The sequence below is a fragment of the Streptomyces sp. NPDC042201 genome (genome assembly GCF_055582185.1).
The window spans coordinates 173,015-401,405 of the sequence record NZ_JBVJDS010000003.1 but is presented as its reverse complement, the minus strand read 5'-3'; the positions used below and the strand labels follow the sequence as shown (position 1 = coordinate 401,405).

Below are 228,391 nucleotides of genomic sequence, written 5' to 3'. Positions count from 1 at the left end.
GCCGAGGTTCAAAGCGGTGACGGTCCACTGAGGGCCGCCCTGGCTCGCTACTACGGGGCGCTAGTTCAGCAAATAGGTCATCCCGGAGCAGGAACGGCGCTCATGAACTTGTTCAGCCATGCTGTCGCAGCGGACAAGTCCGCAGCTGCACACATCGTGCTCACCCACCGTGACTAAAGGCTGTCCCGTAACTGCGGGCCATCCCTTCAACGACAGGTCCCTGCGCGCTCCCGTGGCTAGCCGAAGATGAGCTCAGCGTCCTTGTCGACGCAGAACCGCAGGACGGTGACCAACTGAGTGACGTCTTCGATGCGCCGTCGGAGGACGGGGTCGCTGTCGTCGTCAGGCTGACGTTGGTCGAGAATTGCTACCAGCCGGGGCAACGTGGCCGCGCATTGAGCGGGCGTGAGGTCGGGGCCGTCGTCGTCTGGATGGTTGAGTAGTGGCGCCAGCGTGGTGGAGACGCTGCACCACGGGCGATCTCCGCCGAAGCCGTCCATCTCAGCGAGTGTGAACCCCTCGGCCTGGGCGAGCCACTTCCTGAACATGCTGAAGCCGGTGTAAGACCAGGAAATGTCCGGGCTCACCATGTCGTCGTCGCCCGGGAAGAGCATCAGTCCCATCTTGTCCCCCTTGCTTGCTCAATGCCCAGGATCAGTTGTGGGAGAGGCGTCGGCAACTGAAATGATCTGCGGATGGCTGGTGTGATCACGGCGCCGGAGCCGTCCTGGATAGCCCCGTTCACTGGGCTGAGTCCGCGCGCCCTGAGCAAGTTGGTGACCCAGCTGCGTAGGGAGGGTGCCGACGCTCCGGGTCGCGGACGGCCGTGGAGGCTACCGCTGGCGGACCGTGTACTGCTGGTCGCCGCTTACCGGCGGACCAACCTGACGTCGCGGCAACTGGCGCCATTGTTCGGTGTGTCGAAGTCCGCGGCCAGTCGCGTCATTGACCGCCTCGGCTCGAAGCTCGCGCTCAAGCCGCGCAAGCGGTTCCCGAAGGACGCGGTGCTGATCGTGGACGGCGCCCTGTTACCCACCCGCGACCGCAGCATTGCCGAGCAGTCCAAGAACTATCGGTACTCCACCTCCCACCAGGTCGTCATCGACGCCGACACCCGCGTGGTCGTGGTAGTCGGCCGGCCCGTGCCCGGCAACCGCCATGACTCCCGCGGCTGGAAGGAGTACGACGCCAAGAACGCCGTCGGCCATACCATGACCATTGCCGACGGCGGCTATCAGGGCACCGGACTCGTCATCCCGCACCGCCGCACCAAGGGCAAGGAACTCCCAGCTTGAAAGGAGGAACACAACCGCTCCCACAAGCGGGGTCGGGCCCGCGTCGAGTACACCTTCGCCCGTATGAAGTGCTGGAAGATCCTCCGCGACTGCCGTTTGAAAGGCGACGGCGTCCACCACGCCATGCTCGGCATTGTCCGCCTGTACAACCTTGCCCTCAACGGATAACCGAGCCGACCGCGCCCCGACCTCCGCGTCCACATCGCCTCCAAGATCACTTACGGGACAACTTTCACTCCAGGGACTTTTCAGGGGCGCCTCCTACCTGACGATCGCGGTGATCGGGGCCGGCACGTTCGGAGTGTTCCTCTTCCTGACCTACTACCTGCAATAGACCCTGGGCTACAGCCCCATCCGCACCGGGCTGGCGTTCCTCCCCATGGGCGCCGTCATGATGGTCACCTCGATCGCCACCACGACCATGCTGATGCCGCGCGTCGGCCCCCGGCCCGTGGTCCCGCTCGGCCTCGCACTGTCTGCGGCGAGCCTGATCTGGATGACCGCCCTCGGGCTCCACAGCACCTACGCCGCCAACGTCCTGCCTCCCCTACTGCTGGCCGGACTCGGCACCGGTCTGGCCATCGCCCCCGCCATCAGCCTGCCCACCTACAGAGTCAACGAGCGCGATGCCGGAGTGGCATCCGCGGCGGTCAACGTCATGCAGCAAATCGGCGGCTCGGTCGGGACCGCTCTGTTCAACACCATGGCGACCACCGCCGTCACCACCTACCTGACCGATCACCCACGGCACAGGCCGCAGGTCCTCGCCGAAGCCGGCGTCCACGGCTACGCCACCGCCTACTGGTGGGCAGCCGCCGTGTTCGCACTCGGCGCCGTCGCCACGCTCATCCTGTACCCCAGCGGCCAGGTCAAGGGCACATCACTGAGTACAACCGCGTAGAGCGCCGCCGTCTCCGCCCAGCCACAGGCGGCTTGTGTTCAAATCGCCCGCGCTCGCCCCGACCGCACAGAGCGGAGCAAGCAGGCGATCGGCACATTGGACACGGCGGAACGCCTGCCCCTCCGCACGCCGAGCCTCCTGCCGAGGTCCGCGCCCGGTCGTGGGGAGTGCCGCACGCACACCCAGGGGGGTAGCACCACCCAGGATCGACCCGTAAGCCACATGGCCTGCCGCGATCCTTGCTCCTAACGTGATCAACACACCGCAGCAGCGGTTCCAAAAACCCGAAATGCCCCACTCCTCAAGGAGCGCGCTACCCATGATGCCCAGCACCAGGACCATCTACCGCATCGCCGCCGCGACACTGGTGGCCGCACTGACCGGCGTAGGACTTACGACGCAAGCCGCCGGCAGCACCCAGCAGGCACGGGAAGGCGCCTCGAACCGAACCACGATCGCCTCGAAGCCGAGTCACAACAGGCTGCAGGACAACGTGAACACCGTCCTGCGGACCGGGTCGGTCGGAGTCCTGGCCCAGTCGACGGGCCCGCACGGAACCCGCTACGCCACCGCCGGTAAAGCCAACAAAACCGCCGGACGCGCCGTGAACCCCAACGACGGTTTCCGGATCGGCAGCGCCACCAAGACCTACGTCGCCACCGTGATACTGCAACTCGTCGGCGAGGGCCGCCTGTCACTGGACGACACCGTCGACCACTGGCTGCCCGAAGTGGTCTCCGGAAACGGCAACGACGGCACCAAGATCACCGTACGACAGCTGCTGCAGCACACCAGCGGACTGTTCGACTACGTCAACGACTTCCCCGAGGTCAGCAGTGTGGACGGATACCAGGCCGACCGCTACACCACCTGGACACCGGAGCAACTCGTCGCGATAGCGATGCGCCACGAGCCGGACTTCGCATCAGGCGCTACCTGGGGGTACTCCAACACCAACTACATCCTCGCGGGCATGATCATCGAGAAGGCCACCGGACACAGCTGGCAGCAAGAGGTAACCCGACGCATCCTCCGGCCCCTCCACCTGCGCCGCACCCTCGCCCCGACCACCGACCCCCACATCCCTGGCGACCACCTGCACGGCTACTCCAACTTCTACGAAACCGGCCCCACCATCGATGTCACCGACCTCAATCCCTCCGCCGCCGACGCTGCCGGCGGCATGATCAGCACAACCGCCGATCTGGCCAGGTTCTACTCCGCGCTCCTGGGCGGCAAGCTCCTGCGCCCGGCGCAGCTGGCCGAGATGAAGACGACCGTACGGGCCCCGGCCCTGGACGTCCTGGGGCCTGGCGCGAGCTACGGACTGGGCCTGACGAGGATCTCGCTGTCCTGCGGCGGCGCCTACTACGGTCACGGAGGCGACCTCCCCGGCTACACGACCCGCGACGGCATCAGCGCCGACGGCCGACGCATCGTCGTACTGGAGACAACCGGCGACGGCGCGGCCGACCTCTCCACCGAGCAAGCACAACGCACCCTGATGGACCAGGAACTCTGCGCCGCCGACCAGAAATAGCACGATGCGCACACAACGTGAGCACGCTCAGTACCTCACCGCACGGGGCGCCCACTACATCGTGATCGTCAAGAGCACCGATCTTGGAACGTGTGAGCCGAACGGGGTTCCTGGTCGGGTGGTCTTCCGGCGGTACGCGCATGAGGACAGGGCGGGCGGCAGTTCGGCCGCTGCTGCCGGTGCCTGCCTGAGGGCCGTGAGGCCGAGCCCACGGCGGGGATCGTCGACGCGCGGTCTGTGCGGGCCGCCGCCTGCCGACGGCAGGGCATCCGCCGCAGCATGGGACGCGTCGGATCGAGCTACGACTGTCAATGCTCTGGCCGAGTCGTTCGTCCAGGGCCTCAAGCAGGAGTTGCTCCCCGGACGGCGCTGGACTTCCAAGGCGCAGACGAGGCTGCCAGCCATTTTCCCGGTCAGGTCTCCTCGCCGTAGGCGAGTTCGCTAGCCAGGAGTGCCGCGCCCACGACTCCCGCGCGGGAGCCGAGTTCGGACATGACGATCGGCAGATTCCCGGTGGCGAGCGGGAGTGAGCGTTTGTATACGACGCTGCGGATCTCGGCGAGCAGGGGATAGCCGAGTCCCGACAGTCCGCCGCCGATCACGATCATCGACGGGTTCATGAAACTGACGAGTGTGGCGAGAACCTGTCCGACCCGGTGGCCGCCGGCTCTGACGAGGTTGACGCTCGCGTTGTCGCCGCCGACGGCGCACTCGGCGACATCCAGGGCGGACAGTGTTCCACGGGCTTCGAGCCGTTCGGCGAGGGCGGGTGACTGGCCGGACTGTGCGGCTTCCGTGGCGTCCCTGGCCAGTGCCACCCCGCCGAAGTACGCCTCCAGGCAGCCGGTGTTCCCGCAGGAACAGATCGGTCCGTCGGCCTCGGCCTCGACCTGGACATGTCCGATGTCGCCGGCGCATCCCTCCGCGCCGCGGTAGATCCGGCCGTGGTGCTGCATGCCGGAGCCGATACCGGTGCCGATCTTCACGAAGAGCAGATGATCGACGGTCCTCGCGACCCCGCTGTGCTGCTCCCCGAGGGACATCACATTGACGTCGTTGTCGACCACCACGGGGCAGCCGTGCTCGCGGGCGAGGGTGTCGCGTACCGGGTAGCGGTTCCAGCCCACCATGATCGGCGGCGAGACGGGCACGCCCTCGCGGAAGCTGACCGGCCCCGGGAGGCCGATGCCGATGGCGTCGAGCCGCTCGCAGTGGCCCTCGGCGGCCATCGCGTGCAGGAGCTCGCTGACGCGGCCCAGTACGGCGACCGGCCCCGAGCGGATGTCGGCGGCCTCCGAGCAGGAGGCCACGGGCACGAGCCCGCCGTCGGTGATCTCGATGTCTATGGAGCTGGCGCCCAGGTCGACGGCGGCGAACCGGACCCCGGGGTCGAGCTCCACGAGGGTGGAGCGCCGGCCGCCGCGCGAGGCGGCCGGACCCGCCTCCCGGACCCGTCCGGCGGCGATCATCCGGTCGAGTTCGGCGAGCAGCCGCGGGCGCGGCACCTCGAGCCGGTCCGAGAGCTGGGCGCGGGACAGTGGGCCGTTGTCCCGCAGCAGGCTCAGTACGTGGTACTGGATGTTCACAGACTCACTTCCTCTGGGCACCTTCGGCCGTCACCGCGGGGAGCCGGAGCGGGGCACGGCACCGCCCCGTGGGCCCTTGCCCGCGCGGCCACCGGTGACTTCCGGCAACTTTTCCACAGAACACCAAAAGTTGCGCGCTGGACGACGCAACTTGGCTTCATATGAGCGCCGGGATCCGGGAACAGAACTGCCCCGCCGGTGAGAGCGGGGCAGTTCCGTTCGTCCGGGGTCAGCCGGCCCGGCCTCCCTTCAGCGCCCGCGCGTCCCGGGCCAGGGCGGCGCCCGCCGCCCCGTCCGGTACCAGCGCGATGTCGCCCGCGGAGCCGGCGAACGACTCCAGGACGGCCGCGGCCTGGCTGGTGCGGCCCGCCGAGGCGTGCGCCCGTGCCTGGTCGAGCCGGACGGTCAGCCGCTGCTCGCCCTGCGCCGTGATCAGGCCGTCGGCCCGCAGCCGTGTGATCAGTGTGCCGAGGTCCTCGAAGGACGTACGCGTGGTGAAGCGCACGGTCTTCGTGGTGGTGTTGCCGGCCGCGTCCCGGGCCGTGACCGTGAGGTCATGGCCTCCCAGCGGCAGCCGCCACAGCTCCAGCGCACGCCCCGAGGTGATCGCCGTCCCGTCCAGCGCGATGGTCGCGGTGGCCCGGCCGGAGACCGTGTCGGCGGCCGTGACGACCGGCGTCGGACGCTGGGAGTCCCCGTACGCGCCGTCGGCGTCCAGGCCGGTGACCGTCACCGTGGGTCCGGTGCGGTCGATCCGTACGGTGAGCGTGCCCACCTCGGAGACATTGCCGCCGTTGTCGGTCGCCCGGTAGCGGACGGTGGTGGCGCCCTCCGCCGACAGGGTGACGGCGGAGTTCGCCGACAGCCAGGTCGTGCCGCCGTCGACCGAGTACTGACGGCTGGCGACCGTCCCGTTGTCGGTGGCCGCGACGGCCAGCGACACGGTGCTGGTGTACCAGCCGTCGTCCCCGTTCGGCCGGGGCGGGTTGAGGGTGGCGGTCACCTTGGGCGCGGTCTTGTCCGCCACGCCCGCGCCCTGGAACGTCAGGGAGTCCAGTTCGACGCCGCCCGAGGTGGTGACGTACACCCGGCCGGTCCCCGAAGGAGGCGACGGCAGACCGGTGGTGACGGTCTGCCAGCCCTCCCCCGCCGGTACGGGCACGGTGGCGAACGGCTCCGCGTCGGTGGAGTTCCAGCGCAGGGCCAGGGTGCCGGCGCCGGTGGCGCGGGTCCGCACTCCGGTGATCCCGGCGAACGACACCGGGTCGTAGGCGATCCAGTCGCCCGCGTCGAAGGAGGTCAGCTTGCGCTGTCCGGACGCGGTGGTGTCGTCCGCGATCGTGACTCCCTCCGCGACGTCGTAGTGCTCGGCCTGCATCAGGGCCGGGTTGAGCACCACTTGGGCGTCACCGGTCGCCGGCGGGACGCCGTTCGCGCCCTTGTCGGTGTAGGTGATGCCGAGGACTCCGAAGACGTTCTCGGTGTCTCCGTGTCCCGCGTCGGTCGGGGTCAGGACGGCGCCCGAGCAGCCGGTGCCGCTGTTGACCGGGTGGCCGTGCTGGTTGTGCCCGAGGCCGAAGGTCCAGGCGACCTTGGCGCAGTCGATCGTGGAGCCGTCCTCAGGGTCCTCGACGGCGATCCCGTACGGGACGGCGTCGCCCCACTGGAAGAACCCGCCGTCGGGCGGCGAGGTGATCCGTATGGTCGGCGCCGTGTTGCCCACGGTGATCTGACGGCTCGCCAGCCCCGACTTGCCCTGGGGATCGGAGACCTTCAGCCGGGCCTGGAACTGGCCGTTCTCCGGATAGGTACGGGTGGCCGTGGGGCCGGTGGCGTCGAAGGTGCCGTCACCGTCGAGGTCCCACTGATAGGTGAGGGCGCCGTCCTCCGGGTCGCTGGAGCCGGTGGCGCTGAAGGAGACCGTGAGCGGGGCCTGGCCCGAGGTCGGGTCGGCCTTGACCACGGCGGTGGGCGCCTTGTTGCCCTCGGCGTAGTCGATCCGGTAGAGCCCCGCGTCGGGGTTCTGACGGAAGAAGCCGTCGCCGTAGTCGAGGACGTAGAGCGCGCCGTCGGGGCCGAACTCCAGGTCCATCGGGTTGTCCCAGGGCGGTATGCCGTTCTGGGACCGCTGGCTGTTGGGGAGGACGTTCTCCAGTTTGCTGACGGGGCCGTTGGGTCCTTCGAGGGTGAGGGCGGCGACGTAGTCCTGGGAGAACTCCGCCATGAACGCCTTGCCGTCCCAGTACTCGGGGAACTTGCCCGGGGACGGGTTGTCCGCGTCGTAGTGGTAGACCGGGCCGCCCATCGGGGCCTGGCCGCCCGGGCCGCCGGGACCGCGGAACGCGGTCAGTTCGGGCCACGGCTGGTCGGTGTCCCGGTCCCCGTACCAGAGCGTGGCCGCGGTGGCGGCGGGCAGCGCGGACAGGCCGGTGTTCCAGCGGGAGTCGTTGACCGGCGCGGCGCAGTCGAAGGCGGGGCCCGGGGTGAGGGTGGCGAAGTCGAAGTCCCGGTAGGGCTTGCTGTTGTCACCCGTGCAGAACGGCCAGCCGCTGTTCATGGCCTTGGTGGTGGTCTGCCATTCGACGTACCCCATCGGCCCGCGGTTCGGGTCGGCGGTTCCGGCGTCAGGGCCGTAGTCGCCCCACATCACGGCGCCGGTCGCCCGGTCCACCGCCAGCCGGAAGGGGTTGCGCAGGCCCATCACGAAGATCTCGGGACGGGTCTTGGCCGTGCCCGGGGCGAAGAGGTTTCCGTCCGGGACGGTGTAACTGCCGTCCTCCTGGACGTCGATCCGCAGGATCTTGCCCCGCAGGTCGTTGGTGCTGCCGGAGCCGCGGCGCTCGTCGAGGCCGGGGTTGTAGCCGGCCGCGTCGTTGATCGGTGTGTAGCCGCTGACGTTCGGGCCGGACGCCGGGGTGTTGCCCCCGGTGGCGAGGTAGAGCCTGCCCTCCGCGTCGAAGTCCACGTCCCCGGCGACATGGCAGCACTGGCCGCGGTTGACGTCGACCCGGATGATCTCCTGAGCGGTGGAGAGGTCGAGCTTGTCGCCGGTCCACTTGAAACGGGTGAGGGTGTCGTAGCCCTCCCACTGCTTCCAGTACGAGTCGTCCTGCCCGGCGGGAAGCTGGAGCGGGGCGGAGCCGGCCGGGGTGTTGAGCGGCGGCGAGTAGTAGAGGTAGACCCACTTGTTGGTGGCGAAGTCCGGGTCCAGTGTGACCGTCTGCAACCCCATTTCGGAGTTCTGGTACACATCGACGTGGTTGACGACCTTGGTGACGCCGGTGCCCGGGTCGGTGAGCCGTACGTCGCCGTTGCGGGCGGTGTGCAGCACCCGGCTGTCGGGCAGCACGGCGAGGTCGATCGGCTCGCCGGTGTCCTTCGTCAGGGTGACCTTCTCGTAGTTCGCCCAGTCCAGGGCGTGTTCGTGGTCTTCGTGCGCCTGGGCGGCAGGCGCGACGGCCACGCCTCCCAGCGCGGGCAGTGCCGCGAGCAGGACACCTGCGATCAGGCGTCTCAGGGTGCGGTTCACGGTGATGCGTCTCCTCGGTCGCTGGCGGGTCAGGAGCGGGCGCGGAGGCGGCGGGGCGTGCCCCGGTGTCCGGCACCGGCGGCCGGTGCCGGACATCGGGGGGAAACTGCCCGCGGGGCCTCCGAGGGGCGGGGCCTGGTGGGGCTCACTCAGCCTGGTGGGGCTCGCTCAGCCGAGGAGTCCCTTGAGCGCCACGAAGCTGCGCTCCGCCGCGCCGAGCGAACCGGGCGGGTTGGGCAGGGTGTTGGGAGCGGTGTCCTGCTCCCAGATGCCGATGTGCGCGGCGCGGGGACCGATGTCGCGGATGAACTTTTCGTACGGCAGGTCCCCGGCACCGAACTCGACGATGTCGAAGCCGTTGGCGTTCGACGCGTTGGCGTCGCCGTCCTTCATGTGGAACAGCGGGTAGCGGTAGGGCTGGTTGCGCACATAGGCGGCCGGGTCGAATCCGGGCCAGCGGTACTGGCCTACGTACGCCCAGTAGATGTCCAGCTCCAGGTAGACATGGCGGGGATCGGTGTTCTTGAGGAAGACGTCGTACAGCCGGACCGAGGGCTGGTCGGTGGCGAAGGCGAACTCGCCCGCGTGGTTGTGCTGGTAGAGCTTGAGGCCGCGCGCGGTCGCCGCGGCGCCCCAGGTGTTGAACTCCTCGGCGGCGGCCAGATAGCCCGCGACGGTGTTGCTGTTCGACGGCGCGTTGGCGGTTCCCAGATGGGGCATGCCGAGGATCTCCGCGGCGTCCAGCTCGGCCTGGAGGTTGGTGCGCAGGTTGCCGATGCCGACATGGCTGCCGACCGCGCGCAGCCCGTGGTCGTCGAGCAGTCGCCGGATCTCCTGGACGGTGATCTGCCGGCCGAGGATGGAGGTGGACTGGGTGTATCCGGCGAACTCGATCTCGCGGTAGCCGATCCGGGCCAGTTCGGCGAGGACGACGGCGAAGCCGAGCGAACTGACCTTGTCGCGGATGCTGTAGAGCTGGATGCCGATGCGGTCCTTGGGAATGGACAGACCGCTCGGCGCGGCGGCGGCGGAGGTCGCCGCGGCTCCGGTGACGGAGGCGGCGGCGAGCGCCACGGTGGTGCCCACGGTGGCGCGCAGGAAATCCCTGCGGTCGAAGGATTTGCGGAGATGGCTCACGGTCACTCCTGGGGAATGAGGCGAAGAGGGGGAAGGCCGGGGCGCACGGCTGGGACTGCCCGGGCGGCGCGCGCCGCGATGGTGCCGTCGGGGGACGGTGGAGGAGGGGATGGAGGCAGAGGTGACGAACGGCGGAGGGGGGAACCGGCCGCCGTCGCGGGCCGGTTCGGTCCGGCGTCAGAGGCGGGACGTGCCCGCCTCGTGGGCGTCGGCCCGTGCCTCGGCGGCGCGCTGCGCGGCCTTCCCCGCGAGGTCGTTCCCGCGGTCCTGCGGCGCTGCCTTCTTGGCCGAGCGGGCGGCCGACGCACCGGCGGCGGCGGTCTCTCCGGTGACCGTGCCACGGATGCGCGCCAGGTCACCCACCACGAGTACGGGGGTGTTCCCGGTGGCGGTAAGCCCGCCGCGGACGATCGCGTTGTCCAGGACGGCGTTCGCGGTGTTGTCGGTCACCGAGACGTCGCCGCCGAAGTAGGTGGCGCCTGCGCAGGATCCGAGCAGGCCCTCGCCGCCGAGCTGAAGCGTGTCGGAGTTGCCCCGGTACTCCGCGGCGCCGTACACCTCACTGGCGCAGAGGACCCCGCCGAGGGTGTTCCCGCTCACGGTGAGCGCCCCCTTGACGGTGCTGTCGTACACATCGGTGTACTGGTTCCCGACGCCGGTCAGCGAGCCGCTGAGGGTGCTTCCCGAGACGTACAGCTCACCGGACTCGGCGCTGACGCTCCCGCTGAGCGCCGAGTCGACCGCGTAGACAAACCCCTGGGTGGCGGTGACGCCGCCCTTCACGCTGCTGTTCTCCAGATGCGCGCCGAAGGCGGCCCGGGTGGTCAGCGCGCCCTTCACCGTGGTGTCGGTGAGGTCCAGATAGGCGTTCCCCTCGACATTGACCGCGCCGTTGAAGGTGGCGCCCGCGGCCACGAGGTCGGCTCCGGCCTCGACCGTCACCGTCCCCTTGACCTTCGTGCCCGTCAGGGTGCACGACTTCCCGGCCGGTACGACCAGGTCGTTGTTGACGGTCACGGCCCCGCCGTCACCGACACAGGTGGTGTAGAGAGCCGCCTGGGCGGAGCCGGAGAAAGCCATCAGGCCCCCGGAGGCCAGCAGTGAGGCTGTGGCGATGAACGTACGGATCTTCATGTCGCTTCCCTTCCGCTGCGGTCACGGCCGTGTCGGTGACCCGGCCGGAGTCCCCGTGCTTCGACGGGGGTGCTGCACAGTGCGTGAGCTGCGACCGCCACGACGGACGATCGCGCAGCGCCTCGGGACGGGCGGTGGCCCGGCCGTGGGGGGAGAGACGTGGAAAGACTCGTGAGATGAACGGCGTTCGAGCGAGCGCCGAGCGGATGCGGTGTTACCGCGACGAAACATTCATCCGGTGGGCCGAGACATTAGAGCGCGGCGTGGGGGCTGTCCAGAGGTTCGGTACGAACCGATGAAACTTTCCTATGATTCATCAAAAGACCTGGGACGCCGAGCGCTTGTCGCGTTTTCCAGACATATCCTTACGTGTCGCTAATGACATACTTGAGAGGCCGGTATTTACTGGCGCCGCCGGGGCGGCCTCGTCTCTGGCGGCCAGGTCCAGGCAGAGCGAGATGAGCGACGATGAGACGACCGGGCTCCGCGCGGAACGACCCGCCCGTCCGGTCGAACGACCACGTCGACGAGGCGCCCACCGCGACGGCCACCATCGACTCGCGGGGCATCGTGACCGCGTGGAGCGAAGGGGCCCGCGAGCTGCTCGGCCACCGGCCCGCGGAGATCGTGGGACGGCCCGCCGCCGAGCTGCTCGCCGACGGGACGAGCCCGGAGCCCCCTCGCGACCTGGACAATCTGAGCAGGTGGCACGGGAAGGCGACGCTGCTGCGCCGCGACGGCGTCCGTCTGGACGTACCTCTGCTGGCCCATCGGCGCACCACGGACGACGGAACCACCGAGTGGTTTCTCGTCTCTCCCCCGGCCCCGGCGCAGGACCCCGAGGCCGAGAAGCTGATCGAGCGGTCCTTCGTCCAGTCCCCGTGTGCGATGGCGGTCTACGACACGCGTCTGCGGCTGCTCCGCATGAACGACGACATGGAACGCGTACTGGGCCTCCCGGAGGCCGAGATGCGCGGGCTGCGGGTACCGGAGATGGTGCCGGGGCCCGAGGGCGACAACGCCGAGCGCCACATGCGGCTGGTGCTGGAGACCGGCGAACCGCAGCAGCTCGAATTCTCCATGCGCCTGGCCGGCCATCAGCACGAGCTCGCCTGGTCGCTCTCGCTCGCCCCGCTGCGGGACCGGGGCGGCAGGACACGAGGCGTGATCCTGGCGGCGCACGACATGACCACGCAGCAGACGGCCCAGCGGCGGCTGCTCCTGCTCAACGAGGCCAGCGTCCGTATCGGCACCACCCTGGACATAGTCCGCACGGCGCAGGAGCTGGCGGATGTGGCGGTCCCTGATCTCGCCGACCTCGTCAGCGTGGATCTGCTCCCCACCGTCGGCAACGACAAGGAGCCGGCCACCGGGGCGCCGGGCGCCCGCGTCATGCTGCGACGCGTCGCCTGCCGGTCGATCTTCGAGGGGTGCCCCGAAGCCGTGGTAGAGATCGGCGAGATGGGCGCCTACCCGGATCACTCGCCCACGGCCGAGTGTCTGGTCACCGGGCAGGGACTGATCAGCAATGTGGCGGACCCCGCCGCCGTCCAGTGGGCGCAGGGGGATCCCGAACGGGCCGCCAAGCTCCGTGAGTTCGGCATCCACTCGACCATGGCCGTCCCGTTGCGCGCCCGTGGCACCACCCTCGGCGTGGCCGCCTTCACCCGCCACCGGCGCCCGGAGTCCTTCGAACGGGACGACCTGCTCCTCGCCGAGGAGATCACGGCCAGGGCGGCCGTCTGCATCGACAACGCCCGCCGCTACACCCGCGAACGCGAGACCGCGCTGACCCTGCAGCGCAGCCTGCTGCCCCGGGCGCTCCCTGAGCACACGGCGGTCGAGGTCGCCGTCCGCTACCTCCCCGCCGACTCCGGGGTGGGGGTGGGAGGCGACTGGTTCGATGTGATCCCGCTGTCCAGCGCACGGGTCGCCCTGGTCGTGGGCGATGTGGTCGGACACGGCGTCCAGGCGTCGGCCACGATGGGACGCCTGCGTACGGCGGTGCGCACCCTGGCCGATGTCGACCTTCCCCCCGATGAGCTGCTCACCCACCTCGACGACCTCGTCAACCATCTGTCGGCGGAAGCGGGCAGCGGGCAGAGCGCGGGCACGGTGGCGGAGATTACCGGCGATGTCGGCGCCACCTGCTTGTACGCGGTCTACGACCCGGTCTCCCGCCGCTGTTCGCTGGCCCGTGCCGGGCACCCGCAGCCCGCGATGGTCAGCCCCGACGGGACCGTGGAATTCCTCGACCTGCCCGCAGGACCGCCACTCGGCCTGGGCAACCTGCCCTTCGAGACCGCCGAGGTGGAACTGCCGGAGGGCAGCCTGCTCGCCCTCTACACCAACGGACTCATCCAGTCGCGCGAGCGGGACCTCGACCAGACGCTGGACGCGCTGCGCACGGCCCTGTCTCATCCGTCCGCTCCCCTTGAGGACACCTGCGACACGGTGCTCAAGACACTGCTCCCCAGCCACCCCGCCGACGACGTCGCCCTGCTCCTCGCCCGCACCCGGGCGCTCGACGCGAGCCAGGTGGCCACCTGGCAGCTGGACTGCGATCCCACCGTCGTGGGCGAGGCACGCAAGATCGCCTCCGCCCAGCTGACCGCCTGGGGGCTGGAAGACGCCATCTTCACCACGGAACTGGTGGTCAGCGAGCTGGTCACGAACGCCATCCGGCACGCCGAGGCACCTGTTCAGCTGCGCCTGATCCACGACCGCAGCCTCATCTGCGAAGTCTCCGACGGCAGTAACACCGCCCCGCATCTGCGCCGGGCGCGCGTCTTCGACGAAGGCGGCCGCGGCCTGCTCCTGGTGGCTCAGCTCACCCAGAGCTGGGGCACCCGCCAGGGCACGGGCGGCAAGACCATCTGGGCCGAGCAGACCCTCCCGGTGACGGGCGGCTGACCGGGCGCGGTCCGCGCGCCGCGGTGGCGGCCGGCGTCCTCGTCACACCCGGTGAGAACGTCTGAACTCCCCTTGGGCGCACCCGTGATGGAGTCCGCCGGGCGTCCGCGTGCTTTCGCCCGGTTCCTCACGGCCTGGCTCATGACACCCCACGTCCCCTATCTTTGTGGCCACTGTCACGGTTTGGATTTGACCCGTGCAGTTCAAGCCACATATGTTCTGCCTCCTGGCTTGATCCATGAGGGCAGGTCATCTTTCGCGGGCCTTGGGGGACGCAGTGAACTGGTACGTCAATGTTCTGAAGAACTACGCGGGATTCAGCGGGCGGGCGCGTCGCCAGGAATACTGGATGTTCTTCCTCATCAATTCCGCCATCGCCATCGTCGTGGGGATCATCGACGCTGTGGTCGGGCTGAGCAGCATCCTCATCCTGCTCTACCTCCTCGCCGTGCTCATTCCCAGCCTCGCCGTATTCGTGCGCCGGCTGCACGACACCGGCAAGACCGGTTGGTGGATCCTGATAGGCGCGATCCCCCTCGTCGGAGCGATCATCCTGATCGTCTTCCTCGCCAGCGAGGGTGACCAGAACCCGAACGCGTACGGCCAGAACCCCAAGCAGGTTCAGGCGTACCCGCAGCCGTAACCCCGCTGTACCACGCATGCCCGTCAGCACTCGGCTGACGGGCATGTGTCGTCTCGTACCGGCCGCCGCTCCTGCGGCGCGCTCCGGTCAGGCGTCCCTGGCGTCCCTGGTGTCTCTGCTGTCGCCGGCGCCGTCGGCGTCCACCCAGACGGCCGTGTCCGGCGGCAGCAGCACCCCGGCCGGTTCGGCCCCGACCAATTCGGCCCCGACCAATTCGCCGCTGGCCAGCAGCGGTTCCACCCCGGCGGGCAGCGGCAGCGGCTCGTCGGAGAGGTTGACCCGGCACTCCAGCCCCGCGCCCTTGCGGAAGGCCAGCTCGCCCGGGGCCGACGGCAGCCAGGCGAAGCTCTCGTCGCCGAGGTAGCGGCGGCGCAGGGTCAGCGCCGTACGGTACAGCTCCAGGAAGGAGTCCGGCCGGCCGGTCTGCGCCTCGACCGACCACTCGCCCCAGCCGTCGGGCTGCGGCAGCCAGCTGCCGCCGGGACCGAAGCCGTACGAAGATCCGGTCCTGGTCCACGGCAGCGGCACCCGACAGCCGTCCCGGCCCTTCACCCCGTGTCCGGTGCGCTCCCACATCGGGTCGCGCAGCGCGTCCGCGGGCAGGTCGGCCACCTCCGGCAGGCCCAGTTCCTCGCCCTGGTAGAGGTACGTCGTGCCGGGCAGCGCCAGGGTCAGCAGCGCGGCGGCGCGGGCACGGCGGCGGCCCCGCTCTTCGTCGACGGCGGGTTCGCGGCCGTCGGTCAGCAGCCAGGCCCGGAGGTCGGTGCCCTCGGGCAGCCCGTAGCGGGAGCGGTGGCGTACGACGTCGTGGTTGGACAGCACCCAGGTCGGCAGCGCGCCGGTGGGTGCCGCGCCGGCGAGGGAGGCGTCGATGACACTCCGGAAGGAGCCGGCGTCCCAGGGACAGCGCAGATGGAAGAAGTTGAAGGCTTGGTGGAGCTCGTCGGGCCGGGTGTAGAGCGGGAGCCTGCCGGCGCTGACCCCCGCCTCCGCGACCATGATCCGGGGCGGTGCGTAGGAGTCGGTGATCTTCCGCCAGGAGCGGTAGATCTCATGCACCTCGTCGCGGTCCCAGAAGGGGTGGTTCTCGCCGCTGGGCGGGGAGTTGAGAGGCGCGGTGTCGCCGCCCCGGGTGTCGCGCAGCGGCGGGGTGAGGTCCTTGCGCAGTCCGTGGGCGACATCGATACGGAAGCCGTCGACCCCCAGGTCCAGCCAGAACCGCAGGGTGCGCTCGAAATCGGCGACGACCTCGGGGTTCTCCCAGTTCAGGTCGGGCTGCTCGGCGGCGAATATATGCATGTACCACTGGCCGTCGGGGACACGCGTCCACGCGGCGCCGCCGAACTTGGACTGCCAGTCGGCGGGCGGCTCACCGCCGTCGGGACCACTGCCGTCCCGGAAGACGAACCGGTCGCGCGCGGCCGAGCCGGGGGCGGCCGCCAGGGCCTCGACGAACCACGGGTGCTGGTCGGAGCAGTGGTTGGGCACGATGTCGACGATGGTGCGCAGGCCGAGCGCCCTGGCCCGGCCGAGGAGCGCGCGGAAGTCGTCCAGGGTGCCGTGGCGCGGGTCGACGTCCCGATAGTCGGCGACGTCGTAGCCGCCGTCGGCCAGCGGGGAGCGGTAGAACGGCGTGAGCCAGACGGCGTCCGCGCCGAGTTCCGCGACATGGCCGAGCCGGTCGGCGATCCCCCGGAGATCGCCCATGCCGTCACCGTCGGCGTCCGCGAAGCTGGGGACGTAGACCTGGTAGACGACGGACTCCCGCCACCAGTCGCGATGGCCGCCGTGGCCGCTTCCGTTGCCGTCCGGGAACGCGTGCTGAGTCACAGATACCTCACGTGCTGGGATGAAAGGATGCGGTGCGATCATCCCTTGACCGCGTACGGGCGCGGGCGCCCGGCTCCGAGCCTGTCATTCGACCGGCTCTCAGCGGGGAGCGTCCTGCGCCCGGCCGAGCCGGGGGGCGTACGGCACCTTCGCCCCGGCCGAGCGCAGGGAGCGCAGCGCCAGCAGCAGCACGCCGATGTCGTCGAGGAACACCGGATCCGGCATCAGGTCCGTGGGGAGTACGAGATAGACCATGGCCCCCCAGAACACCCAGCGGTTCCGGACGGGCACGCCCGCCGCGCGCAGGGTGCGCCGGGCCCGCACCAGCCGGACGGCCAGGGTGATCGCGACCCCGAGGGTGAGTGCCACGAGGAGGGCGGCCACGGCGACAAGGATCTGGACTTCGCTGCTCATGACGGCTCCGTGGTCAGCGGCCCAGTTCGCGTCGCAGCTCGGCCTTGTTCATGGACGAGCGCCCGTGGATGTTGCGCCGTTGCGCCTCAGCGTACAGCTGGTCGTACGTAGGGCCCTCGGAGCCGCTGTGCGAGCGCTGTCCGCCGCGCTTGGCGGACGACATGTCCTCGGTCGAGACCTTGCTCGCGGTACGGGACTCGCCGGCGCGGGCCCGTTCCTTGTTCACCGTCCGTGCGGCGATCTCCTCGGCGCGCTCGGTGCTTTCCCCGCGCTGACGCGCGCTGTCCTTGATGTGCTCGTACTGACGCTCGCGCTTGGGGCTGGAGCCTCGGGGCATTCTGATCACTCCTCTCGACGGGCCGCTGACGTTCTTGACTCACCCTCCTACCCCCGTTCGGGCCCGGCAACTTGATGCCGCCGCCCGAAGCGGCCGGCCGGGGCGTTCCCTCTGGTCCGACCAGTCGGTATGTTCCTGACAGCCGAATCTCAGCGGGCGACCGGCCCGCCCGGAGCGACGGAGGGGGTCACATGCCGGAGGGATCCGTACGGATAGAGGGGCACTGCGACGAACGGTTCGCCGCGGTGCGTGCCGCGTTCGAGCGGAACTTCCACGAGCGCGACGAACTGGGCGCCGCCGTCACCGTGCTGGCCGACGGGGAGACCGTGGTCGACCTGTGGGGCGGCTGGGCCGACGGCGCGCGGGAACGGCCCTGGGAGCGGGACACCCTGGTCAATGTGTGGTCGACGACCAAGGGGCCGACGTCCCTGTGCGCGCATCTGCTGATCGACCGCGGAGTGCTCGACCCGGACGCGCCGGTCGCCACGTACTGGCCGGAGTTCGCCGCGGCCGGCAAGGAGTCCGTGCTCGTACGGCATCTGCTCTCGCACCGCGCGGGACTGGCGGGGCTGCGCGAGCCGCACACCATCGAGCAGCTCTACGACTGGGAGTTGACCACCTCCCGGCTGGCGGCGACGGAGCCGTGGTGGGAGCCGGGCACCCGGTCCGGCTATCACGCGCTGACGTACGGCTTCCTGGTGGGCGAAGTGGTCCGGCGTCTCACGGGCCTGCTGCCGGGGGCCTTCCTGCGGCAGGAGGTGACCGGGCCGCTGGGGATCGACTTCACCATCGGGCTGCCGGCGCGGGAGGCGGGCCGCGCCGCCGAGCTGGTGCATCCGCAGGCCGCGCTCACCGGTGAACACGCCACCGTCTTCGGGCAGCTGGGTCCGGTCGCCCTGGCGGCCCTGGGCAACCCCGCGGCCGGCGCCGCCCACGCCAACACCGCGGCGTGGCGCGCCGCCGAGATCCCGGCCGCGAACGGTCATGGCACGGCCCGCGCGGTCGCCGCGCTGTACGGGATCTTCGCCGGACAGGGGCGCTCCGGTGACCGCCGCGTGCTCTCCCCGGAGGCCGCCGAGCGGGTCCGCGAGGGGCAGGGCAGCTGCCGGGACCTGGTGCTGGGCGCGGGCTTCGCCCACGAGACGGAGGTCGGCCTCGGGCTGTGGCTGAGCGGGCCGAACGGCTCGTACGGCCCCAACCCGAGGGCGTTCGGGCACGACGGCTTCGGCGGCTCCTGTGGACTCGCCGACCCGGAGGCGGGTGTGAGCCTGGGATACGTCATGAATCGGATGGGCCCTCACATCGCGGACGATCCACGGAAAATGACGCTGATCGACGCGGTGTACAGCGCCCTGTAGACACGCGAGCTCCCCGGTGTGCGTCGGCCGGGCCGTCGGCCGCGCCACGGTCGCACCACCGGCAGCACACGTCACAGGGCTCCGCAAGACCGTCCTGTCGGTCGAATCCGTGAACCGCTTGCCGCCGCCACCCCCACGGACCGATCAGATTCAGCCATGATCAACACGAGGGCAATTCGGTGGTACTTCGCACAAACAGACGGCGGGCGCCCAGAGATACGGGGTGTCCGGCCGTCGCGGACCGGACCCCCGGATTCACTGCGTCATACACCCAGTACCCACGGTGAACCATGTGTGTTTGTGACGGCCCGCCGGGTGGCCGGATGACTTCGCCGCCCAATCACCGTGCTCCGCAAGGGTGTCGGCGTTCGTCGGCCGGTCACTTTGCCGTCGGCGTGGGCTTTGCAGCAATTCACTGACCGGCCACTGGCGGCTCCATCGGGCGCCGGTAACACGCCGACCTGCGGAAGGACTTCGCACGGCGACGGCGGATCTGCGCCGCCGGTCCAGAAGTCGGCCTTGTCGCGGAACCAAACGGAGTCAACGATTCAGACGTGCGGTTGACAGGTCCACGGCCAAAACCGAATGGCGGTGGACGATCGCACGGCAGCGGCACGCTTACCCAACGGGCCGCGAGTTCCCCCCTATGGAGGATGTTGTGACCTTCAAGCGCCTTTCCCCCCTCAGCGCGGTGCCCAGTCGAGCTCGGCTTCTCGCCGTCGCCTCCGGCCTGGTGACCGCCGTCGCGCTTGCGGCCCCGTCTGCCATCGCGGCCCCCGCGCCGGCCCCCGTGGCCTCCGCGGCCCAGCTCGCCGACGCCAGCTCCGCCGTCCGCGGTGCGGACGTCGCCGGTACCGCCTGGTACACCGACAAGGCCTCCGGCAAGGTCGTCGTCACCGTCGACAGCACCGTCTCCGCTGCTGAGATCAACAAGATCAAGAACTCCGTGGCCGACACCGCCGCGGGCATCAGGATCCAGCACACCACCGGCAAGTTCAGCAAGCTCATCGCGGGCGGCGAGGCCATCACCACCGGCGGCAGCCGCTGTTCCCTCGGCTTCAACGTCAGGGTCGGCTCCACGAACTACGCGCTGACCGCTGGACACTGCACCAACATCGGCAGCAGCTGGAACATCGGCACCACGGCCGGTACGAGCTTCCCGACCAACGACTACGGCATCATCCGCCACTCCAACCAGGGCGCGGCCGACGGCCGGGTCTACCTGTACAACGGCACGTACCGTGAGATCACTGGTGCCGCCAACGCTTCCGTCGGCCTGGGCGTGACGCGCAGTGGCTCCACCACGGGCGTCCACTCCGGTACGGTCACCGGCCTCAACGCGACCGTCAACTACGGTGGCGGCCAGGTCGTCTACGGCATGATCCAGACCAACGTCTGCGCCGAGCCCGGCGACAGCGGTGGCGCGCTCTTCTCCGGCAACACCGCGATCGGTCTGACCTCGGGCGGCAGCGGCAACTGCTCCTCCGGTGGCACCACGTTCTTCCAGCCGGTCACTGAGCCCCTCAGCGTCTACGGCGCCACCATCATCTAAGCTCCAACACGCTTCATCTGCTTGATCCTCTCTTGGACGACCGGCGGGCCGCGCACACGCGCGGCCCGCCGTGTCCGTTCCACCGTGTCCGTTCCGCCGGGCAGAGTGCCGGACAGGGCCTAACCCGTGGCCGCCGCCGGGAGGGTGACCTCGAAGCGGCAGCCGCCCGTCACATTGCGGACCTCGGCACGGCCCGCGTGCGCCTCCACGATGCCTCGCACGATGGCCAGCCCGAGACCCGCGCCGGCCGGCGGCGTCCGCGCCTGGGTGCCGCGCCAGCCGGTGTCGAAGACCCGCGGCAGATCCTCGGCCGGGATGCCGCCGCAGCCGTCGGTGACGGACAGGACGACACAGTCCGCACGCCGTTCCGCCGCCACCGCGACCGTGCCGTCCGCCGGGGTCCGGTGGATGGCGTTGACCAGCAGATTGGCCAGGACCCTGGTCATCTCCTTGCCGTCCACCTCGACGGGGACGGCCTCGACACGGTCCCCGACCAGCCGGACGCCGTGCTCCCGCGCGAGCGGATCGACGCCCGCGAGCGCCTCGCCGACCAGGTCGTACACGGACATCCGGGTCGGGGCGAGGGCGAGCGCCCCGGCATGGATACGGGAGAGCTCGAAGAGGTCGCCGACCATCGAGTTGAGCCGCTCGACCTCGGCCCTGATCTGGCGGAAGTAGCGGTCCGGGTCCTGGACCACCCCGTCCTCCAGCGCCTCGGACATGGCACGCAGCCCGGCGAGCGGGGTGCGCAGATCGTGCGAGATCCAGGCGACCAGCTCACGGCGGGAGGTCTCCAGGGCGCGCTCGCGCTCCCGGGAGAGGGCCAGCTTCGCGCTGGTGGCCGCCAGTTCCCGGCCCAGCGCGGCGAGTTCGGCGGTGGAGGCACCGTCGGGCGCGGCGAAACTGCCGCCGTCGCCGAAGGAGCGGGCCGCCAGGGCCAGATCGTGGCTGCGGGCGACGACCCAGCGGCCCAGCAGCAACGCCGTGGCGAGAGAGACGACTGCGGCCATCGCCACGACCGTCGTGACGACGGTCAGGTCATGAGGGGACAGGAACATCGCCCGGGCCACGACGAGCGTCCCCGCCAGCATCGCGGTGACCGCGACGGCGGCGACGACGGTCAGCGAGACGGCGACGGAGCGGTTGCGCAGCAGCCGTAGCGTCAAGGCTCCGGCGAGACCGGCGGCGGCCGCTCCGAGAAAGGCATACAGGGCGATGAGCAGCATGTCGCGCACGGCGCTCAGCTCTCGTCGGCCGGTAGGCGGGCCGGTAGGCGGGCCGGTACGTCGAAGCGGTAGCCGACGCCCCAGACCGTCCGGATCAGCCGGGGACTGGCCGGATCGTCCTCGATCTTGGCGCGCAGCCGCCGTACATGCACCGTGACCGTCGACAGATCGCCGAACTCCCACCCCCACACGTCGTGCATCAGCTGCTCCCGGTCGATCGCCCGCCCGGGATGGCGCATGAGATGCGCGAGCAGATCGAACTCCCTGAGCGTGAGGGAGAGCGTCCGGCCGTCCTTGGTGACGCGGCGGGCCGCCGGGTCGAGGGTGATACCGGCGGAGCGCAGCTGGGGTCCGGCCGGCCGCCCCTGGCCGGTCCGCCCCCGGCGCAGGACGGACTCGACGCGCAGCACCAGTTCGCGCGGGCTGAAGGGCTTGGTGACGTAGTCGTCCGCCCCTATCTCCAGACCCAGGATCCGGTCGTCCTCGTCACCGCGCGCGGTCAGCATGATCACCGGCACCGGGCCGCTGTCCCGCAGTCTCCGGCACACCTCCAGGCCGTCCATACCGGGCAGCATCAGATCGAGCACCACCAGGGCGGGCGGGGAGCCGGCGGCGAGCCGCAAAGCCTCGGGCCCGTCGGCCGCGCGGTCCACGGCGAAGCCGGCCCGTTCCAGATAGCCGGTGACGACCTCGGCGACGGTCGGATCGTCGTCGACGACCAGGATGGTGTGCACAGCGCCAGTCTCCTCGGGCGGGCGACCGGTGTGCCGCCCTGGGCTCTTACGAAACCATGACGTCCGATTCGTTCAAGACCCGCACGGGCCGGCGCTCCTACGGTGGACACATGACTCCACGACTCGACGCGATCGGCCTGGTCGTCTCCGACATGGCCGCCTCTCTCGCCTTCTACCGCCGGCTGGGCCTGGACCTGCCCGCCGACGCGGACTCCGCGCCCCATGCGGAGGCGTCCCTGCCCAGCGGCCTGCGCATCCTGTGGGACACCGAGGAGACCGTCCGCTCCTACGACCCCGGCTGGACCCGGCCCTCGGGAGGCGAGCGGATCGGGCTCGCCTTCCTCTGCGACAGCCCCGCCGAGGTGGACGCCACGTACGAGGCGCTGGCCGGGGCCGGGTACCGGGGGCATCTCAAGCCCTGGGACGCGGTCTGGGGGCAGCGTTACGCGGTGGTCCTCGACCCGGACGGCTGTGCGGTCTCGCTGTTCGCCAACGCCGTGTAGGCGCCGAGCGTGAGCCCGGCCAGATCACGTGTCTCCCGGGCGAGATGCGCCTGGTCGGCGCAGCCCGCGGCGAGCGCCGCCTCGGCGTACGGCGTCCCGGCCCGTACGAGCGTCAGGGCGCGCTGGAGCCGCAGCACCCGGGCGAGGGTCTTGGGCCCGTAGCCGAAGGCGTCCAGGGAGCGGCGGTACAGCTGCCGGGCGCCGAGGCCGACGGCGTCCGCCGTCGCGGCGACCGTACGGCCCGCGTTCAGCCCGTCGACGACGGCCCGCGGCAGCGGGTCGGGCGGACCGGCCGCGGCGGACCGCCGCAGCGCCACGGCTTCCAGCGCGGCCACGGGGTCGGCGGCGGCCGCGAGCCGGCCGGTGAGTGCGCGCACCTCGGCCGGGGACCAGAGATCGGCCAGCTCCACCCGCCGGTCGCGCAGCTCGTGCGCCGGAACGCCGAGGAGCGCGGGCGCGGACCCGGGCGCGAAGCGCACTCCGGCGCAGTGCAGCCCGGTGATGCCCTCGGGGGCGTACGCATGGGTGTCAGGTCCCGCGACCAGCAGCCTGCCGCCGGTCCACAGCAGGTCCATACAGCCGTCGGGCAGCACGGGATAGGGAGTGGATCCTTCGTCGGCCGTCACGGTCCGCGTCCAGACCACCGCGCCGTCGAGCCGCGATGCCCGTTCCTCGTACATGGGGACGAGGCTAGACCCTCCCCGGCCGTGCGGCTCCCGGCTACGTTCCCGGGTCCTTGTCGTCGCCCCGGTCCTGGCCGTCGCCCTGGGCCTTGCTGTCCCGGGCCTTGCTGTCCTGGGCCTTCTTGCTCTCGCCCTTGTCGCGGCCCGGGCGCAGCCGGCGCCTCACCCGGGACCTCACATCGTCGGGCGGCAGGAACGTGGACCATCGCTCCGGGAATTCCGAGGGCATGTCGGGATCGGTCACGTCGTCGTCCTGTGCGTCCGCCGAGGCGACCGCGCGGGCCATCAGCTCCGCCGCCTGGGCGGAGCGCAGACGTTCCTGGGCGGCCCGGGCCGCGGCCGTGGCGACCGACGGCCAGACCCGGTCGATCGCGGCGTTGACGGCCGCGCCCACCAGCACCGCGAACGCGGAGATGCCGATCCAGAGCAGTACGGCGATGGGCGCGGCGAGGGAACCGTAGATGGTGGGGCCCTCGACCGTGCTGGTGAGATAGATCCGGAGCAGGAAGCTGCCCAGCACCCACATGCCGAGGGCGACCAGCGCGCCGGGTACGTCCTCGATCCACCGGGACCGCGCCGGTACGGACACGTGGTAGAGCGTGGTGAGGAAGGCGATCGAGAGCAGGATCACCACCGGCCAGTAGAGGACGGAGACGACCTCCGTGCCCCAGGGGATCAACTCCACGACGCGGTCGGGCCCGACGACCGCCAGCGGCAGCACCACCGCGCCGATCAGCAGCGCCACGATGTAGAGCAGGAAGGCGAGCAGCCGCGTCGCCACGATGCCGCGGCGGCCGTCGAGCCCGTACATCACGGTGATGGTGTCGACAAAGACATTCACCGCCCGGGAGCCCGACCAGAGCGCGATGGCGAAGCCGAGGGAGATGACATCCGGCCGCCCGCCGTGGGTGATGTCCGCCAGCAGGGGTTTGGCGATCTCGTCGACACCGCGGGGCGAGAGCACCGTGCCGGCCGCCGCGAGGATGTTCTTCTCGATGGACGCGACCGTGGTGGTGCTCGTCCAGTCGTCCACGTACCCGAGCAGACCGATCAGGCCGAGCAGCAGGGGCGGCAGCGAGAGCAGCGTGAAGAACGCCGCCTCGGCGGCGAGGCCGAGGATGCGGTACTCGATGCACGAGTTGACGGTGTCCTTCAGCAGCAACCAGGCCATCTTCCGCTTGGAGACGTCGCGGTAGAGGACTCGGGCCCGGTGGAGTCGACCCGCTGGCCGCTCGGGTGTTTCATTTGCTGCCTGCACCTCCTTACCGTAGCGGCATGGCAGCCACCACCCACACAGTGACCAACCAGGTCCCGCCCCTGGTGGGGTACGACGTCTTCAGCGCCGACCGGGTCCTCACGGAGGGCGTCGAGCGGCACAGCGCGCCCGGCCTTCTCGACGAGACCCGCACGGAGCTGTCGGCGCTCGGCCGCACCGCCGGATCCGCCGAAGCCCAGGAGTGGGGTGCGCAGGCCAACGAGAACCCACCGGCGCTGCGCACCCACGACCGGTACGGGAACCGGATCGACGAAGTCGACTTCCATCCCGCCTGGCATCAGCTGCTCGGGACGGCGGTCTCCGCAGGACTGACCGACGCCTGGGGCAGGCCAGGCGGACATCTGCGCCGCGCGGCCGGCTTTCTGGTGTGGACGCAGGCGGAGGCCGGAAACGGCTGTCCGCTGTCCATGACGCATGCCGCGGTGCCCGCGCTGCGCACCGATCCGGCGCTCGCCGCCGAGTGGGAGCCGAGGCTGACCTCCCACCGGTACGAGCCGGGGCTGCGGCCCGCCGCCGAGAAGGCCGGCGCGCTCTTCGGGATGGGCATGACGGAGAAGCAGGGCGGCAGCGATGTACGCGCCAATACGACGAGCGCGCGGCCGTTGGACGCCGCGGGCGAGTATCTGCTCACCGGGCACAAGTGGTTCTGTTCCGCGCCGATGTGCGACGGCTTTCTGGTGCTGGCGCAGGCGCCCGGCGGACTCACCTGTTTCCTCGTGCCGCGGGTCCTGGCGGACGGGACGCGCAATGTGTTCCGTCTCCAGCGTCTCAAGGAGAAGCTGGGCAACCGCTCCAACGCGTCGAGCGAGGTGGAGTTCGACTCCACCTGGGCCCGCCGGGTCGGTGAGGAGGGCCGTGGGGTGCGCACCATCATCGAGATGGTGGCGGCGACCCGGCTCGACTGTGTGGTGGGCTCGGCCGCGCTGATGCGGCAGTCCGTGGCGCAGGCGGTCCACCACGCCACGTATCGCAGCGCGTTCGGCGGCGAGCTGATCGACAAGCCGCTGATGCGGAACGTGCTGGCGGATCTGGCGCTGGAGTCGGAGGCGGCGACGACGCTCGCGCTGCGGCTGGCGTCGGCGTACGACACCGTCCAGGGCGGCGGCGACGGCGCGGAGCGGGAGCGGGCCTTTCTGCGGCTCGCGGTCCCGGCCGCCAAGTACTGGGTGACCAAGCGGTGTACGCCGGTCGCCGCCGAGGCCCTGGAATGCCTGGGCGGCAACGGCTACGTGGAGGAGTCCGGCATGCCGCGGCTGCTGCGCGAGTCGCCGCTCAACTCGATCTGGGAGGGCTCGGGGAATGTGCAGGCGCTGGATGTGCTGCGGGCGCTCCAGCGGGAGCCGGATGCGCTGAACGGCTTCCTCCAGGAGGTGGGCAGGGCGCGTGGCGCCGATCACCGGCTGGACGGCGCGATCAAGGATCTGCTGACCGAGCTGGCCGATCTGGACGGGATCGAGGCGCGGGCCCGCCGGCTGGTGGAGCGGATGGCGCTGGTGCTCCAGGGCTCACTGCTGGTGCGGTGGGCGCCGCCAGAGGTGTCGGACGCGTTCTGCGCGTCACGGCTCGGCGGGGACTGGGGCGCGGCCTTCGGCACGCTGCCGCACACGCTCGATCTGGCGTCGGTCGTGGACCGGGCGCGGCCCGTCGGCTGACGGCCCGTCGGCTGACAGCCCGTCGGCCGGCCGGACACGCTCGGCTGACGGAACACGCACGGGAGCCAGGGGTGGTGCTGCGCCGACACGGCACCACCCCTGACTTATTGTCACTTTCATACGCCTGCCCGTGGTTTGCCAGAGTTGCAAGCAGTTGCAGTGGATATCCGAAGGATCCAGATGAAGGACATACCACTGAAGGACGTACCGCCGCAGGACAGAGGGCTTGACCTGACGAGGCTCATGGCCATGGACGGCGCGCAGGCCACCCGGCTGCTGCACCAAGTACGGGACGCCGCCCTCGCCGGCGAGCGGCCGCCGGTGGCTCCCCGGCCGGTGATCGGGGCGTCCTGGCAGCGGATGTTCCGGATGGGGCTGGATCCCGACCGGTCCACCGGCGGGGAGCTGCTGGACCGGGACGAGCTGGAGCACCGCCGGCGGGCCCCCGCGCTGGGTGAGGCGATGCGCACGCTCACCGGGTCGCTCGGCGCTGTCGCCGACGCCTCCCGGCAGATCATCGTGGTCACCGACGACGAGGGGCGCGTGCTGTGGCGGGAAGGCTGCCTCACCGTGCTGCGCCAGGCGAACGGGATCCGTCTCGAAGAAGGCGCGGCCTGGGCCGAGCACGCCACGGGGACCAATGCCGTCGGGACGGCCCTGGCCGTGCGCCGGCCGGTGCGGGTCCACTCGGCCGAGCACTTCGCGCGTTCCCTGCACGCCTGGACCTGTGCGGCGGCTCCGGTGCACGATCCACGGGACGGGCGGCTGCTGGGCGTGGTGGATGTGAGCGGCCCGGCCACCGGCTTCCATCCGACGACCCTGGCGCTGGTCAGCTCGGTCGCCCGGCTCGCCGAGAGCGAGATGCGCGAGCGGCACGGGCGGGCCGTGGAGCGGCTCCGCTCGGTGGCGGCGCCGCTCCTGTGCCGGCTCGGCGGGCGTGCGCTGGCGGTCGACACGAACGGCTGGACGGCGGGGGTCACGGGCATGCCGCCGGTGGACCGGCTGCCGCTGCCGAAGTCGTTCGGGGCCGGCCGGGTCTGGCAGCCCTCACTGGGCATGTGCACGGTCGAGCCGCTGCCCGGCGGCTGGCTGATACAGGTGGACGAGGAGCGGCCGCCGACGGAGACGCCGAGCCGGGTGGTGCTGGATCTGAGCCGGCCCCGGCGCTGGTCGGTCGCCGTGTCCGGGTCCGCGGGCAGCTGGACGCAGGAGCTGACCCCGCGCCATGCCGAGCTGCTGTACGTCCTGGCCGTGCACCGGGACGGCCGGAGCGCGGCGCAGCTGGCCGCCGACGTCTTCGGCGACCCCGGCCGCGCCGGGACCGTACGGGCCGAGATGTCGCGGGTGCGGCGCCATCTGTCGGGCGTGCTGGCGCACCGTCCCTACCGCTTCGGCGACGAGATCGACGTCCGGGTGGTCCGGCCGGACGAGCGGGCGGATCTGCTGCCGCACTCGACGGCCCCCGCGGTGCTGAGCGCGCGCCGCCCGCCGGGCTCGTAGAGCGCCGGCCGGGGGCACGTTCGGCTCCGGGCCCCGACGCGTGGTTTTCTGGCGCATATGAGCATCACTGTGACCACCTGGTCCCTGGAACAGACCTCGCCCGCCGATCTGCGGCCTGCCGCGGAGCCCTCCGGCGAGGTGCGGATCGTACGGGCCGAGGTGCCCTCGCCGGAGTTCAGCCGGTTCCTGTACACGGCCGTCGGCGGGGACGTCCGGTGGACCGACCGGCTCTCCCTGACGTACGCGCAGTGGCAGGACGCCCTGGCGCGGCCCGGCGTGGAGACCTGGGTCGCGTACGAGAAGGGCACCCCGGCCGGCTATATCGAGCTGGCGGCGCAGGACGCCGGCACGGTCGAGATCGCGTACTTCGGGCTGATCCCGGCCTTCCGCGGCCGGCGGATAGGCGGCCACCTGCTGTCGTACGGGGTGGCGCGGGCCTGGGAGCTGGCCGAGCGGTGGCCGGGGCTGGCGCCGACCAAGCGGGTCTGGCTGCACACCTGCTCCAAGGACGGCCCGCACGCGATGGACAACTATCTGCGCCGCGGCTTCACGCTGTTCGACACGAAGGTCGAGGAGGAGCCCGAGACAGCGGCTCCCGGCCCCTGGCCGGGCGCCTGAACGGAAACCGGCCACCCCGTCGCGGACCGTGACGGGCGACACATCGTCCCACAGAACGGGACAGTCCGGTCCACATCGTGGATAGTGGTGGACTGCCCCGAGACCCCCGTGACACGCTTCCGTCATGTCTCGAGCTGGAATTGCCTTGGTGAGTCGGCGGCACGTCGACCTCGGCCGCGTGTCCAGCGCCATCTGTCGCGCGAGCTGAGAGCCCGAGCACCGCCCGCGATCCCTTTTAGCCGCCCCTGCTGCGCACCGCCGCGCACTTCCGCGCCTCCGCGCGCGAGTGTGCGGCTCAAAGCCGCCCTCCTGCAGCCTCGAAGGACGTACCCGCCATGGCCGCCACCCCGGAAAAGCCGTCCGCACCCACACCCCGCCGCAAGGTGAGCCGTCACCGCGGCGAGGGTCAGTGGGCCGTGGGTCACTTCACTCCGCTCAACGGCAATGAGCAGTTCAAGAAGGACGACGACGGTCTCAACGTGCGGACACGCATCGAGACCATCTACTCCAAGGCCGGTTTCGACTCGATCGACCCCAACGATCTGCGCGGCCGGATGCGCTGGTGGGGTCTGTACACCCAGCGCAAGCCCGGGATCGACGGCGGCAAGACCGCGATCCTGGAGCCGGAGGAGCTGGACGACGAGTACTTCATGCTGCGGGTACGGATCGACGGCGGCCGGCTGACCACCGAGCAGCTGCGGGTCATCGGGGAGATCTCGCAGGAGTTCGCGCGCGGCACCGCCGACCTCACCGACCGGCAGAACGTGCAGTTCCACTGGATCCGGATCGAGGACGTACCGGAGATCTGGAACCGCCTCGAAGCGGTGGGACTCTCCACGACCGAGGCCTGCGGTGACACCCCCCGGGTGATCCTCGGCTCCCCGGTCGCCGGAATCGCCGAGGACGAGATCATCGACGGCACCCCCGCGATCGAGGAGATCCACCGCCGGATCATCGGCAACCCCGACTTCTCCAATCTGCCGCGCAAGTTCAAGTCGGCGGTCTCCGGATCGCCGCTGCTGGACGTGGCACACGAGATCAACGACATCGCGTTCGTCGGCGTGGTCCACCCGGAGCACGGCCCCGGTTTCGACCTGTGGGTGGGCGGCGGGCTCTCCACCAACCCCAAGATCGGCCAGCGGCTCGGCGCCTGGGTACCGCTGGACGAGGTCGCCGACGTCTACACCGGGGTCATCTCGATCTTCCGCGACTACGGCTACCGCCGGCTGCGCACCCGCGCCCGGCTGAAGTTCCTCGTCGCCGACTGGGGTACGGAGAAGTTCCGCCGGATCCTGGAGGAGGAGTACCTCAAGCGCCCGCTGGTCGACGGCCCCGCTCCAGCGCAGCCCGTGCACACGTGGCGCGACCACGTCGGGGTGCACCGCCAGCGGGACGGCCGCTTCTACGTGGGGTTCGCACCGCGCGTCGGCCGGGTGGACGGCGCCACGCTGACGAGGATCGCCGAGCTGGCCGCGGCGCACGGCTCCGGCCGGCTGCGTACCACCGTCGAGCAGAAGATGATCGTCCTCGATGTGACCGAGGACCGGATCGACTCCCTGGTGGCCGGCCTCGAAGCGCTGGACCTGCGGGTCAGTCCCTCGCCGTTCCGCCGCGGCACCATGGCCTGCACCGGCATCGAGTTCTGCAAGCTGGCGATCGTGGAGACCAAGAAGCGCGGCGCCACGCTGATCGACGAACTGGAGCGCCGGATCCCGGAGTTCGACGAGCCGATCACCATCAACATCAACGGCTGCCCCAACGCCTGCGCCCGTATCCAGACGGCGGACATCGGTCTCAAGGGCCAGTTGATGCTCGACAAGGACGGCAACCAGGTCGAGGGCTTCCAGGTGCACCTGGGCGGCGCGCTGGGCCTGGAGGCCGGCTTCGGCCGCAAGGTCCGCGGTCTGAAGGTCACCTCCGACGAACTGCCCGACTATGTCGAGCGGGTGCTCGGCCGCTTCCAGAAGGAGCGCGAGGAGGGCGAGCGCTTCGCCACCTGGGCGGCGCGGGCCGACGCGGAGGCGCTGTCGTGAACGTGCCCACCAGCCGACGACGGAGGAGGACGCATGAGTGAGCGCGCCGCTCCCTTCTACTGCCCCTACTGCGGCGACGAGGATCTGCGTCCCAACGAGCAGGGTCATGGCGCCTGGGAATGCGCGGCATGCAACCGCGCCTTCCAGCTGAAGTTCCTCGGGCTGCTCTCCCGTGGACTTCAGCGGAGCGACGGAGGCGAAGAGATATGACGACACAGGCGGAGACGGACGATCCGAAGGGCCTCGCCGAGCGGGCGGGCCGCGACCTCGAAGACGCCTCGGCCCTGGAGATCCTCAGCTGGGCCGTGGACACCTTCGGCGAACGCTTCTGTGTCACGTCCTCGATGGAGGACGCGGTAGTCGCGCATCTCGCCTCCCGGGTCAGGCCCGGCGTCGATGTGGTCTTCCTCGACACCGGCTATCACTTCCCCGAGACGATCGGCACCCGGGACGCCGTGGCCGCCGTCATGGACGTCAACGTCATCACCCTCACCCCGCGCAGGACCGTCGCGGAACAGGACGCCGAGCACGGCCCGAAGCTGCATGACCGCGATCCCGACCTCTGCTGCGCCCTGCGCAAGGTCAAGCCCCTCGAAGAGGGCCTGACCGGCTACGACGCCTGGGCCACCGGACTGCGCCGCGACGAGTCCCCGACCCGGGCCGGCACCCCGGTCGTCGGCTGGGACGAGAAGCGCCGCAAGATCAAGGTCTCCCCGATCGCCCGCTGGACCCAGGACGACGTCGACGCGTACGTCACCGAGCACGGCGTCCTCACCAACCCGCTGCTGACGGACGGTTACGCCTCCGTGGGCTGCGCCCCCTGCACCCGCAGGGTCCTGGCGGGCGAGGACGCGCGCGCCGGCCGCTGGGCGGGCCGGTCCAAGACCGAATGCGGGCTGCACGGATGACGGCCGGTCAGGAGCTTCAGGAGGAGCGGTTGAGCGTGACGGAGCAGGGCGCGACGATCTGGCTCACCGGTCTGCCGAGCGCGGGCAAGACCACGGTCGCCTACGAACTGGCGGGCCGGCTCCGCGCCGGGGGCCACCGCGTCGAGGTGCTCGACGGCGACGAGATCAGGGAGTTCCTCTCGGCGGGCCTCGGCTTCAGCCGCGAGGACCGGCACACCAATGTGCAGCGCATCGGCTTCGTCGCCCAGTTGCTGGCGGCGAACGGCGTCAAGGCGCTGGTGCCGGTGATCGCGCCGTACGCGGACAGCCGTGAGGCGGTGCGCAAGCGTCATCAGACCGCGGGCACCGGCTATCTGGAGGTGCATGTGGCCACGCCGGTCGAGGTGTGCTCCGTGCGCGATGTGAAGGGGCTGTACGCCAAGCAGGCGGCCGGCGAGATCTCCGGGCTCACCGGGGTCGACGACCCCTACGAAGCCCCGGAATCGCCGGACCTGCGGATCGAGTCGCACACCCAGTCCGTGCAGGAGTCCGCCGCCGCGCTCCACGCGCTGCTCACCGAGAGGGGTCTCGCGTGACCACCGTCGCGACCGTCAGCGAGGGCACGGACGCCCCGTACGCCCTGAGCCACCTGGACGCCCTGGAGTCCGAGGCGGTGCATATCTTCCGCGAGGTGGCGGGCGAGTTCGAGCGGCCGGTGATCCTCTTCTCCGGCGGCAAGGACTCGATCGTCATGCTGCATCTGGCGCTGAAGGCGTTCGCGCCCGCGCCGGTGCCGTTCTCGCTGCTGCACGTGGACACCGGGCACAACTTCCCCGAGGTGCTGGAGTACCGCGACCGTACGGTGGACCGGCACGGACTGCGGCTGCATGTCGCGTCCGTGCAGGAGTACATCGACGCGGGAAAGCTGCGCGAGCGCCCCGACGGCACCCGTAATCCGCTGCAGACCGTGCCGCTCACCGAGAAGATCCAGGCCGAGCGGTTCGACGCGGTCTTCGGCGGCGGCCGGCGCGACGAGGAGAAGGCCCGCGCCAAGGAGCGGGTGTTCTCGCTGCGTGACGAGTTCTCGCAGTGGGATCCGCGCCGTCAGCGGCCCGAGCTGTGGCAGCTCTACAACGGCCGGCACGCCCCCGGCGAGCATGTCCGGGTCTTCCCGCTCTCCAACTGGACCGAGCTGGACGTCTGGCAGTACATCGCGCGGGAGGAGATCGAGCTTCCGCAGATCTACTTCGCCCACGAGCGCGAGGTCTTCCGGCGCGGCGGGATGTGGCTGACCGCCGGTGACTGGGGCGGCGCCAAGGACGGCGAGAGCGTCGAGAAGCGCCTCGTGCGCTACCGCACGGTCGGCGACATGTCCTGCACGGGCGCCGTCGACTCCGACGCCACCACGCTCGACGCGGTGATCGCCGAGATCGCCGCCTCCCGGCTCACCGAGCGCGGCGCGACCCGCGCCGACGACAAGATGTCCGAGGCAGCGATGGAAGACCGCAAGCGCGAAGGGTACTTCTAGCCATGACGAGCACCACCGAGCGGTTCACCGAGCGGCTGTCGGCCACCACACTGCTGCGCTTCGCCACCGCGGGCTCCGTCGACGACGGCAAGTCCACCCTGGTGGGCCGGCTGCTGCACGACTCCAAGTCGGTGCTGACCGACCAGCTGGAGGCCGTCGCGCACGCCTCCCGCAGCCGCGGCCAGGAGGCGCCCGACCTGGCGCTGCTCACCGACGGCCTGCGGGCCGAGCGCGAGCAGGGCATCACGATCGACGTCGCCTACCGGTACTTCGCCACGCCCCGGCGGCGGTTCATCCTCGCGGACACCCCCGGGCATGTGCAGTACACCCGGAACATGGTGACCGGCGCGTCCACCGCCGAGCTGGCCGTGGTCCTCGTGGACGCCCGTAACGGCGTGGTCGAGCAGACCCGCCGGCATGCCGCGGTGGCCGCCCTGCTGCGTGTCCCGCATGTGGTCCTCGCCGTCAACAAGATGGACCTCGTCGCCTACGCGGAGCCCGTATTCGCCGCCATCGCCGAGGAGTTCACGGCGTACGCGGCCTCCCTCGGCGTCCCCGAGATCACCGCGATCCCGATCTCGGCGCTGGCCGGCGACAATGTCGTGGAGCCGTCCGCGCACATGGACTGGTACGGCGGCCCGACCGTGCTGGAGCATCTGGAGACCGTGCCGGTCAGCCACGACCTGGCGCACTGCCCGGCCCGTTTCCCGGTGCAGTACGTGATCCGCCCGCAGACCGCCGAGCATCCCGACTACCGCGGCTACGCCGGGCAGATCGCCTCAGGGGTGCTGCGCGTCGGAGACCCGGTGACCGTCCTGCCGTCCGGCCGTACGAGCACCATCGAGGGGATCGACGCGCTCGGCGAGAGCGTGGACATCGCCTGGGCCCCGCAGTCCGTGACCGTCCGGCTCACCGACGACATCGACGTCTCGCGCGGCGATCTGATCGCCCCCAGCACGGACGTCCCCGCCACGACCCAAGATGTCGAGGCGACCGTCTGCCATGTCGCCGACCAGCCGCTCACCGTGGGCCAGCGGGTGCTGCTCAAGCACACCACCCGTACGGTCAAGGCGATCGTGAAGGACATCCCGTCCCGGCTGACCCTGGACGACCTGTCCCAGCACCCGGCCCCCGGGCAGCTCGTCGCCAACGACATCGGCCGGGTCACGGTGCGTACCGCGGAGCCGCTCGCGCTCGACCCGTACGCGGACTCCCGCCGTACGGGCTCCTTCCTGCTGATCGACCCCGCGGACGGCACGACGCTGAGCGCCGGCATGGCGGGCGAGGCCTTCGCCGCCGAGGCCCCCGTGACGCCGGCGGCCGACAACGAAGAGGGCTGGGACTTCTGATGGCCATAGACATCTACGCGACCTTCGCGAAGGAGGGCGGCCGCGTCGGCAGCGGCGCACTCGGCGCGGGAACGGGCGGGGTGGCGCGATGTGCGCGATGACGTACGCGCACCGCTCGCGCGCCCGCACCCCCCACCCGCCGTACCCGCACCGCCGAAGACCTGCCGACTTCCCGGCCGCGCCCCCGTACTCCCGAAGGGCGTAGGGACCGGGCAAACGAGGGGAAAACCTCCCGTGCCTGCCATTCGCACCACTTCGCGCCGCCGCCTCACCGCGGCGGTCTCGCTTCCACTGCTCGCCGTCGTGCTGAGCTCCTGCGGTTACGGCTCCGCCTCCGACAAGGAGGAGGACAAGGCCGCCCCCGCCGCCACGGGCAAGGCCCTCTCGGCCTCCACCGTGAAGATCGGCTACTTCCCGAACCTCACCCACGCCACCGCGCTGGTGGGCATCCAGGAGGGCCTGTTCCAGAAGGAGCTGGGCGGCACGAAGGTGGCACCCTCGACCTTCAACGCGGGCCCCTCCGAGATCGAGGCCCTGAACGCGGGCAGTATCGACATCGGCTTCATCGGCCCCTCCCCCGCCATCAACGGCTACACCCAGACCAAGGGCACCAGCCTGCGCATCATCGGCGGCTCCGCCTCGGGCGGGGTGAAGCTCGTCGTCAACCCGAAGAAGATCAAGACCCTGGACGATGTCAAGGGCAAGAAGATCGCCACCCCGCAGCTGGGCAACACGCAGGACGTGGCGTTCCTCAACTGGGTCTCCGAGAAGGGCTGGAAGGTCGACGCGCAGTCCGGCAAGGGCGATGTCTCCGTCGTCCGTACGGACAACAAGATCACCCCGGACGCCTACAAGTCCGGCTCCATCGACGGCGCCTGGGTGCCGGAGCCGACCGCGTCCAAGCTGGTCGCCGAGGGCGCCAAGGAGCTGCTCAACGAGTCCGACCTGTGGCCGGACAAGAAGTTCGTGATCACGAACATCATCGTGTCGCAGAAGTTCCTCGAGGAGCACCCGGACGTGGTCGCGGCCGTACTGCGCGGCTCGGTGAAGACCAACGAGTGGATCAACGCCAACCAGGACCAGGCGAAGGCGTCCGCCAACGAGGCGCTGAAGACGCTCTCCGGCAAGGCGCTGCCGCCCGAGGTCCTCGACCCGGCGTGGGCGTCCATCCAGATCACCAATGACCCGCTGGCCGCCACGCTCCAGGTGGAGGCCGACCACGCGGTCAAGGCCGGTCTGCTGGAGAAGCCCGATCTGGCCGGCATCTACGACCTGAAGCCCCTCAACGAGGTGCTCAAGGCCGCCGGTCAGCCCGAGGTCGCCGACGCCGGTCTCGGCGTCAAGTAACCACCGCATCCGCCCCGTCCCAGGAGGTGACGACCATGGCATCGACACTCGCCAAGGCCGCCGAGAGCACCCCGGCGGTGGACCACGCCGCCCGTATCGCGCACGTCTCGAAGTCCTTCGCGACGCCCGCCGGGCAGCAGCTCGTGCTGGACGACATCACACTCGATGTCGCCCCGGGCGAGTTCGTCACCCTCCTGGGCGCCTCGGGCTGCGGCAAGTCGACGCTGCTCAATCTGGTCGCGGGGCTCGACCGCCCGTCCGCCGGGTCCATCGAGACACCCGGCGGACGGCCGTCCCTGATGTTCCAGGAGCACGCGCTGTTCCCGTGGCTGACCGCGGGCAAGAACATCGAACTGGCGCTGCGGCTGCGCGGGGTGCCCAAGCAGGAGCGGCGCGGTGAGGCCGAGCGGCTGCTCGGGCTCGTACGGCTGGACGGCGCGTTCGGCAAGCGGGTGCACGAGCTGTCGGGCGGGATGCGCCAGCGGGTCGCGCTGGCCCGCGCGCTCGCCCAGGACAGCCGGCTGCTGCTGATGGACGAGCCGTTCGCGGCGCTCGACGCCATCACCCGGGATGTGCTGCACGACGAGCTGACCCGGATCTGGCGCGAGACGAACCTGTCGGTGCTGTTCGTCACGCACAACGTGCGGGAGGCGGTACGGCTCGCCGAGCGCGTCGTCCTGCTGTCGTCGCGGCCCGGCCGAGTGGCGCGTGAGTGGCGCGTGGACATCCCGCAGCCGCGCCGTATCGAGGACAGCGCCGTCGCGGAACTGTCCGTCGAGATCACCGAAGAACTGCGTGGGGAGATCCGCCGCCATGGCCAGCACTGAGACGACGACGCCGGAGGACACGGCGCCGAAGGACGTGGCATCGAACGACGCGGCATCGAAGGACGTGGCAGGACGGCACGACCTGGCCGGTCTCGAGGCCGGTCTCGACGCGCTGGACACCGTACAGACCGGGCGTACGCCGCTGCGGCAGACCCTGCTCCAGAAGGTCCTGCCGCCCGTCCTCGCCGTGCTGTTGGTGCTGGTGGTGTGGCAGATCCTCGTCTGGGCGAAGGTCACCGACGACTACCGGCTGCCGTCGCCGTCCGCGGTGTGGGGCGAGTTGTCCGACGCCTGGGCGCAGGGCACCCTGCTCGGCTACATCTGGACCAGCGTCTCGCGCGGTCTGCTGGGCTTCCTGCTGGCGCTGGTGATCGGCACCCCGCTGGGGCTGCTGGTCGCCCGGGTGAAATTCGTCCGGGCCGCGATCGGCCCGATCCTGTCGGGGCTCCAGTCGCTGCCGTCGGTGGCCTGGGTGCCGCCGGCCGTGATCTGGCTGGGGCTGAACGACTCCATGATGTACGCCGTCATCCTGCTCGGCGCGGTCCCCTCGATCGCCAACGGTCTTGTCTCCGGTGTCGACCAGGTGCCGCCGCTGTTCCTGCGGGCCGGGCGCACCCTGGGCGCCACCGGGCTGCGGGGCACCTGGCACATCGTCATGCCGGCTGCGCTGCCCGGCTATCTGGCGGGGCTGAAGCAGGGCTGGGCGTTCTCGTGGCGCTCGCTGATGGCCGCGGAGATCATCGCGTCCTCGCCGGATCTCGGCGTGGGGCTCGGCCAGCTGCTGGAGAACGGCCGTACGGCCAGCAGTATGCCGATGGTGTTCCTCGCCATCTTCCTGATCCTGATCGTCGGTATCGCCATCGACCTGCTGATCTTCAGCCCGCTGGAGCGATGGGTCCTGCGCAACCGCGGTCTTCTCGTGAAGAGCTGATGCACCGTGCACCATTCCCCTGTTCTGCTCGTCATCGCCCACGGCAGCCGTGATCCCCGGCACGCGGCGACCGTGCACGCCCTCACCGGGCGCGTGCGGTCGCTGCGGCCGGGGCTGCGCGTGGAGACCGGCTTCCTGGACTTCAACGCCCCGTCCGTGCCGCGGTTGCTGGACCGGCTGGCGCGGGAGGGCGTACGGGACGTGGTCGCCCAGCCGCTGCTGCTGACACGCGCCTTCCACGCCAAGGCCGACATCCCGGCGGTCCTGCACGAGGCGTCCTCCCGCCATCCGCTGCTGCGGATCCGGCAGGCCGAGGTGCTGGGCCCGTCGCCGCTGCTCAGCGACGCGCTGGAGCGGCGGCTGTACGAGGCCGGGCTCACGCCGGCCGACAAGGCCTCGACCGGGGTCGTGCTGGCCTCGGCGGGCACCTCCGACCCGGAGGCGATCGCAGTGATCGCTGAAATCGCGCGGGAGTGGCGGTGCGCCGGCTGGTGCGCCGTGCGACCTGCGTTCGCCTCCGCATCCCTTCCGCGCACCGAGGACGCGGTGCGCGAGCTGCGGGCGGAGGGCGTACGGCGGATCGCCGTCGCGCCGTACGTCATCGCCCCCGGCTTCCTCCCCGACCGCATCGCGGCCGGGGCCAGGGAGGCCGGCGCCGATGTGCTGGCCGGGGTGCTGGGCGCGGCGCCGGAGCTGGCGCGGCTCCTGCTGCGGCGCTACGACCGCGCGTCGGCCGCGGAACACCGCACGGCACTGGCCCGGCTCGCCTGAGCGGGCTCGGGTACGGTCCCGGGATGGGCCAGAACACTTTTCCGCTGGGCGGGGACCTTCGGATACGACGTCTCGGATTCGGTACCGCGCAGCTGACCGGGCCCGGCTACTGGGGGCCGCGTGGCGAGCGCGCGGAGGCCGTCGCCGTGCTCCGGCGGGCCGTCGAGCGCGGAGTGACGCTCATCGACACGGCGGACAACTACGGTCCGTGGCTGGCGGAGGAGCTGGTCGCCGAGGCCCTGCACCCGTATCCGGCGGGCCTGGTCGTGGCGACCAAGGGGGGCGTGGTGCGGACGAGCGACAGCGCCTGGCACATCGCGGGCCGCCCCGAGCAGCTGCGGGCGATGTGCGAGGCGAGTCTGCGCCGGCTGCGTACGGACACGATCGACCTGTACCAGCTGCACCGGCTGGATCCCGGGGTGCCGATGGACGAGCAGCTGGGCGCCCTGGACGAGCTGCGGCGGGAGGGCAAGATCCGCCATATCGGTCTGGACACCGTCACCGCCGGCCAACTGGAGCGGGCGCTCTCCCTGACCGGGATCGCCTCGGTGCAGAACCGCTTCAATCTCCTGGACCGCGCGTCGGCGGCGGTGCTGGACCTGTGCGAGGCACACGGTCTCGCGTTCCTGCCGTGGTTCCCGCTGGCCAACGGCGCGCTGGCCGGTGACGCCGCGACCGCGCTCGGCTCCGTCGCCGCCCGCCATGGAGCGACCGGCGGGCAGATCGCCCTGGCCTGGCTGCTGCACCGCTCGCCGGTGCTGTGCCCCACCCCCGGCACCGGCTCGCCCGCCCATCTGGACCAGAATCTGGCCGCCGCGGGGATCCGGCTGTCCGCCGAGGAGATGAGCGGCCTGGAGGCGCTCGCCACGGTGTGACGCGCCGCGGTGCGCGGAGACGGTGTCCGGGGGTCAGCCCGGTTCCTCCCCGGGACTGAACGGTGTGCCCTGGTGGAAGTAGAGCAGCCAGCCGTCGTCGGTCAGCCGCCACAGTGAACTGCGGTGGGCGCGGAGGCCGTTGAGGTCGGTGTCGAAGGTCAGATGCACGACGTCGGACGCGAGCTGGACGCCTCTCATCTCGGAGGTCGTGATGGGCCGGGGCGCGGGAGCGTCCTCCGCCGTGAGCGCGCTGATGATCGAATCGCGGTCCCATTTCCGGCCGGAGGAGCCGAACTCCCTGAACTCGGGGTGGAACAGCTCCGCGAGGAGGGCCGTGGAGGAGCGGACCGCCGGGTCGAGGAGGCGCAGTTCGGCCTCGATGGCGGCGGAGACCGCGGAGACCGGGTGCGTACGGTCAGCCACGGGTCAGCTCCACCAGCTTGCGGACGGTGTTCCAGTTGCGGCTGGTGGCGGTGACGCCCTTGAACAGGGCGGGTTTCGCCAGTGCTTCGGCGAGCTTGGAACGGCCGAGGCCGTTGGGTGCGTACAGATACAGCGCGCGGTCGCCCAGCCGGAACTCCTCGGGGAGATAGGCGTCCTGGTCGAGCGAGGCGAGACGCCCGGGGTCCACGTGCTCGGAGAAGAACGTGGCATGGAGCTGCTTGCCCTCCAGCGTGGCCGCGGGGAATGGACAGGCTTCGGCCACCTCCCGCAGATACGCGGCGCCGCGTACCAGGCAGTCGACGGTGAACCCGAAGCGCTGGTCGATGGCGCGCTCCAGCGCGGCGGCGAGGGCGCTCTCGTCGTCCGACCCACTGGTGAACACGGCGTTGCCGCTCTGCAGATAGGTACGGACGTCACCGTGGCCCAGCTCGGAGAGCAGCTCACGGAGGTCTGCCATCGGGATCCGTTTGTGGCCGCTCACATTGATTCCGCGCAACAGGGCCGCGTACGTCGTGGTCATGGACCCACGATAGGACGGAGGGCCTGCTCGGTGCGGGGTACGGGAGGACACGCGCGAGGCGGCCGCCGCGCCCCGTGGGGGAGAGCGCGACGGCCGCCGGTTTCGCCTGACTGTCCGCTGCTGATTACTCGACGATCTTCAGCAGCTTGTTCGGGGTGCCCGCGGTCGCGTTGGAGATCACGTCCGAGGTGGCGCCGCCGACCAGGGCCGCGGCGACCTCGTCCGGCGTGGCGGCCGGGTGACCGGCGAGGTAGACGGCGGCCGCGCCGATGACATGGGGCGTCGCCATCGAGGTGCCCGAGATGATGTTGGTGCCGGTGTCGCTGTCGTTCCAGGCGGAGGTGATGTTGGAGCCCGGCGCGTAGATGTCCACGATCGAGCCGTAGTTGGAGAAGCTCGACTCCTGGTCGTCCACGGTGGACGAGGCGACCGTGATGGCCTCCCCGACGCGGGCCGGGGAGCTGAGGCTCGCGTCGCTGCTGTCGTTGCCGGCCGCGACCCCGAAGGTGACGCCGGTGGCGATGGCGCTGCGGACGGCCTCGTCGAGGGCGGGGTCGGCGCCGCCGCCGAGGCTCATGTTGGCGACGGACGGGCCCACATGGTTCGCGGCGACCCAGTCGATACCGGCGACGACCTGCTCGGTGGTGCCCGAGCCGCTGTCGTCCAGCACCCGGACGGAGACGATCTTCGCCTTCTTGGCGACACCGTGCGCGGCGCCGGCGATGGTGCCGGCGACATGCGTGCCGTGGCCGTAACCGTCGTCGGCCGAGTTGTCGCCGTCTATGGCGTCGTAGCCGTAGCTGGCGCGGCCCTCGAAGTCCTGGTGGGTGATGCGGACCCCGGTGTCGATGACGTACGCCGTCACACCCTCGCCGGCGCTGTCCGGGTAGGTGTAGGCGCCGTCACCGGCGGTCGCGGTCTGGTCGACCCGGTCGAGGCCCCAGGACGGCGGGTTGGCCTGGGTGGCGTCGACGGTGAACGTCTTGTTCTGGACGACCTTGGCGACGGCCGGGTCAGCCGCCAGGCGCTTGGCCTCCGTCGCGGTGAGGCCGCTGGCCGAGAAGCCGTTGATGGCCGTGCTGTAGTTGCGCTTCAGCTGGCCTCCGTACTCCTTGGCCAGGTCCTGCTTGTCGGTCTTCTTGAAGGCCTTCTGGTCCAGCATCACGATGTAGCTGCCGGCGACCGCGCCCTTGGCGTCGGCTCCGTACACCACACCCTGCGCCGGTGCCGCGCCCGCTGTGGGGGAGGTGAACGCGGTGATTCCGGCCGCGGCGGCCACGGCGGTGATGGCGGCAGTGAGCTTGATCCGGCTCACACGCTTGCGAGTTGCCATGAAGAGGGATCTCCTGGTCGTCATCTGTGGGGGGATGGCCCGCCGGCCGGAGGATCTCCGGCGGACTGGCTCAAAACCCTCGCTGATTGACGCGCACATATCAAGTGCTTCATACATCCATCACAAACTCACCAGGCTTCTGCCATAAGGATCCGGGCGGCGCGGAACAAGTCGGACGCCGCCCCTGGTTCAGCCACGCGCTCGGGCCACGCCTCCCGGCAGCTCCGTCTCAATCAGGTCGGCCGCTCGCCGCGTACCGCCCTCCGTCGCCATCTCGCGCCCGATCTCCCCCAGCCTGCGGGCCACTTCGGGGTCCGAGGCCACGGCGAGGACCGCCTCGCGCAGCACCTCGGCGGTCGCCTGCTCCGTGTCGAGCCGGCGGGCGACGCCCAGGGAGACCAGCATGTCGGCGTTGCCGAACTGGTCCACGGCCTGCGGGACCGCGACCATCGGGGTGGCCGTCGCGAGTCCCTCCTGACTGCCGCCGGCCCCCGCGTGGGTGATGAAGGCGTCGGCCTGCTGGAGGATCGCGAGCTGCGGTACCCAGCCGCGCACCTCGATGTTGGCCGGAATCCCGCCCAGCTCCGACGCCTCGACGTTCGCGCCGATCTGGAGCACGACATGCCAGCCGGGCAGGTCGCCGAACGCCTTGACGCACTCCCGGTAGAAGCCGGGCTGCTTGGTGAACGCGGAACCGAGCGAGACCAGCAGCACCTTTTCCGCCGCGGCGGGCCGCTGCCACCCGCCCTGGTCCGCGCGGTCGCCCTGGCAGGCGCCGACGAAGGTGTACACCGACTCGTCCACCCGGTCGGCGTTCGGCTGCAGCGCCTTGGGGATCAGGACGAGGCAGCGGTCGGGCCGGCCCGAGAAGTGGTCGACGTCCATGGTCATGCCGTTCTCGGCGATCCAGCCGGCGAAGGTGTCGTAGTAGGCCCTGCCCCGCGGGGTCCGCTTCAGGGGCTCGAACATCGGCTTGCCGATCTCCTCCTCGTACCCCTCCCAGGCCACGAGGCTGGGCGAGAGCTGGACGATCGGAACACCCCAGCGGTGGGCGAGGACGCGGGCCGGATAGGACGTGATGTCATACAGGACGAGGTCGGGCTCATCGCCCTCGTAGGCCGCCGCCAGCTGCGGGAGCGCCTGGCGGGCATCCGTCAGGAACGGCTCCACGTTGTCGATCAGCTCCGTGCCCCAGTCGTCGGGATCGTCGTCGGGGGTCGGCAGGGTAGAGGTATAGACCACCGGCTCGGCGCCGGTCGCGGCGACCTTCTCCGCGAACAGGCCGGGGATCGCGTACGTGACGCGATGCCCCCGGGCCACCAGCTCACGGATGACATCGAGGCTCGGATTCACATGCCCGTGGGCGGCGATGGAGAACATGGCGATATGGGCACGCTTCGATGCGGTCATGGTCGCACCGTAAACAAGACGAGACGTCTCGTGCAATTGAATATCGGCCGGTGCGCCTCAGCGCTGATAGCGGGCCAGTACCAGATTTCCGTCCGTGACCAGGCGTTTCTCCAGCTCGGCACGGTCGATCGCACCGCTGTAGTACTCCTGAAGCGCCGGGGTCGCCACCTTGTCCTTCCACTCGGGATAGCCGCGCACCGACTGGGCGGGGGCCGGCCGCAGTTCCCGCGCGAGCGCGGCGCCTGTCGCCCAGCCGTATGCCGCGGTGTGCAGGGACGGGTCCTTGAGCGCTTCCGTACCCGTGGGCAGCATCCAGTCGCCCTTGGCCAGCCGCACCATGTTGGGCGGCTGGAGGAGGAAGTCGATGAACCGCGCGGCCTCCTGCTTGTACGGACTGTCCTCGGCGATGGAGAGGGTCTGCGGGCTCACCCCCTGGGCCAGGCCCTCCGTGTCACCGGCGGGCGCCGGCAGCACGGTCCATTCGAAGTCCTCCGGCGCCTGCTGGATGATCTGCTGACGGTACGAGAAGCCCAGCGGGACCATCGCGTACTTGCCGCCGAAAAAGCCCGGCAGCGCATCGGATCCGCCCATGCCGAGGGTGGCGCCCGACGCGCTCCTGTCGCTGTTGACCTGATCGCGGATGGTGCCGGGGACCACCGCGTCGGCGTCGCTGAACCGGATCGTCACCTTGCCGTCGGCGCCGCGGTGGAAGAGCTGCCCGCCGGCGGACAGCCCCAGATTGAGCGTGGCGGAGACCGGCTCCTTGAGCGGCCAGGCGACGCCGTACTTCCCCTCGCCCATCCGCGCGGTCAGTTCCTCGCTGACCTGCCGGAACTCCGTCCAGCTCCAGGGGTTTTCGACGGTCGGGACACGGACCCCGGAGGCGTCGAGGATCTTCTTGTTGGCGATCAGGACCCGCGGCTCCTGAAGGAACGGCACACCGTAGACGCCGTCGCCGAAGGTGGCGGTCCCCCAGCTGCGCTCCGGGATGTCCCGCTTCAGCCGGTCCGGCAGCAGTCCGCTCAGCTCGGCGAGATAGCCGCCGTACGCGAAGTCGGCGAGGTCGTCGGAGGCGTCATGGATGATGTCGGGCGCCTCACCGCCCTCGAAGGAGGTGAGCAGCTGGTCGTGGACGCTGTCCCAGCTGCCCTGGACGTACTCGACCCGGATGTCGGGATGGGCCTCGTTCCACTCCTTCACCAGTTGCTTGTTGGCCTGGACGGAGTCGTCCTGCCAGGCCAGTGACTGGAAGCGCAGCGTAATCCGGCCGTCGTGGGAATCGCCGCCGCCGGAGCAGCCGCTGAGCAGCAGGACAACCGCGGCCACCACGAGCATGAGCTTGCGCATCAGCTCTTCACCGCCCCGGCCAGCATTCCGCCCGTGATGCGGCGCTGGATGAGCGCGAAGATGACGAGTGAGGGGAGCGTCGCGAGGAACGCGGCGGCGGCGAGCGGCCCGAGATCGGCGACACCCTCCGCGCCCAGGAAATGAGTGAGGACGACCGGCAAGGTCTGTTTCTCCGGAGTCTTGAGCAGGACGAGCGCGAAGAAGAACTCGTTCCACGCGGTGATGAAGGCGAAGAGCGCCGTGGCGACGATGCCGGGCGCCAGCAGCGGGGCGGTGACCGAGACGAGCGTACGGAGCCGGCCGGCGCCGTCCACGGCGGCGGCCTCCTCCAGCTCGGCCGGTACGGCCCTGACATAGCCGACCAGCATCCAGAGCGCGAAGGGCAGCGCCCATACGACATAGACCAGGATCAGCCCGGTCAGCGAGTTGATGAGGTGGAGGTTCTTGAGGACCAGGAAGAGCGGGATGATCACCAGCACGAAGGGGAACGCCTGGCTGACCACGACCCAGCTCGTCGCAGCGGCCGAGAGCTTGCTCCGCCGGCGGGCCATCACGTAGGCCATCGGGGTCGCGATGACGACGGCGATCAGGGCGGCCGCGAGGGCGGCGGTCAGGCTGTTGCCCGCGGCCCGCAGCAGCGGCTGTTCTTCGAAGGCCTGCCGGAAGTTGTCGAGGGTCGGGTGGTCCGGGATCCAGGTGGGGTGGAGGCTGCCCAGTTCCCTGGCCGGCTTGAAGGCCGTGGAGATCAGCCAGAGGAAGGGGAGGGCGAGAAAGACGAGATAGCACAGGAGCGCGAGGTACTGTCCGGCGCGCGCGGACCGCCTGGTGCGCAGGCTCACTTCTCCTCCCCCTCCCTGAGCCGGCCGACGAGATGGAGCGCGAGCAGCACCGAGATCACCGCGACCATGACACAGCCCATGGCGGCGGCGTAGCCGAACTGGCCGTAGCCGAACGCCTCCTCGTACGCGAAGAGCATCGGCAGCCGGGTGCGGCCGCCGGGTCCGCCGTTGGTCAGTACATACACCAGGGCGAAGGAATTGAAATTCCAGATGAAGTTGAGCGCGGTGATGGCCAGCGCGACCGGCCGGATCGCGGGCCAGGTGACGGTACGGAAGCGGCGCCAGGCGCCCGCGCCGTCCAGCGCGGCCGCCTCGTGCAGTTCGTGCGGGGTGTTCTGCAGGCCGGCCAGCAGCGCGACCGTGGTCTGCGGCATCCCGGCCCAGATTCCGACCACGATCACCGCGGGCAGCGCGGTGGCCAGTCCGGTCAGCCAGTCCCGTCCTTCGCCCAGCCCCAGATCGCGGATGGTCTCGTTGAGGATGCCGGCGTCGGCGTTGTAGACGAGCCGCCACATGATGCCGACGACCACCTCGGGCATGGCCCAGGGGATGATCGCGAGGGCGCGGGCCAGCCAGCGGAAGCGGAGGTTCTGGCTGAGCAGCAGGGCGAGACCGAGCGCGAGCACGAACTGCGGCGCCGTCACGCCGACCGCCCACAGCAGACCGATCCTGAACGAGTCCCAGAAGAGCGTGTCGTGGACCAGGTCCTGGAAGTTCAGCGTCCCGACCCACTCGGTGGGCGCGGTGCGGCCGGACTGGGCGTCGGTGAAGGCGAGCACGATGCCGTAGAGCAGCGGTCCGACGCTCAGCACCAGGATCGGGATCAGCGCGGGCAGTACGAGGAACCAGGCGCCGTGATCCACGGGCCTGCCGCGCCGCCCTGGTCCGCGCCGCCCTTTTCCGGCTCGTCCTTTTCCGGTCCGCTCGTCTCGGTCCGGCTCTTCGCCGGGCCGGTCTCTTCCGGACCGCGCCGTCGCGGTCACCGATATCACGGAGGGGACTCCTTCGGGCGGCTTGTGGGGGGTCCGGCCGCCCCGGCGGCCCTCGTTATCGTGCTGACGTGCCCTCGGTTCGTCAAGCGCACCCGCGTGGATGCGAGACTTTGGCGGATTCGTACAACGACCGGGAGTAAGTGAGCAATCGATGGACGAGGCGCGGGCGCGGGAGATTCTGGCCGCGACGGGACTGCCGCGGGACGCGGAGCTGCTGGCGCTGGGTGAGAACGCGGTGTTCGGGACGGGCGGGCTGGTCGTCAAGGTCGGCCGGGACGCCACGGAGCACAGCGAACTGCTGGACCGCGCGCGGCGCGAGGTCTCTCTCGCATCCTGGCTCGCGGAGTGCGGCATTCCGGCCGTACGGGCGGCGGAGCAAGGGGCCCGGTCGGTGGACGGCCATCCGGTGACCCTCTGGCACCGGCTGCCCGAAGCCGTACGGCCGGCCGGGCCCGCGGATCTGGCGTCCCTGCTGCGGCTGGTCCACGCACTGCCAGCGCCCTCCTTCGTACTCCCCCGGCGCGAACTGCTCGGCGGCGTCGAGCGCTGGCTGCGGATCGCGGGCGACGCGATCGACCCGGACGACGCCGACTATCTGCGCGGGCGCCGGGACGGCTTCGCCGAGGCCGCGGCGGCGCTCACACCGCACCTGCCGCCGGGCCCGATCCACGGCGACGCGCTGCCCCGCAATGTCCATGTCGGCCCGGACGGTCCCGTCCTGGTCGACCTGGAGACCTTCTCCATGGACCTGCGCGAACACGACCTGGTGGTCATGGCCCTGTCCCGGGACCGGTACGGCCTGCCCGCCGAGGCGTACTCCGCCTTCACCTCGGCCTACGGCTGGGACGTCCGGGAGTGGCCCGGCTGTCCGGTCCTGCGCGGTGCCCGCGAGACGGCCAGCTGCGCCTGGGTGGCCCAGCACGCCCCGGCCAACCCCAAGGCCCGCGCCGAATTCCGTCGCCGGGTCGCCTCCCTGCGCGACGACGACCCCGAGGTCCGCTGGTACCCGTTCTGACGGCGTGTCCCGCTGCCGGCGTGTCCTGAGGGCGTCGCCGCTCAGCGCGTCGACGCCACCGGCTCACGCAGCGGCCACACCGGGTCGACCACCGCGTCCGCGTTGCCCTTCTTCCGCAGGAACTGCTGGAAGTCCGTCGCCCAGTCCGCGTACCACCGGATCTGACGCTCGTGCAGCTGGGCCGGGGTCAGTGCGGCGACCGATCCATGGCGGTTCGCTATCGCGGTGGCCACCCGGACCGCCCCCAGCGCGTCGGCCCCCGCGTCGTGGGCGGTGCCGAGCACCACCCCGTACTCCTCGCAGACCGCCTCCAGCGTCCGCTTGCCGCGGCGGTAGCGGTCGACGGCGCGGTCGATCGTGTACGGGTCGATCACCGGCCCGATCGGACCGAGCGACGGCAGGCCGTGCCGGCGCAGCTCCGCGGAGAGCAGCGTCAGATCGAACGGCGCGTTGTACGCCACGACGGGCACGCCGCGCGCCCAGTACTCCGACAGGACGTGGGCGATCTCGGCGGCCACGTCGGGCGCCGGGCGCCCCTCCGCCGCCGCCCGCTCGCTGCTGATGCCGTGGACGGCGGACGCCTGGGCGGGGATACGGATGCCCGGGTCGGCGAGCCAGCTTCGCTGCCGTATCACCTCGCCGCCCTGGACCTCGACGACCGCCGCCGTCACGATCCGCGCTTCCAGCGGCTCCGTGCCGGTCGTCTCCAGGTCGAAACCGACCAGCGGCTCTCCGTACCAAGTCATCGTGGCCCTCCCTCATGCTGCGGTGGTGCTTTCCCCGTTGGACAGTCACCCTGCCACGCACCACTGACAGTGCGGCCCGGGGCCGGACGGAGCCCCTTCAGGAGACCGGCCGGGAGTCCGTCCAGACCGACTCGAACTCCTCGCGGTAGGTCTGGAAGAGGCCGTGCTCCGTCTCCTGGCCCGAGCGCACCACCTCACGCCCGCCGCCCCGCAGCACCAGCACCGGCGCCTCCATGCCACGCGCCCGGCGCAGATAGGACTGGACGACGGCGAGACCGTCGGGGCCGTCACCGTCGACGAGATACGCGGTGAAGCGCGGCGTCTCGTCGAAGACATGGATCTCGAACGCGCCCGGGTCACGCAGTCTGGAGCGGACCCGCCGCATATGGAGGATGTTCATCTCCACCGAACGGCTCAGTTCGCCCTTCTTGAGCGCCAGCTCACGTTCACGCCGCTTGACCGCGCTGCTCGCCGGGTTGAGGAAGACCAGGCGTATCCGGCAGCCCGATTCGGCGAGCCGGATCAGCCGCCGCCCGGAGAAGTTCTGCACCAGCAGGTTCAGACCGATGCCGATGGCGTCGACACGCCGGGCGCCGCCGAAGAGATCCTCCGCCGGGATCTGCCGTTGCAGCCTGACCCGGTCGGGGTGGACCGAGACCACGTCCGCGTACCGGTCGCCGACCAGGTCCTCGACGGCGTCGACCCGGAGCCGCGCCGCGGACGGCACGCCGCTGCCGCCGCCCAGGATCTCCAGCAGCCGGGCCGAGGCCCGCTCCGCCTGGGCGAGGACCGTCTCGGAGAGCGCGCGGTTGCGGGACACGACGTTCCGCGCGACCTCCAGCTCGTCCAGCGCCAGTTCCACATCGCGGCGGTCGTCGAAATAGGGCTCGAAGCACGGCCAGTGCTGGACCATCAGCTCGCGCAGCTGCGGGAGGGTGAGAAAGCTCAGGACATTGTCGTCGGCCGGGTCGAGGAGATAGCCCTTGCGGCGCGAGACCTCCCGGACGGCGACGGCGCGCTGCACCCACTCCTGCCCGGCGGGTCCCGCCGCGGCGACCACCCACTCCTCGCCGTGCACGGGTTCGTAGATGGGTCGCAGGACCGCGGCGACCACGGCGCGCAGCCGCTGTTCCACCAGATTCAGCCAGATGTAGGCCCGCCCGGCCCGTTGCGCGCGCGTGCGGACTTCAGTCCAGGCGTCCGCGCCCCAGTCCAGTTCCGCCCCGATCTCCATCGGTCGCGCGAGGGAGACCGCTCCGGGCGGGATGTCGCCGGAGTTCCCCTCGTGACCTGCGTCACCGGGGGGTAGCTCCAACCCTCCCGAGCTCACCCGCGCACCGCCTTCCCTCCCCCTTCAACGATCAAGGAAGGGTACTCCGCCGACCGGACGCGGTGCAGCCCGATGCACAGGCTCCTTGCGCAACTCCCCTATTCGGAAGGCCGGTTCTCTGCGGCGAGTTCGGCCGTAGTGAGCTGATTCATAGTGATTACGCCCGGTCGGTGACGGGGCGCCACGCCACGCGCGGGGCCGGCCGGCCGGGGCCGGCGCCGGGGCGACAGCGCGGAACGCGAAGTTGACCCGCCGGCGCCGGCCCCGGCAAGAAGAGGCAAGAACCCACCGGGTTCCTAGGTGGAGGCGGCACTTTCGGGGAAGATCTGGCTCAAGAGCCCCGCAGCACCCGGATCAGAAATGGAAGAGTCATATCTATGCAGGTCTGGCCGGGACAGGCGTATCCCCTCGGCGCCACGTACGACGGCGCCGGTACCAACTTCGCGGTCTACTCAGAGGCCGCCAACCGGATCGAGTTGTGCCTGCTGCACGACGACGGTTCAGAAACGGCGGTGGAACTGCGCGAGACCGACGCCTTCGTACGGCACGCCTATCTGCCGGGCATCATGCCCGGTCAGCGCTACGGCTTCCGGGTCCACGGCCCGTACGAGCCGGAGCGGGGGCAGCGCTGCAACTCCGCCAAGCTGCTCCTCGATCCGTACGCGCGTGCGGTCAGCGGCAGTATCGACTGGGGCGAGTCGGTGTACGGCTACCACTTCGGCAAGCCGGACTCGCGCAACGACATGGACTCAGCCCCCCACACGATGTCCGCGGTGGTCGTCAATCCGTACTTCGACTGGGGCGACGACCGGCTGCCGCGTACGGACTATCACCGTACGGTGCTCTACGAGGCCCATGTGAAGGGCCTGACCATGCTCCATCCGGAGCTGCCCGAGGAGCTGCGCGGCACCTACGCGGGACTCGCCCATCCGGCGGTGATCGAACACCTGACGGAACTGGGCGTCACCGCGCTGGAACTGATGCCGGTGCACCAGTTCGTCAACGACCACCGGCTGGTGGACGCGGGCCTCAGTAATTACTGGGGTTACAACACCATCGGTTTCTTCGCGCCGCACAACACCTACGCGTCGTGGGGCGACCGGGGCGAACAGGTCCTGGAGTTCAAGCAGGCAGTACGGGCGCTGCACCGGGCCGGGATCGAGGTGATCCTCGATGTCGTCTACAACCACACGGCGGAGGGCAACCATCTCGGCCCGACGCTCTCCTTCCGGGGCCTCGACAACGCGCAGTACTACCGGCTCGGCGAGAATCCGCGCTACTACACGGATACGACCGGCACCGGGAACTCGCTGCTGATGCGCAGCCCGCACGTACTCCAGCTGATCATGGACTCGCTGCGGTACTGGGTGACCGAGATGCATGTCGACGGCTTCCGCTTCGACCTCGCGGCGACGCTGGCCCGCCAGTTCCACGAGGTGGACCGGCTGTCGTCCTTCTTCGATCTGGTGCAGCAGGATCCGGTGGTCAGCCAGGTGAAGCTGATCGCCGAGCCCTGGGACGTGGGCGAGGGCGGCTACCAGGTGGGGAACTTCCCGCCGCTGTGGACCGAGTGGAACGGGAAATACCGCGACACCGTACGGGACCTCTGGCGGGGCGAGCCCAGGACGCTGGCGGAGTTCGCCTCCCGGCTGACCGGATCGTCCGACCTGTACCAGGACGACGGGCGCCGGCCGCTGGCCTCCATCAACTTCACCACCTGCCACGACGGCTTCACCCTGCACGATCTGGTCGCGTACAACGACAAGCACAATGAGGCCAACTGCGAGGGCAACCGGGACGGCGAGAGCCACAACCGGTCCTGGAACTGCGGGGCGGAGGGCGAGACCGACGATCCGGAGATCGTGGAACTGCGGAATCGTCAGATGCGGAACTTCATCGCGACGCTGATGCTCTCCCAGGGTGTGCCGATGCTCAGCCACGGCGACGAGTTCGGCCGCACGCAGGGCGGCAACAACAACGCGTACTGCCAGGACAACGAGGTCTCCTGGGTCCGCTGGCCCGAGCCGGGCGCGGAGACCGACACCACCATGCTGGACTTCACCCAGGCCATGGTCTGGCTGCGCCGCGACCATCCGGTGCTCAGGCGCCGGCGCTTCTTCCACGGACGTCCGGTGGAAGGGACGCACGACGACCTCTCGGACATCTCGTGGTTCACCCCCGAGGGTGAGGAGATGACACAGCGGGACTGGCAGGCCGCACACGCCCAGGCCATGACGGTCTTCCTGAACGGCCACGCCATCTCCGAGCCGGGGCCGCGCGGTGAGCGGATCTCGGACGACTCGTTCCTGCTGATGTTCAACGCGAGCGCCGACGAGCTGGATTTCGTGGTCCCCGTGAACCACGGCCGCCAGTGGCAGATCATGGTGGACACGGCCCGCCCGGAAGGAGTGGCTCCGGGCCAGGGAGAGAAGGTCGACGGGGGCGAACGCATCACGATGATCGGCCGCAGTATGACGGTACTGATGCGTCCGGCGTAGCCCCCACGCTGATCGGCGGCTGCCTACCGGCGGCGCGGTGCGCAATATCCGATTGCCGCGCCGCCCCGCCGGATGGTGCGGTGGCCGGATGGATCACGACGCGGTACTGACACTGTTCGACCGGCGGATGCGCCAGGACTCACCTCCCGACGGCCCCGGGGCCCGGGTCGAACGGGTCGGGGATGTCGTACGGCAGACCGGCGCCGAGCACGACTGGAACGGCGTCCTGTGGTCGGGCCTGGACGAGGACACCGCGGACGCGGCGATCAGGGCTCAGATCGAGCATTTCACCTCACTCGGGCGTAAGTTCGAATGGAAGCTCTACGCCCATGACCGGCCCGGCGACCTCGCGGGGCGGCTGCGGGCGGCCGGGTTCACCCCTGAACCCACGGAGACGCTCATGGTCGCGGAGACCGGGGATCTGTCGACGGAGATCGAGCTGCCCGAGGGCGTACGGCTGCGCCCCGTGACCGACGCCGCCGGTATGGATCTCCTGGCGGACGTCCACGAGCAGGCGTTCGGCAGGGCCGACGCCTCGTTCAGACAGCGGCTGCGGGACCGGCTCGCCGAGGCCCCTGACACCCTCACCGCGGTCGTGGCCATGGCCGGCGAGGTGCCGGTGTCCGCCGCGCGGATGGAGCTGCCGCCGGGCCGGCAGTTCGCCGGCCTGTGGGGCGGCGGCACCGTGGAGGCGTGGCGCGGCAAGGGCATCTACCGGGCCCTGATCGCCTACCGGGCCGGGATCGCCGCCGCCCGCGGCTACCGCTATCTGCAGGTCGACGCCCAGGATCGGAGCCGGCCGATCCTTCAGCGCCTGGGGTTCGCCGCTCTGAGCACGACCACGCCGTATGTGTACCGGCCGTGACGGCGGCGCCGTCGGGTGCGCGTACGCAGGAGCCGATGACACACATGGCGCCAAGCGGGGTACGTACGAGCGTATGACGCCCACCGCGACCTACCGGCTCCAGCTCCAGCCGGACTTCCCCTTCTCGGCCGCCGAGAGGGCGGTGCCGTATCTCGCCGCGCTCGGGGTCTCGCATCTGCATCTGTCGCCGGTGCTGGAGGCCGTACCGGGCTCGCGACACGGCTATGACGTGGTCGACCACGCGTCCGTACGGGCCGAGCTGGGGGGTGAGGAGGGCCTGCGGCGACTGGCCCGTAAGGCCCGCGAGCACGGTCTCGGGCTCGTCCTGGACATCGTGCCCAACCACATGGCCGCCGCGCCCCGGCACAACAAAGCCCTCTGGGAGGTGCTGCGCGAGGGGCGGGACTCGCCGTACGCCCGCTGGTTCGACATCGACTGGGACGCCGGCGACGGCAAGCTGCTGCTGCCCGTACTGCCGGGGCCCCTCGGGGACGAGCTGGGTGCGCTGCGCGCCGAGGACGGTCTGCTGCACCACGGCGACCAGCGGTTCCCCCTCGCGGCAGGCACCGAAGGGCTTGGGCTGCCCGAGCTGCTCGACGCCCAGCACTACCGGCTCGCCTGGTGGCGGCTGGCCCGTACCGAACTCAACTACCGCCGCTTCTTCACCATCTCCGAGCTGATCGGGGTGCGGGTGGAGGACCCGGAGGTCTTCGCCGCCACCCACGCCAAGATCCTTGAGCTGGTACGGGACGGAGTCGTCGAGGGACTGCGCATCGACCACCCGGACGGGCTCGCCGACCCGGAGGAGTATCTGCGCCGGCTGAACGAGGCCACGGGCGGAGGCTGCTGGACGGTCGTGGAGAAGATCCTCAACGATGACGAACCGCTGCCCGCCGGCTGGCCGGTCGCGGGCACCACCGGCTATGACGCGCTGCGCCATATCGACGGGCTGTTCACGGACCCGGCGGGCGCCGGGGCGCTGGAGGAGCGGTACCGCGACGTCGCGGGGCCCGCCGGCGACCGCGGTGGCTACTGGGAGGGGACGGTGCGCCGGGCCGCGTACAAGGTGGTCATCCATGAACTGGCCGCCGAGACCGCCTTCCTGAGCCGCACGGCAGAGCGCGTCTGCGCCGCCGATCCCGCCCTGCGCGATCACGCGCCCTGGGCGCTGCGTACGGCGATCCGTGAGCTGCTGGTACGGGTTCCCGTCTACCGCCCGTACACGACGGCGGGCGGGCCGAGCCCCGAGGCGGCGGAGGCGGCGGTCTCCGAGGAGGCGGTCCGGCAGGCGAAGGCCGCCTTCGTGGTGGAGCGGGAGGCGGCGGCCGTCGATGTGGTGCGCGAGCTGGCGCTCGGCAGGCTCGGTACGGGCCCCGACCACACCGCGTTCTGCGCGCGCTTCGCGCAGACCGCCTCCGCGCTGCGGGCCAAGTCGGTGGAGGACACCGCCTTCTACCGCTATGTGCCGCTGATCTCCGCGAACGAGGTGGGCGGTGATCCCGGGCGGCCCGCGGTGAGCCCGGAGCGGTTCCACGCGTACTGCGCCCGGCTGGCGCGCGACTGGCCGGCCACCGGCACCGTACTGACCACGCACGACACCAAGCGCAGCGCGGACGTGCGGGCCGGCATCGCCGTGCTGTCCGAGTGCCCGGAGCGCTGGGACGAGCTGCTGGAGCGGGTGGCGGGGGCGCCGGCGCCGGACCCGCAGGTGGCGTGGCAGGCCTGGCAGACGGCTGTGGGGTTCACGCCCGCGGGCGAGGGGGGCGAGGGGGCGCTTCCCGAGGGCGCGCGGATGCTGCCCGCGCTGCTGAAGTCCGTACGGGAAGCGGGGCTGCACACCAGCTGGACGGAGCCCGATCCGCTGTACGAGCGGGCGCTGACCGACTTCGTCGAGGCGGGCCCCGCCGGACCCGCGCGCCGGACGGTCGCGGGCTTCAACCGCGCCCTCGCCCCGTTCGTACGGGCCAGTGCGCTGGGCGCGGCGCTGGTGCAGCTGACCATGCCGGGGGTGCCCGACCTCTATCAGGGCACGGAGCGTGCGTACTTCGCGCTGGTGGACCCGGACAACCGGCGGCCGTTCAGGACGGGGCCGCCCGACGAGAAGACGGTGGTCACGACGGCGGCGCTGCGGCTGCGCCGGGACCGGCCCGAGGTGTTCGGCGAGTCGGGGACGTACGCCCCGCTGCACGCGACGGGACCGGCCGCCGAGCACTGTCTGTCCTTCTGCCGCTCGGGCGAGGTGGTCACGGCCGTCACCCGGCTGCCGCTGCGGCTGGCGAAGGCGGGCGGCTGGCGCGGGACGGAACTGGTGCTGCCGGCGGGCCGGTGGGCGGATCTGCTCGCCTCGCCCGGGCGGGAGTTCGAGGGCGGCGCGCCGCTGGATCTGGCGGTGCTGTTCGCGGAGCGTCCCGTGGCGCTGCTCAGCCGCCGGGACTGACGAGCCGCGTCCACGTTGGCATCCACGCTGGCATCCACGCGGATAGTCGCGCGGCCGTCGCCGGCGTCCGCGTCACTGGGAAGCGAGCCGGAAACTCATCTGACCGAAGCTCACCATGTCCCCGTCGCGCACCACGACCGTCGTGGTCACCCGCCGCCCGTTGACGGTCGTGCCATTGGTCGAGCCGAGGTCGCGCAGCACCCACAGCCCGCCCTGCGTGCTCAGTTCGGCATGCAGCCGCGAGACCGTGTCATGGCTGAGCCGCAGCCCGTTCAGCGGGTCGCGGCCGATGCGCAGGGGGTAAGGACCGGCCTGCGGCAGCAGCAGTTTCGGCAGCCGTTCCACCTGCCACGCCCTGCGCAGCCGCTGCGAGAACGCGGACACCCGGCCCACCGTGCCGAACACCCGTCGCGACCAGCGGCCTTCGGTCTCCAGATCCGCGGTGAGTATCTTCAGCTCGTCGGCCCTGCGGGCGGCCAGCGCCAGATCCATCCGGCGCAGAAAGGTGTCGTGCGACAGCCTGCCCTGTGCCGCGCCCTCCCTGAGCACCGCAAGGACACGGTCGCGCTCGGCGTCGGAGAGCCGCGCGGGATACGTGTGGAACTCGAAGGAGGATGTCACAGATCTGATTGTCCGCCGGACGGCCCTGGAGTGTCCAGACTGTCCGGGGTTCCCGCCGCTCCCGGCGCCCCACTGACCTGCACCGGAAGGGACGGCTCCGGCTGCCGCGGCCCCTGCGGCCACGGTGACGGCGGGAAACCTCCACCCGATTCGTCGCATCTGCGGGCCCCGGGCCCACTCTCTTGTCACCATGTGGGGGACAGTGCCGATGACAAGGGGGAATCGCCCGTGCAGTTCGAGGTGTGGGCACCGCAGGCGCGGGACCGGGTCGTGCTCCATCTGGAGGACGGCGCCCGGCCCATGGAGCGTGATCCGGAGCGGGCGGGCTGGTGGACCGCCGGGGCGCCCGCCGCCGACGGGACGCGGTACGGCTTCGCCCTCGACGGCGGCCTCGTCCTGCCCGACCCTCGCTCGCGCCGCCAGCCGGACGGACCGGACGGCACGAGCGCCGTCGTGGACCAGGCGGCGTACGACTGGCATGCCCCGTGGCAGGGCCGTGATCTGCCCGGCGCCGTCCTGTACGAGCTGCACATCGGCACCTTCACCCCCGAGGGCACCTTCGACGCGGCCGCCGCGCGGCTCGCCCCACTGGCCGAACTGGGGATCACCCATGTCGAGCTGATGCCGGTCTGCCCGTTCCCCGGGACACACGGATGGGGGTACGAGGGGGTGTCGCTGTGGGCGGTCCACGAACCGTACGGCGGCCCGGAGGCGCTCAAGCGTTTTGTCGACACGGCGCACGGCCTGGGCCTCGGTGTCGTACTCGACGTGGTCCACAACCATCTCGGGCCCGCCGGCAACTATCTGCCGCAGTTCGGGCCCTACTTCACCGAGACCCACCACACCCCGTGGGGCGCGGCCGTCAATCTCGACGCTCCGGGCTCGGACGAGGTCCGCGCCTTTCTTCTCGGCAGCGCCCTGGCGTGGCTGCGGGACTTCCGGCTCGACGGGCTGCGGCTCGACGCCGTACACGCACTCGCCGACCACCGCGCGCTGACCTTCCTCGAAGAGCTGTCGACCGCCGTCGACGCCCTCGCCGCCGACCTGGGCCGGCCGCTCTTCCTGATCGCCGAGTCCGACCTCGGCGATCCCCGCACCACCACGCCCCGCGCCGAGGGCGGCCTCGGACTGCACGCCCAGTGGAACGACGACTTCCATCACGCCCTGCACACCGCCCTGACCGGCGAATCCCAGGGCTACTACGCCGACTTCGCCCGCGAGCCGCTCGCCGCGCTCGCGAAGACCCTCACCCGGGTCTTCTTCCACGACGGTACGTATTCGAGCTTCCGCGGCAGGGCGCACGGCCGGCCGGTCGACCGTACGAGAACGCCGGCGCACCGCTTCCTCGGCTACGCCCAGACCCATGACCAGATCGGCAACCGCGCGCTCGGCGACCGGCTCTCCGCCACCCTCTCCCCCGGGCTGCTGGCCTGCGCCGCCGCGCTCGTACTGACGGGGCCGCACACCCCGATGCTCTTCATGGGCGAGGAGTGGGGGGCGTCCACCCCCTGGCAGTTCTTCACCGACCACCCCGACCCGATCCTCGCCGAGGCCGTACGTACCGGCCGGCGGCGGGAGTTCGCGGCGCACGGCTGGGCGGAGGAGGACATCCCCGATCCGCAGGATCCCGGGACACGGGACCGCTCCTGCCTCGACCGGTCCGAGACCGGCAAGGAGCCGCACGCGCGGCTGCTGGCCTGGCACCGCGAGCTGATCGCCCTGCGGCACGGCCAGCCGGACCTCTCCGACCCGGATCTGGCGGCGATGCGGGTGGCGTACGACGAAGAGGCGCGCTGGCTGGCGTACCGCAGGGGCGATCTGCGGATCGCGGTGAACCTCTCCGGGGAGCCCGCGGAGATCCCCCTGGGCGGCGGCGGCCGGGTGCTCGCCGCCTGGGAGCCGGTCCGGCCGCCGGGCGCCGACGGGGTGCTCCGGCTGCCGCCGGAGTCCTGTGTCCTCCTCGCCGGCGGCTGAATCTCCGCGGGAACGGAGTCCGTTCGTCGGTCGACACGTCAGGCGACACGCCGGTCGACACGTCAGGCGACACGCCGGTCGACTCCTCAGTCGACGATCGCCATCTCGTGGGAGGTGTTGTTGAAGCGGCGGCCGGCGGTCTCCGTGACCGTGACGATGTCCTCGATCCGGACTCCGAAGCGGCCGGGGAGATAGATCCCGGGCTCGACGGAGAAGCACATGCCGGGCACCATCGGCCGCTCCTCGCCCTCGATCATGTAGGGCGGCTCGTGGGTGGTGACGCCGATGCCGTGTCCGGTGCGGTGGATGAAGTACTCGCCGTACCCGGCCGCCGCGATGACCGCGCGGGCCGCCCGGTCGACGTCCTGGCAGCCGGCTCCGGGGCGTACCGCTTCGAACCCGGCCTGCTGTGCCTCGCGCACGACATCGTGGACACGCCGCTCCTCGGCGGTGGGCTCGCCGACGTGGACGGTACGGGTGGTGTCGGAGCCGTAGCCGTGCTTGAGGCCGCCGAAGTCGAGGACGACCATGTCGCCCCGCTCGATGACGCGTTCATCGGCCTCGTGGTGCGGATCCGCGCCGTTGGGGCCCGAGCCGACGACGGTGAAGTCCACCTGGGAGTGGCCGTGCCGGAGGAGGAGCGCGGCCAGGTCGGCGGCCACATCGGACTCCCTGCGGCCGGCGAAGGGGACGTTCAGGATGTCTCCGTACGCGGCGTCGGCGGCCGCGCCCGCCGCCTCGACCCTGGCCAGCTCCCGGGCGTCCTTGACCGCCCGCAGCATCGGCAGGGCCTCGGTCAGCGCCACGTACGAGGTGCCGGGCAGTGTCTGTTGCAAGGCCAGCAGATGCATCGCCCAGGCGTTGTCGCTGACGCCGAACCGCCCGGCGGGATCCAGCAGCGGGGCGGTCACGCCGTACGGATCCTTGCCGTCGGTCCAGTCGCGCAGGGTGAGCGCGGGCGCGCCCACGGCCCGCGCTGCGTCCGACGCCTCCAGGGTGGGCACCACCAGCACCGGGTCCTGGCCCGCGGCGACGACGAGCAGGGTGAGCCGCTCGGTCTCCGCGGTGGGCCGGTAACCGGTGAGATACGCCAGGTCGGGTCCTGGCGCGATCAGCACGCCCGCCAGTCCCGCGTCGGCGGCCGACTCGGCCGCGCGGGCCATCCGGGCGCGGTAGTCGTCCGCGGTGAACGGCGCGGGGGTGGTGGACGCGGGGGTGGTGGGCATGGGTCTCCTTGCTGGGTGGGTTCGGTCCTCTGGGTTTTCCGGGCTGGCTCGGTTTTCCGGGTGGGCTCGGCCTTCTGGGTGGGTTCGGTCCTCTGGGTGGGCTCGGCCTTCTGGGTGGCTCAGTCCGGCAGGTCCTGCTCGACCAGCCGTTCCAGCAGCTCCTGGAAGTCGTCGCCGACGACGATCCGCAGCCCCTCGCCGTCCTCGTCCTCGTCGCTGAGCTGGGTGAGTGTGCCGCCCCGCCACCAGTAGACGTACGGGCTGATGGCCCCCGGGGTGTCCTCGAAACCGGAGGCGGCGAAGGCGGCCATGGCGTTCAGCGACGGGATCATGGTCATGTCGCGGATGACATGGAAGGCGAGCTGATGCCGGAAGGGGATGGCGACCAGCGCTCCGTCCGCGGAGATCCGCTGCCCGGTGACCTGCTGGACGACCGCCTCCAGCGCGAGGACCCGGCTGGCCGTGTAGAACGAGTCGCCGAGGAGCACCTCGAAGCGCATCCCGTCGGAGTCCTTGACCGTCTCGCTCACCTCGACCGGCAGCTCCCGGAGATTGCCCAGGGCCTGGTCACGCAGGTGCCTGAGCTCACCCAGCGGCTCCAGCGCCTCGTCCGTGAGCATCATGACGCTCTCGGGAAGGTCGAGGGCGAGCACTTCGTACAGCCCCGGGGCGACGGACCGCGCATAGCCGAAGCTCTGCGGGTCGAGACCCTCCCGGCTGATCACGCGCGGGTAGAGCTGGGCGCGGATCTGCTCGGGCGGCAGGGTGTCCAGGGCGGAGGGGGCGTCCATGGTCCGCAGCACCATCCCGGCGTGCTGCCGGGCCAGTTCGCCCCAGACGCGGGGCCCGCGGTCGTCGTTGTGGCAGACGGCGGCGAGATTGCCCAGGCCGAACTGGCGGCCGCCGCTGTCGGTCACCACGTCCGCGTAGACCGTGACCTCCAGGCCGTGTTCCGCGAAGGCCTCGCGGACCTGGCCGCGGAAGAGCGCGCCCTCGTCGACCGAGAAGAAGGAGAAAGCGGGGTCACGAGGCGTATCGCGTCCGTCACGCTTCGGCCCTCGTCGGAACAAACCCACGCCATCGCCTCCACTCGTGTCCGTGCCGTGTCCGTGCCTGTCTGTACCTGTCTGTACCTGTCCGTGTCCACGCCGGTGTCCGGGTGCGTGCTATTCGTCTCGATTGCCGTCCCAGTGATGATCGTCGCCCTGCCGACCGCCGAAACCCCGATACCAGGACCTTCCGGCCGCACAGATCCTAGGTCGTGTCGGACAGGGCCTGGATCCTGACCACGACGTCGGCGCGGTCCCGGCACTCCGCCACCAGCCGGGCATTGACCTCGTCCGACTCCCTGGCCCAGCGCTCGGCGCGGGGCCGGTCCTTGCCGAAGCGGACATGCCGGTCGATGAGCCGGGACACGCGCACCTCGGGGTCGAGCTCCAGAAACCAGGTCTCGTCGAGATGCGTACGGACCGGCGCCCAGGGGCCGTCGTCGTACAGCAGATAGTTGCCCTCCGTGATGACGAGAGGGATGTCGGCCCCGACGGGGATGCTGCCCGCCACCGGCTCCTCCAGGGAGCGGTCGAACGCGGGCGCGTAGACGACCGTGCCGGGGGCGGGGGCGCGCAGCCGGGCGAGCAGCGCGGCGTAGCCGGTGGCGTCGAAGGTGTCGGGGGCGCCCTTGCGGTCCGCGCGGCCGAGCCGGTTCAGCTCGGCCTGGGCAAGATGGAAGCCGTCCATGGGGACGAGTACGGCGAGCCCGCCGAGGTTTTCGACGAGCCGGACGGCGAGGGTGGACTTGCCCGCGCCGGGCGCTCCGGCGATGCCGAGGATGCGGCGGCGTCCCGACACGGCCAGCCGACGGGCCCGGCCGGTGAGGTGAGCGATCTGCTGCGCGTCCATGGGGGCATTGTTCCACCCTTGCCCCTGCGGTAGTCATACGTATAACGTAAAGACATGTCGCTTATCGCCCTGGTCACCCTTGTCGTCGACGACTACGACAAGGCCATCGCCTTCTACACGGACGCCCTCGGTTTCCAGCTGATCGAGGACACCGACCGGGGCGACGGCTCCCGCTGGGTCGTGGTCCGCCCCCGTGGTGCCGGCGGCTCCGGCGGCTCCGGCGACTCCGGCGACTCCGGCGACGGATCCACCGGCCTGCTGCTGGCGCGCGCCAAGGACGACGCGCAGCGCGCGAGCGTCGGCGCGCAGACGGGCGGCCGGGTCGGCTTCTTCCTCCACACCGAGGACTTCGCCCGCGACCACACCCGGATGGTGGCCGCCGGGGTCCGTTTCCTGGAGGAGCCCCGCCATGAGCCGTACGGCTCGGTCGCGGTCTTCGAGGACCTCTACGGCAATCGCTGGGACCTGCTCCAGCCCGCGTAGGGAATCGGCTCGTGCAGGGCGTCGGCCCGTGCAGGCGGGCGCCACGGGGCCCCGGAATTCCGGAAAGCACAGCCGGTGTGGCGGACGATCTGCTGGGATGGACGCGCACAGCTGACCGGTGGTGACGGGGGCGCGGGGCGGGGCCGGAGTCCGGGCGTCTTCCCGGGCCGCGGCGCCGGCGCGCGATCGTGGTCCGGCGGAGTGGTGGAGAGCCGCGTCGCGCCGGTACGGTCGGGCGCGAGATCCGGTCGGCCGCCCGCCGCTCCCGGTACGCTCCGCGCGGCTTCCTCCTCGGCGGCCGGGCGGCCTCCGTGCGCCTCGAAGAGCCCTTCCCCGCAAATCTGGTGGTTCGCTGACATGACGACCGTCATCCGCCCCTACTGCCTCGGCCGCGCCCCGGCGGCGCGGCGGCCCCACAGATGCCTGATGACGGCCACCGGGACGACGGGGGCCGGCGCATGAGCCTGGCACAGCTGCACTACACCTCCGCGCCGCCCGGACCCGACGGGTCGGGCTTCCGGTTCACGGCGGTCACGCCCGGCGTCCCCGAGTCGCTGCTCAGGGAGGCCGAGCAGCTCATCGGGTACGAGCCACCGCGCGACGCGCCTTCGCGTCCCACGGACGCCGAACTCACCGCGTTTCCGCAGGCGTTCAGTCACAGCGTGCTCTCGGACGGCAGCCGGCTCCTGGCCAGGACGGTCTACACGGGAGCGGACCACAGCGGGGGCTGGGGCAATTTCCACGCCCATGCGGTCCATCTGCCCGCCCATCCGCCCGCCCATCTGCCCGCAGGGGCCCGGGAGTCCGCGGGAGCGTCTCCCATCGGCGCCTGGAACGCTCCGCAGTGGGCCACCGCCACCCCGGCCGGCGGGGTGCCCGCGCCGATGGAGGAGCTCCCGGTGTCGCGGAGCTTCGAGAGGCGCGGGCTGGTCGAGTTCGCCGCCTCGCGCGCACCGTGGCTCGCGGGATTCTTCGCCGGTCTGCGCGCGCTGAGTGAGGACGAATCAGCCCTGCGGATCGTTCTTGTCGAGCGTGACAGCGCCGATGTGGCGCGGTGGATCGCGCTGGCCAGCAACGTCCTGCCGCGCGAGAGCGTCCACCGGCTGACCTTCACCACGTACACGCGACGTCCGCAGCTCGCCCGGCAGCAGATCATCGGGGTCCTGCCGGACGACGCGCAGGGGCTGGCCGGGGACGAGCGCCGTTACCGCGTCCTCGACCGCACCGGCCGTGAGCCGGCGGAACCCGTCGCGGACGCCTGGGCCGAGATCGCCGCGCGAGTCTGGCTGGGCAGGGCTCCCGAGGTGTTCGCCGAGGCGGCCACGCTGCCGGGCGGCCCATTCGCCCCCGGTCCCCTCGCCGTCGCCGCGCTGTGCACGGGGATATCGCCTGGTACGAACGGCCGTACGGAAGCGGCCGACTGGGCACGCGCGCACGCGCACGCGCTGGACGGCCGGCGACTGCAGCAGCTGGTCGACGCCCTGTGCGCGCCCGTCGAGGACCGTACGCCTGCCGAAACGGCGGCCCTCACCCGCCTGTTCGAGGCGCTCGACGGCAGGGCTCCGGCCGCCACGACCGCGCCGCTCGGGGCTCTGGTGCTGACCGAGGCCGTCCGCACGCCGCGGGCCGGGCTCGGACTGCCCGATCTGCGGCTTTCAACGCTCCCCGAGGAGCTCAAGCGGCGCCTCGCCGACGAGCTGGCCCCCGATCTGCGCGCGGGCATCGCGGCCGACCTGACGGACGGTGGCCCTGCCACCTCACGCCCGGTGGAACTGCTGCGCGTCGCCGAACTGCTCGGCGTGGACTGTACGGATCAGCTGCCCGGCCTCGCGCGCCGGCTGTCCCACGCGCTGATCGCGGAGCCGGAGGCGGCCTACACCCCCGCCGTACACACGGCGCTGGAGGAGTACTTCGACCTGCGCACCGCCGTGCTCAGCAGGCTCGACGGCCTCGCCGCGGGCGACCCTCCGGCCGGCGCCCGGCTGCTCAGCCGGACTTCCCTTCCCTTCCGGGGAGTTCAGGCGCTGCCGCATCTGAAGATGTGCGCCGAGGCTCCCGTACCGACGCCGGAAGGCGGTGACCGCGTCGGCGCACTGCACTCCGTACTGCGCGCGGCGGCCGTCTCGCCGTTCGCCGATCCGCTCGTGCTGCGCACCGCCGTCCGACTGGTGTGGGGCGACAGCACACCGACCGCGGGCGAGGCCCGGCTGATGCTCGCGGAAAGCGGGTCCGACGCCCACCGCGGGGCGGGCACCTGGCACGTCCTGGTGCGGGCCGCGCTCGACGGGCCCGGCGACAGCCCCGACGCCCCGGATCTCGCCCACGATCTGCTGCGCTGCTTTCCCGAGGAGCTGGAACCGCGCGTACGGAAAGCCCTGTTGCTCCTCGAATTCGCCGGGGAGCTCGCGGCGGGGCGGGCGGGATCGGGCTGGACGGACCGGGCGTTGTCGCTGCGGGCCGACGCGGAACCGGTGGAACCCGGCGTGCTGGAGCAGGTGTTCGGCGCCCTGTCCCGCGAGCTGCTCTCCGAGCAGCGGCCGGAAGGGGAGCTGTACGCCCTGGTGCACTGCGGCGACCCGGATCTCACCGCGGCGTACGGCAGGGCCGCCCGCGAGGACCGCGTACGCGACCGGCTGCGTACCGTCCCCGCCTATGCGGCCGACTGTTTCACCGCCTGGACCTCGCTCCCCGGGGCGAACCGCGCCTGGGACGAGAGCCGTACGGCCCTGCTCGACAAGGTGCTGCGTCCCGCCGTGCGTGCACTGCCCGCCGAGGACATCGCCGCGGTCGAGCAGTGCCTGGAGCGCACGGGCCGCAAGGCCGAGGAGTTCCGCACCTGGAACCGCCCGGGCGCCTTCGGCCGCCTCAGCCTGCGCTTCGGCCGCCGGTCATGACCACAGGGCAGGCCCGCTGACCCACCACGGTGGTTCAGCGGGCCAAGCCGGGCCACCGGGAGCGCGGTCGGCGGCAGCGAGCCGGCGCCGTCGCCCTCTCCGTCCTGCCCCGCCGAACCACCGTGAAGGAAGTCCGCACACCATGACGCAGCCCGCCCCCGTCGTCGTCAGCAACGTCGCAGGTTCCTTTGCCTGGGGCGTCCTCCACGACCGCCACCCGGCCCTGATCGAGCGCGTCCGCCGGGCCACGCCTTACCCGTCCGTGCAGCAGCGCGCCCTGGACGCCCTCCTGGAGGAAACCGCCGAGGACGGCGTGATCCTCCCCCTGCCCGACAGTGAGCCCGGCGCGGACCAGTGGCAGGACTGGGGCAAGGGGTACTTCGGCGGGCGCTGGGTGGACGCCCCGTTCCTCTGGGCGGAGAGCTACTTCTACCGCAAGCTCCTGGCCGCTCTCGGCTACTTCACTCCGGGCCCGTGGCAGGGCATCGACCCCTTCGCCCCGTTCAAGAACGCCGAGCTCGCGGGCCCCACCGTGGACGCCGAGCTGATCGCCCTCGATCAGCTTCCCCAGCTCCGGCCCGAGGAACGGAACCGCACGCTCCTGCACGCCTCCCTCTGGGGCAACCGCGCGGATCTGGGCTTCGCCCTCTCGGCGGGCGACACCGGTCTCGGCGACCGTGTCACCGGGCTGGTGGCCGACGACTCCGCCGCGCTGTGGGCGGCCCTGTCCGCCACCCGGCCGGGCAAGGTCTGCCTGGTGGCCGACAACGCCGGCCCCGAACTCCTCCCCGACCTGGTCCTCGCCGACCACCTGCTGCACACCGACCGCGCCGCGTCCGTCGCCCTCCACCTGAAGCCGTATCCGTACTACGTCTCCGACGCCACCACCACCGACACCCTGGCCTGCCTCCACCGCCTGGCCACGGCCCCCGGCTACGCCTCCGACATCGGCGAGCGCCTGCGCCGCGCCCTCACCACCGGCTGCCTCACCCTGCACGCTCACCCGTTCTCCTGCGCCCCGCTCCCCTACGCGGACATGCCCGCCGATCTCCACGACGACTTCGCCACCGCCACCCTGACGATCATGAAGGGCGACCTGAACTACCGCCGCCTCGTCGGAGACCAGCACTGGCCGGCCACCACGCCGTTCGCCGACGCCACGTCGTACTTCCCCGGACCGGTCACGACTCTGCGCACGCTGAAGTCGGACGTCATCACAGGGCTCGCCCCACAGACTGTGCGGGCGCTGGAAGCAGCCGGACCGGGCTGGCGCACCAACGGCACCCACGCCCTGGTCCAAGTCAGCTCGTAACCCGCTAGGACCAAGCGTGCCGAAGACGCGTCCGTCCCATCCGCCGGAGGCACCGGCCAAGGAGTTCGAGCCGTCCGCGCAGACCACCCTCCTCCGCGCCCGAGCCGAGCCACCAGCCCCATTCCCGGGTTCCCGGATCAGATGGAGTCGCCGGTTGCGTCCATGTACTCCTTGCGGAGAATGTCGATGATGGGGTGGTCCCCGGGCATCTCCATGTCATCGATGCGTGTGATGGCACGCACTCCGATGGCGGCATTGGTCGCGAACGCCGCCTTCATGGAGGCGAGGTCTCCGAGTGCGACGGGGGCGACACGGTGCTCGTGGGCTTCGTGGAGGAGCCGCATCGTCACACCCACGAGGCAGTCCGCCTCCGGCCAGACCACCTGCTCGCCGTCGAAGAAGCCGACATTCCAGGTGCCGCCCTCTGAGATGAGCTCGTTCCCATCCATGAAGAGCGCGTCGTCGAATCCGTTGAGCTGGGCCACGCGCCGATGGCGGAGCAGGCCGAAGAGCCCCACGCTCTTTACCTCGGGAGCGTCTCGTACGTACAAGGCCGACTGCACCCGCAGGGGCGGCAGGGGCAAGCTGACGGCCGGCCTGTGCGTGACGAGGATTTGAGGGTCAGTGGCGCGTTCCGGATGCCCCAGGTCCATGGCCGGGTCGAACACAGTGATGCGAATCGTGATCGACCCGCGGGCCGGCGCCACTCGCCGGATGAGCTCGCGGACACGCTCGACGTCGAGGTCCACTCCGAACAGAACTCGGCAGTCCCGGCCGAGCCTGTCGAGATGAAGCGCCAGGCCGCGAACGCGGCCTTCGTCCACTCGGAGACTCGTGAAGTGGCCGTAATTGGTCAGAGCGAGCGCCTGAAGCTGATCCAGGCTGACGGGACGTCCGTTGAGTTCTGCCATGGACCCAGCATGGCAGCCGCGCCCGCCACACCCGCGCTACGAGCTCTCTCACAGGCTCAAGCCTCGGCGAAACGTCGGGGCCACGACAGTGAGACGACATTCCAACTGCATCACTGTGCGCGCCAGGCTGGTGCCCCAAGGTTGGGGACTCGCTCCAGACGACTGAGTGCGACCGTGGCAGCGGGCCCGTCCGTGCGCGCTCGACCCGTCCGGTTGTGTACACATGCGACACTCGGTACCCTTGGGCGCATGACGCAGCCACTACCCAGAGAGTCCATCCGCGACGTGCGCGCGCACCTCGCCGAGGTCGTGGAGCGCGCCGACCGCGACGATGTGCCCACCGTGATCACACGCCGAGGCAAGGAAGTCGCCGCAGTGGTCTCCATCGAGACGCTCCGGAAGTACCAGGAATGGGAAGAACGCGAGATCAATCAGATCATCGACGAGCGCATGGCGAACCCCTCGGCCGGCATTCCCATCGAGGACATCATGAGGGAGACGCTGGCGCGCAGTGAGTGAGTACCGCACCGTCTTCCGACCAGAGGCCCAGGCGGAGCTGCGAAAGATTCCCCGCGACATGGCGCTCCGCATCCTGGCGAAGTTGACCGAGCTGGAAAGCGATCCGCTCGGCTTCAGCACCACCGCACTCGTCTCCCAGCCCGACCGACGTCGCCTACGAGTGGGTGACTACCGCGTCGTGTACACGATCGACAACGGAGAGCTGGTGGTGTGGGTCGTGCACGTCGGACACCGCTCCACGATCTACGACACCTGATCTCACGTCAGGATGTCCAGCATCCATCCAGCACGGGCACGACGAAAGGGCCGACTCCTTGAGGAGTCGGCCCAAACCGGGACTCTATGATGCTGGGGCTCTGTTCAGTTCTCGTCCGGGGTCAGTTGGAGCGAGATGCTGTTGATGCAGTACCGCTGGTCCGTGGGGGTCGGGTAGCCCTCGCCCTCGAAGACGTGGCCCAGGTGTGAGCCGCAGCGGGAGCAGCGGACCTCGACGCGGGCCATGCCGAGGGAGCGGTCCTCGATCAGTTCGACGGCGTCCGTGTCCTTCGGGTCGTAGAAGGACGGCCAGCCGCAGTGCGACTCGAACTTCGTGTCGGAGCGGAACAGCTCCGCGCCGCACGCGCGGCAGGAGTAGACGCCGGTCGTCTTCGTGTCGGTGTATTCGCCGGTGAAGGCGGGCTCGGTGCCGGCCTTGCGGAGCACCGCGTACTCCGCGGAGGACAGCTCCGCGCGCCACTGCTCGTCCGGCTTCTCGATGTCGTACGACATGCGCTCTCCCTCAGTCGGTCAGGCGGGCCAGGACATCCGGACCGAGGTCCGTGACATCGCCCGCGCCCATAGTGAGAACGAGATCACCCGGCCTGGCCATTCCCGCGATGACATCGGGGACGGTGGTCTTGTCGTGGACGGCCGTGACCTGGGCGCCCGCCGCCTCGGCCGCGTCGATGATCAGGGCGCTGGTGACGCCGGGGACGGGGTCCTCGCGGGCCGGGTAGATGTCGAGGACCACCGAGGCGTCGGCGAGGGTGAGGGCCTGGCCCATTTCCGTCGCCAGCTCCTGGGTGCGGGAGAACAGGTGCGGCTGGAAGACGACCAGGAGCCGGGAGCCGGGGGCCGCCGCGGCGCGCATCGCCTCCAGGTCGGCGGTCATCTCGGTGGGGTGGTGGGCGTACGAGTCGATGACCTGGACGCCGGCCGCCTCGCCCTTGAGCTGGAGGCGGCGCTTGACGCCGGTGTACTTGCCGAGGGCCGAGGCCAGATTGTGCACCGGAATGCCCAGCGCGACCCCGGCGGCCAGCGCGGCGACCGCGTTGTGGGCGTAGTGCCGGCCGGGCACCGAGACCGTGAAGGTCAGGAAGCGGCCGTCGAACAGGACGGTGACCTCGCTGGTCAGACCGCGTGCGGTGACCTTGTGGACACGTACGTCCGCGGTCGCGGCCTCCCCGTAGGTGACCACCTTGAGCGTGGACAGGTCACGGACCCGCGCGGCCAGCTCGACGGCACCCGGCTGGTCGGCGGCGATCACCAGCGTGCCGCCGGGGACGACCTTGCCGACGAAGGTCTCGAAGGACTCGTAGATCTCGTCCATCGAGGCGTAATTGGCGTGGTGATCCAGCTCCACGTTGAGGACGATCGCGACCTCGGGGTCGTACTTCTGGAAGCTGCGGTCGCTCTCGTCCGCCTCGGCGACGAAGATCTCGCCCTCGCCGTGCCGGGCGTTGGTGCCGGGTCCTGCGAGGTCGCCGCCGATCGCGTACGAGGGGTCGAGACCCAGCTCGGTGAGGGCGACGGCCAGCATGGACGTCGTGGTCGTCTTGCCGTGGGTGCCCGCGACGGCGATCGACCGCAGGCCCCCCATCAGCGAGGCCAGCGCGTCCGAGCGGTGCACCACGGGTACGGACAGCTCCGCGGCCCGCACCAGCTCGGGGTTGTCGGCCCGGATGGCGCTGGAGACGACCACGCACGACGCGTCGTCCGCGAGGTGCGCGGCGGCGTGGCCGAGGTGCACAGTCACGCCCAGCGCCCGCAGCGCCTGCGCGGTCTCCGACTCCTTCGCGTCACTGCCCGCGACCTTGGCGCCACGCTGGGCGAGGATCTTCGCGATACCCGACATTCCGGCGCCGCCGATGCCGATGAAGTGCGGCCGTTCCATGGCGGTGGGGACAGCGGGTGCCGGTGCCATACGTGTCTCTCCCGAGGTCGAGCGGAGTGCGGTGCGGTGCGGTGCGGTGCGACCGGAGTGTGGTGCGAGTGATCCGCGTCGTCCCAGCCTATTCGCTGTGCGCGAAGAGTTTGAGCACCGGTACGCCGACCTTGTGCCGGGCCCGGGACGCCCAGTCCCGGTGGAAGAACTCCTCGACGTAGTGGGGCTCGGTCATCACGATCACCTCGTCGGCGCCCGATTCGTCCACGACCGCCGTGAGCCGGTCCAGCGGATGGTCCTCGATGACCTCGCCCGTGGCCTCGGACCCGTGGGCGCGCAGCGCCTGCAGGGAGTGTTCGAGCGCCAGGGCCGCGGGCCGTCGCGCCTCTTTGCCCTCCGGCTCGTCGCCCTCCCGGGTGGCATCCTTCAGTTCGCCGAGCGCGACGTCGTCGAGGGCGCGCAGCAGCACATCCGCCTGGTCACCGCGGGGCTGCATGAGCACGATGAAGGAGACCGCCTCCTCGCCGTGCAGGGTCGTCACGAACTCCACGTCCTCGGACGTCAGGGGCTTCTCGATCATCAATACGCTTGTGAACACGGCAGACGCCCTTCGTCCTATGGGCCGGCCGGCCCCCTGCTGAAACCATCCTTCCCCGTGCCCGCACGGGGTCCGCGCAAGTAAGTCTGCCCAGCGGAGGCTGACCGGAACGGCACATTCCGCCGATTGTCAGATGCGGCGGTACCGGGTGAAAAGGAACCCGCCCTCTTCCAGCAGTGACGCCAGGGCCAACCGTTCCGGTACGGCGAGAGCCGGCCCGCCCGCGATGCGCTGCGCGTACCCGGCTGTGAGCGTCGGAGACACGGTCAGACACAGCTCGTCCAGTACGCCCGCCGCCACGAACTGCCCCAGCAGCCGTGGGCCGCCCTCGGTCAGCAGCCGGGTGAGACCTCGCCCGGCCAGGGCGCGTACGGCCCTGGCGGGCTCCACCCCGGGCCCGTCGCCCGCGATCAGCACCTCCGCGCCCGCCTTCTCCGCGGCCCGGATCCGCTCCGGGGGCGCCGCGGCGCCGGTCAGTACGAGCGTCGGGACGAGCGGTTCGGTGAACAGCGGCAGCGAGAAGTCCAGGTTGAGGCTGGCGCTGACCACGGCGATCACGGGCGCGGGGCCCTGGCCGGCAGCGGCGCGCCGCGCGGCGAAGGCGTCCCGGGCGCGGGCCGGCCGGTACCCCTCCAGACGGACCGTCTCCGCGCCCACCACCACCGCGTCGGCGATGGCTCGCAGGGTGCCGAAGATCCGCATGTCCGCGTCGGAGGAGAGCGCCTGCGACCGGCCCTCGTGGTGGGCCGCCCCGTCCAGCGTGGAGACCATATTGGCGCGCAGCCAGAGTCCGTCGCCCACGGGTCGCGCCTCGGGTCGCGCCTCGGGTCGCGCCTCGTCCGCGGCCCCCGCCGCCGGGTACGCGTCCGGGTACGCGTACGCCTCCGCCAGTTCGTCGAGCGTCCACTCACGGTCCGCGGCGGAGACTGTCTGATCGGTCACAGGGAACAGGCGTCGCATGCCGAGCAGTCTGGCACGGCGCATAGAGTGGAATGCTGTGTCGTCCTCCACCTCCGCCGCCGCGTCCGGCCAGCACTCGATAGCCGAAGCGGCCCCGCTCTCCCTCTGCGCCCGTGAGCCGCGCGTCCCCGCCGACCGGCTGGTCGCGGAGATGGTGCCGCCGCCGCGCTTCGACTCCGTACGGTTCGACACGTACGCCCCCGACCCGAACCAGCCCAGCCAGACCGAGGCGGTCACGGTGCTGAGCGCCTTCGCGGCGGGACTGGGCGGGGCACATGCCTCGGGGGGCGGCAAACGGCGCTGGTTCGCCAGAAAGCCCGAGGCGCCCACCGGCCCGCGGGGGATCTATCTGGACGGCGGCTATGGCGTCGGCAAGACACATCTGCTGGCTTCCCTCTGGCACGCCACCCCCGCCGCGCCCGAACAGAAGGCGTTCGGCACGTTCGTCGAGCTGACGAATCTGGTCGGCGCGCTGGGCTTCCAGCAGACCGTGCAGACCCTCGGCGGCCACCGGCTGCTCTGCATCGACGAATTCGAGCTGGACGATCCGGGCGACACCGTGCTCGTGTCCACTCTGCTCGGCAAGCTGGTCGACTCCGGCGTGGCGCTGGCGGCGACCTCCAACACCCTGCCGGGCAAGCTCGGCGAGGGCCGGTTCGCCTCCGTCGACTTCCTTCGCGAGATCCAGGGCCTGGCGGCGCGGTTCCGGCCGCTGCGGATCGACGGCGAGGACTACCGCCACCGCGGACTGCCGGAGGCGCCTCCCCCGTACTCGGACGCGCAGGTGACCAAGGCCGCGTATGCCACCGAGGGCGCCAGCCTGGACGACTTCCCCGGGCTGCTCGACCATCTCGCCCGGGTCCATCCGAGCCGGTACGGAGCGCTCACGGACGGGCTGCGGGCCGTCTGCCTCACGGATGTCCGGGCCGTGCCCGACCAGTCGACGGCGCTGCGGCTCGTCGTCCTCGCGGACCGGCTGTACGACCGGGAGATCCCCGTCCTGGCCTCCGGCCTCCCCTTCGACCGGCTGTTCGGCGAAGAGATGCTGAACGGCGGCTACCGGAAGAAATACTTCCGGGCGATCTCCCGGCTGACCGCCCTGGCACGGGACGCGAAAGGCCTGGTCGCCCAGTAGGTTCGGTGCCGTACCACCTCGCGTCACCACATCTGTTGTCATCACACCAGTGATACCCAGAACCAAGCAGAAGGGTTCCACCATGGCCACCACGCGCCAGGCGCACACGGTCTGGGAGGGCAACCTCCTCCAGGGCACGGGCACCGTCACCTTCGACTCGTCCGGCATCGCCGACCAGGCGGTCTCCTGGGCCTCCCGTGCGGAGAAGGCGAACGGCAAGACGAGCCCGGAGGAGCTGATCGCGGCCGCCCACTCCAGCTGCTTCTCGATGGCGCTCTCGAACGGTCTCGCCCAGGGCGGCACCCCGCCGGCCAAGCTGACCACGCAGGCCGACGTCACCTTCCAGCCCGGCACCGGCATCACCGGAATCCACCTCACCGTGCAGGGCGATGTCCCGGGTCTGGACGAGGCGGGCTTCGTCAAGGCGGCCGAGGACGCCAAGGTGAACTGCCCGGTCAGCCAGGCACTCACGGGGACGACCATCACGCTCAGCGCCTCGCTCGCCTGACGTACGGCTGACCTGCCGGGCGTCCGGTTCGTGACGATCCAACGGATCCGAGCTGACGGATCATCCGGCACAGGTGCCCCACGGGACACCCGAGGCTGACGGTGGCCCGCATGGTTCACGTGTCCCAGCGCACGTGGTACACACATGCGGGTCACGTCTCCTGTCCGCCAACAGGGAGTTGCCTCATGACCGCCACACGACGACAGATCCTGGCCCGCACCGGAGCGAGCGCCGCGGGTATCGCCTTCAGCGGGGCCGTATCCGAGCTCTTCACCGGCACGGCCGCCGCACAAGGCCTCGGGCACAGCGGCTACGGCCCGCTCGTGCCCGACCCCGACGGCCTGCTCGATCTCCCCAAGGGGTTCCGCTACAAGGTCCTCTCCCGGGAGGGCGACCAGCTCCGCTCCGGCGAGGGCGAGGTCCCCAGCAACCACGACGGCATGGCCGCCTTCGCGGGCCACCGCGGCCGCGTCCATCTCGTACGCAATCACGAGAACCGCGTCGACGGCAGGATCGCCGTACCGGCCGTACCCGGCCTCACCTACGACCCGATGGGCAAGGGCGGCTGTACGTCGCTCGAACTGGACGGGCGCAACAACGTCCTCGGCGAGCGCGTCGCCATCGCCGGCACCGCGGTCAACTGCGCGGGCGGGCCCACCCCCTGGGGTACGTGGCTCACCTGCGAGGAGACGGAGGACCGGGCCGGCACCAACGGCTACACCAAGGACCACGGCTTCATCTTCGAGGTCGACGGAGCCGATCCGCGCCGTACCGGAGCCATACCGCTGACGGCCATGGGCCGCTTCGCGCACGAGGCCATCGCGGTCGATCCGGACAGCGGCATCGTGTACGAGACGGAGGACGCGTTCGAGAAGCCGTTCGGGCTCTTTTACCGCTTCCTGCCGCACAAGCCGCGCGGCGGGACCGGTTCGCTGCGCGCGGGCGGCGCCCTGGAGGCCATGCGGGTGCCCGGGGTGCCGGACCTCTCGGCCGTCCAGGAGCCCGGCAAGAGCTTCGACCGGGTGGAATGGGTGCCGGTACCCGACCCGCTGGCGCGGGAGACCCCGATCCGGCTGCAGGACTTCGGCCCCAAGGGCATCACCCACGCGCAGAAGCTGGAGGGGTGCTACTGGGGCGGCGGTTCCGTCTACTTCGTGTCCAGCTTCGCGCACAGCGCGGAGGGCTCGGCGGCGGACCACTTCGGGCAGGTGTGGAAGTACGAGCCGCGCCGGCGCCGGCTCACGCTGGTGGTCGTCTTCGGCCCGGACACGGACATCCAGCTGCCCGGCGAGTCCCCCGACAACATCTGTCTCGCGCCGAGCGGCGGCCTGATGGTGTGTGAGGACGGCGGGGGCGCGCAGCATGTGCTCGGGGTGACGCGGCAGGGCGAGGTCTACGCGATGGCGCGCGGCGCGCAGAACATCGGCAGCGCCGAGGAACCCGAGTGGGGCGAGTTCGCGGGGGTCACCTTCGCACCGGACGGCGGCACGATGTACCTGAACTGCTACACGCCGGGGACGACCTTCGCGGTGACCGGCCCCTGGTCCTAGTACCTGTCGGCCGGTCCTCGTACCTGTCAGCGGTCGCAGGCCGTGCCGATCCGAAGCACCCTCGGAAGTACTGACGGTCGGAAGGGGTGCGCAGTGGCCAAGAAGGACACGAAGCGGGACGCGGACAAGAAGCGGAAGAAGTCGCCACCCGCCCTCCGTGAGCTGCTGCGCATCCCTCCGGGCGAGGGCGCCGAACTCGCCTCGTACGACCCCCGGGCCACCCCGGGCGGCCCCCGGGACAAGGCGGCGGGCCAGGAAGCCATGACCCCGATGGCGGAACGTCTCGCCGGCCTTCAGGACCGGCTGTACGCGGCCAGTACGGCGGGCGACCACCGCCGGCTGCTGCTCGTCCTGCAGGGCATGGACACCAGCGGCAAGGGCGGCACGGTCAAGCATGTGATCGGGCTGTTCAACCCGTCGGGCTGCCGGATCAGAGCGTTCAAGACCCCGACCCCGGAGGAGCGGAGCCACCCCTTCCTCTGGCGCGTCAAGCGGGCGCTCCCGCAGCGGGGCGAGATCGGCATCTTCGACCGTTCGCACTACGAGGACGTCCTGATCACCCGGGTCCGCGAGCTGGTTCCGCGACGCGACGTCGGCCGCCGCTACGGCCAGATCAACCGCTTCGAACAGTCCCTCGCCGACGACGGCGTGACGATCGTGAAGGTCTTCCTCCACATCAGCTACGAGGAACAGCGCGACCGCCTCCTGGCCCGCCTCGGCAACCCGGACAAGCACTGGAAGTTCTCCCCGTCCGACATCGACGACCGTGCCCTGTGGCCCGCCTACCAGGAGGCATACGAGCTCGCCCTGCACCGCTGCTCGACGGAGGCGGCGCCCTGGTACCTCGTCCCGGCCGACCGGAAGTGGTACCGCAACTGGGCGATCAGCACCCTGCTGCTGGAACATCTGGAGGAACTCGATCCGGCCTACCCGAAGGCCGACTTCGACGTCGAGAAGAGCCGTGAGCGGCTGCTGTCCGAAGGGCGGCCGTGAAGCCCGGGGAACGCGGCGGGCACAGTGGCGGGCGAAGTGGCGGGCGCAGCGACTTCGGCGGGGGCGAGTGCCGTACGCACATTTCGGACAAATAGTCATATATTTTTCTGTGAGTGACCACATGTGTACGCACACTCGCGACCCTCGTCGTCCTGGGTGCCGCCCTCGCCGGATGCGGTGACGGCGCGGACAGGCCCGCGAACTCCGCGCCCCACTCCGCCTCCCGTTCCGCCGGAGCGCACTCGCCCGCCGGGGTAAAGGGGCCGCCGACCCTCGCCCCCGGCCCCGGCGGGCTGACCCCGGTCTTCAAGCGCGGCACCCCGATCGCCGGCAAGACCGTGGCGCTCACCTTCGACGCCGACATGACGGCCGACGAGGGGACGCGGGCGGCGCGCGGGGAGCGCTTCGACAACCCGGCGCTGATCGCCCTGCTGCGCCGCCTCGAAGTGCCGTCGACGGTCTTCATGACGGGGCGGTGGGCCGAGGAGTATCCGACGCAGGCGGAGGCGATCGGGAACGATCCGCTCTTCGAGATCGCCAACCACTCCTACAGCCACTACTCCTTCACGGCCGACTGCTACGGCCTGCCGGTGCTCGGCAAGGAGAAGATGGCCGCCGATGTGGAGGCGGCCTTCAGCGCCTTCCACGCCGCGGGGGCGCGGAACGTGGTCCCGTACTTCCGGTTCCCGGGCGGCTGCTACGACGACACGTCGCTACGGGCCCTAGCCCCGGCCAAGGTGACCGCCGTCCAGTGGGACGTCGTCAGCGGGGACGCCTTCGCCACCGACGCGGACGCCGTCGCCGAACAGGTGCTGGAGGGCGTGAAGCCGGGCTCACTGGTGGTGATGCACTGCACGCGCAGCGCGGCGCCCGCGACGGAGGACGCGGTCGCCCAGATCGTTCCCGAGCTGCGCAAGCGCGGCTACCGCTTCGTCAAGGTCTCCCAGCTGATGAAGCACTGAGCCGGAGGCCGGGCGGAAGGCGGCGCCCAGAGCCTGTCAGCCGGAGCACGCCGTCCGCTGAGCCTCCTGCCACTCGCAGACGGGACAGAGCGTCGCGCCCTTGACCGTCTCCGGGTACTCGGTCGGCTCGCGGCACAGCACACACTCCGCGTACGCGGTCTCTTCCGCGGCCGGCTGCCCCACGGCTTGTCGCTCACCCACGGCTTGTCGCTCACCCACGGCTTGTCGCTCACCCATGCCATGGAGCGTACTCAGCCCCGCAACGCGGCGAGCGCACAGGCCACCGCCGCCGCCACGGCCGCCACCAGCAGGGCGGCGGCCAGCGGCACTCCCGGCACGGGGACCACCCCTGTCCGCGAGCCGGTCACCAGTGCGGTGACGGCGTACTTCGCCGGCGATCCGCTGGTCACCAGGGCCAGCAGGGCGACCAGCGCGGTGGCCGCGATCGACCAGCCACGGCCGCGCAGGACCGGTCTGCCGCACAGCGCGCCGACCGCCGCGCCGAGCAGCAGACAGACCGCGGCGGTGAGCAGCCCCGCCGCCCCGGCGGGCAGCCGGTCCACCTCCACCGTGTGGTCCGCGTTCTCCGGCTTGCTGATCATGGTGACGATCAGTGTGCCGACCGTCCCGAGCACACCCGCGAAGACCGTCGCGGCCAGCAGCGAGGCGAGATGGGCCCGGGGTGTCCCGGTCGCCGCGGCGGTGACGGCGCGGGCGGCGGCCGGCTCCTGGGCGACGCAGATCCGGACCAGCCAGGCGGTGACGGGCAGCAGCGCGGCCGCCGCGAATCCGAGCGAGTCCAGGATCGGCTCTCCCGCCCGCACCCCGACCACGAGGACGATCCCGTACAGCAGGAGCGGCGGCAGCCAGCGCTGGGAGCGCAGCAGCAGGGAGATCTGATAGCGCAGCAGAGCGGTCATGAAGAGGGGCGCCTCGCGGTCGTGGCGGAGTCGGTCGCGGCGGAGTCAGTTGCGACGGAGTCAGTTGCGACGGAAGAGGTGCGCGCCGCGGCCGGAGAGACTCCGGCCGCCTCCGCCGCCCGCACCTCCCGGATGTGCCAGGGCGGACGCGCCGTCAGCAGCGCCCGCAGCAGCGCGTCGGAGTGCACCGCCCGGGCCGTCAGCAGTACGGAGCCGTCCCGCTCCGTCTCGTACGCCGGTGAGCCGGGCAGTCCGCTCGGCGGCGCGGCCCCCGGCGGTCCCACGGCCACGATCCGTACCCGCGGCCCCGGTCCCGCCGCGGAGACGTCCGGCGTACGGCGCACCAGAGCGCGGTCCCGCACCGCGTACACCGCGTCCGCGAGGCCCGCCAGCCGCAGCGGATCGTGGTCGACGAACACCACCGTGGCGCCCGCCGCGACGCGCTCGGCGACCGCCCGGTCCAGCTCCGCGCGGGCCGCGCCGTCGAGCCCGGTCCAGGCCTCGTCGAGCACCAGCAGCTCCGGCCCGGCGAGCAGCGCCTGCGCGACCGCGATCTTCTGGCTGGTGCCCTTGGACAGCTCGGACATCGGCGTACGCGCCTGTCCCGCCGCCCCGAACCGCTCCAGCCACTCGGCGGCGCGGGCCCGCGCGACCGCGCGCCGCAGCCCGTGGACCGCGCCCAGGTGGACCAGATAGCCGGTGGCCGTGAAGGGCAGCGAGACGGGGAAGCGCTCGGGGACGTACGCCGTGCGGGGCCGGCCGGTGAGGCGCCCCTCGGTGGGTGCGTCGATTCCCGCGAGCAGGCGCAGCAGAGTCGATTTCCCGCTGCCGTTCGTCCCTTCGACACGGACCAGCCCGCGCGCGGGCAGATCGAGATCGACCCCGCGCAGCACCCATGGTCCGCGCAGGCCGTAGCGGCGTCCCACGCCCTGGAGATTCATCGGGGACGTCAGTTCTGCGTGGCCTTCTGCGGGGTGACCTCACTCGGTCTGACGATTACGAAGCCCTCGCCCTGAAGCATCAGCTGGACCGCTTCGCCCGAGCCGCCGCGGATCATCGAGCCGACGGACTGCGAGCGGTGCAGCGAGGTGTTGAGGTGCGCGCTCCATCCGACGACGGCGTCCGTGTCGACGTACACCGGCGCCTGGGCCGTGACGGGGATCACGATCGGGGCGCCGTCACAGATCACGGCGAGCTTCCCGTAGCCGGTGAAGACGCTGTTGAAGAGCCCGCCGCCGGTCATCCCGGCGCCCTTCACCGTCTTGATCTCGTACGCGAGGGTCGGGTCGAAGCAGAGCACGTTGCGGCCGTTGATGGTGAGCGCGTCGCCCTGCTCGACCTCGATGATGAAGCAGTTGGCGGCCTCGTGCGCGAACCACGCCTCGCCCTGGCCCCGGACGGCCATCAACGGCAGGCCCTCACCGGTGACGGCCCGCTTGAGCATGCCGCCTATGCCCTGGCCCTTGCGCTCGAACTGGAGATTCCCGCGGAAGGCGATCATGGATCCCTGCCGCGCGTGCATCTCGCCGTTGACGGCGTACTTGATCGATTTGGAGTTCTGGAGGGTCATCCCGGGGGCGGTCGCCGCCTGCGCCATGTGCTCTGTGGCAAAGAGATCGCTCTTCATGCCGTGCATACTCGCCCGGAGGCACCCATTCCGCCAAGAATGAGGTCCGAGGCGGCTGGCAGACTGGACCCGTGAGCAGCCACAGCACCGCCGACGCCGACAGCCCCGAGCGCACCAGCAGCAGCACCGGTGCCGACAGCCCCTTCCGGCATGAGCGGACCGAGCGGGACGCCGCCCCGCAGTACGTGCTGCCGCTGGTGGTCCGGATCGAGAAGGCCGCGCCTCCGGCCCGTACCGACGCCCTGGAGACGGCGGCGCGCGCGGTGCTGGTCATGCTCTCCGACGAACGCTCCCTGGGCGAGGGCGAGTGGGCCGAGGCCATGCGGGACTGGCAGGACGCCAGGATCCGCAAGGTGGTACGCCGGGCGCGCGGCGCGGAGTGGCGACGCGCGTCGGAGCTCCCCGGCCTCACGGTCACGACGGACGCGGCGACGGCCGCCGAGGTACGGGTGTTCCCGCCCGTCCCGCTCGACGGCTGGCCCAAGGAGCTGGCCAAGCTCCAGGTCTCCGGCACCGATCTGGACGACCCCGCGGAGCCGCCCGCGCCCGACCCCGCGCACCCCGTCCTGTGGCTGAGCCCGGACCTGGAGATGTCGGCGGGCAAGGCCATGGCCCAGGCCGGGCACGGCGCCCAACTCGCCTGGTGGGAGCTGTCGGAGACGGACCGCAAGGCCTGGCGCGAGGCCGGTTTCCCGCTCGCCGTACGCACGCCCGACGCACGGCGCTGGCAGCAACTCACCGTCAGTGGGCTGCCGGTGGTCCGTGACGCCGGATTCACGGAGATCGCGCCGGGTTCCTGCACCGTGGTCGCTGATCATCCGGCGCTGCGGAGGTGAACACTCCGGCTCCGGTTCACGTATCTCCCCGTACCGCCAAGAGGGTTGGACAGCCGCTCGGTCAGCGGTCGGTGCAGCGAGATCACATATCGGCTCGGGAGGCAGCACAGTGGTGCGACGCATCAACGGTACGGCGCTCATCATCGCGGCCCTGGTCGCCACGGTAGGAGCGCTGGCCTTCCCGGTCTGGTCGTACTCCGACCGGTCCGGCACCGGCCAGGCCAATCTCAGCGCCTCGACCGTCGCGACCCAGTGGGGCCCGCTCTCCGCGACCGACCGCGATCTGCTGGTCAAGGTACGGCTGGCCGGGCTCTGGGAGCTGCCGGCCGGGCAGCAGGCCATCGAACGCGCTCCCAGCAAGGCCATCCAGGAGTGCGGTGACCATCTCGTCGTCGGCCATACCGACCTCGACAAGCGCGCCCGCGATGTGGCGGCGAAGCTGGGCGTCGAGCTGCCGAACCAGCCGAACGAACAGCAGCAGGGCTGGCTCAGAGAGCTCTCGGCGGCGAACGGCCAGGACTACGAGCGGAAGTTCGCCAATCTGCTGCGCAACGCCCACGGGAAGGTCTTCTCGTTGATCGCGCAGGTACGGCACACCACCAGGAACACGCTGATACGGCAGTTGGCCACCGACGCCAACCAGACCGTCCTCGACCACATCACGATGCTGGAGGCCACCGGCTTCGTCGACTTCGACGCCCTCGCGAACGAGGCGGCGGGCACCGCGACCGCCAGCCCGACGGGCCCGCAGCCCCCGGACGGGAACCTGCCGCCCGCGCCGTCGCCCGCCGCGCCCACCGGGGACCGGTCCTTCACCTCGCGGCCCTCGACGCAGCCGGGCGCCCCGACGGCGATCAACACCAACCGGCCGGACCCGCAGAGCGAGCGGACGGCGCCGACCGGTATGGATCCGGACATGCCGATGCCGTAGGCCCTGTCCGGTCGGTCTTCGTGGGCCGGGCCAAGGAAGCGGGAACCTCAAATCGACCTCTGAACGTCTCCCTTTGCGGATTCACCGCCGCCCGGCGGGGTCATCACCCTCGCACCGCGGCAGGTCGCGGCACCGAGAGGGGGAGCCATGAACGGCACATCACGGCTGGGGATCGGCATCGGCTGGCGCCCGGAGATAGCCGACGCGGTGGAGGGGCTGACCGGCGTCGACTGGGTCGAGGCCGTCGCGGAGAACCTCTGCCCCGGCCATCTGCCCGACTCGCTCGTACGCCTTCGCGCGCGCGGCGTCACCGTCGTCCCGCACGGGGTCTCACTCGGCCTGGGCGGCGCGGACCGCCCCGACGCACAGCGCCTGGCGGACCTCGCGGCCCGGGCCGAGGCCCTCGGCTCCCCTCTGGTCACCGAGCACATCGCGTTCGTACGGGCCGGGGGGCCGCTCACCGCGTCGCCCGTCCTGGAGGCCGGCCATCTGCTGCCGGTGCCGCGGACCCGGGACGCCCTGCGTGTGCTCTGCGAGAACATCCGTATCGCCCAGGACTCGCTGCCCGTGCCGCTCGCGGTGGAGAACATCGCGGCGCTGATCTCCTGGCCGGGCGAGGAGATGAGCGAGGGGCAGTTCCTCGCCGAGCTGGTCGAGCGCACCGGCGTCCGGCTGCTGATCGATGTCGCCAATCTGCACACCAACCATGTCAACCGCGGCGAGGACCCGGCGACCGCGCTGGACGAACTGCCGGTCGAGGCCATCGCGTACGTCCATGTCGCGGGCGGGATCGAGCGGAACGGCGTCTGGCACGACACCCACGCCCACCCGGTCACCCGGCCCGTGCTCGACGTGCTGGCGGAGCTGCGCTCCCGGGTCGCCCCGCCGGGCGTTCTGCTGGAGCGGGACGACGACTTCCCGCCGGCGTCGGAGCTGGCCGGCGAACTCACCGTGATACGCGAGACGATCACGGCCGCCGGCACCGGAACGAAGCGCGTCGGTGGCCCGGCAGCGGGGGCGCCGTCCGCCCCCGCGGACTCGGCCCGGTCCACGAGAGACAACACGGACGGCGGGGCGAGCGGTGCCGACGCCGCCCGCGAGCGGCTCGCTCTCAGGGAGGCCGCCCTGCTCTCCGCCCTGGTCGCCGGTACGCCGGCCCCCGAGGGGTTCGACTCCCGGCGGCTGCGCGTGCAGAGCCGGGCCCTCACCGCCAAGCGCGCCGACGTCATCGCCAAGATCGCCCCCGAGCTTCCGGAGATCCTGGGCAGCGGCTTCCGGCCCGCGTTCCTCGCGTACGCGGGAAACCGGCCCCTGCGCGCCGGATACCGCCGCGACGCGCTCGACTTCGCCGAGCATCTGCTGATCGAGGGGCGGCCCGAGGACTCCGCCGCCCGGCGTCGGCTGACCCTCTGGTGGGAGGAGCGCGCCGGCTCGCGTCCGCCACGCCGTGCGACCCGTCTCGTCCGGGTGGCCCGCGCCGCGCTCGTCAGGAGGTGACGGACTATGACCGTGTACACGTTGTCGGCCCATCTCGCCGTCGCGATCTCGTCCGTTCTGCTGATCGCCGGTGTGACCCGGTTGCGCCGCCGGGGGTCGGGCGGCCGCGTCCATGACGTGATGGAGGCCGCGTTCCTCGCCGGCGGACCCGGCCGGGTCGTGGACGCCGCTCTCGCCGAGATGCACGCGGACGGCCGGCTGACCGTCGGCGGCCCCGGCATCGTCGCCGTACGGCGGGCGGTCGCCCGGCACCCGGTCGAGGAGGCGGTGCTCCAGGAACATGCCGCGGCGCCCAGCGGCGCCCTGCACACGCTGCGCCTCGCGGTGATGCGCGGCCCGACCGTGCAACAGGTGGGCGACGCTCTCGCGGCCCGCGGGCTGCTGACTCCGCGGGCCGAGGCGCGTACGTGGCAGCGGTGGAGCGCCCTGCAGACAGGGCTCTGTATCGTCGGCCTGCCCCTGTCGTTCGCTCTGTCCGTCAGCGCGTCCTTCGACGACCCGAGCCCCGGCAGCGGCGGACCGCTCTCCTTCACGGTGATCATCAGCATGGTCGTGGGTGTGATCGTCGGCCGGATCTGCGGGTGGCTCGCCAAGCAGCGGATCACCAAGGGGGGCGGGCAGGCGCTGCGGGAATTCCAGCTGGCGCATCCGTATGTCACGCCGGTTCATCTGGTCGCGGCGGGGGGCCTGTTGGCGGTGCCGGACCCGGTGCTGCGGGGGCAGTTGCAGGTGGCCGGGCGGTTGCGGCCGGGCCGCGACTTCTCAGCGACGCCGTACACGGCCGCCGCGGTGGTGGTGACGTGGTGCTCCGGCGCACAGCCCGGTTCCGGTACGGGGTGCGGCGGGGCAGGCTCGGGATGCGGCGCGAGCTCCGGAGGAGGAGGTTCCACCGGGGGCGGGGGCGGTGGAAGCTGCGGCGGTGGCGGCGGGGGCAGCAGCTGCGGAGGCTCCGGAGGAGGCGGCGGCAGCAGTTGCGGCGGGGGCGGCGGCGGGGGAGGTAGCAGCTGCGGAGGAGGCGGTGGCGGAGGCGGTGGCAGCAGCTGCGGGGGCGGAGGAGGCGGTGGCGGGGGCGGCGGGAGTTTCTGAGTCTGCACATCCCGGCCCGTCCCGCACCCCGGGAGCCCCACCGGAGTGGCCGCACCGCGCATCGGGGTCGTTGACCCCGACACCCGTGGACACGTCCTTGCCAAGCCACTCCCCTCTGCTGACCCTCAGTTCTGCGGTGGATCCCGCCATCCGTAGGCACGAAGGGAACGCGATGAGAGCAGTAGCGAAGTACGGGGCTCTGACCACCCTCGGCTCCCTGGTCCTGTCGGCCCTCGTCACCGCCCCCGCGAGCGGCGCGGACACCGTCACAGCTGCCGCCGCCACCCGTGCGGGCACCACCGCCGAGCTCCATGGCGTCGTCCGGGCCGCCCGGCACGCCGCTGCCGCCGGTATCACCTTCAGGCCCTGCCCCAGGACCGAGCAGCTGCCCGCCCCCATCCAGTGCGGCACGGTCCAGGTCCCGCTGGACTACGCCGAGTCCGACGGCCGGAAGATCAGCCTCACCGTCAGCCGGGTCCGGGCGAGCGGGGAAGCCGGCCAGCGGCAGGGCGCGTTGGTCTTCAACCCCGGCGGCCCCGGCGCCTCCGGCATGTACTTCCCGATGGCCGCCGAACTGCCCGAGTGGAAGCGCGTCGCCGAGGCGTACGACATCGTCGGCTACGCCCCCCGTGGGGTGGGCCGCTCCGCCCCGCTCTCCTGCGAGGACCCGGCCGACTTCACGAAGGCCCCGACGCAGTCCCCGGTGCACCCCTCGGAGTCGTACAAGCGCGAGCGGATCGCCCAGGCCAAGGCGTACGCGCGGGGCTGCGCCGACAGCGCGGGCCCCGCGCTCGCCCACTACAACTCGCTCAACAACGCCCGCGATCTGGATGTGCTGCGCGCGGCCCTCGGCGAGCAGAAGCTGACCTTCATGGGGGCCTCGTACGGGACGTACTTCGGGGCGCTCTACGCGACGCTCTTCCCCTCGCACGTACGCAGAATGGTCTTCGACTCCGCGGTCGACCCGGACCCCGCGCAGATCTGGTACCGCAACAACCTCGACCAGTCCCTCGCGTTCGAGGCGCGCTGGGCGGACTTCCGTACCTGGATCGCCAAGCACCACACGACGTACCACCTGGGCTCGACCGCCGAGGCGGTGCGGAAGAGCTACGAGCGGGTGCGCGCCGGGGTCGCGCAGCAGCCGGCCGGCGGGACGGTCGGGCCAGGTCAGCTACAGGCGGCGATGCTCGGGGCCGGCTACTACGACGACTACTGGCCGATGCGTGCCACGGCCCTCGCCGAGTACCTCAAGGGCAACCCCAAGCCGCTGATCGCGCAGGCCGCGCCGAGGCCGGAGGCCGCCGCCGAGAGCGAGAACGGCAACGCCGTCTACACCGCGGTCGAGTGCAACGACGGGTCCTGGCCGACGGACTGGAGGGTGTGGGACCGCGACAACACCGCGCTCGCGCGGCGCGCGCCGTTCGAGACCTGGGACAACGCCTGGATGAATCTGCCGTGCGCCTACTGGCCCGCGCCCCGGCAGAAGCCGGCCGATGTCCGCACCGGGCCGGGCGAGTTGCCCCCGACGCTGATCCTGGCCGCGGAGCGTGATGCCGCGACGCCGTACAAGGGGGCGCTCGAACTCCAGCGGCGGCTGGCCGGTTCCGTCCTGGTGACCGAGCGGAACGCCGGTACGCACGGGATCGCGGGCGGCGGCAATGCCTGCGTCCACGCCTATCTGGAGGAGTACCTGCTGCAGGGAAAGGCACCGGTGCGGCGCGCGGAGTGCGCACCGCGTCCGGAGCCGGACCCGCTGTCGAAGGAACCGACCGACAAACGCCTTGACCTGCAAAGAAGACTCAAGCCAGTTCCTCATTTCTGAGCGCTGGGGAGCACTGGGCGTTCGCATCCGCTGTCCGCACCACCGCGTCCGGCCTCGATCAGAGCCGGGTACGCCCCGGAACGCGATCTGCGCTCCGGGGCGCACGCCACGGCTTGGGCTCGCGCCGCGTGTCAGTCCACGATCATGACGTTGAGCGGCACTGCTCCGCCCGGCCGCGCGAACGCAAGACCGAAGTTCCCCTCGACCTCGGCCTTCTCGGCCGTGTTCGGGTAGGCGTTCGTGCACGTGGTTCCCGCGCTGGAACCGGACATCAGGCTCGTACAGGGCCCGGGCTTGCGGTCCGGCAGGCCCAGGATGTGGCCCAGTTCGTGTGATGAGATGCGGATCGTGTTGTGGCCCTCGTTCACCGCCTGCCGTCCGATGTAGACGGTTCCGTTGCCCAGGGAGGTGGTGATGGCGCGGGGCCAGCCGTCGTCCGCCAGGACCCGGATGTTGGCGCGTTGCCCGGCGGCGGCCGGTCGCAGTTCGACGGCGTCGACGCTCTCGTTCCAGATCGCCGCGCCCCGGTCGACGGCAGACCTGAACTCCGCGGAACCGCTGGCGTCGTAGGTGACTACACGAGCGGCCAAGGCTCTGTCCGCGTCCGCGGAAGGAGTAGCCAGGGCCTGGCCACTCATCAGAGAAAAGGTCACGGCCAGGGCGGCAGCGAGCCCGCTGGTCAACTTACGGACGTACATGGTCGGCCTCCAGGAGAGATAGTCGTGCACATGACAGAATCTCCCCTGCTCACTGCCCAGCGAGGACCGACACCAATCCGTAATCGCCGGTAGGCCCGGCGGACACCGCCGGGCCTACCGTCTGCCTGGCCCCGGTTGGGAACCCGGAGCCGAACCCGGTGTCGCTGGACGAGCGGCCGAGCGGCCGGAAGCCGCCGCCGATCGTCTGATCTTCCGGGTGGGGCGGCCGGGCCGGCACATGCCAGGACCCGGCCACCAAGTCAGGTGTTACGCCAGCCCGGCCACGAGGTCCGCGACCGACTTGCGGCGGCCCGTGAAGAACGGGACCTCTTCGCGGACATGCATCCGGGCCTCCGAGGCACGCAGATGACGCATCAGGTCGACGATGCGGTACAGCTCGTCGGCCTCGAAGGCCAGCACCCATTCGTAGTCGCCGAGCGAGAACGACGCGACGGTGTTGGCACGCACGTCCGGGTAGCCGCGGGCCATCTTGCCGTGGTCCGCGAGCATCCTGCGGCGGTCCTCGTCGGGCAGCAGGTACCAGTCGTACGACCGCACGAAGGGGTAGACGCTCACGTAGTTACGGGGCGTCTCGTCGGCCAGGAAGGCCGGCACGTGCGACTTGTTGAACTCGGCGGGGCGGTGCAGCGCCATGTTCGACCAGACCGGCTCCAGCGCCCGTCCGAGCCGGGTGCGGCGGAAGCGGTTGTACGCGTCCTGGAGCTCGTCCGCGGTCTCGGCGTGCCACCAGATCATGACATCGGCGTCGGCGCGCAGCCCGGACACGTCGTAGGTGCCGCGCACGGTGATGTCCTTGGCGCCGAGCTGGTCGAACAGCTCCTGGACCTCGTCCGCGTAGCCGGTCCGGTCCTCGGGCAGCACCTCGCGCAGCTTGAAGACGGACCACAGCGTGTAGCGGATGACCTCGTTGAGGTCCTTTGCCTTCTTGCCCGCGTTCGGGGACTTCTCTGGAGCAGCAGTCATACGCCTATTCTCCCGCGCCGCGGCCGGTGCCCCGCGCCGGGGTGGACGTGGCGATGATCTCGTCGGCGGCCCGCCGGGCGCTCGCGACACAGGCGGGGATGCCGACGCCGTCGTACGCCGCGCCGCAGACCCGCAGTCCCGGCAGCTTGCCGACCGCCTCGCGGACGCGGGCGACCCGGGCCTGATGCCCGACGGGATACTGCGGCAGACCGCCGATCCACCGGGTCACTTCGGTGGCCACCGGCTTCGCGGCGAGCCCCGCCGCCTCGCCGAGGTCGCGCAGCGACACCTCGACCAGCTCGGCGTCCTCGCGGTGCAGGTGTTCCTCCTCGCCGTATCGCCCGATCGAGGTACGCAGGACGAAGAGACCGGGCGCGGCGTCGGCGACCCAGGCCCATTTACGGGTGGAGAAGGTGGACGCCTTGATCGTGAGGCCGTCGACGGGCGGCACGAGAAAGCCGCTGCCGTCGGGCAGCGTGTCGACGTCGGTGCGCCGGAAGGCCATCGTCACCAGCGCCATCGAGGCGTACTCGATCTCGGCGAGTTCGGCGGCGGCGGCCGGGGATTCGTCGGAGAGCAGCGCCGAGGCGGACCAGGCGGGCGTCGCCAGGACCACGCCGTCGGCCGCCAGGACCCCCTGGCCGGTGCGGATCCGCCAGCCGTCGGCGGAGGGGGCGTCCGCCGTGCCCCGAGAGCCGTGCGGGCGGGTCAGGCCGAGGACCGGCGTCTCCATGCGGATCTCGCCGCCGCCGGCCCGTACGGCGTCGGCGACGGCGCCCGGCAGCCGGCCCACGCCGCCTTCGATGCCCGCGAAGACGGGTCCGGTCAGCTGCCGTGCGGCGGCCTTCGCCTGGATGTCACGGACGCCTTCCAGCAGCGAGTCATGGGTCCTGACGGCTTCGAAGAGCTGCGGCACGGCCGCTCTCATGGAGATGCGGTACGCGTCGCCCGCGTAGACCCCGCCGAGCAGCGGCTCCACCAGCCGGTCGACGACCTCGCGGCCGAGCCGCTCCGCGACATAGTCGCCGACCGAGACATCGTCGCCGACCTCGGTGGCCGGCAGCTCGTGCTCGCGGGCGATCCGGGCGAGCCCCTCGTCGGAGAGCAGGCCCGCGAGGGCGGCGGGGTTTCCCGGCACGCCCATCACATGGCCCTTGGGCATCGGCCGCAGCTTTCCGCGCGTCCATACCGAGGCGGTGGCGGTGGCGGGCGGCTGGATCCGATCCCCGAGTCCGACGGCGCGGGCGAGGTCGACGGCCTCGGGCCGGCGCGCGAGCATCGATTCCGCGCCGAGATCGACGGGGGCGCCCTCGATCTCACCCGTACGCAGCTTTCCGCCGAGCCGGTCGGTGGCCTCCAGCAGCGTCACCCTGATGCCGGCGCCCACCAGACGGTGTGCGGCCGCCAGGCCCGCGATGCCGCCGCCGATGACGACGACATGGCCCGTATGTGTGTCCACCTGATGCGCGCTCGACTCCATGCCCCCACTCTCTCAAACCCGTACCGAGTCCCGACCGTGACCGCTTCGGGACCGGAAAGGGGAAACCCGCCCACCGGCCTTTCACGTCGAATGGTCATCAGTCATGAACCGTCCCAGGGGGGCCGATTATGCGCGCGATGCCCGCGTTCGCGGCAGCACTTCTCACCGTCTCACTCGCTCTCGCCGGATGCGGCGCGTCCGACAACGGCGGATCATCCTCGGACAGCGCCGCGAAGGGGGTCCAGGCCGGGCAGGAGGGCTCCGCCGGAGCCGGTGACGCCGCAGCCGGTGAAGCCGTCGCCGGTGAAGCCGTCGCGCCGCCGGCCGGCAGCAAGGGGCAGCCGGCGAAGACCCCCGCGCCGCAGGGCACCCATGTGATCCGCACGGCCGAACTGACCGTGCGCGTCAAACACACGCAGAAGGCGCTCACCACGGCGCGTGACGCGGCCGGGAAGTCCGGTGGTCTCGTCCAGAACGAGTCCACCGAGCGGACCGAGGACGACTACGTGGAGTCGACCATCGTGCTGCGCGTCCCGCAGGAGGAGTACGACGCCGTCCTGGCGGAACTGGCGGGCACCGGCACGCTGCTGGCGCGCAAGGCCGACGCCAAGGACGTCACCGACCAGGTCGTGGACGTGAACAGCAGGGTCTCCTCGCAGCGGGTGAGCGTGGCCCGCATCAGGGAGTTGATGGACCGGGCCACCAAACTGAGCGATGTGGTGGCACTGGAAGGCGAGTTGAGCACCCGTCAGGCGGCGTTGGAGTCATTGCTCGCGCAGCAGGCCTCGCTCAAGGACCGCACCACCCTGGCGACCATCACCCTTCATCTCTCCGAGAACCCGGTCGTGAAGGCGGAGAAGGAGGACGACGACCCGGGCTTCCTGGACGCGCTGGGCGGCGGCTGGGACGCGCTCACCGCGACCTTGCGGTGGATCGCGGTGGTGATCGGGGCGGTGGCGCCGTTCGCGGCCGTGCTCGCCCTGCTCTATCTGCTGTGGCGGCTGGTGCGCGGCCGGCTGCCCCGGCGGTCCGCGCCGGCGGCGGTCCGGGGCCCGGTCACGGTCCCCGCGCAGCCCGCCCCGCCCGCGCAGCCGGCGCCCTCCGGCGAGACGGCACGCGAGCAGGACTGATTCCACCGCGCCCGCGTAGCGTTCCCCTCGCAGACACGGACCGAAGGGGAGCGCAATGGCGGCGGAGCGCATGGTGGTCATCGGCGGCGATGCGGCGGGCATGTCCGCCGCATCGCAGGCCCGCAGGATGAAGGGTCCGGAGGAGCTGGAGATCATCGCCTTCGAGCGCGGCCACTTCACCTCGTACTCCGCGTGCGGCATTCCGTACTGGGTCAGCGGTGACGTGCCGGGGCGCGACGAGCTGATCGCCCGTACGCCTCAGGAACACCGCGAGCGCTCCATCGATCTGCGGGTGCGCACGGAGGTCACGGAGCTCGATGTGGCCGGGCAGCGGGTCCGCGCGCGTGATCTCTCCGACGGTACGGAGAGCTGGACGGGCTTCGACAAGCTGATCGTCGCGACGGGGGCGCGTCCGGTGCGTCCCCCGCTGCCCGGGATCGACGCGCCGGGCGTGCACGGCGTGCAGACCCTCGACGACGGCCAGGCGCTGCTGGACACCCTCGCCGCTACGGAGGGCGGTCGCGCGGTGGTCGTCGGCGCGGGCTACATCGGGGTGGAGATGGCCGAGGCGCTGCTGAAGCGCGGCTACGAGGTGACCGTCGTGCACCGCGACGAACAGCCGATGTCCACGCTCGACCCCGACATGGGCCGGCTGGTGCACGCGGCGATGGACGGGATGGGCATCACCACCGTCGGCTCCACCGCGGTCTCCAAGATCCTCACCGGCGAGGACGGCCGGGTACGGGCCGTCGCCACCGAGGACGCGGAGTATCCGGCGGACGTCGTCGTGCTCGGCATCGGCGTCCAGCCGGAGACGGCCCTCGCGGAGGCCGCCGGTCTGCCTCTCGGGGCGTACGGAGGGCTGCTCACCGATCTGTCGATGCGGGTGCGCGGCCACGAGAACATCTGGGCGGGCGGCGACTGCGTGGAGGTCCTCGACCTGGTCTCGGGCACCACCCGCCATATCGCGCTCGGCACCCACGCCAACAAGCACGGCCAGATCATCGGCGCGAACGTGGGCGGCGGGTACGCCACGTTCCCCGGCGTGGTCGGTACGGCCGTCAGCAAGGTCTGCGAGCTGGAGATCGCCCGCACGGGGCTGCGGGAGAAGGACGCCCACCGGGCGGGCCTCCAGTTCGTCACCGCGACCATCGAGTCCACCAACAGCGCCGGCTACTACCCCGGCGCCGCCCTGATGACGGTCAAGATGCTCGCGGAGCGCCGTACCGGCCGGCTGCTCGGCGCCCAGATCGTCGGCCGTGAGGGCGCCGCGAAGCGCGTGGACATCGCGGCGGTCGCGCTCACCGCCGGGATGACGGTGGAGCGGATGACGACCCTCGACCTCGGCTACGCCCCGCCGTTCTCCCCGGTCTGGGATCCGGTCCTGGTCGCCGCGCGCAAGGCGACGGCCGCGGTACGGAAGGCGGGGGTGTAGCCCCCGGCCGCCGTCGCCCTCAGCGGGCCGTCCGGGTGTGTACGTACTCCACGAGCCGGGTCAGGGCGTCCGGGTCCATGCTCGGCAGGACGCCGTGGCCCAGGTTGAAGATGTGGCCCTCCAGGCCCGCCGCCGCGTCCAGCACCTCGCGGGTCTTGGTCTCCACCGCCCGGGTCGGGGCGAAGAGGACGGCCGGGTCGAGATTGCCCTGCAGCGCCTTGCCGGGGCCGACGCGGCGGGCGGCCTCGTCGAGCGGCACGCGCCAGTCGACGCCGACGACGTCCGCGCCGGCCTCGCCCATCGCGCCGAGCAGTTCGCCCGTGCCGACGCCGAAGTGGATGCGCGGGACGCCGTACGCGGCGACCGCGTCGAAGACCTTCGCGGAGGCGGGCAGCACGGAGTGGCGGTAGTCGGCCGGGGCCAGGGCGCCGACCCAGGAGTCGAAGAGCTGGACGGCGCTCGCGCCCGCCTCGATCTGGACCTTCAGGAAGGCCGAGGTGATGTCGGCGAGCCGGTCGAGCAGGTCCGCCCACAGCTCCGGGTCGCCATACATCATCGCTTTGGTGTGTTCGTGGTTGCGGGACGGGCCGCCCTCCACGAGATAGCTCGCCAGGGTGAAGGGCGCGCCGGCGAACCCGATGAGCGGGGTGGATCCGAGCTCGCCCGTCAGCATGCCGATCGCCTCGGTGACGTACGACACGTCGTCCGGGGTGAGGTCGCGCAGCCGGGCGAGATCGGCCCGGCTGCGGATCGGGTCGGCGACGACAGGACCCACGCCCGGCTTGATGTCGAGGTCGAGGCCGATGGCCTTGAGGGGGACGACGATGTCGCTGAAGTAGATCGCGGCGTCGACCTTGTGGCGCCGTACGGGCTGGAGCGTGATCTCCGTGACCAGCTCGGGCCGCATGCAGGACTCCAGCATCGGAATCCCCTCGCGCACCTTCAGATACTCCGGCAGCGAGCGCCCCGCCTGCCGCATGAACCAGACCGGGGTGTGCGGCACCGGTTCACGGCGGCACGCCTTCATAAAGGCCGATTCGTACGTCTTCGTCTGGTGGCCCGAGGGGCGGTCAATGGCGCTCACGCCCAGAATCTTCGCATGTACGGGGAAGCGGCGGCCCCGGCCCGGGTGTCCCTCCCTGCGCGAGGCGCGGGTTCCGCCTACTCTTCCCCGCATGGCTGCGGCTCAGGGACAGTTTTCCGATCATTCCAACGGCACCGAGGGAACGGACGGCGCGGAGGGGGACTCCGTCCCGTCCGCGTTCCGGCTGGCGGTCGAAGCACTGCGGGCGGCGCGACTGCGTTCCGAGATCGAGATCGACCCGACGCCGCCGCCGAAGCGGCTCGCACCGCACGCGTACGCCCTGGAGGCCGCGGTCGTCGACGGCGACGACGATCTGGCGGACGGCCGGCTCGTCCTGCTGCACGATCCGGCCGGGCACGACGCCTGGCAGGGGACCTTCCGGCTGGTGACGCTCGTACGCGCGGAGCTGGAGCCGGAGATGGCCGCCGATCCGCTGCTGCCCGAGGTGTGCTGGTCCTGGCTGACGGGCGCGCTGGAGGCGCGCGGACTGTCGTACGGAGAGGCCAGCGGCACCGTCACGCGCGCGGGCTCGCACTACTTCGGCGGTCTCGCCGAGCGCCGGCCCGCGACGCAGATCGAGATCCGGGCGTCCTGGACGCCGCGCGAGGGCCGGGGCGGGGTGCCCGACTCGGCGGCGCATCTGGCGGCCTGGTGCGATCTGCTGTGCCAGGTCGCGGGGTTGCCGCCGGCCGGCCCCGTCCACGGTCCCGCGGACGCGGGCACCGGCGCGGGCGTGGTGTCGCTGCCGCAGCGGCGCGGCCCACAGGTGTCCTGAACCTGCCATATCCGGGCCCGTAGCCGGTCCGGCATTCCCGCACTCCTGGCCCTGGGCCCCCTGACGCCCCTTCACGGCCATGACACCGCACGCCACCTGGGCCTCCCGGGGTGCCGCCGCGCCCCACGATGATCGATCACGCATCCGAATTGCCCGAATTGTTACTCACCAAATCGTGATCTTTCTCTAAAGGCGGACGCGTTTACTGCCGAAGAGGTCTATGACCCTTCAAGCACGGTTCGCCCCGGCTTCATCCCCCTTGAGCCGGTGCTGTCCCGCACCTTCCCCAGGAGGCCTGGTGTCCGTTCTCCTCGAGCAGCCCGCAAGCCTGGTCGCCTACCGCCCGAACAAGCCGACGGCCATGGTCGTCGTGGCCGACCCACGCGTCCGCTCCACCGTCACCCGCCACCTGTGGGCCCTTGGAGTACGTGACGTCATCGAGGCGTCGTCCATCGCGGAGGCCCGCCCCCGCGTCAGCAACCCGCGCGACATCTGCGTTGCCGACGTCCACCTGCCCGACGGTTCCGGGCTGACCCTGCTGTCCGAAACCCGAGCCGCGGGCTGGCCCAACGGCCTCGCCCTCTCCGCCGCCGACGACATCGGTGCCGTCCGCAACGCACTCGCGGGCGGCGTCAAGGGCTATGTCGTGACCGGTACACGGACGAATATCGGCCACCCCACCCGCCCCGGCGCCGCCCCCATCGGCGCGGGACCGCGGATGCACCGCCGCCCCCCGGGTGCCCCGAACCACCCGGGCGGCTACCGCGAGCTCTCCGGCCGTGAGGTCGAGGTGCTCCGGCTGGTCGCCGAAGGACAGTCCAACAAGGCCATCGGCGTCTCGATGGGCCTGTCCGCACTCACCGTCAAGAGCCACCTCGCCCGGATCGCGCGCAAGCTCGGCACGGGCGACCGGGCGGGGATGGTCGCCGTGGCCCTCCGCACCGGCATCATCCACTGACCACTTCTCATCCCTCACCGCCCGTCGACGGAACGTTCCGTCGACGGGCGCCTTCCGTTCACAGATACCCTTGACAGGTGACCGACGCCCAAGAGACCGCAGCAGAGCCAGCACTGCGAACCACCGGGGGCGCTCCCCCGGACGACGTCGAATCGGCGCCGATCCCCTTGCTGGAGCCCCGCGAGGGCATTCCGCCGGTGGTCGCCACCGATGAGGCGCTCGCCGAAGTGATCGCCGCCTTCGCCGCGGGCACCGGACCGGTGGCCGTCGACGCCGAGCGGGCGTCCGGCTACCGGTACGGCCAGCGCGCCTACCTCGTCCAGCTACGCCGCCAGGGCGCGGGGACGGCGCTGATCGACCCGGTCGGCTGCCCCGACCTCTCCGGCCTCGGCGAGGTCCTCGCCGACGCGGAGTGGATCCTGCACGCGGCCACCCAGGATCTTCCGTGCCTGCGCGAAATAGGCATGATGCCCACCCGGCTGTTCGACACGGAGCTGGCCGGCCGGCTGGCGGGCTTCCCCAGGGTCGGCCTCGGGGCGATGGTCGAGAACGTGCTCGGCTACGCCCTGGAGAAGGGCCACTCCGCGGTCGACTGGTCGACCCGTCCGCTCCCCGAGCCGTGGCTGCGCTACGCCGCGCTCGATGTCGAGCTGCTCGTCGATCTCCGCGACGCGCTGGAGAAGGAGCTGGACCGCCAGGGCAAGCTGGACTGGGCCCACCAGGAGTTCGACGCCATCGCCTCGGCCCCGCCGCCGCCCCCGCGCAAGGATCCGTGGCGCCGTACGTCGGGGATGCACAAGGTGCGCCGGCGCCGTCAGATGGCCGTCGTACGCGAGCTGTGGACCACCCGCGACAGGGTCGCGCAGCGGCGTGACGTCTCCCCCGGCAAGGTGCTGAGCGATACCGCGATCGTCGAGGCGTCCCTCGCGCTGCCGGCCAACGTGCACGCGCTCACGGCGCTGCCCGGGTTCGGCCACCGGATGGGACGGCGTCAGCTGGAGCAGTGGCAGGCGGCGGTCGACCGGGCCAAGTCGCTGCCCGACCTGGAACTGCCGCAGCCCGGCCAGCCGGTCTCCGGTCCGCCGCCGCCGCGCTCCTGGGCGGACAAGGACCCGGAGGCCGCGGCGAGGCTCTCGGCGGCGCGCTCGGCGGTCTCGGGGCTCGCCGAGCGGCTGAACATGCCGCAGGAGAACCTGATCACGCCGGACACGGTCCGCCGCGTCTGCTGGGAGCCGCCGCAGGAGCCGACGGTGTCGAACGTGGCGGAGGCGCTGGCGGGGCATGGGGCGCGGGCGTGGCAGGTGGAACAGGTGGCGCCGCTGCTGACGGGGGCGCTGCGGGTGTAGCGGTTCGCGGTTCGCGGTCCGCCGTCCCGGCGGGGGGCGGGGGGCCGGTTCCGGCTGGGGTGCGGGTGCCGGTCCGGCTGGGGTGCGGGCCGTTCGTCGTGGTGCGGGGGTCGGCGGCTCCGGAGGTGGGTGTCCGGACTGCATGATTTACGGCGCGTGCGGGCCGGATGTTGGGTGCGGCTTGTCGTGCGCCACAAATCACGCTTTACGTCCGGACACCCACCTCCTGCGCCCCCACCCCCCTCCCGCCGGTGGGCCGCCAGCCCGCTCGGCCCCGCCTGGGGAAGGTGGGGACACGCGCGCCCGTGGCACGAGGGCCGCTACCTCCGTGCAACGACCGCCCGCCTCCACGACCGCCGGCGAGTGAGCCGAAGGGCGCGCCGCTGTCGAAAGGGAGAACGCGCACAGGTTCGTGAGGAACGAGCGAACCGAGCACGATCGACCGTCGACAGTGGCATAAAGCGCCCGGAGGCGAACCGAGCCCTTAAAAGAGGGGGTCGGGGGTGGGCAGGTTGGTTACTGGTTAGTAGCATGATGGGGGTGAAGCGCGCCGACAGGCGTGCCCCGCACCTCGCACCCTGGAGGAGAGCCATCGTGCCTCGTACCGTCAGGGACGTCGTCTTCGTCGACGGCGTCCGCACCCCGTTCGGCAAGGCGGGCCCGAAGGGCATCTACCACGAGACCCGTGCCGACGATCTCGTCGTGAAGGCGATCCGGGAGCTGCTGCGGCGCAACCCGGAGCTCGACCCGGCCCGTATCGACGAGGTCGCCATCGCCGCGACCACGCAGATCGGCGACCAGGGCCTCACCCTCGGCCGCACCGCGGGGATCCTCGCGGGGCTGCCGCAGTCCGTTCCCGGGTACTCCGTCGACCGCATGTGCGCGGGCGCGCTGACCGCTGTGACGAGCACCGCGGGCTCCATCGCGTTCGGCGCGTACGACATCGTCGTCGCCGGCGGGGTCGAGCACATGGGCCGCCACCCGATGGGCGAGGGCGTCGACCCGAACCCGCGCTTCGTGTCCGAGAAGCTCGTGGACGACTCCGCGCTCTTCATGGGGATGACGGCCGAGAATCTGCACGACCGCTTCCCGCAGCTGACGAAGCGCCGCGCCGACGAGTACGCGGTCCGCTCGCAGGAGAAGGCCGCCAAGGCGTACGCCAACGGCACGATCCAGCAGGACCTGGTGCCGATCTCGATCCGCCGTACGAGCCCGGAGGCGGGCGAGACCGGCTGGGGGCTGGCCACCGCCGACGAGCCGATGCGGCCGGGGACGACGCTGGAGTCGCTCGCGGGTCTCAAGACGCCGTTCCGTCCGCACGGCCGGGTCACCGCGGGCAACGCCGCGGGGCTCAACGACGGCGCCACCGCCTCGCTGATCGCCGCCGAGGACTTCGCGCGCGAGCTGGGCCTGCCGGTCAAGATGCGGCTGGTCTCGTACGCCTTCGCGGGTGTCGAGCCCGAGGTGATGGGCTACGGCCCGATCCCGTCGACCGAGAAGGCCCTCGCCAAGGCGGGCCTGTCGATCTCCGACATCGGTCTGTTCGAGATCAACGAGGCGTTCGCCGTGCAGGTGCTGGCCTTCCTCGACCACTACGGCATCGCGGACGACGACGCGCGCGTCAACCAGTACGGCGGCGCCATCGCGTACGGCCACCCGCTGGCCTCCTCCGGCGTACGTCTGATGACGCAGCTGGCGCGGCAGTTCGAGGAGCAGCCGCACGTCCGCTACGGCCTGACCACCATGTGTGTCGGCTTCGGCATGGGCGCGTCGGTCATCTGGGAGAACCCGCACTTCGACGGAGGCACCAAGTGAGTACCGCTGAACTCCTGAAGGGCGCGGCCGAGCTGTTCCCCGACGAGGTCGTGACGCAGGCGCACGTGCGCCATCTCGATCTCCCGGCGGCCGCCGGGCGCTTCGCGCTGATCACGCTGGACAACGGGCTGGACCACACCAAGCCGACCACCTTCGGTCCGCAGTCGCTGGCGAATCTCAGCGCCGCCCTCGACCAGGTCGAGAAGGAGGCGTCCGAGGGCACGGTCGTCGGCGTCGGCATCACCGGCAAGCCGTTCATCTTCGCGGTCGGCGCCGACCTCAAGGGCGTGGAGCTGCTGAAGCGCCACGAGGACGCGCTGGCCATCGGCAAGGGCGGCCACGAGGTCTTCAAACGGCTCGCCGCGCTGGCCGTGCCGACCTTCGCGTACTACAACGGCGCGGCCATGGGCGGCGGTGTCGAGGTCGGTCTGCACTGCCGGTACCGCACGGTGTCCGCGGCGCTGCCCGCGTTCTCCCTGCCCGAGGTCTTCCTCGGTCTGGTGCCGGGCTGGGGCGGCTGCACGCTGCTGCCGAATCTGATCGGCGCGGACCGCGCGGTCTCGGTCGTCATCGAGAACTCGCTCAACCAGAACAAGCAGCTCAAGGGCGCCCAGGTATATGAGCTGGGCATCGCCGACGCGATCTTCGAGGGCGCGGACTTCCTGGAGCAGTCGCTGATCTGGACCGCGTCCGTGCTGAAGGGCGAGCTTCAGGTCGTACGCCCCGAGGTCGACCGCGGCGAGGCCTGGGACCAGGCCGTGGCGCGCGGCCGGTTCATCGCCGACTCCAAGGTGCACGGCGCGGCCCCGGCCGCGTACCGCGCGCTCGACATCATCGCCGCCGCCAAGGACGGCGATCTGCAGGCGGGCTTCGACGCCGAGGACCAGGCCCTCGCGGACCTGATCATGGGCGGCGAGCTGCGGTCCGGCATCTACGCCTTCAACCTGGTGCAGCGGCGTGCCAAGCGCCCGGCCGGCGCCCCCGACAGGGCGCTGGCCCGCCCGGTCACGAAGGTGGGGGTCGTCGGCGCCGGTCTGATGGCCTCGCAGCTGGCGCTGCTCTTCCTGCGCCGCTTGGAGGTCCCGGTCGTCCTCACGGACATCGACCAGGAGCGTGTCGACAAGGGCGTCTCGTACGTCCACGGCGAGATCGACAAGCTGTTGCTGAAGTCCCGTATCAACCAGGACAAGGCCAACCGGCTCAAGGGCCTGGTCTCCGGTGTGCTGGACAAGGCCGAGGGCTTCGCGGACGCGGACTTCATCATCGAGGCCGTTTTCGAGGAGATGGGCGTCAAGCAGCAGGTGTTCGCGGAGGTCGAGGCGGTCGCCCCGGCGCACGCGATCCTCGCCACCAACACCTCCTCGCTGTCGGTGTCCGAGATGGCGTCGAAGCTGAAGAACCCCGAGCGGGTCGTCGGCTTCCACTTCTTCAACCCGGTCGCGATCCTCCCGCTGCTGGAGATCGTGCGCGGCGAGCAGACCGACGAGGCGTCGCTGGCCACCGCGTTCGGGGTGGCAAAGAAGCTGCGCAAGAGCGCGGTCCTGGTGAAGGACGCCCCGGCGTTCGTCGTCAACCGCATCCTGACCCGTTTCATGGGTGAGATCCAGAACGTGATCGACGAGGGCACGCCGGTCGCGGTCGCGGAGCGGGCCGTCGAGCCGCTCGGTCTGCCGATGTCCCCGCTGGTGCTGCTGGAGCTGGTCGGCCCGGCGATCGGTCTGCACGTCTCCGAGACCCTGCACCGCGCGTTCCCCGACCGCTTCACGGTCTCCGGGAATCTCGCGGCGGTCGTCAAGGCCGGCAAGCGCGGCTTCTATGTGTACGACTCCGGGCAGCCGGAGCTGGACCCGGAGGTCGCCGCGCTCCTGAAGCAGGGCGATGTCGTCCTCACCGAGGAGCAGACCCGCGACCGTGTCCTGGACGCGGTGGCGCAGGAGATCGGCCTGATGCTGGACGAGGGCGTCGTCGCCGAGGCCCAGGACATCGACCTCTGTCTGATCACGGGCGCCGGCTGGCCCTTCCATCTGGGGGGCATCACGCCGTACCTGGACCGTGAGGGTGTCTCGGAGCGGGTGAACGGCAAGCCGTTCCTGGCGCCGGGCGTGGCGAGCGTCCCCGCGTAGCGCGTCAACACCGGCCGGGCCGGTACGGAAGCCCGCTTCCGTACCGGCCCGGCCGGTCTGTTTCCTGCCCTACGACCGGATCCGCGTCCACGCCTCCAGTGCGAGCCCCGGCTCCGCCTTCTGCCGGGCCACGCACAGGGTGCCGTCCGCGTCGACGCAGGCCAGTACCACCCTGCCGTGGCCGTCCAGGGCCAGGGCCGGTGCGCCCACGCAGGGTTCGCCGCTGGGGGTCCAGTTGAGGCCCGCAGCCTCGTCCTCGGTCGGATAGGCGGCGATGCGGGGACGGCCGTCGGTGGAGCGCTGGGCCAGGATCGTGCAGTCGTGGCCGTCGACCGGGGTACGCAGCAGGGCGAGCGGGCCGGTGCCGCGGCCGCCCAGGACGGCGGGTTTCGACCCCGGCCGCCAGGCGCGGACGGTGAAGTCCCCGGCGGCGCGCCAGAAGTGGGTGAGCCGCCCGCCGCCGGTGCGCTCCGCGGTGATCGTGCCGGGCGCGACCCTGGCCGCCAGTTCGTCCTCGGCGCGCTCCAGCGGCGCGTCGGGCTTCTCCCTGCGCCAGTGCACGACGGTGTCCCGCGCCGGGACGAGGACGTCGATCAGCCCGTGGTCGGTCATGGCGGCCGCAGTCTCACCCGTCAGCGCCGTCCCTTCGGCGTCGGCCCCGCCCCAGGACTGCCAGCGGCCGGTGGGCGACTGGTTCTTGGCCGAGAGGCCGCCGTTGGCGTTGCGCAGGAAGAGATGCACCGATCCTGTGGTGTCCACGACCGCGGACGGCAGGCCGATCGCCGCCGCCTTCTCGCGGTCCTTGCCGTGCGGATTGCCCAGCGACTGCCAGTCGCGCAGCGGACGGCCCGTCTGGAACTGGACGGCGTGCAGGAGATCGGTGTCGTCGGGACCGTCGGCGCGCGGGCGCTTCCGTACGCCCAGCAGATGGACGAAGCCCCCGGCGCTCCGCGCGACGGACAGATACGGCAGCAGTCCGCCGGCGGCCAGCAGGTCGGGCCCCGACCAGTCGGGGCCGCCCACCCGGGTCTCCGTCCAGCGGAGCACGCCGTCGGCGGTCGGGGCGTACGCGGTGAGCCTGCCGTCCTTGCCGCGCAGCAGCCAGCCGGTGGTCGCGGGCAGCGCCTCGTCGCGGGTGACGGCGAGGGGCGTACGGCGGTCGCGGGGCTCGTCCGGCGCGTTGCCCGCGCTGTCACCCGGCCGCTTCGACGTCCGTCCGGACCGCGGTGTCATGACCCACCGCCACCTTCCCGAGCACAGGAAACTCAGATGACGATAGTACTCGCCGGTAGACGGCGCGGCCCGGGCTGGGGCGCGCATCCTGGGGCGCCGCTGTGGCACGCTGCCGAGGTGCGGACTCTGCTGATCGTCGACGCGGCCAATGTGGTCGGTTCCGTTCCTGACGGATGGTGGCGCGACCGGCGCGGGGCCACCGAACGGCTGCGCGACACCCTGGTGCCGTTCGGCGGCCGGGGGGTGCCGGGGCATCCGGGGCCCGTCGAGGTCGTGCTCGTGGTCGAGGGCGCCGCCCGGGGCGTGGAGCCCGTACCGGGGGTACGGGTGGAGCGGGCACCCGGCAGCGGGGACGACCTGATCGTGGAACTGGCCGAGCGGGCGGCGGCGGACGGCCGCGGCTGCGCCGTCGTCACGGCGGACCGGGAGCTGCGCCGGCGGGTGGCCGCGCACGGCGCGGACTGCGTCGGACCCAGGACCGTACGTCAGCCGCCGGACGAGCGTACGTAGAGCACCGCGCCGTCGACCGTCTGCGTCAGCGGCTCGTAGTGCCGGGCCAGCAGCCCGCGCAGGGTGGGCAGCCGGTCGGGGGCGTAGGGCTTGCCGCGCGAGTCGTCGACGATCAGGGCCGGCGGACGGGACCGCAGCTCGGCGACGAGGACCGGCCACGCGCCCGCCACGGCGTACTTCTCCCCGACCTCGGGGCCCGCGCGGCCGCCGCTGTAGTTGGTGAGCAGACCCGCCGTCAGATAGCGGCTGGCCGGGGCGCGGTCGGCGAGCCAGTACGTCTCCGGGTGCATCCCCCACACGAGGACCCGCTCGGTGGGGGCCGTACGGGCCCGTACGGCGTCGGCGAGGCGCTGGACATGGCCCAGCTCCGGGCGGGGCGCCAGGATGCCCCAGGCGAGGAACAGGGCACAGACGCAGGCCGAGGTCAGCAGCGCGGGGGCCAGCCGGTCGTGGGGCAGCAGCCGCAGGGCCGCGGTCGCCATCAGGACGACCGGCGGGACCAGTTGCAGGAAGTAGTGGCCGAAGAAGTGGAAGCCGAGCAGGACGGCGAAGCACGAGGCGGCGAGCCAGAGCCAGAGGTCGGCGGCGCCCGGTCTCGGGGCCCGTTTTCCGCCGGCGCGCAGGCCGCCCGTGCGCAGGGCGCGGACGACCGGCGGGAACAGGCCGGCGCACGCGAGACAGAGCAGGGCGGTGTTCGCCACGCCCCGGGACACCACATGGAGTTCGGAGCCGGTGAAGGTGGCGTACGCCCCGGAGCCGGTGACCGTCCAGAAGAGAAAGCCCGACGGGACGGTGAGCAGGGCCGCGGCGAGCACGGGCAGTACCAGCCCGGCGGTCAGACGTGCCAGGCCGGCCCGGCGGGCCGGGGCGTGCCACAGCAGCCACAGGACGGGGAGGAGGACCGCGCCGCCCGTCTGTTTCGTCAGCAGCGCCCCGGCGACCGCGAGACCGGCGGCGCCCCAGCGGCCCCGGCCCGCGCACCAGATGGCCGCGACCGTGAACGGCAGTATGAAGACCTCGAAGGTGGCGGCCTGGGTGTCCTCGGGGTTGAGACCGATGGAGACCAGCGGGCAGAGGACTCCGGCGGTCCAGCCCGCGCGGTCGCCCCAGCGGTCGCGTGCGACGGCGGCGAGCAGGGCCGCGGTGAGCAGCTGGGCGAGGACCGCGAGCACCTTGACCGCGTGCAGGGACGCGTCGCCGAAGAGCGCGAAGACGGCTTCGTACAGCCAGGGGAGCAGGGGCGGCTTCCGGTCGACGACCGTGTCGTACAGCGCTCCCCCGTCGGCCAGTATCCGTGCCTGGACGGCGAGATAGCCCTCGTCGGGGCTCCACAGGGGGTGGAGGAAGGAGGGCAGGCGGGTGACGGCGGTCAGCAGCGCGAGGGCGGGAAGCAGGCGGCGCCAGTAGCCGGCGCCGCGGCCGGTCCGCGGGACCTGGGGCCGTACGGTGCGGCGCGGGGAGGAGACGTACCCAAGGGCGGACGGCGGCTCGGCGAGCATGCCGCACAGTATCCGGCCTCACGGTCGGTGCCGGGGCAGGACATGCGGAGCGTGGGCGACTGACGACAACGCGGCCGGGGCGGCCGCCCGGGGCGCGGCACGGTGCGCCGTCAGCGGGACAGGCCGAGCCGGCTGTGCCGGCGTCCGTACGCGAAGTACACGACGGCGCCGATGACCATCCAGGCGGCGAAGCGGAGCCAGGTCTCGGCGGGCAGATTGAGCATCAGCCACAGGGAGGCGAGTACCGAGGCGATCGGCAGGTAGGGCATCAGCGGGGTGCGGAACGAGCGCGGCAGGTCGGGGCGCCGCCTGCGCAGGATGATGACGCCGAGCGCGACCACGATGAAGGCGAACAGCGTACCGATGTTGACGAGTTCGGCGAGTTCCTCGATGGAGGTGAAACCCGCGACGATCGCCACGATCACCCCGAGCAGGATGGTGGAGCGGTACGGCGTGCCGAACGTCGGGTGGACATGGGAGAAGGTCCTCGGCAGCAGTCCGTCGCGGCTCATCGCGAAGAACACCCGGGTCTGGCCGAGCAGCAGGATCATGCAGACCGAGGTGAGTCCGACCGCCGCGCCGAAGCTGATCAGCCCGGCCCAGAAGGGGTGGCCGACCGATTTGAAGGCGTCGGCGAGCGGGGCGTCGACCGAGAGCTGGGTGTACTTCTGCATGCCGGTGACGACGATCGAGACGGCGACGTACAGCACGGTGCAGATGAAGAGGGAGCCGAGGATGCCGCGCGGTACATCACGCTGTGGGTTGATGGTCTCCTCGGCGGCGGTCGCGACGATGTCGAAGCCGATGAAGGCGAAGAAGACGACGGCCGCTGCGGTGAAGATGCCCATGACGCCGAAGTTGCTGGGGGTGAAGCCGAACATCAGCTGGATGATCGGCGCGGTCAGTCCGCTGCCGCTGGGCCTGGGCTCGGACGGCGGGATGAACGGCTTGTAGTTGGAGCTGGTGATGAAGAACGCGCCGACGATGATCACGATGAGGACGACGGTGACCTTGATGGCGACGATGATGCTGGTGATCCGCGAGGACAGCTTCACCCCGGCGATGAGGATGCCGGCCAGCACGAGCACGAGGAGGAAGGCGAGCAGGTCGAAGCCGAACTTCCCGTTCTGTGTGCCGGACAGGAAGTCCGGCAGGCTCGCCCCCGCGTTGCCCAGCAGGGAGCGCACATAGCCGGACCAGCCGACCGCGACCACCGCGGAGCCCAGCGCGAGTTCCAGGACGAGGTCCCAGCCGATGATCCAGGCGGGCAGCTCGCCGAGGGAGGCGTACGAGAAGGTGTACGCGGATCCGGCGACCGGCACCGTCGAGGCGAACTCGGCGTAGCAGAGGGCGGCCAGAGCGCAGACGATGCCGGAGACGACGAAGGCGAGCGCGGTGGCGGGGCCGGCCGCCTGCTTGGCGACGACTCCGGTGAGGACGAAGATGCCCGTCCCGATGATCACACCGATGCCGAAGACCATCAGATCGAGCGCGGAGAGAGTCTTCTTGAGCGCGTACTCGGGCTCTTCGGTGTCACGGATCGACTGTTCTACGTTTTTCGTCCGGAACATTCCGTTTCTGGCTCGTCCCGGGTCCTGCTGCGTACTCACCGGCGTACCTCCGTGTGCGCGTCGTTGCGGCCATGATCGAGAGGTTGCGGCCCCCGGATACCTGGCAACGGCGTTTTTCACACGGATGGGCCGGTCGGACCACCCGTACAGGGTGGCCGACCGGCCCATCGGCAGAGTGTCGGGACGGCGGATCAGTCGCGGGCGACCTCGGTGGGCGAGTCCACCAGCCGGCCGTCCAGCTTCGCGACCAGGCCGGTGACCTGGCGGGCGATGTCCGGTGCGGTCAGCCCGATCTCGGCCATGACCTCCTTGCGGGAGGCGTGGTCGAGGAAGCGCGGCGGAATGCCGAAGTCGCGCAGCGGTACGTCGACCCCGGCGTCGCGCAGCGCCTGGGCGATGGCGGAACCGACGCCGCCGACGCGGCTGTTGTCCTCGACGGTGACGACCACGCGGTGCTGCTCGGCGAGCGGGGCGAGCGCCTCGTCGACCGGCTTGACCCAACGGGGGTCGACGACCGTCGTCGTGATGCCCTGCTTGTCGAGGAGGGCGGCGATCTCCAGGCACATCGGGGCGAGCGCGCCGACGGAGACCAGCAGCACGTCCGCCACACCCTCCTCGGCCCTGCGCAGCACGTCCATGCCGCCGATCCGGCCGACGGCGGCGACCGCCGGGCCGACCGCGCCCTTGGAGAAGCGCACCACGGTCGGGGCGTCGTCGATCTCCACGGCCTCGCGCAGCTGCGAACGCACCTGGTCGGCGTCGCGCGGGGCGGCGATCCGCAGCCCCGGCACGCACTGCAGGATCGACATGTCCCACATGCCGTTGTGCGAGGCGCCGTCCGTGCCGGTGACGCCGGCCCGGTCCAGGACGAAGGTCACCCCGCAGCGGTGCAGGGCGACATCCATCAGGACCTGGTCGAAGGCCCGGTTGAGGAAGGTGGCGTAGACGGCGAAGACGGGGTGGAGGCCGCCGGTGGCGAGGCCGGCCGCGGAGACCGCGCCGTGCTGCTCCGCGATGCCGACGTCGTACACCCGCTTGGGGAAGGCCTTCGCGAACTTGTCGAGGCCGACCGGCTGGAGCATGGCCGCGGTGATGGCGACGATGTCCGCGCGCTCGGTGCCGAGCTTGACCATCTCCTCGCCGAACACCGAGGTCCAGTCGACGCCCGAGGAGGCGATGGGCAGTCCGGTGTCGGGGTGGATCTTGCCGACGGCGTGGAAGCGGTCCGCCTCGTCGAGAAGGGCGGGCTGGTAGCCGCGGCCCTTCTCGGTGAGGCAGTGCACGATGACAGGGCCGCCGAAGCGCTTGGCGCGCAGCAGCGCGGACTCCAGGGCCTCGATGTCATGGCCGTCGATCGGGCCGACGTACTTCAGGCCGAGGTCCTCGAACATGCCCTGCGGGGCGATGAAGTCCTTGAGGCCCTTCTTGGCGCCGTGCAGGGTCTCGTAGAGGGGCCTGCCGACGACGGGCGTGCGCCCCAGCAGGTCCTTGCCGCGGGCCAGGAAGCGTTCGTAGCCGTCGGTGGTCCGCAGGGTCGCGAGGTGGTTGGCGAGGCCGCCGATGGTCGGTGCGTACGAGCGCTCGTTGTCGTTGACGACGATGACGAGCGGGCGGTCCTTGGCGGCGGCGATGTTGTTCAGCGCCTCCCAGGCCATACCGCCGGTCAGCGCGCCGTCACCGATCACCGCGACGACCCGGTCGTCCTTCTTCAGGACCTCGTTGGCCTTGGCGAGGCCGTCGGCCCAGCCGAGCACGGTGGAGGCGTGGGAGTTCTCGATGATGTCGTGGTCGGACTCGGCACGGGACGGGTAGCCGGACAGGCCGCCCTTGCTCTTGAGCTTCGAGAAGTCCTGACGGCCGGTGAGCAGCTTGTGCACGTATGACTGGTGACCCGTGTCGAAGAGGACCTTGTCCTTCGGGGAGTCGTAGACGCGGTGCAGGGCGATGGTCAGCTCGACGACACCGAGATTGGGGCCGAGATGCCCGCCGGTCTTGGAGACCTCCTCGACGAGAAAAGACCGGATTTCGCCGGCCAGCTGTACCAGCTGCTCCGGGCCGAGCCGGTCCAGATCGCGCGGTCCCCTGATGTGGGTCAGCAACGCCACCCGTGCCTCCTTGGGTTAGAGCTGGTCGAGCTTGCCGATCCGCCGAGTCTAATGTTCCGTTCGGGCGACCAGTCATCGGGCGGTGCGTTATGCGTCACCCGGTCGGCTGTATGTACGTCATATCGACGGCACCCGGGACGCACCCGTGCCCGGCACCCGGGGGCGGGTGCCGGGCACGGGCCCGGAGTTGCTCCGACGGTCTCTCAGGCGCGACCGGCGGTCTTCTGGGTCTTCCGGGTGACCGAGTCGATGACGACCGTGGCGAGCAGCACACCGCCGGTGATCATGTACACGATCGGCGTGGCGATGCCTTCCAGCGCCAGGCCGTACTGGATCGAGGTGATGACCATGACACCGAGCAGCGCGTTCCAGGTGCGGCCCCGGCCGCCGAAGAGGCTGGTGCCACCGATGACGGCCGCCGCGATGGCGTTCATCAGCAGGTCGCCGGTGCCGGCGCCCTGGTTGGCGGCGGCGATCTTGGAGGCCATGAAGAGCCCGCCGATGGCCGCGAACGTACCGGCGATCGAGTACACCGAGACGCGGATCAGCGTGACATTGATACCGGCGCGGCGGGAGGCCTCGACGCTGCCGCCGAGCGCGAAGATCTTGCGGCCGTACGTGGTGCGGCGCAGGACGAAGTCGGTCACCACGAGCACCAGCAGGAAGATCACCAGGGCGAGGGGCAGGCCCTTGTACTGGTTGAACATGATCGCCGCGGCGAAGGCCACGATCGCGAGCACGGCCGTGCGCAGCGCGATCTCGCTGAGCGGGCGGGACGGGACTCCGGCCGCCTCACGGCGGCGGTTCTCCAGGAACGAGGTGAGGAAGAACACCACGACCGCGACCAGGGCGAGGCCGTAGGCAGCCGCGACATCGGCGAAGTAGTAGCTGGTCAGCTTGGCGACCAGACCTTCGGAGTCCAGGTTGATGGTGCCGTTGTCGCCCAGGATCTGGAGCATGAAGCCGAGCCAGAAGAGCAGACCCGCCAGGGTGACGGCGAACGCGGGCGCACCGACGCGGGCGAAGAAGAAGCCGTGGATGGCGCCGATGGCCGCGCCGCTGACCAGGGCTATCACCAGGGCGAGCCACTCGTTCATGCCGTGTGTGACGCTCAGTACGGCGACGATCGCCCCGGACACACCGCTGACCGAGCCGACCGACAGGTCGATCTCGCCGAGCAGCAGGACGAAGACGATACCGACGGCGATCATGCCCGTGCCGACCATGGCCACGGAGATGTTGCTGAGGTTCTGCGCCGACAGGAAGTTCGAGTTCAGGCTCTGGAAGACCACGCAGATGATGATCAGACCGGTGATGACGGGAATGGACCCCAGATCACCGGCGCGTATCTTGCGCTGGAACTCCGACAGATAGCCCGCGAATCCCTGCTCACGCACCAGCAGTCGCGGGTCGACCGCGGTCAGCGCGCCGTCCGCGGCGGCGGGGGCGTCGACCGGGGCGGGTGCCTTGTCGCCGGGGCCCTTGCCGAGGGACGTGGAGGCCTTGTCGGTACTCACTTCTGAACCTCCACATTGCGCGACGCGCGACGGGTCACGGCGTTTTCCGTAGCACCGGTGATGGCGGCGATGATCTCTTCCTGCGAGGTGGACGCGACATCGAAGACGCCGTTGTTGCTGCCCAGCCTGAGCACGGCCACCTTGTCGGCGACGGCCTTGACGTCGGCCATGTTGTGACTGATGAGGAGCACGGCGAGGCCGCGCTCGCGCAGCCGCTCGACGAGGTCGAGCACCTGGGCGGTCTGCTCGACGCCCAGGGCCGCCGTCGGCTCGTCGAGGATGACGAGCTTGGGCTCGCCGAGCATGGACCGGGCGATGGCCACGGTCTGGCGCTGACCGCCGGAGAGCGAGGCGATCGGGATACGGACGCTGGGGATACGGATCGAGAGCGTCGTGAGCAGCTCGCGCGAGCGGCGCTCCATCTCGACCTCGTTGAGGACACCCCAGCTGCGGAGTTCACGGCCCAGGTAGAGGTTGCCGACGACATCGATGTTGTCGCACAGCGCGAGGTCCTGGTAGACGGTCGCGATGCCCAGGTTCTGGGCGTCGTGCGGCTTGCCGATCGAGACGGGACTGCCTTCCCACTCGATGACTCCCTCATCGATGGGGTGCACGCCGGCGATGGTCTTCACCAGCGTGGATTTGCCGGCGCCGTTGTCGCCGACGAGGGCGACCACCTCACCGGAGTGGACCTCAAGCTCTACGTCGGTGAGCGCCTGGACGGCACCGAATCGCTTGGAGACCCCTCGCAACGCCAACACGGGCGTAGCGGTCACGTGAACCATCTCCTTCGCCGCCTGACCGGCGGGGATGCCGCGCCGGGGGGAGGCGCGGAGGTCGAGCAGAAGAGTACGGAAGCGCCGGCCGCCCGGACCGCGGCGAACGCGCGGAACGACGGCCGGGGGGAAGCGTTCCGTCCGGCACCCCGCCCCGGCTGCGGGGCTGTTGATGGGCGGGGTGCCGGACAGGCTTCATCGTGAGCAGGTCGCCGGGCGGGCCCGGCGGAGACCTACTTCACACCGGCCGCGTCACAGGCGGCCTTGTACTTCGCGGTGCAGATCTCGTCCACCGTGTAGATGCCGTCCTTGAGGACGGTGTCATTGATGTTGGCCTTGGTCAGCGAGACGACCGGGACCAGCACGGAGGGGACGCCCTTGGTGGTGGGGCTGTCGACCGAGCTCTTGGCGATGGAGTCGAGCTTCTCGCCCTTGGCGAGCGCGACGGCCATCTCGGCGGCCACGGCCGCCTCCTGCGGGTAGGACTTGTAGACGCTCATGAACTGCTCGCCCGAGACGATGCGCTGCACACCGGCGAGCTCGGCGTCCTGGCCGGTGACCGGCGGGAGCTTGGAGAAGCCGGCCGCGTTCAGGGCGGTGATGATACCGCCGGCCATGCCGTCATTGGCGGAGTAGACGCCGATGATCTTGTCCTTGCCAAGGGCGGAGATGGCGCCCTCCATGTTGGCGTTGGCGTTCTCCGGCTTCCACTCCTTGGTGTCGTACTCCTTGCCGATGTTCACCTTGCCATCGAGCTCGGAGTGCGCACCCTTCTTGAACAGAGCGGCGTTCGGGTCGGTGACGGCACCGTTCATCATGACGATCTGACCGGACTTGGCCTTGGAGCCGAGCGCCTCGACGAGGGCCTTGCCCTGGACCCGGCCGACCTCTTCGTTGTCGAAGGAGGTGTAGGCGTCGATCGGCCCCTCGGCGAGACGGTCGTAGGCGACGACCGGTATGCCGGCGTCCTTGGCCTTCGTGACCGATCCCGCGATGGCCTTGGAGTCGACCGCGTCGACGACCAGCACATCGACCTTGTTGGTGATCATGGTGTCGACCTGCTGGTTCTGCAGAGTCGCGTCCTGCTTGGCGTTGGCGTAGAGAACCTTGCCGGTGCCGTCCGTCAGCTCCGCGACCTTCTTCTCGATCAGCGGCTTGTCGAACTTCTCGTACCGAGCGGTCTGGTTCTCGGGCAGGAGCAGGCCGATCGTGATCGGGCCCTTCTTGTCCGACTTGGACGCTTCAGCCTTGTCGCCGGACTCCTTGGCGCTGCCACAGGCGGCGAGGGAGACGGCCATCGCGGTAGCGGCGGTGGCCACGGCGGCACGACGCATCGTTGCGTTCACTTCAAAAACCTCCCTGACGAGGCCGCGTCCTTGCGGCCGAGGTGGCTGAAAGTCAACTCGGCTCCGCAGCCAGCGTCAAGGAGTAAATTCTTAACGAGATGACAACGGTGCCATTCGTTATCTAAGTGAAGGCGGGTGTACCGGCCGAGAGGGAGCTCTCAAGTAGGGGCGAATCGCCCATTTCGCTCAGCACGAGGGCGAGTGCGCCGAGCACTTCGGCGCGGCTGCCGAGCGCCCCGGGCAGAACGGAGAGCTGCCGCGCGGCACTCGGGATCGCGTACCGGGAGACCGACTCCCGGATCGGCGTGAGCACCAACTCCCCAGCCTCCGCCAGATCTCCGCCGAGCACCACCCGGCTGGGGTTCAAGAGGTTGCACAGATTCGCCACGCCACTGCCGATGTGCCGGCCGACGTCGGCCACCACCCGGCGGCAGCCCGGGTCGCCCTCCCTGGCGAGCTGTACGACGCGCTCCATGGACAGATCGGCTCCGTGGCTGGACCGGAGCAGCGGCAGGACGTAGCGCGCCGCCGTGAAGGTCTCCAGGCAGCCGCGGTTGCCGCAGCGGCAGACCGGTCCTGACTCGTCCAGCGTGATGTGCCCGATCTCGCCGGCCGTACCGCCGGGGCCCCGGTAGATCTGACCGCCTATCACCAGACCGGCGCCGACCCCGCTGGCGACCTTGATGTACGCCAGGTCCTTGACCCCGCGCCCGCTCCCCCAGACCAGTTCGCCGAGGGCGCCGAGATTGGCGTCGTTGTCGACGTACACCGGTACGCCGAGCCGCCCGGCCAGCTCCTCGCTGGGGTTGATCCCGGTCCAGCCGGGCAGTATCGACGTCGAGCCGAGCGTGCCGGATTCGACGTCGATCGGCCCGGGGACACCGAGGCCGACACCTATCACCTTCTGACGGCTGACGCCGGTGGTCACGATCAGCCGCTCTACCAGTTCCTCGGCCCGCCCGAAGCCCTGGGCGGACGAGGCGTCCACATCGAGGGGCTCGGACTCCTCAGCGAGCACCTGATGGGCGAGGTTGCCGACGGCGACGCGCAGATGGGTGTGGCCGAAATCCACTCCGATGACAATGCCCGCGTCACCGCTGAGCGAGACGCTGCGGGCCCGGCGGCCGCCCGCGGAGGTGGGCGTGACCTGCACGGTCCCGCCGTCCTTCAGCTCGCGGACGATATTGGAGACCGTGGCCGCCGACAGTCCCGTGCTCCGGGCGATCTCCGCCTGGGTGAGCGAACCGGCCATGCGCACCGCGCGTACGACCCGCTCGAGGTTGGCCCGGTGCAGAGACGACTGCGACCCTGGAGTCTCCACGACTCATCCACTCCTGCCCTTGGCAGGCGGCACGACCACCGCCCCCGGCCGGGGCCGCGTCAATGAGACCCCGACGTATCTCCAACTTGTGAACCCTAAGCTCAGCCTTTCGGGCTACCTCCCGTCAAGACCTTGAGCGAGCACGGCTACGGATGAGCGGTCTTCATCCCGTCAGGACGGGGCGTGGAACGCGACGAACCGCCCGCCGGATCGAGTGGGCGAGCGGTTCGTTCACTTATGTCGCTATATGGACTAATTCGCCAGGAAGTGCGGCTACTTCAGCGCGCCCGCGGTCAGACCGGCCACGACCTGGCGCTGGAAGATGATGTACGCGGCGAGCACCGGGAGCATGGCCATCACCAGGCCGGCGAAGAGACCGGACCAGTCGCCCTTGTACCCCTGGCTGACCGCGAGCTGCACCAGCCCCTGGGAGAGCACCTTGTGGTCCGGGTCGGTGTTCAGCACCGTGGGCAGCAGGTACTGGTTCCACTGCCCCAGGAAGTTGAAGATGCCGACGCTGATCAGGCCGGGCTTGGCCATCGGCAGCATCACCTGGAAGAACGTCCGGGTGTGCGAGGCGCCGTCGATGATCGCCGCTTCCGCCACCGAGGTGGGCAGCGTTTTGAAGAAGGCCGTGAGGAAGAAGACCGAGAACGGCAGGGAGTAGGCGATGTAGACCAGGATCAGACCGTGGATGGAGTTCAGCAGGCCCAGGTTGTTCATGACATAGAACAGCGGGACCAGCGCGAGGATGATCGGGAAGCTCATCCCGCCGATGAACAGGTAGTAGATGAAGCGGTTCCCGGGGAACTCGAAGCGCGCCAGCACATAGGCGGCCATCGAGCTGAGCAGCAGCGTGCCGATCAGGGAACCCGCCACCACCAGAATGGTGTTGAGGAAGTAGTCGCTCATGTGCGCCTGGGTCCAGGCGCGCGACCAGTTCTCGAAGTGCAGCGTGTCCGGCAGGGACCAGGGCGAGGTGAAGATGGACCTGTCGTCCTTGAAGGACGTCATCACGGCCCACAGCAGCGGCAGCACGACCAGGACGGCCCAGATGACGAGGACGCCGTGCGAGAAGACGTTGAGGACGCCGCCGCTCTTCGTCTCACCGGGAGCCGGGACGTCCGTCTTGGTCACGGCGGGCCGCGGCTCCACGGTGCCGGCCGGCGGAGGCGTGGGAGGGGTGTCAGTGGTCTTCATCAGAACTCCAGCCGCTCACGTCGACCCAGCCGCATCACGATGGCGGAGAAGACCAGCGTGACGACGAGGAGGGCGACACCGATCGTCGTCGCGTAGGCCGCCTGACCGTCACGGAACGCCTTCTGGTAGACGAACAGGATCATGACATTGGTGGAATCGGCGGGGCCGCCCGGTCCCACGGTCATGATCTGCACGACCGCGAAGGACTCCGCGCCCAGCGCGAGGATGCCCATGTAGACCCATCCGGACTGCACGGTGTCCCACAGCAGCGGCAGCGTAATGCGGAAGAAGGTGGTGACGCGGCTCGCGCCGTCCAGCAGCGCCGCCTCGTAGAAGTCCTTCGGGATGGAGGCCATACCGGCCGAGAAGAGCACCACGAAGAAGCCGACCTGACTCCACACCAGGACGGCCATCACACACCACAGCGCCAGGTCCGGGTCGCCCAGCCACTCCGGCTGCACGCTGTCCAGACCGACCGCGCCGAGCGCGGAGTTGATGGCGCCGCTGTTCGGGTTGTACGCGAACTGGAAAAGCAGCGCGACGATGGCGATCGAGAGCACCTGCGGGAAGAAGTACACGATCTTGTAGAAGGAGGAGCCGCGAACGCCCGCGATGGCGGCTCCCTTTCTGCGGCGTCCGCCGACATTCAGCATGAACGCGAAGAAGAGCGCCAGGCCGAGCACCACGACAGGCAGCAACAGCGCGAGGGTCAGGCTGTGCTGGAGCGAACTCCAGAAGGTGTCGTCGTCGAGCATCCGCGAGTAATTGCCGAAGCCGACCATCTTGAAGTCCGGGCTGAGACCGGTCCAGTCCGTGAACGAATAGTAGATGGACTGGACGAACGGCCATATGACGAAAAGCGCGTACATTCCCAGTGGGACGATCAGGAACCCCACGATGAACCGGTACTTGCCGTGCTGCATGTCTCCCGACCCCGAATCTCCGGCGGGTGCCGCCGTACTGCCTTGGGGGAACCGGAGGCCCCGGCGGGGCCTCCGGTCACTTCCGCTCCTACTGGTGCTTGTAGTGCTTGACGGAGTCGTCCTTGGCGGCCGCGTCGGCGTACTCCTGGCACTTCTTGACGCACTCGGCCGGGGTCATGCGTCCGGCCATCATCTCGCCGAGCGCGCCGACGCCGAGCTTCTCCTTCTGGAGGGCGACGTACCAGTCCTGGAGCCGGGGGTTGAGCACATTGGCGCCGGCCTTGGCCAGCGCGTCGACACCGGACTGCATCGCGGTGGAGAGCGTGAGCCCGTCGGTGCCGCCGTTGAAGGCGCTGAGCGACTTCACCTTGGAGGTGAAGCTCTTCGACGACGCCTCGCTCAGCATGATGCGGAGCTGCTCCATGCCGCCGTCGGGGTTCTTGGCGTTCTTCGGGACGATGAAGGGCTCACCGCCGGACGCCCAGATGGCGCCGAAGGGAAGCTTGTCCGAGGCGTCCAGGCTGGACGGCGCGGCCACCTTCATCTGGAAGTCCTCCGGCGTGGTCTTCGCCGCCTCGTTCTCGACCCAGGAGCCGTTCGGGATGAACAGCGCCTTGCCCTCGGTCCACGCGGTCTGCGACTGGGTGTGGTCGAGACCGGGGGTGCCCTTGAGGATGTAGCCCTTCTTGTACAGCTCGAAGTACGCCTCGAAAGCGGCCTTGACGGCCGGGTGCTTCCAGGCGTTCGGCTCCAGGTTGTCAATGGCGTCGAGGACCTCGCGGCCGCCGATCTTGCCGATGAACGGGTAGAGCGAGAAGGGGATGTAGTACGGGTACTTGCCGGCGTAGGTCCAGCCCGCGATGCCCTTCTTCTTGGCCTTCGCGCAGAGGGCCAGCATCGCGTCCCAGTCCTCGGGATACTCCGCGTCGAGGTTGTCCAGCGCGGTCTGCGAGTACCAGACGCCGTAGACGGTGTAGGCGTAGTACATGATCCACACCGGGTCGCCGTCGAACTGGCCCATCTCGACGATGCCGGGGCGCAGCGTGTCGCGGACCTTCTTGGCCGGGTCGTCGAAGGACGGGGCGTCCAGCAGGGGCGTGAGGTCGGTGAGCTGCTGCTTGCCGACGAGAACGCCCATGTCCATCTGCTCGGCGCCCGAGTTGTCGATCAGGTCCGGCGGGGTGCCACCGTTGAAGCGCGGCTGCAGCTGGGACTGGATCTTCTGGGTCGGCGTGAACTTGACCTTCGCCTTCGGGAACGCCGCCTCGTACTTCTTGACGGCGTCCGTCCCGTACTCGCTGCCGAAGCCGCCGTCGAACAGAACAAAGTCGAGCGCCGCGCTCTCGTTGACCCCGAGCGGGTTCTTCGCGGACGTCTTGCCCTTCTTGACCTTGTCGTCGCTCCCGCTGTCACTGCTCGCACACGACGACAGGAAGCCCATCGTCGGGACGGTGATCAGGCCGATCGCAGCGGAACGCTTGATCACATCGCGACGGCCAAGGCCCTCGTTGTTCTGAGCGGAGGTGGATCCCATGCTCAAGTCCTCGCCTTCTCCAGGACTCAGGCGGTGTACCGGTCGCCCGTCCTTCTCGCCTGAGGCGAAGGGCCCCGCCACCGCGGTCAAATGAAGCTGGGTCGTGCAGGATTGTCGTGCTCGCTCGCAGGGAGTACGGCCCGAATGGCCGACCGGCCGCGGGCAGAGCCCTCCCCGCCGCCCCTGCCCCCCGGTCCGCCGCCACCGAGGTAAACGCCTGGGGCGGACGCCGACAGGTATAGTCCACTTCCCGTCAACTGAGCAAGATCGAAAGCGGGTTTGGACGGCAGTCTTTCCCTAGTTGAGACCTCGCGGATATCTGAGCCGGTTGTGTACCCATTCGACCACCTCGGTCTCTCCTCGACTGACCGATTCCAGCCACCCCGCATCACCCCGCATCACCAACACCCTTGACACCATCCTGCACTTGGCTCCTACTGGACCCCGCGCTTCCCGTTTGACAACGTTGTCCAACATGCTTACGCAGGAGGAAAGGCTCGGTATGCAGGTCGGTATGCAGGAGAGAACCGGACCCCGGCGCAGACAATGGCATACAGCCGCCCTGGTGGCGGCCGCCTCACTGCTCGTCGTAACGGCCCAGTCCGCCGCCATAGCACAACCCGCCCAACCCCGTCCGGCGGAAAAGGAATTCACGTCTTCTTTCGAGGCGGACGAACCTCAGCCGGACTGGCGGAACACCGTCGAAGTGGGATCTGACGGAGAGAAGCGGGCATCGGGTGTCGATGGCGGCTTCACCACCGGAATTCCAGGTAATGTCACCGACAGGGTCGTGGATCTGCGCGCCAGCGACGAGAACACAAGCGGCGGCGAGGTCAAGGAAAACCTGATCGATGTGCAGCCCGCCACGAAATGGCTGGCGTTCGAGCCGGCCGGCTGGCTCGAGTTCGACCTCGATGAGCCGGTCAAGGTCGTCACGTACGCCCTGACCTCGGCGAACGACCACGCCGAGCGGGATCCCAAGGGCTGGAAGCTCCAGGGCTCCGCCGACGGCAAGGAATGGAAGGACCTGGACTCCCGGACGGGCGAGACCTTCGGGGAACGCTTCCAGACGAAGTCGTACGACATCGGCGAGCCGGCGGCCTACCAGCACTACCGGCTGGACATCACCGCGAACAACGGCGCTTCGGACGCGACCCAGTTGGCCGATGTGCAGTTCTCCAACGGAGACACGAGCACCCCGGCGCCCCAGGACATGCGCACCCAGGTGGACCGCGGCCCGTCCGGCTCCCCCACCGCCAAGTCCGGCGTCGGATTCACCGGCAAGAAGGCGCTGCGGTACGCCGGTCAGCACCAGCCCGACGGGCGGGCGTACTCGTACAACAAGGTCTTCGACGTCGACACGGCCGTGCGGCGCGACACCGCGCTCTCGTACCGGATCTACCCCTCCCTCCCGGAGACGGATCTGAACTACCCGGCCACGAACGTGGCGGTCGATCTCGCCTTCACCGACGGCACCTATCTGAGTGATCTGAAGGCCCTCGACACGCACGGCGGGCTGCTGACCCCGCAGGGCCAGGGCGCCGCCAAGCGGCTCTACGTCAACCAGTGGAACCAGGTCGACGCCCGGATCGGAGCGGTCGCGGCCGGCAAGACCGTCGACCGGATCCTGGTGGCGTACGACTCCCCCAAGGGCCCCGGGAAGTTCCAGGGCTGGATCGACGACCTCACCCTGGCCCCCAAGGCGCCGGAGAAGCGGCTCGCGCATCTGTCGGACTACGCGTCCACCACGCGCGGCACCAACTCCAGCGGTTCCTTCTCACGCGGCAACACCTTCCCGGCGACCGCTGTGCCCAACGGCTTCAACTTCTGGACGCCGGTGACCAACGCGGGCTCGAACAGCTGGCTGTACGAGTACTCCCGCGCCAACAACGCCGACAATCTGCCGACGCTGCAGGCGTTCAGCGCCAGCCATGAGCCCAGCCCCTGGATGGGTGACCGGCAGACCTTCCAGATGATGCCGTCGGCCGCCGCGGGCACGCCCGACGCGTCCCGTACGGCACGGGCGCTCCCGTTCCGGCACGAGAACGAGACCGCGAAGCCGCACTACTACGGCGTCACGTTCGAGAACGGCCTGAAGGCCGAGATGACACCGACCGACCACGCGGCGATGATGCGGTTCACCTATCCCGGTGACGACGCGAGCCTGGTCTTCGACAACATCTCCAACGACGGCGGGCTGACGCTCGATCCGGCGACCCGTTCCTTCACCGCGTTCTCCGACGTCAAGAGCGGGCTGTCGACCGGCGCCACACGGCTGTTCGTATACGGCGTCTTCGACGCGCCCGTCACGGCGGGCTCCAAGCTCACCGGCGGCGGGGGCGACGACGTCACCGGCTACATGCGCTTCGACGCCGGCAAGGACCGCACCGTCACGCTGCGCCTGGCAACTTCGCTGATCAGCGTCGACCAGGCAAAGAAGAACCTCGCCGACGAGATCCCGGCCAACGGCCGCTTCGAGCAGGTCGAGAAGCGGGCGCAGAGCGCGTGGGACGACATCCTGCGCCGCGTGGAGGTGGAGGGTGCGGACCACGACCAGCTGACCACGCTCTACTCCAGCCTCTACCGGCTCTACCTGTATCCCAACTCCGGTTTCGAGAACACCGGTTCGAAGTCCCGTCCGAAGCAGCAGTACGCCAGCCCGTTCTCGCCGCAGACCGGGCCCGACACGCCGACGCAGACCGGGGCGAAGATCGTCGACGGCGAGGTGTACGTCAACAACGGCTTCTGGGACACCTACCGGACGACCTGGCCCGCGTACTCCTTCCTCACCCCGAAGAAGGCGGGCGAGCTGGTGGACGGCTTCGTCCAGCAGTCCAAGGACGGCGGCTGGATCTCCCGCTGGTCCTCGCCCGGCTACGCCGACCTGATGACCGGCACCAGCTCGGACGTGGCCTTCGCGGACGCGTACGTCAAGGGTGTCGACTTCGACGCGGAGGCGGCGTACGACGCGGCGCTGAAGAACGCGACGGTGGCGCCGCCCAGTTCGGGCGTGGGCCGCAAGGGCATGGAGACGTCCCCGTTCCTCGGCTATGCCTCCACCGAGACCCATGAGGGCCTTTCCTGGTCGCTGGAGGGCTACCTCAACGACTACGGCCTGGCGAAGATGGGCGAGGCGCTCTACAAGAAGACCAAGAAGGCGCGCTACAAGGAGGAGTCCGCGTACTTCCTCAACCGCGCCCAGGAGTACGTCTCGCTCTTCGACTCGAAGGCCGGCTTCTTCCAGGGCCGCGACCTGAAGGGCGACTGGCGGGTGCCCTCCGGCACGTACGACCCGCGCGTGTGGGGCTACGACTACACCGAGACGAACGGCTGGGGATACGCCTTCACGGCCCCGCAGGACTCGCGGGGGCTGGCCAACCTGTACGGCGGCCGATCGGGTCTCGGGGACAAGCTGGACACCTACTTCGCGACGCCCGAGACGGCCGGGGCGGAGTTCGTCGGCTCGTACGGCGGCGTCATCCACGAGATGACGGAGGCGCGTGACGTACGGATGGGCATGTACGGCCACTCCAACCAGGTCGCCCACCACGTCACGTACATGTACAACGCGGCCTCCCAGCCCTGGAAGACCCAGGAGAAGGTCCGCGAGGTCCTCTCCCGGCTCTACACCGGCAGCGAGATCGGCCAGGGCTACCACGGCGACGAGGACAACGGCGAGCAGTCCGGCTGGTTCCTCTTCTCCGCGCTCGGCTTCTACCCGCTGGTGATGGGCAGCGGGGAGTACGCGGTCGGCTCGCCGCTCTTCACCAAGGCGACCGTGCACCTGGACAACGGCCGCAAGCTGGTCGTCAAGGCGCCCAAGAACAGCGCCAAGAACATCTACGTCCAGGGCCTGAAGGTCAACGGCAAGGCGTGGAACTCCACGGCCCTTCCGCACGACCTGCTCGCGCGCGGCGGCACGCTGGAGTTCGCGATGGGCTCCAAGCCGTCGAAGTGGGGCACGGGCAAGGACGCGGCGCCGGTCTCGATCACCCAGGACGACAAGGTGCCGTCCCCGCGCACCGACGCGCTGACCGGCCCGGGCCCGCTCTTCGACAACACCTCCCGCACGCAGGGCCCGGTCGAGTCGGCCGACCTCCCGGTGGCGTCCGCGACCCGCGCGGTCCAGTACACGCTGACGTCGTCCAAGGCGGCGGAGGCACCGACGGGCTGGACCCTCCAGGGCTCCACGGACGGCACGGACTGGAAGACGCTGGACACCAGGTCGGCCCAGTCCTTCGCCTGGGACAAACAGACCCGCGCCTTCACGGTGACGGATCCGGGCACGTACACGAAGTACCGCCTGGTGACCACGACCCCGTCCACCCTGGCGGAGGTGGAACTGCTGCGGTAACGAGGTGAGAGACGGCGGGGTTACAGCCTCCGGGCTGTAACCCCGCCGTACGTCGCCAGGATGCCTGAAGAACAGCTCGGTGCTGCGCGGCCGCCGTCCCCTCAGGCGGCCCGTCCCCTCAGGCGGCCCGTCCCTCGAAGCGGAACTCGGGCGAGGCCCTGGGGTCCACGCGGGCTCCTGATTCGAGGGCCTCTGCCAGACGTTCGAGAAGTTCGAGGGTGGGGTCGACCCCGCTCTCCTCAATACGGTCGATGTCTTCCTCGGCCATTCCGGCCTTGTGTGCCAGCTCCGCCGCACTCCAGCCGAGATCCGACCGCCGCTCAAAGACCGCTTGAGCAAAATCCATGCGCCGTCCGGCCGCGCGGTACGCGGGGTCTTCGCGATGCTCCGGCGGCACCGTCCAGCTAGTGTGATATCCCCTGCTCATCAGGCCTCCTTCGGCCTACTGTAGACGTCGTGGGCACCGGCCGGGGGATGCTCCGCCTCGCAAGCCTTCCGGGCCAGCTGAGCCCTCATGACCTCAGCCGTCTCCCGCATCCTTGTCTTCCGGAACACGGTGAGAAGTACGGCTCTGCGCCCGGGGGCCAGCCAGTACGTCACCCGAACCGATCCAATACGGAGTTCCCTCAGGCCGTCCCCAAGATGGCTGGCCAGCGGAAACGGCACCAGCGGACCATCAGCGGCCAGCCGGTCGGCGAACTTCTCGGCCGCTCGGTAGTCGGCGACAGGAAGCGTCTCCAACCAAGCGCGGACCTCCGGCTCCACTTCGATGATGAATGGCTCTGCGGACTCCCGCATGTTTCTTCCTCCGACAGAACGGCCAGTCGGATCACTCAAGCAGAGCCATTTCTGGGCCGCCGGATCTCCCTTTAAGGGTTCACCCGATCAGGGGAGCGTGTTGAGTTGCCGCTTGTGGAGGTGGGCCGGTGCGACGGTGTGGAGTGAATGGGCCACCCCCGTCCGGTCGCCATCGAACGCGGTGAGGGCCGTGCCCCGTACAGGTGTGTACGGAACACGGCCCTCGCCACTTACCGCCGTAAGGGCTACTTGCGGATCAGGCTTCGGAGCACGTACTGCATGATGCCGCCGTTGCGGTAGTAGTCCGCCTCGCCCGGGGTGTCGATGCGGACCACCGCGTCGAACTCCACGCCGGTGTCCGTGGTGACCTTGACCGTGCGGGGGGTCGAGCCGTTGTTCAGCTCGGTCACGCCGGTGAAGGAGAAGGTCTCCTCGCCGGTCAGGCCCAGGGCCTCGGCCGAGGCGCCCTCCGGGTACTGGAGCGGGAGTACGCCCATGCCGATCAGGTTCGAGCGGTGGATGCGCTCGTACGACTCGGCGATGACGGCCCGCACACCGAGCAGCGCGGTGCCCTTGGCGGCCCAGTCGCGGGACGAGCCCGAGCCGTACTCCTTGCCCGCCAGGACGACCAGCGGGGTGCCGGCGGCCTGGTAGTTCTGGGAGGCGTCGTAGATGAAGGAGACCGGCGCGCCGTCGACGGTGAAGTCGCGGGTGTAGCCGCCCTCCGTGCCCGGCGCGATCTGGTTGCGCAGGCGGATGTTGGCGAAGGTGCCGCGGATCATGACCTCGTGGTTGCCACGGCGGGAACCGTACGAGTTGAAGTCGCGGCGCTCGACGCCGTGCTCCGTGAGGTACGTACCGGCCGGGGTGTCGGCCTTGATCGCACCGGCCGGGGAGATGTGGTCGGTGGTGACCGAGTCGCCCAGCTTGGCCAGCACGCGGGCGCCGGTGATGTCCGCGACCGGGGTGGTCTCCATCGTCATGCCCTCGAAGTACGGGGGCTTACGGACGTAGGTGGACTGCGGATCCCACTCGAAGGTGTTGCCGGTCGGGATCGGCAGTGCCTGCCACTGGGCGTCGCCCGCGAAGACGTCCTTGTAGGACTTGTTGAACATGTCCTCGCCGATGGCGTTGGCCACGACGTCGTTGACCTCGGCCTCGGTGGGCCAGATGTCCTGGAGGTAGACCGGCTTACCGTCCTGGTCGATGCCCAGGGCGTCCTTGGTGATGTCCACCTTCATGGAGCCCGCGAGGGCGTACGCGACGACCAGCGGCGGGGACGCCAGGTAGTTCATCTTGACGTCGGGGTTGATCCGGCCCTCGAAGTTACGGTTGCCGGAGAGCACCGCAGCGACGGCCAGGTCGTGCTCGTTGATGGCCTTGGAGACCTCTTCGGGCAGCGGGCCCGAGTTGCCGATGCAGGTGGTGCAGCCGTAGCCGACGAGGTTGAAGCCGACCTTGTCGAGGTACGGGGTGAGGCCCGCCTTGTCGAAGTAGTCGGTGACGACCTTGGAGCCCGGGGCGAGGGTGGTCTTGACCCACGGCTTGCGGGTGAGGCCCTTCTCGACCGCCTTCTTGGCCACCAGCGCGGCGGCGACCATGACGTACGGGTTCGAGGTGTTGGTGCAGGAGGTGATCGCGGCGACGGTGACGGCGCCGTGGTCGATCTCGTACGTCGAGCCGTCGGGCGCCGTGACCAGCGTCGGACGGGTCGGCACGCCATTGGCGGAGGCCGGGGCGTCGGAGGCCGGGAAGGACTCCTTGCCCGCCTCCTCGTCCTCGGAGACGTAGTTGCGTACGTCCTCGGCGAACTTCTGCTTGGCCTCGGCCAGGATGATGCGGTCCTGCGGGCGCTTCGGTCCGGCGATGGAGGGGACGACCGTGGAGAGGTCGAGCTCCAGCTTCTCGGAGAAGTCGGGCTCGGCAGCCGGGTCGAGCCAGAGGCCCTGCTCCTTGGCGTACGCCTCGACGAGGGCGACCTGCTGGTCGCTGCGGCCGGTCAGCCGCAGGTACTTGAGGGTCTCGCCGTCGATCGGGAAGATCGCGGCGGTCGAGCCGAACTCCGGCGACATGTTGCCGATGGTGGCGCGGTTCGCGAGAGAGGTCGCGGCGACGCCCTCACCGTAGAACTCGACGAACTTGCCGACGACGCCGTGCTTGCGCAGCATCTCGGTGATCGTGAGGACCAGGTCGGTGGCGGTGGTGCCGGCGGGCAGCTCGCCGGTCAGCTTGAAGCCGACGACGCGCGGGATGAGCATCGAGACGGGCTGGCCGAGCATCGCGGCCTCGGCCTCGATGCCGCCGACGCCCCAGCCCAGCACGCCGAGGCCGTTGACCATGGTGGTGTGCGAGTCGGTGCCGACGAGGGTGTCGGGGTACGCCTGGCCGCCCCGGACCATGACGGTGCGGGCCAGGTGCTCGATGTTCACCTGGTGGACGATGCCGGTGCCGGGCGGGACGACCTTGAACTCGTCGAAGGCGGTCTGGCCCCAGCGCAGGAACTGGTAGCGCTCCTTGTTCCGGCCGTACTCCAGCTCCACGTTCTGCGCGAACGCCTCCGGCGTACCGAACTTGTCGGCGATGACGGAGTGGTCGATGACCAGCTCGGCCGGGGCCAGCGGGTTGATCTTCGCCGGGTCGCCGCCGAGCTCCTTCACGGCCTCACGCATGGTGGCGAGGTCCACGACACAGGGCACACCGGTGAAGTCCTGCATGATCACGCGGGCCGGCGTGAACTGGATCTCCTGGCTCGGCTGCGCCTGGGAATCCCAGCCGCCGAGCGCGCGGATGTGGTCGGCGGTGATGTTCGCGCCGTCCTCGGTGCGGAGCAGGTTCTCCAGCAGCACCTTCAGGCTGTAAGGGAGGCGCGCGGAGCCCTCGACCTTGTCCAGCTTGAAGATCTCGTACGACTCGTCACCCACGCGCAGCGTACTGCGGGCGTCGAAGCTGTTCGCCGACACGACATTCTCCTTCATCAATGTGCGCGGACTACCGCGCTGTACCTCTTATTGCGGCTACGCCGCGTGGTGCCACACGGCTCCTCGCCGATCCGCTAAGGTAAGGATTAGTTAGGTAACCCTTACCGTTTGGCGGCCGCGGTGCGCCTTCGGCAGATATCTCGATGTCGAGATAACTCTAGTACATGACCGCCGCCCGGTCATGTCCGGGCGTGCTGACCTGTCGCAGTGAAGGTTGAGCGATTCTCACCGAAGGTTGAGCGGTTGATCGGCGGGCCCGACGCTGACGTTCCGGGATCTTGGCCCTGTTCTCGTACAGGTACGGCCAGGTGGCGTGTAGCGCTGAGCGACGGTCCGGGTCTCGTGTCACCTGGCGGGCCGCCTCTGCTGCTGTTCAGTGCTGGCCGATCTGCCGTGCCCGGCGGGTGGCGGCGTGGGGGCCGCCGGTGATGGGCTGGCCGTGGCCGGGCAGGAGCATGGTTGCGGCTGTCAGCTGGTCCACCCGGTCGAGGGCGGTCAGGGCCGCGTCGCTGTCGTAGGTGAAGGCGCGGCAGACCAGGGTGGGACCGGTGTGTCCGGTCAGGCCGTCGTGGGTGACTAGGGCGTCGCCGGTGAAGAGCAGGCCGCGTTCGGGGAACAGGTATGCGGTGCTGCCCGGGGTGTGGCCGGGCAGGACGACGGCCTGCGGCTTGCCGGGTACCTCGTCCAGCCGCTGATCGGCACCGAAGACGCGCACGCCGGGAACGGCGGGGGCCGTGAAGGCCCCTTTGCGGGCGAGGTGCAGCGGGGTGGTGATCGCGGCGGGCCGGCGCAGCAGGTAGGGCAGCATGGAGCGCTCCGGCTTGGCGTGGCGCATCGCGCTGCGTGGGCCGTCGCGGAGGATGCCGGCGTCCTGCTGGTGGACCCAGATGTCGGCGCCGGCTTGCTGGAGGGCGCGGGCCAGACCGGTGTGGTCGGGGTGGCCGTGGGTCAGGAGCACAGCGCGGATGTCGGCCAGAGAGCGGTCCGAGTCGGCCAGGTGGTCGCGCAGTTGCCCGAGGTGGCCCGGCAGCCCGGCGTCGACGAGGACCAGGCCGTCGGGATCGTCGACCAGATAGAAGTTGACGACGTGGTCACCGAGGCGGTCCACGCCGGGAGCGACATGCCGACTGGGGCGGCGATGAGCAGAGCGGGACATGCGTTCCTCCAGCGGCGAGACAGGCGCACTTTCGATACAGTTGACTGTAATGGATTTGGAGGGGAAGCGACATGCCGACCGATGCTCCGCGCAGGCCGTACGACTCCGGCCGCCGACAACACGCCGCGCGCCGCAACCGCGCCGCGGTGCTGGCAGCGTGCCGGGAACTGCTCTTCCGCGACGGCTACCAGGCCACCACCATCCGCGCGGTGGCGGAGCGCGCCGGCGTCTCTCCCGAAACGGTCTACAAGGCGTTCGGCGGTAAGCCGGGGCTGGTCAAAGCACTATGGGACGTCACCCTGGCCGGAGACGACGAACCCCTGGCCATGGCCGAGCGGCCCCAACTCCAAAAGGTCTGGGAAACCCGCGATCCGCACGCCAAGTTCCGGCTCTACGCCGCGTTCGTCCGCGGCGTCCATGAACGGCTCGCCGCCCTGTTCACCCTGCTCACCCAGGCCGGCCCCGAAGTCGGGCAGGTCCTCGCCATCAGCGAAGAAGAACGGATGACCGGCGTCACCGCCTTCATCACCCACCTCATCAACACAGGCGTCCTGCCCTCCGGCACGAACACCGGTCACCTGGCGGACTCCTGCTGGGCCCTGACCGGGCCGCAACTGTTCACCCAGCTCACCACCGACCGCGGCTGGCACGCCGACACCTACCAGAACTGGCTGACCGGCATGCTCGCCGCAGCCCTCCTGAGCCCACCCTGAAGCGACCAGCAATGCCGCGCTTCCACCGGACGCCGTACACCGTTGGGCGGCTCAGCCTCCGCGGCGGGCGGCGGGGTCGCGCTGGGCGTTTCCGTCGGCCCTCGCGGCGATCACGCCCCGAGCATTGCTCACGCCACATACCACCTGGCCATAGCTGTACGGGAACAGGCCCCTGATCCCCGGAACGTCAGCGTCGGGCCCGCCGATCAACCGCTCAATCTTCGGTGAGAATCGCTCAACCTTCACTGCGACGGGTCACGTGCCACCGGGGGCCGAGTGGCTGTACCAGCTGGGGTGGATCGTGCGGGGGCCGTACGTCGAGCTGTGACACGGGTCGCCTGCGCCCAGGCCGGGGCGCGCGCCCCGGGGGCCGGGGAACGCGGAGTCGGAGGGCGCGACGGACAGCGGAACGGAGGCGCATGGATGGGCGCATTGGTCTACGCCAACCGCCCCTGGCCTTGTATCCTCATCCGTAGCCAGTAGCACACAATCCCCCCACCCAGGTTGCGTGCTGGCGCGGGCGACTCCCACAACACTGCCCCCAGCAGCCGGGTTCCCCCCACTCGCCTCCTTTAGGAGAGCCACGGTGAAAGTTCGCACCAGAAGCTCGGCAATCATCGGCGCCATCTGCCTCATTGCTTCCCTTGCCTTAGCCACAGCGTCCGCCGACGAGCCCGCCGCCCCACGTCAAGCGGCGGAGGTCACGCTCAAGCAGGTGGCCACAGCCCAGAATCCGATCGCCGGCGCCGCCGGGCCCGGTGACACGGTCTGGATCGCCGAACGCGCGGGCACCGTACGGGTCCTGGGCGATCAGGGGCTCGGCGAGCCCGTCCTCGACATATCCGGCGAGACCACCACCGACGGCGAACGCGGCCTGCTGGGCATCGCGTTCGACAAGGAGTTGGCGCACTTCTACATCTCGTTCACGAACCTCGAAGGCACCAGCACCGTGGACGAGTTCGCTGTGCAGGACGGCGCGATCCAGCCGGACACCCGGCGCACCGTCCTCACCCAGACGCAGCCGTACTCCAACCACAACGGCGGCGACATCAAGTTCGGCCCCGACGGCTACCTCTACATCGCGCTCGGCGACGGCGGCTCGGGCGGCGACCCGCACGGCAACGGGCAGAACCTCGACACGCTGCTCGGCAAGCTGCTGCGGATCGACCCGAGCGGCGGCGACCCGTACGCGATCCCGGCGGACAACCCGTTCGTGGACGACCCGAACGCGAAGGGCGAGATCTGGGCGTACGGGCTGCGCAACCCGTGGCGGTTCTCCTTCGACGCGGGCACGGGCGACCTGCTGATCGGCGATGTCGGCCAGAGCGCCTGGGAGGAGATCGACTGGGCCTCGGCGGACAGCAAGGGCGGCGAGAACTACGGCTGGTCCGCGATGGAGGGCACCCACACCTTCCGGGGCGGCACGGAGCCCGCGAACCACGTGCCGCCGATCCACGAGTACGACCGTAACGGGCTGGGCTGCTCGGTGACCGGCGGATACGTCTACCGCGGCGAGGCGATCCCGGACCTCAAGGGGCAGTACGTGTTCAGCGACTACTGCGACGGCACCGTCCGCGCTCTGCAGATGGAGAACGGCCAGGTGACCGGCGAGAGCGACCTTGGCGTCAACGGCGGCGAGGTCATCTCGTTCGTACAGGGCGGCGATGGCGAGCTGTACGTGCTCGCCATCGGTGGCACCGTCTCCCGCATCGACCCGGCGTAACCGCCCCGACGCATAAAACACCAGGTCAGGCCCGGCGCTGCGAAATCAGCACCGGGCCTGATCCGCTGTGCGGCGGCGGAAGTCGAGGGGCCTTGATCGCGGAGGCGCAGGAGGCCTGAGGGCTAGGCCAGGGCCTCCCGTATCGCCTTCGCGGTGGTAGTCGGGTCGTAGCCCTCGGGGACGCCTTCGAGCAGGATGATGTCGCCCTGGATGTGCCGCGAGCGGAGCGGAGCGATCTCCTGGTATGCGGGAGAGTCCCACCAGCCCCGCGCCTCGGCGATCCCGGGGAAGCCGATCACCACGACGCTCCCGGGCCAGGTGCCCTCCTTCACCTCGTGCTGCGTGGCGTGTACGAGGAAGCGGCCGCCGTAGGGCTCGAAGGTGGCGGTGATGCGCTCGATGTACTCAGCGATCTCCTGGTGCGGGGCGGCCTCTTGGAGATTGGCTATGGCGTAGGCGGGCATGGTGTCCTTCCGGTCGGTCGGGCTCCGTACAGCGGCGATCGTGGCAGGCGTACGAGCCGGGGTCGATGACCTGACAGGTAAGCGTCCCCGGCTCGCAGCGCGCCGCACGTTCCGGGGCCGGCGCTGAAACACCGCCTCGGCACGCTGTGGCCGGGGCCCCACCGGCACGCTGTGGCCGGCTCCCGACCGCCGGATCCTGCGACTGGCCCGGCGGGTGGACGGGCTGTCCCTGCGGCTCGTACTCGCCGGCCTGGGAGCCATCGCACTGGTCCCCTTCCCGACGACCATGCTGTCCGAGTACGCCTCGCAGCCCCTGGCCGTCGCCGTGTACGCGTCGACCATCTGCGTCATCGACCTGCTGGAACTGGCGGTGTTCCTCACGATCTGGCGCCGCCCGCACATGTCCCACCCCATCTCCGACCGCGTCGCCCGGAACATCCTCACGGACCTCGGCACGACCGTCCTGGTCTTCGCGGCAACGGTGCCGATCGCCTTCGTCTCCCCCACCGCCGCCCTGTGGACGTGGCTGTCGCTCATCCCCCATCCCCATCAAGATCACGCTCGGAAGGCGGGAACGGTCCCGGGCCGGCCCGGACACCCGCTGAGACCCCGCTCCCTGGCGGCGCCCGACGTCCGGTGCGGCGGGGCGTCGTCTCGCGGCGTCCCACCCGATATCCGCTGGCCCGCGGGCGCCACGCCCGCCACAGTGGGCGGATGCCCACGCCTGATGCCCCGTTCCTGCCCGGACTTGAGCTCGCCAGGATTCTGTACGAGGAGGCTGTGCGGCCCCTCCTCGATGACACCTTCCCCGGCCTGCGCTACGCCGCCGCGCGGGTCGGGTCCGGCTCGGAGGTACTCGGCTTCGACACCGCGAGGTCGGCCGATCACGAGTGGGGGCCGCGGCTGGAGCTCTTCCTCGCACGGGACGAGGTGGCCGAACACGGCGCCCGTATCCGCCGGCTCCTCGCCGACCGGCTGCCGAAAGAAGTACGGGGCTGGCCGACCCACTTCCGGCAGGCGGACGATCCGCTCGATCCGGTCGGGCTCATGGAGCCGACGGACGGCCCGGTCAACCACCGGGTCTCCACGCAGGACGTGGGCACCTGGCTGACCCGGGAGACCGGACTGACCGGACTGACCGGACTCGGTCCGACGCGCACCGAACCGACCGTCCGGGACTGGCTCGCGATGCCGCAACAGAAACTCGCCGAGGCCACCGCCGGTGCGGTGTTCCATGACGGGCCCGGCACCCTCACCGCCGTACGGCGCCGGCTGGCCTGGTACCCCGATCAGGTGTGGCGGTATCTGCTGGCCTGCCAGTGGCAGCGGATCTCCCAGGAGGAAGCGTTCGTCGGACGCTGCGCGGAAGCCGGGGACGATCTCGGCTCGGCAGTGGTCGCGGGACGGCTGGTACGGGATCTCATGCGGCTGTGCCTGCTCCTGGAGCGGCGGTACGCGCCGTACGGCAAGTGGCTGGGCAGCGCGTTCGGCCGGCTGGAGGTGGCCGAGGAGCTGATGCCGTCGCTGCGAGGTGCCCTGGCGGCGACGGCCTACCCGGAGCGGGAGCGCCACCTCTGCGACGCGTACGAGACGGTGGCCTCGCTGCAGAACGAGTCCGGGCTCGTCGAACCGGTGGATCCGCGGCGCCGCCCGTACCACAGCCGGCCCTTCCTGGTGCTGCGCGCCGACCGATTCGCACAGGCACTGGCAGGGACGGTCACCGATCCGGACCTGCGAGAACTGCCGCTGACAGGCGGCGTGGACCAGTGGGCGGACAACACGGACTTCCTCCACCGACCGGCCCCGATCCGCGCGGCCACAAGCACGCTCGGGCGCGACGGTGCGCGGCGGCCGTCGTAACCGGTGACCGGCGGCCGTCGTGACAGGCGGCGAGCCCCGGCGGCGCGTTCGCGCTGGCGATACTCCCGCTGCTGTACGCGGTGCTGCTGGGTGTGGCGATGGCCTCGGGCTGACGGCACCGGGAGAATTGGTCCGGTTTTTCGGTCCTCAATCGGACCGGTACACCGAACCGATCGACGCCTAGGTTGAAGTCACCGCACGTCAACACCCGAAGGGGTCGACTGCGCCATGCGAAGAACACGCAGGACCAAGGGAGTTCGACATGCAACGACGTCGTATCGGCGGGCCGTCCGGGGTCTCGGCCGGGGTGCTGTGCCTGGGGACGCTGCCCTTCGGGAGCACCGTGGACGAGGAGACGTCTTTCGCCATCCTCGACCGGTTCGTCGAGGCCGGCGGGAACCTGATCGACACCGCCAACAACTACGTCTTCTGGCATCCCGGCACCACCGGGGACGAGAGTGAGACCACCATCGGCCGGTGGATGGCGAGCCGCCGGGTGCGGGACGAGGTGCTGATCTCGACCAAGGCCGGCGCTCGTCCCACCGTCCCTGGCACCGGACTGGAAACGGCCGAAGGGCTCTCCGCGGCCGCGATACGGAAGGCCGCGCAGGAGAGTCTGCGACGCCTGGGCACGGACCGGATCGATCTGTACTGGACGCACATCGAGGACCGGTCCGTCCCCCTGGAGGAGACTCTCGGCACGCTCAATGAACTGGTGTCGGACGGCCAGGTGTCCATCCTGGGCTGCTCCAACCACACCACCTGGCGGACCGAGCGGGCGCGTGCCGTCGCCCTCGCCAACGGCTGGACGGGCTACACCTGTGTGCAGCAGCGCCACTCCTACCTTCAGCCACGTTTCGACATGAGCCTGCCGGAGTCCGGGCACGTCCACGTGACGCCGGAACTGCTGGACTATGCGCGCAGCGAGCCGGACCTGACGGTCATGGCCTATTCGTCGCTCCTCTCGGGTGCCTACACCCGGGCCGACAAGCCGCTGGCGGCGGCCTACGACCACCCGGGCACCGGACAGCGCCTCGCCGTGCTGCGCGAGGTGGCCGCGGAGCTGGGCGCGACCCCCAACCAGGTCGTTCTCGCCTGGCTGCTCGGTGGAGACCCGCCGGTGATTCCCGTCGTGGGCGCGAGCTCCGTCGAGCAACTGGACGACGTACTCGGCGCTCTCGCCGTGGAGCTGGCACCGGACCTCAGGGCGCGGCTCGACCAAGCCGCCATGCCGGCGTCCGCCACGCCGGTGTCGTAACCCGAGGGCGGACGCCCGTCCACGCGCAGCCTCAGACGGCTGCGCGTGACGCGTCCCCGGCGGCGGGCCGAAGCGGGGGGCCGGCCCGCCGCCGCGCCTCATGGACGGCTTCCGCCTCATGGACGGCTTCCGACAGACGCCGGACGGCGCCCGGCACCGCCGCGTCGGCCAGGTTGCCGTACCCGAGCACCAGCGTCGCGCCGCCCGGCCCCGCCGCCACGCGGTACTCGTCGAGATCCGCCAGCCGTACATCGCGCCGCGCGGCCTCCCGTACGACATCCGCGGCGGCGCAGTCCGTGAGGTGGAGCAGCAGATGGAACCCCGCTGCCGCACCGGAGACCTGATGGCCAGGCAGCGACGAGGCGATCTCCCCCAGGAGGGCGTCGCGCCGTCGCCTGTACCGCAGCCGTGACGCCCGCAGGTGCCGGTCGTAGGCACCCGCGTCCAGGAAGCCGGCGAACGCCTCCTGGTCGATGACGGGCGGCGGCGCGACGGCGGCGTTCGCGGCACAGAGCCCGTCGATCCAGCGGGGCGGCGCCACCACCCAGCCGATCCGCAACGCCGGGGACAGCGTCTTGCTGATCGACCCCAGCAGCGCGACCCGCCCCGGGTCCATGCCCTGAAGGCTGCCGACCGGGTGACGGTCGTAGCGGAACTCCGCGTCGTAGTCGTCCTCCATGACCAGCCCGTCGACCGACCGGGCCCAGGCGATCAGTTCCGCGCGGCGGGGCGGTGTCAGGACCACACCGGTCGGGAACTGGTGAGCGGGTGCCACGATCACCGCCCGCACCCGCGGCATGCGGCTGAGCAGCTCGACCCGCAGGCCGTCGCCGTCCACCGGGACGGCGACAGGGACGAGTCCCGCCGCCGCGACGGCCGAACTCAGTCGCGACCAGCCCGGGTCCTCCAGCGCCACATGGGTATGTCCGTCGGCGCGCAGGGCACGGCACAGCCGCAGCACCCCGTCGAGCGTTCCCCCGCAGACCATGAGGCGGTCGGCGTCCAGCGACGCGCCCCGTCCCCGGACGAGATGGGCGGCGAGCCGCTGCCGGAGCCGGTGGTGGCCTGCGGGGTCGGGGTAGCCGAGTTCGGCCGACGGCAGGCTGCCGGCCGCCTCCCGTACCGCGTCGGCCCACCGCTTACGGGGAAACGCCCGCAGGTCGGGCATGCCGGGCACCATGTCGTACTCCGGATTCCAGGGCGCCTCCCGTCCGGCGCGGCCGCGCCCGGGTACGGGAACGGCCCCGGCGCACACCCGGGTGGCTGAGCCACTGCGCGCTTCGAGATACCCCTCCGCGATGAGCTGGGAGTAGGCCTCGGTGACCACCCATCGCGAGCAGCCCAGGTCCGCCGCCAGCGCCCGGCTGGGCGGCAGGACGCTGCCGGGGACGATACGACCGCCGGTCACCGCTGCCCGAAGCGCCCGGGCGAGCCGCAGGTGCAGGGGGCCCGCGGACCGCCCGCCCTGCTCCCCGCCCGGCTCGCCGTCCGGGTCCAACTCCAGGTGCAGGTCCAGGTCCAGGTCCAGGTCCAGAAGCGTGCCCCGGGCCGGATCCATACGGTCGTGTGCCATGGAGCCCGATGCTACCGATCACGCCGGACGGGCCGGGGGGCGAAGGCGGTGACCGACCGTCACCCCTACTCAGTACGTACCGCTCTGACCGGCCCTCGGAAAACGCAGACATGCATCGGCCCGCACGGGAAACTCGTACTCCTGACAGAGGAGGCGCAGATGCCGATTACATTCCGTAAGAGTTTCCGGATCCTGCCGGGGGTGCGGCTCAATATCAACAAGCGCTCCTGGTCCATCACCACCGGTGGCGGCAAGCACGGGCCGCGACAGACGTCCAGCAGCACCGGGCGGCGGACGACGTCCATGGATCTGCCGGGGCCGTTCGGGTGGCGCAAGACGACGACCAAGCGGCGCGGACACTGAGCGGGGTGACCCGGTCGGCCGCCGTCCCGGTCATCGAGCACCCGGACGGCGGCGCAGCGGTTGCCGGGGCGGCCCCCGGCTCCGAGGATCGGAGCGTGGGCGGCCGCCCCGGGCATATCGCCCGGGTACCGACCCGGCCGACCGCCCGGATGGCCGTCACCCCGACAGCGCACCCCCGCAATGCCCTTATCTCACATCTGAGATAACCTGCATCTATGGCAGACGACTACCTCGTACGCATCGGCAAGCTCATCCGAGACGCCCGTCAGCACCGGGGCTGGACACAGACGCAACTTGCCGAGGCACTGGCCACGAGCCAGAGCGCCGTGAACCGCATCGAGCGCGGCAACCAGAACATCAGCCTTGAGATGATCGCGCGCATCGGTGAGGCGCTCGACAGTGAGATCGTTTCGCTCGGCTACGCCGGGCCCATGCATCTGCGGGTGGTCGGCGGCCGCCGGCTCTCCGGCTCCATCGACGTCAAGACGAGCAAGAACGCGTGCGTGGCACTGCTGTGCGGCTCGTTGCTCAACAAGGGCCGTACGGTGCTGCGCCGGGTGGCGCGCATCGAGGAGGTGTTCCGGCTCCTGGAGGTGCTGAACTCCATCGGCGTCCGCACCCGTTGGATCAATGACGGGGTGGACCTGGAGATCGTCCCGCCCGCCGAGCTGGACATGGAGGCGATCGACGCCGAGGCGGCCATCCGCACCCGCTCCATCATCATGTTCCTCGGCCCGCTGCTGCACCGGATGGACACCTTCCGGCTGCCGTACGCCGGTGGCTGCGATCTCGGTACGCGCACCATCGAGCCGCACATGATCGCGCTCCGCCGCTTCGGCCTGGACATCGCCGCGACGGAAGGGCTCTACCACGCCCAGGTGGACCGCTCGGTCTCGCCCGGCCGCCCCATCGTGCTGACCGAACGCGGCGACACGGTCACCGAGAACGCCCTCCTGGCCGCCGCCCGCCACGACGGCGCGACCGTCATCCGCAACGCCTCGTCCAACTACATGGTCCAGGACCTGTGCTTCTTCCTCGAAGCGCTGGGCGTACGGGTCGACGGCATCGGCACGACCACCCTGACCGTGCACGGCGTGCCGAGCATCGACGTCGATGTGGACTACTCCCCCTCCGAGGACCCGGTCGAGGCGATGAGCCTGATCGCCGCCGCCGTGGTCACCGAGTCCGAGCTGACGATCCGCCGCGTCCCGATCGAGTTCCTGGAGATCGAGCTGGCGGTGCTGGAGGAGATGGGGCTCGACCACGACCGCACCGCCGAGTACTCCGCCGACAACGGCCGTACGCGGCTGGTGGACCTGACCGTACGGCCCTCCAAGCTGGAGGCGCCGATCGACAAGATCCACCCGATGCCGTTCCCGGGCCTGAACATCGACAACGTGCCGTTCTTCGCGGCCATCGCGGCGGTGGCCCAGGGCAAGACCCTGATCCACGACTGGGTCTACGACAACCGGGCCATCTATCTGACGGACCTCAACCGCCTCGGCGGCCGGCTCCAGCTCCTCGACCCCCACCGCGTCCTGGTGGACGGCCCGACCCGCTGGCGCGCCGCCGAGATGATGTGCCCGCCGGCCCTGCGTCCCGCCGTGGTCGTCCTGCTGGCGATGATGGCGGCGGAGGGTACGTCCGTACTGCGCAACGTCTATGTCATCAACCGGGGCTACGAGGACCTGGCGGAGCGCCTCAACTCGGTGGGCGCGCAGATCGAGATCTTCCGCGACATCTGACCGACGAATACCGCGCCCCTGCCTGACCTGCGAGAACGCAGGCCAGGCAGGGGCGCGGCGGCATCCGTGGGACCTCTCTGGCACTGTGCGTCTGAGCCCGTGCGCCCGCCCGGGGTAGGAAGTGGGAGTACGGCACCGTTCCGCCATTGCCGCGCGGCCGGCACACGCTCGGGCGCCCACGCATCGATCCTGCGGGGTGCGGCAGCCGGCGGACCGACCGTGCTGGAGCGGCACGGATTGCGTGCGAGTCGGCGAGCCGCTTCTTCCAGTTGCGCAGCGTCTCCGTGCCCACGCCATTCAGCGGCTGGGCACCGAGACACGGAAGGATGTTCCGGCGCACCCGCTGCTCGATGCGCTCGACGGTGGTGGTGCAGCTCGCGCCGGCGACGTCGAAGGTCACCTCCGCCCCCTCGTACGCCACCCCGACGAGCGTGACGTCTGCGGACCCCGACGTCGGAGCCCCGTACTGGGCTGCCGCCCATAGCGCAGAGCCCAGTCAGGCCGGGCCGCCCGTCCCGGGGGTACCAGGCGTCGAAATCCTCGTCGTGCCACAGGCCGTCCAGCCGGTCCCGTACCCACATCGCGGTCGCGCCCGGGGAATTGCTCGCCCGGGCCACCCGGGCCCCTTCCGCCTGGGACTCTCTAGATCCCCGACAGAGCCTCTCATTTGGTGATGTTGCGCCTGGATTGACACCGTGTTGACTCTGTGGCGGCTGTGTTACGTCTCCCGCGACCTCTTGTGGAATTCCTGCGGAACCATCAATCTTTCGGCTGGCGCACCGAGTTGGCACACCCCACCTGGAACTGTCCGATCAGCCCTGTATTTCCGATTGACATGTTCCTGTCGTAATCGGACTACGGAGGATGCGAAGCACAGCGAGCGGCCCCCAGTGGCGTCCGCTGCCTCCCCGCGCCTCGGCCCCACCCCACCATCAGCGCACCACCTCTCGAGGAGGACCCTCACATGGCAGCAATGCGTCACGCCCGGCGAAGACTCGGTCTTGCCGGAATCGGTACGGCAGCCGCCGCCGCGCTCGTACTCGGCGCGGTCTCCGCGCTCCCCGCGAGCGCTGCCTCCCAGCAGCCGGAGGGCCAGATCCAGTACGCCGGCGCCTCCGGCTCTATAGCCAACAGCTACATCGTCACCTTCCACGGCTCCGCCGCCAAGGCCGGCTCGGCCTCCGGCAAGGCGTTGGCCAAGGAGTACGGGGCCAAGATCGAGAGGACCTACACCAAGGCCCTCAACGGCTACGCGGTGAACCTCTCCGAGGCGCAGGCGAAGAAGTTCGCCGCCGACCCGTCGGTCGCCTCCGTCGTCCAGAACCGGACCTTCCACGCCGACGCGACCCAGACCAACCCGCCGTCCTGGGGTCTGGACCGGATCGACCAGAAGAACCTCCCGCTCGACAGCAGGTACACCTACCCCGACTCCGCGGGCCAGGGCGTCACGGCGTACATCATCGACACCGGCGTCCGGATCACGCACAGCGACTTCGGCGGACGCGCCTCCAACGGTTACGACGCCGTCGACAACGACAACGTCGCCCAGGACGGCAACGGCCACGGCACGCATGTCGCCGGTACCGTCGCCGGCACCTCGTACGGTGTCGCCAAGAAGGCGAAGATCGTCGCCGTGCGCGTCCTCGACAACAACGGCTCGGGCACCACGGCGGGCGTCGTCGCGGGCATCGACTGGGTGGCGCGGAACGCCGTCAAGCCGGCCGTTGCCAACATGTCGCTCGGCGGTGGCGCGGACAGCGCGCTCGACACGGCGGTCCGCAACGCCATCGCGGCCGGTGTGACCTTCGCGGTCGCCGCCGGCAACGACGGCCTGAACGCCTCCAGCTACTCGCCCGCCCGGGTCACCGAGGCCATCACGGTCGGCTCGACGACCTCCACCGACGCCCGCTCCAGCTTCTCGAACACCGGCACGGTGCTGGACATCTTCGCGCCGGGTTCGTCGATCACGTCGTCGTGGAACACCAGCGACAGCGCCACCAACACCATTTCGGGTACGTCGATGGCGACCCCGCATGTGGCGGGCGCCGCAGCCCTGTACCTGGCGGCCAATCCGACGGCCACACCGGCCCAGGTCTCCTCGGGCCTGGTCTCCCTGGCCAGCACCGGCGTTGTCTCCAACCCAGGCAGCGGTTCGCCGAACCGCCTGCTCAACGTGCCCGGCGGCACGGTCACCCCGCCCGGCGCGAAGTTCGAGAACACCGCCAACTACACGATCAGCGACAACGCCACCGTGGAGTCGCCGGTCACCGTGAGCGGTGTCGCGGGCAACGCCCCGGCCTCGCTGAGTGTGCCCGTGAACATCGTGCACACCTACATCGGTGACCTCCAGGTCCAGCTGATCGCCCCCGACGGCTCCGCCTACACGCTCAAGGCGTTCAGCACCGGCGGCAGCGCGGACAACATCAACACCGTCTACTCCGTGAACGCCTCCTCGGAGGTGGCCAACGGCACGTGGAAGCTGCGGGTGACCGACAACGCCACGGCCGACACCGGGTACATCGACTCCTGGGCGCTCCAGTTCTAGAAGAGAGGGTTCCGTCCCGGCAGGGGATTTGAGCGGGGCGGAGTCATCGCGGTGACGTGCGAGTTGTGCCGGTCTGCACAGGCCCGGCGTCCACGAGTGTGCCGACCTCCTGGATCAGCGCTTCACCGTCCTGTGGAAATGGCCGATGCCTGATGGACCGCACGGTCCATCAGGCATCGCGCCGGTTCAGGGTGGACTGCGCCGAGCGCGGCCGAGGCAACGAAGACGTTCCAGGACGCCGTCGCCGACTTCGATGCCGGGCCGTCCAACCCTTGCGCGCAGCCCCGATCTCCTCGTGCGACCGCGCTTCCGACATCGTTGTTGAAGGCGCGGCCTGCACAGATCGCGGCCCTACGGGATGCGGCAAACCGTGAGGGAGCACCGCGCGCCGGGGCGTACGGTCGCCTTACGGCGTGTAGACGGCGTCACTGCCGTACAGCTGCCTGGTGAACGCGGAGACGTCGGCGCTGCGATCGGCGCCGTCGAGGTTGTACGTCAGATAGACGCCGTACCCCTCGCTGACGGTGCGGCGGGCGAGGTCGGCGGCCGTGCTCTGTGAGGTCCGGCCGATCTCGACGGCCGCCGGCGACAGCTTCGACTTGGGCAGTGCGATGCCGGGGACCTGCCAGCTGCCGTAGTACGGGTTCCAGGCGTAGTCGAACTTGGACGAGAGGTCGACGCCGCCGTAGGAGAGCCGCGACGCGGCCGGGCCGATGTTGTAGAGGCTGATGATCTTGTCCGGCATGTTCACGCGCAGCGCAGTCACCAGGTGGACGAACGAGCTGTCGTTGGGCTGGCCGGTGCCGTTGTTGCCGTACTCGGCGTACTCGTCGTCGAAGTCGATGCCGTCGAGGCCGTACTTGGCCACGGTGTCCGACAGTTGTTTGGCGAACGCCGAAGCCGCTTGCTGATTCGGGAAGTTGGCGAAGCCCGCGCCCTGGTGGTTGCCGAGCACCGAGAGGACGACCTTGATGCCCTTCTGCTGCAACGGCCGTATCTCCGTGGCGGCGTTGTCGAGGACACGCTGCACGTTCTCGTTGAAATGCAGATACGCCGCCTTCGTGCCCGTGTCGTAGTTGATGTTCGCCGCGAAGATCACGGCGACGTCGAAGGCGTTGCCGCCGTCGGCGAGGGCGTACTTGCCGACGTTGAGCATGCTGTTGTTGTTCACCTCGACGTACGCCACCGAGGTCGGCCCCTGTTTCGCGGGAGCGGGCGCGGGCGCGGGGGCCGCTGCCGCGCCGGTCGTGGCTGTCGTGCCGAAGGCGAGGGCGGCGACGGCCGCCAGCGCGAGCGCGGCCGTCCGCACTCTGCTCCGTACCAGAGTGAACATCGTTGATCGGTCTCCCATCGCATGGGCCGGCGCCCGGCCTGTTCGAAAGTGCCGAGTGTGCGCTCCAAGGTTTCCGCTCCCGTGACCGAATCCCGAGAATCTTGTACGAACTCTCACGAGTTCCACGTACGTTCCACCCCAACCCGCCATCTGAACAAGGGAGTTGGTGCGTCCAGTTCCACGGTCCACATGCTCCCGAGGGAGATCGGCCGGCCCTCCGGGATCCAGGCCGTGTCGGAAGCCGGGCGAGGCGCGCGAACCTCTCACGCCCGCCCGCGTCACCGGCACTTCGCGTCTGAGCTGCGGCCCCTGCGGACCTCTGTCCGGGCCCGCCGCCGTCCGGGCTGAGGCTCGGCGAAGATCGCGTCAATGGCGGCGGTGCCTCGTGCGCCCGCCCGGGGTCGGAAGTGGGGGTACTTCCGCAAGGTGAACCCGGGGTCGGAGTGACCCAGCCGGCATGCCAGGGAGACGACAGATTCAGCAGCCTCCAGTTCCTCGGAGACGTAGAAGTGACTCAGGGCGTGGAAGCCATGCTCCCGGGACGGCTGCTGCGGAATCCGCGCCAGCACTCGCCCTAAGGTGGTCTGGTGTTCGATCGCTTGGAGATCAGTGTGCTGCCGCCGGGGCCCCGGTTCGGTGTCCATCTGCGCTTCTGGGTCAACGGTGAGGAAGTGGTGGCAGGGGCGGTTGGCGAAGGCGGCTGCGGCCCGTTCGCAAATGACGTGTTGCCTGCCGGCCGTCGCAGTCCCCTCCGTGCGACAGGCGTGCCGCGGCGTGTGGAGCTGGGCGAACCCGTGTGCACAGGTGGCTGCTGCGGTTTCCTGTCCGTGGTCGTACAGCGAATCGGCGACATCGTGCAGTGGTCGGACTGGCGGGTTCCATACGTGGAGGACCCGCCGCTGGAGTTCCACTTTGAAGCCTGTCAGTACGACGCCGAACTGGCTCGCGTGGAGGCGGACCGGTGGTGGCGTATCTACACATAGCCAGCGTCGGTCGGTGCCCCGCTCGGCTGACAGCCGAAGGCACTTGGACTTCAGCAGCACGCACTCAGCCTTCGAAGCCGGCGAGTCGGTCAGGGGTACCGCCGGACGCGGGGTGGCGGGTAGTACTCGGGAGAACGCGTGCGAGGGCTACCGCCGGGCGCTCGCCGCGCATGCGGCCGCCGCGCCCGTCCGTAGCGCCGACCCGGGCATCGCGGAAGCGGTGGAACGGCAGACCCGCGTGCTGCGCGCGCTCAGTCGCCGCGCGTTCCCCGAGCCCGGGACCGTGCCGGACGGCGAGCTGAGAAGGCCCAGGGCTGGGCGCCCGGTCCGTGGCATAGCCTTTCGCCATGACAGACGGTCAAGCGGACCTCGAACTTCTCGCATCGGGCAAATACGTCCTGATCACTACCTTCCGTCGGGACGGCAGAGAGGTCCCGACCCCGGTATGGGTGATCCGTGACGGTGACGCCCTCGGTATCTGGACGGTCGCCGCCTCCGGCAAGGTCAAGCGGATCCGCAACCGCGCCGACGTTCTGGTCTCCGCCTGCGACATACGGGGCAACCCCTCGGGCGAGCCGGTCCCGGGACGGGCAGAGATCCTCGACGGCGGGCAGACCCGGCACTACCGCAGTCTCCTGGGCCGCAAGTACGGGCTGCCGGGAAGACTCACGCTCCTGGGCAGCCGCCTGCGGCGGGGCCTGGACGGGACCGTCGGCATCCGGATCACCCTCGACTGACCGGGCGGTACCGGTACGAGGGATGGAGCAGACTCCGCCCATGCCGGACAGCTCGTGACCTGGGCGAGGACCGACAGACAACCTGGCCTCCCGCGAGGCACAACGTGCTACTGGCTGATCAGCGGCAGTACGGGGAAAGTGTGGCTCTGCCAGATCAGGCGGGAGGGCTCTTCCGGGTAGGCGGTGACAGCCGACGCGGTGTCGAAGCGCTGAACGAGGCGTTGATCGGTGTCGTAGGCGGGCCAGCCGGGGTCGCCGTGGGTGGCGAACGAAGTCCATGCGGCGCGCATCCGGGCGGACAGGGCCTCAGCCTCGGGCGAGGGTGTTTCACCGATCAGCATGGCAGGCTGGCCGCGGTCCAGGTTGCCGAAGACGAGTGGTACATCGAGGCCGTGGCAGGCGCCGAAGGAGCCGCCCATTCCGGGGGCCGGCCAGGTCAGCTCGTAGACATGCGCGCGGCCGCCGGCAGCTTTCTGGGCCTCGGCGAGGTGGAGCGACGGCATGCGGAACAGCCAGTCGGAATGGACCAGTTCGTACAGCTCGTCCGGGCCCGCTGCCGGGAAGGCGTCGCGGTAGCGGCGGGCTCCGTCCGGGCCGGGTGCGAAGACATGGAGGGCGTTCGCCGCCTGCTCCTCGCTGACCTCACCGAGCAGACCGCTGATGGCGGTGAACAGGCGCTGCTCGTCGCGAGTGTGGCCGACGAGGAGTTCGATGTCGCGGCCGGCGCCGTCGGTCAATGCCTGCCACGGTGTGACGGCCAGGACCTCGCCGTCGACCACGGGCGAGAAGAGGATTGTCCTGTGCGCGGGCTGCCCCCAGCGTGGTGCCCACTGGTCCATCTTGGCGCTGACCGTGTCAGCGGCGGCGGACAATTGGCGTGGGGCAACGCTGGCCAGGTCGGCCAGCGTGGGCCGCAGTCCCAGCTCGGCGGCGCAGGCGGCAGTGATGTCCGCGGCAAGCTCCGGCGAGAAGAACGTGCCCGGCACGCTCTGTGCGACGGCCCGGCGGAAGAGCCCGGCCGCCTGCGGCATCGCCAGCAGCGCGGCGACCGATCCTCCACCCGCTGACTCGCCGAAAAGCGTGACCTGGTCAGGGTCGCCGCCGAAAGCCCCGATGTTGTCGCGCACCCACTCGAGAGCGGCGACCTGGTCGAGCAGCGCCCGGTTGGAAGGAGCGCCCCCGATCTGTGCGAAGCCCTCGATACCCACGCGGTAGTTGAACGTCACCACGACGACGCCACCGTCCCGCGCGAGCCGGCCACCGTCGTACTCGGGGAGGCCGGACATGCCGATCATGTAACCGCCGCCCTGGATCCACACCATCACCGGCAGTCCCGCGTCCGGGTCGGGTTCGGGCGACCAGACGTTGACCGTCAGCCAGTCGTCGCCCGCGTCCTGCGACGCCGCGTCCGCGCCGAAATGCCCGCCCTGCGGGGGCGGCGGGCCGTACGAGAGGGCCTCCCGCACTCCGCTCCAGCCCCGTACCGGTCGCGGCGCGGCGAAGCGCAACGCGCCGACCGGGGGCTCGGCGAACGGGATGCCGCGGAAGACCGCCACGCCTGCCTCCCGGGCGCCGCGCAGCCTCCCGGCCACCGCGCGGACTTCGGGTCGGGGCCCGGATGGCTGGGACTCGGAAACGGTCATCACAACTTCCCTCAAGCGGGAGGAGAGGGCACGCCGCGGCCCCGGACCCGCAGATAGTCCACCACGGGTGAGATACCGCGCCAGCGATTTACGGATGACTCGGGCTGCTGGAGCCGGGTATCCGCCGTCCCGGACGTCGTCGGCCGTCATTCGGTTGAGAAGGAGTGTCACGTGGCGATGACTTTTTTCCAGGGATGAGAGTCTCTTCATCGAATGCCCTGCCGGGCACCCACGTGCTCCGGTGCGGTGCGGGGCACGACTCGTATCAGGAGGCCGTCCACATGACCGATTCGGAACTGGCAGCAGATCGCAGCCCGGCGGCGGGAGTCTGGCCACTGATCCATGCGGAGCGAGCGGCACTGGTAGCCGATCTTGAAGGTTTGTCCGACGATCAGTGGGCGACGGCCTCACTGTGCAGCGAATTGACGGTGCGTGAGGTGCTGGCGCACCTCACCGCGTCGGCGAGTCTCAATTCGGTGCGCTGGCTGGCGGGTGTGATCCGCTGCCGATTCGACTTCGACAAGCAGGTAGCCATGAGGCTGGCCGAACAGCTCGGTGCAACCCCGGCCGAGACACTTGAGCGGTTCCGGCGTGTTGTCCCCAGCAGAACCAAGCCTCCCGTCCCTGCCACGGCCATGCTCGGCGAGACGATCGTGCATGCGGAGGACATCCGGCGCCCGCTGGGCATTCGCCGCGACTACCCGATGGAGACGGTCACACGGGTAGCTGAGTACTACCAGGGATCGGATCTTGTGGTCCCTGCCAAAGGACGCATCGGTGGCCTGCGACTGGTCGCAGATGACGGTCCCTTCAGGACCGGGTCCGGGGCGCTCGTGTCCGGCAGGACCTTGGCGCTGATGATGGCCATGACCGGACGCGCGGCGTACCTCGAAGAGCTGGAAGGCGACGGTGTTGAACGCCTCCGCGAGCGCTGTGGAACAGCGTGACGGCGGTCCCGGTCACCCGGCGAGGGTGAGGCGAAGGTGTGCTCGACGCGGGCGCGGACCTTTCGGTGGGAGTGGTTGCGTTCCTCTTTCCAAACCGTCAGCAAATGCCGCACCACCGAATGCTCTTCTAGCTGAGGTGCTTCGCGATCTCCCAGCTGGCCGCCAGTTCGACATCCCCGTTGATTCTCACGTCGATCACGACCGGACCGTCCTCGACCGCCAGCGCCTTGTCGATCTCGCCGAAGTCGTCGGGGTTTCGCACGGTGAAGCCCTTGGCGCCGAAGCCGGCCGCCAGTTTCGCGAAGTCGGGCTGGGGGGTGTCGGCGTACGACGGGTTCAGCTTCTTGTGGACCAGGTCGTGCTTTTCCTGGCCGCCCGCGTTGTCGTTGAAGATGACGACTGTGAGCGGCAGTTTGTGGCGTACGGCCGTCTGGAAGTCGGCGACGTTCATCATGAACGACACGTCTCCAGTGACGTGCGTGACACGCTCACCCGGCCGTGCGAAGCAGGCTCCGATGGCGGTTGCCAGTCCCTGGCCAATAGCGCCGAAGTCCCAGCCGAGCCCCCAGTTCTCGGCGCACGGTACGGTCAGCATCTTCGCGTAGATCATGCCGACGTGGCCGCCGTCCACCACCAGGATGCGGTCGTCCTTCGGCAGCGCGTGTTCGAGATACTCCGCGGCTCGGCGGGGATCCGACGAATCCCCGTCCGCGTAGTCGATGTCCCCGTGCTTGCTGTCCTGGATACGTTGCCGGAGCCCCGCATCGGCCTGGCGCGACGCCGAGGCCGCACCGAGCCTGTCCGTCAGGGCCGCCACGGCCGTTTTCGCGTCGGCGGTCATGCCCACCGTGACCCGCGCGAACCAGCCGAAGGCGTCCTGCCGGTCGTCGATCTGAATGATTTTCTTGCCGTTCTCCATAATCTTGCCGAAGTCGGTGGTCCACTCGTTCAGGCTCGCGCCGACGACCACCATGACGTCACTGTCGGCGAGAGTGTTCACCGTCAGGTCGGACCCCAGTCCGCCGCTGATTCCGAGATACAGCGGATAATCCGCACAGAATCCCGATGCGAGAAGAGAGACCGCGACAGGCGCACCGAGGTGCTCGGCCAATCCGCGCACCTCGGCCTGGGCTTTCGAGTTCACCGCGCCGAGTCCGCAGAGAATGGTCGGCTGCTTGGCGGAAGAGAGAATCCTTACCGCCTCTTCGACGTCCTGGGCAGTCGGCGGTTGGGGGGCTCCGGACTTATACATGGGCTGATAGTCCCAGCCGGCGTCGGGCATCTCTGTCTGCTGAATATCCTGGGGCAGGTTCAGAATGAACGGCCCTTTACGCACTTTGACCTGACGGAACGTCTCACCAAGGCAGTAGTCGACGTTGTGCACCGAATCGAGCCGAACGGTGGCCTCGGTCGTGAGTTTCGCGAGTGCGTGCTGGTCCACCATGCCCTGGGGGTTGTACGGGTCACGGAGAGAAGAGTGCCCGGCGAGCACCAGAAGGGGGGTCCGATGCAGCCGCGCCGCTACCAACGAGGTCGTCGCGTTGGTAAGGCCGGGCCCTTGGGTGACCGAGGCGAGGCCGGGTTTTCCGCTGAACCGCGCGTAACCGTCGGCCATGCCCACCGCACCGGACTCGTGATGGGCATGGCCGAACTTCACACCATGCCGTTCGCCCAGATCCACAATCAAGTCCTGGTTCGCGTCACCCATTACGGCGAAGAGGTGGTCGAGTCCTTCGGCAGCGACCGCATCAGACACGGCTTGGAACGCCTTCATCGGAGACTTCCTCTCAGTCGGATTGCTGGTCGGGCACCGGAAGGCTGCAGATCTCGGACTAATCGTGGGCAACGGCACAATTCGGCCCTGTTCGCTCGTGACTATAACCAGCGGGCTGAGACGTCGCTGTCTCGACACGGCCACATCCGTATCCCCTCCTGACCGGCACGAATGCCGGTCAGGAGGGGGCGCGGCGGCGCCGGTCAGGACCGGTAGCGGGCGTGTTCGATGTGCCAGACGTACGAGGACGCGAGGGATTCGATCGCCCGTGCGTGCGTGGCGAGCGGGCTGTCGCCGTCGGCGGTCAGTTCGGTGATGCGGAGGCCGGCCACGGCGGCTCGTTCTTCGCACATGCGGGAGGCCAGCCGGAACGCCTCTTCGAGGTCACACCCGTGCTGTCGCATCAGGAGCGTGGGCAAGCTGAGCGGGCTCGGGCCGTCGTGGGCCGCCTCCTTCTGGTACGAGGCGAGGTCGTTGATCCAGCCCGCGAGGTCGGCGACGGCCGCTTCGAGTTCCCGGACCGCCGCCGAGGACCGCTGCTGCTGGGTCAGTTCGTATCCGAGCGTGATGTCGGCGATTGCCATGACGGTCCGTACGAAGACGGTGTGCGGGCGCATCGCGCGGTAGTCGTCCAGGGTGACCTGGTCGGGTCTGTCGAGGTGATGGGCCTCCCAGAGGATGCCGAAGAGGTTGTCCCGCAGATGTGCGGTGAGGCGCAGGTACTGGGTGGGCGTGGCCCGTTCCCCGAACCGGGTCAGGAGCTGGTGCAGCGCGGCGCCGAAGACGCTGGGCGCGCGCGGCGGGTCGTCGTGGCCGGCGAAGGCGTGGCCGGCGAGAGCGTGTTCGGCGAGGCCGTGGCCGGCGAGGAGGTGGACGCATTCGCTGATCCGGCGGGCCAGGCGAGCCGGGTCCTCGGCCCCCGCGGCCTCGCCGTGCGTGTCGTCGAACGCGGTGAGCCACAGGAGAAGGTCGGCGCAGAGGAAGAGACCGTCCCGGTCGGCCGTCGGGAAGGTGCGGGCCATTCCCTGGCCCGTGATGTTGCAGAGGGCCTTCCGCCCGCCGGGTGAGCCGATCAGCGGGAAGTCGTCGAGCCAGCCGGTGGTCTGCCGCTCGATGTCGTCGGCGTACCGGCTGGCCGGGAAGGGGCCGGGGAAGGAGCCCAGAAGATCGGGCATCGGCAGGGTGGCGGGCGGCCACGGGCCTGTTCGGCCGGGACCGTTCATGCCGCGCTTCCCGCGGCCACCTGGACCCTGGCCTCGGCGATCATGTCGAGGGACGAGGGGTGCACGGTGATCGCGGGTACCGGCCGGACGGTGGCGCCGGGTGTGGGCCGCAGGCGCCAGCGTGACGCGACGAGGGCCGTGATCACGACTGCCTCGGTAACGGAGAACTGATCGCCGATGCACATCCGTTTGCCGACCCCGAACGGCATGAAGGCCCCCCTCGGTGGCTGAGGACGCTCGGGGAGCCAACGGTCCGGGTCGAAGCTCAGCGGATCGGGGAACAGGTCCGGATCCCGGTGCATCGCGTAGGGGCTCCACATCACGTCCGTGTCCGCCGGCAGGCTGAACTGCCCGAGCTGTACGGGTGAGATGGTCCGCCGCGTCAGGATCCAGGCGGGGTTGTGCAGGCGCAGGGTCTCGTCGATGAGCCTGCGGGTGAAGGCGAGCTGGGGAATGTGCGCGGCGGCGAGCGGCTCTCCGGCGAGCACGGAGTCGACTTCCTCGTGCAGCCTGCGCTCCAGGTCGGGGTTGCGGCCCAGTTCGTGGAAAAGCCAGGCCAGGGTGACCGCGGTGGTCTCGGAGCCGGCGGCGAGCAGCGCGGTGACCTCCGCTATCACTTCCTGGTCGGTCAGTGTCGCGCCGGTTTCGTCCTGGACGGTCAGGAGCAGGGAGACCAGGTCTTCGTAGGCGTCGGGGTGTGCCCGGTGGTCGGCGATGATGGCCTCGATGGCGTTGCTCAGCACGGTGTTGGCGGCCCAGGCCCGGCGGTTGCCCGGGGTCGGCAGCCGTTCCAGGGCGGAGATGGGCACCATGGCGTGCCGCAGGGCGGCCTTGAAGACCGTGTCGACTCCGTTGAGGATCGTCTGCGCGGGCCCGCGATCCGGGTTCGAGGAGAACAGCGCGGCCATGACGACGCCTTGGGCCATGAGCTGCATTTCGTTGCACACGTCGAGGGTTTCCTGGTCGCGCCAGGCCGCGACGGAGGGTTCCGCGGTGTCCCGCATGGTCGCGATGTAGCCCCCGACCTGCTTGTGGTGGAGCGCGGGCTGCATCAGGCGGCGCCGGTTGAGGTGCTGTCGTCCCTCCGCGACCGGCAGAGGGTCGCCACCGAAGATCTTGAGTTTGTCGAAGAGCAGTCCCTTGTTGAAGTGCTGGGACTTGCGGGTGAGCATCTCTTGGAGCAACTCGTGCGAGTTGATCACGGTGATGGACTTCGGGCCGACGGCGAGGCGAACGATGGGCCCGTAGGTGCGCAGGCGTTGGACGTACTCCAGCCGGTTCCTGAGCAGGGGGAGGGCGTGTCCGATGAGCGGCACCCGCCGGGGGGCGGTCGGCGGAACGTGTATGTCAGCAGTCACGTGTCTGTCCTTGTCGCATCTGGTCGGTTGTCCGGGGTGCGCGTGGGGTGGCCGCTCCGGCTCTGGTGTGACGTGTCCTCAGCAGCTCTCGCGCGGCGAGGACCTCCGCTTCGATCATCGCGGCGGGCGCGTACAGGGTTTTGTCGTGCCACAGGGCGGGGTGCCGGTGGCCGGGGGCCCCCGCGGCGTCCAGATACGCCTCGGCGCGGTCCATCGCGCGGGCGTGGCGCGGCTCCCTCGTGTGGGGGTCGGCGGCCAGCAGGATCTTCACGGCGTACGCGGTCTCCTCTACGGTGCCGTCCCACACGCCCCAGGAGCCGTCGTCGCGCTGGGTGTCCAGCGTCCACGCGGCGGCGGCGTCGACGGCCGTGGACGTACGGTCGCCGTCGTACCGCGCGAGCGCGGTCACGCATCGCTCGGTGGCGTAGTACGGGGAGGCGTGCCATTTGTCGGGCCACGGTCCTTCGGGCTGCTGACAGCCGACCAGCCAGTCGCACAGCTTGTCGGCCTTGGGGCCATAGGTGTGCTGTTCTCCGGGGTGCAGGCGCAGGTAGCTGTCCAGGGCCTGGAGGGCGTGGGCGTTCGCGGTGACCGAGCCGGTGTCCTCGCCGATGTAGCAGTCGTAGTGGCTGCCGTTGTGGAACAGGTCGAGCGGCGCGGGGTCGAGCGGGCGGCCCACGAGCGCGGCCACCAGCACGGCCATGGCGGTGTCGTCGGCGTCCACCATGAGGCCGGGCGCGCCGCGCACTCCTCGGGGATCGTAGAGCTGCTCGGCCCACGCCCGGACGGCGGGCAGCGTGGCGGAGGGCAGGTGGACGCGGGCGAGGGCGGCGGCGACCCACAGCCGTTCGAAGACGAGGATCGGGGCCGCCTCGGGAAAGAGTCCTCCGTAGCGCTGTGCCACGGGCTCGAGGTCCGCGACGGCCCGGGCGATGGCGGCCGGTGTCCGCGAGGCCGCCGCGCGGGCGGCGGTGGCGGCCGGCGAGCTGCCGAGGAGGCCCTGCGCGTCGGACGGCAGCTCCCCGGGTATGTGCCCGGCTATGCCTTCGAACGTGTGATGGAACTTGACGGGAAGGCTGCCGGCCGACCCGTACCGCTGCGCCACGTACCCGGGCGCCGCCTCGTGATAGCCGTCCGGGACCGTCGCCCGCCCGCCGGGGCGCCACTCCCCGATACCCGGCATCCCGTCGGTGGCGGCCAGGTCCAGCTGCTCATTGATCCTGGCGACGAGGCCGGGGACGAGGATCTCGGCAGCGGCCGTGTCCGGCCACGGGCCCGCCGCCGGGAGGGCGCGCAGTGCGGCGAGCCCGCGGTTGACCGCTCCCGCGAGCCGCTGGGTGACCTCGGCGGACATGGCGCCCCGCCGCAGGACCGCCAGCGCGGCTTCCACCGCGCTGAGCGTCGGCAGCAGCCGGTACGGCTGCGGCCCCTCACCCCAACTGCCGTCGGACGCCTGCTCCTCCAGCAGGTACGTGATCCGGCGCGGCTCCCCGGGCAGCCAGGGCGCCGCGGAGATGACCCGGGCCGTCTCGTAGAGGGAGGGGCGGACGCTGCCCCACCTGTCCTGGTCGGTCCTGGCCACCAGACGGATGGCCTGTTCGGCGTAGGTCGTGCTCACGGCCGTATCACTCAAGGGCTTTTTCCACTTCACGGTTGCGAGGGCTGGTGTTCTGGCGGGCGGTCATGTCTGTCTCGTCGTCGCGGCCAGGGCGATCTGGCGCAGGCGGACGGCGGCGGCCGCCGGGAAGGGGGCTTCGTCCAGGGCGGCGAGGGCGGCGTCCCGCCTCGTGGTGATCATTTCCTCCACGGTCTGCCTGGCGCCGGTGGAGTCCAGAATCGCGCGGACCTGTGCGGCTTGGGCCTCGTCCAGGTCGCTCCGGCCGACCAGACCGCGCAGGGTGTCCAGTTCGGCGGAAGAGGCGCGCTGGACCGCGAGCGCCATCAGTACGGTGGCTTTGCCCTCACGCAGGTCGTCCAGGACCGACTTGCCTGTCTCGGCGGGATCACCGAACACCCCGAGCAGGTCGTCGCGCAGCTGAAACGCTTCTCCCAGCGGTATGCCGAACGCGCTACACGCGTTGAGTACGAGCGATGAGGCTCCGGCCGAGGCCGCCCCTATGTGCAGAGGCCGTTCGATGGTGTATTTGGCGGTCTTGTACCGGATGACGCGCAGGGCTCCTTCGACGTCACCGGAGAGCCGGCCGGTGCTCTGCAGATCCAGGAGCTGCCCGTACATGATCTCGCTGCGCATCGCGGCCACCAGAGGCTGCACCTGGGCCAGCCGGCCCGGGGCGAGGCCGGCCGTGTGGAGCAGTTCGTCCGACCACACCAGCGCCAGGTCTCCCAGCAGGACGGCCGCTCCCAGGCCATGCGCCTGGGCCCTGCCGCGCGGGCCGCCCCTGTCGGTGTACGCGACGGCGAGCGCGCGATGGGCGGACGGCTGCCCGCGGCGGACATCGCTGTCATCCATCACGTCGTCGTGGATCAGGGCGAACACCTGGAAGAGCTCCAGGCTGGCGGCCGCGCGTACGGCGGCCGTCACGTCGCCGGTCGCTCCTGCGGCGTGCCAGCCGGTCACGCACAGCAGGGCCCGCAGCCGTTTTCCGCCGGCGAGGAGCCCGCGGAGGGTGCCGGTCAGGTACGTCAACTCGGCACCCGGCGCGGCCCGGTCCTTGGAGTCCAGGAATCCGGTCAGAGCCTCGCCCACCTCGTGCCGTAGGGAGGGCAGGTCCAGCAGGCCGGTGCCGGAAAGCATGTCAGTCATCGGTGGTTGATCCCCTTATCGGTCGAGAACCGTCATGGCGGCTCTGTTCGGGCAGAGGACGGGGCCAGGGGCGCAGACGTCCCGGGGTGCCGTGGTGGTGCCGGCCCCGTTCCAGTGGCGGCACCACCACGGCACGACTGCGCGGCAGGCTGGGGAAACGGCTTCTACGCCTGGAGGCTGTCTGCCTTCAGGGGAGATGACGCGTCCGTCCTGGGGCGGGAGGGATCCCGGCTCCAGGGGGTGGCTCCGTCGGCGTCGGGAGCCAGCGGGGTGAACTGGGCGGGAAGCGCCGTGAGCGTTCGGTGGACCCCCCCGTCGCGGTAGGTCAGCTGATCGACCGGTACGGCGAGCTGGATGTCCGGCAGATAGCTGACGAGCCGTTCGATCGCGGCGGTGGCGATCAGCAGGGCCAGGTCACGGCCCGGGCAGGAGTGCGGACCGGCCGCGAAGGCCAGATGGGCCTTGGTGCCCGAGCGGTAGCCGTCGGAGGGCGCGCCCGCGTGGGGACACGTGTTGGCGGCGGCGTACGAGACCATGAAAGGTGAGCCGGCCGGATAGCGGGTGCCGTGGAAGGTGATGGCCTTCTTGGGGAAGTGGAAGCTGTAGTTGGCCAGGGGCGAGTCATTCCACAGGGCGTCGTCGATGGCGTGCTGCACGGGCAGGCTGCCGGTGGTGAGGGTGCCGAAGTAGCGCTCGTCGCTCAGCATGCGTACACAGGTGTTCGCGATGAGGTTGGCCGTCGGCTCGTTCCCCGCGCCGAGGGTGATGAGAACCTGGTTGACCGCCTCTTCCTGGTCCAGCCCGTTGGGGTGGTCGATGAACCAGGAGGTCAGGTCATGGCCTCGCTGTGTGACCTTGGTGGTGTAGAGAGTCTCGAGGTACGCGCCGAACTCCTGCCCGCCCTCAGCTTGCCTCTCCGGATCGGTATCCATTGTGGCGTCGAGGGCCCACACCAGCTTCGGGCCGTACTCGTCCGCCATCCCGAACAGGGCGTTGAAGACCATCAGGGGCAACTGATGCGCGTACTGGCTGACCAGGTCGACCGTTCCGGCGTCGGCGAACTCCTGCAGGAGGGTGTCGGCGTAGCGGAACGTCACGAGGCGTACGTCGTACGGGTCGAGCAGACTGAAGCTGTCGGTGATGACCTTGCGCAGATGGGCGTGGGTCTCTCCGTCGGCGAAGAGGAGGCTGGGGCGCCACTGCACCAGAGGCCTGATCGGGCTGTTCTCCGGCACCTGGGGCAGCCAGTCACGGGTGTCCTTGGTCCAGGTCTCGGTGTCCAGCAGGAGATCGAGTGCGGCGCGGTAGTCGGTGACCAGGTTGACCACGACATCGGGTGCGATCTCGGCGACGCCGACGGGCCCCTGCTTGCGGAGCAGTTCATAGCTGCGCTGGGGGTTGGCGGCGTGTTCGGCCCCGTACAGGGGCACAGGCGCCGCGGTTGAGGCGATGGTCACGAGGCTATGGCTCCGGCTCCGGCGGCGGCTATGGAATGAGCGGTGAGCGCGATGAGGGCGTTGAGGCTGCTGTCCCTCTGGCGGGCGTCACAGGTGACCAGTGGGGTGTCTGGTGCGAGATCGAGCTTCGAACGAAGAAGATTCACGTCGTAGTCGGGGGAGTCAGGGAAGATATTGACTCCGACGGCATACGGCAAACCACGCTCTTCAATGAGATCCATCACTTCGAAGGACTCGTCCATCCGCCGGGTGTCGACCAGGACGAGCGCACCGAGAGCTCCGGTGGCGATGCCCTCCCACAGGGGAAGGAACCGTCGCTGTCCGGGAGTTCCGTACAGATACAGCACGACCCGGTCGCCGGGCAGCGTCAGCCGGCCGAAGTCGATGGCGACCGTGGTGGTGGTCTTGTTGCGCAGGCCGATGAGACTGAGATCGTCGGTGCCGGCCGCGGCGTCGGTCATGACTTCATCGGTGTGCAGGGTGGGGATCTGCGACAGCGTCTTGATCGCCGTTGTCTTGCCGACACCGAGAGGACCGGCGACAAGGAGCTTGACCCTTTGGTGGTTTCCCTCAGGCAGGTAAACCGGGCGCGGGCTAGGCGGCGAGGAGGGATTGGAGTCCACTCAGCACCTCTTCCATGAGTTCTTTCGACGGCCGGCCGGCGCGCGACGGGGCGAGCGCGTCCGGGGTCGGCACGGTGGCTTGTAACAGGCCGTCACTGACGAGTTGCTCGGCGAGCACCAGGCATACGCTCACCGGAAGGCCGAGGTAGCCGGCTATCTCCACGGGGGTGAGGGATCCGTCGGTGACGATCTCGACGACGCGCTGGTGAGCCGTCGTGTGGTACGAGGCGAGCGGCAGGCCCTTGGCGCGGAGGGCGGTCAGCGTATCGAGGGTGCTGAGCAGGGAAGGACCGCTGCTTCCGGTCGCCAGATAGGCCGGAAGCAGCCGTCGCTGTTCCTGGCCGCGGCTCACGGCGCGCCGTCGCTGGTACGGGGGGAAACGGACATGAGCTGCTCCCCGAGCTTCATTGCCTGGCGGGCCATCGTGTTGGCGACCACCCCCATGGGCATCGCGTCATCACCCGCGGTGGCGATCAGGGTATTTTCACCGGCCGGCATGACCATGTAGATGCCCTGGGCGATATTCACGGTGACCATCTCGATGGGGGTGCCCTCCGTGGCCCTCAGCGCCGTGATGGCGGCGGCGCGAGAGGCGGCGTGCAGGGCGGAGGTCATGGCGGCGATACCGTCCGCCTCGTCGACCGTGAGGTCCCCGGACCTGGTCTGAACCATCCCGTCGAGCGTCATGGTCATCGCATGCCGGACCCCCCTGATCTCGACGATGGGAGTCAGGATCCAGCCGTCGGTCTGGTCCTGGGTATTGCGCGTGGTCACAGTTCTTCCTTCGAATCGGTGCCGCTACGGGCGCTGTTGAAGCCTTCCTGGAAATCGCTCCACTTGTCACGGACGCGCTCCGGGTCCAGGGCACGGTGCGTGGGATCCGTGCCCTGGCCTGCGCTCACCGCGGAGGCACGGCGGCGACGCTGGGGCAGCTGCGACGCGGCGGAGGAAGCCGCTGCCGGTGCGGGCGTGCGCGCGGGCAAGTCGCTCTCCGCGGCGAGAGCCGGCCGCTTGTGGACCTTGGGCGCGAGCGCGGGCAGGGGGGCCATGGCCGAAGGGGGCTCGGCTTCCTCGTCGATCGAGGTCAGCAGGTTCGGGGGAATGGACACCACAGCGCGCACCCCGCCGTAGGGAGACGGATTGTCGATGGAGACGCGGAAGCCGTAGTCGGCGACCAGGCGGCCGATGGCGGCGAAGCCCTGGGAGGGCGGGTCGCCGAGCTCGGTGAGCATCACCTCCGGCTGTTCGGCCGAGGTCAGCCGTACACCGCGGGCGAGCGCCTCCGCCGTCATGCCCTTGCCTGCGTCGTCAATCGTGATGCAGACGCTGCCGTTCTCGGTCTGGAGCAGACTGACATCCACCGCGAGGTCGTCACGGGAATGCTCCAGGGCGTTGGCCATCAGCTCGGCGCAGGCCACGGCCACCGGCTCGGCGGCGCGTCCCACAATGCCGACACCGGCGACCCGGAGCCGGGAGCTGATCTTGATGCGGTCGAAGCCTCGCAGCCGGGAGGAAGCGCCACTGACGATCTCGGCCACGTAGGTGTCTTTACGGACATGCCCCGGCCAGGCGCCGCACACGATGGCGGTCCGCTGGATGAGCCGCAGATTCTGCTCGTTGAGGTGGTCCGCCGCGAGCAGCCTGTTGGTCAGGCTGCGCGGCGCGCTGAACTCGTGCTGGAGGGCTTCGATCTCCGTCTGCAGACGGTACGACAGGGCCTGTGAGTCCTGGCTCGTACCGCGCAGGGCCGCCCGGGCTGCGGCGTCCACGCGACGGCGCTCTTTGAGGACGATGCCGGAAACCTGCTCGAGCAGGGAGTCGAGGAGTTCCGCGCCTTCGGGCTTCGCCCGGTTCGCGTGCAGCGGTCCCGGGATGGGGTGGTGGGAGCTGATCAGGTTCAGCGCGAGGGCGGGAAGCTGTGCGGTGGTGAGGTGACGTACTTCCTCGCGGAATTCCGTCTCGCGGGTTTCCGCGTCCTTCCTGAGGGACTCCGCGGTCTTCACGCGGGACTCCGCGGATTGTGCGAGCGCGGTGGCGGACATCGCGCGGGAGTCCGCTGCCTGCTTGTCGGCGGCCAGTCCTTTGCCACGGCGCACGTGTTTGCGGCGCGAGAGCGCCAGCAGCAGTGCGACGACGGCTATGGCGAAAGCCAGGGCGCCGAGCGCAAGGGCAGGTTCTGAGATTGAGGTCACTGGAGGAGGGGTCCTAGGGGTTGGGGTCGGGCGTCCGCCTGCCGGAGAGCCGGCGGAGGAACAGGGGCCGCGGTGCGGCGGCGCCATGGGTGCGTGAGAACGCGGCGAAGGGCGCAGAAGTGATGTCGCGGTGGGGCCGCACGGCCGGGGAACGGCGGATAACCGCCCTGGGCCACTGCGTCGGATCGCCCACTGCGTCGGATCCGCCCGCGTCACTGCCCTGACAACTGACGCTCTCTGACAGGGGTGCTGGGCCGGGCCGACTGTCGATCACAGGCGATCAGGATCATCAGAGCTCCATTGAGAACAGACGGCCGACGGCTGATGCTTCCGTCATCAAGCCCTGTCGTTACTTGGTGATGTCACGTCAAAGCGTGTTCAGTTTAGGGGAGTTGATCAGTCCGTGCAGCCTGGGTGGCCTGTTGTGACCGCCACCTCGGAGGGCGCGCTCGCCGCGTTCCGGGTAACCCCCGCGACGGAAGCCCAGGTTGACGTCATATGTCCCCGTGGGGATGAACATCGGTGTGGAGCGGTATGGCGGGTCGCCCAAACCCCTAAATGTCCGCTAGGAACACGACATGACTGAATGTTTCGACTTCAAATTCGAACTGAGAGACTCCCTTACGGCCCGCATTGGACGTAAGTCCGAGTGGCCCTACAGCATTCGCGTGGCGCGCGAACTGCTCGACCTGATCCACGCGCAGCTCGGCCAGGTGGGCATGCTGCGTTTCCTGCGCTGCGCCGAGGCGGCGTCGAGGGCGTTCAAGGAGCCCAGCAACCGGGCGACTCTGTACAGCGACCATCTGTCCCAGGCTCTCGCCAGGGACTTCGCCACGGAACACGACAAGCGCCAGGACGCCGTCTGGAACATCTTCCTGGCGGCCCACCGCATCACCGGCCAGGAGCAGTGCGACCTCCTCATCGACTGCGCCATCGAGGCACTTCAGGTAGATCTGGCCCTGGTCCCGTAGCCGCCGACGGCGTGCTCCCCGACGAGACGGGGCGCCCTTGGGCCCACGACCGGGCCCGAGGGGCCCTGCCGTCGGCCGGTCAGGGCAGTACGGCGATCCCGTCCAGCTCCACCAGCGCCTGTTCGTCCCAGAGCCGTACGACTCCGATCACCGCCATGGCCGGATAGTCGCGGCCCGCCAGCCGGCGCCAGACGCGGCCGAGTTCGGCGGCGTGCGCGCGGTAGTCCGCGACATCGGTCGCGTAGACCGTCACCCGCGCGAGATCGGCAGGGGCGCCGCCCGTCGCCGCGAGGGCGGTGAGCAGATTGGTGAGCGCCGTCTCGAACTGGGCGGGCAGGGTCTCCCCCACGACCGCGCCGTCCCGGTCGAGCGCGGTCTGCCCGGCCAGCAGGACCAGCCGGCCGCCGGTGGCGGTGACGGCGTGCGAGAAGCCGGTGGCCGGGGACAGCCCGGCGGGATTGACGCGCTCCAGGCTCATGCGTACAGCTCCTTGGCGATGATCGTGCGCTGCACCTCGGTGGCGCCCTCGTAGATCCGCGGGGCACGGACCTCGCGGTAGAGGTGCTCCAGCAGATGACCGCGCTGGAGGGCGCGCGCGCCATGCAACTGGACGGCGGAGTCGACGACGTACTGCGCGGTCTCGGTCGCGAACAGCTTCGCCATGGCGGAGCGTCGCGGCACGTCCGGCGCGCCCGCGTCGTACGCCTCGGCGGCCGCGTACACGAGCAGCCGCGCCGCCTCCGTGCGTGTCGCCATCTCCGCGACCCGGTGGGCGACCGACTGGAGGTCCTTCAGCGGGCCGCCGAAGGCGGTGCGCTCCGCGGTGTGCTCCAGGGTCGCGTCCAGGGCCGCTTGCGCCATGCCGACGGCGAAGGCGCCGACGCTGGGGCGGAACAGGTTCAGGGTGTTCATCGCGACCCGGAAGCCGCGGTCCACCTCGCCCAGGACATCGCCTCGGGTCACGGGTACGGCGTCGAAGGAGAGGGCACCGATGGGGTGCGGCGACAGCATCTCGATCGGGGAGCCGGTCAGTCCCCGACGGTCGGCGGGGACGAGGAAGGCGGTGATCCCACGGGCTCCCGCGCCCTCGTCCGTACGGGCGAAGACGGTGTAGAAATCGGCCTCGGGGGCGTTGGAGATCCAGCGCTTCTCGCCGGTCAGCAGCCAGCCGTCGCCGTCGGGCACGGCCCGCAGGGCCAGCGCGGCGGCGTCGGACCCGGCGCCCGGCTCGCTCAGCGCGAAGGCGGCCACCGCGCGGCCCGCGCTCACCTCGGGCAGCCAGCGGGCCCGTTGCCAATCGGTGCCCGCCTGGACGACCGGGTACGTACCGAGGCCCTGGAGCGCGAGCGCGGTCTCGGCCTCCGTACACCCACGGGCGAGCGACTCGCGCAGCAGGCACAGCTCCATCGCGCCGGTCCCCGTCCTGCCCGCGGACCCGGTCCCGCTGCCGGTCCCGCTGCCGGCCTGCGCCCCGAACAGCCGCTCCAGCAGGCCGAGTTCGCCGAGGGCGGCGATCAGGGGGCGGTTCACCCGGCCGGGCTCGCCCTTCTCGGCGAGCGGCCGCAGCCGCTCCACGGCGAGGGCGCGCAGCTCGGCACACCAGGCGGTCTGTACCGGATCGAGCGAGAATACGGGCATCCGAGCCCCCACTTCCAGCGCGTCTATCGCGGACCGTTGACTGTCGTCATCTTCACGATACGCTCGATGGGCGAGCCCACCACGACAAGGGGGCGAACCATGGAGCTGACCCCGTCGGCCCACAGAGACACGTTTCCGCGCGACCATCTCCCGCCCGCGGAGCAGTGGCCGGCGCTCCTCCCCCTGCCGCCGGGACCGCGCTACCCCGACCGGCTCAACTGCGCCGCGGAGCTGCTGGACCGTACGGTCGAGCGGTTCGGCGCCGGCCGGCCCGTCTTCCGCACCGCCGCCGGCGAGGTCTGGACGTACGGGGAGCTACGCGGACATGTCGACCGCATCGCGCATGTCCTGACCTCCGATCTGGGCGTGGTGCCGGGAAACCGGGTGCTGCTGCGCGGTCCGACCACCCCGTGGCTGGCGGCCTGCTGGCTGGCGGTGCTGAAGGCGGGCGCGGTGGCCGTGACCGTCCTGGCCCAGCAGCGGGCGCATGAGCTGGCCACCATGTGCGAGATCGCCCGGGTCGGCCATGCCCTGTGCGACATCCGGTCGGTGGACGATCTGGTCAAGGCCGAGGTGCCGGGGCTGCGGATCACCACCTACGGCGAGGACGCGCCGGACGATCTGCTGCGGCTGGCGGACGGCAGGCCGGAGCCGTACACACCGGTGGAGACCGCGGCGGACGATGTGGCGCTGATCGCCTTCACCTCGGGGACGACGGGCCGGCCCAAGGGCTGCATGCACTTCCACCGGGATGTGCTGGCCGTCGCCGACACCTTCTCGCGGCACGTACTGCGGCCGGAGCCCGACGACCTGTTCGCGGGCAGCCCGCCGCTCGGCTTCACCTTCGGTCTCGGCGGTCTGGTGATCTTCCCGATGCGCGCGGGAGCGTCCGCGCTGCTGCTCGAACAGGCCCATCCCACCCAGCTGTTGGCGGCGGTCGCGGAGCACGGGGTGTCGGTCCTGTTCACCGCGCCGACCGCCTACCGCGTGATGCTCGACGAGCTGGCGGGGTACGACATCTCCTCCCTGCGGCGCTGTGTCTCGGCGGGCGAGAATCTGCCCGGGGCCACCTGGCAGGCGTGGCACGAGCGGACCGGGCTGCGCATCATCAACGGCATCGGGGCGACCGAGCTGCTCCATATCTTCGTGTCCGCGGCGGACGAGGCGATCCGGCCGGGCACCACGGGCGTGCCGGTGCCGGGGTGGCAGGCCCGCGTCGTGGACGCGAGGGGCGTGCCGGTGCCCGACGGGGAGCCGGGGCTGCTGGCCGTCCGCGGCCCGGTGGGCTGCCGGTATCTGGCCGATCCGCGCCAGCTGGAGTATGTCCGGGGCGGCTGGAATCTGACCGGCGACACGTATGTACGCGAGCCGGACGGCTACTTCCGCTATGTGGCCCGCGCCGACGACATGATCATCTCGGCCGGGTACAACGTCCCGGGACCGCAGGTCGAGGACGCGCTGCTGGCCCATCCCGATGTGCTGGAGGCGGCGGTGGTCGGCCGCCCGGACGAGCTGCGCGGCCAGATCGTCGCGGCCTATGTCGTACTGCGGGACGGGGTGGAGCGGGGCGAGGAGACTGCGGGGGCGCTGCGGGACTTCGTCAGATCCCGGCTGGTGCCGTACAAATGCCCGCGCGCGATCGTCTTCCTGGACGCCCTCCCCCGCACCCCGACCGGCAAACTCCAGCGCTTCCGACTACGCGATCCCGACGCCGTCCACCGATCGGCGGACGGTTTAAAATGATCACGTGGCCGAGCAGCACACTCCCCGATCCCTGATCGTCACCCTGTACGGCGCGTACGGCCGCACACCGGACGATGCCCCGCTCCCCGTGGCGGAGCTGATCCGTCTGCTGGGCGCTCTCGGCGTGGACGCGCCCTCCGTGCGCTCGTCGGTCTCCCGGCTCAAGCGCCGCGGGCTGCTGGTCCCGCAGCGCACGGCGGACGGCGCGGCCGGGTACGCGCTCTCGGCCGAGGCCCGCCAGCTGCTGGACGACGGGGACCGCCGTATCTACGCCCGTCCCTCGCCCCAGCTCTCCGACGGCTGGGTGCTGGCTGTCTTCTCCGTCCCCGAGGCCGAGCGCCACAAGCGTCATCTGCTGCGCTCGCGTCTTGGCCGGCTCGGCTTCGGGACGGCCGCGCCCGGTGTCTGGATCGCGCCCGGCCGGCTCCACGAGGAGACCCGCCACACCCTGCGGCGGCTCCAGCTCGATCCGTACGTCGACCTCTTCGGCGGCCAGCACCTCGGCTTCGAACCGACGGCGCGGGCCGTGACCCGCTGGTGGGACCTGGAGTCGATCGCCGCTCAGCACAGGGAGTTCCTGGCGGCGCACGAGCCGGTGCTGCGCGGCTGGGAGACCCGGGCGGCCGTGCCGTCCGAGGAGGCCTACCGCGACTATCTGCTAGCGCTGGACTCCTGGCGGCGGCTGCCGTACGCGGACCCCGGCCTGCCCGCGGAACTGCTGCCGCGGGACTGGCCGGGGGAACGTTCCGCCGATGTCTTCGCCCAGCTGCACACCCGGCTCAGGGACGCGGGGCTCGGGTTCGTACGGCCGCCGGTCACCGCAGGGTGAGACGCGGCTTGGGGTCGTCGGTGCGTCCCGCCGGGGGCGTGCGGCTGCCCGCGCGGTACGGCAGCGGCCAAGGCGCGGCGGGGCCTTCGTACCCCTGGGCGGCGGCCGCGTGCAGCGTCCACTGCGGATCGTGGAGATGCGGCCGGGCGAGGGCGCACAGGTCGGCCCGGCCCGCCAGGAGCAGTGAATTGACGTCGTCCCAGGAGGAGATGGCGCCGACGGCGATGACCGGGACGGACAGGGTGTTGCGGATCAGGTCGGCGAAGGGCGTCTGGTAGGAGCGGCCGTACTCGGGCCGCTCGTCCGGGACGACCTGTCCGGTCGAGACGTCGATCGCGTCGGCTCCGTGCGCGGCGAAGGCGCGGGCGATCTCGACGGCCTCCTCGGCGGTGGTCCCGCCCGGCGCCCAGTCGGTGGCGGAGATACGGACGGTCATGGGCCGGTCGTGGGGCCAGTCGGCGCGTACAGCATCGAAGACTTCGAGCGGGAAGCGCAGCCGGCGTTCGAGCGAGCCGCCGTAGGCGTCGGTGCGCCGGTTGGTGAGCGGGGAGAGGAAGCCGGAGAGCAGGTAGCCATGGGCGCAGTGCAGTTCCAGCAGGTCGAAGCCGCTGCGCTGGGCCCGCCGGGCCGCGGAGGTGAACTGCTCACGGATCGCGCCGAGCTGCGGGCGGTCCAGCTGATGCGGTACCTGGCTGACGCCCGGCCGGTAGGGCAGCGGTGACGCGGCGGCCAGCGGCCAGTTGTCCGCCGGCAGCGGCTCGTCCATGCCCTCCCACATGAGCCGGGTGGACCCCTTACGGCCGGAGTGGCCGAGCTGCACACCGATGGCCGTGCCGGGCGAGCGCGCGTGGACGAAGTCGGTGACACGGCGCCAGCCGTCCCCCTGTTCGCGGGTGTAGAGGCCGGTACAGCCCGGGGTGATCCGGCCTTCGGGGCTGACACACACCATCTCGGTCATGACGAGCCCGGCGCCGCCCAGGGCGCGCGCCCCGAGATGGACGAGATGGAAGTCGTCGGGGACGCCGTCCACGGCGCTGTACATGTCCATCGGGGAGACGACGACACGGTTGCGCAGGGTGAGACCGCCCAGCGTGAACGGCGTGAACATCGGGGGCGTGCCGGCCGGGCAGCCGAAGTCCGCCTCCACGGCCCGGGTGAAGCCGGGGTCACGCAGCCGCAGGTTCTCGTGGGTGACGCGGCGGCTGCGGGTGAGCAGGCCGAAGGCGAACTGGCGCGGCGGCTGGCCGGTGTACGTGGCCAGCTCCTCGAACCAGCGCAGACTGGCGGCGGCCGCGCGCTGGGTCGACTCCACGACCGGGCGGCGTTCGCTCTCGTACGCGGCGAGCGCGGCCGGCAGGTCGGGCCGCTCCTCGATACAGGCGGCGAGCGCGAGGGCGTCCTCGACGGCGAGCTTGGTGCCGGAGCCGATGGAGAAGTGGGCGGTGTGGGCGGCGTCGCCGATCAGCACCGTGTTGCCGTGGCTCCAGCGTTCGTTGACGACGGTGCGGAAGGCGGTCCAGGACGAGGCGTTGGAGCGCAGCGGGCGGCCGCCGAGCGCGTCCGCGAAGATCTTGGCGCACTGCTCGGTGGACTGCTGCTCGTCGAGTTCCGCGAATCCGGCGGCCTGCCAGACCTCTTCGCGCATCTCGACGATGACGGTGCTGCGCGCCTCGGCGGCGACGCGCCCGTCGGCGGCGTCGCGCCCGTCTGCGTACGGATAGCCGTGGAGCTGCATCACGCCGTGCTCGGTCTCGGCGATCTCGAAGCGGAACGCGTCGAAGGCGAAGTCGGCGGCGAGCCAGATGTAGCGGCAGCGGTGCGTGGTGACCGTAGGGGCGAAGACCTCGGCATGGGCCTCGCGGGTGAGGCTGTGGACCCCGTCCGCGGCGATCACCAGGTCGTACGCGGAGGCGAGCTCGGCGGCCGGCGGGGCCTCGGTGCGGAAGCGGAGCCGTACGCCCAGGGACGCGCAGCGCTCGTGCAGGATCTCCAGCAGTCTGCGCCGGCCGAGCGCCGCGAAGCCGTGGCCGCCGGAGGTGAGGGTCCGGCCGCGGTGGACGATGTCGATCGCGTCCCAGCGGACGAACTCCCCCTGGAGCGCGCGGTGGACGACCGGATCGGCGTGCTCGATACCGCCGAGGGTCTCGTCGGAGAGCACGACGCCGAAGCCGAAGGTGTCGTCGGGGGCGTTGCGTTCCCAGACAGTGATCTCGCGCGCGGGGTCGAGCCGTTTGAGCAGGGCGGCCGCGTACAGCCCGCCGGGTCCGCCACCGATGACCGCGACGCGCAGGGCGCCGGCGCCGGCCATGGCTAGCGGCCCTGCCATTTCGGGGGCCGCTTCTCGGTGAAGGCGGCATGGAACTCGGCGTAGTCCTCGCCGTTCATCAGCAGCGCCTGGGTGGCGGCGTCCAGTTCGACGGCGGCGGCGAGCGGCATGTCCAGCTCGGCGGTGAGCAGGGCCTTGGTCTGCGCGTACGCCAGGGCGGGGCCGTCCGCGAGCCGGCGGGCCAGCTCGGCGGCCCGCGCGTCGGCGCGGCCCTCGTCGGCGAGTTCGCTGATCAGCCCGATCCGCTCGGCCTCGGGGGCGCGTACCGGCTCACCGAGCATCAGCAGCCGGGTCGCGTGTCCGAGCCCGACGACGCGCGGCAGCAGATAGGCCGCGCCCATGTCGCCGCCGGAGAGACCGACCCGGGTGAAGAGGAAGGCGAAGCGGGCGGAGGGCTCCGCGATCCGGAAGTCGGCGGCGAGCGCGAGGACGGCGCCGGCGCCCGCGGCGACTCCGTGCACGGCGGCGATCACCGGGAAGGGGCACTCACGGATCGCCCGGACCACCTGCCCGGTCATCCGGTTGAAGTCGAGGAGCTGGGCGGTGTCCATGGCGAGGGTCGCGCCGATGATCTCGTCGACATCGCCCCCGGAGCAGAAGCCGCGGCCCTCACCGGCCAGCACCAGGGCGCGGACGGACCGTTCCCGCGACAGCTCGGCGAGCAGATCGCGCAGATCGGCGTAGGCGCCGAAGGTCAGCGCGTTGAGCTTCTCGGGGCGGGCGAGGGTGACGGTCGCGACGCCGCCGTCCCGCGTCAGCCGCAGATGGCGCCACTCCTGGGTGCGGGGCGCGGAGCCGGAAAAAGGGCTCATGGAGTGCGGCCTCCTTCAGCGGATGCTGTGTGCCGGTCGCCCGGGACCGTCGTCCGGACCCTTCCCCGGAACGGTATCACCCATATATGACTTCCGTCACGAGCACGCAATACGGCTCTCGCATATGGCCAAAGGTCCCGTCCGCGATGTGGCGGAGGTCCCAAACCCGGCAGGCCGCCGCCCCTTGTTAACGCCTTTACGCTCCGTAAGGATGGCGGAAATAGCACTTGTACCTTGATCGGACCATCTGTCGTGCCCGAAGCCTCAGGCTCCACCTCCTGGCGAGTCGCGCTGCCGCACAGTGCCCAGGCCGTGCCTCTCGCACGCGCCGTGGTCCGCACGGCGCTCGCCCATGTCCAGGAGACGCCTGACAGTGACACCGCGGAGCTGCTCACCGCCGAGCTGGTCGCCAACGCCGTGAAACACACGAACGGGGACGCCGCGATAGAGCTGGTGGTGGAGCTGATGGAGAGCGGCTGCCAGGTCGAGGTGCACGATCGCGACCCCGCTCCGCCGGGCAATCTCTCGGTCCCCGGGCATGCGGCCATGCCGGATCCCTGGCAGGAGGGAGGCCGCGGTCTGCTGCTGATCCGTACGCTCAGCTCGGACTGCGGTCATCGCACCACGGCTCAGGGCAAGGCGGTCTGGTTCACGCTTCCCGCGCTCTGAGCGCCGGGATCCGGAACCCGGCGCTCAGAGTGCATGACTATTCGGAAGCGCCGTCCCTGGACAGGGTGGCCACCAGGACGGCCTTGATGGTGTGCAGCCGGTTCTCCGCCTCGTCGAAGACGACCGAGTGCGCCGACTCGAAGACCTCGTCGGTGACTTCCAGCTCGCTCAGACCGTGGCGCTCATGGATCTCACGGCCGGCCTGGGTGCCCAGATCGTGGAAGGCCGGCAGGCAGTGCAGGAACTTCACGCCGGGGTTGCCGGTCGCGCGCAGCACGTCCATGGTCACGGCGTACGGGCCGAGGGCCGCGATGCGCTCGTCCCAGACCTCCTTGGCCTCCCCCATCGACACCCAGACGTCGGTGGCCACGAAATCCGCGCCGGCGACGCCTTCGGCGATGTTCTCGGTGAGGGTGAGCCGGGCTCCGCTGGCCTCGGCGGCCTTACGGGCCAGGGCGAGGATCTCGTCGGCCGGCCAGTAGGAGCGCGGCGCGACGATCCGTACATCCATGCCCAGCAGGGCGCCGGTGACCAGATACGAATTGCCCATGTTGAACCGGGCGTCCCCCAGATAGGCGAAGGCGATCTCCGTCAGGGACTTGTCGCTGTGCTCGGTCATGGTGAGCACGTCGGCGAGCATCTGGGTGGGGTGCCAGTCGTCCGTGAGGCCGTTGAAGACGGGGACGCCGGCATACGCGGCGAGCTCCTCCACCGTCGCCTGGGCATCCCCGCGGAACTCGATGCCGTCGAACATCCGGCCGAGGACCCGGGCGGTGTCCTTCGCGGACTCCTTCTTCCCGATGTGCGAACCCGCCGGGTCGATGTACGTCGTGGCCGCGCCCTGATCGGCCGCCGCCACCTCGAAGGCGCAGCGCGTGCGGGTCGAGGACTTCTCGAAGATCAGCGCGATGTTCCTGCCGCGCAGCCGCTGGACCTCCGTGCCCGCCTTCTTCGCGGCCTTGAGCTCGGCGGCCAGATCGATCAGGCCGCGGAACTCCTCGGCCGTGAAGTCCAGCTCCTTGAGGAAGTGGCGGCCTGCGAGGTCTATCGCCATGATGGCTGCTCCTGGGGCGGGAAGGGTGGCTGAAAGGGGACTGAGGGAGAGGGCGGCTGTCTCGTACCGTCCTGCCCAACGGGACTTCGGAACTATATACGATGCTTCGTATTGCTATACAGGCGCTATACAGGCACTACGGTGCGTCTATACGGGCTCACGCTCGACCGGACAGCTCATACAGCGGGGCCCGCCGCGCCCCCGGCCCAGTTCGCTGCCGGGGATCTCGATCACCTCGATGCCCTGCTTGCGCAGATGGCTGTTGGTGGTGACATTGCGGTCATAGGCGACGACGACCCCGGGCTCGACGGCGAGCACATTGCAGCCGTCGTCCCACTGCTCACGCGCCGCCGAGTGCACATCCTGGGTGGCGGTCAGCACCCGGATGTCCTGCAGCCCGAGCGCCGCCGCGATGGCGCGGTGCATATGCTCCGGCGGATGGTCGGTGACCTTGAGTTCGCGGCCGCCACTGCCCGGCTCGATGGTGTACGAACGGAGCATGCCGAGACCCGCGTACTGCGTGAAGGTGTCGCGGTCGACCATCGTCATCACCGTGTCGAGATGCATGAACGCCCGCCGCTTGGGCATGTCGAGCGCCACGATCGTGGTGGCGGATCCGGCCTCGAAGAGCCCACGGGCCAGCATCTCGACGGCCTGCGGGGTGGTGCGCTCACTCATCCCGATCAGTACGGCGCCCTCGCCGATGACCAGGACATCGCCGCCCTCGATGGTGGACGGGTAGTCGTCCTGCCCCTCCGACCAGTGGTGGAAGTCGCCGGCCCCCGGCCCGGTGAAGAGCGGGTGGTGCTTGTAGATCGCCTCGAAGTGGACGGTCTCGCGCTGCCTGGCCGGCCAGCGCATGGCGTTGATGGACACCCCGTCATAGATCCACGCCGAGGTGTCCCGGGTGAAGAGATGGTTCGGCAGCGGATCGAGCAGGAAATCGTCCAGCGCCATCACATGGAAGCGGACGGACGTCGGTTCCGCGTGCCGCTCCAGGAACTCCCGCTTGGTCATCCCGCCGACCAGCGCCTCGACCAGCTCACCCGTCGCCAGCTCGTCGAAGACCGCCCTGAGGTGGTCGGTGGCGAGCGGACCGTACTCCTTCTCGTCGAAAACCCGGTCCAGCACCAGCCGCCGCGCCTCCGGGAGCTCCAAGGACTCCCGCAGCAGCTCGCCGAAGAGATGCACCCGCACCCCCCGGTCGCGCAGCACCTCCGCGAACGCGTCGTGCTCCTCCTGGGCACGCCGCACCCACAGCACGTCGTCGAAGAGCAGCGTGTCCTTGTTGCCGGGCGTGAGCCGCTTGAGCTCCAGATCGGGCCGGTGCAATATGACGCGGCGCAGCCGCCCGGTCTCGGAGTCGACATGGAATCCCATGCCCCCATCCTCACCGTACGGAGCGCGATTCACGCGGTGAATGCGTGAGCGGACCCGGCGGGGAGGCACGGCCGGCGCGCTGCCGGTGCCTCCCCGCCGGTGTGAGCGGCAGGTCATGGGCCGGGGCTCAGAGGCGCGGGTCCACCGGTTCCGACTCCAGGGCCAGGACCGCGAAGACCGCTTCATGCACCCGCCACAGCGGTTCGCCGTCCGCCAGCCGGTCCAGGGCCTCCAGGCCGAGGGCGTACTCCCGCAGCGCCAAGGACCGCTTGTGGCCCAGGAATCGGTTGCGCAGCCGTCGCAGATTCTCGGGGCGGGTGTACTCGGGGCCGTAGATGATCCGCAGATACTCGCGGCCGCGCACCTTGATGCCCGGCTGTACGAGCCGGCCCTTCTCGTCCCGGACCAGCGCCTGGAGCGGCTTGACGACCATGCCCTCGCCGCCCCTCTCCGTCATCTCCAGCCACCAGTCGACACCGCGGCGGACCGATTCGTCGTCGGCCGTGTCGACGACGAGCCGCCGGGTGACCTGGAGCAGACCGGTCGGGTCGTGCTCGGCCAGCCGGTCCAGCCAGGCCAGCTGCTGGTCGTGCGGGACTCCGGCGAGGCTGCGCCGCTGGCCGGCCAGCAGCTGGAAGGGCGCGAGGCGCACTCCGGCCAGGCCGTCCGTGGCCCAGCAGTAACGGCGGTACGCCTCGGTGAACGCGGCCGCGTCGGCGGCGCGTTCGTGCTGCCGGCCGAGGAGCCCGGCACTCTCGACGCCCCGGGACGCGGCGGCTTCGAGGGCCTTGGTCACCGCGGGGAACACGGCGCCCGCTGCGGCTCCCACCGCGGCGTACTGGGTGCGCAGCAGGCCGGTGGCCTTGAGCGACCAGGGCATCAGCTCGGCGTCCAGCAGCAGCCAGTCGGTGTCGAGTTCCTGCCAGAGCCCGGCGGCGGTGACGGCGGTACGCAGCCGCCCGAGGATCTCCTCGGTGACCGCGGGGTCGTCGAAGAAGGGCCGGCCGGTACGGGTGTGCAGCGCGCCGGTCGGTCCGTCCACGCCGAAGCGTTCCCGCGCCGCGTCCGCGTCCCGGCAGACCAGCACCACCGCGCGCGAGCCCATGTGCTTCTCCTCGCACACGACCTTCGCGACGCCGTCCGCGCGGTACTGGGCGAACGCCTCGGCCGGGTGCTCCAAGTAGCCGTCGGCGTCCGAGGTCGCGGTGGGCGCCATGGTGGGCGGGAGGTAGGCGAGCAGCCGCGGGTCGACCGCGAAGCGGCTCATGACCTCCAGGGCCGCCGCCGCGTTCTCCTCGCGCACCGCGAGACGCGCCATGTGGCGGGTCTCCACGATCCGCTTGCCCTGCACATCGGCGAGGTCCAGCGGACGGCCTTCCCGGCCGCCGGGTGCCTCGGTGGCCAGCGGCCTGGCCGGCTCGTACCAGACCCGCTCGGCCGGTACGTCGACGAGTTCACGCTCCGGCCAGCGCAGCGCGGTCATCTTGCCGCCGAAGACCGCTCCCGTGTCCAGGCAGATGGTGTTGTTGATCCAGGAGGTGTTCGGTACGGGTGTGTGGCCGTACACCACAGCAGCCTGGCCGCGGTACTCCTCGGCCCACGGATAGCGCACGGGCAGACCGAACTCATCGGTCTCTCCTGTGGTGTCGCCATACAGGGCATGCGCGCGGACCCGGCCGGAGGTACGGCCGTGGTACTTCTCGGGCAGACCGGCGTGACAGACGACCAGCTTGCCGCCGTCCAGGACGTAGTGGCTGACCAGACCGTCGATGAACTCCCCTACCCGCGCCCGGAATCCGTCGTCCTCCTTCTCCAGCTGCTCGATGGTCTCGGCGAGTCCGTGCGTGTGCTGGACCTTTTTGCCCTTGAGCCAGCGGCCGAGCTTGTTCTCGTGGTTTCCCGGTACGCACAGGGCGTTGCCGGACGCGACCATGCTCATCACCAGGCGCAGCACACCCGGGCTGTCGGGGCCGCGGTCGACCAGGTCGCCGACGAAGACGGCGGTACGCCCCTCGGGGTGGACGCCGTCGGCGTAGCCGAGCGTGGCGAGCAGGGTCTCCAGCTCGGAGCGGCAGCCGTGGATGTCACCGATGATGTCGAACGGTCCGGTGAGGTGGGTGAGGTCGTTGTAGCGGCGTTCGAGAACGACCTCGGCGTCCTCCACCTCGGCCTCGCTGCGCAGGATGTGCACCTTGCGGAAGCCCTCGCGCTCCAGGCCGCGCAGGGAGCGGCGCAGTTCGCCGCGGTGCCGCTTGATCACGTGGCGGGGCATGCCGGCCCGGTCGGGGCGGCCGGCGTTGCGCGCGGCACACACCTCTTCGGGCAGGTCGAGGACGATCGCGACGGGCAGCACGTCGTACTGGCGGGCGAGCCGCACGAGCTGCCTGCGGCTCTCGGCCTGCACGCTGGTGGCGTCCACGACGGTGAGCCGGCCGGCGGCGAGCCGCTTGCCCACGATGTAATGGAGTACGTCGAAGGCGTCGCCGCTCGCGCTCTGGTCGTTCTCGTCGTCGGCGACCAGGCCGCGGCAGAAGTCCGAGGAGATGATCTCGGTGGGCTTGAACCGGCTCCTGGCGAAGGTGGACTTGCCGGAGCCGGAGGCGCCGATCAGCACCACGAGGGAGAGGTCGGGCACCGGGAGGGTGCGCCGGTTGCCGACGGCGCCGGTGTTGGTGGTCGCGGTGCGGGTGATGGTGGTCGCGCTGCGGTCTGCGGTGCCGGTGCGGTCTGCGGCGCCGGCCCGTTCGGCGGTGGTCGCGGTACGGGTCTCGTCGTTGCCGGTCATGCGGTCTTTCCCTCCTTCGTGGTGTTGTCGGTGAAGACGGCCATCTGGGTCGGCGGGCCCACCTCGGGGTCGTCCGGTCCCACAGGGACATACGCGACCCCGTAGCCGTGGCGCACTCCCACCCGCTCCGCCCAGGCGCGGAACTCCTCGCGGGTCCACTCGAAGCGGTGGTCGCCGTGGCGCACATGCCCGGCGGGCAGCGTCTCCCAGCGCACGTTGTACTCGACATTCGGTGTGGTCACGATGACGGTCCTGGGCCGCGCCGTGCCGAACACCGCGTACTCCAGGGCGGGCAGGCGTGGCAGGTCGAGATGTTCGACGACCTCGCTCAGCACGGCGGCGTCGTACCCCTTGAGCCGCTTGTCGGTGTAGGTGAGGGCTCCCTGCGTCAAGGTGACACGGGCGGCCTGGCGTTCGCTCATCCGGTCCAGCTTGAGCCGGCGCGAGGCGATCGTCAGGGCCCGTACCGACACATCCACGCCCACGATGTGGGTGAAGCGCACATCCTTCAGCAGCGCCTGTACCAGCTGCCCCTGCCCGCAGCCCAGGTCGAGCACGGTGCTCGCGCCCGCGTCCCGCAGGGCCCTGAGGATCGCCTCGCGCCGCTGGTCTGCGAGCGAGGGCTCCTTCTTCGGGCTCTCGTCGGACTCGGCGGGGATCTCCTCGACGGCGTTGTCGATCGCCTCGACCTCGATGTCGTCGGCCTCGGCGAGCCGCACCAGTTCGAGCCGCTCCATGGCCTGCCGGGTCAGGCTCCAGCGGCGGGCCAGATAGCGGCTGGTGATCAGCTTCTGTTCGGGATGCTCGGCAAGCCAGCCCTCACCCGCCCGCAGCAGCTTGTCCACCTCGTCGGGCGCGACCCAGTAGTGCTTGGCGTCGTCGAGCACCGGCAGCAGGACGTACAGCTGACGCAGCGCGTCGGCGAGCCGCAGCTCGCCCTCCAGGACGAGCTGCACATAGCGCGAGTCACCCCACTGCGGGAACTGCTCGTCCAGCGCCACGGGCTGTGCGTCCACGGACGTCCAGCCCAGTGGCCCGAAGAGCTTGCCGACCAGCTCGGCGCCGCCGCGCGCGGGCACGGCGGGCACCTCGATCCGCAGCGGCAGCGGGCTCTCGGCGCGCTCGGGCAGCGCCGCGCAGACACCGCGCAGCGCGCTCTTGAAGACCGTGCTCAGCGCCACCGCGAGCAGCGAGGAGGCAGCGTAGGGGCGGTCGTTGACGTACTGCGCGAGCGCCGCGTCGGGGGCGCCGCCCCGGCCCTTCCCCTTGCCCCGCCGGACCAGGGCCACCGGATCGACCTCCAGCAGCAACGCGGCCGTGCAGCGCTCGACGGACGCCTCGGGGTAGAGCACATGGGCGGTGCCATGGGACGTGGAGAACGTCTGGGCCCGGTCGGGATGCTTGTGCAGCAGATATCCGAGGTCGGTCGCGGGACGCTCTGGGGTGCCGGTCGTACTGATCGTCAAGAACACCCGCCCGAGTATTGCCCGCCGGTCCCGCCACGACGAGCGGTTTTCATCAGGCCCGCTTCTCCGCGTTCCGGGTTCAGCTCAGGGGGAGTTCGAAGAGCACACAGGACAGCCGCTCGGCCACGCCCGGCGCAGGACCCGGTAAGGGCCGCAGGGCCGACCGAGGCGGTCGGCGCCGCCCGTCCGCTGAACGCGCTGCTCCTGCTCGGCGGGCGGGTGAGGCACGATCTTCGCAGGAGCGTCACAGGGGATCCGCACGACCTCCCGCGGAGGTCGCTACGTTGTTCGCGCTCGATCCCGAGTGCGAAATCCGACAGGTCGTCGGCTTCCCAGCGGCGCAGTCAGCACAGAAAGATCGCGGATGGACTACTGCTCGACATGCCGGCGGATTCTCAACGGGGTTTTCGTATGCCCCGGTTGTGGTGCCTACGCCCCCGACATCGCACCCGACGGCTCACCTGCCCACCACACTCCGTCGATGGTCGCGTCGATGTCGGAGATATCGTATAGGCGCGAGTTCGACTCGTTCCCAGAATTCCCGGAGCCGGAGGCCGAAGCGCCGATCGGTCCCGCCACTCCCTCGGCGACGGGCCGCGCCGCCCGTCGGCGCCGACTGGCGGACTGGAAGAAGCAGCGGCGCCGGGCCGTGGTCGCGTCGACCGTCGCGCTCGTCGGCGGCGGTCTCACCCTCGCCTTCATGCCGTCCTCGCGGCCCTCCGTCAGCGAGGCTCAGGCGTCCCCGACGCCGGACCCGTCGACGGCCCCGGCCTCGCCGTCGGCGGACAGCGCCGACACCGGCCCGGAGACCGAGCGTCCCCGTTCCCGCGATCCCCGGACCTCCGGCAGCGGCACACGCCCGTCCGAGGCCGCCAACGCTCCGGGGAGCGCCACCGCGACCACCCCCGTGGACGCCCCCGCGCAGCGGAATACCTCGCCGCAGACCAGCAGGGGCGGCGCACGTCCCACCGCGGAGGCACAGCCGCAGTCGCCCATCGCCCCCGCCGCGCCCGACAACGCAGCCACCGCCGAAGAGCCGCCCCCTCAGTCGAACGAGCCCACTTCACCCACGCAGCCACCCCCGCCGCCGCCCCCGACCGCGGAGGAGCCGGAGAAGGACTCGTCGGGAATCTGCGTGCTTGTCGTCTGCGTCGGCCTCGACCTCGGCAACTGAGCCAACGGGCCCGGCTGTTCAGGCAGGAGGGAGGAGGTCTCCCCGTTCGACGGGCCGCGTCGCGGCGCTCGGGGTGCTGACGCTGCGCGCCCGTTCTCTCTTCGCAATGTGACGCGGGTCACATCAGCCTCGTGTCACGGACGGAAGGACAGCTTGCGTCTGGTGGTCGTCCGCACGGCGGGAACGACCGACACGAAAGAGGCAGCTGAGCGATGAACGCGACAGCAGCGCAACAGCACGAGGTCATGGTCCTGGGCGCCGGTTACGCCGGCCTCTCCGCAGCGATCCAGCTCGCGGCCCGCACCAGGAAGCGCGGTGACCTGCGAGTGACGCTGGTCAACCCGTACGACACCTTCACCGAGCGGCTCCGACTGCACATGACCGCCACCGGCCAGGAGACGGCCGAGTTGAACATCCCGGAGCTGTTGGACGGTACCGGGGCCGGCTTCGTCCGCGGCTGGGTCACCGCCGTCGACACCGAGGCGAAGACCGTCCGGATCGACGACGACCGGGTCCTGCGCTACGACACCTTGGTCTACGGCCTGGGCAGCGTCGCGGACACCGTCGCCGTTCCCGGCGTGGACGACCACGCCTTCACCCTCAACAGCCCGGAGGACGCCGCCATCCTTGCCGGCCGGCTGACCCGGCTCGACGGTGGGACCGTCGTGGTCGGCGGCAGCGGCCTCACCGGTGTCGAGGCCGCCGCGGAGATCGCCGAGCGGCACCCAGAGCTCCAGGTCGTGCTGGTGGGCCGGGCGGAGCCGGGCACGAGCATGCACCCCAAGGCCAAAGCCCACCTGGACGCGGCGCTCGCCCGGCTCGGCGTGCGGGTACGCAGCGGCGTCGAGGTGGTCAAGGTGTTGCCGGACAGCGTCGAGCTCGCGGACGGCTCCAGCATCCCGGCGGCCGCGGTGCTGTGGACCTGCGGCACCCGTGTCTCGCCGCTGGCTGCCGCCGCGGGCCTGACCGTCGACGGGCGCGGCCGGGTGGTCACCGACCGCGCGCTGCGCTCGGTCTCCCACCCGGATGTCTACGCCGTGGGCGACGCGGCGGCGATCCGTCAGGGCTACGGCGTGATGCACGGGACCTGCCAGGCCGGCATGCCCACCGGCGTGCACGCGGCTCTCTCAATCCTGCGGGTGCTGGCCGGCAAGGAGCCCAAGCCCTTCCGCTTCGGCTACTACCACACGCCCGTCAGCCTGGGCCGCAACGACGCCGTCGTGCAGTTCACCCACCCCGACGACAGCCCACGCCGGATCGTGCTGACCAGCAAGCGGGCCGCGAAGTACAAGGAGACGGTCAGCGCCGCACCGTGGCCGACGTTCGCCCGCATGAAGAAGATGCCCGCCTCGGGCGCCCTCTGGCCGCACGGCGGCCGGTACACCCGGCTCAGGAGCGCCAAGTGACCGCGCCGCGGCAGGCCGGCCCCGACCAGCTCGCCTTCCAGCGGTACCGCACCCTGCTCTTCTCCGTCGTCTACCGCATCCTCGGTTCCGCCGCCGATGCCGAGGACGTGGTCCAGGACGCGTGGCTCAAGTGGTCGGCGGCCGACCGTTCCCAGGTCGCCGACCCCAAGGCCTACCTGACGCGGATCGTGTCCAACCTGTCGATGGAGCGGCTCCGTTCGACCCGCCACCAGCGCGAGACCTACGTCGGGCCCTGGCTGCCCGAGCCGATCCTCACCGGCCCGGACACCGCCGACGGCGTCGCCACGGCAGACTCGGTCTCCATGGCCCTGTTGGTCGTCCTGGAGACGCTGAGCCCGCTGGAGCGCGCGGTCTTCGTGTTGAAGCAGGTCTTCGCCTTCAGCTACGCGGAGATCGCGGACGCGGTGGAACGCTCGGAGCCGGCGGTCCGGCAGGCCGCGCACCGCGCCCGCGAGCACGTCCGGGCCCGTCGGCCCCGTTTCACCGCGGACCGCGCCCGCCAACGCGACGTCACCGAGCGTTTCTTCGCGGCGGCGACGGGCGGCGACATCAACACCCTCATGGAGCTGCTCTCCCCGGACGTGACGCTGTGGACCGATGGTGGCGGCAAGGTCCGCCAAGCCCTCAAGCCGGTCGTCGGCCTGGAGACCGTGGCCCGTTGGTTCGCCGCGCTCGGCACCGTGACCTATCAGGGCATCGAGCCCGGGCAGATGCGGGCAGAGCTCACCTGGATAAACGGCGGACCGGGCCTGGTCTTCCGCGGGCCGGAACGCGTGATCGCCACGCTGACCTTCGACTTCGACCCGGAAGGCCGCATCTCGACCATCCACAACGTGGCCAACCCCGACAAGCTTCGCGCCGTCGCCGACGGCACTCGGCACGAACTCTCCTGAGCCGCCCGATCGACATCGACGCCCGCCGCAACCCCCGTGACCGCCCAGGCCCGTTGCCCCAGCACGGGCCGGCCCCAGGCGGAAGCGGATGCGGCAGGCCGGCCGGGGGCCACCAGACCGAGCACCGGGTCAGGCTGCGGGCGCAGATCGCGCTCCGGGCGGCTCGGAGCAGGTCCCACGCACGTATCGCCGTTGAGGTGGGAGTGCACATGGATATCCGAGATCGGTCGCGGGACGCTCTGGGGTGCCGGTCGTACTGATCGTCAAGAACACCCGCCCGAGTATCGCCCGCCGGCACCGCCGCCCGCTTCTCCGCGTTCCGGGGTCAGCTCAGGGGGAGTTCCGCGAGCATCACGGCGTAGACCGGGGAGTCCGGGAAGGGCCGGCGCACACCGACCTTGCGGAAGCCCCAGGACTCGTACAGGGCCTGGACCCGAGGATGTTCGGGGTCCACCAGGAGCACTGCGAGGTCTTCCTCCCTGTCCTCGAAGAGCGCACGGGACAGCCGCTCGGCCACGCCCTTCTTGCGCCACTTCGGGCTGACGGCCAGCTCGGAGTAGGAGAACGTGCGGTCCTTCTCCGGAGCGGGGTCAAGGTGTTCGCGCCACCATTCGCGCCGAGGGGTGGCCGGAGCCCCGTACGCGAAGCCCACGGCCTCCTCACCGTCGAAGGCGATCACGCAGGAGAAGCCGGGGTTACCGCCCCAGTGGTCCACGAACCAGGGGAACCGCTGGTCGAACTCGTCGGTGCTGTCGGCGTACGCATCGGCGTGCACGTCCAAGATGATCTGTCGGATCTGGGGCAGATCGTCGTGAACGTAGTGACGGACGTCGAGGTCCCCGGCGATCGTCATTCGCGGCTCCATTCGAGTCGGTAACGGTCCCCCCACTCTCGCGCAACGGCCGCGTCCGGCGCCAGAGTGATCAAGTCGCGGTAGAAGTCCCCGAGTAGGGATCGCATCCTGCCGGGAAGGGGGTTCCCCGTCATCAGGTCGAAGACCTTGTCTGCCGTACTACATGCCTGCTCGATGTCGCGCTGGTGGAGCTGGGCCAGGGCGAGTTGTGCGGTGGCCAGGGCTCGATTACGGCGGAACTGTTCGGGGATCTGCGACAGGGCCTTGTGCGACGCGGCCTCGGACTCCACCGGGTCACCGACATCGTCCCGGACGATCGCAGTCATGGCGCTCAGCTCAGCCGGCCCGTAGAAGGCAATCCAGCTCGGGCGGGGCTCGTCGGGCGTCGCCTTGCCCAGAGCCTCCTGGGCGTACCCCAGGGACCGCAGGGCGGCCTGTTTGTCGCCGAGGTTCGAGTGGCCGATGGCCGCGCGGGCGTGCGCCAGCGAGGCGAACATCGGATCGCGGCGGGTGATGCTGGTCGCCTGCGCCGCGTAGGCCGCGTCTACCGCCCGGGGGAAGTCCTGCCGCTGCCGCGCAAGGATCGCGTACATGTTCCAGACGTCAAAGAGCGCCACGGGGTCCTGGGCCATGCCCGCCAGGTAGAGCGACTTCTCCAAGTGAACCTGGGCACGATCGAACTGGCGGGCGTCGAGTGCGGACCATGCGGCGGTCCCGGTGTAGTCGGCCGCCACGGCGAACAAGCGCTGCCGGATGCGCTGGGAGGTCGCCCGCCTCTGCATGTCGAGCGTCTGCTCTGCACCGTTCAGCGCCAGGCACTCCAGCTCCCCGTGGCCGCCCCGGCTCTGATCGAGGCTCACGAGTTCGTCCAACCCCCTGCGGAGCCGGATCACGTCGGTGGTACCGACCATGGTCGGTCTGGGCGCGACGAGTGGCACGACGACGGCGGCGGTTCCCGCAGCGGCGGTGACGAAGTTGCGGCGCCTCACGGGCTGCTCCGGATCGGTGGAGGGGCTGCGTCTGCCCGCCGGTGGACTGAAGCCCAGCTCATCGGCGGTTCGTCCGAATACTGCCTCTAACGCGTCCCGCTGACGAGGGTGCGGCCAGCGGCTTTTCCCGGTCGTCCAGTTGCGGACCGTCCGGTCGCTCACCGTTCCCTCGTGGCCGAGTGACCGCAGATGAGCGTTCACCGCGTCGGCCAACTCGGCCTGGGTGTAACCGCACTCCTGCATGGCCCTGTTGAGGCTCTCGTTCCCCTCCACCTACCCACCGTAGCCACTCACTCCCCATGAGTAGGCGAGACAACGAGAAATTTCCGGTTGGCCGCCATACACAGCCCCGGGACTTTTCCTCACGCTCCGTGGCGAGCCGTCGTTGACTGAGGACAAGGCCGCCGTACACCCACGCAACACACACCCACTGAGGTCCTGATGACTGTGACCGCTACCCCGCGCCCCACGGGGCACCCCGGCTACTCCGAGACTCTCCCGCGCGAGCCGCAAAGCGCGGCCGTCGCCCGCGGGCTCGTCCGTACCGCCCTCTCCGCCTGGGGCTTGGAGGAACTGATCGAGGACGCGACGCTCGTCATGACCGAGCTGGTCTCCAACGCCGCCGAACACTCCGAGTCGCATTCGATCAGAGTCATCGTGGCCCGGCCCACCGAGAGGTTCGTCCGGCTCGGCGTCGTGGACCGGTCTCACACCATCCCGATGATGCGGACGGACTCCAACGGCGATCAGATCCGGGGCCGTGGACTCCTCCTGGTCGAGGCACTCACCGACCGCTGGGGCACCGACCTGTACCGCTGGGGCAAGCAGGTCTGGGGCGAGATCAAGAGCGGTGACGCCTCGTGAAGAACGGAAAGGCGTGGGTGGGCGACCAGATCCGTGACGAGGACAGCGAGCGGGAGGGAATCGTCACGGACGTCCGGCGCGGCACCGTCTACATCCTCCGCCCCCTGTACGGCCCGGGGCAGTGGGAGAACAGGAACGTTGACCGCCTGACGGTGACCGTGCCCCTCAGCGACCGGGACTGGTTCTAGGGCGTGTTGTGAAAGTCCCGCCTGGCTCGCGACGCCCGGCGCGCACGCTCGCCGCGTTGTCGGAGTCGTCCAAGTACGTCCAGTACGAGGACGATCCTCCGCCTTGCGATCACACGCACCGGACGCCGCGAGCCCCGCCCTGCGGGCGGACGGCGCTACTTTCGCAACACGCCCTAGGCCGTGTGTCGCAGTCGGCCGCCGATGCCGCCGGGCGCACCAGCACGCTGCCGGGAGGTCGGCGACGCGCACACGGCCGCGCACCGGGTGCTTGGCCGCAGTGCTGACCGTGGCCCGCTGACGACTGGTCCAGATCAGGTGAGACCTTGTCAGGCCGCCGTCCGATAGGTAGGACTGTCCGTGTGGCTGATCAACGGAACTTCGCGCGTACCGTCATGGCGTTCTCCTCGATCGTGGTCGCCGGCTGCGCGGTGGCAGTGACGATCAAGGCGATGAGCACCGGCATCGAGGTTAAACCGCCGAGGGTGATGGACCAAGCAGCGTTGGAGCAGCAGGTGATCAGCGACATCCGAGGCCGACCGGAGCCCACTGATGGCCGGCTGTCCTGCCCCGCTTCCGTCGTGGTCGAGGTGGGCAACAAGTTCGAGTGTCGGTTCCGGGACGGCGATAACTCGAAGTTCGTGGAGGTCAAGGTCGTCAGCGACCAGGGCGAAGTCTCAGCGCGATTCATCGGCTAGCGGACGTGCTCGTTCTGGGGGGCGGCGCGGCCATGAGTGTCCGGCCCGTCACGACGAGCGGGTTTCGTCACGGGCTGGACATCGTCAGCGCGGTGAGTTCGGCGATGGCGGCCGGGGTGACTCGGCAGCAGCCGCCGACCAGGCGTGCTCCTGCCGTCTGCCAGGCTTGGACTCTGGACGGGTCGAAGGTGGCGTCCCCGTGCCAGCGACGTGCCGCCGCGTCCCATTGCTCGCCGCTGTTCGGGTAGACGACGACCGGCTTGCCCGTCGCCGTCGCGGCGATCTCGACGGCCCGGTCCGTGTCCGCCGGGTCGCAGCAGTTGATCCCCACGGCGATCACCTGGTCCTCGTCCGCCGCCAGGGCGAAGGCGTCGACGAGCGGTTGTCCGGCGCGGGTGCGCTCTCCCGCGATGGAGTACGAGAGCCAGACCGGCACCCCGCAGCCGGCGGCCGCCCGCAGCAGCGCCTCCGCCTCGTCGGTGTCCGGCACGGTCTCCAGCGCGAGCACATCGGGACCGGCCGCGGCGAGGGTCTCGATCCTCGGCCGGTGGAACCGTTCCAGCTCGGCCACCGACCGTCCGTACCGGCCGCGGTACTCGCTGCCGTCCGCGAGCATCGCGCCGTACGGGCCGACCGAGGCGGCCACCCAGACCTCACGCTCCCCCGCCTCACCCGCGCGGCGTGCCAGCTCCACGCTGCGGGCCAGCAGGGCCGACGCCTCGTCGCGTGGCACACCCCGGCGCGCGAAGCCCTCGTATGTCGCCTGATAGCTGGAGGTGATGAGGACCTGCGCGCCCGCCCGTACATACGCGGCGTGGGCCGCCTCGATCTGCTGGGGACCGTCGACGAGGAGCCGCGCCGACCAGAGGGCGTCGGACAGATCGCAGCCCTGTGCCTTCAGCTGATTGGACAGACCTCCGTCGAGAACGACGGTTCCCCCGTCGAGGGCGGCGGCGAGTGTGCGGGCGGGCTTCACTGTCCGGTCTCAGTTCAGCTGGGACTGGACCTGGGCGGAGATCAGCTCCAGATGGTCGAGATCGTCCAGGTCCATGACCTGGAGGTAGATCCGTGAGGAGCCGACCGCGCCGTACCGTCCGATCTTGTCGACCACCTCGGCGGGCGTGCCCGCGAGCCCGTTCTCCTTCAGCTCCTCCACCTCCCGTCCCAGCGCGTCGGCCCGGCGGGCCACCTCCGCGTCGTCCTTGCCCACGCAGACGATCAGCGCGTTCGAGTACACGAGATCGTCCGCCTTGCGCCCGGCCTTCTCGGCGGCGGCCCGCACCCGGCCGAACTGCTGCTCGGTGTCCTCGATCGAGGCGAACGGCATATTGAACTCATCGGCGTACTGAGCGGTGAGCCGCGGGGTGCGTGTCGCGCCGTGCCCGCCGATCAGGATCGGCACCTTGCTCTGCGCGGGCTTGGGCAGCGCGGGCGAGTCGGTCAGCTGGTAGTACGTGCCGTCGTAGGAGAAGGTCCCGCCGGCCTCCGTGCCCCACAGACCGGTCACGATGGCCAGCTGCTCCTCGAAGCGGGCGAACTTCTCCTTGGGGAACGGAATGCCGTACGCCGTGTGCTCCTCCTCGAACCAGCCCGCACCCAGGCCCAGTTCGATCCGGCCGCCGGACATCTGGTCCACCTGGGCGACCTGGATGGCCAGCACCCCCGGCAGCCGGAACGTACCGGCGGTCATCAGGGTGCCGAGCCGGATCCGCTTGGTCTCGCGCGCGAGACCGGCCAGGGTGATCCAGGCGTCGGTCGGCCCGGGGAGCCCGTCGGCCGCTCCCATGCGCAGATAGTGGTCCGAGCGGAAGAAGGCGTCGAAGCCCAGGTCCTCGGTGGCCTTGGCCACGGTCAGCAGCGTCTCGTAGCTCGCCCCTTGCTGGGGCTCGGTGAAGATTCGAAGATCCATGCATCCATCCTGCACCTTCGCGAGGCCGTCGCCCTCACCGTCCCACCCCGCCCGCCTCCTCCCGCGCCATCAGCCGGCGCAGCATCCCGCCCACCCGGTCGTTGGACTCGTCGGCGGCGTCGATCGCCTCGATGCACTGCCAGTACAACCCCTCCTCGTCCGTGGCACACGCCACCGCGACCAGCGCGATCCCCACCTCGCCCAGCAGCATGCCGAGCCCGGTCAGGGCCCCGCGGGCGTCCGGCACTCCGGAGAGCCGCCCGGCCCGTATCCCGCCGGTGCGCAGCCCCGGCTGGTCCGGTAAGCCGCAGCCGCGTCCGCCCGCCTCACCCAGCTCGCGCGCCTCGGCTCTGAGCTCCTGCGGACCACCCAGCGCCAGGTGGGTTCCGATGGCCTGGGCGAGGGCCTGCGCCTGCCAGGCCTCCGCGATGACATCCAGCGCGTCCGCGCTCCCGGCCAGGGCATGCCGGCTCACTCCGATGAGTCGTTCCGCATCCATCCGCCGCCCCCGTTCGTACGCCCATCCTGCCCACTCGCTCCACTACCCAGAGTGAGTGAGCGACGACAGAAAAGCCAGAGGAATGCGGAAATCTGGGGACAGCGAGCTTGTTGTGTATAACTCACTCACTCCGCAGAGTGACGATCATGCGGAATCGGGTCCGTCGGAGGGCTTCTTGGGCGGATAACGGACCTCATTCCGGTCAATCTTCGCGGCGAGCGCCGCCAGTGCGTCGATCCCCAGCACCTCGCAGAACTGCAGCAGATACGCCAGCACGTCCGCGACTTCGTCCGCCACCCGGTGCGCCGACCCCGGGTCCTCCATCACCCGCGCCGACTGCTCCGGCGTCAGCCACTGGAAGATCTCCTGCAGTTCCGCCGCCTCGACACTCAGCGCCGCCACCAGATTCTTGGGGGTGTGGAACTGCTCCCAGTCCCGTGCCGCCGCGAACTCGGCCAGCCTGCGCTGCAGTCCCGCTACATCCTGTTCCGTCACGGGTCCAGGTCTACCACCGTCACCCCGGCCGCCCCACGGGCGTACGAGGCATCGCCGACCGCCCCCACCAGTCTGAGGTGTCCCTCCGCGCAGACCGCCGCCGCCAGCGAGAGCAGTTCCCGTGCCTGGCGCCGGTCCAGGCTCCGGTCGAATCCGTCCGCGAGGACGGTGAGCGACCGCAGCTCGGGGGGCAGTTCCACGGCCTGGTCCATGGCCAGCACACCGGGACCGGTGAGCAGCACGAGCGCCAGCGCCAGATAGCGCAGTTCGCCCTCGCCGAGCCGCTCGACGGGGGTGGCCGCCCTGGCGCCCGACGTGTCCCGGGCGAGCAGCGCCCGTACCGTACCGTCGGCGAGCCGCTCGACCGCCAGCTCCGTCACCGGCCCCGCGCACCCCGCCCTGGCCGCGGCGGCCAGCCGGTCGTGCCGTGCCGCGGACTGGTCCCGGGTGCGGTCGAGCACCGCCGCCAGATTCTCGCAGCCACGGCGCAGCCGCCCCTTCCCCACGGCCACCGGCTGCCGCATGAGCTGCGGCTGCGGGTCGCAGACGAAGACGGACCGCAGGGCCACCACGGTCTGTTCGGCGGCGGCGAGGACCTGCAACTGCCCCTCGGTCCTGCCCGCGACGCGCAGCGGCAGCAGCGCCGTGCTCAGCCGGTCGTCGGGCAGCGGGGCGCGGGTCACGGGCACCGCGCCCGCCGTGTGCCAGGCCGCCTGCACCGTACGGCGTCCCGGGTCGCGCAGCGCGGTGGTCAGCAGGGTCTGCCCGCCGCTCGTCAGCCGCTCGCCGACGATCCGGAGTTCGGGTTCGGCCTGGACGGCGATATCGAGCTGTACGGGACCGGCGGGGCCGTCGACGGTGCAGCCGATCCGGAATCCGCGCCGCCCCTGCGCGTCGGCCGCGGCTCGTTCCGGAACGCAGGCCACCGGATCCGGGAAGACATCGCGGAGCGAGGCGCCGGCGCCGAGCCTGGCGAGTGACTCGTACGCGCGCAGCGCCGTTGTCTTTCCGCTGCCGCTCGCCCCGGTGAACAGCGTTATGGGGCCCAGCGGGAAGGCCGCTCCCCGGTGCGACGTGAAGGCGGAGAGCCGCAGTTCGGTGACGGCGGGGCGGGTGCGGATTGCTTCCATGGCCGGAATGTATGCGGCACAAAAGGTGCCGAACCGTTCCGCCTGGTGACCTTCCTACGATCGGGGGACGACGTCCGCCGCGACTCCTTCGACCTCCGTGCCGACGGGCGCCAGCAGGAAGACGTTCGTGTCGACCCGGTGCATCCCGCTGCCGAGGCCGAAAACGATACCGCTGCTGAAGTCCAGGATGCGCTTGGCCACATCGGCCTCGGCGCCGGTCAGGTCCAGCAGGACCGGGATCCGGGCGATCAGATGGTCGGCGACCTCCCGCGCGTCCGCGAACACCTGGACCCGCAGGACGATGAAACGTCGGTGCTCCGCCTCGTACTCCCGGGGGAAGCTCCGGTGGTCCACCTGGGAGGGCCACTCGTTGCGGCCGCGCAGCGGGACGACCTGGGCCAGGCCCTCCCACTGCTCGTCGGTGACGTCGTACCTGTCGTATCTGCTCACCGGACCACCCCGGTCGCGCGCTGGTTCTCCATCCGGCCATCCTCCCGCCCCTCACCCGTTCGGCCCATCAGCGACACGGCTCAGTCAGGGACGGACTTCACCGAACGTGACCGGGCGCGGCGTTCGTGGGCCGAAAGACCCCGGCCGGCCGGTCGCCGGGGCCCCGTGAGATCGGCCACTCCCGCCGGGGCCCCGTGAGATCGCCCACTCCCGCCGGGCCCCCGTGAGATCGGCCACTCCCCCCCCGGGGCCCCACCGTGAGATCGGCCACTCCCCGTCAACGGGGCGTGGCGTGCTCCCTCTTCACCTCCAGGCCCTTCGGCGCCTCGATGTGCGCCGTGCCGTCGGCGTCGACGGCGATGTCCAGCCGCCCGCCCGCGACGTCGAGACCCTCGACCTTCAGCGGCCGGTACGCCTCCGCGAAGGCGGGCGCGACCGTGATCGTTCCGCCGGGGACATCGGCGGAGAGTCCCAGGACGGACTGGAGGACCATGACGGACGAAGCCGCCGCCCAGGCCTGCGGACGGCAGGACGCCGGATAGGGCGAGGGCCACTCGTCGGTCGCCGAGCCATGGCCGGCGAACAGCTCGGGAAGCCGCGCGTCGAAGCCCGCGGAGGCGGTCAGCAGGCCCGCGGCCAGCGGCGCGGCCGCCTCCGGGAACCCGGCCCTGACCAGCCCGTGGACGGCGATGGCGGTGTCGTGCGGCCAGATGGAACCGATGTGATAGCCGTACGGGTTGTAGCCCACGGAGTCGCTGCTCAGTGTGCGCAGACCATGACCCGAGTCGAGGTCGGGCGCGCTGAGCCGGGCGGCCAGCAGAGCGCTCTCGTCGTGGTCGAGCAGCCCCGTGCCCAGCAGATGGCCGAAGCCCGAAGTAACCGAGTCCACCGGCTTCTTGTCCCGGTCGAGGGCGACCGCCGGGTACGGTCCGCGCTCGTCCTCCACCCAGAACTGGCTCCGGAAGCGGTCGCGCAGCCGCTCGGCCCACTCCTCCCACCGGTCGGCGTCCGGCCGTCCGAACGCACGGAGCAGGGCGGCGCCGCCGCGGGCCGCCTCGTACGCGTACGCCTGGACCTCGCAGAGCGCGATCGGTGACGTGGCCAGCCGTCCGTCACGGTGCCGGATGGAGTCTCCCGAGTCCTTCCAGCCCTGGTTGGCCAGGCCGCGCCCGGTGTGGTCGATGTACTTCAGGAAGCCGTCGCCGTCGGCGTCGCCGTGGTCACGCATCCAGGCGAGCGCGGACTCGGCGCGCGGCAGCAGCTGTTCGACCTGCTCGGGAGCGAGGCCCCAGCGCCACGAGTCGTGCAGCAGGGTGATCCACAGCGGGGTGGCGTCGACCGTGCCGTAGTAGCTGGGCGGCAGGGCGAAGGAGTCGTCGAAGTGCTGTGCGGCGCGGCGCACTTCGTGCAGGATCTTGCCGGGCTGCTCCTCGGTGTCCTGGTCGGACTTCGTGCCCTGACGTCGGCCGAGGGTACGCAGCGTACCGGCGGCGAGATCGGTGCCCAGCGGCAGCAGCATCCGCGCGGCCCACAGGGAGTCGCGGCCGAAGAGGGTGAGGAACCACGGGGCTCCCGCGGCCAGGAACTGGTCGGCGGGCTCCTCGGGATCGGTCAGCCGCAGCCGGTCGAGGTCGGCGGTGGACTGGCTCAGCCAGTGGTCGAAGCGCCGGTCGGCGCTGCGCAGGACCGGGGCGCGCCAGGGCACGCTGTCCGACGCGGGCGCGGGGAACTGGTCGCCGTCCTCATGAGCCGCGTCACAGTGCAGCACGGCGGTCCACGCCGAGCCGGGCGCCAGCTCGATGTCGTACTCCAGCCGCCCGGCGGCCGGGTCGACGGCCGCGGGCTCCGGCGTGCTGGTGAGGCGTACGGCGAACGCGTCCCGGGACCAGTCGAGTCCGCCCTCGGTGGCGGTGGCCGGGACCGGGCGCTGCGCCTGTCCCGACTTGACGCGCTCCATCGGGGCCAGGTCGGTGACGGCGGTGACGATCAGCCGTACGCGGACGTGCTGCCGTCCCGCGTTGCCGACTTCGAGGGTCTCCTCCAGCCGCCCGGGGGTCAGCCGGCGGCGCCGGTGCAGGGTGACGGCCGGGTCCGGCGTCTCCTCGCCGAGGCCGCGCAGGACACCGCGGAAGGCCGCCCGGTCCGCTCCGTCGAAGGCTCCGCGGACCGGAGCGATCACGATGCCGTCGGCCTCGACGGTCAGCCGGGCCAGCGCCCTGCTGTCGCCGTGGTAGAAGCCGTCGGCGCCGCCGTCGATCTGTCCGTCCGCGTGCGAGATCGCAAAGCTCGGCGCGTACAGCGTCACACAGGCGTCGTGCAGGAACGGCTGGAGGCCTTCGGCCGAGGGGCCGGCCTCCGTGACAGCGTTCGTTATGTCTTCGGTCTTGACAGTTGTATCCAACAGAGCAGAACCTCTCAGGCATTGGAGCGTTCCAAGAAGCCTAACGACGACTTCAGGACGTTGACAACGGTATTGGAACGCTCCAATGAACTCGTCCATTCGTACAACCCGTTCCGGAGACAGTCATGCCCCGCTCGCCCAACACCCCTGCGTCCAAGGCCGGTCCTGTGACCTTGGCCATGGTCGCGCGGCGGGCCGGGGTATCTCCACAAACAGTGTCAAATGCCCTCAACTCTCCCGAACTGCTCCGCCCCGAAACCTTGGAACGGGTCACCCGCACCATCGACGAGATGGGCTACCGCCCGCACCGGGCCGCTCAGACCCTGCGTACCCGCTCCAGCAAACTCATCGGTTACGGCATACGTCCCACCGCCCCCGGCACCTCGGCGCCGGTCATGGACCGCTTTCTGCACGCCCTGTCCCAGACCGCCGACGAGGCCGGCTACCGGATCCTGCTCTTCGCCTCACCCCCGGGCACCACCGGTCTCGACGGGTACGAGGAGCTCCTCGACCTGCACAGCGTCGACGGTTTCGTGCTCAGCGGCACCGACCGGGGCGACCAGCGTCAGGCCTGGCTGGAGAAGCGCGGCGTGCCGTTCGTGGGCTTCGGCCGGATGTGGTCGGGCCGGCAGATAGGCGACTGGGCGGACGTCGACGGCGCCTCGGGCACGGACGCGGCGGTCGAGCATCTGGTGGGCCTGGGGCACCGCAAGATCGCTTTTCTCGGCTGGCCGCGCGGCTCCGGGGTCGGTGACGACCGCGCCGAGGGCTGGAAGCGCGCCATGCGCCGGCACGGCCTTCCGGTGCGCGGCCGGCGGGCGCAGAGCGTCGACGACACCGCCTCGGCGCAGGCCGCCGCAGGACCGCTGCTCGCAGCGGGCGCGACGGCCGTGATCGCCGCCAGTGACATGCTCGCGCTGGGCTGCTACCACGCGCTGCGCGAGCGAAAAGCCGTGCCGGGCACGGACGTCGCCGTCGTCGGTTTCGACGACTCACCCACGGCGGCGCTCCTCTCGCCCGGCCTGTCCACCATCGCCCAGCCACTGGAGGCCGTCGGCCGCGAGTGCGTCCGTCTCCTGCTCGCCCGGATGTCGGAGCCCGACGCTCCGCCCGAGCGGGTCCTGCTCGAACCATCCCTCGTCGTCCGCGACAGCACGCCCGTGTCCGGCGACTGAACCATCCGCGCCCTGCCAAGGGCCACCACGGCCCTAGGGCCACCGATCCACAGCACGCCCCTCCCGGGCAGCTGAGCCGCTTGTTTTATCCCTTCTGGAGGAATTCATGGTCACCCGCACGGCCGTCGCCGCCCTCGCCACCTGCGCGGCGCTGCTGGCCGCCACCGGCTGCTCATCAAGCTTCGGCGACGACAAGGAGCCCGAGCAGGCCAAGACCGGCAAGCAGAAACTGACGGTGCTGATCGCCACCTCGGGGGACGCCGAGACCCAGGCCGTCAAGACCGCTGCCGCCGCGTACGCGAAGAAGTCCGGCAACACGGTCACCGTCGAGGTCGCCAAGGACATGAACCAGCAGCTGGCCCAGTCCTTCGCCGGGCACAAGCCGCCGGACGTCTTCTACGTCAACTCCGACCAGTTCGCCAACTACGCCAAGGGCGGATCCCTGTACCCGTACGGGGACCAGATATCCGACGCCGGCGACTTCTCCGAGCAGCTGCGCACCTCCTTCTCGTACGACGGGAAGCTGGTGTGCCTGCCCAAGGACACCTCCACCCTCGGTCTCGCCATCAACTCCGACCTGTGGAAGAAGGCCGGGCTGACGGAGAAGGACTACCCGAAGACCTGGAAGGACCTGGAGACCGTCGCGGACAAGCTCACGGGCGACGGCGTCACCGGCCTGGTCACCAGCGACGAGTACCAGCGTCTCGGCGTCTTCATGAAGCAGGCCGGCGGCTGGGTCACCGACGCCGACCAGAAGAAGATGACCGCCGACACCCCGGAGAACGCCGAGGGGCTCACCTTCGTCCAGTCCCTGCTCAAGTCGGGCTCGATGAAGTTCGCCAAGCAGGTGGACACCAGCTGGGGCGGCGAGGCGCTCGGCAAGGGCAAGGCCGCCATGACCATCGAGGGCAACTGGCTCGACGGCGGCATGAAGCTCGACTACCCGGATGTGAAGTACGCCATCGCGCCGCTGCCCGCGGGTCCTGCCGGTCAGGGCACGCTCGCCTTCAGCACCTGCTGGGGCGTCGCCGCCGACAGCGCCCACCGCGAGGCCAGTGTCGACCTGGTCAAGTCCCTGACCACCGCTGACCAGCAGATCAAGTTCGCCGAAGGATTCGGTGTCATGCCGTCGCGTACGAGCGCGCTGAAGACGTACGCCGAGCAGCAGCCGGCCGCCAAGGCGTGGGTCGACGGCAGCGCGTACGCACAGGGTCCGGTGACCATCGCCGGCTTCGACAAGGTGCTGAGCCAGTTCAACACCGATCTCCAGTCGCTGCGCACCGCCGACCCGAAGAAGATCCTCGCCGACCTCCAGCGCAACGGCGAACAGGCCATCGCGAAGGGCAACTGAGCCGCATGCCCATCCGCACGATGCGCACGAGCGGTACCCCCCGTACGACCGGTACGCCTGGCGCCCCTGACGGCGCACCCGGCGGACCCGGTTCGACCGCGACGGCCCGCGCCCTGCGCGCGGGCCGTCGCGGGGAGGGTGCCTGGGGCTGGCTGTTCGTCAGCCCCATGGTGCTGATCCTCGGCCTGTTCCTGGTGCTGCCCATCCTCATGGCGCTCTGGGTGAGCCTGCTGCACTGGGACGGACAGTCCAACCCGTTCTCCAGTGAGACCGATTTCGTCGGTCTGGAGAACTACCGGACGCTGTTCACGCAGGACGGTCTCGACCGCACACTGTTCGCGACCGCCCTGCGCAACAACGCCTATTACGTGCTGCTGACCGTGCCCCTGCAGACCGTGCTGGCGCTGGTCCTGGCCCTGATCGTCAATCAGCGGCTGCTGCGGGGGCGGGGCGCGCTGCGTACGACGTTCTTCTTCCCGTCGGTCACCAGCTCCATCGCCGTCTCCACGGTCTTCCTCTTCCTCTTCCAGGGCAGCGGAGCCGTCAACGCCCTGCTGTCCTGGATCGGGGTGAAGGGACCGAACTGGTTCGCGGACCCGCGCGGGGTGCTCTCGCTGATCCTGGGCGGTCTGGGGATCGTCGATCCCGAGCGGCCCACCGGGATGCTGGCCGAACACTCCGTCATGGGGCTTTCGTGGTTCGAGTGGCTCTCGGGCCCCTCGGTCGCGATGTGCACGATCATCCTGCTGGCGGTGTGGACCACCTCGGGCACCTTCATGCTGATCTTCCTCGCGGCGCTCCAGAACATCCCGCGGGAGCTGGAGGAGTCGGCGGCCCTGGAAGGGGTCAACCGGCGTCAGCTGCTGCGGTACGTGACGCTGCCCGCGCTGCGTCCCGTGCTGTTCCTGGTCCTCACCCTGGGGCTGATCTCCACCTGGCAGGTCTTCGACCAGGTGTACGTGATGGGCCAGGGCGCCCCGGGCAATACGACGCTCACGCCCGCCTTCCTGTCGTACTCCGCGGGCTTCGACAACGCGGACTTCGGCCAGGGGTCGGCCATCGCGTTCATCCTGCTCGCCCTGATCCTCGTCCTGACCGCGCTCCAGCGCTGGGCGCTGCAGGAGCGTGGCGTACGTAAGAGGAGGAACCGATGAGCGCCGCAGGTACGGCCGTACGGGACCGGGCCGAGCGGGCCCGTCTCCGTCGCGCCTCGCGCGACCGGGCACAACCCGTCCTGGGCCGTTTTCCCATCCCGCTGAGGGCGCTGGGCTACGCCCTGGTGATCGGGATGGCGCTGCTCTATCTGCTGCCGTTCCTCCTCCAGTTGGTGACCGGCTTCAAGACGGACCCGGATGCCGCCGCGCATCCGCTGGCCCTGCTGCCCACCACCCCGACGACGGCGGCGTATCAGCGGCTGTTCGGGCTGAGCGAGGCCGCGGACGGGGTGCCCTTCCTGCGCTGGCTCAGCAACTCGGCGGTGGTGGCGGTCGTCGTCACCGCGGGCCGGGTGCTGTTCGACTCGATGGCGGGGTACGCGCTGGCGCGGCTGCGCTTCCGGGGCCGCTCGGTGCTGTTCGCGTTCGTGCTCGCGGTGATGGCGGTGCCCGGCGTGGCGCTGCTCATCCCGAAGTTCCTGGTGCTCAACACCTTCGGGATCTTCGACACCTACACCGGCATGATCCTGCCGCTGCTGGTGGACGCGGCGGGCATCTTCATCATGAAGCAGTTCTTCGAATCGGTGCCGCCCGAGGTCGAGGAGGCCGCGCGGGTCGACGGCGCGGGCGTGTTCCGGATCTTCTGGTCGGTCGTCCTGCCGATGGCCAGGCCCGCGCTGATCACCCTGACGATCCTGTCGTTCCAGGGGTCGTGGAACGAGTTCACGCACTTCCTCGTCGCCACCCAGTCCGGCCAGTACGAGACGCTCACCACGGGCCTGGCCCGCTTCGTCTCGGGCGGCCTCGGCGGTGGCACGCAGTATCCGCTGAAGCTGGCCGCTGCCCTGCTCTCCACCGTGCCGGTGGCCGCGATGTTCTTCTGCTTCCAGCGCTACTTCGTCAACGGCGCCAACGCGGGAGCGGTCAAGGAGTGAGGCCGGGCGCCGTCGAGAGCTGACGGCGCCGGAGTGCGACGCGAACGCCGGTCCTGGCCCGGCCGCCCCTTCTTCTGATGCGGGCGGCCGGGCCCGGTCGTTCGTACGACCCGGTGGTGCGCCCGTTCGGCTGATGGAGTGAAACAACACGCCATGCCGGGGAGGTCGGCGGGAGGCACGGGTCAGCCTCGCGAGTGTGTCGGTGAGAGTACCCGCGGTGGCGCGGGCGCCGAGAGAGATGGGGCGTGATGGGCGCGGAGCGCATCGACACCCGACTGCTGAAAGAACTGACCGAGCAGTCATACGATCTGAACAGCGACGCCCTGAGGATGACGGGCAGCGCGCTGGCGGACTTCGCCGAGGCCGCGGAGCCACCGGGCCGGTGGTGGCGACGGGGCGGGGTGCTCGCCGGTGCGGCCGGCGCGGCGGCCCTCCTCGGCTCCACCCGCGCGGTGGCGGCCACGTCGCGCGACGACATCATGGCGTTGCAGACGGCCGCGTCCATCGAGAATCTGGCGGTGAGCGTCTACCGGACCGCCGCCGGCATGGCGTTCATCAAGCACGGCAACAAGCTGATCTCGCAGTTCGTCACCAGAACCGCCCAGCAGCACGAGGAGCACGCCAAGGCGTTCAACGCCGCCGCCACCCGGGCGGGCGGTAAGGCGCAGCGCGGGCCCGACCCGAAGTACGAGGCCATGGTCCAGGAGGAAGTGCCGTCCATGACCACCCCGGCGGAGGTGGTCTCGCTGATCCTCTCCCTGGAGGACGTGGCCTCGCAGACCTACACCAAGAACGTCGGCCAGGTCAGCGACGCGCGTCTGCGCCGGCTCTTCGCGTCCGTCGCCCCGGTCGAGGCGCAGCACCGCGCGATCCTGCTGGCCATGCAGGACCTGCTCAACGTGGGCAACACCAACCTGCTCGCGATGTCACCGGATCTCGCCAATCTGCCCGCCGAGGTCGGAAGCGCCGGGTTCCCCGATGCCTTCTACCCGACCGACAACGCTTCCCCGATCTCCGAAGGGGCCGTCAAGTGAGTACTGCCCGTGGCGGCTGGGAGCTGCCCATCAGCGAGGACGAACTCACCCGCCTCACCGCCGGCATGGCGGAGGCCCACCTCGGAACGCTCTCCGCGATGCGCGCGAGCGCCGCCGAACTCACGGAACAGATCACGGCCGGTGGCGCGGCGCGGGACCACACGACGCGGGACCACGCGGCGCAGGACGGCTCGGCTCAGGACGGCTCGGCTCAGGACGACCCGGCTCAGGACGACCCGGCCGGTCCCGGGCGCCGGCGCTTCCTGCTGGGCGCCGCAGGCGCCGGGGCCGCCTTCCTGCTCGCGGCCTGCTCCAGCGACAAGGGTTCCGCCGCGCCGCCGGCCGCCAAATCGGCCTCGCCCGTCGTGGACAAGAGCGTGTACACCGGCGACCTGAAGATCGTCGCGCTGGCGGTCGCGCTGGAGAATCAGGCCGTGGGCGTCTACAAGGGGACGCTGGCCGCGGCCAAGGCGGGCAAGCTCGGCACCGTGCCGCCCGCCGTGACGACCTTCGTCACCACGGCGATGGCCCAGCACGCCGACCACGCCAAGGCGTGGAACGCCGTACTGACCGGCGCGCGCAAGCCCGCCATCACCGGTGTACCGCTGTCCAACCAGAAGAAGGTCACCACCGCTCTGGGCAAGGCCACCAACGTCGGGGCCGTCTCCAAGCTCGCCCTCCAGCTGGAGGACCAGGCCGCGCAGACGTATCTCTTCGCGACCTACAACGTCAAAAGCGCGGCGGGGATCCGGACCGCGGCCACCATCGCGCCGGTGGAGGCGATGCATGCCACCATCCTGAACTTCTTCCTCGGCGAGACCCCGGTTCCCGAGGCCTTCCTGCCCGTCGACCTGGCGGCCAAGCCGAGCCTTCTGACGGTGTGAGCTAGGTCCTGTCCGGTCGATCTTCGTGGATCAGCCCGCGGCGTCCGGTGCGGTACATCGCAAGGCGGAGGATCGCCCTCGTACTGGACGTACTTGGGTGACTCCGACAACGCGGCGAGGTGCCGTGCCGGGCGTCGCGGGCCCGCGAAGATCGACCGGAGAGGGCCTGGCTGGTGCGTGCCCGGGAGCGAGTCCCGGAGCTGCGGAGAGCGGGCACGCACCGGCTTCCCCCCGGGCGCCCGCCCCGGCGGGGCCGGTGCGAGACTGGCCGGGTCCTTCGCGCTGCTCAGAAACCGAGGCGCCGTCTTGCCGCACGCTCCCGGCTCCCGGTCCGGCCGGTCCGCCGTCCGTGCGTCGGCGGCGCCGTTGCTCGTCCTGTCGCTCTCCCTGTCACTCGTCCTCTCCGGGTGCGGCAGCACCGGAGATTCCCCCGCCGAGGACTCCCCCACCGGCCGCGAGGTGCGGCAGCCGCGGGCGGACGAGCCCTTCGACTACCAGCTCGGCGGTCCGTACGAGCCGCCCGGCGGGGTACGTACGGTCATCAGGGACCGTACGGCGGCCCCGGCCCCCGGCTCGTACAACATCTGCTACATCAACGCGTACCAGGCACAGCCGGACGCCGTGCGGTGGTGGGAGAAGGAGCATCCGGACCTGCTGCTGCGCGACGCGGACGGCGGGTCCGTCATCGACGAGGACTGGCGGGAACCGCTGCTGGACATCTCCACCGCCGACCGGCGCGAGCGGCTGGCGGGCGTCGTCGGCGGCTGGATCGAGGGCTGCGCCGACAGCGGATTCGACGCCGTCGAGGCGGACAATCTGGACTCCTATCTGCGGTCGGACGGGCTGCTCGACCGGACACACGCGGCCGGCTTCGCCCGGCTGCTGGCCGAACGGGCCCACCGGGCGGGCCTGGCGATCGGCCAGAAGAACGCGGCCGAGATGACGGAGCTGCGGGCCGGCATCGGTTTTGACTTCGCCGTCGCGGAGGAGTGCGCGCGCTACGACGAATGCGCGGCGTACGCCGATGCCTACGACGACAAGGTGTTCGTGGTCGAGTACCGGCGGGCGGACTTCACCACCGCCTGCCGGGAGTGGGGCGACCGGCTGGCGATCGTCCTGCGGGACCGCGACGTCGTGCCCGCAGGACAGTCGGGCCATGCCAACGCGCGCTGCTGAAGCGCACGTTGCCTTCTAGTGCCGCGACCGGGAACTAGGAGGCGTCCGGGCGTCGGGGGCGCCAGGGGAATCTGCGGCCGTGATGCGGGCGTCGCGGCGGGGTGACGGGCCCGGGGGCCGGACCTTGATGCCCGGGCGTGGCGTCTTCACTCGGGCCGGCGCGCTCGTCCGAGGGAGGATGCAGTCCGTCCTTGGCGTACCGGGTGGTGGCGATCACCCGCATGAGCTGCTCCTCGGTGAAGGTCTCGGAGCCCGGCACATGTGGGACGTAGCCCATGAGCACGCCGTCCTCGACGACTTCCGCTCTCAGGCCCGCCACCTCGTCGGCGTCCCAGATCGCCTCACCTCCCTCGGCGAGCACGACCTGCACCCCGAACTCGTAGACGCCCAGGTGGGCCAGGTGAGCCATGACACCGCGGGCCCGCAGCGACGACACGAGACGGCCGGCACGTTCCTCGTCCATCCGATGGCCATCTCCCTGCGCGGAGGTTTATGGACGGATATGTTCCATGCGGTCATGGTAGGCGGACACCGCCCGACCGACCAACGGCGTCGCGGGGTGACCATCAGCGCGGGCCCTTGGCGGTGCCGCGCCCGCCGGCCCAGACGGACAGCTCAGGCTCGTCCAGCGAGCGGACCCACAGGTCGACCAGTGCCGCGACCTGCTCCCCCGGCCAGGGACCGACCCCCAGGACCCGCATCCCCGCCTGCACCGCGGACCGGATGCCGGTGAGGGAGTCCTCGACCGCCAGCGTGTCGGCCGGTTCGACCCCGCAGAGCCGGGCCGCGGTGAGGTACACGTCCGGGTGCGGCTTGGGCCGGATCTCGTCGTCCGGCACCACGATGTGTTCGAAGGAGTCGAGGAGGCCGGCTCTGGCGAGGGAGGACTCAACGACTTCTCTGGGGCAGTTGCTGGCCACGGCCAGCGGCGCGAACTTCGCGCAGAACTCGACCAGTTGACGGGCGCCGGGCATGGTCATGGGGTTCTCGTCGACCAGGGCGCGGAAATGCGCGAGAAGCAGGCCGGTCATCTCCGCGGCGAGTTCCGGGCGCCCGGCCTCGTCGGCCATGAGGCGTCCGCATTCGGTGTAGTGCAGCCCCTTGGCGCGCTCCGCGAACCCCGGGGCCGGCTCGAACTCATACTCGCGCAGTACGAGAATTCGCGCGTCCTGCCAGTGGCATTCGGTGTCCATGAGCGTGCCGTCACAGTCGAAGACGACGGCCGAGGGAGTCCAGGAATGGATGCGATGGAATGTCATCCCATTGTTCCGTTCAGGAGAGCCCTGAAAGCGGCACTGCTCGCCGCCGCGACGGCACGAAACACCGTGGGCGCGTTGGTCAGCCACTCTCGGGCGGGTGCGGTCCCAGGCGGGCGCAGCCTGATGAAGAAGGCTGTTTTCGGCGTCCGCCGAAGAACATAACGATCGCTACGCTAGAGAGGTAAACTCTCGGTAGTCAAGTGGCTTCGCAGAGTATTCTCAGGGTTTACCTGTAGCGGAGGATGCCGAAAGCCTTCTGTTCGCCGTCCTGGAGAAATCGAAAGACGCATGTCTCGTGGTGCGACACGCACCGGACGCGGGCGGGCGGGCTGAATTCGATGAAGCGTGCCGCTTTCAGCCGTCCGGCCACGGGGCGCAGCAGCGCGCCCCGGCTTTCCACGGCCACGGCCTGACGGGCGGCCTCCAGCAGCACCATGCCCGGCACATGGTCCGTGGCGTGGTCGAAGAAGAACGGATGCCGCGGATCGGCCGGCGCCACCAGGAGGCCGCCGCCGTCGCGTCCGATCACGACGTCGTGCGCGCTGGTCAGCCCCAGGCTCCGGGGGTCGGGGCGGTCCCCCTCGGCCGTCGGCGCCGCGTGCGGGGCGGTGGACTCCGTACGCCCCTCGCGCACTTCGGCGTACCGCTCGCCGCCCAGGAATCGCGCACCGCCTCCGGCCTGGGCGAACGGCACCCCATGGGCACTGAAGCCGACATGAAGCCGCAGGCCGGTGACGGTGCCGTCCGGCCCGCGGCGTACGTCGCTCGCCCGCGCCAGACAGGTGACGCCGGTCGCGCCGGAGAGGGCCCGGGGCTCCGCCGACGGGTCGGTCTCGAAGAACAGATCACTGATGACCGAACGCGCCGACTCGGGGACCGCGAAATACCGCAGGGGAATGTAGATACCGAGCTGCCGCAGCGTCTCGACGAGCATCAGCGGACTGTGCAGATCGGCGCCGTCACGCGGGAAGGTCGGATGGGACCGGGGCCAGGAAGCGGCGGCCTCGTAGTCGCCGCTTTCGAGCATCCGTACGTCGGTGAGAAGTACTTCCGCCACGGAGCTCCGGTGCACCAGCTCACGCGCGACGGTGCGCGACCAGGTGAGTGGCCGGATTTCCTCGGTGAGGTGGCCAACCGATGTATCCATGCGATAAGAGAATCGTAATTCTTACGAAAGTGCACCCTGTCCGCTGACCCCGGCTGGGAAAGCACTACATTGCGTGCTGTCATCGACGGAACGGGAATCCGGGGTACACGTGCAGGTTCGGGCGAAGCAGGTACGGGCGGAAACGACACGGAGGTTTCTCTTGGAGGCGGCTGCACACCTGTTCGATGAACGGGGTTATTCCGGCACCAGCATCAGCGATATCAGCGCGCGGTCCGGCCGTACCAGCGGGGCCATCTACTTCCATTACGCCAGTAAGGAGAAACTCGCCCTGGCCATTGTCGAGGCGCATTTCGCCACCTGGCCGCAGCTGATCGATCAGTACCGGTCGACCGAAGTTCCGGCACTCGAAAGGCTGGTCGGCCTGAGTTTCGCCGTCGCACGGGCCTTCCGCGACGATGTCGTCATCCGGGCCGGATCCCGGCTCTGGGCCGAGCGCAAGGCCATCGACGTCACCCTGCCGCGCCCCTTCGTCGGCTGGATCGAGACCGTCACCGAACTGCTCGAAGAGGCCCACCGGGAGGGAGACCTCGCCGTCGGCGTCACACCCGAGATGGCCGCGCACGGCCTCGTGTCCGCGTTCTTCGGGCTGCACACCGTCTCCGACGCCCTGGAGGGGCGGCGGCAGATCGAAGAGGGGCTGCACGACCTGTGGCTGCTGCTCCTGAGGGCTCTGCAGGCCGACCCCGGTCCGGCGGCTCTGCTCGCCCGGGTGCACGACCGTGACACCGCCCGCTGAGCTGAGCTGAACTGAACTGCGGATCGGATCCGTGATCACCTCAATGTGGCGAGATCATGGTTCAGCTCAACGACGTTGACGGCGTCCTGCCCCAGGAAACCGAGGTCACGGCCCGTGACGTGGTCGGCGACGAGTCCACGTACCGTTGCCGCGCTCAGCCCACGGGCCCTGGCCACCCGGTTGACCTGTTCGTCCGCGTACGCCCGCGAGATGTCGGGGTCGAGCCCGGAGCCCGAGGCGGTGACCGCGTCGACCGGCACGCTGTCCGGCCGGACGCCGTCGAAGGCGGCCACCGCGGCCCTGCGCTCCTTGACCGCCTTCACCAGGACCGGGTTGTTGGGGCCCAGGTTCGAGGCGGCCGAGCCGGTCGGGTCGTACCCCGTGGTGCCCGCGGCCGAAGGGCGGGGCTGGAACCACTTGGGGTCCGGCGGGGCCGTGGCCCGGCCCTTCCGCCCCGGCAGGGTGAAGTCCTGGCCGATCAGGCTGGACGCCACCGGCCGGCCGTTGTCCTTGATCAGCGAGCCGTTGGCCTGGTGCGGGAACGCGGCAACGGCGATACCGGTGATCAGCAGCGGATAGCCGATACCGGTGATCACGGTGAACACCAACAGCATGCGCAGCGCCGCCAGATGGTGCCGGATGACGGAGCGAAGAACGAGGGGCACAGCAGTCGCCTTCTTCTGGTGGGTCGGCTTCTTCTGGGTCAGCGCAGACCGGGGATGAACTGGATGATCAGGTCGATCAGCTTGATCCCGATGAAGGGGAGGACCAGGCCGCCGAGTCCGTACAGCCAGATGTTGCGGTTCAGGAGCGCGGCCGCCGACGACGGCCGGTACCGGACGCCGCGCAGAGCGAGCGGGATCAGCGCCAGGATGATCAGCGCGTTGAAGATGATCGCGGAGGAGATCGCCGAGGTCGGACTGTGCAGCCGCATGATGTTGAGCTTGTCCAGGCCCCCGAGGGAGTTGGACGACGTGACGGCGGCGAACATGGCGGGGATGATCGCGAAGTACTTCGCGACATCGTTGGCGATCGAGAACGTCGTCAGCGCGCCCCGTGTGATGAGCAGTTGCTTGCCGATCTCGACGATCTCGATCAGCTTCGTCGGGTTGGAGTCCAGATCCACCATGTTCCCGGCCTCCTTCGCGGCCGAGGTACCGGTGTTCATCGCGACGCCCACATCCGCCTGAGCCAACGCGGGGGCGTCATTCGTCCCGTCCCCCGTCATCGCGACCAGCTTGCCCCCCGCCTGCTCACGCCGGATCAACGCCATCTTGTCCTCGGGCGTCGCCTCCGCGAGAAAGTCGTCGACCCCCGCCTCCTCCGCGATGGCCCGCGCCGTCAGCGGATTGTCACCGGTGATCATCACCGTCCTGATCCCCATCCGACGCAACTCGTCGAACCGCTCCCGCATCCCCTCCTTCACCACATCCTTGAGACGGATCACCCCGAGCACCCGGGCGCTCTGTGTGGAGCCCCGCCGGGTCATCTCGGCGACGACCAGCGGGGTGCCGCCGCTCGCCGAGATCCCGTCCACGATCCCGCCGACATCCGCGGTGGTGCGGCCACCGCTCTCGCGCACCCAGCGCATCACCGCCGCCGCGGCGCCCTTGCGCAGCGAGCGGGTCTCGTCGGGACCGTGCAGGTCGACGCCGCTCATCCGGCTCTGCGCGGTGAACGGTACGAAGTCGGCGTCCGTCAGCTCTCCGTCGCCGCGGCCGCGCAACGCGTAGCGCTCCTTGGCGAGCACCACGATCGAGCGGCCCTCGGGCGTCTCGTCCACGAGCGACGACAGCTGGGCGGCGTCGGCCAGTTCATCGATGCCGACCTCGCCCACCGGCAGGAACTCGACGGCCTGCCGGTTGCCGAGGGTGATCGTGCCGGTCTTGTCCAGCAGCAGGGTGTTGACGTCACCGGCCGCCTCGACCGCTCGGCCCGACATGGCCAGCACATTGCGCTGCACCAGCCGGTCCATGCCCGCGATGCCGATGGCGGACAGCAGGGCCCCGATCGTGGTGGGGATCAGCGCCACCACCAGAGCCACCAGGATGACGATGGACTGCTCGGCGTGCGCGAAGATCGCGAACGGCTGAAGCGTCACCACGGCGATCAGGAAGACGATGGTCAGCGAGGCGAGCAGAATGTTGAGCGCGATCTCGTTGGGTGTCTTCTGCCGGGCCGCGCCCTCGACCAGTGCGATCATCCGGTCGATGAAGGTCTCGCCCGGCTTCGAGGTGATCCGTACGACGATGCGGTCCGACAGCACCTTCGTACCGCCGGTCACCCCCGAACGGTCGCCGCCCGACTCACGGATGACCGGCGCCGACTCACCCGTGATCGCGGACTCGTCCACGCTCGCGACCCCTTCGACGACATCACCGTCGCCCGGGATGACCTGGCCGGCCTCGACCACCACGACATCGCCGAGCCGCAGCCGCGCCGCCGGCACCTCCTCCTCCCCCACGTCCCGCGTTCCCGGGCGCCACCCGTCCGCGAGCCGACGCGCCACGGTGTCGGTCTTCGTACGGCGCAGGGTCTCGGCCTGAGCCTTGCCGCGGCCCTCGGCCACCGCCTCGGAGAGATTGGCGAAGACGCCGGTCAGCCAGAGCCAGGCGGTGATCACCCAGGCGAAGACGCTGGGGTCCTTGATCGCCGCCAGCGTCGTCAGCACCGCGCCGGCCTCGACGACGAACATCACCGGGTTGCGGAACATCACCCGCGGATCGAGCTTGCGCAGCGCGTCGGGGAAGGACCTGACCAGCTGCCCGGGGTCCAGCAGTCCGCCGGAGATCCGGCGGCTGTTCGGCGCGAGCGGATCCGTCGCGGGCGGGGGCTGAGCGGGGGTGGTGGGCATCAGTGCAGCCCTTCGGCGAGCGGCCCCAGCGCGAGTGCGGGGAAGTAGGTCAGGCCGACGACGATCAGGATCACGCCGGTCAGCAGACCGACGAACTGGGGCCGGTGCGTGGGCAGCGTGCCCGCGTTGACGGGGACAGGGCGCTGCTCGGCGAGGGATCCGGCGAGGGCCAGCACGAACACGATCGGCAGAAAACGGCCGATGATCATCGCCAGACCGAGGGCGGTGTTGTACCAGACCGTGTTGGCGGACAGACCGGCGAAGGCCGAGCCGTTGTTGTTGGCGGCCGACGTGAAGGCGTAGAGCACTTCCGAGAAGCCGTGCGGCCCCGGGTTGAGCATCGCCGCCCGTTCGCCCGGGAGCGCCATCGCGATTCCGGCGCCGGTCAGCACCACCGCGGGCGTGGTGAGGATGTACAGGGAGGCGAACTTCATCTGCCGGCCGCGCAGCTTCTTTCCGAGGTACTCGGGCGTACGGCCGACCATCAGCCCCGCGACGAAGACGGCGATGACGGCCACGATGAGGATGCCGTAGAGACCGGATCCGGTGCCGCCGGGGGCGATCTCCCCCAGCATCATGTTGAAGATCGTCATACCGCCGCCCCCGGGCGAGTACGAATCGTGGGAGGAGTTGACGGCTCCACAGGACGTCAGCGTGGTGGACACCGCGAAGAGCGCGGAGGCCCAGACACCGAAGCGCTGTTCCTTGCCCTCCATCATTCCGCCGGCCGCGTGGCCCGCCGTACTGCTCACGCTGTGCAGTTCGTTGGCGGTGACGATGGCGACGGAAGAGGCCCAGATCAGGGCCATGACGGCGACGATCGCATACCCCTGGCGCCGGTCGCCGACCATGGTGCCGAAGGTGCGCGGCAGCGAGAAGGCGATCACCAACAGCAGGTAGGTCTCCAGCCAGTTGGTGAAGCCGTTCGGGTTCTCGAAGGGGTGGGCGGAGTTGGCGTTGTAGAAGCCGCCGCCGTTGGTGCCCAGCTCCTTGATGGCTTCCTGCGAGGCGACCGGGCCGCCGGGGATGCTCTGGTGTCCGCCCGCGAGGGTGCTGACCGACTGGAAGCCGTGGAAGTTCTGCACCGTCCCTGCCGCCACCAGCACGATCGCGAAGACGACGCAGACGGGCAGCAGGACGCGGAGCACGATCCGGGTGAGGTCGACCCAGAAATTGCCGACGCGGTCGGTCTCCTTACGGGTGAATCCGCGGATGAGCGCGGCCACCACGGAGATGCCGACCGCGGCGGAGACGAAGTTCTGCACCGCCAGTCCGGACATCTGCACCAGATGACCGAGCGCCGACTCCCCCGCGTACGACTGCCAGTTCGTGTTCGTGACGAAGGACGCCGCCGTGTTGAACGACTGGTCGGCGTCCATGGCCGGCGTGCCCAGCGAGAGCAGCAGATGGTTCTGCAACCGCAGGAATCCGTAGAGGAACAGCACCGAGACCAGCGAGAAGGCGAGGACCCCGCGCAGAAACACGGACCATTTCTGGTCCGCGTCCGCGTCGACCCCACCGGCGCGGTACACCATCCGCTCCACCCTCCAGTGCCGGGGAGAGGTGAGGACGTACGCCAGATAGTCGCCCAGCGGCCGGAAGGACAGGGCGAGCGCCGCCACCAGGGCGAGGATCTGAAGCCACCCCGCGAGAGTGTCGTTCACCAGTTCCCCTCCCGGAAATATCGCCGCACTAGAACCGCTCGGGGAAGATCAGGCAGACCACGAGATAGACCACGAGGACCACCGCGACGGTCAGTCCGACGATGTTCTCGGCGCTCACAGCCGGCTCACCCCCTTCGCGATCAGGCCGATGAGACCGAACACGGCGATGAGGACGGCGACGTAGCTGAGGTCGGACACAGGAGCGCACCCCGGAGAGTTGTTCGGCGAAGCGCCAACAGCCCCGCACGGCGCCTGCTGACAGCGGGACTTTGACGCTATCGCCCGCCGCTCCCGCGCCCCCTTGCCACGCCGGGGCCGATCGAGTGGTGGCCGGGTCGGCGGGGGGTCCGCCGTACGTCCCGCTGGATGAGGAGGCCCGCAGGGGGCAGACGGTGAGTGGGGGGAGAAGCGGGAAGGGGCGTGCGTCGGTGTTGGTGGCTGGTCGGTACAGGACGGGCGACAGGCTCGGCCGTGGCGCGATGGGCGAAGTCTGGCGGGCGGTGGACGAGGTACTCGGCCGCCCGGTGGCGGTCAAGATGCTCCTGAATCCGAGAGCCGACGAAGCCGCGGTCGCCCGATTTCATCTGGAGGCCCGGACGGCGGCGCGGCTGAGCCACCCGCACGTGGTGGCCGTGTACGACACCGGCACCGACCGGGACCGCCTCTACCTGGTGACGGAACTCGTCGACGGGCGGAGCCTGGCGGACGAACTGTCCGTACAAGCGCCATGGTCACCGCGGCGGGTCGCCACGATCGGCGCTCAGGCGGCCGCCGGTCTGGCCGCGGCCCACCGTCAGGGCGTCGTACACCGGGACGTCAAGCCGGGAAATCTGCTGCTGGACCGCGACGACACGGTGAAGGTGAGCGACTTCGGGATCGCCCGCTTCGTGGACGAGCCCGCCGACGGACCGACCAAGGCCGGCGAGATCATCGGGACCAGCTCCTACCTGGCACCCGAACGGGCCTTGGAGCGGCCTGCCGGGCCTGCCGCGGACATGTACGCGCTGGGCTGCGTGCTGTACGAACTCCTCGCCGGCCGTCCACCGTTCAGAGCGGATTCCGCCGCGGCCATGCTGTACCAGCACGTGGATTCCCCGCCCGAGCCGCCACGCCGCTACCGCCATGACCTGCCCGAGGCCCTCGACGCGTTCGTCCTGCGGCTCCTGGCGAAGGACCCCGAGGAACGGCCCACCGCCCAGCACGCTTCCGACTTCCTCGCCGCCCCCGACGGCTGGGAAACACGGCCGTCGCCGCGCGTCGCGAGCCGCCTCCGGACCACGACCGCTGCCGCTGCCACCGCCCACCATCGTTTCGGCCCGCCCGCGCCCGCGCGCGAGGGGAGCCCGGAGCAGCGGTCGCACCCCGCCGCGCCACGCTCCCGCCGGCCCCGGCTGGTGCTCGGCGCCGTCGTCACAGCCATCGCGGCGGCATCTGTCAGCTTGTACGCCGCGTCCCCCAGCAGCGACGCCGATCATCCGGGCACCACGCAACCGTCGTCGGCCCACGAGAAGCGGGGCTCGACGCGGGCGCCCACGTCTGCGCCGACAGCGGTGGCGACGCCCGCGGGGGTGCCGCTCTCCCACCGACCGTCAGCGGCCGCTTCCGGCGCGGCGACCACCGCGCCCTCGGATCAGAAGCCCGGGAACGACTCGGCGGCACCCACGCCGCCCACATCCCCGCAGAAGTCCACGCCGGTGCGCACACCCACCCCCACACCGACGCCCACCCCGACGGAATCCCCCGCACCCACCGACGATCCTTCGCCCTCGGAAGAACCTCCGCTCACTCCCCCGCCTTCCCCCGACGAGCAGACGACCGGCTGAGCCCACGACGAGGGCAGTACTGCCAAGGCGTTCACGGCCTTACATTCTGGTCAATGTAGGCGCGACAGATCCACTTCGGCGCGGACGGTCTTGCCGACCGGTACGCGGTCGAGCACGGCCCACCGGTCGGCGAGCGCCTCCACGAGGAACAGCCCCCGCCCGCCGTCGGCCACGGGCGGCGGCGCCGTCAGCTCTCCCGGTTCCGGTGGCCGTCGTTCCCCCCGCGTGTCCGATACGTCGATGCGGAGCGTGTACGGGGTCAGGCTGAGCAGCAACTCGAAGTCGCGCCCCGCGACACGGCCGTGCGTGACGGCGTTCGCGGCGAGTTCGGCGACGAGCAGGGCGGCGGTGTCGGATGCCTCGGAGCCGTACGGAATGTCCCAGCCGTGCAGCCGGTGAAGGGCGAGATGCCGGGCCAGACGGGCGCCGCGCGGGGTGGAGCTGAACCGCTGAGTGAAAGTGCGTACGGTCACCGGCGACGGGCGGGTGGGAGATGACGTCATGGCCCCAACCTGGCCCCGAGCACCACCGGTCCACCAGGTCAGCGACTCGTACGCTGCGTCGGCGTACGGGTACACAGAGTAGACAGTGGAAGTAACTGGGCGTGACAATGCCCGGGTTGTAAGTGTGCGGCGAGGCGGGTGTGCGGGAGGTGTCCTGGCATGGCGGACGGTACGAGCGAGATCGGCGGAGCGGGCCTTTGTGCGGGCGGCGGCGGTGAACCGGAGACATCGGACAGCCTCAAGGCGTTCGGCGAGGTCGTCAAGGCATTCCGTAAACGGGCGGGCCTGACCCAGGAGGAGTTCGCCCCGAGGGTGCGGTACTCGGTGCCTACGGTCGCCTCGATCGAGCAGGGCCGGCGCTTCCCGCAGCGGGAGTTCGTCGAACGGGCGGAAGAAGTCCTTGACGCGTTCGGGGCGCTGCGGGGCGCGGCACGTCATCTGTCACGGCAGCCGGGACTGGCGAGCTGGTTCCGGCAGTGGGCACTGCTGGAGACGGATGCGGTGAATCTGTACACATACGAATGCCGCTTGGTGCCGGGCCTGTTGCAGACGGAGGCGTACGCGCGCACGCTGTTCGTTAACCAGTTGCCGCCCCTGGGCGACGATCAGATCGAGGCACAGTGGGTGGCGCGAGCCGAACGGCAACGACTGTTGCGGGAGCGGCCGAACACGGCGTTCAGCTTCATCCTGGAGGAGCACTTGTTTCTGCGGCGGACGGGAGGGGCGGAGGTGACGCGGGGGCTCATCGATCGCGTGCTGGAGATCGCAGAGCTGCGGAATGTGGAGGTTCAGGTGATGCCGCAAGTGCGTGAGCATCACGCTGGGTTGGACGGTCCGATGCGGCTCTTGGAGACCCCGGAGAACAAGTGGTTCGGCTACTGTGAAGGACAGGAGAGCGGGCAGTTCATCTCCAACTCGAAGGTAGTCAGCACGCTTCAGATGCGGTATGCCAGGATGCGCTCACAGGCCCTCTCTCTGGAAGACTCACTGGGCCTGTTGCAGCGGATGCGAGGAGCGACATGAGTACCACAGAACTGTCCTGGTTCAAGAGCAGCTACAGCGGTGGTTCCGGCGATGACTGCATAGAGGTCGCCCTGTCCTTGCAGCACTCCGGACAGACCGAGACCGTCCACGTCCGGGACTCCAAGGTGCGGCAGGGCCCGCGACTCGCCCTCACGCCGGGGACGTGGAACAGCTTCCTTTTGTACGCGACCCAGATCTGAGCCCTCGATACGCACCAGTGCCCCGCAGCGAAACCGATCCGGTGCGGGGCGCTCGCCCCGATGTCCTTGGCTAGGCGGCCGACAGAACCACCTTGTTGCACTCGTCCTGCTTGTTCTTGAAAATCTCGTAGCCGTTCGGTGCCTCTTCGAGGGGCATGTGGTGCGAGATGACAAAGCTGGGGTCGATCTCCTTGTTCCTGATCCGTTCCAGGAGAGGCTGGAGATACCGCTGAACGTGGCACTGGCCGGCCCTCAGCGTCAGCGACCGGTTCATGAGGGAACCCATGGGGAACTTGTCGAGCAGTCCGCCGTAGACGCCAATGACGGATACGGTGCCGCCGTTGCGGCAGGCCAGGATCGCTTCCCGCAGGGCGTGCGGCCGCTCGGTCTCCAGGCGGCTCGCCTGCTTGGCACGGTCGTAGGCATGGACGGCCGTGGTGGGATGGTGGGCTTCGAGACCGACCGCGTCGATGCACGCGTCAGGGCCGCGCCCCGCCGTCATCTCCTTCAGGGTGTCCAGTACGTCCACCTCCTCGTAGTTGATGGTCTCGGCCCCGGCCTTCTCCCGCGCTATCCGTAGCCGGTAGGGAAAGCGGTCGATCGCGATCACCCGGTCCGCCCCCAGCAGATACGCGCTGGCGACCGCGAACTGGCCCACCGGTCCCGCGCCCCATACGGCCACGGTGTCGCCGGGCTTGATGTCGCACATCTCCGCTCCCATGTAGCCGGTGGGGAAGATGTCGGAGAGGAAGAGCACCTGATCGTCCGGCAGGTCGTCCTCGATCTTGATGGGACCGACGTCGGCGAACGGCACCCGCGCGTACTCCGCCTGGCCGCCGGGAAAGCCGCCGAGCATGTGGGAGAACCCGAAGAGGCCCGCCGGGGAGTACCCCATGAACTTCTCCGCAAGACCCGCGTTGGGATTGGAGTTCTCGCACACCGAGTACATCTCGTGTTCGCAGGCGGTGCAGTGCCCGCAGGCGATCGGGAAGGGGACCACCACCCGGTCGCCGGTCCTCAGGCGCTTGACGCCGGGCCCGGTTTCCACGACCTCGCCCATGAACTCGTGGCCGAGGACATCCCCCTTCTCCATGGTCGGCATGTAACCGTCGTACAGATGCAGGTCGGAGCCGCAGATGGCGGTCGACGTGATCCTGACGACGGCATCCTGAGCGTTGAGGATCTGGGGATCGGGGACGGTCAGCACCTCGACGGAGTTCCGGCCCATCCAGCAGTTGCCTTTCACGGTGCTTCCTTTCCGGCCGTCGTCCCGCCCGCGCGTGCCGGAGGGACGTGACGGGCCGCTTCAGAGCTTCTCGTTGTGGGGCCGCGCCGGATGCTGCCTGGCCAGGCGCCACGTGTGGGTGCCCTCGGGGCTGCCCTCCGAGCGGACCACCTCGCCGACCTCCATGACCTGCTTGAAGCGGCGCAGATCGTCACGTATCTGCTGTTCGGGGTGCTCGCCGAACAGCCGAGCGACCGCCGCCCCGGCCTTGCCGCCGGGCGGGGTGAAGCCGAGCTCCACCCGTACCTCGGTGCCCCGGCCGCCAGGAGCGTCGTGGAAACTCACCGAGCCCGTGTTCTCCACCCCCGCGCCCTTGAGCGAGCGCCAGGCGATCAGCTCTCCCGGACGGTCCACGGCCAGCTCCGCATCCCACTCGACCGTCTTTTTCACGGGAGCCCTGGCGACCCAGTGCGACTGCCCGTCACCGTCTGTACGTACCGCTTCCAGGTGCCGCATGAAGACGGGCAGGTTTTCGAAGGCGTGCCAGTACCGGTACACCTCGTTCCGTGGCCGGTTGACCGTGATGGCCGCGTTCGTGTGCATGCTGTCACCCCGCCTCGTACGGCTCCGTCCGACCGACCGGAGCGCCGTGTAGAGGTCGACGGCGGTGAGCCCGGAGACGGCGGCCGTGGCGACCGTGGCCCGGCGCAGCCTGCCACCGGTGCGGTTGCGCAGGGCACGTGTCAGGAGCGTCAGGTCGAGTGCGTCGCCGGCGACCCTGGTCCAGACCCAGGGCGCGGGCCTGCGGCTGCCCAGCAGCAGAGCGCCGTGGCCGAGCTCCCGTGCTCCGATCGCGGGCATCAGGGCCCGGGCCGGCAGAGAGTCGTCGAGCCCGGTCAACCGGCAGGCGGCACGTGGCGCCGTGGTCTGCGCCAGGCCGAGGGCGGTGCTGAACCATCCCAGCCCACGGGCCAGACGATCCGCCGAATCCTTGGTGTGGTGGGTCATGACGTCCTCACCTCGGCTGTCGTGTGATGCGGCCGCGTGGCAAGCGACCCGAGCCGTTCTCCTCCCCCAATACCCACACACAGAAAGGGATATACGGAATATATCCGGCGATTCAGAACTGTGGATGGGGTACACAGCCGACACCGGCGCCGCGCCGACGGCTCTCAAGGAATCGTCGGCACGGCACCGGTGCCGATGCCGTCAGTGGTCAGCGCACGTCGACGAAGTCGGCGCCGGAGGTGGCGGTGCCCGTGGTGGACGTACCGTCGAAGATCCAGCGCCAGTAACCGTCGACCGATGCGGTGACGGTGGTCTTCAGAGCGCCCGTGGAGCCGGATTTCACCGTCTTGACGGTGGAGTAGGCCGAGCTGCCCGCCTTGCGGAACTGAAGCTTGACCGACTGGCTGCCGTAACCGGCGTATGAGTGCTTCACCCAGTCCGCGCGGGTGAGGTTGCCGGTCACGGTGAGCGTCTTGCCCTTCGTCACCGGCTCCGGCGAGGCGTTGACCGTGGCCTTCGCCCACCGCTTGACCTGGACGCCGCCGCCGGCCGTCGTGTACTCCTCGGCCTTGAGCTGCCCGTTGGACTTGAAGAGACGCGCCGCCACACCGATCTTCCAGGTCGTGGCGTCGCCGCTCGAATCGAGGTCGTAGCGCGGGTCGATGGTGAGTTCACCCGCGCAGTGGGCCGCCCGGGAGCTGTCCTCGTAGCAGGTGTATCCCGCCATGTAGAGGCCGCCGCTGTTGGCCCCCTTACTGGCAGTGGTGTCGTGGTAGAGGAAGGGTTCCGCCGAGTAGGAGGACGGATTGGCGGTGCTGTAGCCGGAGGGCAGGGCGATGCGGAAGGTGACGGACGGCAGTTTCTCGTCCGACGTGCCCACCACGACGGGCTTGCCTCCGTTGATGACCACCGATGACACGGTGATGCCGGTGTCCGCGGCCTCCGCCGTCGGGGCGGTGAACGCCGAGAGGGCCAGGGCCCCCACGAGCGTGGCCACGGTGCCGGTTCTGCTGCCTGCTTTCATGCACACCTCATTACTGCGTACGGGATGCGGAACCGCCTGCCGGGGCGTGTGGCGCCGACAGGCGGGGCGGCAGGTTATCACCGGCCTGACCAGGGCTTACGAGCGGGACCGGGGTTCGTCCCTCGCCGCCTTCGCCGAGTCAGGGACGTACAAGGATCTTGAGGGCCTGGCGGTCGGCCATCGCCTGGTAGCCCTCGGGCACCTCATCCAGGCTGACGGCGCGGTCGAAGACCCGGCCCGGCTGGATCTTCCCGTCCAGGACGTCGGGCAGGAGTTCGTCGATGTAGGCACGGGCCGGAGCGACGCCGCCGGTGAGGGTGACGTTGCGCATGAAGAGGGGGAAGCCCATGGAGACCTGCTCGTACTGCGGAGCCCCCACCCGGCTGACCGTGCCGCCGTCGCGGACGACACCGAACGCGGTGTCCATGGCCGGCTCCAGCCCCACGCACTCCAGCACCGTGTGGGTGCCGTCGCCGCTGGTCAGCTCGCGGACCTTCTCGACGCCTTCCTCGCCGCGCTCGGCGACGACATCCGTGGCGCCGAACTCGACGCCCAGGTCCGTACGGGCCTTGTGCCGGCCCATCAGGATGATCCGCTCGGCGCCCAGCCGCTTGGCGGCCAGTACCGCGGAGAGGCCGACGGCGCCGTCACCTATGACGGTGACCGTGGTGCGCGGGTCGACACCGGCGGTGACCGCGCAGTGGTGGCCGGTGGAGAAGACGTCCGAGAGGGTGAGCAGCGAGGGCAGCAGGGCGGAGTCCTCGCCGACGGGCAGCTTGACCAGGGTGCCCTGGGCCTGCGGCACGCGGACCGCCTCGCCCTGCCCGCCGTCCACGCCGTCGGCGCCCCACAGGCCGCCGTGCCGGCAGGACGTCTGGAGACCCTCCGTACAGAAGTCGCAGGTGTTGTCCGCCCATACGAACGGTGCCACCACCACATCGCCCCGCTTCAGCCCGGAGACCTCGGATCCGGTCTCCTCGACGACGCCGAGGAACTCGTGGCCGATGCGGTCGCCGTGCTCGGAGGCCGGCTTCGAGCCGTACGGCCACAGATCGCTGCCGCAGATGCACGAGCGGAGCACCCGCACGACGGCATCGGTAGGCTCGCGCAGCACCGGGTCGGGGACGTTCTCCACCCGTACATCACCGGCACCGTAAATCAGAGTCGCGCGCATCTCGTACCTTTCTGGTTCTTGTCATTCGGTTCTGGTTCAGGGCCCGGCGGTCAGACCTGGGTGCCGGGGTATTCCGCATCGGTGACGTGCTCGCCCCAGGTGGTCTCCGGAGTGTCGTCACCCAGGCCCTCCCAGAGGGCGATGTGGGTCATGAAGTGCTCGGGGGCGGCGCCGTGCCAGTGCCACTCACCGGGCGGGGTGTACACGGTGTCGCCCGGGCGCATCACGACGGCCTCGCCGCCGCGGGCCTGCACCAACCCGATGCCCTCGGTGACATGCAGCGTCTGTCCCATGGCGTGCGTGTGCCAGGCGGTACGGGCAGAGGGCGCGAAGCGCACCGTGTTCGCCCGCATACGGGACGGCATCCGGCCGGCGTAGATGACGTCGAACCACACGTGACCCGTGAACATCTCTTCGGGGCCCTTGGTCGAGGGCTTCTTCGGCAGCTTGTTCATGGTGGGTTTCTCCAAAAGGGCCGATGCGCAGGCGACGCACGAGCGTCGAACGCGGAATGGATTTTCTGCGTGGCCCCGCAATCGGCATCTCGCGAATCCGGTGATGTGCGCCGGATCCCATAGGGGGCTTTCCATCGGCCACGGCTTTCCATCGGCCACATCATCAAGACTCGCAGGCATACGCGCGTCCGCAAAGAGGAGAGTTCCTTCCTGGGATCAGAACATCCTGGGAGTAAACTCTCCCCCTCACACCGCGGGCGCCCGATGCGAGACTGGAACCCATGACCCGCGACGCACACCTCAACGAGCTGGGGGAGTTCCTCAAGGCCCGGCGTGCCGAGCTCAGCCCCCGTACCGTGGGACTGCCGGACATCGGAGCACCGCGCCGGGTGCCGGGTCTGCGCCGGGAGGAAGTGGCCCAGCTGGCCGCGATCAGCACCGACTACTACACCCGTCTTGAGCAGGGACGCATCCAGGCGTCGGCGCCCGTACTGACCGCCCTCGCCCGCGTCCTGCACCTCGACGACGACCAGCACGACTATCTCTTCGGACTGGCCGGGAAAATCCCGACGCGGCCCCAGCGGCGCACCCGGCAAAAAGTCCAGCCACAATTGCGGCGGCTCCTCGACGACCTGACCGCCACTCCGGCCATTGTCATGGGCCGTCGCATGGACATTCTCGCGTGGAATGCGCTCGCCGTGGCACTGGTCGCAGATTTCGGCCGGATCCCGGAAAAGCAGCGCAATTACATCCGGCTGGTCTTCACCGACCCTGCCATGAGAACGCTGTACAGCGACTGGGAGACCGTCGCCCGCACCTGCGTCGCCCAACTGCGCATGGAAGCCGCCAAGTACCCCGCAGACCCCCGCCTGACAGCCCTGGTGGGCGAACTGTCCGTCCAGGACGCACACTTCCGCCAGTGGTGGGCCGCCCACAATGTCGCCACCCTGAGCGTGGGCACCAAGAAGCTGCATCACCCCGTCGCCGGCGACCTCACCCTCGACTGGGACACCCTCACCGCCAGCACCGACCCCGACCAGCAACTCGTCGTCTGGACCGCGGAAGTGGGCACCCCCACCCACGACGGACTGCGCATCCTTGCCTCCTGGGCAGCGGATCACCCCACAGCCGCCTCGGACAAGGCCCCCCGTACCGTTGAATGAACGGTGTGACACATGAACTGGGTTTCACCGAAGGGGACCTGCGCCGGCTGGCCGGGGCACGTTCCTTCCAGCGGGGCCTCGGCTACCTGACCGCTGTGTCCGCGCTGGAGATCGGGGACGGTACGGTCGCGGCGACCGTCGACGGCACCGACGCCTACGAGGTCGAGCTGAGCGAGGGCGAGGACGGCCTCACCGGCGGGTGCGACTGCCCGTACGGGCAGGAGGGCAACTTCTGCAAGCACTGCGTCGCAGTGGGTCTGACCGTACTGGGACAGGCGGAGTCGGTCCCCCGGCAGCGGGCCGCCGCCATGTCCCGTGCCCGGCAACTCGATACGTGGCTGGAGTCCCGTACCAGGGACGAACTGCTGTCGCTGGTACGGGAACACCTGGCGGGCGACCGTGACCTGCGTCGCCGGATGGAGCTGCGCGCGGCAACCGCCGGGGACGATCTCGGTGCCGTACGCGAGCGGATCCTCAGTCTGCTCGACACCGGTCCCTTCGCCCGCTACGGCTACATCGAGTACGCCGACTCCCACGCCTACGGGCAGCAGGCAGCCGAGGCGGTGACCGCGCTGCGCACCCTGACCGGGAGCGGGCGGGCAGCGGACGCGGTGGAGGTGGCCCGGGAAGCGATGCGGTCGCTCGGCCGGACGTACGGGGAGATCGACGACTCGGACGGCGTGATCGGCGAGGTGGCGGCCGGGCTGGCCCAGGCGCATCTGGATGCCTGCCTGGCTGCCCGGCCCGACCCGGAGCGGACCGCCGACTGGCTGGTGGACCACCTCCTCGGCGATCTCAACGACGCCACCGACATCGACCTGGCCGACTACCAGGAGGTGCTGGGCGAGCCGGGCCTGACACGGGCACGGGAGCTGGTGGTCGCGGCCTGGCGGAGAAACCCGAAGGGCTGGGCGGAGAAATATCTCATGGAGCGCCTGCTGAAGGCGGAGGGCAGCGTGGACGCGCTCGTCGCCGTCCATGCCGCGGATCTGTCCCCGACGGGCGCCACGCACCTGGTGATCGCGCGGGAGCTGGAGCAGGCGGGCCGTGCGGCCGAGTCCCTGGAGTGGGCCGAACGCGGCCTGCGGGAGGCCGACCCCGGCCATGGCCCGGACAGCGATCTGGTGGACTTCGTCTGCGAGCGGTACAGCCGCGCGGGCCGTCCGGCCGATGTGGTGACGGTCCGCCGGGACGTCCTGCTGAATCGCCGCTCGCTGGCCGCGTACCAGGACCTGCGGACAGCGGCCCGCGCGGCCGGAGGCTGGGGCGACACCGAGCGCGCGGCCGCGCTGGACGTACTCCGCGCCGACGGCCCGCCCCACGGGAGGCATGGGCACGGAGACGGCTATGGGCACCGGGGCGCCGCCCTGGTCGACGCCCTCATGGACGACGGCGACCTCGACGCCGCCTGGCAGGCCGCCGCCGACGGATACGCCGACCAGCGGCAGTGGCGTGCGCTGGCCGACCGGCTCCGGCACCGACGGCCGGCCGACGCCTTGGCCGTGTACCTGCGCCACATCGAACCGCTGCGCGCGAGGACCGGCGACAGCACCTACGAGCAGCTGACCGCGCTGCTGCTCAGCGCTCGCGCGTGCCACCGCACGCTGGGGACGGAGGGCGAGTTCGCCGCCTACCTGGCGGCCCTGCGCAGCGACCAGAAACGCAAGCGGAAGCTGATGTCCATGCTCGAAGCGCACGGCCTGTAGCCCGTCGCGTCCACGGACGAGCGCGGAACCAGTCGCCGCACACTTACAACCCGGGCATTGTCACGCCCAGTTACTCCCGCTGTCTACTCTGTGTACCCGTACGCCTACTACTCGACCGCGAGCCACGGTTGTTCCGCGTGGGCGTCCGCCGCGACGAAGGACGCGATGAACGGCCCGTACACCGTCTTCAGGCTGTCCACTTCAAGCAGAGACCGCGACCTGCTGCCCCGCCGCCGACTCACCGAGGTAGACCCGTCCCATGCCACCGGCACCGATCCGGCACACGAGGGTGTATCCCCCGATGGCCTGCGGGTCGTTGTCCCTCAGTGGCTCCACGGATGCGGACCTCCCCTGCTCTGGCTCGTTTTGCCACGGCGCTGTTGAGATCGGCTTCGCTGCCTTCGATGATGCTTCCAGGACACCGGTGCCCCCAAACCGATGTGATCGCCGATGGGGCCCGTTGCGACAGCGGAAGCGGGGGCGTGCAGTGCTGGAAGGAAGCGACTGGGCCGTAGTTGGTGCCACATGAGGCACCGCTTACAGCTCGCGCTCCAGATCTTGCTGGTGCTTTTCGCGAGCCTGCTCGGCATCGTCACCAACTACGCCACCAACGCGAACGACGCGCCGTGGCTGTTACAGGCCATTCAGCGAGCGTCCGTACCCGCCATCGGTCTGCTGGTCGTCGCGATGGTGGCCGGGCAGGTCGTCGTATACCGGCTGGAGAATCCCACACCGCCGCGGGTCGAATGGTCAGAGGACCGGGTTCCGTACCCGGGTCTGGACGCCTTCGTCGAAAACGACGCGGCCATCTTCTTCGGGCGGGAGGCCCAGGCCGCTGAACTGACACGCAGGCTGCACGCATCCTCGGAGCGGACCGCGGACCGGTTCCTGGTGCTCGTCGGAGCGTCGGGAAGCGGAAAGTCCTCGTTGGTCAGGGCCGGTGTGATGCCACGGCTGCGGGAGCGCCGGTGGACGGTCCTGCCCGCATTCTCCCCTGGGCCAAACCCTCTCGGCGCCTTGGCCTCGGCCATCGCGACGGCCGGCGGAGGGCAGGAACCGGTGAGCTCGGTACTGCGGCGGCTCCGGCAGGGACCGGGTTCCCTGAAGGCGGAACTGTCACGGATACGCGGCGGCCGATTCCGGCGCACACTCCTGGTGATCGACCAGTTCGAAGAGATGGTCACACTCGCTGGAGAGCGAGAGCGCGCACAGTTCCTCGAAGCGCTCTGCTCCTGCGTGGAGCAGGACGCCGGAATCCGTGTGCTGGCAACACTCCGGGTGGACTTCCTGGGCCGGCTCCTTGGCACTGGACACGCCGAGGTCGTCCAGCATCCGATCGCCATCGGCACGTTGGGCCGAAACCAGCTTGCCCAAGTGGTGGAGCGCCCCGGTGCCCTGGTCAACCTCTCCTTCGCACCCGGCGTGGTCGACATGATCGTGAACGACACCGGCGCGGACGATGCTCTGCCGCTGCTGGCCTACCTGCTTCAGGAGCTCTACTTCGCTTCCGGGCCGGGTGAGACCGTGACCGAGGAGCTGTACCGGACTCTCGGCGGTGTGCCGGGCGCCCTCGCCCGGCAGGCGGATCACACAGTGGCCGAACTCGGCACGGATGGCGGAATCGGCTTCGTGCTCCGGGTCCTACTCAGGTTCGTGACAGTCCAGGGGCATGAAGTAGCCCGCAGACGCGTTCCGTTGTCCGAGCTCACGGACGAGGAACGCCTTGTCGTGGACGCTTTCGTGGACGCGCGGCTGCTGATGTCCGACGTACGTGGGGATGGAGAGTCCGGTCAGGTCCCCTTCGCTCAGGTGACACACGAGGCGCTGTTCCGCCAGTGGGCTCCTCTGAGACAGGAGGTCGAGGCGCGCGTCGAGCAGCTTCGCGAACGCGCCGAGCTCGAGCGGTGGGCCGAGGACTGGGAGCGGTCCGGGCGCAGCGACGACTACCTTCTCACCGGCGAACGGCTGTCCCTGGCCCAGCGCTGGCTCGCCGCACTGGAGGAGGCAGGTCAGGCATCGGATCCGACACGCTCACTCGTCCAGTCCTCGCAGCGGCGTGATCTGGCCTTCCTGCGGCGTGTCTCGGACAGTGTCGGCCAGTACGCGCTCAGCAGCGCGGGGAGCCACCCGGAGCGGGCCATCCTCCTCTCCTTGGCCGCCCTCAGCGAGTGCACGCCGACACCGTCGGCCCGCCGCGGGCTCATGACGGCTCTGGCGACAAGCCATCTTCGTACCCGACTCGACGAGCACACGGACACGGTCCGCGACATCACCTGGTCCCCGGACGGCCGTCTGTTGGCCACGGCGTCGCGGGACGGCACCGCTCGGGTGTTCGACGCCCGGTCCGGACGGTCGCTGCTGGTCCTTCCGTCCGACGGCTCAATGGTCGAGTCGGTCGCTTGGTCCCCGGACTCGTCCCACATCGCCACTGCGTCCCGGGACTGTGTCGTAAGAATCTGGAACGCCACCTCGGGCGTCCCCGTCCGGCTGCTGACCGGGGCCACGGACATCGGCAGGCAAGTGGCCTGGTCACCGGACGGGAGGCACGTCGCCGCCACGTCGAAGGACTGCGTCGTACGGGTCTGGGAAGCCGAAACGGGCTCTCTCATACACGAACTGCGTGGACACCGCGACGACGTCTGGGGCGTCGCCTGGTCTCCCGACAGCACCCGCCTCGCCTCCGCCTCCCACGATCAGACCGCGATCGTGTGGGACCTGGCGACATGTGCGGTGGCGGCGACCCTGACCGGCCACACGGACTTCGTCGAGGGCATTGCCTGGTCCGGGGACGGACGCTCCATTGCCACGGGCTCCGGTGACCACACGGCGCGCATCTGGGACGCACAGACCGGTGCTCTGCGGCTGCTACTGCGCGGGCACACCGACTACGTATGGAACCTGGCCTGGTCACCGGACGGCCGGATGCTCGCCTCAGCTTCTTCCGACCGGACCGTACGCATCGTCAGCACCGAGGACGCGAGGGTCCTGGCAGTGCTCCGCGGACACACCGACACAGTCTGGGGAGTGGCCTGGTCTCCCTCGGGTGCTCAGCTTGCCACGAGTTCGACCGACGGCACGGGATGCGTGTGGGACGTACGGCCACGAGGAGCCGAGATCGTAGTGGCCGACGGGCACGCCGGTCCCGTGAACCAGGCGGCTTGGTCCCGGGACGAGAGTTGTCTCGCCACTGCCTCCGACGACGGCACCGTCCGCATCTGGGACGCGACGACCGGGACTGCCATAGGTCGCCCGGTCCGGCTCTACGACCGGGTGTGGAGCGTGGCGTGGTCGCCGCAGGACAGCCGGATCGCGCTCAGCACCAACGACGGTGTGTTCCGTGTCATGGACGAGTCGGGGAGCGCCCTGTTCAAGCATTGTGGCGAGGTCATCGAATCGTGTGCCTGGTCACCGGACGGTGGCCGGATCGCCACCGGCGGGCACGACGGCACCGTGCACGTCCTGTCCGCGCAAAGCGGGGCTGACCTCTCCGCCTTGACCGGCCATCAGGACTGGGTCGGGCGCATCGCGTGGTCGCCCAGTGGCCGGCTACTCGCCAGCGCCTCCGACGACCGCACATGCCGACTGTGGGACGTCACCGAGAGCCGACAACTCACCGTTCTGCGCGGTCACGACAACTACGTGGACGATGTCGCCTGGGCCCCGGATGAACAGCGGGTCGCCACCGTCTCCGGCGACTGGACGGCCGCCGTGTGGGAAGCGAGCACAGGACGCCGCATCGATACGTTGAAGGGCCACGAGGGACGTGTCCGCGCCGTCGCCTGGTCCCCCGATGGCCGGTTCATCGCCACCGGATCCGACGACCGCACCGTACGCCTATGGTCCTCCGCCTCCTTCAGGGAGATCGCGATCGTCGGCGTTCACCAGGACAAGGTGACATCGGTCGCCTGGTCACGGGAGGGTTCGCGGCTGCTCACGGCGTCCTTCGACGGAACAGCCCGAATATGGCCGGCGGAACCCGACTACGACAGGCTTGAAGCACACGCGCGGGGACGGGTCTTCCGGACGCTCAGCGAGGACGAACGGCGCCAGCACATGCTGCCGCTCACCCCGACGTAGCTCGTGCCCCTCCCGGCAATGTTTGCCCTGTCGCGACGCCCAGCACGCATGCTCGCCGCGTTGGCCGAAGACCCGAGCAGCTCCGCTACAAAGGTCTCCGGCCGCCTTGCGATCGCACGCAATGGACGCCGCTCCTTGGCGGGCAATCACTCCCGGTCGAGGCACCAGGACGTGTTTCAGAAGTCCCGTCTGGGCTCCGGCCCCGCCACGTGAGCGGTGGGGCCAGGGCCCAAGATCTTCATGAGTCTTCTAGTCAGTAACGCTCTTCCACCGTGCGGTCGTCGGTGTGCACCAGATAGTCGTCCGGATCGAGATTCATCGCCTTTCGAGCAGGCGATGACCAGTACATCGCGTTGCGCTCCGCGAACGCCTCGGGACCGTCGTATGAGATCAGCCAGACGAAGTGGTTGCGCTCCCGGTCGACCCATGCCCCTCCGATGGTGAACCCCAACTCCAGCCGGAGGGGGACGATTTCCATCCGCCACCGCTCCACCCACTCGTCAAGCATGCCGTCACGGACGGTGTACGTGCGGAGCTGGGTCGTCCTGGCCACGGGGTGATGTCCTTCCTCGAGGTTGGCTGGGCTCGTGTCGTACAGGCTATGCGCGCCGGCGCTCCGGACGACGTACTCTGGCCCGGTCACTCCCAGACGACGATGTTGCGCCGTACCGGAACCGTGCCGGAGTCCGTGGCGAACAGCTCGGGTGAGCGCGCCCTGATGCGCTCGACATCGTCGAACACCGCCCGCAGATGGGCGCGCATGGCCGTACGGGCCATGGAGACGTCGCCGCCGAGGACCGCGTCGAGGATTTCGACGTGCTGGGCGGCGAAGCCCGACGACGAGGCGGTGTCGTAGAGGCCCAGCCGCCGCGCGCGGTCGAGATGGCCCTTGGCCGAGACCACGGTCGCCCAGGCGCTGCCGTGCCCGCTCAGGCGCAGGAGGGTCTGGTGGAATGCCTCGTCCAGCTCGAAGAACTCCTCCAGGTCGAGACCGGGCCGCTGCTGCTCCTCCAGGTTGCGCCGCAGTTCATCGATCAGCTCCGGGTCCAGCTCGGCCGGGAGGTCTTCGAGTGAGGCCAGCTCCACGGCCTCCCTGAGGAACTGCGCGTCGGCCACTTTGGCCGGGTCGACGCGTGAGACGAAGGACCCCACCTGGGGGAAGACCTGGACGAGGCCCTCCTCGGACAGCAGGATCAGACTCTCCCGGACCGGGGTGCGGCTCACCCCGAGGGACGCGGCGAGTTCGTTCTCCGACAGGGCCGCGCCCGGAGGGAATTCAAGAGTCAGAACCTTGCGGCGCAACGTCGCGTAGACGGCACGGCGACTGGTCCGCTGCCGGTTCGATTGGGCCATGCGCTCATCGTATCGGGGTGCTGTCACGGCTCATGCCCTCCCGCTCGACAGGTCCGTACCGGCCTGCGGCGCCGACCCTCTCGGGCCCTTGGACCGCGGATCGGCCGGGGCACCGGCCCGGCGCGGGAACGTCGGACAGTCGGCACCACACAAGTATTGCATCGCTTCGCGACCGATGCTTGTATACCAGTCGTGTCGACCAGTGGCGGTCTCGCGCGCCCCACTCGGCCCGGCGCCGTACGGACCGTCCGAAGGAGTGGACCTGTGAGCAAGATCGAACGCGTAGAGGTGTTCGTCGCCTCCCCGGCGCGGACCTTTGTCACCCTGCGCATCACGACGTCGGACGGGGTGACCGGCCTCGGCGACGCGACACTGAATGGCCGCGAGCTGGCCGTGGCGAGCTATCTGCGGGACCACCTCGTTCCGCTGCTGATCGGCAAGGATCCGGCGCGTATCGAGGACATGTGGCAGTACCTGTACCGCGGTGCCTACTGGCGTCGCGGCCCGGTCACGATGACCGCGATCTCCGCCGTCGACACGGCCCTGTGGGACATCAAGGGCAAGGTCGCCGGCCTGCCGGTCTACCAGCTGCTGGGCGGCCGCTCGCGCGAGGGCGTCACGGTCTACTCGCACGCCAGTGGTACGGACATCCCCTCCCTGCTCGACGACGTCGAACGCTTCCTCGCCCTCGGCTACAAGGCGGTACGCGCGCAGGCCGCCGTTCCGGGCGTCGGCGGCAGTTACGGAGTCCGCGAGGGAACGGTCTACGAGCCGGCCTCGACCTCGCTGCCCGAAGAGCAGCCCTGGGACACCGAGGCGTATCTGCGGTTCGCACCGACCTGTCTGGAGGCCGTACGCGAGCGCTTCGGCTTCGGCTTCCACCTGCTCCACGACGTACACCACCGGCTCACCCCCATCGAGGCGGCCCGCTTCGGCAAGAGCGTCGAGGACAGCAAGCTGTTCTGGATGGAGGATCCGACGCCGGCCGAGAACCAGGAGGCGTTCCGGCTCATCCGTCAGCACACGACGACGCCGATCGCGGTGGGAGAGGCACTGACCTCGATCTGGGATGTGCAGCACCTGATCACCGAGCAGCTCATCGACTACGTACGCACCACCGTCGTCCACGCCGGCGGGATCACCCACCTGCGCCGGATCTTCGACCTGGCCGCCCTCTACCAGATACGGACCGGCTCGCACGGGGCGACGGACCTCTCGCCCGTCTCCCTCGCCGCCGCGGTGCATGTGGACATCACCGTCCCGAACTTCGGCATCCAGGAGTACATGGGGCACGCCGCCGAGACCGCGGAGGTCTTCCGCAGTGGGGTGGCCTTCGCGGACGGCATGCTGCACCCGTCGGAGGAGCCTGGCCTCGGCGTCGCGTACGACGAGAAGGCGGCGGAGCGATTCCCGTACCAGGCGCGCTATCTGCCGGTCGCGCGGCGCCTCGACGGGTCGGTGCACGACTGGTGAGCAACGTGACTCCGCCCCCGCCGAACGGCACGGGGCCACCGCTGCTGGGACGTGCCACGCTCGGCCGGATCGCGCCCGGACTGCGCCCGGTAGTCGATCCCCGCGAACTCCGCCCCCGTATCGTCCACTTCGGCCTGGGGGCGTTCCACCGGGCGCACCAAGCCGTCTACACCGAGCGCGCCTCGGCTCGCTCCGGTGAGCCGTGGGGGATCGTCGCGGTCGCCCCGCGCTCGGCGCGTGTGGTGGCGGCGATGCGCGCGCAGGACTGCCTGTACTCCGTGACAGAACGCCGCCCGGACGGGCCCGTCACACGTGTGGCCGGGTCGATCACCGAGACGCTCGGCATGGGTCAGGACGCGAAGCGGGTCGACGCTCTGCTCGCCGCTCCGGAGGTCACGGTGCTGACGTTGACGATCACCGAGAAGGGGCACCATCGCCGCCCCGGCACCGGTGAACTCGACACCCGGGCGCCGGAGATCGCCGCGGACCTGGCGGCGCGGGAGACCGGGGATCTCCGCACGGTCGTCGGGCGGATCGCCGCCGGACTCGCCGCGCGGATGCGCTCGGGAGGCGCCCCGATCACCCTCGTGTCCTGCGACAACATGGCCGCGAACGGCTCCGCGCTCGCCACGGTCGTCCGCGGCTTCGTCGAGGCGTCGTCCTGGCCCGACCGACGGGCCGTACTCGACTGGATGGCGGCCTCGGTCGCTTTCCCCGCGACGGTCGTCGACCGCATCGTGCCCGCGACGACCGGCACCGACCGGGACGCGGCCCACGCCGCGCTCGGCGTACACGACGGCGTGCCGGTCGTCGGCGAACCGTATCGGCAGTGGGTCCTGGAGGACTCCTTCGCCGGCTCACGACCGCCGTGGGAACTCGACGGCGCGCTGTTCGTCCCCGATGTCGTGCCGTACCAGCTAACGAAGTTGCGGCTGCTCAACGGGTCGCACTCCGCGCTGGCCCATCTCGGCGCCGCGGCGGGATGCGCCACCGTCGCCGACGTCCTGGCGACCGACTGGGGCGAACGGCTCGTGCGGGCCCTCTGTTCGGAGGTCGGGCCGACACTGCCCGCCGGTGGACCCGATCCGACGGCGTACGCGGACGATCTCGTCGAGCGGTTCCGCAACCCCGCTATGCGGCATCTGCTCCAGCAGATCGGCTCCGACGGATCGTTGAAGATCCCGGAGCGGTGGTTCGACGCGCTCCGCTCGCTGCGTACCGCCTCGGCGGCCACGCCCGTGCTCGAACTCGCGCTCGCCGCCTGGGTGAACGCCACCCGCTCCGCCGACGGCGGCGGCCAGCTGTACGGGACGACCGACCCCGCGGCCGACGCGCTGAGCGCCTGCCGGCGCGACGCGCGGGACACCGAGGACACGGTACGGCGGCTGCTCCGCGTGGTCGGTGCGGCAGACCTGGCCGAGGACGCCGCGCTGGTCTCCGCCGTCACCGCCAGGATCCCCGCGCTGCAGGCCGGCCGGGTCGAGATCTGACCGCTCGCCTTCCCCCGCTTCCCCCCTTCGCTCCCGATCCCCGCCCCTTTCGCCTTTCGCTCTCAAGCACGACCCTGAACAACGGAGTTCACACCATGACGGACACCACGCGGACGGAGCCCTCGGGCCCCGCGACGCGCACCACGCGCGATCTCACCAGAGCCGCCGTTTCCGGCTGGCTCGGTACAGCCATGGAGTTCATGGACTTCCAGCTCTACTCGCTGGCCGCCGCCATCGTCTTCAACAAGATCTTCTTCCCCGACGTCAGCCCCGCCATCGGGCTGATCGCCGCCATGGCGACGTACGGCGTCGGGTACGTCGCCCGGCTGGCCGGGGCCGTCTACTTCGGCCGGATGGGCGACCGGATCGGGCGCAAGAAGGTGCTGTTCCTGACCATTCTGCTGATGGGCGCGTCGACCACGCTGATCGGTGCGCTGCCTACGTATGCGACGATCGGCATCCTCGCCCCGATCCTGCTGGTCGTTCTGCGACTCGTCCAGGGCTTCGGGGCCGGCGCCGAGATCGCCGGGGCCACCGTCATGCTCGCCGAGTACGCCCCCGCCAAGCGCAGGGGCCTGGTCGCGTCGCTGGTGTCGCTCGGCACCAACTCCGGCACCCTGGCCGCGTCGGGGCTGTGGGCGATCCTGCTCGCCGTACTCAGCGACGAGCAGTTGCTCGCGTGGGGCTGGCGTCTCCCGTTCCTGCTGAGCTTCGTGCTCATGATCTTCGCGGTCTGGCTGCGCCGGAATCTCAAGGAGAGCCCGGTCTTCGAGGAGCGGACGGACGTCGTGGACGGCGTCGCGTTGTCCCGTACGGAGATCGAGTCGGCCCTCGACGAGTCCTCCCTGCAGAAGGAGCAGGAGAGCGTCCTGGAGGCCGGAATCCGGCAGCGCAAGGGCAAGGCATTCTTCCTCGCCCTCGGGCTGCGGTTCGGCCAGGCAGGCAACTCGGGCCTGATCCAGACCTTCCTCGTCGGCTACATCGCCACGAACCTGCACGCCGACCGGTCCGTCCCGACCGACGCGATCGTCTACGGCTCGCTGCTGGGCTTCGTCACCGTGCCGCTGGTCGGCCTGCTCGGGGACCGCTTCGGCCGCCGCCCGATGTACCTCGCCCTCACGCTGCTGACCATGGCCTTCGCCTTCCCGATGATGCTGCTGATCACCTCCGGCAGCACGTCGGCCCTGATGCTCGGCATGGTCCTCGGGCTCAACGTCGGCGTCCTGGGCCTGTTCTCGCTGGAGAGCGTCACGATGGCCGAGCTGTTCGGCTCCCGGACCCGCTTCACCCAGCTCGCCCTGTCCAAGGAGATCGGCGGCATCCTCGCCACCGCCATCGGCCCGGTCATCGCGGCGTCGCTCACCGCCGTCACCGGCAGCTGGTGGCCGATCGCCGCGATGCTCGTCGTCTACTCGCTCATCACCCTGATCTCCGCGTTCCTCGCCCCCGAGACCCGCGGGCGCGACCTGGTACGGCTGGAGGACGCGGTATGAGGGCGGTCGTCGTCCATGGCCCGCGCGATCTGCGGATCGACGAGCGCGCCCGTCCGGTGCCGGGCCCGGGAGAAGTCCTCGTCGCCATGGAGTGGGGCGGGATCTGCGGCTCCGATGTCGCCTACTGGAAACACGGCGCCTCCGGGACCGCCGCGCTCATGCACCCGCTGGTGCTCGGACACGAGGTCGCCGGCCGGATCGCCGGAGTCGGCTCCGGTGTCGGAGTCGGTGGTGGTGGCGGCGGCGTCGGTATCGGCGGCCTGTGGGAAGGGCAGCCGGTGACCGTCCACCCGGCAGAGCCGGTCGGGGACGACCGGCTGCCCGACCGGATCGCCGGCCGTACGAACCTCCACCGGCGTATCCGCTACTTCGGGTCGGCCGCCTTCGATCCGCACACCGACGGCGGGTTCAGCGAGTACCGCGTCGTCCGTGCGGCACAGATACGGCAGCTGCCGGACGGGGTGAACACGGAACACGGCGCCCTCGCCGAACCGCTCGCCGTGGCCCTGCACGCCGTACACCGCGCCGGAGACCTGCGGGGAAGGACCGTGCTGGTCAATGGCGCGGGCCCGATCGGAGCGCTGGTCGTGGCGGCGGCGAGACACCGCGGGGCCGCCACCGTCGTCGCGTCGGACATCTCCGAGACGTCGCTCTCCGTCGCCCGCGCCATGGGCGCGGACCAGACAATCGACGTCTCCACGGGCGCCGAACTGCCCGAGGACATCGAGTTCTCCTTCGACGCCTCGGGAGCCCCGGCCGCCCTGGGGCCGGTCCTGCGGGCGACCGCGCGCGGCGGCACCCTCGTACAGGTCGGAAACTTGCCCGGCTCGGCCGTGCCCGCCGTCCTCGGGGACCTCGTCACCAGGGAGATCACCTGGATCGGCTCGTACCGCTTCGTCGAGGAGATCGACGACGCGCTGCTCGCGATGCGGGACGGACTCGACGTGTCCCCCATCATCAGCCACCGATTCGGCCTCGACCGGGCGGGCGAGGCGCTGGCCGTCGCCGCCGCGAGCGGAAGCAGCAAAGTCATGCTGCGGCTGGGCAGGGCGAAGCCGGGAGAGTGAGGGCGCCTCGCGAGATCACCAGGCGCGTGCCGGGGCGGCGTGGAGATGTCACCAGTGGTCGCGGAGGTGGATGGCGGCGGCGGGGCACACCTCGGCGGACTCTCGGACGGCCGCATCGTGCTCCTCGGGCGGCTCGGCGTTGAGCAGGATGACGACGCCGTCGTCATCGCGCTGGTCGAACACCTCCGGTGCGATCAGTACGCACTGCCCGGCCCCGCAGCACTTCTCCTCATCCACGGTGATCTTCATGTCCGGTTCTCTCCAACTGGGTTGTGGGGGGACGTGACCGGCGCGGTGAACAGGCCCACGACCGCGTCGGTCAGCGAGTCGGCCAGGTGGTCCCACGAGGCGTGCCGCGGGCGGGTTCCCTCGGCCAGGGCACGCTCCCGTTCCGCGCAGGTGTGGGTGATCAGCAGGCGGGCCATGTCGCTGCGTTCGGCACGTACGGACGCGGGCAGAGCGTCGAGACAGCGGCCGAGACCATCCAGTGTCCGGCCCAAAGACGTCCTGACGAGGGCTTCGTCGATGGTGATCGCACAGGTCAGAGGGTCGGTCATGACGTGCACGGCGAAGCGGGCCTGCCAGGACGGGGTACCGAGTGAGGCGAGATGTTCCGGTACGGGACGCACCAGGCAGCCGACCCAGTCCCGGATGTCGGTGCTGTCGCCGACCGCTTCCAGGTGCCGCTGCCGGATCCGGTCGACCTGCTCGCCGTGCTTGCAGAGCATCGCGCGCACCAGTCCCGCCTTGCTGGTGAAGTGATAGCTGACGGCGGTGACGTTGCCCTGCCCCGCCGCCTGGCCTATCTGACGGCTCGAGACGGCGGAGAGGCCCTGCTCGGCGAAGAGTCTCTCCGCGGCCGCCATGATCGCCTCACGGGTCTCCGAGACGCGCTCGGCCCGGACGGTTCTGCCGCCTCCGCCGCCTCCGCCGCCTCCGTCGCTCACCAGGTCACCGGCAGTTCACGCAGCGGTGTGGTGAGGAGCCCCTCGTGGCGCCTCAGGTCCCGGCTGTCAACGGCGAGATCGAGCGTGGGCAACCGGCGCAGCAGGACACTGAGCACCGCTTGCAGCTCCGTACGTGCCAGCGGCTGGCCAAGGCAGGAGTGTGGACCGGCGCCGAAGGCGAGGTGGGGGTTGGGGGAGCGCCCCAGGTCCATGTCGTCCGCGCCCTCCCAGGCGCTTTCGTCGCGGTTGGCGGCGGCCATGCTGCACACCACGGTGGTACCGCGCGGCACCACCCCGCCGGAGAGCTCCGTGTCCTCATGGACGTACCGGAGCATGCCGAAGCCACTGCCGTTGGGGTCGAACCGGAGCACCTCCTCCACCGCCTGGCGGATCAGCGAAGGATCGGCGACCAGCCGTTCCCAGCGCCGCCGGTCGGACAGCAGGTGCGCCGTCATCATCGCGATGAATCCCGCGGTGGTCTCGTGACCGGCGAGCAGCAACGCTTGCCCGGTGGCCACCAGCCCGGCCTCGGACATCGGCTCGCCTTCGGCATCGGCGCCCTCCAGCAGGAGGCTGAGCAGGTCGTCCCCGGGCGCCGCGCGCTTTTCGTCGATCAGGCCGGCCATGTAGTCGGCGAAGTCCTGATATGCCGCCTCCGTCTCGGCCCGCGTGTACCGCGTCAGGTTCAGAAACGTGTCGGACCAGCCCTTGAACGCGTCCCGATCGCTCTCCGGCACGCCGAGCATGGCGCAGATCACGAACACCGGAAGGGGGAACGCCAGGTGTGTCACCAGGTCCGACGGCCGACCGTGTTCCCGCATGTCGTCGATGAGCCGGTCGGCCATGGCCTCCATGTCGGGCCGCAGCGCCGACATCCGCCTCGCCGTGAACCACTTGCCGACCATGCGCCGCCACCGCTCATGGCCTTCGGCGTTGAGTGCCTTCGCCATCGGGCTGTTGAAGATGCCCTCCGAGTCCCCCGCCGAAATGCGGGCCGCGTCGGGCGAAGCCAGCCCCTCACGGCTCAGGCGCGGATCGGACAGCGCCGCCTTCACGTCCTCATAGCGCGTCAGTAAGGCGGCCTCGTCACCGCTCGGCAACGTCACCCGCGCCACCGGGCACTTCTGCCGGAGCTCCGCCCACTGCGGTGGCGGCTCGAGCGCCGTCGGCGCGGTGATCGGATAGCTGATCGGATGGCTGATCGGATGGCTGATCGGCTGGCTGATCGGCTCCGTGCCCGGGACTTCAGTCACCTGTGGCCTCCTCTGATCGTTCCGGAGCAGCAGTCAATCCGAGAAGCACTCGTAAATCAATCGACTGACTTAAACTCGCCCATGCGTTGAGCCGATCCACGTGCCGGCCCAACATCGGCCGTGGTGAGCCTCGTTGAGCGGTGGCCCGCCGCTTTCGCGCCGTTCACGCCTCGACGGCGGACTTCTCCGGTTCGGGGGCCGCGTGGGTCTTTTCCGGGCCGGCCGCGATGTGGCGCAGGGCCGGGATGACGGCCGCGATCGCGGCGGAGACCACGGCGATGCCGCAGCCGATCAGCAGGCCGGTACGGAAGCCGCTCTCGGAGGTGATGCTCCGGCCGCCGAAGTCGGTCGTCATCTGGGAGAGAACGAGGCCGATCACGGCCGCGCCGATCGAGGTGCCGAGCGAGCGCATGAGCGTGTTGAAACTGTTCGCGGCGGCAGTCTCCGAGAGCGGGACGGAACTCATGATGAGCGCCGGCATCGAGCCGTAAGCCAGCCCCACCCCGCTGTTGATCACCATGATGGCCAGCATGATCCCCCACGCGGACCCCATCAGCGCGAGTGACAGTCCGTAGCCCGCGGCGATGACCAGGACCCCGGAGAGAAGCGTGAATTTCGGGCCGTAGGCGTTGGTCAGCTTGCCGCCGAACGGGGAGACGATCATCATCATCACGCCACCGGGCGCCATCCACAGACCGGACGCGAGGATCGACTGCCCCAGGCCGTAACCGGTAGCCTCGGGGAACTGGAGCAGCTGCGGCATCACCAGCATGCTGGCGTACATCGCGAACCCGACGAAGATCGACGCGACGTTGGTGAGCAGCACCCGAGGACGGGCCGTGGTGCGCAGATCGACCAGCGGGTCGGCCGTACGGAGTTCCCACGCGCCCCAGCCGGCCAGGAGCACGACGGCGGCGGTGAACAGACCGAGCGTGGTCCCCGAACCCCAGCCCCAGTCGGCTCCCTTGGAGACCGCGAGCAGCAGACAGACCAGACCGGCGCCGAGGCCGAGCGCACCGGGCGCGTCGAAACGCTGCCCCTTGGCACTGGCCGGCACGCTCGGGATCAGAAACCAGATCAGTACCGCGATCATCGTGGCCAGTACGGCGGATCCCCAGAAGAGCACCCGCCAGTTCGCGTACTGGGCGACCGCCGCGGCGATCGGCAGGCCGAGTCCGCCGCCGATCCCCATGGAGGCGCTCACCAGCGCGATGGACGAGCTGAGCTTCTGCGCCGGTACGACGTCGCGCAGCAGCGCGATGCCCAGCGGCACCATCCCCATACCCATGCCCTGCAGGCCGCGCCCGATGATCATCGGGACGACGGAGGACGAGAGAGCGCACACCACCGAGCCCGCGATCAGCGGCACCGAGCACGCGAGGAGCATGCGGCGCTTGCCGATCAGGTCGCCCAAGCGGCCGACGACCGGAACGCAGACAGCCGCCACAAGGAGGGTGGTGGTGATCACCCAGGTGGCGTTCGACGACGTGGTGTGCAGAATCTGCGGCAGCTCCGCGATGAGCGGCGTGACCAATGTCTGCATGATCGCCGCTGTGGTACCGGCGAGCGCCAGCGTGGCGACCACGCCACCCGCGCGGGATGCGTGCTGTGGGGCGTCCATCAGGGACTCCTATGACTGTCCAGCCAGAAAGAACCCGTGCATCATACATATCATGTGCAACGATCACTTTACGTGCATGATTCATGCATGTGCGGCAAGGAGTACGGCCCGTCCGGACGCGGTGCGACAATGGCCCGGCGAGAAGTCAGGAGGCGACATACGCATGGTCGGGGCCACGCACGAGGTCGAGTACGAGCAGATGCTGCTCAGCCGCCACACGTTCCTGAATCAGAGAGGCGGACGACGCAAAGACGCCGTACTGGACCGCAGCGCCTACATCCTGCTCAGCCGCATCCGCCTGCAGGGCCCGATGTCGATCGGCGAACTCAGCGACGCCTTCGGACTCGACGCCTCCACCCTGAACCGGCAGACGGCCGCGACCGTGCGCGCCGGACTGGCGGAACGCATCCCGGACCCCGACGGCGGCATGGCCCGCAAGTTCCGCATCACGCAAGAGGGCGCGCGCGTACTCGACCAGGAGAGGGAGGGCATCGTCAGCTCCCTGGACCGCGTCATGGCCGACTGGCCGGAAGAAGACATCGCCGCCTTCGCCGCCTACCTGAAGCGCTTCAACACCGACATCGAACGCCTGGGCGGCAGACCCTGGCCCCGCCAGTAAACCCGAGCAGCCGAGCAGACTGCCCGTCAGGCTTCCTCTGCCGGAAGGGCATACAGCCGGGGAAGGTTGACCACGATCGCCTCCTGGGTGCTGCGGGCAATGACGACCACGGCTTCTTCGGTCGGGTCGGGGTTCTCCTCCCGGTGCGGCACGAACGGCGGGACGAAGATGTAGTCGCCAGGTGACGTACGCAGTCGCACCTCTTCCGGCTCGTCGCCCGAGTCGTCCAGGAAGACGAACTCAGGGTGTCCGCCGACCACATGGATGGCGGTCTCGGATTCGCCGTGGTGGTGATCGGAGGAGGAGGTCGCGGGGGCCACGTGGGTCTGGCCCATCCACAGCTTCTCGGAACCGACGGTCTTCCCGCTGATGGCGGCGAACCTGCGCATGCCGCCGGTCTGCGCCGTGTCTCCGTCCAGAGAGTCCGCGCGGATGTGGTGCAGACGGGTGTGCAGGGGTGCCGCGGGGCGGCCCGGGGCGTCGTGGAGATGAGGGTGGAAGCCTTCACCGGGGGTCGTCAACGGCTCACTCATGGCCGCGACGCTAAAGCGGCGCCAGAAAGGATGTCAAGAGGTGTCCTATCCCCTTCACCTGCGGCAATGTTCCTGAAATGTATGGGGGGAACCGATGGAAGCCTTCGCCCCGGGCCGGCCGTCCGGGCATGATGTGCGCATGCATATCTCCGCGAAGGCGGACTACGCCACGCGGGCTCTCATGGAGCTCGCCTCCGAGCCTGGCCGTCCGCTCACCTGCGAGGCCATCGCGTCCTCGCAGGAGATTCCGTTCCGGTTCCTGAAGTCCGTGGTGGGTGAGTTGCGAAAAGCCGGCCTGGTGCGTAGTCAACGCGGCTGCGAGGGCGGTTACTGGCTCGGCAGGCCCGCCGAGGAGATCACCCTTCTGGACATCGTGCGCGCCGTCGACGGTGAAGTGATCACCCTGCGTGGCGAGCCGCTGGCCGGACTCGCCTACCCCGGCCCCGCAGGGGGCCTGCCCGGGGTGTGGCGACAGATCGAGGCGGGTGCGGCGGCGGTCCTGGGCGGGCTTCCGCTGACCTCGCTGCTGCCCGTGGGCGCGACCAGCCATCAGCCCGGGACCGGCGCCGTATGACGGGGGCACCGGACCCGCCGCCGGTGGTGGAGGTGGTGGAGTACACCGACCCGCTCTGCCCCTGGGCCTGGGGATCGGAACCCGTCTTCCGCAGGCTGCGGGAGGCGCTGACCGGCCGGGTCCGCTGGCGACGGGCGTACGCCATCCTCTTCGACCACGACGACGACCCGCCGCCCGACCCGGCGGCCGAGACGGCCTGGTACTCACGCCACGTGGCGGAGATCAGCACGCACACGCTGGCCCCCCGCGCGGCCCGGCTGAGCCGGGTCGCGGCCAGTTCCTGGCCCTCCTCGCTCGTCGCCAAGGCCGCGGAACTCCAGGGCGCCGACGTGGCCGAGCGGGTGCTGCGACGGCTGCGGGAGACCGTCTTCGTGCTCGGCGAGCCGGCGGACACCACCGCACTGGCACTGTCCGCGGTGCGTGGTGTGCCGGGCCTGGACCCGGAGCGGCTGGCGGCCGATGCCGCGTCCGCCGACACGCTGGAACGGGTACGCGCCGACCATGCGGAGGCGCGCCGCCCGGTCCCCGAAGTGCTGTCCGTACGGGGCGGATCGCCGCATCCCGGCGCGGCCAAGCAGACCGTCGACGGCGGATACCGCTACGCACTCCCGACGCTGCTGGTCCGCGCCCCGGCGGGATACCGCGCGGTGCCCGGCTGGCGGCCCTTCGAGGCGTACGCGGCGGCCGTCGACGAGCTTTGCCCCGGGCTGCTGAAGGCCTCGGTGCCGTTCTCTCCGGCCGTGGCGCTGGAGCGCTACCGGAGCCTGACCGAGCCGGAGCGGCCGCTGCTGACGGAGGGAGCCTGGCCGCCGCGGCACGGGGTCCGTGTGGATACCGGGAACGGTCCGTTGTGGCTGCATCCCGACGAGGCCGCAGCGCACCCGGCCGCCACCCCTCCCGCTCCGAGAGGGCTCTGAGCTGCGGTCAGAGCCCGTTCCACGGAATGAGACACCAATTGGTGTCCATTGACAGCCTCTGACGGCTGCCCCCAGGATGTGCAGCATGCTCACGACGCACCCCGGTGTGATGTGCCGCTACGTGGACCTGCGGCGCACCTCCAGCGCTCTCTGTCGCTGACCACCCGCCGCCCCCGGCCCACAGGCGCCGCCTGACCCCTGCCGGCAGCATCGACTGCCCGCCGTTCCTCCGGCCGCGCCTGCCCTCCGCGCCTCCGCCTCCGCGTTCCGTCGCGCGTTCTCCGTATCCCCGGCCCGCCCCGCGAGACCGCCGATCCCGGCTGCCTCGCGCGGTGTCCGCCCCAGGGTGCACCGAAGCTTTTGCCGGCCTGCCCGTCCCGGGTACGAGCCGACGATTCCGCGCGGGTTCGTACCGAGTCATCGCCGTTCCCTGATCCCTCATGCCCTGCCCCGGTCCGGGATCCCTCACAGAGAGACTGAAATGTCCGCACGCATCACGATCCGCCGCCCCAGACTGGACGTCCCCTCTGTCCGACGGGCAGGCGGCCTGCGCGCCGCAGCCCTCGGAACCGCCCTGGTCGGCCTGCTCACCCCGGCCCTGAGCGCCTGCGGGGGCGATGTCTCCGCCTCGGCCGGCAACGCCACGTTGAAGTGGGCCTCCTCGTACTTCCCGGCCCACTGGGATCCGGTGGTCTCGGGCAGCGGCGCCCAGTTCCGCGAACTCGCCCTGGTGTACGCCTCGTTGACACGTACCGACGAGAGCGGCAAGGCCGTCCCGGACCTCGCCGAGAGCTGGGAGTACAACGACAAGGGTGACCGGATCACCTTTCACCTGCGCCCCGGCCTGAAGTTCAGCGACGGCGAGCCGGTCGACGCCGCTGCGGTCAAGTCCGCGATCGAGCGGGCCAAGAAGCAGAAGAATTCCGCACTCTTCGGTGACTTGACCTCGATCAAGTCGGTGGACGCCAACGGACTGAACGCGGTTCTGCACCTCAGCCAGGTCGACTACCAGATACCGCAGCTGCTCGGTCAGCGCGTCCTGCAGATCGCCAGCCCCCGGGCGGCCGAGGCCCCCGAGAAGCTGGACCAGAACCCGGTCGGCGCCGGGCCGTTCATCGTCAATCAGCTGATACCGGGCACCAAGGTCGTCCTGAAGAAGAATCCGGACTACTGGGACGCGAAGAACATTCACATCGACAACGTCGAGCTGGTTTCGGCCCCTGACGCCTCGACAGTCGTCTCTGGGCTGCAGACCGGTGTCTACAACTTCGCCGACCTCGACCCGAGCCAGGCGGATGCCGCCAAGAAGGCCGACCTGGACGTCTTCGTCCAGCCCGGCTTCAACGCCTCGAACATCAGCCTCAACATCAACAAGGCGCCGTTCAAGGACGACAAGGTCGTCGACGCCGTCCGTTACGCCATCAACCGCAAGGAGTTCGTGGACAAGCTGACCTTCGGCTACGGCGAGGCGACCGACCAGCCGTTCCCGAAGGAGTACACGGCCTACGACCCGACGTCGGAGAACTCCTACCCGTACGACCCGGCGAAGTCGAAGAAGCTGCTCGCCGAAGCGGGTCACAAGGCCGGCGACATCAAGCTCAACCTGGTCATCCCCGCCGAGGACCCCCAAGCCGAGATCGTCCAGTCGCAGTTGGCGGCGGTCGGCATCGACGTCGACATCAAGATCGACAAGAACTGGGCCACCCCGTTCTTCGCCAAGCAACTGGCCTTCTCGCTGTACGGAACCACGGGCCGGGACTCCGCGTTGCAGACCCTCACCGCTCACTTCGGCCCCAACGGCCCGCTCAACCTCAGCACGCCGTACGAGCCGGGCGGTTTCGAGGCGGCAGCCGCGAAGGTCCGTCAGACCCCGCTGGACGCGCCGGACTACACGGAGGTCCTGCGGGCGGCGACCCGGTCGGGGCTCCAGAGCAAGGCGCTGATCTTCACGTACTCCTCGCCGAACCTCTTCGCCAAGAGCAAGTCGATCTCCAGCCTGCCGAAGAACCCGGCTCACATCGACTGGACCGGCGTGACCGTCTCCGGCAACTGACCTTCACCCACTCCAGAGAGGAGGCAGCCCCATGACGACGAACGCGCTCCAGATCATGCCTGCCCGCCGTCGCGGGGTCGCCGTAACCAGGATGCGGCACGCGCTGGGCCGCATCCTGGCCGTCCTCGCCCGGTCGATCGCCATCTTCGTGCCCGTGTTTCTGGTGGCGACCTTCGTGACCTTCGCACTGCGGTCGCTGAGCGGGCTCAGCCCGGCGCGGATCCAGCTGGGCGAGGAGGCGACTCCCGAGGCGGTCAAGAGGATCGAGGCCCAGTGGGGTCTCGACAAACCCTTCCTGACCCAGTATTGGGACTGGTTCACCGGCGTCCTGCACGGAGAACTCGGCGTCAGCTGGGTCAACGGGGCCGACATATCCACGCTCATCGGCCTCGGCCTGGGCGTGAGTCTCTCGGTCGCGACGTTCGCACTCATCATCGGGATCCTCGCCGGCTTCGTTCTCGGCACGGTGGCGGCGCTCCGGCGCACGACGGTGATCGACCGCGCGATCACGGGACTGGTCACCGTCATCTCGGTGATGCCGCCCTTCGTCGTCGGCATCGTGCTGGTC

General features: G+C 70.3%; 200 protein-coding genes and 2 pseudogenes (2 of these 202 cut by a window edge). 97 read left to right on the top strand and 105 right to left on the bottom strand.

Annotation, left to right across the window (positions count from 1 at the left end; translation table 11 throughout):
* Positions 1–177: the end of a tetratricopeptide repeat protein gene (locus tag ACZ6MZ_RS09275; RefSeq protein WP_469350741.1), read on the top strand. Its footprint begins 2,685 nt before the window's first position; the window shows 177 of its 2,862 coding nt (coding positions 2,686–2,862); the start codon falls outside the window, past its left edge; it ends in the stop codon at positions 175–177.
* 59 nt (positions 178–236) lie between these two features.
* On the opposite strand, the gene ACZ6MZ_RS09270 is transcribed toward ACZ6MZ_RS09275, so the two are convergent.
* The gene (locus ACZ6MZ_RS09270; RefSeq protein WP_469350740.1) at positions 237–623 is read right to left on the bottom strand and encodes a hypothetical protein; all 387 of its coding nucleotides are present in this window, start codon (positions 621–623) and stop codon (positions 237–239) included.
* A 72-nt stretch (positions 624–695) separates the two neighbouring features.
* Between ACZ6MZ_RS09270 and ACZ6MZ_RS09265 the strand changes: the two are divergent.
* From ACZ6MZ_RS09265 to ACZ6MZ_RS09250, 4 genes and pseudogenes are all read left to right on the top strand, one after another.
* A pseudogene (locus tag ACZ6MZ_RS09265) lies at positions 696–1,463 on the top strand (transposase).
* A gap of 169 nt (positions 1,464–1,632) precedes the next feature.
* Positions 1,633–2,196 (top strand): MFS transporter, encoded by a 564-nt coding sequence (locus tag ACZ6MZ_RS09260; protein ID WP_469351114.1) that lies wholly within the window; start codon positions 1,633–1,635, stop codon positions 2,194–2,196.
* A gap of 319 nt (positions 2,197–2,515) precedes the next feature.
* Entirely contained in the window at positions 2,516–3,736 is a 1,221-nt protein-coding gene (locus tag ACZ6MZ_RS09255; protein WP_469350739.1) for a serine hydrolase domain-containing protein, read from the top strand.
* A gap of 252 nt (positions 3,737–3,988) precedes the next feature.
* Positions 3,989–4,133 (top strand): annotated as a pseudogene (locus ACZ6MZ_RS09250) (IS3-like element ISRhosp1 family transposase); the annotation flags it as partial.
* Between the two features lie 16 nt (positions 4,134–4,149).
* Here ACZ6MZ_RS09250 and ACZ6MZ_RS09245 read toward each other — a convergent pair.
* The 4 genes from ACZ6MZ_RS09245 to ACZ6MZ_RS09230 all read right to left on the bottom strand — a co-directional run bounded on the left by ACZ6MZ_RS09245 (position 4,150) and on the right by ACZ6MZ_RS09230 (position 11,122).
* A complete protein-coding gene (locus ACZ6MZ_RS09245; RefSeq protein ID WP_469350738.1) occupies positions 4,150–5,322 on the bottom strand; it encodes an ROK family transcriptional regulator in 1,173 nt (390 codons plus the stop codon).
* A gap of 229 nt (positions 5,323–5,551) precedes the next feature.
* Positions 5,552–8,851 (bottom strand): PQQ-dependent sugar dehydrogenase, encoded by a 3,300-nt coding sequence (locus tag ACZ6MZ_RS09240; protein ID WP_469350736.1) that lies wholly within the window; start codon positions 8,849–8,851, stop codon positions 5,552–5,554.
* 168 nt (positions 8,852–9,019) lie between these two features.
* Positions 9,020–9,988, bottom strand: a complete 969-nt coding sequence (locus tag ACZ6MZ_RS09235; RefSeq protein WP_384329256.1) for a sugar phosphate isomerase/epimerase family protein — start codon at positions 9,986–9,988, stop codon at positions 9,020–9,022.
* 177 nt (positions 9,989–10,165) lie between these two features.
* A complete protein-coding gene (locus ACZ6MZ_RS09230; protein WP_469350734.1) occupies positions 10,166–11,122 on the bottom strand; it encodes a hypothetical protein in 957 nt (318 codons plus the stop codon).
* 468 nt (positions 11,123–11,590) lie between these two features.
* Between ACZ6MZ_RS09230 and ACZ6MZ_RS09225 the strand changes: the two genes are divergently transcribed.
* Positions 11,591–14,035 carry a SpoIIE family protein phosphatase gene (locus tag ACZ6MZ_RS09225; RefSeq protein WP_469350732.1) on the top strand — a complete coding sequence of 815 codons (2,445 nt, stop codon included), beginning with the start codon at positions 11,591–11,593 and terminating at the stop codon, positions 14,033–14,035.
* 277 nt (positions 14,036–14,312) lie between these two features.
* Positions 14,313–14,678, top strand: coding sequence for a DUF805 domain-containing protein (locus ACZ6MZ_RS09220; protein ID WP_469351113.1), 366 nt, complete (start codon positions 14,313–14,315; stop codon positions 14,676–14,678).
* Positions 14,679–14,765: 87 nt separating this feature from the next.
* Here ACZ6MZ_RS09220 and ACZ6MZ_RS09215 read toward each other — a convergent pair whose 3' ends face one another.
* Genes ACZ6MZ_RS09215 through ACZ6MZ_RS09205 form a run of 3 tightly spaced genes read right to left on the bottom strand, consistent with a single transcriptional unit; the run spans position 14,766 to position 17,259 of the window.
* Positions 14,766–16,550 (bottom strand): glycoside hydrolase family 13 protein, encoded by a 1,785-nt coding sequence (locus ACZ6MZ_RS09215; protein ID WP_469350731.1) that lies wholly within the window; start codon positions 16,548–16,550, stop codon positions 14,766–14,768.
* 57 nt (positions 16,551–16,607) lie between these two features.
* Positions 16,608–16,922 (bottom strand): DUF1232 domain-containing protein, encoded by a 315-nt coding sequence (locus ACZ6MZ_RS09210; RefSeq protein ID WP_469350729.1) that lies wholly within the window; start codon positions 16,920–16,922, stop codon positions 16,608–16,610.
* A 13-nt stretch (positions 16,923–16,935) separates the two neighbouring features.
* Positions 16,936–17,259, bottom strand: a complete 324-nt coding sequence (locus ACZ6MZ_RS09205; RefSeq protein WP_389790682.1) for a plasmid stabilization protein — start codon at positions 17,257–17,259, stop codon at positions 16,936–16,938.
* 191 nt (positions 17,260–17,450) lie between these two features.
* Between ACZ6MZ_RS09205 and ACZ6MZ_RS09200 the strand changes: the two genes are divergently transcribed.
* Together ACZ6MZ_RS09200 and ACZ6MZ_RS09195 are read left to right on the top strand one after the other, a co-directional pair.
* Positions 17,451–18,617, top strand: coding sequence for a serine hydrolase domain-containing protein (locus ACZ6MZ_RS09200; RefSeq protein ID WP_469350727.1), 1,167 nt, complete (start codon positions 17,451–17,453; stop codon positions 18,615–18,617).
* 658 nt (positions 18,618–19,275) lie between these two features.
* Positions 19,276–20,169 carry a S1 family peptidase gene (locus tag ACZ6MZ_RS09195; RefSeq protein ID WP_389674754.1) on the top strand — a complete coding sequence of 298 codons (894 nt, stop codon included), beginning with the start codon at positions 19,276–19,278 and terminating at the stop codon, positions 20,167–20,169.
* Positions 20,170–20,288: 119 nt separating this feature from the next.
* Here ACZ6MZ_RS09195 and ACZ6MZ_RS09190 read toward each other — a convergent pair whose 3' ends face one another.
* Positions 20,289–21,404: a sensor histidine kinase gene (locus ACZ6MZ_RS09190; RefSeq protein ID WP_389791766.1), complete on the bottom strand. Its 1,116-nt coding sequence runs from the start codon at positions 21,402–21,404 to the stop codon at positions 20,289–20,291.
* Between the two features lie 5 nt (positions 21,405–21,409).
* Positions 21,410–22,129: a response regulator transcription factor gene (locus tag ACZ6MZ_RS09185; RefSeq protein ID WP_469350726.1), complete on the bottom strand. Its 720-nt coding sequence runs from the start codon at positions 22,127–22,129 to the stop codon at positions 21,410–21,412.
* A 110-nt stretch (positions 22,130–22,239) separates the two neighbouring features.
* Between ACZ6MZ_RS09185 and ACZ6MZ_RS09180 the strand changes: the two genes are divergently transcribed.
* Positions 22,240–22,632: a VOC family protein gene (locus tag ACZ6MZ_RS09180; protein ID WP_389791764.1), complete on the top strand. Its 393-nt coding sequence runs from the start codon at positions 22,240–22,242 to the stop codon at positions 22,630–22,632.
* On the opposite strand, the gene ACZ6MZ_RS09175 is transcribed toward ACZ6MZ_RS09180, so the two are convergent.
* Complete coding sequence (locus ACZ6MZ_RS09175) at positions 22,572–23,312, bottom strand: DUF6597 domain-containing transcriptional factor (RefSeq protein WP_469350723.1); 741 nt, start codon at positions 23,310–23,312, stop codon at positions 22,572–22,574. The genes ACZ6MZ_RS09180 and ACZ6MZ_RS09175 overlap by 61 nt on opposite strands.
* Positions 23,313–23,352: 40 nt before the next feature.
* Positions 23,353–24,573, bottom strand: a complete 1,221-nt coding sequence (locus ACZ6MZ_RS09170) for a YihY/virulence factor BrkB family protein (protein ID WP_469350722.1) — start codon at positions 24,571–24,573, stop codon at positions 23,353–23,355.
* A gap of 17 nt (positions 24,574–24,590) precedes the next feature.
* Between ACZ6MZ_RS09170 and ACZ6MZ_RS09165 the strand changes: the two genes are divergently transcribed.
* The 15 genes from ACZ6MZ_RS09165 to ACZ6MZ_RS09095 all read left to right on the top strand — a co-directional run bounded on the left by ACZ6MZ_RS09165 (position 24,591) and on the right by ACZ6MZ_RS09095 (position 38,909).
* Entirely contained in the window at positions 24,591–26,243 is a 1,653-nt protein-coding gene (locus ACZ6MZ_RS09165; RefSeq protein WP_389791758.1) for an acyl-CoA dehydrogenase family protein, read from the top strand.
* A gap of 180 nt (positions 26,244–26,423) precedes the next feature.
* Positions 26,424–27,743 (top strand): helix-turn-helix domain-containing protein, encoded by a 1,320-nt coding sequence (locus ACZ6MZ_RS09160; protein ID WP_469350720.1) that lies wholly within the window; start codon positions 26,424–26,426, stop codon positions 27,741–27,743.
* Between the two features lie 57 nt (positions 27,744–27,800).
* On the top strand, positions 27,801–28,361 hold the full coding sequence (locus tag ACZ6MZ_RS09155; RefSeq protein WP_469350719.1) for a GNAT family N-acetyltransferase: 561 nt from the start codon (positions 27,801–27,803) through the stop codon (positions 28,359–28,361).
* Positions 28,362–28,485: 124 nt separating this feature from the next.
* A complete protein-coding gene (locus ACZ6MZ_RS09150; RefSeq protein WP_384189026.1) occupies positions 28,486–28,569 on the top strand; it encodes a putative leader peptide in 84 nt (27 codons plus the stop codon).
* Between the two features lie 127 nt (positions 28,570–28,696).
* Positions 28,697–30,394 carry a nitrite/sulfite reductase gene (locus ACZ6MZ_RS09145; RefSeq protein ID WP_384329289.1) on the top strand — a complete coding sequence of 566 codons (1,698 nt, stop codon included), beginning with the start codon at positions 28,697–28,699 and terminating at the stop codon, positions 30,392–30,394.
* Positions 30,395–30,427: 33 nt separating this feature from the next.
* Entirely contained in the window at positions 30,428–30,604 is a 177-nt protein-coding gene (locus tag ACZ6MZ_RS09140) for a hypothetical protein (RefSeq protein WP_165371890.1), read from the top strand.
* Positions 30,601–31,302, top strand: coding sequence for a phosphoadenylyl-sulfate reductase (locus ACZ6MZ_RS09135; protein ID WP_389791750.1), 702 nt, complete (start codon positions 30,601–30,603; stop codon positions 31,300–31,302). The genes ACZ6MZ_RS09140 and ACZ6MZ_RS09135 overlap by 4 nt, the downstream gene beginning before the upstream one ends.
* A gap of 29 nt (positions 31,303–31,331) precedes the next feature.
* Entirely contained in the window at positions 31,332–31,877 is a 546-nt protein-coding gene (cysC, locus tag ACZ6MZ_RS09130) for an adenylyl-sulfate kinase (protein ID WP_384188927.1), read from the top strand.
* Positions 31,874–32,809 carry a sulfate adenylyltransferase subunit CysD gene (gene cysD, locus ACZ6MZ_RS09125; protein ID WP_384188929.1) on the top strand — a complete coding sequence of 312 codons (936 nt, stop codon included), beginning with the start codon at positions 31,874–31,876 and terminating at the stop codon, positions 32,807–32,809. Before cysC ends, cysD begins: the two co-directional genes overlap by 4 nt.
* Before the next feature lie 2 nt (positions 32,810–32,811).
* A complete protein-coding gene (locus ACZ6MZ_RS09120) occupies positions 32,812–34,158 on the top strand; it encodes a sulfate adenylyltransferase subunit 1 (RefSeq protein ID WP_469350717.1) in 1,347 nt (448 codons plus the stop codon).
* Positions 34,159–34,392: 234 nt separating this feature from the next.
* A complete protein-coding gene (locus tag ACZ6MZ_RS09115) occupies positions 34,393–35,505 on the top strand; it encodes an aliphatic sulfonate ABC transporter substrate-binding protein (protein ID WP_469350714.1) in 1,113 nt (370 codons plus the stop codon).
* Between the two features lie 35 nt (positions 35,506–35,540).
* A complete protein-coding gene (locus ACZ6MZ_RS09110; RefSeq protein ID WP_384188934.1) occupies positions 35,541–36,332 on the top strand; it encodes an ABC transporter ATP-binding protein in 792 nt (263 codons plus the stop codon).
* The gene (locus ACZ6MZ_RS09105; RefSeq protein WP_469350712.1) at positions 36,319–37,263 is read left to right on the top strand and encodes an ABC transporter permease; all 945 of its coding nucleotides are present in this window, start codon (positions 36,319–36,321) and stop codon (positions 37,261–37,263) included. The genes ACZ6MZ_RS09110 and ACZ6MZ_RS09105 overlap by 14 nt, the downstream gene beginning before the upstream one ends.
* A 6-nt stretch (positions 37,264–37,269) precedes the next feature.
* Positions 37,270–38,034: a sirohydrochlorin chelatase gene (locus tag ACZ6MZ_RS09100; RefSeq protein WP_469350711.1), complete on the top strand. Its 765-nt coding sequence runs from the start codon at positions 37,270–37,272 to the stop codon at positions 38,032–38,034.
* Between the two features lie 23 nt (positions 38,035–38,057).
* On the top strand, positions 38,058–38,909 hold the full coding sequence (locus tag ACZ6MZ_RS09095; protein ID WP_389791739.1) for an aldo/keto reductase: 852 nt from the start codon (positions 38,058–38,060) through the stop codon (positions 38,907–38,909).
* Between the two features lie 33 nt (positions 38,910–38,942).
* On the opposite strand, the gene ACZ6MZ_RS09090 is transcribed toward ACZ6MZ_RS09095, so the two are convergent.
* The 7 genes from ACZ6MZ_RS09090 to ACZ6MZ_RS09060 all read right to left on the bottom strand — a co-directional run bounded on the left by ACZ6MZ_RS09090 (position 38,943) and on the right by ACZ6MZ_RS09060 (position 45,785).
* Positions 38,943–39,332: a nuclear transport factor 2 family protein gene (locus tag ACZ6MZ_RS09090; RefSeq protein ID WP_389791737.1), complete on the bottom strand. Its 390-nt coding sequence runs from the start codon at positions 39,330–39,332 to the stop codon at positions 38,943–38,945.
* Positions 39,325–39,873, bottom strand: coding sequence for a DUF1697 domain-containing protein (locus tag ACZ6MZ_RS09085; protein ID WP_389791735.1), 549 nt, complete (start codon positions 39,871–39,873; stop codon positions 39,325–39,327). Before ACZ6MZ_RS09085 ends, ACZ6MZ_RS09090 begins: the two co-directional genes overlap by 8 nt.
* A 124-nt stretch (positions 39,874–39,997) precedes the next feature.
* Complete coding sequence (locus tag ACZ6MZ_RS09080; protein ID WP_384329306.1) at positions 39,998–41,206, bottom strand: S8 family peptidase; 1,209 nt, start codon at positions 41,204–41,206, stop codon at positions 39,998–40,000.
* Between the two features lie 189 nt (positions 41,207–41,395).
* Positions 41,396–42,616 carry a macrolide-inactivating glycosyltransferase gene (gene mgt / locus ACZ6MZ_RS09075; RefSeq protein ID WP_469350708.1) on the bottom strand — a complete coding sequence of 407 codons (1,221 nt, stop codon included), beginning with the start codon at positions 42,614–42,616 and terminating at the stop codon, positions 41,396–41,398.
* 57 nt (positions 42,617–42,673) lie between these two features.
* Positions 42,674–43,963 (bottom strand): ABC transporter substrate-binding protein, encoded by a 1,290-nt coding sequence (locus tag ACZ6MZ_RS09070; protein ID WP_469350706.1) that lies wholly within the window; start codon positions 43,961–43,963, stop codon positions 42,674–42,676.
* Complete coding sequence (locus tag ACZ6MZ_RS09065; RefSeq protein ID WP_384188951.1) at positions 43,963–44,802, bottom strand: carbohydrate ABC transporter permease; 840 nt, start codon at positions 44,800–44,802, stop codon at positions 43,963–43,965. The genes ACZ6MZ_RS09070 and ACZ6MZ_RS09065 overlap by 1 nt, the downstream gene beginning before the upstream one ends.
* A complete protein-coding gene (locus ACZ6MZ_RS09060) occupies positions 44,799–45,785 on the bottom strand; it encodes a carbohydrate ABC transporter permease (protein WP_469351111.1) in 987 nt (328 codons plus the stop codon). Before ACZ6MZ_RS09060 ends, ACZ6MZ_RS09065 begins: the two co-directional genes overlap by 4 nt.
* A 160-nt stretch (positions 45,786–45,945) precedes the next feature.
* Between ACZ6MZ_RS09060 and ACZ6MZ_RS09055 the strand changes: the two genes are divergently transcribed.
* On the top strand, positions 45,946–46,809 hold the full coding sequence (locus ACZ6MZ_RS09055) for a phosphotransferase enzyme family protein (RefSeq protein ID WP_469350704.1): 864 nt from the start codon (positions 45,946–45,948) through the stop codon (positions 46,807–46,809).
* A gap of 41 nt (positions 46,810–46,850) precedes the next feature.
* Here ACZ6MZ_RS09055 and ACZ6MZ_RS09050 read toward each other — a convergent pair whose 3' ends face one another.
* Together ACZ6MZ_RS09050 and ACZ6MZ_RS09045 are read right to left on the bottom strand one after the other, a co-directional pair.
* Complete coding sequence (locus tag ACZ6MZ_RS09050; protein WP_469350703.1) at positions 46,851–47,555, bottom strand: exonuclease domain-containing protein; 705 nt, start codon at positions 47,553–47,555, stop codon at positions 46,851–46,853.
* 97 nt (positions 47,556–47,652) lie between these two features.
* Positions 47,653–48,885 (bottom strand): SAV2148 family HEPN domain-containing protein, encoded by a 1,233-nt coding sequence (locus ACZ6MZ_RS09045; RefSeq protein WP_384188959.1) that lies wholly within the window; start codon positions 48,883–48,885, stop codon positions 47,653–47,655.
* A 377-nt stretch (positions 48,886–49,262) separates the two neighbouring features.
* On the opposite strand from ACZ6MZ_RS09045, the gene glgX reads away from it, so the two are divergent.
* The 3 genes from glgX (at position 49,263) to treY (ending at position 54,685) form a co-directional block, all read left to right on the top strand.
* A complete protein-coding gene (gene glgX / locus ACZ6MZ_RS09040) occupies positions 49,263–51,383 on the top strand; it encodes a glycogen debranching protein GlgX (protein ID WP_389791725.1) in 2,121 nt (706 codons plus the stop codon).
* Positions 51,384–51,471: 88 nt separating this feature from the next.
* On the top strand, positions 51,472–52,248 hold the full coding sequence (locus tag ACZ6MZ_RS09035; protein ID WP_469350701.1) for a GNAT family N-acetyltransferase: 777 nt from the start codon (positions 51,472–51,474) through the stop codon (positions 52,246–52,248).
* Positions 52,249–52,321: 73 nt separating this feature from the next.
* Positions 52,322–54,685: a malto-oligosyltrehalose synthase gene (gene treY / locus ACZ6MZ_RS09030; protein ID WP_389791720.1), complete on the top strand. Its 2,364-nt coding sequence runs from the start codon at positions 52,322–52,324 to the stop codon at positions 54,683–54,685.
* Between the two features lie 72 nt (positions 54,686–54,757).
* On the opposite strand, the gene ACZ6MZ_RS09025 is transcribed toward treY, so the two are convergent.
* A complete protein-coding gene (locus tag ACZ6MZ_RS09025; RefSeq protein WP_389791718.1) occupies positions 54,758–55,306 on the bottom strand; it encodes an FHA domain-containing protein in 549 nt (182 codons plus the stop codon).
* Positions 55,307–55,534: 228 nt separating this feature from the next.
* Between ACZ6MZ_RS09025 and treZ the strand changes: the two genes are divergently transcribed.
* Positions 55,535–57,280, top strand: coding sequence for a malto-oligosyltrehalose trehalohydrolase (gene treZ, locus ACZ6MZ_RS09020; protein WP_469350698.1), 1,746 nt, complete (start codon positions 55,535–55,537; stop codon positions 57,278–57,280).
* Positions 57,281–57,366: 86 nt separating this feature from the next.
* Here the strand turns inward: treZ and ACZ6MZ_RS09015 are convergent, their stop codons facing one another.
* The 3 genes from ACZ6MZ_RS09015 to ACZ6MZ_RS09005 all read right to left on the bottom strand — a co-directional run bounded on the left by ACZ6MZ_RS09015 (position 57,367) and on the right by ACZ6MZ_RS09005 (position 60,405).
* Positions 57,367–58,506 (bottom strand): aminopeptidase P family protein, encoded by a 1,140-nt coding sequence (locus ACZ6MZ_RS09015; RefSeq protein ID WP_469350696.1) that lies wholly within the window; start codon positions 58,504–58,506, stop codon positions 57,367–57,369.
* Between the two features lie 119 nt (positions 58,507–58,625).
* Positions 58,626–59,582, bottom strand: coding sequence for a DUF1444 domain-containing protein (locus ACZ6MZ_RS09010; protein WP_389791712.1), 957 nt, complete (start codon positions 59,580–59,582; stop codon positions 58,626–58,628).
* Positions 59,583–59,760: 178 nt separating this feature from the next.
* Positions 59,761–60,405 carry a nucleoside/nucleotide kinase family protein gene (locus tag ACZ6MZ_RS09005; RefSeq protein ID WP_469350694.1) on the bottom strand — a complete coding sequence of 215 codons (645 nt, stop codon included), beginning with the start codon at positions 60,403–60,405 and terminating at the stop codon, positions 59,761–59,763.
* Positions 60,406–60,459: 54 nt separating this feature from the next.
* Here ACZ6MZ_RS09005 and ACZ6MZ_RS09000 point away from each other — a divergent pair, with 54 nt between their 5' ends.
* From ACZ6MZ_RS09000 to ACZ6MZ_RS08990, 3 genes are all read left to right on the top strand, one after another.
* Positions 60,460–60,888 carry a VOC family protein gene (locus ACZ6MZ_RS09000; RefSeq protein WP_469350692.1) on the top strand — a complete coding sequence of 143 codons (429 nt, stop codon included), beginning with the start codon at positions 60,460–60,462 and terminating at the stop codon, positions 60,886–60,888.
* Between the two features lie 458 nt (positions 60,889–61,346).
* Positions 61,347–63,782, top strand: a complete 2,436-nt coding sequence (locus ACZ6MZ_RS08995; protein WP_469350690.1) for a GTPase-associated protein 1-related protein — start codon at positions 61,347–61,349, stop codon at positions 63,780–63,782.
* Positions 63,783–63,924: 142 nt separating this feature from the next.
* Positions 63,925–65,094, top strand: coding sequence for a damage-control phosphatase ARMT1 family protein (locus ACZ6MZ_RS08990; RefSeq protein ID WP_469350688.1), 1,170 nt, complete (start codon positions 63,925–63,927; stop codon positions 65,092–65,094).
* A gap of 137 nt (positions 65,095–65,231) precedes the next feature.
* On the opposite strand, the gene ACZ6MZ_RS08985 is transcribed toward ACZ6MZ_RS08990, so the two are convergent.
* Positions 65,232–66,005, bottom strand: coding sequence for an aminotransferase class IV family protein (locus ACZ6MZ_RS08985; RefSeq protein WP_469350685.1), 774 nt, complete (start codon positions 66,003–66,005; stop codon positions 65,232–65,234).
* Positions 66,006–66,254: 249 nt separating this feature from the next.
* Between ACZ6MZ_RS08985 and ACZ6MZ_RS08980 the strand changes: the two genes are divergently transcribed.
* The gene (locus ACZ6MZ_RS08980) at positions 66,255–66,524 is read left to right on the top strand and encodes a type II toxin-antitoxin system Phd/YefM family antitoxin (protein ID WP_389941071.1); all 270 of its coding nucleotides are present in this window, start codon (positions 66,255–66,257) and stop codon (positions 66,522–66,524) included.
* Positions 66,517–66,780 (top strand): type II toxin-antitoxin system RelE family toxin, encoded by a 264-nt coding sequence (locus tag ACZ6MZ_RS08975; protein ID WP_384188982.1) that lies wholly within the window; start codon positions 66,517–66,519, stop codon positions 66,778–66,780. Before ACZ6MZ_RS08980 ends, ACZ6MZ_RS08975 begins: the two co-directional genes overlap by 8 nt.
* A 104-nt stretch (positions 66,781–66,884) precedes the next feature.
* On the opposite strand, the gene msrB is transcribed toward ACZ6MZ_RS08975, so the two are convergent.
* The 4 genes from msrB to ACZ6MZ_RS08955 form a co-directional block, all read right to left on the bottom strand.
* Positions 66,885–67,292, bottom strand: coding sequence for a peptide-methionine (R)-S-oxide reductase MsrB (gene msrB, locus ACZ6MZ_RS08970; RefSeq protein WP_389790633.1), 408 nt, complete (start codon positions 67,290–67,292; stop codon positions 66,885–66,887).
* Between the two features lie 10 nt (positions 67,293–67,302).
* The gene (murC, locus tag ACZ6MZ_RS08965) at positions 67,303–68,706 is read right to left on the bottom strand and encodes a UDP-N-acetylmuramate--L-alanine ligase (RefSeq protein WP_389790632.1); all 1,404 of its coding nucleotides are present in this window, start codon (positions 68,704–68,706) and stop codon (positions 67,303–67,305) included.
* Between the two features lie 88 nt (positions 68,707–68,794).
* Complete coding sequence (locus tag ACZ6MZ_RS08960; RefSeq protein ID WP_384188987.1) at positions 68,795–69,265, bottom strand: indole-3-glycerol phosphate synthase; 471 nt, start codon at positions 69,263–69,265, stop codon at positions 68,795–68,797.
* A gap of 129 nt (positions 69,266–69,394) precedes the next feature.
* On the bottom strand, positions 69,395–70,225 hold the full coding sequence (locus ACZ6MZ_RS08955) for a pyrimidine reductase family protein (protein ID WP_469350682.1): 831 nt from the start codon (positions 70,223–70,225) through the stop codon (positions 69,395–69,397).
* Between ACZ6MZ_RS08955 and zapE the strand changes: the two genes are divergently transcribed.
* The 5 genes from zapE to ACZ6MZ_RS08930 all read left to right on the top strand — a co-directional run bounded on the left by zapE (position 70,224) and on the right by ACZ6MZ_RS08930 (position 75,373).
* Complete coding sequence (zapE, locus tag ACZ6MZ_RS08950; protein WP_389790630.1) at positions 70,224–71,360, top strand: cell division protein ZapE; 1,137 nt, start codon at positions 70,224–70,226, stop codon at positions 71,358–71,360. The genes ACZ6MZ_RS08955 and zapE overlap by 2 nt on opposite strands.
* Before the next feature lie 82 nt (positions 71,361–71,442).
* The gene (locus ACZ6MZ_RS08945; protein WP_384188991.1) at positions 71,443–71,868 is read left to right on the top strand and encodes an OsmC family protein; all 426 of its coding nucleotides are present in this window, start codon (positions 71,443–71,445) and stop codon (positions 71,866–71,868) included.
* 185 nt (positions 71,869–72,053) lie between these two features.
* A complete protein-coding gene (locus tag ACZ6MZ_RS08940) occupies positions 72,054–73,418 on the top strand; it encodes an alkaline phosphatase PhoX (RefSeq protein ID WP_469350679.1) in 1,365 nt (454 codons plus the stop codon).
* Positions 73,419–73,511: 93 nt separating this feature from the next.
* The gene (locus ACZ6MZ_RS08935; protein ID WP_386876365.1) at positions 73,512–74,411 is read left to right on the top strand and encodes a PPK2 family polyphosphate kinase; all 900 of its coding nucleotides are present in this window, start codon (positions 73,512–73,514) and stop codon (positions 74,409–74,411) included.
* A 113-nt stretch (positions 74,412–74,524) separates the two neighbouring features.
* Positions 74,525–75,373 carry a polysaccharide deacetylase family protein gene (locus tag ACZ6MZ_RS08930; RefSeq protein WP_469350677.1) on the top strand — a complete coding sequence of 283 codons (849 nt, stop codon included), beginning with the start codon at positions 74,525–74,527 and terminating at the stop codon, positions 75,371–75,373.
* A gap of 36 nt (positions 75,374–75,409) precedes the next feature.
* Here the strand turns inward: ACZ6MZ_RS08930 and ACZ6MZ_RS08925 are convergent, their stop codons facing one another.
* Genes ACZ6MZ_RS08925 through ACZ6MZ_RS08910 form a run of 4 tightly spaced genes read right to left on the bottom strand, consistent with a single transcriptional unit; the run spans position 75,410 to position 77,920 of the window.
* Positions 75,410–75,610, bottom strand: coding sequence for a hypothetical protein (locus ACZ6MZ_RS08925; protein ID WP_469350675.1), 201 nt, complete (start codon positions 75,608–75,610; stop codon positions 75,410–75,412).
* Between the two features lie 14 nt (positions 75,611–75,624).
* Entirely contained in the window at positions 75,625–76,293 is a 669-nt protein-coding gene (locus ACZ6MZ_RS08920; protein ID WP_469350673.1) for an ABC transporter, read from the bottom strand.
* Complete coding sequence (locus ACZ6MZ_RS08915) at positions 76,290–77,234, bottom strand: ABC transporter ATP-binding protein (RefSeq protein ID WP_469350671.1); 945 nt, start codon at positions 77,232–77,234, stop codon at positions 76,290–76,292. The genes ACZ6MZ_RS08920 and ACZ6MZ_RS08915 overlap by 4 nt, the downstream gene beginning before the upstream one ends.
* Positions 77,235–77,242: 8 nt before the next feature.
* Positions 77,243–77,920: an AIM24 family protein gene (locus ACZ6MZ_RS08910; RefSeq protein WP_469350670.1), complete on the bottom strand. Its 678-nt coding sequence runs from the start codon at positions 77,918–77,920 to the stop codon at positions 77,243–77,245.
* A gap of 71 nt (positions 77,921–77,991) precedes the next feature.
* Between ACZ6MZ_RS08910 and ACZ6MZ_RS08905 the strand changes: the two genes are divergently transcribed.
* From ACZ6MZ_RS08905 to ACZ6MZ_RS08885, 5 genes are all read left to right on the top strand, one after another.
* Positions 77,992–78,756 (top strand): peptidyl-tRNA hydrolase, encoded by a 765-nt coding sequence (locus tag ACZ6MZ_RS08905; RefSeq protein ID WP_389790623.1) that lies wholly within the window; start codon positions 77,992–77,994, stop codon positions 78,754–78,756.
* Positions 78,757–78,868: 112 nt separating this feature from the next.
* Complete coding sequence (locus tag ACZ6MZ_RS08900) at positions 78,869–79,687, top strand: DUF4142 domain-containing protein (protein WP_469350667.1); 819 nt, start codon at positions 78,869–78,871, stop codon at positions 79,685–79,687.
* Positions 79,688–79,834: 147 nt separating this feature from the next.
* A complete protein-coding gene (locus ACZ6MZ_RS08895; protein ID WP_469350666.1) occupies positions 79,835–81,184 on the top strand; it encodes an MbnB/TglH/ChrH family RiPP precursor modification enzyme in 1,350 nt (449 codons plus the stop codon).
* A 6-nt stretch (positions 81,185–81,190) separates the two neighbouring features.
* Positions 81,191–82,270, top strand: coding sequence for a TIGR04222 domain-containing membrane protein (locus ACZ6MZ_RS08890; RefSeq protein WP_469350664.1), 1,080 nt, complete (start codon positions 81,191–81,193; stop codon positions 82,268–82,270).
* Between the two features lie 172 nt (positions 82,271–82,442).
* Positions 82,443–84,092, top strand: coding sequence for an alpha/beta hydrolase (locus tag ACZ6MZ_RS08885; protein ID WP_469350662.1), 1,650 nt, complete (start codon positions 82,443–82,445; stop codon positions 84,090–84,092).
* A gap of 131 nt (positions 84,093–84,223) precedes the next feature.
* Here the strand turns inward: ACZ6MZ_RS08885 and ACZ6MZ_RS08880 are convergent, their stop codons facing one another.
* The 3 genes from ACZ6MZ_RS08880 to hemG form a co-directional block, all read right to left on the bottom strand.
* A complete protein-coding gene (locus ACZ6MZ_RS08880; protein ID WP_389790618.1) occupies positions 84,224–84,790 on the bottom strand; it encodes a snapalysin family zinc-dependent metalloprotease in 567 nt (188 codons plus the stop codon).
* Positions 84,791–85,057: 267 nt separating this feature from the next.
* Positions 85,058–85,774 carry a hydrogen peroxide-dependent heme synthase gene (gene hemQ, locus ACZ6MZ_RS08875; protein ID WP_469350660.1) on the bottom strand — a complete coding sequence of 239 codons (717 nt, stop codon included), beginning with the start codon at positions 85,772–85,774 and terminating at the stop codon, positions 85,058–85,060.
* Positions 85,775–85,778: 4 nt separating this feature from the next.
* The gene (gene hemG, locus ACZ6MZ_RS08870) at positions 85,779–87,254 is read right to left on the bottom strand and encodes a protoporphyrinogen oxidase (RefSeq protein WP_389790617.1); all 1,476 of its coding nucleotides are present in this window, start codon (positions 87,252–87,254) and stop codon (positions 85,779–85,781) included.
* A 137-nt stretch (positions 87,255–87,391) separates the two neighbouring features.
* Between hemG and ACZ6MZ_RS08865 the strand changes: the two genes are divergently transcribed.
* Together ACZ6MZ_RS08865 and ACZ6MZ_RS08860 are read left to right on the top strand one after the other, a co-directional pair.
* A complete protein-coding gene (locus ACZ6MZ_RS08865; RefSeq protein WP_389790616.1) occupies positions 87,392–88,384 on the top strand; it encodes a DUF4349 domain-containing protein in 993 nt (330 codons plus the stop codon).
* Positions 88,385–88,439: 55 nt separating this feature from the next.
* A complete protein-coding gene (locus ACZ6MZ_RS08860; RefSeq protein WP_469350657.1) occupies positions 88,440–89,819 on the top strand; it encodes an FAD-dependent oxidoreductase in 1,380 nt (459 codons plus the stop codon).
* Positions 89,820–89,838: 19 nt separating this feature from the next.
* Here the strand turns inward: ACZ6MZ_RS08860 and hemE are convergent, their stop codons facing one another.
* Complete coding sequence (gene hemE / locus ACZ6MZ_RS08855) at positions 89,839–90,846, bottom strand: uroporphyrinogen decarboxylase (RefSeq protein ID WP_389674919.1); 1,008 nt, start codon at positions 90,844–90,846, stop codon at positions 89,839–89,841.
* Positions 90,847–90,994: 148 nt separating this feature from the next.
* Here hemE and ACZ6MZ_RS08850 point away from each other — a divergent pair, with 148 nt between their 5' ends.
* From ACZ6MZ_RS08850 to ACZ6MZ_RS08830, 5 genes are all read left to right on the top strand, one after another.
* Positions 90,995–91,678 (top strand): DUF3000 domain-containing protein, encoded by a 684-nt coding sequence (locus ACZ6MZ_RS08850; RefSeq protein ID WP_384189020.1) that lies wholly within the window; start codon positions 90,995–90,997, stop codon positions 91,676–91,678.
* Positions 91,679–91,976: 298 nt separating this feature from the next.
* Positions 91,977–92,636, top strand: coding sequence for a LuxR C-terminal-related transcriptional regulator (locus ACZ6MZ_RS08845; protein WP_384189022.1), 660 nt, complete (start codon positions 91,977–91,979; stop codon positions 92,634–92,636).
* A 77-nt stretch (positions 92,637–92,713) separates the two neighbouring features.
* Entirely contained in the window at positions 92,714–93,982 is a 1,269-nt protein-coding gene (locus ACZ6MZ_RS08840; RefSeq protein WP_384189024.1) for a ribonuclease D, read from the top strand.
* A 594-nt stretch (positions 93,983–94,576) separates the two neighbouring features.
* Positions 94,577–95,797, top strand: a complete 1,221-nt coding sequence (locus ACZ6MZ_RS08835) for a thiolase family protein (RefSeq protein ID WP_384193937.1) — start codon at positions 94,577–94,579, stop codon at positions 95,795–95,797.
* Entirely contained in the window at positions 95,794–97,920 is a 2,127-nt protein-coding gene (locus tag ACZ6MZ_RS08830; protein WP_469350654.1) for a 3-hydroxyacyl-CoA dehydrogenase NAD-binding domain-containing protein, read from the top strand. The genes ACZ6MZ_RS08835 and ACZ6MZ_RS08830 overlap by 4 nt, the downstream gene beginning before the upstream one ends.
* Positions 97,921–97,989: 69 nt before the next feature.
* Here ACZ6MZ_RS08830 and ACZ6MZ_RS08825 read toward each other — a convergent pair whose 3' ends face one another.
* Entirely contained in the window at positions 97,990–99,153 is a 1,164-nt protein-coding gene (locus ACZ6MZ_RS08825; RefSeq protein ID WP_469350653.1) for a PLL family lectin, read from the bottom strand.
* A gap of 36 nt (positions 99,154–99,189) precedes the next feature.
* On the opposite strand from ACZ6MZ_RS08825, the gene ACZ6MZ_RS08820 reads away from it, so the two are divergent.
* Complete coding sequence (locus ACZ6MZ_RS08820) at positions 99,190–99,663, top strand: PIN domain-containing protein (RefSeq protein WP_469350651.1); 474 nt, start codon at positions 99,190–99,192, stop codon at positions 99,661–99,663.
* Here the strand turns inward: ACZ6MZ_RS08820 and ACZ6MZ_RS08815 are convergent.
* The 10 genes from ACZ6MZ_RS08815 to ngcE all read right to left on the bottom strand — a co-directional run bounded on the left by ACZ6MZ_RS08815 (position 99,639) and on the right by ngcE (position 113,455).
* Positions 99,639–101,162, bottom strand: a complete 1,524-nt coding sequence (locus tag ACZ6MZ_RS08815) for a glycosyltransferase family 39 protein (RefSeq protein WP_469350650.1) — start codon at positions 101,160–101,162, stop codon at positions 99,639–99,641. The two genes, ACZ6MZ_RS08820 and ACZ6MZ_RS08815, sit on opposite strands and share 25 nt — an antisense overlap.
* A gap of 110 nt (positions 101,163–101,272) precedes the next feature.
* Positions 101,273–102,733, bottom strand: a complete 1,461-nt coding sequence (locus ACZ6MZ_RS08810; protein WP_469350648.1) for an amino acid permease — start codon at positions 102,731–102,733, stop codon at positions 101,273–101,275.
* Between the two features lie 191 nt (positions 102,734–102,924).
* Entirely contained in the window at positions 102,925–104,838 is a 1,914-nt protein-coding gene (gene dxs, locus ACZ6MZ_RS08805) for a 1-deoxy-D-xylulose-5-phosphate synthase (protein WP_469350647.1), read from the bottom strand.
* 203 nt (positions 104,839–105,041) lie between these two features.
* Complete coding sequence (locus ACZ6MZ_RS08800; protein WP_384193116.1) at positions 105,042–106,355, bottom strand: sugar ABC transporter permease; 1,314 nt, start codon at positions 106,353–106,355, stop codon at positions 105,042–105,044.
* Positions 106,352–107,140 (bottom strand): ATP-binding cassette domain-containing protein, encoded by a 789-nt coding sequence (locus tag ACZ6MZ_RS08795; RefSeq protein ID WP_384193113.1) that lies wholly within the window; start codon positions 107,138–107,140, stop codon positions 106,352–106,354. Before ACZ6MZ_RS08795 ends, ACZ6MZ_RS08800 begins: the two co-directional genes overlap by 4 nt.
* A 224-nt stretch (positions 107,141–107,364) precedes the next feature.
* Positions 107,365–108,465, bottom strand: coding sequence for a substrate-binding domain-containing protein (locus ACZ6MZ_RS08790; protein ID WP_384193135.1), 1,101 nt, complete (start codon positions 108,463–108,465; stop codon positions 107,365–107,367).
* Positions 108,466–108,598: 133 nt separating this feature from the next.
* Entirely contained in the window at positions 108,599–109,798 is a 1,200-nt protein-coding gene (locus tag ACZ6MZ_RS08785; RefSeq protein ID WP_389790432.1) for an ROK family transcriptional regulator, read from the bottom strand.
* Positions 109,799–110,071: 273 nt separating this feature from the next.
* On the bottom strand, positions 110,072–110,998 hold the full coding sequence (locus ACZ6MZ_RS08780) for a carbohydrate ABC transporter permease (RefSeq protein ID WP_384193108.1): 927 nt from the start codon (positions 110,996–110,998) through the stop codon (positions 110,072–110,074).
* A complete protein-coding gene (locus ACZ6MZ_RS08775) occupies positions 110,998–111,921 on the bottom strand; it encodes a carbohydrate ABC transporter permease (protein ID WP_384193106.1) in 924 nt (307 codons plus the stop codon). Before ACZ6MZ_RS08775 ends, ACZ6MZ_RS08780 begins: the two co-directional genes overlap by 1 nt.
* An 88-nt stretch (positions 111,922–112,009) precedes the next feature.
* Positions 112,010–113,455 (bottom strand): N-acetylglucosamine/diacetylchitobiose ABC transporter substrate-binding protein, encoded by a 1,446-nt coding sequence (gene ngcE, locus ACZ6MZ_RS08770; RefSeq protein ID WP_389790434.1) that lies wholly within the window; start codon positions 113,453–113,455, stop codon positions 112,010–112,012.
* A 514-nt stretch (positions 113,456–113,969) separates the two neighbouring features.
* On the opposite strand from ngcE, the gene ACZ6MZ_RS08765 reads away from it, so the two are divergent.
* Positions 113,970–117,809, top strand: coding sequence for a GH92 family glycosyl hydrolase (locus tag ACZ6MZ_RS08765; protein WP_469350643.1), 3,840 nt, complete (start codon positions 113,970–113,972; stop codon positions 117,807–117,809).
* A 118-nt stretch (positions 117,810–117,927) separates the two neighbouring features.
* On the opposite strand, the gene ACZ6MZ_RS08760 is transcribed toward ACZ6MZ_RS08765, so the two are convergent.
* The 4 genes from ACZ6MZ_RS08760 to ACZ6MZ_RS08745 form a co-directional block, all read right to left on the bottom strand.
* The gene (locus ACZ6MZ_RS08760; protein ID WP_469350641.1) at positions 117,928–118,236 is read right to left on the bottom strand and encodes a helix-turn-helix domain-containing protein; all 309 of its coding nucleotides are present in this window, start codon (positions 118,234–118,236) and stop codon (positions 117,928–117,930) included.
* Positions 118,236–118,607: a type II toxin-antitoxin system RelE/ParE family toxin gene (locus ACZ6MZ_RS08755; protein ID WP_469350639.1), complete on the bottom strand. Its 372-nt coding sequence runs from the start codon at positions 118,605–118,607 to the stop codon at positions 118,236–118,238. Before ACZ6MZ_RS08755 ends, ACZ6MZ_RS08760 begins: the two co-directional genes overlap by 1 nt.
* 245 nt (positions 118,608–118,852) lie before the next feature.
* Positions 118,853–121,567, bottom strand: a complete 2,715-nt coding sequence (gene acnA / locus ACZ6MZ_RS08750; RefSeq protein WP_389790438.1) for an aconitate hydratase AcnA — start codon at positions 121,565–121,567, stop codon at positions 118,853–118,855.
* Positions 121,568–121,958: 391 nt separating this feature from the next.
* On the bottom strand, positions 121,959–122,741 hold the full coding sequence (locus ACZ6MZ_RS08745) for an MBL fold metallo-hydrolase (RefSeq protein WP_469350637.1): 783 nt from the start codon (positions 122,739–122,741) through the stop codon (positions 121,959–121,961).
* Between the two features lie 71 nt (positions 122,742–122,812).
* Here ACZ6MZ_RS08745 and ACZ6MZ_RS08740 point away from each other — a divergent pair, with 71 nt between their 5' ends.
* Together ACZ6MZ_RS08740 and ACZ6MZ_RS08735 are read left to right on the top strand one after the other, a co-directional pair.
* On the top strand, positions 122,813–123,454 hold the full coding sequence (locus tag ACZ6MZ_RS08740; RefSeq protein ID WP_469350635.1) for a TetR/AcrR family transcriptional regulator: 642 nt from the start codon (positions 122,813–122,815) through the stop codon (positions 123,452–123,454).
* A gap of 586 nt (positions 123,455–124,040) precedes the next feature.
* Entirely contained in the window at positions 124,041–125,177 is a 1,137-nt protein-coding gene (locus ACZ6MZ_RS08735; protein WP_389674854.1) for a PQQ-dependent sugar dehydrogenase, read from the top strand.
* A 122-nt stretch (positions 125,178–125,299) separates the two neighbouring features.
* On the opposite strand, the gene ACZ6MZ_RS08730 is transcribed toward ACZ6MZ_RS08735, so the two are convergent.
* A complete protein-coding gene (locus ACZ6MZ_RS08730; protein ID WP_469350633.1) occupies positions 125,300–125,641 on the bottom strand; it encodes a DUF1330 domain-containing protein in 342 nt (113 codons plus the stop codon).
* A gap of 714 nt (positions 125,642–126,355) precedes the next feature.
* Between ACZ6MZ_RS08730 and ACZ6MZ_RS08725 the strand changes: the two genes are divergently transcribed.
* Complete coding sequence (locus tag ACZ6MZ_RS08725) at positions 126,356–127,501, top strand: DUF4037 domain-containing protein (protein WP_469350632.1); 1,146 nt, start codon at positions 126,356–126,358, stop codon at positions 127,499–127,501.
* Positions 127,502–127,763: 262 nt separating this feature from the next.
* Positions 127,764–128,759 (top strand): aldo/keto reductase, encoded by a 996-nt coding sequence (locus tag ACZ6MZ_RS08720; RefSeq protein ID WP_469350630.1) that lies wholly within the window; start codon positions 127,764–127,766, stop codon positions 128,757–128,759.
* Positions 128,760–128,790: 31 nt separating this feature from the next.
* On the opposite strand, the gene pdxR is transcribed toward ACZ6MZ_RS08720, so the two are convergent.
* Complete coding sequence (pdxR, locus tag ACZ6MZ_RS08715) at positions 128,791–130,332, bottom strand: MocR-like pyridoxine biosynthesis transcription factor PdxR (RefSeq protein ID WP_469350627.1); 1,542 nt, start codon at positions 130,330–130,332, stop codon at positions 128,791–128,793.
* A 159-nt stretch (positions 130,333–130,491) separates the two neighbouring features.
* Here pdxR and ACZ6MZ_RS08710 point away from each other — a divergent pair, with 159 nt between their 5' ends.
* From ACZ6MZ_RS08710 to ACZ6MZ_RS08700, 3 genes are all read left to right on the top strand, one after another.
* Positions 130,492–130,695: a DUF4236 domain-containing protein gene (locus ACZ6MZ_RS08710; protein WP_384329435.1), complete on the top strand. Its 204-nt coding sequence runs from the start codon at positions 130,492–130,494 to the stop codon at positions 130,693–130,695.
* Between the two features lie 215 nt (positions 130,696–130,910).
* Complete coding sequence (locus ACZ6MZ_RS08705; RefSeq protein WP_384190224.1) at positions 130,911–132,440, top strand: helix-turn-helix domain-containing protein; 1,530 nt, start codon at positions 130,911–130,913, stop codon at positions 132,438–132,440.
* A 964-nt stretch (positions 132,441–133,404) separates the two neighbouring features.
* Complete coding sequence (locus ACZ6MZ_RS08700; protein WP_469350624.1) at positions 133,405–134,985, top strand: S8 family peptidase; 1,581 nt, start codon at positions 133,405–133,407, stop codon at positions 134,983–134,985.
* Positions 134,986–135,391: 406 nt separating this feature from the next.
* Here the strand turns inward: ACZ6MZ_RS08700 and ACZ6MZ_RS08695 are convergent, their stop codons facing one another.
* Positions 135,392–136,318 carry an endo-beta-N-acetylglucosaminidase H gene (locus ACZ6MZ_RS08695; RefSeq protein ID WP_469350623.1) on the bottom strand — a complete coding sequence of 309 codons (927 nt, stop codon included), beginning with the start codon at positions 136,316–136,318 and terminating at the stop codon, positions 135,392–135,394.
* A gap of 587 nt (positions 136,319–136,905) precedes the next feature.
* Here ACZ6MZ_RS08695 and ACZ6MZ_RS08690 point away from each other — a divergent pair.
* Positions 136,906–137,301, top strand: coding sequence for a hypothetical protein (locus ACZ6MZ_RS08690; protein WP_389790457.1), 396 nt, complete (start codon positions 136,906–136,908; stop codon positions 137,299–137,301).
* A gap of 347 nt (positions 137,302–137,648) precedes the next feature.
* Positions 137,649–138,038 (top strand): PPOX class F420-dependent oxidoreductase, encoded by a 390-nt coding sequence (locus tag ACZ6MZ_RS08685; protein WP_469350620.1) that lies wholly within the window; start codon positions 137,649–137,651, stop codon positions 138,036–138,038.
* Positions 138,039–138,145: 107 nt separating this feature from the next.
* Here the strand turns inward: ACZ6MZ_RS08685 and ACZ6MZ_RS08680 are convergent, their stop codons facing one another.
* A complete protein-coding gene (locus tag ACZ6MZ_RS08680) occupies positions 138,146–139,681 on the bottom strand; it encodes a carboxylesterase/lipase family protein (protein WP_469350619.1) in 1,536 nt (511 codons plus the stop codon).
* Positions 139,682–139,962: 281 nt separating this feature from the next.
* On the opposite strand from ACZ6MZ_RS08680, the gene ACZ6MZ_RS08675 reads away from it, so the two are divergent.
* Positions 139,963–140,628 carry a maleylpyruvate isomerase family mycothiol-dependent enzyme gene (locus ACZ6MZ_RS08675; RefSeq protein ID WP_469350617.1) on the top strand — a complete coding sequence of 222 codons (666 nt, stop codon included), beginning with the start codon at positions 139,963–139,965 and terminating at the stop codon, positions 140,626–140,628.
* A gap of 127 nt (positions 140,629–140,755) precedes the next feature.
* Here the strand turns inward: ACZ6MZ_RS08675 and ACZ6MZ_RS08670 are convergent, their stop codons facing one another.
* The 10 genes from ACZ6MZ_RS08670 to ACZ6MZ_RS08625 all read right to left on the bottom strand — a co-directional run bounded on the left by ACZ6MZ_RS08670 (position 140,756) and on the right by ACZ6MZ_RS08625 (position 152,019).
* Positions 140,756–142,402, bottom strand: coding sequence for a thiamine pyrophosphate-binding protein (locus tag ACZ6MZ_RS08670; protein ID WP_469350615.1), 1,647 nt, complete (start codon positions 142,400–142,402; stop codon positions 140,756–140,758).
* 203 nt (positions 142,403–142,605) lie between these two features.
* Positions 142,606–143,577 (bottom strand): terpene synthase family protein, encoded by a 972-nt coding sequence (locus ACZ6MZ_RS08665; RefSeq protein ID WP_469350613.1) that lies wholly within the window; start codon positions 143,575–143,577, stop codon positions 142,606–142,608.
* A 44-nt stretch (positions 143,578–143,621) separates the two neighbouring features.
* A complete protein-coding gene (locus tag ACZ6MZ_RS08660) occupies positions 143,622–144,983 on the bottom strand; it encodes a cytochrome P450 (protein WP_389790468.1) in 1,362 nt (453 codons plus the stop codon).
* A complete protein-coding gene (locus ACZ6MZ_RS08655; RefSeq protein ID WP_469350610.1) occupies positions 144,973–146,601 on the bottom strand; it encodes a prenyltransferase/squalene oxidase repeat-containing protein in 1,629 nt (542 codons plus the stop codon). The genes ACZ6MZ_RS08660 and ACZ6MZ_RS08655 overlap by 11 nt, the downstream gene beginning before the upstream one ends.
* A gap of 63 nt (positions 146,602–146,664) precedes the next feature.
* The gene (locus tag ACZ6MZ_RS08650) at positions 146,665–147,747 is read right to left on the bottom strand and encodes a polyprenyl synthetase family protein (RefSeq protein ID WP_384183146.1); all 1,083 of its coding nucleotides are present in this window, start codon (positions 147,745–147,747) and stop codon (positions 146,665–146,667) included.
* Between the two features lie 164 nt (positions 147,748–147,911).
* Positions 147,912–149,204 (bottom strand): cytochrome P450 family protein, encoded by a 1,293-nt coding sequence (locus ACZ6MZ_RS08645; RefSeq protein ID WP_389792059.1) that lies wholly within the window; start codon positions 149,202–149,204, stop codon positions 147,912–147,914.
* On the bottom strand, positions 149,201–149,827 hold the full coding sequence (locus tag ACZ6MZ_RS08640) for a GTP-binding protein (protein WP_384329711.1): 627 nt from the start codon (positions 149,825–149,827) through the stop codon (positions 149,201–149,203). The genes ACZ6MZ_RS08645 and ACZ6MZ_RS08640 overlap by 4 nt, the downstream gene beginning before the upstream one ends.
* Positions 149,799–150,179, bottom strand: coding sequence for a DUF742 domain-containing protein (locus ACZ6MZ_RS08635; protein ID WP_384183154.1), 381 nt, complete (start codon positions 150,177–150,179; stop codon positions 149,799–149,801). Before ACZ6MZ_RS08635 ends, ACZ6MZ_RS08640 begins: the two co-directional genes overlap by 29 nt.
* Entirely contained in the window at positions 150,176–150,601 is a 426-nt protein-coding gene (locus ACZ6MZ_RS08630) for a roadblock/LC7 domain-containing protein (protein ID WP_384183156.1), read from the bottom strand. Before ACZ6MZ_RS08630 ends, ACZ6MZ_RS08635 begins: the two co-directional genes overlap by 4 nt.
* Positions 150,598–152,019, bottom strand: coding sequence for an ATP-binding protein (locus tag ACZ6MZ_RS08625; RefSeq protein WP_469350606.1), 1,422 nt, complete (start codon positions 152,017–152,019; stop codon positions 150,598–150,600). Before ACZ6MZ_RS08625 ends, ACZ6MZ_RS08630 begins: the two co-directional genes overlap by 4 nt.
* 578 nt (positions 152,020–152,597) lie before the next feature.
* Here ACZ6MZ_RS08625 and ACZ6MZ_RS08620 point away from each other — a divergent pair.
* Positions 152,598–152,990: a hypothetical protein gene (locus ACZ6MZ_RS08620; protein ID WP_384183161.1), complete on the top strand. Its 393-nt coding sequence runs from the start codon at positions 152,598–152,600 to the stop codon at positions 152,988–152,990.
* Between the two features lie 79 nt (positions 152,991–153,069).
* Here the strand turns inward: ACZ6MZ_RS08620 and ACZ6MZ_RS08615 are convergent, their stop codons facing one another.
* Positions 153,070–153,468: a RidA family protein gene (locus ACZ6MZ_RS08615; RefSeq protein WP_384183165.1), complete on the bottom strand. Its 399-nt coding sequence runs from the start codon at positions 153,466–153,468 to the stop codon at positions 153,070–153,072.
* The gene (locus ACZ6MZ_RS08610) at positions 153,465–154,628 is read right to left on the bottom strand and encodes an acyl-CoA dehydrogenase family protein (protein ID WP_469350604.1); all 1,164 of its coding nucleotides are present in this window, start codon (positions 154,626–154,628) and stop codon (positions 153,465–153,467) included. Before ACZ6MZ_RS08610 ends, ACZ6MZ_RS08615 begins: the two co-directional genes overlap by 4 nt.
* A gap of 99 nt (positions 154,629–154,727) precedes the next feature.
* On the opposite strand from ACZ6MZ_RS08610, the gene ACZ6MZ_RS08605 reads away from it, so the two are divergent.
* A complete protein-coding gene (locus ACZ6MZ_RS08605; protein ID WP_469350602.1) occupies positions 154,728–156,371 on the top strand; it encodes an AMP-binding protein in 1,644 nt (547 codons plus the stop codon).
* A gap of 4 nt (positions 156,372–156,375) precedes the next feature.
* Positions 156,376–157,200, top strand: a complete 825-nt coding sequence (locus ACZ6MZ_RS08600) for a PaaX family transcriptional regulator (RefSeq protein ID WP_469350600.1) — start codon at positions 156,376–156,378, stop codon at positions 157,198–157,200.
* Here the strand turns inward: ACZ6MZ_RS08600 and ACZ6MZ_RS08595 are convergent.
* Both ACZ6MZ_RS08595 and ACZ6MZ_RS08590 read right to left on the bottom strand, forming a co-directional pair.
* Positions 157,187–159,526, bottom strand: a complete 2,340-nt coding sequence (locus ACZ6MZ_RS08595; RefSeq protein WP_469350598.1) for a bifunctional salicylyl-CoA 5-hydroxylase/oxidoreductase — start codon at positions 159,524–159,526, stop codon at positions 157,187–157,189. The genes ACZ6MZ_RS08600 and ACZ6MZ_RS08595 overlap by 14 nt on opposite strands.
* Positions 159,511–160,338 (bottom strand): enoyl-CoA hydratase family protein, encoded by an 828-nt coding sequence (locus ACZ6MZ_RS08590; RefSeq protein WP_384183178.1) that lies wholly within the window; start codon positions 160,336–160,338, stop codon positions 159,511–159,513. Before ACZ6MZ_RS08590 ends, ACZ6MZ_RS08595 begins: the two co-directional genes overlap by 16 nt.
* 237 nt (positions 160,339–160,575) lie before the next feature.
* Here ACZ6MZ_RS08590 and ACZ6MZ_RS08585 point away from each other — a divergent pair, with 237 nt between their 5' ends.
* Positions 160,576–161,007, top strand: a complete 432-nt coding sequence (locus ACZ6MZ_RS08585; protein WP_389792061.1) for an ATP-binding protein — start codon at positions 160,576–160,578, stop codon at positions 161,005–161,007.
* A gap of 37 nt (positions 161,008–161,044) precedes the next feature.
* Here the strand turns inward: ACZ6MZ_RS08585 and argF are convergent, their stop codons facing one another.
* From argF to ACZ6MZ_RS08565, 4 genes are all read right to left on the bottom strand, one after another.
* Positions 161,045–162,061 (bottom strand): ornithine carbamoyltransferase, encoded by a 1,017-nt coding sequence (argF, locus tag ACZ6MZ_RS08580; protein WP_469350597.1) that lies wholly within the window; start codon positions 162,059–162,061, stop codon positions 161,045–161,047.
* Between the two features lie 147 nt (positions 162,062–162,208).
* Positions 162,209–163,441: an arginine deiminase gene (locus ACZ6MZ_RS08575; protein ID WP_384183184.1), complete on the bottom strand. Its 1,233-nt coding sequence runs from the start codon at positions 163,439–163,441 to the stop codon at positions 162,209–162,211.
* A gap of 127 nt (positions 163,442–163,568) precedes the next feature.
* Positions 163,569–166,226, bottom strand: a complete 2,658-nt coding sequence (locus tag ACZ6MZ_RS08570; RefSeq protein ID WP_469350596.1) for a polynucleotide kinase-phosphatase — start codon at positions 166,224–166,226, stop codon at positions 163,569–163,571.
* On the bottom strand, positions 166,223–167,698 hold the full coding sequence (locus tag ACZ6MZ_RS08565; protein ID WP_469350594.1) for a 3' terminal RNA ribose 2'-O-methyltransferase Hen1: 1,476 nt from the start codon (positions 167,696–167,698) through the stop codon (positions 166,223–166,225). The genes ACZ6MZ_RS08570 and ACZ6MZ_RS08565 overlap by 4 nt, the downstream gene beginning before the upstream one ends.
* A gap of 358 nt (positions 167,699–168,056) precedes the next feature.
* Between ACZ6MZ_RS08565 and ACZ6MZ_RS08560 the strand changes: the two genes are divergently transcribed.
* The 3 genes from ACZ6MZ_RS08560 (at position 168,057) to ACZ6MZ_RS08550 (ending at position 171,186) form a co-directional block, all read left to right on the top strand.
* The gene (locus ACZ6MZ_RS08560; protein WP_469350592.1) at positions 168,057–168,866 is read left to right on the top strand and encodes an SCO2400 family protein; all 810 of its coding nucleotides are present in this window, start codon (positions 168,057–168,059) and stop codon (positions 168,864–168,866) included.
* A 212-nt stretch (positions 168,867–169,078) separates the two neighbouring features.
* Positions 169,079–170,272: an NAD(P)/FAD-dependent oxidoreductase gene (locus ACZ6MZ_RS08555; protein WP_469350590.1), complete on the top strand. Its 1,194-nt coding sequence runs from the start codon at positions 169,079–169,081 to the stop codon at positions 170,270–170,272.
* Positions 170,269–171,186 carry an RNA polymerase sigma-70 factor gene (locus ACZ6MZ_RS08550; RefSeq protein ID WP_469350588.1) on the top strand — a complete coding sequence of 306 codons (918 nt, stop codon included), beginning with the start codon at positions 170,269–170,271 and terminating at the stop codon, positions 171,184–171,186. The genes ACZ6MZ_RS08555 and ACZ6MZ_RS08550 overlap by 4 nt, the downstream gene beginning before the upstream one ends.
* 325 nt (positions 171,187–171,511) lie before the next feature.
* Here the strand turns inward: ACZ6MZ_RS08550 and ACZ6MZ_RS08545 are convergent, their stop codons facing one another.
* The gene (locus ACZ6MZ_RS08545) at positions 171,512–172,039 is read right to left on the bottom strand and encodes a GNAT family N-acetyltransferase (RefSeq protein ID WP_469350587.1); all 528 of its coding nucleotides are present in this window, start codon (positions 172,037–172,039) and stop codon (positions 171,512–171,514) included.
* A complete protein-coding gene (locus tag ACZ6MZ_RS08540) occupies positions 172,036–173,301 on the bottom strand; it encodes an XRE family transcriptional regulator (RefSeq protein WP_469350586.1) in 1,266 nt (421 codons plus the stop codon). The genes ACZ6MZ_RS08545 and ACZ6MZ_RS08540 overlap by 4 nt, the downstream gene beginning before the upstream one ends.
* Before the next feature lie 168 nt (positions 173,302–173,469).
* Between ACZ6MZ_RS08540 and ACZ6MZ_RS08535 the strand changes: the two genes are divergently transcribed.
* The 3 genes from ACZ6MZ_RS08535 to ACZ6MZ_RS08525 all read left to right on the top strand — a co-directional run bounded on the left by ACZ6MZ_RS08535 (position 173,470) and on the right by ACZ6MZ_RS08525 (position 174,775).
* A complete protein-coding gene (locus ACZ6MZ_RS08535; protein WP_469350584.1) occupies positions 173,470–173,892 on the top strand; it encodes an ATP-binding protein in 423 nt (140 codons plus the stop codon).
* Positions 173,889–174,080 (top strand): hypothetical protein, encoded by a 192-nt coding sequence (locus tag ACZ6MZ_RS08530; protein ID WP_469350582.1) that lies wholly within the window; start codon positions 173,889–173,891, stop codon positions 174,078–174,080. The genes ACZ6MZ_RS08535 and ACZ6MZ_RS08530 overlap by 4 nt, the downstream gene beginning before the upstream one ends.
* Positions 174,081–174,439: 359 nt before the next feature.
* Entirely contained in the window at positions 174,440–174,775 is a 336-nt protein-coding gene (locus tag ACZ6MZ_RS08525; RefSeq protein ID WP_389792022.1) for a DUF4333 domain-containing protein, read from the top strand.
* A 67-nt stretch (positions 174,776–174,842) separates the two neighbouring features.
* On the opposite strand, the gene mmuM is transcribed toward ACZ6MZ_RS08525, so the two are convergent.
* The 7 genes from mmuM to ACZ6MZ_RS08490 all read right to left on the bottom strand — a co-directional run bounded on the left by mmuM (position 174,843) and on the right by ACZ6MZ_RS08490 (position 181,659).
* A complete protein-coding gene (mmuM, locus tag ACZ6MZ_RS08520; RefSeq protein WP_469350581.1) occupies positions 174,843–175,751 on the bottom strand; it encodes a homocysteine S-methyltransferase in 909 nt (302 codons plus the stop codon).
* Positions 175,752–175,760: 9 nt separating this feature from the next.
* Positions 175,761–176,684, bottom strand: coding sequence for an LLM class F420-dependent oxidoreductase (locus ACZ6MZ_RS08515; protein WP_389792018.1), 924 nt, complete (start codon positions 176,682–176,684; stop codon positions 175,761–175,763).
* A gap of 34 nt (positions 176,685–176,718) precedes the next feature.
* A complete protein-coding gene (locus tag ACZ6MZ_RS08510; RefSeq protein ID WP_469350580.1) occupies positions 176,719–177,183 on the bottom strand; it encodes a DUF6099 family protein in 465 nt (154 codons plus the stop codon).
* Positions 177,184–177,327: 144 nt separating this feature from the next.
* The gene (locus ACZ6MZ_RS08505; RefSeq protein ID WP_469350577.1) at positions 177,328–177,678 is read right to left on the bottom strand and encodes a nucleotide pyrophosphohydrolase; all 351 of its coding nucleotides are present in this window, start codon (positions 177,676–177,678) and stop codon (positions 177,328–177,330) included.
* Entirely contained in the window at positions 177,675–178,808 is a 1,134-nt protein-coding gene (locus ACZ6MZ_RS08500; RefSeq protein ID WP_469350575.1) for an AAA family ATPase, read from the bottom strand. The genes ACZ6MZ_RS08505 and ACZ6MZ_RS08500 overlap by 4 nt, the downstream gene beginning before the upstream one ends.
* A gap of 54 nt (positions 178,809–178,862) precedes the next feature.
* On the bottom strand, positions 178,863–179,258 hold the full coding sequence (locus tag ACZ6MZ_RS08495; RefSeq protein WP_384183226.1) for a cell division protein SepF: 396 nt from the start codon (positions 179,256–179,258) through the stop codon (positions 178,863–178,865).
* 277 nt (positions 179,259–179,535) lie between these two features.
* Positions 179,536–181,659, bottom strand: a complete 2,124-nt coding sequence (locus tag ACZ6MZ_RS08490) for an amylo-alpha-1,6-glucosidase (protein WP_389792014.1) — start codon at positions 181,657–181,659, stop codon at positions 179,536–179,538.
* Between the two features lie 125 nt (positions 181,660–181,784).
* Here ACZ6MZ_RS08490 and ACZ6MZ_RS08485 point away from each other — a divergent pair, with 125 nt between their 5' ends.
* The 7 genes from ACZ6MZ_RS08485 (at position 181,785) to ACZ6MZ_RS08455 (ending at position 189,368) form a co-directional block, all read left to right on the top strand.
* On the top strand, positions 181,785–182,834 hold the full coding sequence (locus tag ACZ6MZ_RS08485; protein ID WP_384183231.1) for a LacI family DNA-binding transcriptional regulator: 1,050 nt from the start codon (positions 181,785–181,787) through the stop codon (positions 182,832–182,834).
* Positions 182,835–182,940: 106 nt separating this feature from the next.
* Entirely contained in the window at positions 182,941–184,185 is a 1,245-nt protein-coding gene (locus ACZ6MZ_RS08480; RefSeq protein ID WP_469350573.1) for a sugar ABC transporter substrate-binding protein, read from the top strand.
* Between the two features lie 5 nt (positions 184,186–184,190).
* On the top strand, positions 184,191–185,339 hold the full coding sequence (locus tag ACZ6MZ_RS08475) for a carbohydrate ABC transporter permease (RefSeq protein ID WP_469350571.1): 1,149 nt from the start codon (positions 184,191–184,193) through the stop codon (positions 185,337–185,339).
* The gene (locus ACZ6MZ_RS08470) at positions 185,336–186,274 is read left to right on the top strand and encodes a carbohydrate ABC transporter permease (protein WP_389782328.1); all 939 of its coding nucleotides are present in this window, start codon (positions 185,336–185,338) and stop codon (positions 186,272–186,274) included. The genes ACZ6MZ_RS08475 and ACZ6MZ_RS08470 overlap by 4 nt, the downstream gene beginning before the upstream one ends.
* Before the next feature lie 248 nt (positions 186,275–186,522).
* Entirely contained in the window at positions 186,523–187,308 is a 786-nt protein-coding gene (locus ACZ6MZ_RS08465; RefSeq protein ID WP_469350569.1) for a ferritin-like domain-containing protein, read from the top strand.
* Positions 187,305–188,192, top strand: a complete 888-nt coding sequence (locus tag ACZ6MZ_RS08460; protein ID WP_469350567.1) for a ferritin-like domain-containing protein — start codon at positions 187,305–187,307, stop codon at positions 188,190–188,192. Before ACZ6MZ_RS08465 ends, ACZ6MZ_RS08460 begins: the two co-directional genes overlap by 4 nt.
* 306 nt (positions 188,193–188,498) lie before the next feature.
* Positions 188,499–189,368 carry an endo alpha-1,4 polygalactosaminidase gene (locus tag ACZ6MZ_RS08455; protein ID WP_469350566.1) on the top strand — a complete coding sequence of 290 codons (870 nt, stop codon included), beginning with the start codon at positions 188,499–188,501 and terminating at the stop codon, positions 189,366–189,368.
* A gap of 34 nt (positions 189,369–189,402) precedes the next feature.
* Here ACZ6MZ_RS08455 and ACZ6MZ_RS08450 read toward each other — a convergent pair whose 3' ends face one another.
* From ACZ6MZ_RS08450 to ACZ6MZ_RS08440, 3 genes are all read right to left on the bottom strand, one after another.
* Positions 189,403–189,831, bottom strand: a complete 429-nt coding sequence (locus ACZ6MZ_RS08450; protein ID WP_469350564.1) for a hypothetical protein — start codon at positions 189,829–189,831, stop codon at positions 189,403–189,405.
* Between the two features lie 103 nt (positions 189,832–189,934).
* Positions 189,935–190,627: an HAD family hydrolase gene (locus tag ACZ6MZ_RS08445; protein ID WP_469350562.1), complete on the bottom strand. Its 693-nt coding sequence runs from the start codon at positions 190,625–190,627 to the stop codon at positions 189,935–189,937.
* Between the two features lie 226 nt (positions 190,628–190,853).
* A complete protein-coding gene (locus tag ACZ6MZ_RS08440; RefSeq protein ID WP_469350560.1) occupies positions 190,854–191,774 on the bottom strand; it encodes a ScbA/BarX family gamma-butyrolactone biosynthesis protein in 921 nt (306 codons plus the stop codon).
* 109 nt (positions 191,775–191,883) lie between these two features.
* Between ACZ6MZ_RS08440 and ACZ6MZ_RS08435 the strand changes: the two genes are divergently transcribed.
* Positions 191,884–192,531 (top strand): ScbR family autoregulator-binding transcription factor, encoded by a 648-nt coding sequence (locus ACZ6MZ_RS08435; protein WP_389782340.1) that lies wholly within the window; start codon positions 191,884–191,886, stop codon positions 192,529–192,531.
* Between the two features lie 35 nt (positions 192,532–192,566).
* Here the strand turns inward: ACZ6MZ_RS08435 and kdpC are convergent, their stop codons facing one another.
* From kdpC to kdpF, 4 genes are read right to left on the bottom strand one after another with little or no spacing between them, the layout of a single operon-like run.
* Positions 192,567–193,196: a potassium-transporting ATPase subunit KdpC gene (kdpC, locus tag ACZ6MZ_RS08430; RefSeq protein WP_469350558.1), complete on the bottom strand. Its 630-nt coding sequence runs from the start codon at positions 193,194–193,196 to the stop codon at positions 192,567–192,569.
* 38 nt (positions 193,197–193,234) lie between these two features.
* Positions 193,235–195,385 (bottom strand): potassium-transporting ATPase subunit KdpB, encoded by a 2,151-nt coding sequence (gene kdpB / locus ACZ6MZ_RS08425; RefSeq protein ID WP_469350557.1) that lies wholly within the window; start codon positions 195,383–195,385, stop codon positions 193,235–193,237.
* Positions 195,385–197,049 (bottom strand): potassium-transporting ATPase subunit KdpA, encoded by a 1,665-nt coding sequence (gene kdpA / locus ACZ6MZ_RS08420; RefSeq protein ID WP_469350556.1) that lies wholly within the window; start codon positions 197,047–197,049, stop codon positions 195,385–195,387. Before kdpA ends, kdpB begins: the two co-directional genes overlap by 1 nt.
* A gap of 28 nt (positions 197,050–197,077) precedes the next feature.
* Positions 197,078–197,167 (bottom strand): K(+)-transporting ATPase subunit F, encoded by a 90-nt coding sequence (gene kdpF, locus ACZ6MZ_RS08415; protein WP_389782349.1) that lies wholly within the window; start codon positions 197,165–197,167, stop codon positions 197,078–197,080.
* A gap of 274 nt (positions 197,168–197,441) precedes the next feature.
* Here kdpF and ACZ6MZ_RS08410 point away from each other — a divergent pair, with 274 nt between their 5' ends.
* Positions 197,442–198,872, top strand: coding sequence for a serine/threonine-protein kinase (locus tag ACZ6MZ_RS08410; RefSeq protein WP_469350555.1), 1,431 nt, complete (start codon positions 197,442–197,444; stop codon positions 198,870–198,872).
* A gap of 50 nt (positions 198,873–198,922) precedes the next feature.
* On the opposite strand, the gene ACZ6MZ_RS08405 is transcribed toward ACZ6MZ_RS08410, so the two are convergent.
* Positions 198,923–199,375, bottom strand: a complete 453-nt coding sequence (locus ACZ6MZ_RS08405) for an ATP-binding protein (RefSeq protein WP_469350553.1) — start codon at positions 199,373–199,375, stop codon at positions 198,923–198,925.
* A gap of 159 nt (positions 199,376–199,534) precedes the next feature.
* On the opposite strand from ACZ6MZ_RS08405, the gene ACZ6MZ_RS08400 reads away from it, so the two are divergent.
* Both ACZ6MZ_RS08400 and ACZ6MZ_RS08395 read left to right on the top strand, forming a co-directional pair.
* Positions 199,535–200,398, top strand: coding sequence for a helix-turn-helix domain-containing protein (locus ACZ6MZ_RS08400; protein ID WP_469350552.1), 864 nt, complete (start codon positions 199,535–199,537; stop codon positions 200,396–200,398).
* Entirely contained in the window at positions 200,395–200,598 is a 204-nt protein-coding gene (locus ACZ6MZ_RS08395; RefSeq protein WP_389782355.1) for a DUF397 domain-containing protein, read from the top strand. The genes ACZ6MZ_RS08400 and ACZ6MZ_RS08395 overlap by 4 nt, the downstream gene beginning before the upstream one ends.
* Before the next feature lie 70 nt (positions 200,599–200,668).
* Here the strand turns inward: ACZ6MZ_RS08395 and ACZ6MZ_RS08390 are convergent, their stop codons facing one another.
* The 5 genes from ACZ6MZ_RS08390 to ACZ6MZ_RS08370 form a co-directional block, all read right to left on the bottom strand.
* Entirely contained in the window at positions 200,669–201,844 is a 1,176-nt protein-coding gene (locus ACZ6MZ_RS08390) for a zinc-dependent alcohol dehydrogenase (protein ID WP_469350550.1), read from the bottom strand.
* A 60-nt stretch (positions 201,845–201,904) separates the two neighbouring features.
* Positions 201,905–202,831 (bottom strand): SRPBCC family protein, encoded by a 927-nt coding sequence (locus ACZ6MZ_RS08385; protein WP_389782359.1) that lies wholly within the window; start codon positions 202,829–202,831, stop codon positions 201,905–201,907.
* 208 nt (positions 202,832–203,039) lie between these two features.
* Positions 203,040–203,855, bottom strand: coding sequence for a hypothetical protein (locus ACZ6MZ_RS08380; RefSeq protein ID WP_469350549.1), 816 nt, complete (start codon positions 203,853–203,855; stop codon positions 203,040–203,042).
* 139 nt (positions 203,856–203,994) lie between these two features.
* Positions 203,995–205,029: a zinc-dependent alcohol dehydrogenase family protein gene (locus ACZ6MZ_RS08375; RefSeq protein WP_469350547.1), complete on the bottom strand. Its 1,035-nt coding sequence runs from the start codon at positions 205,027–205,029 to the stop codon at positions 203,995–203,997.
* 50 nt (positions 205,030–205,079) lie between these two features.
* Positions 205,080–205,484, bottom strand: a complete 405-nt coding sequence (locus ACZ6MZ_RS08370) for a (R)-mandelonitrile lyase (protein WP_469350545.1) — start codon at positions 205,482–205,484, stop codon at positions 205,080–205,082.
* 281 nt (positions 205,485–205,765) lie between these two features.
* On the opposite strand from ACZ6MZ_RS08370, the gene ACZ6MZ_RS08365 reads away from it, so the two are divergent.
* Positions 205,766–206,647: a helix-turn-helix domain-containing protein gene (locus ACZ6MZ_RS08365; RefSeq protein WP_469350544.1), complete on the top strand. Its 882-nt coding sequence runs from the start codon at positions 205,766–205,768 to the stop codon at positions 206,645–206,647.
* Between the two features lie 5 nt (positions 206,648–206,652).
* Positions 206,653–208,353 carry an SWIM zinc finger family protein gene (locus ACZ6MZ_RS08360; RefSeq protein WP_469350542.1) on the top strand — a complete coding sequence of 567 codons (1,701 nt, stop codon included), beginning with the start codon at positions 206,653–206,655 and terminating at the stop codon, positions 208,351–208,353.
* A 201-nt stretch (positions 208,354–208,554) separates the two neighbouring features.
* On the opposite strand, the gene ACZ6MZ_RS08355 is transcribed toward ACZ6MZ_RS08360, so the two are convergent.
* A complete protein-coding gene (locus ACZ6MZ_RS08355) occupies positions 208,555–208,689 on the bottom strand; it encodes a hypothetical protein (protein WP_389782375.1) in 135 nt (44 codons plus the stop codon).
* A gap of 189 nt (positions 208,690–208,878) precedes the next feature.
* On the opposite strand from ACZ6MZ_RS08355, the gene ACZ6MZ_RS08350 reads away from it, so the two are divergent.
* The gene (locus tag ACZ6MZ_RS08350) at positions 208,879–212,430 is read left to right on the top strand and encodes an NACHT and WD repeat domain-containing protein (RefSeq protein WP_469350540.1); all 3,552 of its coding nucleotides are present in this window, start codon (positions 208,879–208,881) and stop codon (positions 212,428–212,430) included.
* Positions 212,431–212,683: 253 nt separating this feature from the next.
* Here ACZ6MZ_RS08350 and ACZ6MZ_RS08345 read toward each other — a convergent pair whose 3' ends face one another.
* Together ACZ6MZ_RS08345 and ACZ6MZ_RS08340 are read right to left on the bottom strand one after the other, a co-directional pair.
* Complete coding sequence (locus tag ACZ6MZ_RS08345) at positions 212,684–212,983, bottom strand: NIPSNAP family protein (RefSeq protein ID WP_389782379.1); 300 nt, start codon at positions 212,981–212,983, stop codon at positions 212,684–212,686.
* 86 nt (positions 212,984–213,069) lie between these two features.
* Entirely contained in the window at positions 213,070–213,783 is a 714-nt protein-coding gene (locus tag ACZ6MZ_RS08340; RefSeq protein ID WP_389782380.1) for a GntR family transcriptional regulator, read from the bottom strand.
* A 264-nt stretch (positions 213,784–214,047) separates the two neighbouring features.
* Between ACZ6MZ_RS08340 and manD the strand changes: the two genes are divergently transcribed.
* The 4 genes from manD to ACZ6MZ_RS08320 all read left to right on the top strand — a co-directional run bounded on the left by manD (position 214,048) and on the right by ACZ6MZ_RS08320 (position 219,306).
* The gene (gene manD, locus ACZ6MZ_RS08335) at positions 214,048–215,256 is read left to right on the top strand and encodes a D-mannonate dehydratase ManD (RefSeq protein WP_389782382.1); all 1,209 of its coding nucleotides are present in this window, start codon (positions 214,048–214,050) and stop codon (positions 215,254–215,256) included.
* On the top strand, positions 215,253–216,746 hold the full coding sequence (locus ACZ6MZ_RS08330; RefSeq protein WP_389782383.1) for a mannitol dehydrogenase family protein: 1,494 nt from the start codon (positions 215,253–215,255) through the stop codon (positions 216,744–216,746). Before manD ends, ACZ6MZ_RS08330 begins: the two co-directional genes overlap by 4 nt.
* Before the next feature lie 95 nt (positions 216,747–216,841).
* Positions 216,842–218,239 (top strand): MFS transporter, encoded by a 1,398-nt coding sequence (locus ACZ6MZ_RS08325; protein WP_389782385.1) that lies wholly within the window; start codon positions 216,842–216,844, stop codon positions 218,237–218,239.
* Complete coding sequence (locus ACZ6MZ_RS08320) at positions 218,236–219,306, top strand: L-idonate 5-dehydrogenase (RefSeq protein WP_389782387.1); 1,071 nt, start codon at positions 218,236–218,238, stop codon at positions 219,304–219,306. The genes ACZ6MZ_RS08325 and ACZ6MZ_RS08320 overlap by 4 nt, the downstream gene beginning before the upstream one ends.
* Before the next feature lie 48 nt (positions 219,307–219,354).
* On the opposite strand, the gene ACZ6MZ_RS08315 is transcribed toward ACZ6MZ_RS08320, so the two are convergent.
* The 4 genes from ACZ6MZ_RS08315 to ACZ6MZ_RS08300 all read right to left on the bottom strand — a co-directional run bounded on the left by ACZ6MZ_RS08315 (position 219,355) and on the right by ACZ6MZ_RS08300 (position 223,127).
* Entirely contained in the window at positions 219,355–219,555 is a 201-nt protein-coding gene (locus ACZ6MZ_RS08315; protein ID WP_389782390.1) for a ferredoxin, read from the bottom strand.
* Positions 219,552–220,172, bottom strand: a complete 621-nt coding sequence (locus ACZ6MZ_RS08310; RefSeq protein ID WP_389782574.1) for a TetR/AcrR family transcriptional regulator — start codon at positions 220,170–220,172, stop codon at positions 219,552–219,554. The genes ACZ6MZ_RS08315 and ACZ6MZ_RS08310 overlap by 4 nt, the downstream gene beginning before the upstream one ends.
* Before the next feature lie 77 nt (positions 220,173–220,249).
* Positions 220,250–221,467, bottom strand: coding sequence for a cytochrome P450 (locus ACZ6MZ_RS08305; protein ID WP_469351108.1), 1,218 nt, complete (start codon positions 221,465–221,467; stop codon positions 220,250–220,252).
* Positions 221,468–221,669: 202 nt separating this feature from the next.
* Positions 221,670–223,127: an MFS transporter gene (locus ACZ6MZ_RS08300; protein WP_389782394.1), complete on the bottom strand. Its 1,458-nt coding sequence runs from the start codon at positions 223,125–223,127 to the stop codon at positions 221,670–221,672.
* Between the two features lie 163 nt (positions 223,128–223,290).
* On the opposite strand from ACZ6MZ_RS08300, the gene ACZ6MZ_RS08295 reads away from it, so the two are divergent.
* Entirely contained in the window at positions 223,291–223,746 is a 456-nt protein-coding gene (locus tag ACZ6MZ_RS08295; protein WP_389782397.1) for a MarR family winged helix-turn-helix transcriptional regulator, read from the top strand.
* A gap of 26 nt (positions 223,747–223,772) precedes the next feature.
* Here ACZ6MZ_RS08295 and ACZ6MZ_RS08290 read toward each other — a convergent pair whose 3' ends face one another.
* On the bottom strand, positions 223,773–224,279 hold the full coding sequence (locus ACZ6MZ_RS08290; protein ID WP_389782399.1) for a cupin domain-containing protein: 507 nt from the start codon (positions 224,277–224,279) through the stop codon (positions 223,773–223,775).
* Between the two features lie 139 nt (positions 224,280–224,418).
* On the opposite strand from ACZ6MZ_RS08290, the gene ACZ6MZ_RS08285 reads away from it, so the two are divergent.
* The 4 genes from ACZ6MZ_RS08285 to ACZ6MZ_RS08270 all read left to right on the top strand — a co-directional run.
* Entirely contained in the window at positions 224,419–224,853 is a 435-nt protein-coding gene (locus ACZ6MZ_RS08285) for an RrF2 family transcriptional regulator (RefSeq protein WP_469350536.1), read from the top strand.
* Positions 224,850–225,770, top strand: a complete 921-nt coding sequence (locus tag ACZ6MZ_RS08280; RefSeq protein WP_469350534.1) for a DsbA family oxidoreductase — start codon at positions 224,850–224,852, stop codon at positions 225,768–225,770. The genes ACZ6MZ_RS08285 and ACZ6MZ_RS08280 overlap by 4 nt, the downstream gene beginning before the upstream one ends.
* Positions 225,771–226,251: 481 nt before the next feature.
* A complete protein-coding gene (locus ACZ6MZ_RS08275; RefSeq protein ID WP_469350532.1) occupies positions 226,252–227,823 on the top strand; it encodes an ABC transporter substrate-binding protein in 1,572 nt (523 codons plus the stop codon).
* Positions 227,824–227,878: 55 nt separating this feature from the next.
* Positions 227,879–228,391 carry the 5' portion of an ABC transporter permease gene (locus tag ACZ6MZ_RS08270; protein ID WP_469351106.1) on the top strand. Its footprint extends 492 nt past the window's final position, so 513 of the gene's 1,005 nt are visible here — the first part of the coding sequence; the start codon lies at positions 227,879–227,881; the stop codon falls past the right edge of the window.

What these genes read in the sequence shown, in the direction of transcription:
- ACZ6MZ_RS08500 (WP_469350575.1), bottom strand. Translation starts at nt 178,808, where the DNA reads ATGGAAGCAATCCGCACCCGCCCCGCCGTCACCGAACTGCGGCTCTCC.
- ACZ6MZ_RS08765 (WP_469350643.1), top strand. Translation starts at nt 113,970, where the DNA reads ATGCAGGAGAGAACCGGACCCCGGCGCAGACAATGGCATACAGCCGCC.
- ACZ6MZ_RS08395 (WP_389782355.1), top strand. Translation starts at nt 200,395, where the DNA reads ATGAGTACCACAGAACTGTCCTGGTTCAAGAGCAGCTACAGCGGTGGT.
- ACZ6MZ_RS08325 (WP_389782385.1), top strand. Translation starts at nt 216,842, where the DNA reads ATGACGGACACCACGCGGACGGAGCCCTCGGGCCCCGCGACGCGCACC.
- hemQ (WP_469350660.1), bottom strand. Translation starts at nt 85,774, where the DNA reads ATGACTGCTGCTCCAGAGAAGTCCCCGAACGCGGGCAAGAAGGCAAAG.
- ACZ6MZ_RS08560 (WP_469350592.1), top strand. Translation starts at nt 168,057, where the DNA reads ATGGACTACTGCTCGACATGCCGGCGGATTCTCAACGGGGTTTTCGTA.
- ACZ6MZ_RS09225 (WP_469350732.1), top strand. Translation starts at nt 11,591, where the DNA reads ATGAGACGACCGGGCTCCGCGCGGAACGACCCGCCCGTCCGGTCGAAC.
- ACZ6MZ_RS08385 (WP_389782359.1), bottom strand. Translation starts at nt 202,831, where the DNA reads ATGACCCACCACACCAAGGATTCGGCGGATCGTCTGGCCCGTGGGCTG.
- ACZ6MZ_RS08790 (WP_384193135.1), bottom strand. Translation starts at nt 108,465, where the DNA reads ATGCGTCGTGCCGCCGTGGCCACCGCCGCTACCGCGATGGCCGTCTCC.
- pdxR (WP_469350627.1), bottom strand. Translation starts at nt 130,332, where the DNA reads ATGGCACACGACCGTATGGATCCGGCCCGGGGCACGCTTCTGGACCTG.
- ACZ6MZ_RS08955 (WP_469350682.1), bottom strand. Translation starts at nt 70,225, where the DNA reads ATGCGACGCCTGTTCCCTGTGACCGATCAGACAGTCTCCGCCGCGGAC.
- ACZ6MZ_RS08795 (WP_384193113.1), bottom strand. Translation starts at nt 107,140, where the DNA reads ATGGTTCACGTGACCGCTACGCCCGTGTTGGCGTTGCGAGGGGTCTCC.
- ACZ6MZ_RS08895 (WP_469350666.1), top strand. Translation starts at nt 79,835, where the DNA reads ATGAACGGCACATCACGGCTGGGGATCGGCATCGGCTGGCGCCCGGAG.
- hemG (WP_389790617.1), bottom strand. Translation starts at nt 87,254, where the DNA reads ATGGAGTCGAGCGCGCATCAGGTGGACACACATACGGGCCATGTCGTC.
- ACZ6MZ_RS09145 (WP_384329289.1), top strand. Translation starts at nt 28,697, where the DNA reads ATGGCCGCCACCCCGGAAAAGCCGTCCGCACCCACACCCCGCCGCAAG.
- ACZ6MZ_RS08575 (WP_384183184.1), bottom strand. Translation starts at nt 163,441, where the DNA reads ATGGGATTCCATGTCGACTCCGAGACCGGGCGGCTGCGCCGCGTCATA.
- ACZ6MZ_RS08470 (WP_389782328.1), top strand. Translation starts at nt 185,336, where the DNA reads ATGAGCGCCGCAGGTACGGCCGTACGGGACCGGGCCGAGCGGGCCCGT.
- ACZ6MZ_RS08820 (WP_469350651.1), top strand. Translation starts at nt 99,190, where the DNA reads ATGACGATAGTACTCGCCGGTAGACGGCGCGGCCCGGGCTGGGGCGCG.
- ACZ6MZ_RS08670 (WP_469350615.1), bottom strand. Translation starts at nt 142,402, where the DNA reads ATGAAGGCGTTCCAAGCCGTGTCTGATGCGGTCGCTGCCGAAGGACTC.
- ACZ6MZ_RS08780 (WP_384193108.1), bottom strand. Translation starts at nt 110,998, where the DNA reads ATGAAGACCACTGACACCCCTCCCACGCCTCCGCCGGCCGGCACCGTG.
- ACZ6MZ_RS08825 (WP_469350653.1), bottom strand. Translation starts at nt 99,153, where the DNA reads ATGACACCGCGGTCCGGACGGACGTCGAAGCGGCCGGGTGACAGCGCG.
- ACZ6MZ_RS08685 (WP_469350620.1), top strand. Translation starts at nt 137,649, where the DNA reads ATGACAGACGGTCAAGCGGACCTCGAACTTCTCGCATCGGGCAAATAC.
- ACZ6MZ_RS08310 (WP_389782574.1), bottom strand. Translation starts at nt 220,172, where the DNA reads ATGGCGGCCGCGGAGAGACTCTTCGCCGAGCAGGGCCTCTCCGCCGTC.
- ACZ6MZ_RS08570 (WP_469350596.1), bottom strand. Translation starts at nt 166,226, where the DNA reads ATGACCGGCAACGACGAGACCCGTACCGCGACCACCGCCGAACGGGCC.
- murC (WP_389790632.1), bottom strand. Translation starts at nt 68,706, where the DNA reads ATGGCACCGGCACCCGCTGTCCCCACCGCCATGGAACGGCCGCACTTC.
- ACZ6MZ_RS08450 (WP_469350564.1), bottom strand. Translation starts at nt 189,831, where the DNA reads ATGGACGAGGAACGTGCCGGCCGTCTCGTGTCGTCGCTGCGGGCCCGC.
- ACZ6MZ_RS08380 (WP_469350549.1), bottom strand. Translation starts at nt 203,855, where the DNA reads ATGAAAGCAGGCAGCAGAACCGGCACCGTGGCCACGCTCGTGGGGGCC.
- ACZ6MZ_RS08480 (WP_469350573.1), top strand. Translation starts at nt 182,941, where the DNA reads ATGGTCACCCGCACGGCCGTCGCCGCCCTCGCCACCTGCGCGGCGCTG.
- ACZ6MZ_RS09270 (WP_469350740.1), bottom strand. Translation starts at nt 623, where the DNA reads ATGGGACTGATGCTCTTCCCGGGCGACGACGACATGGTGAGCCCGGAC.
- ACZ6MZ_RS08725 (WP_469350632.1), top strand. Translation starts at nt 126,356, where the DNA reads ATGCCCACGCCTGATGCCCCGTTCCTGCCCGGACTTGAGCTCGCCAGG.
- ACZ6MZ_RS08680 (WP_469350619.1), bottom strand. Translation starts at nt 139,681, where the DNA reads ATGACCGTTTCCGAGTCCCAGCCATCCGGGCCCCGACCCGAAGTCCGC.
- ACZ6MZ_RS09180 (WP_389791764.1), top strand. Translation starts at nt 22,240, where the DNA reads ATGACTCCACGACTCGACGCGATCGGCCTGGTCGTCTCCGACATGGCC.
- ACZ6MZ_RS08650 (WP_384183146.1), bottom strand. Translation starts at nt 147,747, where the DNA reads ATGACTGACATGCTTTCCGGCACCGGCCTGCTGGACCTGCCCTCCCTA.
- ACZ6MZ_RS08815 (WP_469350650.1), bottom strand. Translation starts at nt 101,162, where the DNA reads ATGCTCGCCGAGCCGCCGTCCGCCCTTGGGTACGTCTCCTCCCCGCGC.
- ACZ6MZ_RS08945 (WP_384188991.1), top strand. Translation starts at nt 71,443, where the DNA reads ATGGCCACCACGCGCCAGGCGCACACGGTCTGGGAGGGCAACCTCCTC.
- ACZ6MZ_RS09215 (WP_469350731.1), bottom strand. Translation starts at nt 16,550, where the DNA reads ATGATCGCACCGCATCCTTTCATCCCAGCACGTGAGGTATCTGTGACT.
- ACZ6MZ_RS09080 (WP_384329306.1), bottom strand. Translation starts at nt 41,206, where the DNA reads ATGGCAACTCGCAAGCGTGTGAGCCGGATCAAGCTCACTGCCGCCATC.
- ACZ6MZ_RS08915 (WP_469350671.1), bottom strand. Translation starts at nt 77,234, where the DNA reads ATGAATCTCCAGGGCGTGGGACGCCGCTACGGCCTGCGCGGACCATGG.
- ACZ6MZ_RS09110 (WP_384188934.1), top strand. Translation starts at nt 35,541, where the DNA reads ATGGCATCGACACTCGCCAAGGCCGCCGAGAGCACCCCGGCGGTGGAC.
- ACZ6MZ_RS09095 (WP_389791739.1), top strand. Translation starts at nt 38,058, where the DNA reads ATGGGCCAGAACACTTTTCCGCTGGGCGGGGACCTTCGGATACGACGT.
- ACZ6MZ_RS09175 (WP_469350723.1), bottom strand. Translation starts at nt 23,312, where the DNA reads ATGTACGAGGAACGGGCATCGCGGCTCGACGGCGCGGTGGTCTGGACG.
- ACZ6MZ_RS08610 (WP_469350604.1), bottom strand. Translation starts at nt 154,628, where the DNA reads ATGCCCGTATTCTCGCTCGATCCGGTACAGACCGCCTGGTGTGCCGAG.
- ACZ6MZ_RS08400 (WP_469350552.1), top strand. Translation starts at nt 199,535, where the DNA reads ATGGCGGACGGTACGAGCGAGATCGGCGGAGCGGGCCTTTGTGCGGGC.
- ACZ6MZ_RS08985 (WP_469350685.1), bottom strand. Translation starts at nt 66,005, where the DNA reads ATGGCAGAACTCAACGGACGTCCCGTCAGCCTGGATCAGCTTCAGGCG.
- ACZ6MZ_RS08620 (WP_384183161.1), top strand. Translation starts at nt 152,598, where the DNA reads ATGACTGAATGTTTCGACTTCAAATTCGAACTGAGAGACTCCCTTACG.
- ACZ6MZ_RS08980 (WP_389941071.1), top strand. Translation starts at nt 66,255, where the DNA reads ATGACGCAGCCACTACCCAGAGAGTCCATCCGCGACGTGCGCGCGCAC.
- ACZ6MZ_RS08375 (WP_469350547.1), bottom strand. Translation starts at nt 205,029, where the DNA reads ATGCGCGCGACTCTGATTTACGGTGCCGGTGATGTACGGGTGGAGAAC.
- ACZ6MZ_RS08865 (WP_389790616.1), top strand. Translation starts at nt 87,392, where the DNA reads ATGCCCGCGTTCGCGGCAGCACTTCTCACCGTCTCACTCGCTCTCGCC.
- ACZ6MZ_RS08440 (WP_469350560.1), bottom strand. Translation starts at nt 191,774, where the DNA reads ATGGATACATCGGTTGGCCACCTCACCGAGGAAATCCGGCCACTCACC.
- ACZ6MZ_RS08535 (WP_469350584.1), top strand. Translation starts at nt 173,470, where the DNA reads ATGACTGTGACCGCTACCCCGCGCCCCACGGGGCACCCCGGCTACTCC.
- ACZ6MZ_RS09150 (WP_384189026.1), top strand. Translation starts at nt 28,486, where the DNA reads ATGTCTCGAGCTGGAATTGCCTTGGTGAGTCGGCGGCACGTCGACCTC.
- ACZ6MZ_RS09205 (WP_389790682.1), bottom strand. Translation starts at nt 17,259, where the DNA reads ATGCCCCGAGGCTCCAGCCCCAAGCGCGAGCGTCAGTACGAGCACATC.
- ACZ6MZ_RS08740 (WP_469350635.1), top strand. Translation starts at nt 122,813, where the DNA reads ATGCCGACCGATGCTCCGCGCAGGCCGTACGACTCCGGCCGCCGACAA.
- ACZ6MZ_RS08475 (WP_469350571.1), top strand. Translation starts at nt 184,191, where the DNA reads ATGCCCATCCGCACGATGCGCACGAGCGGTACCCCCCGTACGACCGGT.
- ACZ6MZ_RS09055 (WP_469350704.1), top strand. Translation starts at nt 45,946, where the DNA reads ATGGACGAGGCGCGGGCGCGGGAGATTCTGGCCGCGACGGGACTGCCG.
- ACZ6MZ_RS08890 (WP_469350664.1), top strand. Translation starts at nt 81,191, where the DNA reads ATGACCGTGTACACGTTGTCGGCCCATCTCGCCGTCGCGATCTCGTCC.
- ACZ6MZ_RS08370 (WP_469350545.1), bottom strand. Translation starts at nt 205,484, where the DNA reads ATGAACAAGCTGCCGAAGAAGCCCTCGACCAAGGGCCCCGAAGAGATG.
- ACZ6MZ_RS09120 (WP_469350717.1), top strand. Translation starts at nt 32,812, where the DNA reads ATGACGAGCACCACCGAGCGGTTCACCGAGCGGCTGTCGGCCACCACA.
- ACZ6MZ_RS08995 (WP_469350690.1), top strand. Translation starts at nt 61,347, where the DNA reads ATGAGCCTGGCACAGCTGCACTACACCTCCGCGCCGCCCGGACCCGAC.
- ACZ6MZ_RS08510 (WP_469350580.1), bottom strand. Translation starts at nt 177,183, where the DNA reads ATGGATGCGGAACGACTCATCGGAGTGAGCCGGCATGCCCTGGCCGGG.
- ACZ6MZ_RS08705 (WP_384190224.1), top strand. Translation starts at nt 130,911, where the DNA reads ATGGCAGACGACTACCTCGTACGCATCGGCAAGCTCATCCGAGACGCC.
- zapE (WP_389790630.1), top strand. Translation starts at nt 70,224, where the DNA reads ATGCCGAGCAGTCTGGCACGGCGCATAGAGTGGAATGCTGTGTCGTCC.
- ACZ6MZ_RS08545 (WP_469350587.1), bottom strand. Translation starts at nt 172,039, where the DNA reads ATGACGATCGCCGGGGACCTCGACGTCCGTCACTACGTTCACGACGAT.
- ACZ6MZ_RS08860 (WP_469350657.1), top strand. Translation starts at nt 88,440, where the DNA reads ATGGCGGCGGAGCGCATGGTGGTCATCGGCGGCGATGCGGCGGGCATG.
- ACZ6MZ_RS08555 (WP_469350590.1), top strand. Translation starts at nt 169,079, where the DNA reads ATGAACGCGACAGCAGCGCAACAGCACGAGGTCATGGTCCTGGGCGCC.
- hemE (WP_389674919.1), bottom strand. Translation starts at nt 90,846, where the DNA reads ATGAAGGCGTGCCGCCGTGAACCGGTGCCGCACACCCCGGTCTGGTTC.
- ACZ6MZ_RS09035 (WP_469350701.1), top strand. Translation starts at nt 51,472, where the DNA reads ATGGATCACGACGCGGTACTGACACTGTTCGACCGGCGGATGCGCCAG.
- argF (WP_469350597.1), bottom strand. Translation starts at nt 162,061, where the DNA reads ATGGCGATAGACCTCGCAGGCCGCCACTTCCTCAAGGAGCTGGACTTC.
- ACZ6MZ_RS08285 (WP_469350536.1), top strand. Translation starts at nt 224,419, where the DNA reads ATGCATATCTCCGCGAAGGCGGACTACGCCACGCGGGCTCTCATGGAG.
- treY (WP_389791720.1), top strand. Translation starts at nt 52,322, where the DNA reads ATGACGCCCACCGCGACCTACCGGCTCCAGCTCCAGCCGGACTTCCCC.
- ACZ6MZ_RS08745 (WP_469350637.1), bottom strand. Translation starts at nt 122,741, where the DNA reads ATGTCCCGCTCTGCTCATCGCCGCCCCAGTCGGCATGTCGCTCCCGGC.
- ACZ6MZ_RS08315 (WP_389782390.1), bottom strand. Translation starts at nt 219,555, where the DNA reads ATGAAGATCACCGTGGATGAGGAGAAGTGCTGCGGGGCCGGGCAGTGC.
- ACZ6MZ_RS09070 (WP_469350706.1), bottom strand. Translation starts at nt 43,963, where the DNA reads ATGCGCAAGCTCATGCTCGTGGTGGCCGCGGTTGTCCTGCTGCTCAGC.
- ACZ6MZ_RS09000 (WP_469350692.1), top strand. Translation starts at nt 60,460, where the DNA reads ATGTCGCTTATCGCCCTGGTCACCCTTGTCGTCGACGACTACGACAAG.
- ACZ6MZ_RS08605 (WP_469350602.1), top strand. Translation starts at nt 154,728, where the DNA reads ATGGAGCTGACCCCGTCGGCCCACAGAGACACGTTTCCGCGCGACCAT.
- ACZ6MZ_RS08730 (WP_469350633.1), bottom strand. Translation starts at nt 125,641, where the DNA reads ATGCCCGCCTACGCCATAGCCAATCTCCAAGAGGCCGCCCCGCACCAG.
- ACZ6MZ_RS08880 (WP_389790618.1), bottom strand. Translation starts at nt 84,790, where the DNA reads ATGTACGTCCGTAAGTTGACCAGCGGGCTCGCTGCCGCCCTGGCCGTG.
- ACZ6MZ_RS08810 (WP_469350648.1), bottom strand. Translation starts at nt 102,733, where the DNA reads ATGTTCCGGACGAAAAACGTAGAACAGTCGATCCGTGACACCGAAGAG.
- ACZ6MZ_RS08675 (WP_469350617.1), top strand. Translation starts at nt 139,963, where the DNA reads ATGACCGATTCGGAACTGGCAGCAGATCGCAGCCCGGCGGCGGGAGTC.
- mgt (WP_469350708.1), bottom strand. Translation starts at nt 42,616, where the DNA reads ATGACCGCATCGAAGCGTGCCCATATCGCCATGTTCTCCATCGCCGCC.
- ACZ6MZ_RS08465 (WP_469350569.1), top strand. Translation starts at nt 186,523, where the DNA reads ATGGGCGCGGAGCGCATCGACACCCGACTGCTGAAAGAACTGACCGAG.
- ACZ6MZ_RS08990 (WP_469350688.1), top strand. Translation starts at nt 63,925, where the DNA reads ATGACGCAGCCCGCCCCCGTCGTCGTCAGCAACGTCGCAGGTTCCTTT.
- ngcE (WP_389790434.1), bottom strand. Translation starts at nt 113,455, where the DNA reads ATGGGATCCACCTCCGCTCAGAACAACGAGGGCCTTGGCCGTCGCGAT.
- ACZ6MZ_RS09050 (WP_469350703.1), bottom strand. Translation starts at nt 47,555, where the DNA reads ATGACTTGGTACGGAGAGCCGCTGGTCGGTTTCGACCTGGAGACGACC.
- ACZ6MZ_RS09105 (WP_469350712.1), top strand. Translation starts at nt 36,319, where the DNA reads ATGGCCAGCACTGAGACGACGACGCCGGAGGACACGGCGCCGAAGGAC.
- ACZ6MZ_RS08595 (WP_469350598.1), bottom strand. Translation starts at nt 159,526, where the DNA reads ATGGCAGGGCCGCTAGCCATGGCCGGCGCCGGCGCCCTGCGCGTCGCG.
- ACZ6MZ_RS09230 (WP_469350734.1), bottom strand. Translation starts at nt 11,122, where the DNA reads ATGAAGATCCGTACGTTCATCGCCACAGCCTCACTGCTGGCCTCCGGG.
- ACZ6MZ_RS09160 (WP_469350720.1), top strand. Translation starts at nt 26,424, where the DNA reads ATGAAGGACATACCACTGAAGGACGTACCGCCGCAGGACAGAGGGCTT.
- ACZ6MZ_RS09155 (WP_469350719.1), top strand. Translation starts at nt 27,801, where the DNA reads ATGAGCATCACTGTGACCACCTGGTCCCTGGAACAGACCTCGCCCGCC.
- ACZ6MZ_RS09165 (WP_389791758.1), top strand. Translation starts at nt 24,591, where the DNA reads ATGGCAGCCACCACCCACACAGTGACCAACCAGGTCCCGCCCCTGGTG.
- ACZ6MZ_RS08760 (WP_469350641.1), bottom strand. Translation starts at nt 118,236, where the DNA reads ATGAGCAGGGGATATCACACTAGCTGGACGGTGCCGCCGGAGCATCGC.
- kdpB (WP_469350557.1), bottom strand. Translation starts at nt 195,385, where the DNA reads ATGCCCACCACCCCCGCTCAGCCCCCGCCCGCGACGGATCCGCTCGCG.
- ACZ6MZ_RS08775 (WP_384193106.1), bottom strand. Translation starts at nt 111,921, where the DNA reads ATGCAGCACGGCAAGTACCGGTTCATCGTGGGGTTCCTGATCGTCCCA.
- ACZ6MZ_RS08365 (WP_469350544.1), top strand. Translation starts at nt 205,766, where the DNA reads ATGACCCGCGACGCACACCTCAACGAGCTGGGGGAGTTCCTCAAGGCC.
- ACZ6MZ_RS08920 (WP_469350673.1), bottom strand. Translation starts at nt 76,293, where the DNA reads ATGACCGCTCTGCTGCGCTATCAGATCTCCCTGCTGCTGCGCTCCCAG.
- ACZ6MZ_RS08320 (WP_389782387.1), top strand. Translation starts at nt 218,236, where the DNA reads ATGAGGGCGGTCGTCGTCCATGGCCCGCGCGATCTGCGGATCGACGAG.
- ACZ6MZ_RS08350 (WP_469350540.1), top strand. Translation starts at nt 208,879, where the DNA reads ATGAGGCACCGCTTACAGCTCGCGCTCCAGATCTTGCTGGTGCTTTTC.
- ACZ6MZ_RS09255 (WP_469350739.1), top strand. Translation starts at nt 2,516, where the DNA reads ATGATGCCCAGCACCAGGACCATCTACCGCATCGCCGCCGCGACACTG.
- ACZ6MZ_RS08710 (WP_384329435.1), top strand. Translation starts at nt 130,492, where the DNA reads ATGCCGATTACATTCCGTAAGAGTTTCCGGATCCTGCCGGGGGTGCGG.
- ACZ6MZ_RS08275 (WP_469350532.1), top strand. Translation starts at nt 226,252, where the DNA reads ATGTCCGCACGCATCACGATCCGCCGCCCCAGACTGGACGTCCCCTCT.
- ACZ6MZ_RS08405 (WP_469350553.1), bottom strand. Translation starts at nt 199,375, where the DNA reads ATGACGTCATCTCCCACCCGCCCGTCGCCGGTGACCGTACGCACTTTC.
- ACZ6MZ_RS08885 (WP_469350662.1), top strand. Translation starts at nt 82,443, where the DNA reads ATGAGAGCAGTAGCGAAGTACGGGGCTCTGACCACCCTCGGCTCCCTG.
- ACZ6MZ_RS08925 (WP_469350675.1), bottom strand. Translation starts at nt 75,610, where the DNA reads ATGGGTGAGCGACAAGCCGTGGGTGAGCGACAAGCCGTGGGTGAGCGA.
- ACZ6MZ_RS09085 (WP_389791735.1), bottom strand. Translation starts at nt 39,873, where the DNA reads ATGACCACGACGTACGCGGCCCTGTTGCGCGGAATCAATGTGAGCGGC.
- ACZ6MZ_RS09135 (WP_389791750.1), top strand. Translation starts at nt 30,601, where the DNA reads ATGACGACACAGGCGGAGACGGACGATCCGAAGGGCCTCGCCGAGCGG.
- ACZ6MZ_RS08280 (WP_469350534.1), top strand. Translation starts at nt 224,850, where the DNA reads ATGACGGGGGCACCGGACCCGCCGCCGGTGGTGGAGGTGGTGGAGTAC.
- ACZ6MZ_RS09140 (WP_165371890.1), top strand. Translation starts at nt 30,428, where the DNA reads ATGAGTGAGCGCGCCGCTCCCTTCTACTGCCCCTACTGCGGCGACGAG.
- ACZ6MZ_RS09210 (WP_469350729.1), bottom strand. Translation starts at nt 16,922, where the DNA reads ATGAGCAGCGAAGTCCAGATCCTTGTCGCCGTGGCCGCCCTCCTCGTG.
- ACZ6MZ_RS08290 (WP_389782399.1), bottom strand. Translation starts at nt 224,279, where the DNA reads ATGAGTGAGCCGTTGACGACCCCCGGTGAAGGCTTCCACCCTCATCTC.
- ACZ6MZ_RS08485 (WP_384183231.1), top strand. Translation starts at nt 181,785, where the DNA reads ATGCCCCGCTCGCCCAACACCCCTGCGTCCAAGGCCGGTCCTGTGACC.
- ACZ6MZ_RS08695 (WP_469350623.1), bottom strand. Translation starts at nt 136,318, where the DNA reads ATGTTCACTCTGGTACGGAGCAGAGTGCGGACGGCCGCGCTCGCGCTG.
- ACZ6MZ_RS08755 (WP_469350639.1), bottom strand. Translation starts at nt 118,607, where the DNA reads ATGCGGGAGTCCGCAGAGCCATTCATCATCGAAGTGGAGCCGGAGGTC.
- msrB (WP_389790633.1), bottom strand. Translation starts at nt 67,292, where the DNA reads ATGTCGTACGACATCGAGAAGCCGGACGAGCAGTGGCGCGCGGAGCTG.
- ACZ6MZ_RS08515 (WP_389792018.1), bottom strand. Translation starts at nt 176,684, where the DNA reads ATGGATCTTCGAATCTTCACCGAGCCCCAGCAAGGGGCGAGCTACGAG.
- glgX (WP_389791725.1), top strand. Translation starts at nt 49,263, where the DNA reads ATGCAGGTCTGGCCGGGACAGGCGTATCCCCTCGGCGCCACGTACGAC.
- ACZ6MZ_RS08295 (WP_389782397.1), top strand. Translation starts at nt 223,291, where the DNA reads ATGGTCGGGGCCACGCACGAGGTCGAGTACGAGCAGATGCTGCTCAGC.
- ACZ6MZ_RS08590 (WP_384183178.1), bottom strand. Translation starts at nt 160,338, where the DNA reads ATGAGCCCTTTTTCCGGCTCCGCGCCCCGCACCCAGGAGTGGCGCCAT.
- ACZ6MZ_RS08665 (WP_469350613.1), bottom strand. Translation starts at nt 143,577, where the DNA reads ATGCCCGATCTTCTGGGCTCCTTCCCCGGCCCCTTCCCGGCCAGCCGG.
- ACZ6MZ_RS08340 (WP_389782380.1), bottom strand. Translation starts at nt 213,783, where the DNA reads ATGGCCCAATCGAACCGGCAGCGGACCAGTCGCCGTGCCGTCTACGCG.
- ACZ6MZ_RS09005 (WP_469350694.1), bottom strand. Translation starts at nt 60,405, where the DNA reads ATGGACGCGCAGCAGATCGCTCACCTCACCGGCCGGGCCCGTCGGCTG.
- ACZ6MZ_RS09015 (WP_469350696.1), bottom strand. Translation starts at nt 58,506, where the DNA reads ATGCCCACCACCCCCGCGTCCACCACCCCCGCGCCGTTCACCGCGGAC.
- ACZ6MZ_RS08615 (WP_384183165.1), bottom strand. Translation starts at nt 153,468, where the DNA reads ATGAGCCTGGAGCGCGTCAATCCCGCCGGGCTGTCCCCGGCCACCGGC.
- ACZ6MZ_RS08940 (WP_469350679.1), top strand. Translation starts at nt 72,054, where the DNA reads ATGACCGCCACACGACGACAGATCCTGGCCCGCACCGGAGCGAGCGCC.
- ACZ6MZ_RS08850 (WP_384189020.1), top strand. Translation starts at nt 90,995, where the DNA reads ATGGCTGCGGCTCAGGGACAGTTTTCCGATCATTCCAACGGCACCGAG.
- ACZ6MZ_RS08720 (WP_469350630.1), top strand. Translation starts at nt 127,764, where the DNA reads ATGCAACGACGTCGTATCGGCGGGCCGTCCGGGGTCTCGGCCGGGGTG.
- ACZ6MZ_RS08300 (WP_389782394.1), bottom strand. Translation starts at nt 223,127, where the DNA reads ATGGACGCCCCACAGCACGCATCCCGCGCGGGTGGCGTGGTCGCCACG.
- ACZ6MZ_RS08445 (WP_469350562.1), bottom strand. Translation starts at nt 190,627, where the DNA reads ATGACATTCCATCGCATCCATTCCTGGACTCCCTCGGCCGTCGTCTTC.
- ACZ6MZ_RS08910 (WP_469350670.1), bottom strand. Translation starts at nt 77,920, where the DNA reads ATGAAGAGCGATCTCTTTGCCACAGAGCACATGGCGCAGGCGGCGACC.
- ACZ6MZ_RS09200 (WP_469350727.1), top strand. Translation starts at nt 17,451, where the DNA reads ATGCCGGAGGGATCCGTACGGATAGAGGGGCACTGCGACGAACGGTTC.
- ACZ6MZ_RS08700 (WP_469350624.1), top strand. Translation starts at nt 133,405, where the DNA reads ATGGCAGCAATGCGTCACGCCCGGCGAAGACTCGGTCTTGCCGGAATC.